Below are 227148 nucleotides of genomic sequence, written 5' to 3'. Positions count from 1 at the left end.
GCCGCCCGCACCGACGAACGGGAACTGGTGGCGGACCTGTCGCACCGGCTGCGTACCCCGCTGACGGTGCTGCGGTTGGACGCCGAGGGGCTGGACTCCGACGACACCAGCGTCGGCTCGTTCACCCCGGCGGAGCTGGACCGGCGGCGGACGATCCGGCGCATCCGGCAGGCGATCGTCACCCTGGAGGGGGAGATCGACGTCCTGATCAAGACGACCCGCAAGGCCGTCGCCCACGAGGCCGGGCCCGCCGAGTGCGACGTCAGCGAGGTGGTACGCGACCGGATGGTGTTCTGGGCGGCGCTGGCCGGCGACCAGAACCGCCCGCAGCGGGTCAGCGGCGCCCAGTTCCGGATTCCGGTGCAGGTGCCCCGGGCCGAGTTGGCCGCCGCCCTGGACGCGGTGATCGGCAACGTCTTCCGCTACACCCCGCAGGGCACCGCGTTCGAGGTGGCCGTCTCCCGTCGGGACGGTTACGTGGCGATCCGGATCGACGACGCCGGTCCGGGCATCGCGAACCCGGACCGGGCGTTGCGGCGCGGGGCCAGCGACCAGGGCTCCACCGGGCTGGGGTTGGACATCGCCCGGCGGGTGGCGTTGCAGGCCAACGGCTCGGTGAGCCTCGACCGGGCCCGGCTGGGCGGGGCCAGCGTGGTGATGCTGCTGGCCGACCCGCAGGCGACGCCCCGGCAGGTCAACCGGTTCGGCCTGGTGGGCCGGATGGCGCGGGAGGCCCGGGAGCAGAAGGGCGGGGGCCGCCGCTGGCCCCGGCCGCGTTCCACCGACGACTGACCGGTCGCCGCCGACCGTGCCGTGGCGGCCCTGACTGTGCTGCGGTGCAAGGTTTCCTTAGATCCGGATTAACGACGGCGACGCGGGGCGCGCCGGCTGACAGGATCGGGTCCGAACCCATCGGTTCCACCGGCCTGTCGCCCCTGACACCCACCGGCCGGTGGATCGGTACGCGCGGCGGGGGCACGGTCCCCCACACCAGCTCCCGCCGCGTGTACACCCACTTTCCCCCGAGCGTCACCGGCCTCCGCGGCGCACTCTGCCCGGCGTGGGTCAGTGGGTCGCCACGAAGGCGTCGATCTCGGCGGTGATCCGGGCCTGGCCGGCCGGGTCGAGGAACGAGGCGGACACCGCCTCCCGGGCCAGTGCCGCGAGCCCCTCGGGACCGGCGTCGAGCAGCCGGGCGGCGACCGCGTACTCGTCGTTGAGGGTGGTGCCGAACATCGGCGGGTCGTCGGAGTTGATGGTGACCCGGACACCCGCGTCGACCAGTTGCCGCAGCGGGTGCTCCTCGATCCGGGCGACGGCCCGGGTGCGCACGTTGGAGGTCGGGCAGACCTCCAGCGGGATGCGCCGCTCGGCCAGGTGGCGGAGCAGTTCCGGATCGGTGGCGGCGGAGATGCCGTGGCCGATCCGTTCGGCGCCCAGCTCGCGCAGGGCGTCCCAGACGGTCTGCGGGCCGGTGGTCTCCCCGGCGTGCGGGACGGACCGCAGCCCGGCCGCCCGCGCCCGGTCGAAGTACGGCTTGAACTGTGGCCGGGGCACCCCGATCTCGGGGCCGCCGAGCCCGAAGCTGACCAGCCCGTCGGGGCGCTCCTCGAGGCTGATCCGCAGGGTCTCCTCGGCGGCCGGCAGACCGGCCTCACCGGGGATGTCGAAGCACCAGCGCAGCGCGATGCCGAAGTCGGCCTCGGCCCGTCGGCGGGCGTCCTCGATGGCCTCGCAGAACGCCGGGGCGGGGATGCCCCGGCGCACGTGCGAGTACGGGGTGACCGTCAGCTCGGCGTAACGGACCTGCTGCCGGGCCAGTTCCCGGGCCACCTCGTGGGTGAGCAGCCAGACGTCTTCGGGGTCCCGGATCAGGTCGACGACGCTGAGGTAGACCTCGATGAAGTGGGCGAAGTCGCGGAACGCGAAGTAGTCGGTGAGCGCCTCCGGGTCCGCCGGGACGGGGCTGCGTCCCTCGTGCCGGGCGGCCAGTTCGGCGACGATCCGGGGGGACGCGGAGCCCACGTGGTGCACGTGCAGCTCCACCTTGGGCAGTTCGGCGATGAAGGCGGACAGGTCGGTCACTGCTTCTCCTCTGCACGGGCACCGGTGCGGGCGACCACGAAGATCCGACGGAACGGGAAGTACACCTGACCCTGCCGCACCGGGTACGCGCGGGCCAGCAGCCTTCCCAGCGCGGCGCGGAAGTCGGCCAGGGCGGTGTCGTCCAGCACCGCCCGGACGGGGCGTAGGGCGGTGCCGTCGAGCCAGCTCAGCACGGGGTGCTCGGCGTCGACGGGGGCGGGCAGCCGGTGCAGGTAGGTGGTTTCCCAGGCGTCGACGGCGCAGCCGGCGGCGGTCAGCGCGGTGGCGTACCCGGTCGGGTCGTCGACCGGTGCCTCGCGCAGCAGCGGCCGGACGGTGTCCGCCCAGCGGCGGTCGGTGGCGACCTCGCGCAGCGCCCGGTGCGAGGGCCCGGCGAAGTTGCCGGGGACCTGGAAGGCGAGCCACCCGCCGGGCGGCAGCTCGCCGGCCCAGCGGCGCAGCAGGGCCGGGTGCTCGGGCACCCACTGGAGCACCGCGTTGGCGACCAGCACGTCCACGTCGGGGGCCGGGTGCCAGTCGGTGACGTCGCCGACAGTGAAGCCGACCGGGGCGTCGAGCGTCCGGGCCCGGTCGATCATCTCCGGGGAGGAGTCGAGGCCGGCGATCCGGGCGGCCGGCCAGCGGCGGGCGAGGGTCGCGGTCAGGGTGCCCGGCCCGCAGCCGAGGTCGACCACCGCGCGCGGCCGGTCGGCCCCGACCCGGGCGAGCAGGTCGTGGAAGGGGCGGGACCGCTCGTCGCCGTAGCGGAGGTAGCTGCTCGGATCCCACATGACAATCCTCCAAACCGTACGTACGTTTTGTTAGACCCTACGGCCCGCGCTGCGCCCCGGCAACCTGGTCACTAGGCTTCACCGCATGGAACAGCGCAGCTTCGACCGGCTCGGCCGGCAGGTGGGTGTGGTCGGTCTCGGGGCCTGGCAGCTCGGCGCGGACTGGGGACAGGTCAGCGAGAGCGACGCCCTGGCCGTCCTCGACGCCGCCGTGGAGTCCGGCGTCACCTTCCTCGACACCGCCGACGTCTACGGCGACGGCCGCAGCGAGCAGTTGATCGGGCGGTTCCTGCGGGACAACGCCGGGCACGGGCTCACCGTCGCCACCAAGATGGGCCGCCGGGTCGCGCAGACGCCGCAGGCGTACACCCTCGACAACTTCCGGGCCTGGACCGACCGGTCCCGGGCCAACCTCGACGTGGACACCCTCGACCTGGTGCAGCTGCACTGCCCGCCGACTGAGGTCTTCGCCGACGGCCGGGTCTTCGACGGCCTCGACACCCTGGTCGCCGAGAAGCGCATCGCCGGGTACGGGGTCAGCGTCGAGACCTGCGACCAGGCGCTCACCGCGATCGCCCGGCCGGGCGTGGCCAGCGTCCAGATCATCCTGAACGCGGTCCGGCTCAAGCCGCTCGACGAGGTGCTGCCCGCCGCCGCCGCGGCCGGTGTCGGGATCATCGCCCGGGTGCCGCTCGCCAGCGGCCTGCTCTCCGGCCGCTACGACGAGCGGACCACCTTCGCCGCCGACGACCACCGCACCTACAACCGCCACGGGGAGAGCTTCGACGTCGGCGAGACCTTCTCCGGCGTCGACTTCGACCTCGGCCTGACCGTGGTCCGTCGGCTCGCCCCGCTGGTCGGCGACGGCCGCACGATGGCCCAGTTCGCCCTGCGGTGGATCATCGACCAGCCCGGGGTGACCGTGGTCATCCCCGGTGCCCGCAACCCGGAACAGGCCCGGGGCAACGCCGCCGCAGCCGGCTCCCCCGCGCTGACGGCGACCGAACTCGACACCGTCCGGTCGGTCTACGACGAGCTGGTCCGGCCCCGGGTGCACGACCGGTGGTGAGCCACGCCGGCCGGGTCGTCGCGTCGGCGCGGCCCGGCCCGCATCCTGGTGACCGGGTCGGATCGGCCGACCCACGGAGGGGGGACCGGTGAGAGGGTGGCTCACGCTCACCCTGGGGCTGCTGGCCGTGGTGGTCGGTGCCGTCTGGACTGTCCAGGGCCTCGGATACGTCGGCGGCAGCGTGATGAGCGACCAGCGGTTCTGGGCCGTCGCCGGACCGCTGCTGGTGCTGGCCGGGCTGGTGCTGCTCCGGCGCGGCCTGCGGGCCCGCCGGCTGCCCTGAACGGGGCGCCCGCGCAGGCGATGCGGAAAGCCCCGCGTCCTGAGGGGACACGGGGCTTCTCGTTGATCCGGCTGGCCGGATCACCCGGGCAGGCGAACGCCCACCGGCTTCGCTCAGAGGGGGCGGACCTGCTCGGCCTGCGGACCCTTCTGACCCTGGGCGATCTCGAACTCCACCCGCTGGTTCTCCTCCAGCGAGCGGTAGCCGCTGGACTGGATCGCCGAGAAGTGGACGAACACGTCAGCACCCCCGCCATCGACGGTGATGAAGCCGAAGCCCTTGTCAGCGTTGAACCACTTCACGGTTCCCTGCGCCATGTGTATCTCCTTCTAAAACTGGCGGCCGAGCACGCCGTGCGGCCGATTGGCCGTTTCGAGCAGCGGTGACCCGGGCAGCCCCCACAGGGGGAAACCACTCCGTGCCAACACCGTCTCGCAACAGCGGGGATCAGCAAACCACGTGCCCAAAAACTCTGCACAGCCTAATCGACGAAATTCTCCGACATGTGACCTGACGGATGCCCGACGCTTGCTGACCGGGTCGGCAAAGCCCCGCAAAAGGCCCCCCGCCCGTCGATGCGTGCGGGGGGCCACAGGTCGTCGTCACCGGGCCTGGAGGCCACCGTCATGACCGGCCAACGCCACGATCGTGCTGATCGCTGCCGACGCAGGCCGGGACGGGGCGGGGCGGGTCAGTCGGGCCAGCGCCCGGTCAACCGCCGCACGCCGACCGCGCCGCCCCGGTCCACCGCCGCGCGGACGATCGAGAAGATCGCCCCCTGCAACGCCGCCGCCGCGAGGATCTCGCCCCAGCGGCGATCCTCGTCGGTCGGGTTGGGCGCCTCGCCGTCACCGGCGGTCGCCTTCCAGACCTGCCGGAAGATCGCCCCCGCCAACGTGCCCGCCGCCAGTCCCAGCAGCACCCCGACCGGCTTGTACGCGGTCCTGCCGATGCTCTTGCTCACCTGCGCCTCCCCCGAACGATCAACAACACCACCACTGCGGCCACCGCACCGGCCGCTATCGTCGCCCACGGCACCGGATCACGCCGCACCGCCACCGACGTGTCGTGCGCCTGCGCCCGCGCGAGGTCGACGCCCTGCGCCGCCTGGCCCCGTACCCGGGCCACGGTCAGCGCGGCCTGCTCGCGCACCCGGTCCTTCGCCTGCTCCGCCGAGTCCTTCAACCGGGCCTTGACGTCGGCCTTAGCGGCCAGCATCTCCATGGTCTCGCCCAACTCCACCCGGGTCCGCCGGATCTCCTCGCGGAGCGCCTCGGTGTCGCCGGACCCGTTGCCGGTTCCGTTGTCGCCTGTCGTGCCGGTCATGCCCGTCCCCTGTCCTTCACCGCGGCGGCGACGGTGTCCACGTCCGCACGGACGCTGCGGACGGTCGCCTCCGGCATCGGGGGGACCGCCTGGCTGACCTGCTTCTTCCCCACCAGGGCGAGCACCCCGGCGATGAGGAAGAGCACCACCGCCACGATCAACGCCGCCGCCCAGGCGGGCAGCACCAGGGCCAGCAGCAGGATCGCGGCGGCGACCAGCGCGCCGAGCCCGTACAGGGCCAGCGCCCCGCCCCCGCCGAAGAGGCCGATCCCGATCCCGGCGTGCTTGCCCTTCTGGGTCAGCTCCGCCCGGGCCAGGGCCAACTCGTCCCGGACCAGTCGGGAGACCTGCTCGGTGGCCCGCTGCACCAGTTCGGCGGTGGACGGCTCGCTCCCGGTCCGGGGCGTACGGTGGTTCGCGACGTCAGCCATGCTGTCCTCCTTTCGTCATCACCGCGCTGTATGCCCGGAGCCGCCGTCCGTCAATCCTGCGCACGGTGACCAACCACATCTGACCCCAGGTGGGGCCGGGACGTCCGGCGAAACGCGGAAGCGGGACCGACGAAGCCCCCGCGACCATGGGTCACGAGGGCTCGGCACGACCCGGCGGACGTCGACGGGCCGGTCGGCGGGCTCCCCGGCGGCTCAGCGGCGCGGGTCGGCGCTCGGGTCGGCGCTCGGGTCGGCGCTCGGGTCGGCGCTCGGGTCGGCACCAACGACGAGGGCGTCGCCCCGGGCATCCGGGGCGGGGCCGACGAAGGCCTCGCTGCGGGCGTCGCCGTCGTGGCTGCCGCCGAAGACCCGGGCGTCGTCGGGCAGCTCGCCGTCGGAGCGACGGCTGGCCGGCTGGCGCGGCTGCACCCACTGCCAGGGCAGGCTGCCGGAGGAGTCACCCAGCTCGGTACGGTTCCGGGGCAGCGCGGTGGGGCGGTGGTCGCGGACCCAACCGACCAGGTGCTCCCGCACCAGGCACCGCAGGTCCCACAGGCTGCCCGCGTCGGCGGCGCTGACCAGGGCCCGGACCTTCACCGCACCACCGGTGGCGTCGGTGACCTGCAACACGCAGACCCGGCCGTTCCACAGCTCGGTGCCCTCGACCAGCCGGCGCAGCTCCTCCCGCATCGACTGCACCGGGATCGACCAGTCGAGGTCGAACTCGGCGGTGCCGAGCACCGCCGCCTCGGTCCTGGTCCAGTTCTGGAACGGCGTGCTGGTGAAGTACGAGGTGGGCAGGATCAGCCGCCGGTCGTCCCAGATCTGGACCACCACGTAGCTGAGCGTCAGCTCCTCGATCCGGCCCCACTCCCCCTCGACCACCACCACGTCGTCGAGGCGTACCGCGTCGCTGAAGGCGAGTTGGAGACCGGCGATGACGTTGCCGAGCAGGCTCTGCGCGGCCAGCGCGGCGACCACACCGACCACACCGGCGCTGGTGAGCACGCCCGCGCCGATGCCCCGTACGGCGGGGAAGGTCATCAGCATCACGCCGACGGCCAGCACCACGATCACCACTATGGTCAACCGGCGCAGCAGCACCACCTGGGTCCGCACCCGGCGGGCGTGCCGGTTGTCGGGCATGTCCACCCGCAGGAACCGGGCGAGCGCGGTGTCCTCCGCCACCACCAGCAGCGCGGCGACCAGCCAGGCCATCGTGGCGACCACGCCCAGCACCAGGATGTGCAGCACGGCCTGCCGCCATCCGGTGCCGACCGCGTATCCGGTGGTCCACCGGACCGCGAACTGGACGGCCACCACGGTGCCGGCGACCTGGAACGGCCGATGCACGTGCGCGGTCAACTCGGTCATCAGGTGGGACCGGCGGCCGAGCCGCCGGATCACCCGGTGTACCACCTCGACGAGCAACAGAGCGATCGCCGCCGCGGTGGCCGCGGCGGCGATCGTCTCAAGGTAGTCCTGCACGTGGTTGTCTCCCTCCGGCCGGGCTGATCCCATTCGGGCAAAGGCCCAATGGTGCCCGGCGTTTCCGGTATCGACCAGGCTCAGATCTTCCGGAACCGGGACTGGAAGAAGCAGTAGACCCCGAACGCGGCGATGCCGAGCGCCATCAGCGCCAGGATGAACGGCCCGTACGGCTGGTCGCGCAGGGTACGCAGCGCGGCGTCCAGACCACGCGCCTTCTCCGGGTCGTAGTTGATCGCGGCGACCACGATCAGCAGACCGGCGACGGCGAACACCGCGCCCCGGGCGATGTAACCGGCCATGCCGAGCCGGCGGGTCAACTGCCGGGTCTTGCCGTTCATCTCGTTGGTCTTCAGGTTCCGCTCGAACTTCTTCTTGTAGCCGTAGATCATCATGCCGATGCCGACGGCGGCGAGCACCAGGCCGGCGAGGCCGACCAGCCAGCGACCGCCGCTGGAGGCCATCAGCTTCTCGCTGAACTGCTCCTGCTGGTCGGCGCTGTTGGAGCTGGCGTCCTGGACCACCTGGATCGAGGTCCAGGCGAGCCAGAGGAAGACGACGGTACGCACGCCCGAGGCGATCCGCTCGAAGAGGCGTTCCTTGCCCCGCTTGGCGTGGTGGCCCACGGCCGCCTCCAGGGCCTGCCAGATGGCCATCGCGATCAGGCCGACGGCGATCGCGATCAGCAGGAACTTGCCCATCGGCTGGGCGCCCAGGGCGCGTAGGGCGCCGTTTTGGTTGCCCTCCTCGCCGGAGTTGGAGAAGGCGATCTGGAGGATGACCCAGGCGAAGAGCAGGTGCACGATCCCGTAGCCGATGAAACCGGCCCGGGCGAGGAGTTCCAGCCAGCGGCTGTCCGCGGTGCGGGCGGCGGTGGCTTCGGCGTTCCGGGTGAGTGGCATGGCGCCACAATCTCCGTTTGCGGAGATCCCCAAACGTGGTGTGACCGGGTCGGGCGGGTCAGCCGCCGGCGTTGCGCGCCACCCGGATCTGGACCTGCTGGTCGGTGACGCTGTCCAGGGTGACCGCGAAGCCGCCCACCTCGGCCGCCTGCTGGCCGATGGTCAGGGAGAGCTGCTCCCCGGCCACCTCGACGGTCACCTGGTCACCCTGCGCACCGATGAGCTTCGCCTCCACCCCGAGGATGGAGGCGCTGGCGTCGACGCCCCGGTCGAAGGTGACCGTGCAGGCGTCCAGCGCGCAGTCCGTGTCGGCGCCGTCCGAACTGCATCCGGCCAGCACGGCCACGCCGAGCGCCAGGCCGGCCAGCAGGCCGGCGGTCCGACGGAGGGGGGTGGGGGCGGTGGCGCTTCGCTTCGTCACCCCACCAAGGGTACGAGACGCGGCCCAGCCCGCCACCCGGCTGGATCTTCGGGCCGGTGGCGGGCGGGCTAGGGTCCCGGGAATGCCGATCGACATCACCCGGACCCGGGCCGCGTACCCCGCGCTCGCCGAGGGCTTCGCCCACTTCGACGGTGCCGGCGGCACCCAGACCCCGCAGTCGGTGATCGACGCGGTGGCCGACGCCATGCGCCTCGCGGTGGGCAACCGCAGCACCGCCTCCGTGCCCGGCCGGCGTTCGCTGGAGCTGGTGACGCAGGCCCGCGCGGCGGTGGCCGACCTGCTCGGCGCCGTGCCGGACGGGGTGGTGCTCGGATCGAGCGCGACCACGCTGACCTACACCCTGGCCCGGACGCTCGGTGCCGGCTGGCGGCCGGGCGACGAGGTGGTGGTCTCCCGGCTCGACCACGACGCCAACGTGCGGCCCTGGATGCAGGCGGCCGAGGCGGCGGGGGCGACCGTCCGCTGGGCCGAGTTCGACCCGGACAGCGGCGAGCTGCCCGCCGCCCAGTTTTCCGACCTGGTCGGCGACCGGACCCGGCTGGTCGCGGTGACCGCCGGCAGCAACGCCACCGGCACCATGCCGGACGTGGCGGCGATCGCCGCGACGGCGCACGCGGCCGGCGCGCTGGTCTGCGTGGACGGGGTGCACTCGGTGCCGCACGGTCCGACCGACCTGGCCGCCTCGGGTGCCGACTTCCTGGTCACCAGCGCCTACAAGTGGTCCGGTCCGCACCTGGCGGCGATGGTGGCCGACCCGGCCCGCTGGGCGGAGCTGCGCCCGGCCAAGCTGATCCCTTCCTCCGACGCGGTGCCCGACCGGTTCGAGGCCGGCACCCCGAGCTTCCCGCTGCTCGCCGGGATGACCGTCGCCGTCGACCACCTGGCCGGGCTGGACCCGACGGCCACCGGTGACCGCCGGTCCCGGATCCGCGCGGGGCTCACCGCCGCCCAGGCGTACGAGGAATCGGTCTTCGCCCGGCTGCGCGAGGGACTGGCCGACCTGCCCACGGTGACCGTCCAGCCGGCCGGCGCACGGCGCTGCCCGACGGTGTCGTTCCGGCTGGCCGGGTGGACGCCGGCCCGGCTGGCGACCGCGCTGGGCGCGGCCGGGCTCTGCCTGTCCAGCGGTGACTACTACGCCTACGAGTACTTCCAGGCGCTCGGCCTACGCGACAGTGGTGGGGCGGTCCGGGCGAGCGTCTACCACTACAACACGGTCGACGAGGTGGACCGACTGCTCGCCGAGCTGGATCGGCTGGCCGCCCGGAGGGAACAGCCGGTCGGCTGAGCCACCCGGTCCGGGCGGTCCGACGGTTGACCGGGAGGGGCCGTCAGCGGATCCCGGCGAGGAGTTCGGCGGCGGCGCGGGAGGCGGCCCGGGTCGCGCCGTGGGTGGCCAGGTGCAGCCGGCCGGTGACCAGCTCGGGCAGGCCCAGCTCGACCACGACGGCGTCCGGGCGGGTGGCCAGCGCCCGGTCGACCGCGGCCCGCATCCAGGGATGCCGGTGCAGGTCCCGTACCACCAGCACCAGCGGCCGGCCGGCCGCCCCGCCGGTCGGGTCGGCGGGCAGGTCGGCCTCGGTGAGCCGGACGGTGGTGGTGCCGGGGAGCAGGTCGGCCAGGGGCGCACCGAGGCCCCACGGGGTCTCCGCGCCGATCGCGATGTTGTGCGGCGGGGCGAACTCGACCACGTGCGCGGCGGCGGTCAACGGCAACCGGCCGGCCGGGTCGCCGCTGACCCGGACCGCCCGCCGGGCGGCGGTCAGGCCGACCGGCGAGCCGTCGGTGGGGCGTGGGGCCCGGACGTGCCGGCCGGCGCGGGCGGCGGTGCTCCACTCGGCGAGCTGACCGACCCGCTTCGCGGCCTCGGCGAGCCGCTCCTCGGGCAGCTCACCGGCGAGCACCGCGGCCACGATGGCGTCGCGCAGGTACCGGGCGGCGGCCTCGTCGGCGCGTTCACCGCCGACGCAGATCGCGTCCGCACCGGCGGCGAGGGCCCGGACGGCGGTGCCGGCGAAGCCGTACCGGTCGGCGACGGCGCGCATCTCCACCGCGTCGGTGACCACCACGCCGGAGAAGCCCAGCTCCTCGCGGAGCAGGTCGCCGAGGATCCGGGGGCTGAGGGTGGCGGGCAGGTCGGGGTCGAGGGCGGGGACCAGCAGGTGCCCGGTCATCACCGCCTGCACCCCGGCGGCGATGGCGGCCCGGAAGGGGACCAGCTCGCCGGTGTCGAGCCGGGCCCGGCTGGCGGTGATGCGGGGCAGGTCGTGGTGGGAGTCGACCCGGGTGTCGCCGTGGCCGGGGAAGTGCTTGGCGCAGGCGGCCACCGCGGCGGACTGGAGGCCACGTACCCAGGCGGCGGTGTGCCGGGCCACCAGCTGCGGGTCGGCGCCGAAGGAGCGCACCCCGATCACCGGGTTGGCCGGGTTAATGTTGACGTCGGCGTCCGGGGCGTAGTTGAGGGTGATACCGAGATCGGCGAGTTCGCCGCCGAGGTCGCGGGCCACCTCCTCGGTGAGCGTCGGGTCGTCGACCGCGCCGAGGGCGAGGTTGCCGGGGCGGGAGCTGCCCCGGCCGGACTCGATCCGGGTGACGTCGCCGGCCTCCTCGTCGATGGCCACCAGCACGTCGGGTCGCTCGGCCCGCAACGTGGCGGTGAGCGCGGCCACCTGCTCGGGATCGACGACGTTGCGGGCGAACAGCACCACCGCGCCGAGCCCGTCGGCCAGCCACCGGCACACCCAGTCGGGCGGAGTGGTGCCGACGAAGCCGGGTTGCAGGACGGTGGCGGCCAGGCCCGCCAGGTTGCGCTCGTTCATCCGGCCCCGGTACCCCCGTCGCGTGTCGACGGCCCGGTGCCGTCGCGGTGCTGCCATGGTCACACCGGGCGAGGTAATAGTCAATAAACCTTACTGTTACCGTCTGGCGTCGGTCGGGGAGGCGTGCGACAGTGCGGGGATGGACCTGCCGCCGCTCGCCGACGCCACCTCCCCGGCCGACATCCCCGGCGTACGCCTGCTCGGCCTGGTGGTCGGGGGGTTGCTGCTGCTGGCCGCGATCCGCGCCATGTTCGGCCGCCGCTGACCGACTGATCCCCCACCACCCGGGGTACCGCTAGCGGAGGTCGCGCCGCACCCGGCGGCGTCCCGGCGAGGGGACACCATGAAGATCGGCTACTTCCTGTCCAGTGAGGAGTTCACCCCGGCGCAACTGCTGGAGCAGGCCCGGGGCGCCGAACGGGCCGGCTTCCAGGCACTGTGGATCTCCGACCACTACCACCCGTGGACGGACGCCCAGGGGCAGAGCCCCTTCGTCTGGTCCACCATCGGGGCCCTGAGCCAGGTCACCGGGTTGCCGGTGACCACGGCGGTGACCTGCCCGACCGTCCGGATCCACCCGGCGGTGCTCGCGCAGGCGGCGGCCACCAGCGCGGTGCTGCACGCCGGCCGGTTCACCTTCGGCGTCGGCACCGGCGAGGCGCTCAACGAACACATCCTCGGCGACGCCTGGCCGCAGACCGACGTCCGGCTGGAGATGCTGGAGGAGGCCGTCGAGGTGATGCGGGAGCTGTGGCGGGGCGACTTCGTCAACCACCACGGCCGGCACTACACCGTCGAGCACGCCCGCATCTACACGCTGCCCGACACGCCCCCACCGGTCTACGTCTCCGGCTTCGGCCCGAAGGCCGTCGACCTGGCCGCCCGGATCGGCGACGGCTACGTGAGCATGATGCCCGACGGCGACCTGGTGAGCCGGTTCCGGGACAACGGCGGCGGCGACAAGCCGTGCCAGGCCGGCTTCAAGGCCGCCTACGCCGACACCGAGGACGAGGGCGCGCGGATCGCGTACGAGACGTGGCCGAACGCCGGGGTGCCGGGCGAGTTGTCCCAGGTGCTGCCCTCCCCACGGCACTTCGAGCAGGCGGCCCAACTGGTGACGCCGGAGCAGGTGCGGCAGGGCTTCGTCTGCGGCAACAGCGCCGACGCCCACCTGGAGATGATCGACCGGTACGCCAAGGCCGGCTTCGACGAGGTCTACGTGGGCAACGCCGGCCCGCACTGGGAGGGCCTGTTCGACCTCTACCAGCGCGAGGTGCTCCCCCACCTCCGCTGATCCCGCCCACCGAAGCTGATCCCGGCCACCGAAGCGGGGACCCGCCCGCCGGGGCCAGACCGCCCCGCCCGGGGGTGACCGACCACGGGTCGCCGGACCGTCCCACCCGGGACGGTGGCCGGTGACCCGTGGTCGATCATGGCAGCACACCGGGTCACCCCCACCTGACCTGCCATGCACCGCCCACAGTGGGCGGCGTGCCCGAACCGGTGGGAGCGGTTTCGGCATCGATGTGCCCGGGTACCTCCGGCCCTCGATGAAGCTGTCCATGCACTCGACGACGTTGCGCCGCGCGGCGCGCAGCCTGTTCGGCTGGAAAGCGCTGCGGCCCAACCAGCTCGCCGCCATGCGCGCGGTGATGAAACGACGCGACGCCCTGGTCGTGCTCCCCACCGGAGCCGGCAAGTCGGCGATCTACCAGATCCCGGCCAGCCTGATCCCCGGGCCGACGGTGGTGATCTCTCCCCTGTTGGCCCTTCAGCAGGACCAGATCGCCGCGCTCAACGAACGGCAGCGCCCCGAGCTGCGCGCGGTCCGGATCAGCTCGGACGAGAGCGCGGCCCAGCAGGCCGAGGCGATCACCGAGATCCGGCAGGGGCGGGCGGAGTTCCTCTTCATCACCCCCGAGGCGCTGAGCAACCCCGACCGGATGGCCGAGGTGCGGTCGCTGGAACCGGCCCTGGTGGCGATCGACGAGGCGCACTGCATCTCCGCCTGGGGACACGACTTCCGCCCCGACTACCTGGCGTTGGGCCACCTGATCGACGGTCTCGGCCGTCCGCCGGTGGTGGCGCTGACCGCCACCGCCTCCCCACCGGTACGCGACGACATCATCGCCCGGCTGCGGCTGCGCGACCCCGAGGTGGTGGTCTCCGGGCTGGACCGGCCGAACCTGTTCATCGAGGTCGCCTACTGCCCGACCGAGGACTACCGCTGGCGGCGGCTGAGCGCGCTGCTGCGCGACGACGTGCGGCCCGGGATCATCTACGTGCCGACCCGACGGGCCGCCGAGGAGTTGGCCGACCGGCTGAGCACCGCCGGGTTCCCGGCGGAGTGCTACCACGGCGGGATGCCCACCGCCGCCCGGCACCGACTGCACGAGGAGTTCCTCGCCGACCAGGTGCCGATCATGGTGGCCACCTCGGCGTTCGGCATGGGCATCGACAAGCCGAACATCGCCTGGGTGGTGCACATGGCGCTGCCCGACTCGCCGGACAGCTACTTCCAGGAGATCGGCCGGGCCGGGCGCGACGGTGCGGCGGCCCGGGTGCTGCTGCTGTGGCGGGCCGAGGACGTCGGACTGCAACGCTACTTCTCGGGTGGGCTGCCGGACGAGACCGAGTTGCGGGACCTCGCCGCGCTGCTGCGTCGTCGACCGGCGACCAAGAAGGCCCTGCGCGAGTCGACCGGTCTCGGGCCGCGCAAGCTCGGCCAGTACCTGGCCCTGCTGGAGCAGATCGGCGCGGCTGAACCCCGGGCCGGGCAGAAGATCGGCGCACCGCGCTACGCCCCCGTCCCGGCCGAGGCAGGCGCGGCGGCCCTGGCCGAGGCGGAACGGCAGCAGACGGTCACCCGGTCGCGTACCGACATGATGCGCGCGTTCGCCGAGACCACCGGCTGCCGGGGACAGGTGCTGCTGGCGTACTTCGGTGAGCAGATGTCACAGATCTGCGGGCACTGCGACAACTGCCACGCCGGCACCAGCGTCGCCAACGACGGCGCGGTCGGCCCGTTCCCGGTGCACAGCCAGGTCCGGCACCCGGAGTGGGGCCCCGGCCTGGTGCTCAACTACGAGGAGGACCGGATGACGGTGCTCTTCGACGAGGTGGGCTACAAGACGCTCTCCGTGCGCGTGGTGTCCGAACAGGGTCTACTGACCCTGGACTAGCCTGACCCGGGCGACCCGGTGCCGTTGCCGCTCCCGGGTGGCGGCGGTGCCCGCAGGAACGCCCTCGCGCGGTGCATCCGTGCGAGGGGCACAGCGACACAATCGAGAGGGGCTCAGTCGTGATCGAACAGCCGGCGTACACCGGGTTCGGGTTCTCCGACGAGGAGTGGGGGCTGCTGGTCGGCCTGCCGCAGTCGGTCCTGACCGCGGCGAGCGCCGCCGAGTCGGACGGCGCCCGGCGGACCCGGGCCGAGAACGCGGCCGGGCTGGAGACCATCTCCGCCGGCCGGGAGTCGGCCAACCCGCTGGTCGCCGCCGTCGCCGAGGAGATCGTGTCCCGGGTGGGCGACCCGGAGGCCGGCGAGGAGCTGCCGGTGATCTCACCGGCCGACCCGCAGGCGCTCATCGACGACGTGCTGGTCCGGGCCGGGCAGGCGTCCGCCCTGCTGGCCGCCAAGGTCGACGAGGGCGAGGCCGGGGCCTACCGGCACTGGTTGGTGGAGATCGCCGAGCAGGTGGTCGGGGCGGCATCCAGCGGGGGGCTGCTCGGCATCGGTGGCGACCAGGTCAGCGACTCGGAGCGCAAGTTCCGCGACCGCCTCTCCCACGTCCTCAACGACTGACCTCGACCGCTGCGCGGGCCGGGCACCCTGTAGGGGCCCGGCCCGCCGCCGTACCGTGGCGCGCGCAGCGGGGGATCGACCCGATGCCGCGGCATCCTCGTCGCCTCGATACCGCCCGATCGACGCGCGCTTGCGGACCCCGCCGAGGTGCCGGGTGGGGTGTTCCCGGGCAGGCGGGCTCTTCGTCCAGAATGGAGGGGAAGTGCCCGCCGACGGGGAGGCCGGACATGGTGCACCGCACAGTGATCGACACCGAACACGTGCCACCGGCGGAACGGTTCGGGATGTGGTTGGACCTGGTCGCCCGGACCTCCGCGCCGCTGCGGATCCGCTCCGACCACCAGCACGACTTCCGGGCCCGGGCCGAGTTCGTCGAGCTGGGCCCGATCCAGTTGGTGCGCTACCGCTACCCGTCGCTTGCGGCGGTCCGCACCGCGCAGTTGGTCCGGCGGACCGAGGTGGACTTCCACCTGCTCGCCCTCACCACCAGCGGCACCGGCGTCGCCGGGCAGGCCGGGCGGGAGAGCCAGCTGGGCACCGGTGAGTTCACCTTCTACGACGGCTCCCGGCCACACGAGGTGAGCCACCTCGGCGACGACGACGGCGCGACGCACGCCGCCTCGATCGTCGCCCTGATCCCGTACGGGTCGATACCGCTCACCCCGGATCGACTCACGCCGCTGTTGGCCGGCCGGATGTCGGCCAGCGAGGGGATCGGCGCGCTGGTCGCCCAGTACCTCACCCGGATCACCTCGTACCCCGAGCAGTACCAGCAGGCGGACGCCGAGCGGCTCGGCGGGGTAGCGCTGGACCTGATCTCCACCATGTTGGGCCGGTACCTGGTCGCCGAGGACGAGATGCCCCGCGAGGTACGCCGCCGGGCGCTGCTCGCCCAGGTGCGGGCGTACGTCCAGCGACGGCTGGGCGACGCCGGGCTGACCCCCGCCACGATCGCCGAGGCGCACCACATCTCGGTGCGGAGCCTGCACCGGCTCTTCGAGGAGGAGCAGACCACTGTCGCGTCGTACATCCGGGAACTACGGTTGGCGCGGTGCCGGCGGGACCTGACCGATCCCGCGTTGGCGCACCGGCCGGTCCAGGCCGTCGCGGCGCGCTGGGGCTTCCGGGACAAGGCCCACTTCAGTCGGGCCTTCCGGGCAGCCCATCAGCTGACACCTCAGGCCTACCGGACGCTCCACCTGCAACAGGCACGGATCGTCAACAGTCCGGCGTCCGTAGTCAACTCCGGGCCGACATACTGACGGTGGGCCGACGGTCACCCGACCGCGCGGCCCGACGGTAACGGGGGACCGCGGCGTGGCGTCCGTGACCCACGGGGTCACGGGCGACCGCCCCGGTGCCGCACCCACCGGGTGTGGTCGCGCGTCACGCGGTGGCCCCGGCCCGCCGCACCTTCCCCAGGACTCGCGGCGGGGCCGGTCAGGCCTCCTCCAGCAACTCCAGCACCAACTGTTCGACCTTGTCGCGGGGGGAGTCGGCAGCCACCGGCAGCACCACGCCGTCGTGGTAGAGGTCGACCACCCGGGGGTCCACGTACGACGTGCGGGCCACCGTGGGGGTGTTGCCGAGCAGTTCGGCGACCTCCCGCATCACCCCGGCCACCGCCCGGCGACGGGCCGTCACGGAACGCTGCGCCCCCACGGTCGCCAGCTCGGTGGCCGCCCGCACGGTGGCGTGCCAGGTGCGGAAGTCCTTGGCGGTCATCTCGCCACCGCTGGCGTCGCGCAGGTAGCCGTTGACCTCGTCGCTGCGCACGTCCCGCCAGGCCCGCCCGTCCCAGTAGCCGAAGAGCCGTTCCTCGGCCCGCCGCCGCCGACGCAGGTGGGTCAGCACCCGACACAGCTCCGGGTCCTCGATCCGGCGGACCTGGTCGATGCCGCCCTTGGCCGGAAACTCGAAGACCACGCAGCCGCCCCGGGACCGGGCGTGCTCCGGGCGCAGGGTGGAGACACCGAAGGTGGCGTCCTCGCCGACGGCGTACTGCTCGTTGCCGACCCGGAAGGTGCCCATGTCGAGCAGCCGGGCGACGGTCGCCAGCACCCGGTCCCGGTTCAGTCCCCGGCCGGCCAGGTCGTCGGCGATGCGCTCCCGCAGGGTCGGCAGCCGGCGGGCCACCTCCAGCACGTGGTCGAACTTCGCCTCGTCCCGCCGACGCCGCCACTCGGGGTGGTAGACGTACTGCCTGCGGCCGGCGGCGTCGGTCCCGGTGGCCAGGATGTGCCCGTTGGGGTACGGCGCGATCCACACGTCCGACCAGGCGGGCGGGATCACCAGTTCGTCGAGCCAGGCCAGCGTGTCGGGGTCCCGGACCCGGGCACCGTGCCGGTCCAGGAAGGTCCAGCCCTTGCCGCGTCGGCGACGTGTGTACCCCGCCCGACCCGGATCACTGCGCCGCAGTCGCACCTCAGACCCGTACCGTTTCCTCGGCCTCGTCCACGGCGGCCAACACCCGGTCGACCGGGAGCGCCGCCCACCTCGACGCCGTTGGTACCCCGGACGAACCGCCGTAATCCTCACCTGATGCCCAGAGCACCCGGTGCCACGGCCGGTCCGTCGGCGGCCCCCACCGGGCTGGCGGCACCGGGCCGAAGAGCAGCACCGACGGCACCCGGTAGGCGGTGGCGAGGTGGCCGACCCCGGTGTCCCCGCTGACCACCAGCCGGGCTGCCGCCACCAGCGCGGCCAACTCGCCCAGGTCGGTCCGCCCGGCCAGCACCGCCGACTCCGGCAGGCCGGCACCGGTCGCCACCCGGGTGGCCAGCTCCCACTCGCCGGCCGAGCCGGTCACCACCACCCGGTGCCCCCGGTCGGCCAGCCGCCGGGCCAGCGCGGCGAACCGGTCCGCCGGCCACCGCTTCGCCTCGACCTTGCTGCCGGGATGCACCACGCTCACCCCGGCCGGCACCCGGCCCGGTGCCGGCCGGCGCAACGCCAGATCGGTGCGGTCGGCCACGATGCCGTACCAGGCGAGCAGCCGGCACCAGCGGTCCACCTCGTGCTCGTCGTCGCGCCAGTCGGGGCCGTCCCGGTGCCCGCCGGGCGGGCACCGGAAGGCCACCAGCCGGCCCGCGCCGGCCAGCATCCGGTGCGAGCGCGGCCCGCGCCCGTGCAGGTTGACCGCCACCTCCGGCGGCGGGCCGGGCCACCGGGAGGAACCATCCGGCGGCGGAACGGGCCACGGCGGCGCACCGTCCGACGACCGGACGGGCCACGGCGGCGGGCCGAGATCGTCGGTGGGCAGCAGCCGGTCGATCCCGCCGACCAGGTCGACCAGCGGGCCCAGCCAGGCCGGCGCGGCCAGCACCAGCTCCTCCCCCGGGTACCCGGCCCGCAGGGCACGCAGGGCGGGCACCGCGGTGGCCAGATCCCCGACGCCGAGCGCCCGCAGCACCAGGATCACGGGTAGGAGGTCTCCTGTTCGGCACAGACCACCATCTCCCGGACGGCACAACCGGGCGGCTGGGACAGCGCGAACATGATCGCGGCGGCGGTGTCGGAAGGGTCGTTGAGCTTGGCGTCCGGCCCCGGTCGGTACTGCGGGTCGCGGTCGTCGAAGAAGGCGGTCCGCATCCCGCCCGGGATCACCAGGGTCACCCCGACGCTGCCGGCCAGCTCGGCGGCGAGCGACCGGGTGAAACCGACCACCCCGAACTTCGCCGCGCAGTACGCGGTGGCGTCGCCGACCGCCTTGACGCCGAGGGTGGAGGCGACCGTGACGACGTTGCCCCGGGACGCCTCCAGGTAGGGCAACGCGGCCCGGACCACCGCCACCGTGGCGAGCAGGTCCACCACGACGATCCGCTCCCAGGTGTCGCGGGGGACGTCGGACAACCGGCCCGGCACGTCCATCCCGGCGGCGGTCACCACCGCGTCCAACCCGCCGGACCGCTCGGCCAACTCGCGGGTGGCCTCCTCGGCGGCCCGGGTGTCGGCCAGGTCGCACTCGACCCACGGCACCCCGTCACCGGGGCGGTGCCGGTCCAGCACGAGCGGTCGTCCGCCGGACCCGGCGACGGCGGCGACCACCGCCGCGCCGAGCCCGCTCGACCCGCCGGTGACCAGGACGGCCGGACCGGCACCGGGTGGACTGCTGCTCATCGTGCTCCCTCCGCTGTCGTACGTGCCGGACCCGCCGTCGAATGCGCCGGGCCCATCGGGGAACGTGCCGGCCCCGGCTGCGGGGCGTCGGCCGGGGCGGTGGTCCGGCGTTCACCGCGGGCCGCCGCGATCATGTCGGTGGTGGAGCGCCCGTCCAGGTACGGCACCACCACGCTGTCCCCACCCCACCGGCGCAGCAGCTCGGCCTCCGGCAGGGTCGGTCCGTCTCCGACGCCGGTGGCGTAGTCCCCGCCCTTGACCCAGATGTCGGGCCGCAGCCAGCCCAGCGCCGCGTGCGGGGTCGTCTCGTCGAAGATCACCACCGCGTCGACGCAGCCCAGCGCGGCGAGCAGCCGGGCCCGGTCACCCTGCGGGATCACCGGCCGGTCGGGACCCTTCAGCGCGGTGACGCTGGTGTCGGAGTTCAGGCAGACCACCAGGCAGTCGCCGAGCTGGCGGGCGGCCTGGAGGGTCGCCACGTGCCCGGCATGCAGCAGGTCGAAGCAGCCGCCGGTGGCCACCACGGTCCCGCCGGCCGCCCGGACCTCGGCCACCACCGCGCCGGCCGCGGCGGCCCCGATCCGCTCCCCGCCACCGATCAGCACCGGTGGGCAGGCACGCACCGGTGCGGGCAGCGCGGCGGCCACTCCCCGCCCGCCACATAGGCCGACGCCGCGCCGACCGCCGCCTGGACCGCCTCGGAGACCAGCGCACCCCCGGCCAGCGCCAGCCCGGCCGCCGAGGCGAACCGGTCCCCCGCCCCGCAGGTGTCCCCCTCGGCGGAGACCGGCGCGGAGACCATCAGCGGGGTCGCCCCGGCGGCGCAGAGCAACGCGCCGTCACCACCGAGGGTGACCACCACCGCCCCGGCCCGCCACCGCTCCCGCAACCCCTGCGCGGCCTGGGCGGCGACCGCCAGCCGCGGCCCGCCCGGCGGCACCTTGGCCAACTCCCGGGCCTCCGACTCGTTCGGGGTGACCAACTGCACCCCCGGGACGGCCACCGGGCCACGCGGATGCGGGTCCCAGACCACCGGGGCCCGGGTCGCGGCCAGCGCCGCCCGCAGCGCCGGCTGCCGGGCCACCCCCGGCCGTAGTCGCTGACCAGCACCGCGGACGCCCCGGCGAGCAGCCGGAGCACCGCCTCGGTCGGTGCCCCCGGTTCCCCCGCCGCACCGCCCCGGTCGTGGCGCAGCAGCACCCGGCCCCGGGCCCGCAGCCGGACCTTCTCCGGCGTGGTCCCGGCCAGCGGCAGGCCGTACACCTGCACCCCGGCGGCGGCGAGCAGACAGCTGAGCCGGGCGGCCCCGGCATCGTCGGCGAGGGCGGTCACCAGCGCCACCTCGGCGCCTCCGGCGGCGGCGAAGACGGCGGCCAGGCCCGCCCCGCCGGGCCGGTCGGCGTACGCCGTCTCGTCCAGCACCGGCACCGGCGAGTCGGGGCAGAGCCGGTTGACCACCCCCTCGACGTCCCGGTCCAGCAGGGTGTCCCCGACCACCACCAGTGGGCCCCTCACGCCGGGTCCCCCCGGTGCCCGTCGGCCGCCGGGTCGACCCCGTCGACGACCACCTCCACCCCGGTCCGCACCGGTCCGCCGTCCGCCACCGGCGGCCCGGGCAGTTCGTCCACCACCGGATCGGGCAGCTCGTCCACCACCGGATCCGGCAGGTCGTCCACCACCGGGCCGGGCCGGTCGACCGCCGCCGGACCATCCAGCAGCGGATCGGGCAGGTCGACCATCGCCGGACCGTCCACCGGCGGATCGGGCAGGCCGTCCACCGCCGGACCGGCCGCCGGACCGTCCGCCGGACCGGCCGACAGGTCGGGGACGTCGACCGGTGGGGCGGCGCTGCGGGTGGCGGTGACGGCGGCCGTCTGCCCGGCCAGCGCGGCCAGCGCGGTGGGCAGCGCCCGATCGACGTACTCGCAGAGCACGTGGGTGGAGACCAGGTGCAGCTCCTGCACCACCTGACTGTCCGGGGAGGCGACGGTGAGCGCCTCGTGGCAGGCCCCGGCGAGCGGATTCGGCGCGGGACCGGTGAACGCCCAGCAGCGCAGCCCGGTCTCCCGGGCGGCGTCGACGGCGGCGAGCAGGTTCCCGCTGGCCCCGCTGGTGGACATCAGCAGCAGGACGTCACCCGGACGGCCGTGGGCCCGCACCTGGCGGGCGAAGACCTCGTCGTAGCCGTAGTCGTTGCCGATCGCGGTCAACGCCGAGGTCTCGGCGTGCAGGGCGATCGCCGACAGCGGCTGACGGTCGTCGCGCAGCCGGCCGACCAGCTCGGCGGTGAGGTGCTGGGCCTCGGCGGCGCTGCCCCCGTTGCCGGCGACCAGCAACCGCCCGCCGCCGACCAGGACACCGGCCAGCTCGGTGCCCCACCGGGCCAGCAACGGCTCCGCCGCGCGGTACGGCAGCAGCGCCTCGGCCAGCAGGTTGAGGTGCGCGTCCAGCAGGCCGGCACGCGCCGCCCGGGTCGACGTCGTCATCAGGCGACCACCCGGCTCGGCCGGTGGACGGCGGCCACCTCGGCGTACACCTCGGCCAGCCGGTCGGCGGCGGTCGCCCAGGAGTAGCTGCGGCGGGCCCGCTGCAACGCGGCGGTGGCATAGCCGAAGCGGCGGATCCGGTCACCGAGCAGGCTGCCCAGCGCGGCGGCCAGGGCCTGCGGGTCACGGGCCGGGACCAGATCGCCGGTCACCCCGTCGACCACGGTGTCCCGGATGCCGCCGACCGCGGTGCCGACGACGGGTACGCCGCAGGCCATCGCCTCCAACGGGGTCAGCCCGAACGGCTCGTACCAGGGGGCGGCGACGAGCACGTCGGCCGACCGGTACCAGCGGCCCATCTCCTCCCGGGGCACCGCCCCGACCAGCCGGACCCGGTCGGCGACCCCGCAGGTGCCGGCGAGCGCCCGCAACCGCCGGGCGTACGGGTCGGTCTCCAGCAACCCGGCGGGCGGGCCGCCGACCACCACGCACTCGGCGTCGGGGACCAGCGCCATCGCCCGGATCACCGTCTGGAAGCCCTTGCGCTCCACCAGCCGGCCGACGGTGAGCACCCGGGGCCGGTCGGGTTCCCGCTCGACGGCCGGGCCGAGCGGGGCGAAGGTGTCCAGGTTCACCCCGGACGGCACGACGGTCATCCGGGACCGGGGAACGCCGAGCCGGACCAGCTCCCCCACCTCGTCGCGGCACTGGGCGACCACCCGGTCGACAGCGCGGCCCAGTTCCCGTTCGTAGCCGATCCGCCGGGCCGGGCTGGTGTCCTGCACCCCCTGGTAACGCTTCTTGACGGTGCCCAACGCGTGGTACGTCTGCACCACCGGCACCCCGGTCTGCCGGCCGGCGGTCAGCGCGGCCAGCCCACTCATCCAGAAGTGCGCGTGCACCACCTCGGGCACCCAGTCCCCGCCCCGCCACCGGGCGGTGAGCCAGTGGCTGAATTCCCTCATGTGCGGCAGCAGGGCGTCCTTGGCCACCGGCTCGGCCGGCCCGGCGGGGACGTGCACCACCTCGTACCCGTCCGGGGCCCGGGCGGTGACGGGCAGGTCGACGGCGTCGCGCCGGGTGTAGACCCGGACGTCGTGGCCGGCCGCCACCAGCGCGGCGGAGAGTTCCGCGACATGGGTGTTCTGCCCACCGGCGTCCTCACCGCCCAGCACGGCGAGCGGGCTGGCGTGCTCGGAGATCATCGCGATGCGCATACTTCCTCCTCCAGCAGGCGGTCCCAGTCGGCGAGGAAACGGTCGAGGCCGTAGCGGCCCAGGGCGGCGGTACGCGCCTCGGCACCCGCCCGGCGGGCCTCGGCGGGGTCGGCGACGAACCGGGCGGCGGCGGCCAGCAGGGTGTCGACCCGGGTGGCGAGCGCCCCCGCCCCGGGTGGCACCGCCTGCACGGCCTCGGTGGTGGCCAGCGCGACCACGGGCATGCCGATGGTCATCGCCTCGATCAGGCTCAGCCCCAGCGAGGTCCACCGGCACAGGTGCAGGTAGGCCCGCCGCCGGGCCAGCTCGGCGTGCATCCGGTGCTGCGGGACGTCGTCGTGGCTGGTCACCCGGTCGGCCGGCAGACCCAGGTGGTCGGCGAGCCCGGCCACCTGCATCCCGAACACGTCCAGCGGGGCGATCTCGGCGAACCGGGCCAGCAGGTCGGTGCCGGTGACCCGGCCCCGGCGTACCGGCTCGTTGATCACCACGGCGAGCCGGTCCAGCTCACCGGTCCAGGTCACGGCGGGCGGCACCACGCCGTGCTCGACGACGGCGGTGCGGGTGGTCCCGTTGTCCCAGAACAGCTCGTTGAAGTGGGTGACGTGGGTGAGCAGCAGGTCGTCCCGGTCGGCCATCGGGTGCCGGGTGTTCGGCACGTCGCCCTTCGGGGTGTTGTGCTCGACGTAGATCACCGGCACCGCCCGGCCGAGCCACTCCCTGGCCAGGTCGAACTCCTCGGGGCGTTGCAGCAGCACCACGTCGACGTCCTCCCGGCGCAACTGCTGCGGGGTCACCTCGACGGCGGTGTCCGGCCACGGGTAGGTGCGGGCCCGACCCAACCCGTACGGGCCCCGGTCGGGAGTGACCGGGACCAGGTAACGGTGCTTGCCGTGCACGAAGGACGTGGTCCACGAGCCGTGCACGTGCCAGAGCAGGATGTTCATCGACCCCTCCCCCACCCGACGGTCACCGGCGTCACGCCGGCCCCCGGCATCCCGCCGGCCCCCGGCGTCCCGCCCGAGGGTGCGCCGGGCGGCGGGCCGTCCGGGCCCGTGGGCGGCGGGCCGGCCGGGGCGTCGGCCGGGACGCCCAGCAGGCGTACCGCGTCGAGGACCCGGCCCGGTTCGACGGCGGCCAGGCAGGGGTGGCCGGGCACCGGGCAGACCGTGGCCCGGGTGTCCCGGCAGGGGGCGGCGGCATCGCCCAGCCGGACCGTCGGCACCCGGTACGGGCCCCACTGTCCGTACCTGACGGTCGGGGCGAACAGGCTGACCACCGGCACCCCCAGCGCGGCGGCCAGGTGGGCGGGGCCGGTGTTGCCGACCACCAGCGCACCGGCCCCGGCGAGCACCCCCGCCAGGTCGGCCAGCCCGGTCCGGCCGCCCAGGTCGATGCCGGTGGCGCCGGCCACCTGGGCGGTCAGTGCGGCCTCGTCGGGTCCACCGGTGACCGCCACCCGATGGCCGGCGGCGGTGAGCACCCGGACGATCCGGGCGGCCAACTCGGGTGGCACGGCCCGGCTCGGCACCGCCGAACCGGGGTGCAGCACCAGATAGCCGGGGCCGCCGAGCCCGGCCGCCGCAGTGGCCGGCAGCCGGTCGGTGCGCACCCGCAGCCGCAGGTCGTCGCCGTCGGGCAGGGCGAAGCCGGCGGCGACGGCCAACGACAACGCCCGTTCCGGCTCGGGCAGCCCGTCGGGGACCCGGTGTCGGACGTCGAGCAGGGAGCCGGGGTAGTCGTCGCTGATCGCGCTGACCCTCGGCACACCGGCCATCCGCAGCAGCAGGGCCAGCGGCAGGGGCGACTGGTGGAAGGAGGTGAAGACGACCGCCTCGTCGGCGCGGACGGCGCGCAGCCGGGTGGTGAGCCGACCGATGTCCTGCGGGTCCACCGGGGCGGGTGCGCCGTCGATCCAGGGCAGCGGCCACTCGATGATCTCGTCGACGCCGGGCAGCAGGGCGGCGGCGTCCCGGCCCCGGGGACCGCAGAGCAGCACGACGCGCCCGGCGTGCCCGGCGACGGCGCGGATGGCGGGGCCGGTGACCAGGACGTCCCCGGCGGAGTCGCTGCGGACCACCAGCACGGTGCCGGTCCGGCGCGGCGGCGGACCGGCGACCAGAGCGGCGCGGCGCAGGATCAGGTCCACGGCGGCGGGCAGGTCGGCGGCGACGTGTCCGGCGGCGGCCACCTCGGCGGCCCGGGTGGTGGGGGTGGGCACCAGGATCGCGGCGGCACCGGCCGCGGCGGCGGCGGCCTGGTCGGCGTCGATGTCCCCGACCAGCACGCAGCGGTCCGCGGTGGTGCCGAGCGCCCGCGCGGCGGCGTGCACCATGCCGGGGGCGGGTTTACGGCAGCCGCAGCCGGCCCGCTCGTCGTGTGGGCAGTACTGCCAGGTGTCGAAGGGGCCGAGCAGTTCCTCGACCCGGGCGTTGACGGCGCGCAGCTGGGCCGTGGAGAACAGCCCCCGGGCCAGCCCCGACTGGTTGGTGACCACCCCGAGGCGCAGACCCGCCGCACGCAGCCGGTCCAGTGCCGCCCGGGCCCCCGGCACCGGCCGGACCTTGTCCGGGTCGCCGTTGTAGGGGACGTCCTCGATCAGGGTGCCGTCGCGGTCGAGCAGCACCGCGTCGTACAGCGCGGGACGACCCCGGCCAGTGACCGGGTCAACCCGGCCTGACCTGCACTGATAAGGCTCCGCGTCCCGTCGCACGGGCGGCGGGTTCCCGAGGCCCCGGGGAGTAAACCTGACCCTACCGGGCGGTACCACGGCTCACCCGTGCCGTTACCCCCCGACCCGGAGAAGCTAACGCGACGGGTTAGGCCCGGACGGCCCGGGTACAGGGCAGCGGTGGCGATTGTGGAGAGAGTGATCGATGCACCCCCACAGCAGGTCTTCGACGTGCTGGCCGACGGTTGGACGTACAGCGACTGGGTGGTCGGCACGGTGCACGTACGGGACGTCGACGCGCAGTGGCCCCGGGTGGGCACCCAGCTGCACCACCGGGCCGGGCCGTGGCCGTTCTCACTGGAGGACGCCTCGACGGTGCTGGTCTGCGAGCCGCCCCACCGGCTGGTGCTGCGGGCCGGGCTGTGGCCGGCCGGAGAGGCGGTCGTGGTCTTCACCCTGACTCCGGAGGGTGACGGCGCGACCCGGGTGCGCATCGGCGAGGACTTCGCCGCCGGCCCACTGCGCTGGTTCCGCAACAAGCTCAACGATCTGGTGCTGCACCAGCGCAACAAGGAGACCCTGCGCCGACTCTCCGACATCGCCGTCCGGCAGAAGGCCGACGAGCGCGCCGATCGGTGACGGGACGGTCGCGGGGAGCCTAGGCGGGGTCCCGGCCGACTCTTGGCTACCCTGTGGGGGAATGCCGTCCGCCGACTGAGGATGTCCGACATGATCGAACCCGTGGAGCTGCCGTCACCGTGGCGGGACGCACGCCTGACCGTCGTGGTCCCCACCTACAACGAGGCGGGCAACCTCCCGGTGTTGGTCGACCGGCTGCTGGCCCTGCCGCTGCCGGGATTGAAGGTGCTCGTCGCCGACGACAACTCGCCGGACGGCACCGGTGAGGTGGCCGACAAGCTGGCCATCGAGCACCCGGACAAGGTGCAGGTGGTGCACCGCGCCGGCAAGGAGGGCCTGGGCCGGGCGTACGTGGACGGCATCGGCCGGGCCCTGGACGGCGGCGCGGAGTACGTGGCGCAGATGGACGCCGACCTGTCGCACCCGCCGGAGGCGCTGCCCGGGATGCTGGGGGCGCTGCTCTCCACCCAGGCCGGCGTGGTGATCGGCTCCCGGTACGTCCCCGGCGGCCAGCTCGACGAGGCGTGGCCGCTCTACCGTCGCGCGCTCAGCGGCTGGGCCAACCTCTACGTGCACACCCTGCTGCGGGTGCGCATCCGCGACCTGACCGCCGGTTTCAAGATCTGGCGGGCCGACGCACTGCACGACATCGGCCTGCACCGGGTGCAGTCGAACGGTTACAGCTTCCAGGTGGAGATGCATTACCTGGCCACCAAGCTGGGGCACACCATCCTGGAGGTGCCGATCCGGTTCGAGGAGCGCCGCGACGGCTTGTCCAAGATGACCACCGCGACCAAGGTGGAGAGCGCGCTGATGCCGTTCAAGCTGCGTACCCGGCACCGCAACCTGGACTCCTGACGCCCGACGCCGGCCCGGCGCGACCTCCCCCCGGGCCGGCGGGGTCGTCACCGGTGAACGCCCCGGCCGGCCGGCTCAGCGGTCGTCCCGGTAGAGCGTCCGGTGCGCGGCGTCGATCACCCCGGCGTAGAGGCCACCGGTGACGGCCCGGTCGCGGGCCAGCGCCGCCCGGGCGGCGTTCGCGCCGGGCGCGCCGTGCACCCCGCCGCCGGGGTGCGCCGACGCGCTGGCCAGGTAGAGCCGGTCGATCGGGGTGTCGGCCCGGCCCAGGCCGGGGATCGGGCGCAGGAACAGCTGCTGGTACGCCGCCGCGGTGCCACCGCCCAACGCCCCGCCGACCAGGCTCGGGTCGCCCTGCTCCAGCTCGGCCGGCCCGGCCACGTGCCGGCCGACGATCCGGCTGCGGAACCCCGGGGCGGCGGCCTCCAGCACGTCCTCCATCCGGTCCACCTGCCGGGCGATGTCCTCGGCCCGCCAGTGCCGCCGGAACGGCAGGTGGGTGTACGCCCAGAGCGACTCGGTGCCGGCCGGCGAGTGCGTCGGGTCGGCGGTGCTCATCTGCCCGACCAGCAGGAACGGCGTCGCCGGGATCTCGCCCCGGGCCAGTTCGGCGGAGTAGGTGGTGAGCCCGTCGAGGTCGGCGCCCAGGTGCACGGTGCCGGCGTCGGCCACCGCCGGGTTGGTCCACGGCACCGGGGCGGACAGCGCCCAGTCGACCTTGAGGGTGGAGCCGTCCCAGCGGAAATGGGCCAGGTCCTCCACCAGCCGGGGTGGCAGCAGTGCGGCGCCCACCAGGTCCAGGTAGAGGGCGGGGGCGGGCACGTCGGCGAGCACCGCCCGACGGGCCCGCCAGGTGGCCCCGCCGACGGTGCGGACCCCCATCGCCCGGCCCCGGGCGGTGAGCACCCGGTCGACCGTCGCCCGGTAGGAGATCCGGCCGCCCCGCTCGGTGAGCCGGGCGACCAGCGCGTCGGTGATCCGCTGGGCGCCACCGACCGGCACCGGCCAGCCGACCTGCTGACCCAGCATGGCCAGCAGCCAGCCGTACACGCCGGAGCCGGCCTCCTCGGGGGACAGGTCGGTGTGCAGGGCGCAGCCGGCCAGCAGCACCGGGCCGCCCTCGCCGGTGAACAGCTCGGCACCGAGCTTGCGCACCGGCAGGACCAGCCGGCGGGCCAGTCGCAGCGCACCGCCGACCCGTAGCTGGCGCAGCAGGCCGAGCCCGCCGCGCACCGGTGGGAACGGGGTGGTGATGGCGTCGAGCATCGGCCCGGAGACCTGCGCCCAGTCGGCGTACGCGTGCCGCCAGCGGTCCCCGTCGCCGGGGGCGAACGTCTCCAGCGAGGCGGCGGTACGGTCCAGGTCCCGGTTGATCACCGCGGCCCGTCCGTCGGGCAGCAGGTGGGCCAGCACGTCGGGGGCGTGCGTCCAGGTCAGCCCGTGGCGGGGCAGGTCGAGGCCGGCCAGCACCGGGGAGGCGTACCCGAGGGGGTAGAAGGAGCTGTAGAGGTCGCTGAGGTAGCCGGGGGCGGTGACCTCGGCGGACTGGACCGCCCCACCGGGCATGGCGGTCGCCTCCAGCACCACGACGTCCCAGCCGGCGTCGGCGAGCAGGTTGGCGGCCACCAGGCCGTTGTGGCCGGCGCCGATGACGACGGCGTCCGCGCTGTCCGTGCCGGTCGAGATCATCAGATCCGGCTACCCGGCCGGCAACCGGGCGAAACGCGTTTGCGTCGCCGGGAGCCGGGCATCCCGCCGCATGTACCGGGTGGAGCAGCTCATCGGTGGAGTATGGGGCGCGGGCGGTGCGGGCGGTGAGTTGACGGTCCACGATCCGGCCGACGGCTCCCCGTTCGGCACGGTGCCGGTGGCGACGGTGGACGAGGTGGCCAAGGCGGTCGAGGCGGCCCGGGAACTGGCCAGCGAGTGGGCGGCCACCCCGACGGCGCAGCGGGCCGAACTGCTGGCCCAGGCGGCGGACGCGGTGGCCGCGGGGGCGGAGGAGTTGGCCGCCGCGACGACGGCGGAGATGGGCAAGCCGCTGGGTGACGCCCGGGGTGGGGTGGCGGCCGGCGTGGGCACCCTGCGCCAGTACGCCGAGCTGGGCCCGCTGCGGGGTGGTCGGACGCTGCACGGCGGCGTCGACGCGATCGACTTCATGACGCCGCAGCCGCGCGGGGTGGTCGCCGCGATCACCCCGTGGAACGACCCGGTCGCGGTCTCCTGCGGCCTGCTCGGCGCCGCCCTGGTCACCGGCAACGTGGTGCTGTTCAAGCCCAGCGAACGCACCCCGGTGACGGGTTGGCTGCTGGCCCGGCTGCTCGACGGGGTGTTCCCGGCCGGGGTGCTGTCCCTGCTGACCGGGGGTGCGGAGGTGGGCGCGGCGCTGGCCGCCCAGCCGGTGGACGTGGTCGCGCACGTCGGTGCCACGGCGACCGGCCGGGCGATCGCGGCGGCCTGCGCCCGGAGCGGGGCCAAGGCCCTGTTGGAGAACGGCGGCAGCGACCCGCTGGTGGTCGACGCCGGGGTGGACCCCGGCTGGGCGGCCGGGCAGGCGGCCCTGGGCGCGTTCGCCAACGCCGGGCAGCTCTGCACGGCGGTGGAACGGATCTATGTGCACCGGGACATCGCCGAGGACTTCGCCGACGCGCTGGTGGAGCGGGCCGGGGCGCTGGTCGTCGGGCCGGGGCGCGACCCGGCCACCGAGCTGGGCCCGCTGGTCGACCGGCGACACCGCGACCAGGTGCACGGGCAGGTCACGGCGGCGGTGGCGCAGGGGGCGACGCTGCGCGCCGGTGGGATGCTGCCGGACGGGCCGGGGGCGTTCTATCCGGCGACGGTGGTCACCGACTGCCGCCAGGAGATGACGCTGGTGCGGGAGGAGACGTTCGGGCCGGTGGCGGCCGTGGTGACGGTGGACTCGTTCAGCGAGGCGCTGCGCTGCGCCGCCGACTCGCCGTACGGGCTGGCCGCGACGGTGCTGACCGGGTCGATGAGCCACGCCCAGCGGGCCTGGCGGGAGCTGCCGGTGGGCACCGTCAAGGTCAACGCGGTGTTCGGGGGCGCGCCGGGTGGCGCCGCGCAGCCACGCCGGGGCAGCGGCCACGGCTTCGGGTACGGCCCGGAGCTGCTGGACGAGTTCAGCACGGTCAAGGCGGTCCACCTGGAACCGCCGGCCGGCGGCCACTGGTGAGCCGGGCCGCCCCGGTCGGGGCGGCCCGGCTCGCGCGTACCCGGTGGTCAGTCGCCGCGGGCCTTCCGGGTGGCCCGGTCGTTGGCCTTCCCGATCGCCGTGACCAGTTCCGGCTTGGTCATCCGGCTGCGGCCCGGCACGTCCAGTTTCCGCGCCACCTCCATCAGGTGGTCCTTGGTGGCGTTGGCGTCCACCCCGCCGGCGGTGGGGGCCCGACGGTCCGGACCGCCGCCTTCGGCCTGCCGGTCGCTGGGTCCCTTGCGGCCCTTGGGTTCCCAGTGGTCGCCGACCTTCTCGAACGTGTGCTTGACGGCGGCGAAGGCGGCGCGGTGCGCCCGCTCCCCCTCGCCGTAGGTCTCCACCGCCGAGTCGTGTGTCTTCTCCCAGGTGCGTTGCGCCTTCTCCGGGGAGCGTCGCAGCGTGCTGGGCAGTACCTCGCGCCCGGGCATCTCGTCCTCCTCCGCGTCGACTGTTCGGCTGTCTGAACGGTTCCCTGCGCCCGTACCGGCAAACGCCGGCGTCGGGTTTGTCGATTTCCGCCGCCGGGTACCGCCCGGCCCAGGCGCGTGCCGGACGTCGGGTCCGCGGGTCGCCGGGCGACGAGGAGCCGAGCATGGCAGCGACGACGGAGCCGACCGCGCTCGCCGATGACGGACCGCAGCTGCGGATTCCCCGGCGGATGCGCCAGTTGAGCTGGTCCACCTGGCGGGGCGTGCTGATCCGCAGCGGGCAGGGTTTCGTCAAGGACAACTGCGCCGACTGGGCGGCGGCGTTGACCTACTACGGGGTGCTCGCCCTGTTTCCGTCCACGGTCGTGGTGGTCGCCCTGGTCGGTCTGGTCTCGGACGGCGAGCGGACCGTGGACACGGTGCTGGACCTGGCCCGCGACATCGGGGCCGGTTCGGTGGTCGGCAACGAGGGTTTCGTCTCGGTGGTCCGCACGGTGGTCGACCAGCAGAGCGGCACGAAGGTGCTGCTCAGCTTCGGGTTGGCGGGCGCGTTGTGGTCGGCGTCCGGGTTCATCGGGGCGTTCACCCGGGCCTCCAACGCGATCTACGGGGTCGAGGAGGGCCGGCCGTTCTACCGGTTGCGCCCGTTGCAGATCGGGATGGCCGCGCTGTCGCTGCTGTTGCTCGCGGTGGTGGCGCTGGGCCTGATCGTCAGTGGCCCGGTCACCGACGCGGTGGGCAACCTGGTGGGTGCGGGCGGACTGGCCCGGACGACGTGGAGCGTCGTGAAGTGGCCGGTGCTCGCCATGGTGGTGATGGCCCTGTTGTCGCTGATGTTCTGGATCGCGCCGAACGTCCGGCAACCCCGGTTCCGGTGGCTCACCCCGGGCGGGGCGGTGGCCCTGCTGTCCTGGATCGTCGTCTCCTTCGGCTTCGGCCTGTACGTGGCCAACTTCGGCTCGTACGACGTCACCTACGGCAGCCTGGGCGCGGTGATCGCCTTCCTGGTGTGGCTGTACCTGTCCAATTCGGCGCTGATGTTCGGGGTGCAGATCAACGCCGAGTTGCAGCGGGGGCGCAGGTTGCAGGCGGGCCGGGACGCCCCGGGTGAGCCGGCGCTGCCGCCGAAGGCCACCGCCGGTTCGTGACCGGTCGGGTTCCGTGTCCGGCCCGGCGTTTCCCCGCACCGACTGCGGGTAGCACACCAGACATGGAACGTGGCAGCAGCAAGCACGCACCAAGGGTCGACGATCAGATGAGCCAGGAGGTCAGCGGCCTCGTCCAGGGGCCGGGCACCGGGGGCTCGCGGGTCGAGGAGTTCCGCGAGGCGGAGCCGGCCGGCGAGGACCAGCCGGGTGCCACCACGGCCCCGGCGGGCGACCTGCGGACCGGCACCCCGCAGGGGATGACCTCGCAGGACGTGGAGGCGCGCAGCCGGTTGGGCCGGTTCATCACGATGACGGCCCTGCCCGGGGACCGACTGGCCCTGATCGCCAACGCCCGGGAGAACGAGGCGCCCGACGACCTCGTGGCCGCCCTGGATCGGCTGCCGGAGGGCACCCGCTACCAGACGATCTCCGAGGTGTGGGCCGCCCTCGGGCACCGTAACGAGACGACGCGCTGGTGACCGGATCGGCCCACGATCCGGACGACCACCAGCGGGCAGAGGAGGACTTCCAATGAGCGGCGTTATCGAGCATGTGGACGTGTCCGTACCGGTACGGACCGCCTACGACCAGTGGACCCAGTTCGAGGAGTTCCCCCACTTCATGGAGGGGGTGCAGGAGGTCCGGCAGTTGTCGGAGACGATGACCCACTGGACGGTGGAGATCGCCGGGGTCAAGCGCGAGTTCGACGCCGAGATCACCGAGCAGCTGCCCGACGAGCGGGTGGCCTGGAAGTCGACCGGCGGCACCCAGCAGGCCGGTGTGGTGACGTTCCACCGCCTCGACGAGAGCAACACCCGGGTGACCCTCCAGATGGACTTCGCGCCGCACGGCGTGGTCGAGCAGGCCGGCGACAAGCTCGGCGTGGTCGACCGGCGCGCCAAGGGTGACCTGGAGCGGTTCAAGCAGTTCATCGAGCGGCGCGGTCAGGAGACCGGCGCGTGGCGCGGGTCGGTCGACCGCCCGCAGCCCTGATCCACACCCCCGCACGCAGATCCTGCGCTCCACCGACGGCCGCCGGCTCCCCCGGCGGCCGTCAGCGGTGCCGGGGCTGTTGCGGTCCGCCCCGGAGTTGGCCGTTTGCGATCATCGGGTCGGGGTACCGCGAAGGGATGACGGACAACGACGGCAGGGTCTGGCGGGACGAGGAGAAGACGCCGCTGGAGGAGTTGGACCGGGCGATCGCCCGGTCCACCATCGACGGGCAGGCCGACGATCCGACCGGCAACGACGCGGGTGAGGAGGCCGCCTTCGGGCACGGCCCCGAACCGGTGGACCGGGGTGCCGGCCCGGAAGCCGAGCGGCGGGAGATGACCGACACCGAGCGCGCCTACCGCCCCTCCACGACGGGACGTACCGGCCCGGACACCATGTGACCCACCGGTCCTCTCAGTCGGCCGGTGCGGCGGTGCGGCGGGCGGCTGCCGCGTGCGCCACCAGCAGCGCCACCGCCAGCACCGTCAGCACCGGGCCGAGCAACCGCACCGACGTGTCGCCGAGCAGCACCCCGAGCCCGGCCGGGATGAGGGCCGCCCCGATCCCGGCGGCACCGATCTGCACGCCGATCACCCGGTCCGCGTGCTGCCGGCCGACCCGCTCCGCCGTGGTCAGGGTGAGCAGCGGGAAGACCGGCGCGGCGGCGAAGCCGAGCACGACCAGGCCGGCCACCGACACCCAGCCCGGGGCCGGCAGCGCGATCAGCACCGCCCCGGCGGTCATTCCCAGCAGGCTGCCCCGCAGCACCCGGTCGGTGCCGAGCCGCTCGGCGACGAGGCCCTGCACCACGCGGCCGACGAAGAGGCTCCCCCAGTAGCCGGAGACGCTCAGCCCGGCGACCGTGGCGGGCAGCCCCCGCCCCTCGGTGAGCAGCAGGAACGCGTAGAGCCCGGCGGACACCTCAATGGCCACGTAGATGGCGAAGGCGAGCGCGCCGAACCAGACGGCGGGCAACCGGAGGGTCTCGGCGATCCGCATCGCGGCCGGCTCCCGCGCCCCGGCCCGCGCCGCCGCGTCGTCGACCGGCCCGCCCGGCACGTGGCCGACGGGCCCGCCTGTGGTGTCGTCGAGCGGGGCGCCTGTGGTGTGGTCGGCGGGCGCGGCGCGCTTCGGCGACGTCGGGCCGCCCGTGCGGTCCCGCCACGCGCTGACGGTGAGCGCGAACGCGGTGGCCAGCACGAGCTGGGCGGCGGCGGTGACCGCGTACCCCCAGCGCCAGCCCGCGCCGGTGCTCAGCATCGCGGTCATCACCAGGGGGCCGATCGCCACGCCGAGGCCGAAGAAAGCGTGCATCCAGTTCATGTGCCGGGCGCCGAACGCGCCGGCGGCGTACGCGTTGAGGCCGGAGTCGATGGCCCCGGAGCCGAGGCCGAGCACCAGCGCACAGCAGATCAGCACGGTCAGCGCCGGCGCGGTGGCGTATCCGGTCAGGGCCAGGCTGGCCAGCAGGGTGCTACCGGCCAGCAGCCGGCCCACGCCGAGCCGGGCGAGGGTGAACCCGGCCAGGACGCTGGAGGTGAGGTACCCGATCGTGCCGGCGGTGAGCACCAGGCCGACCGCTGCGGTGGGTACGCCGAACTCGGCGCTGATCGAGGGCCAGCCGACGCCGAGCAGCCCGTCGGGCAGGCCGAGGCTGACGAAGGCGAGGTAGGCGAGCAGGAGCAGCGCGGGGCGGGGTGGGGCGACGGACACGGAGGCTCATCCTGCCGCATCATCGAGAACGGGTCGACGTGATTGTCGCCTCCCCCGAACCGGCACTCTGGAACGCCCGGACGGGCAGGAAACCGGACAGGTCGTCCAGAATCCTCCGTTCGGCTGACGGCAATCCGGGGCGCTCGCGCAAGACTTTCCGGATGCAACAGGGTTCCGGTTTCCTCACCCCTCGTCAGCGCCGCCTGGCTTGGCTCGGCTTCCTGCTCGCCGCCGTCCAGGCTCCGGTCGCCGCCAGGTTCGCCTCCGACGACTCGTGGCTGTTCAGCCTCTGCGTCGCGCTCATGGTGGCCACCGTGATCATCGCCGACGACGCCGGCCGTCGTCGTCCGGCCGACGCCACCTCCGTGGAATGACACCCGCCCGGCGGCACCGCTGATCAGGGGGTCGGGCCGGGAAACTCCCGCTGCGGGCAGCTGAGCGGACGGGCCGGGTCGACCCGGTGCAGGGCGTACCCGGTCCCCTGGGTCGGGACGTGCGTGCTCGGCGCCCGGTCGCCGAGCTGGACCAGGGCGTGCCAGCCGGTGCGCTGGGCGGTATAGAGCGTGCAGCCGTCGAGGACCTGGGTGTGCTGTCGGGCGGCCACGGTGGCCCGGCCCTGGGCGAAGGTGGCCGGATCGGCCGGGTCGCTCTCCGCCAGCAGCAGCGACGACGCGGCGGTCGTGGTGTTCGCCCAGAACGACTCCCCCGCCGCCAGGTAGAGATCGGCGACGGCGACCACGTCGTGGTCGACCAGGCTGGAGAAGGTCAGGTCGGGGTCGGCTGCGCCGGTGGTGCCGGGGTAGGTCACCGGCGGCAGGGTGATCGTGGTGGTGTCCGTACGCTGCTGCACCCAGTACGGACCGGGCGTGTACGCGGTCACCACGGCCGTGTACCCGCCGAACGGCCGGTGCCCGGGCGTGGAGTCGACCACCACGAAGTCGGTGCGCCCGACGCCGTACCAGCTGGTGGCCAGGGTGGTGCCGGCGCTGTCGCGCAGGGTCAGGTCCCAGTCGGCCATCGCGGTGGGCTGGACGGCGACCACCGACCAGCGACGCTGGTAGGTGCGGTAGGTGTAGTCCTGCGCGGTGCGGGCGATCAGCACGTCGCCGTCGCCGAGCGCGGTGCCGGCGACCGCCGCCCCGGGGTACGGCAGCGGCGCGGCGAGGGCCACCACGAGGAGGCCGGCGAGGTGCGCGCCGCACCACCGGCGGCCGGTTCGGGACAATGCCATCGGTGGGATTCCTTCCGGGCGGGATCTGGACTGTAGCGACGTCGGGCCGCTGCGGGGACGCTCCCGCGTTGTCGGATATCGGCCCCGCCGCGCCGCGGCCCGGCGTGCGGCACGCCCCGCGCCACCACGCCCCCGGCGATCCAGCACGATGCCCCGCCGCAGGACGGCCTGCCCGGGTCCGGCGGTCCCGGCCCACCCGGGGTCGCCGTCCCGTCGACGCCCGCGCGTCGGGGTCGTCCCGTTGCTGCCCGCCCCTGCCGCGAAGGCCGCCGGTGCGCGTGCTTCCCCCTCTGTTCACCGGGGACCGGGTCGGTGCGCGTGGCGGAGTCCGGCCGGACCGGAGGGTGTGCCGGTACCGGCCGAGCGGCCGACTCCGCCCCGGTTACCCGGTGGTTAACCTCGGTCCTCATGCGAGTGCCGTATCCCCAGGTCGCGACCCGGACCGCCGTGAGCGCGGCGTGCTCCCGCCTGGCCCTGCTCACCGCCTCGGTCGGTGCTCCCGGCCTCGCCGCCGCCCGGGTCCGACCGGGCCTGCTGGCCCTGGTCGACCAGCACGCCGCGGCGATCCGGGACAGCCTCGACGGTGACCGCCGGCCGCTGACCCCGGCCGCCCTGGCCGGCTACGCCGAGGGCGTCCGCGACACCGCCGGCGCATACGGCCTGCTCCCCGCCGGCGCGGTCGACTTCGCCGCGCCGGACTGGGTGCTGGTCCGGCTGCTCGCGGTCTGCGCCCTGGCCCGCACCCTCGACCCCCGGTACCTCGACCCGGCCTGACCCGACCCGACCCGGCCTGACCCGACCTGACCCGACCCGATCCGGCCCGTTTCGGCCCCGCCCGACCGGGTCGACCTGATCGTCGGACCGGGGGCAGCCCGGGCCCGGCGCAGCGCCGACGGGAGGGCGCCCGCGTCGCGCGGACACCCTCCCGGTGGTACGTGCCGACTCAGCTGCCCGGACGACCGAACTGCTGGGTCTCGTCGCCGGGCTGACCCGACTGGTAGGTGCCCCGGCCGCCGGCCATCGTCCGGGCCTCGTCGACGCGCGGCATGGCCTGCGTCCGCTCGCCGCCCCGGTCGGCCATCTGCCGGTTCATGTCGCCCTGCCCGGCCGCGCGGGCCCGCCGGTGCTCCTGGACCGCCCGCGACTCCTCGGCCGCCCGGTCGAGCCAGCCGTCCCAGCGGGACTGCATCGGCTTCACCAGACCACCGCCGACGCCCACGATCAGGATGCCGGCCACGGTGGCCAGCACCGCGATCAGGACCGGCGTGGTGACCGTGGTGGCGATGCCCACCTGGTTCAGTGCGGCGATCACCCCGAGCGCCAGGATGAAGACGGCCACCAGGTCGGCGAGCACCTTGCCGTACGACAGGCCGCCGAGCGCTCCGGAGACCAGGTCCCGGACGGCGTTGGCGATCGCGGCGGCGACGACCACGATGATGATCGCGATGAACGCCCGCGGCAGCCAGGCCACCACCCCTCGGATGAGGTCGCTGATCGCGTTGGGTCCCCACACCCCGAACGCGAACTGCAGGGTGAACAGCAGCACCGCGTAGTACGCGAGTCGGGCCAGGATGTCACTGGCGTCGTACTTGGTACGTTCCAACGCGCGTTTGATTCCGCCCCGTTCGACCGCTCGGTCGAAGCCCACCCGTTCCAGCGCCGCGTCCACGATCTTGAGTACCGCGCGGGCGATGAGCCAGCCCACCACGAGGATGACGATGAACGCGATGGCCCTCGGCACAAAGAGCAGCACCGACCGCCACATGTCGGTCAAGGCGCTACCGATGTCGACCTGCCTGACCGCAAGGGTTTCCGGCATGATGTCCCTCCTGTCCAATGGACTGCGCCGCCCGGTTACCCGTCCGCCGCACCCGCACGCCGCAGAATCCGTACGGATTTTCCCGACATGTCTTTAGAAAGGCCCCTGACCTGCACGAACATCTCCGGCAGAGGGGGCCGACAGGCGGCGCGGGGCGCGATCGGTTCACCCCGGGACCGCTCCGGATAGGCTGCGGACATGCCAGGCACGGTCGGGCGGGTCCCGACGTCACCAGCCCCCGTACCGGGACCGGCCGGGGTCCCACCGGCGGTGGCTGCCGTACGGGCCCACCCGTGGGCCGACACCGCGCTGGGCCCGCAACAGGCTTGGGACGTGACGGTCCGCGTACTGGTCGACGTGATCCTGTCCTCTCCCGTGCCGATGGCGTTGCACTACGGCGACGACTTCGTGCTCCTCTACAACCAGGCGTACGCGGAGGTGATCGGCGACCGGCACCCCGGCGCGTTGGGCCGGCCGGCTCCCGAGGTCTACGCCGACCTGTGGCACACCCCCGGCGTCGGTGAGGTGATCGAGCGGGCCTACCGGCACGGGGAGTCGTTCCTCCAGAAGGAGTCGGTGCTCCCGGTCCACCAGCACACCGGCGAGCACCCGGTCTTCACCCGCGGCCACTCTCCCGTGCGCGACAGCACCGGTCGAATCGTCGGCGTGCTCACCGTCGCCGCCCAGACCACTCAACTCACCCAGCAGTTGCAGAGCCTGTCCGACTTCGCCGCGGCCCTGTCGGGCACCCTCACCCTGGACGACGTGGCCCGGGTGACGCTGCGCTACGCGCTGCACTCCTTCGACGCCGACCAGGTGTCCTTCGCGGTCGACGACGGCCCCGCCTGGCGGCTGGTCCGGCGTATCCGGGGCGAGTTGCTCGACGAGGCCGACGAGCGGCTGCCCCCGCTGTGGCGGCCGGTCCCGGCGGACACCACCGCGCCGGTCGTGGTCGGCGCCCGCAGCGGGGTGCCCTTCTTCGCGGGGGACGGCCAGCCGCTGCGGGACATCGCGGTCGACCGGCACGACCAGAAGATCCGCTCGTTGGCCGCGGTGCCGCTGCGCTCGTCGGTGATCCGGGGTGGCCTGGCCGTCGGCTACCAGGCCCCGCACGGCTGGTCGGCGGCGGAACGGGCGTTGCTGGCCGCCTCGGCCGAGCTGGTCGGCCAGGCGGCGGAGCGGGCCCGCCGGTTCGAGACCCAGCACGGCACGGCGCAACTGCTGCAACGCAGCATGCTCCCGGAGCAGTTGCCGGCCCTGCCCCGGCTGCGCATCGCCGCCCGGTACGACCCCGGTGTCGACGGCAACGCCGCCGGCGGTGACTTCTACGACGCCTTCCTGCTGCCCTCCGGCGATCTGGGCGTGGTGCTCGGCGACGTCGCCGGGCACGACGTGCAGGCGGCAGCCCGGATGGGGCAGGTACGCGCGGCCCTGCGGGCGCTGGCCCTGACCGATCCGCGACCGGACGCGGTCCTGGCCGGCCTGGACCGGCTGGTGGCGAGCCTGGGCACCGAGACCGGCACCCACGAACTCTTCGTGACCGTGGTGTTCGGGGTGGTCGACGCCGACCGGGGTGAGATCACCATGGCCAGCGCCGGGCACCCCCCGCCGCTGATCCGGCGGAGCGGGCCGGGCGGCGTCGCCACCGCCACCTTCGTCGACCTGCCGACCGGCGCACCCCTGGGATTGGGCTGCCGGCCCCCGACCGCCACCGTGCCGTTCGCTCCCGGCGACACCCTGCTGCTCTACAGCGACGGGGTGGTCGAACGACGACGGCAGAGCCTCACCGCCGGCCTGGCCGGGCTGGCCGCGGCGGTGACCGGGGCGGCCAGCGGTGACCCCCGGGCGCTCTGCGCGGTCGCCACCGGCGCGGTGCCCGGCGCCACCGAGGACGACGTGGCGGTGCTGGCGGTGGAGCACGCGCTCAAGCCGAGCCGGTCCACCGGGATGGAGATGCCCGCCGAGCCGACCGCGCCCAGCCGGGTACGCCACTGGATGACGGCGCAGCTGGGCGAGTGGCAGGTGCCCGAGGCGGTGATCGGCGCGGCGGTGCTGTGCACCAGCGAGCTGACCACCAACGCGTTGCTGCACGCCGGTACCGCCGCCCGGGTGGAGATAGACCTCAGCCCGGAACGCCTGCTGGTGTCGGTGGCCGACTCCGGCACCCGGGGCACGGTGACCCGGGCCCAGACCGACACGCTGAGCAGCCGGGGCCGTGGCCTCGGGTTGATCGAACAGCTCTCCGACGCCTGGGGCACCGACCCGACGGTACGGGGCTCGACCGTCTGGTTCGAGATCCTCCTGCCCCCCGGCTGACCGGGCGGTCAGCGCGGGCGTCCGCCGTCCTCGCGGGAAGAGGATCAGCGGCCGGCGGGACCGGCCGGCCGGGTGGCGGGCCAGCGGTGGCCACGGATCGGCGACCGCCCGTGGGACAAGCCGGACACCCACGCTTAGCCCGGCCATCCACGGGGCACAGTCCCACCCCCGCCCACTCCCGTGGCCGGGGGTGAGAGGTGGTCGGGGTGGAACTGGTCGATGTCGAGTTCGCGCTGGTGGGCGTGGGGGCCCTGCTGGCCGGGGTGCTCCCCCGACTGCTGGAGCGCCGCCCGCTGTCCATGCCGATAGCGTTCCTCGGCCTCGGGATGCTGGTCTTCGCCCTGCCCATCGGCCTGCCCGCCCCGGATCCGCTGCGGTACCCGCAGGTCGCCACCCACCTGACCGAGATCGGTGTGATCGTGGCGCTGATGGGCGCCGGGTTGAAGATCGACAGACCGTTGAGCTGGAAGCGCTGGTCGTCGACCTGGCGGTTGCTGGCGATCGCGATGCCGCTCTGCATCGCGGCGGTGGCGCTGCTCGGCTGGTGGTGGGCGGGTCTGGTGCCGGCCGCCGCGCTGCTGCTCGGTGCGGCCCTCGCCCCGACCGATCCGGTGCTCGCCTCGGACGTCCAGGTCGGCGAACCCACCGACGCCGAGGACTCCGAGGACGAGGTGCGCTTCGCGCTGACCTCCGAGGCCGGCCTCAACGACGGCCTGGCCTTCCCGTTCGTCTACGCGGCCATCGCGATCGCCAGCGTCGGGCTGGCCCCGTCGGGCTGGATCACCGAGTGGTTCGCCGTCGACGTGCTCTACAAGCTGGCCGTCGGCGTCGGCGGTGGTCTGCTGATCGGCTGGCTGCTCGGCAAGCTCTTCTTCCGTGCCCCGAGCGAGTTGCGGCTGGCCCGGCACGCCGAGGGATTCCTCGCGCTGGCCGCCACCTTCCTCGCCTACGGGCTGGTGGAGGTGATCGGCGGGTACGGGTTCCTGGCCGTCTTCGTCGCGGCGCGGGCGATCCGGGCCGCCGAGCGGACCCACGAGTTCCACGCCGTGCTGCACGACTTCGCCGAGCAGACCGAGCGGCTGTTGACCGTCCTGCTGCTGCTGCTCTTCGGCGGCGCGGTGATCACCGGCCTGCTCGCCCCGCTGACCTGGCAGGCGGCGACCGTCGGGCTGGCCCTGGTCTTCGTCATCCGGCCGCTGGTCGGTTGGCTGTCGCTGCGCGGCGCACCCGGTCGACCGGCCGAGCACTGGGTGATCTCGTCGTTCGGCATCCGGGGCGTCGGCTCGTTCTACTATCTGGCGTACGCCACCACCAAGGCGGATTTCGCCCAGGCGGACCTGATCTGGGCGACTGTCGGCCTGGTGGTGGTCGTCTCGGTCGTGGTGCACGGGATGGCCGCGACCCCGGTGATGCAGTTGCTGGACCGGGCCGGTGAACGCACCTCCGACCCGTCGGAGCAGGGTCGACGCGACGCGCCGGCCCTGGACGGCGTCCGGGGCTGACCGGGGTCCCACGCGAGAGCCCCGGCCGGCAGGGACCGCAGCATCAGCCACCGGCCACGCCAGCCACGTCGGCGACCGACCACGTCGGCCACGCCAGACACCGGCCACGTCAGCGACAGAGCGCGGCCGCGACAGGGTCAGCGACCGGCGGTGAGTCGGCGGGCCAGTTCCCGGCCCAGGTCCCGGCCGGAGCACCAGGCGCTCTGCACCCGGGGTTTGCCGAAGGCGTCCCCGGCCAGCCCCACCAGGTCGTCGTCGAGGTAGAACGTCCCGTCGGGAGCCGGCTCGACCGGGCGGGCGTACGTCCACCGGTGCACGTGGGTCAGCTCGGCCGGGTCCGGCAGGCCGAGCAGGTCGCGGACGGCCTCCTCGATCGCCGGGCCGGCGGCCCCGGGCTGGGCCAGGTGACCGGCGGCGAACTCCGGCGTGGTGTGGGCGACCAGCACCGGGGCGGCGTCGCCACGCCGGTCGCCGTCGTCGCAGACCAGGGCGAGCACCGGGTGCCCGTTGACGAAGGCGCCCCGGAAGTCGGCCCACCGCCGACCGGGGAACCGCAACACCGCCGCGAGCACCGGCGACCACCGCTGCCGTGCGGCGGCCCCGGTGACGCCGGTCAGCGCCGGGTCGAGCAGCAGGGCCGCCTGCGGACCCGGGGTGCACAGCGCCACGGCGGCGGCGGGCCCGCCGTCCACCACCGGCCCCGGCCCGACGCCCGACACGAACCGGTCGACGGTCACCGGCAACTCCCGGGCCAACTCCTCGACCAGGGACCGCAGGCCGCGCGGGGCGGCCCAGCGGACCGGACCGGGCACCTCCCGCCGGCCGTCCGGGCCGTACGCGACGAAGGTGTCGGTCCACTCGCGCACCAGCCCGGTGGCCTGCCAGCGCCGGACGACCTCGACGAAGTCCGGGTCGTCCGCGGTGAGGTACGCCGCGCCCAGGTCGGCGGGGCGGCCGTCGAAGCGTCTGCTGGCCATCCGGCCGCCGGCCACCCGCCCACGCTCCCGGATCTGCACCGGGACACCCGCCCGGACCAGCTCACCGGCGCACGCCACCCCGGCGATGCCGGCACCCACCACGATCACATCCGCGTCCACCGGTTGATCGTAGGCACCTCGACCGGCATGACGGGGCGACCTGCGGGGTATTGGCACGGCTGTTCGAGGAGAGGTGAACGTGATGACCGACCGTAACGACCAGCAGCCCGACCCACGTGGGGCGATCAAGGACCCGGAGCAGTGGGTGACCGGGGACGAGCCGCCGACCGCCGCCCAGGAGTCCTACCTGCACACCCTCGCCCGGGAGGCCGGCGAGGAGGTGCCGGACGACCTGACCAAGGCGGAGGCGTCCCGGCGGATCGACGAGTTGCAGGAGGAGACCGGCCGGGGCCGGTGACCTCAGCGGGGCGGCAGGCGGTGCAGCGCGACCCGGTCGAGCTGTCCCGCCGCCGCCTCGGCGGTCAGGTAGGTGGCGTACGGCTGGGCCCGCCGGTCGGTGGGCGAACCGGGGTTGAGCAGCCGCAGGCCGCCCGGCGCGACGCTGTCCCACGGGATGTGCGAGTGGCCGAAGACGAGCAGGTCCCGGTCGGGGAACCGGGCCGCGCAGCGCTGTTCGCGCCCGGTCTTCGGCCCGGTCTCGTGCACCACGGCCACCCGCAGCCCGGCCAGCTCCACCTCGGCCACCTCGGGCAGTCGGGCCCGCAGTTCGGGGCCGTCGTTGTTGCCGTACACGCCGACCAGCCGACGGGCCCGCCCGGCCAGCCGGTCGAGCAGTCCCACCTCGACCCAGTCTCCGGCATGCAGCACCACGTCGGCGGCGTCCACCGCCGCCCAGACCTCGTCCGGCAGGTCCCGGGCGCGACGGGGCAGGTGGGTGTCGGCGATCATGAGCAGCCGCATCGGACGGGCCTTCCGGTGCCGGAGGTGGGGGCCGGGCGCGGCCGGGTCGGCTCAGGCGCCCTGGCCCTGATTCTGCATCAGGCCACCATCCATGAAGTACGTCGACCCGGTCACGTAGTCGGCGTCGTCGCTGGCCAGGAAGACGGCCAGTCTGGCGATCTCGGCCGGTTCGGCGGCCCGCTTCCACGGGATGCTCTGCACCTGCTCCTCCAGGTACGCCGGGTCGTCGATGGCCTGCTGGTTGAACGGGGTGAGCACCATCCCGGGCCCGATGTTGTTGACGTTCATCCGCATCGGGGCGACCTCCAGCGCGAGGCTCTTGGCCAGTTCGCGCATGCCGCCCTTACTGGCGTCGTAATCCGCCCCGCCGGCCCGGGCCACCTCCTGGTGGATCGAGGTGATGTTGATGATCTTCCCACCCCCGCCCTGGTCACGGCGGTGTCGCACGAACCGGCGGGCGCAGAAGAACATCCCGTACAGGTTGGTGCGGATGCACCGGTCCCAGGTCTCGGTGTCCAGGTCGGCGACGCCGATGCCGGAGGCGTCGACCCCGGCGTCGTTCATCAGCACGTCCAACGCGCCGAACTCCGCCAGGGCCTCGTCGAACATCGCCTCGACCTGGTGTTCGACGCTGATGTCGCCCTGCACCACCACGGCCCGCCGACCGGCCTTCTCGATCTCGGCCCGGGTGTGGTTCGCGCCGGCGTGATCGTCCAGGTAGTGCACCACCACGTCGGCGCCCTCCCGGCCGAACTCGATAGCGGTGGCCTGCCCGATGCCCGAGTCCGAGCCGGTGATCAGGGCGGTCCGGCCGGTCAGTCGTCCGTTCATCTGCGTGCTCCCTCCGTCGGTCCCGTGCCGGTCGGCACGGCTCGCGTCGACGTCGCCACGACGTCCGCGCCGGTCGTCACGAGGTGCGGCCGGTCCGCCGAGACCTCGTGCCGTCGTTCGGCGACGTCGGTGAGCAACCCGGCGGCGTTGATCAGGCCGATGTGCGAGAAGGCCTGCGGAAAGTTGCCCAACTGCTCGCCGGTGGCCTGGTCGATCTGCTCGGCATAGAGGCCGAGGTCGTTGACCCGACCGGCGAGCTGCTCGAACAGCCGGGCCGCCCGCTCCTGCTCGCCGGCCAGGGCCAGGCAGCTGGCCAGCCAGAACGAGCAGATCACGAAGCCGGCCGGGTCGCCGTCCCAGCGGCGCAGCACACCGTCACGCGACAGCCCCCGCTCCACCACGTCGATGGTGGAGCGCATCCTCGGGTCGTCGGCCGGCAGGAAGCCGACCAGCGGCATGAGCAGCACCGAGGCGTCCAACCGGTCGGAGTCGAAGGCCCCGGTGTACGCGCCGAGCCGGTCGTTCCAGCCCCGCTCCAGCACCGCCGCCCGGACCTCGTCACGGGCCCGGGCCCACCGCCGGATGTCGGCCGGGTCGCCGAGCCGGGGGCCGAAGCGCACCGCCCGGTCCAACGCCGTCCAGCACTGCACCTTCGACGACAGGTAGTGCCGTTCGGCGTCGCGGGTCTCCCACATCCCGGAGTCCGGCAGGTGCCAGGCCCGGACCGCCTGGTCGGCCAGGGCACACAGCAGGTGCCGTACGTCGGGCGACATCGGGTCCAGGTAGTGCCGCATCAGCCAGGCGGCGTCGAGGATCTCCCCGAGCACGTCGTTCTGCCGTTGTTTCCACGCGTCGTTGCCGACGAGCACCGGCCGACTGTCGGCGTACCCGCGCAGGTGGTCGAGGGAGTGCTCGGTGAGGTCCCGCTCCCCCTCGACGCCGTACATGATCGGCACCCGGCCGTCGTCGATCCGGCCCATCGCCCGCGCCACCCAGGAGAACTGCCGGTCGGCCTCGTCGGGGCAGGCCGAGCGCCACAGCGCCTGGAGGGTGAGGCTGAAGTCCCGCACCCAGACGTAGCGGTAGTCGTAGTTGCGGTCACCGCCCAGCCGCTCCGGCAGCGAGGTGGTCGCCGCCGCGACGACCGCCCCGCTGGGCTGGTAGGTCATGCCCTGCACCACCATCGCGCTGCGGCGCACCTGGTCGCGGTAGTGCCCCCGGTAGTCGTGCAGGTCGGCCCAGGAGCGCCAGCCGGCCACCGCGTCGGCCACCACCCGGTCGGCGTCGGGCAGCGCCGGGTCGTCGCCGCCGTAGGTCGGGGCGTACCCGAGGGTGAGCCGCAGGGTGTCCCCGGCGCGGACCGTCGCCCGGCCGACGGCGTCGCCGTGCCGGCAGGCCAACGGCACGTCGGAGCGCAGGCTGAGCCGGCAGGCGCCGGCCCGCGCGTCGATCACCCCGTCGGATCGGGTCAGGTACGCGGTGACCCGGCCGTACTCGAACCGGGGTACGAACTCGACGCGCACCGGCACCTCACCGGAGAGCCCCTCGACCAGCCGGGCGAGCACCCGGGGCGAGCGCAGGCCGATGTCGTGCCCCCGCGCGCCGGGTTCCAGCGCCAGCGCGTCGGTGACCGCCACCGACCCGGTGCCGGTGTGGAAGACGGTACGCAGGACCAGCGTGTCGTCCAGATAGGAGCGGGTCACCCGCACGTCGTCGCCCTCGGGCGCGATCGTGAAGTGCCCGGCCCGGTCGTCGAGGATCCGTCCGAACACCGAGGGGCTGTCGAACCGGGCGGGGCACCACCAGTTGACCGAGCCGTTCCGGTCCACCAGCGCGGCGCTGCGCCCGTCGGCCAGGAAGCCGTGCTCGCTGATCCGTCCGCTGTCCACGGGCCGGGTTACCCGGACACCTCGTACCGCATTCCTCGGCCGGGGCCTGGTTCTCCCGGCCCGGCCCGGCGCTCCGCAACCGCATTGCCGCCCCGCCCGGTGTTAGGCCGGCGGGCGTACGGGAACGCCGGTCGTTGACGAAGGAGGATGCCATGACCAGAGCATCGAACCCGACCGCCACCTGGCGACCCGGGATGCCGGGCGGCGACAACCTCCCGTCCGGTCCGGCCGGTCGGCCGGCGACGCCGCCGGGGGACGGACACGGCCCACAGGCCGACCCACCCACGGTGACGATCGGCTCCTACCCGGACTATCCGTCCGCGCAACGGGTGGTGGACTACCTGGCGGACAACCGGTTCCCGGTGGAGCACACGGCGATCGTCGGGACCAACCTCACCCTGGTGGAGACGGTGCTCGGCCGGCTCACCACGGGACGCGCCGCCCTGCTGGGCGCCGGCACCGGCGCCTGGTTCGGCCTCTTCATCGGTCTGCTGTTCGGCATCTTCACCGTCGGCAACTGGCTCGCGGTGATCCTGGTCGGACTGGTGATCGGCGCGATCTGGGGGGCCGTGTTCGGCGCGGTGGCGCACGCCATGTCCGGCGGCCAGCGCGACTTCACCTCGGCCAGTTCCCTACGCGCCGGCCAGTACGCGGTGACCGTGGACGCCGCCCTGGCCGACCAGGCGCGGCAGCTGCTCGGCCGGATGCACCTGACCCCGACCGGGGCCACCGCCCGCTGACCCACCCGCTTCGCCGCCGCCCCGACGCGCCCAGCGCCGGGGCGGCGGTCGCGTCGTCGGCCCGCGATCGGGCGAGCGGCCCGACCACGACACCCCGGGAGCACCCATCACTCGGGCAGCGAAGGGTGCCCCGCTGCCGCGTCGGCCCAGAGCGCCTCGAAGTGCTCCACATACCTGCTGAACGGCCCGTCGCTCTCCCTGCGGCGAAGGTGCAGCGTGACGGAGTCCTGTCCCAGTGCGCCGCCGATGTGGGTCGCCACAAGTGCGTCGTCGTCGAACACCCAGACAGACATGGCGATATGACGGTCAGACAGGCGGACGGGCAGCGGTGTGGGCGACTTTCCGATCTCGGCTTGCGTCATGGCGATCCGAGTTGCGAGGTTGAGCGGCGTCGCCTCGATCAGGTCCCGGCTGGCGGTGACCTGGCTCGCTGCGTCGCCCAGCAGGAAACGCACGTCCGCACCTGCCTGGGCCTTCGCGCCGATGGTCTCCGCCGCGTGTGGCACTTCGAGCCACACGAAGTAGCTCGTGTAGCCACCGAACCACAGGCGGGAGCGTGCCCCCTCGATCAGCTCCCGAAAGAGAGAGCGAGGCAGGTCAGAGCGTCGCGGGTAGACACCGACCAGCTCACGGTCAGCGCCCAGCTTGACCGCACGACGCACAGCTTCAGGCCACAGCACGTCTACATCCTTACCCAGGACCCCCGCCGCCCGCACCCGCGAGCGTGGATGCGGAAGACGGCCCCGGCTGACCCACCGCTCGACGGTTTTCGCATCGACGTCGCACTTGGCCGCGAGTTCGCTGGCCGTCATGCCCGCAGCAGCGAGCACGTCCCGTAGGCGATCGTTCCTTGGCATTACAGGGACCTTTCCTAGACGTCCCTCGATGGTCGCATACGGGCGGTTAAGTAGTCCGTTACTCGCTGGCAGTGTTCCGGGCAGAGCGACGCCACCGGTCGAGGGGACACCCGCCGGCCGCGTCTGCTGCGGGGGCCGTCTCCTGTGGAGGGGCAGGAGGCGGCCCCCCATCCATCCGCCACGACGAAGGGGAGCACCGTGCCGGACACGCCGGAGCCCGACAGCTCACCGCAGCCCGCTCCGCGCCGGAAGCCTGACGACGACCCACCGCCGGCACGCCCGTCGGTGCCCGGCCCGATCGGGCCGTTCATCCCACCGTGGCGGGGCCCCGGCCGGCTGGCGAACGCCGTCCCCCGGCACCGCTGGGCCGCCGGCGGGAACGGGAGCTAGCCCCGGTGACCCCGCACCTGATCCGCCCCGGCGACGTGCTCCACCTGACGCGCGCCGCGAGCGTGCAGTTCATCCGCCCGATCACGGTCCGGGTGATCCGGGTGCTGACCGACTGGCACACGTACGACGGTTGGCTGTGGATCGACGCCTACGAGCTGGACGCCGCCGGCGACGCGGTCCGCCGACGGACCCTGTTCCTGATGCCGTCCGGAGCCGCGCACCTGGAGCCCACGCCCCGTCCACCGGCTCCGCGCAGGCCGGTCTCGCGAAAGGTCGTGGTGGCGTGACCGACCTGGTTCCCGGCCGGCACACGCCACTGCCACCCACCTGGCTCTGCCGAATCGACGCCCACCCGTGGCCCTGCGGGGAAGCGAAGCTCGCGCTCCTCGCGGCGTACGCCGACGACCGGCCGGGCCTGCTGGCCCTGCTGTCGAAGCTCAGGGAGGAGGCGGAAGACGATCTCACGCAGCTGGACAGCGGCAGGCCCGTGCACGTAACCGACCGATTCCTGAGCTGGACCCGCCAGCCCGGCCGCTGACTCAGCCGTCGCGGCGAGGGTAGGACAGCTCGCCGGCCCGGATCGGCATGTCGACCCGGTTCTCCGGAGGTGCCAGCGGGCAGGCCCAGGCGTCGTCGTACGCGCAGGAGGGGTTGTAGAGGTAGTTCGGGTCGAGCCGGACCCGCCGGTCGGAAAGCACGGTCAGACCCCGGCCGAACGTTCCCTTGACCGTGTCGGTGAGGTACCGGCCACCGCCGTACGTCTCCCGACCGCTGGTGCCGTCGCGGACCGGCACGAACAGCCCGCCGCCGTACGCCTCGATCCACCACAGGGTCAACGGCCCCCACGGGGTCTCGGCGACCGCCACCCGCCGGTAACGCACCACGCCGTCCGGCCCGCCGGTGTCGATGGTCTCGGTGCCCGAGGCGGGGCGTAGCGGGGCCTCGACCACCGCCGCCGGGTCCGGCGGAAACCACCCCAGCCCGGGAAAGCCCACCCGGTCGGCCGCCGCCAACGGGCTGGCCGGATGGGTCCGGAACAGCTCGTCGCGGCCCTCCCGGAAGCCGACCAGGTCGACGTCGGACAGGTACAGCGCCGCAGTACGTTCCCGCCAGTCGAGCACATCAAGGTCGTCCACCCACCGACCCTAACCAGCCACCCGGCCTCACCCCCCGCCGTCCCCGGTGATCAAGAGGTTTACGCCAAAACTCCGCCGAAAAGTGACCCAAACCTCTTGATCACCGAGCCGAGCGGCGAGCGGCGAGCCGAGCGGCGAGCGGCGAGCCGAGCGGCGAGCGGCGGAGTGGGAGGGCGGGGTGGGGGTCAGCTGTCGGTGGTGAGGCGGGCGTGCAGGTGTTCGTCGTGGCGGTGGCCGTCGCCGTAGCGGTGGGATTCGCGCAGCGTCCCCTCCAGCCGGTAGCCGGCGCGCGCGGCGACCCGGCAGGAGGCGGGGTTGTCCACGGCGTGCCACAGTTCGATCCGGTGCAGGTCGAGCCGGGCGAAGGCCCAGCCGGTGAGCGCGGCCAGCGCCCGCCCGGCGACCCCGCGTCCCCGGGACGGGGCGGCGGTCCAGTAGCCGACCGCGGCGTTGCCGTCCCGGATCTGGTGTACGGAGACCGCACCGAGCAGCGTTCGGTCGGCGTCTCCGGTCACCGCGAGGGAGACGTGGCTGCCGTCGCTCCAGTCGGCACGTCGGGCGATCCACCCGGCGGCCTGCGCCAGGTCGGTCACCCCCTGCCCGTTCCACCGGACGATGTCGGGGTCGACCAGGGCGGCCAGCACGGCCGGCGCGTCCGCCGCCCGCCAGGGGCGCAGCAGCAGGCCGGGGGCGGTGATCTCCACGGGTGGCACCCCGGCAGTCTGACACCCCGCCGATGCCGGTCGCCCATCCCCTTTCCGGCCCATCCTTCGAATTCTGAAGTTCCACTTCTCAAGCGATGCTGTCTCCCTGCTCACACGGGACAGCGACAGCTTGTTGAAATTTGAAGGAGTGCTACTGTTCCGGGCATGACGGAGAGCCTGGACAGCGAGCGGATGGCCTGCTGGCGGGCCTACATCGAGGCCAGCCAACGGCTGTTCACCCAGCTGGAGGACGATCTGCGCGCCGACGGGGAGCTGAGCTTCGCCGACTACCACGTGCTGGTCCTGCTCTCCGAGGCACCGGGCCAGCGGCTCCGGATGGGTGAGCTGGCCGGCCGGCTGGTCTTCTCCCCCAGCCGGCTCACCTACCAGATCTCCACCATGCAGCGGCGGGGCCTGGTCGCCAGGCAGTCCTGCCCCGGGGACCGTCGGGGCAGCGAGGCGGTGCTCACCGCCGCCGGGCTGCTGACCCTGCGCGAGGCCGCGCCGGGGCACCTCGCCTCGGTCCGCCGGCACCTGATGGACGACCTCGACGACGCCGAGGTCACCACCCTGACCCGGGTCTTCGACCGACTCGGCCGGCGACTGCGCGCCGACCGGGACGCGACGTCCACCCACCGCGACACCTGAGGAGCCTGAGATGCCCGCGATCACCGTCGACGACGTCCTCGTCCTGCCCCGCCTGCCCCGGCTCGACGAGACCACCAGCTACCGGCCGGTCCGCCGGCTGACCACCGCCCCCAGCGGCTACGAGGGTGAGGGCTTCCCGGTCCGCCGGGCCTTCGCCGGGGTGCCGATGTCGGATCTCGACCCGTTCATCCACCTCGACCAGATGGGCGAGGTGGACTACGCGCCGGGCGAGCCGAAGGGCACCCCGTGGCACCCGCACCGCGGCTTCGAGACCGTCACCTACATGATCGACGGCATCATGGACCATCAGGACTCGCAGGGTGGTGGCGGCACCATCACCGACGGCGATACCCAGTGGATGACCGCCGGCAGCGGCCTGCTGCACATCGAGGCCCCGCCGGAGCACCTGGTCAGAAGCGGTGGTCTCTTCCACGGCCTCCAGCTCTGGGTCAACCTGCCCCGGGTGGCCAAGATGATGCCGCCGCGCTACCAGGACATCCGGGGACGGGAGTCGACGCTGCTGACCACGCCGGACGGCGGCGCGCTGATCCGGATCATCGCCGGTGAGGTCGCCGGGCACCAGGGGCCGGGGTCGACCCACACCCCGATCACCATCGCCCACGTCACGCTCCAGCCCGGCGCGGAGCTGGACCTGCCCTGGCGGGCCGACTTCAACGCCCTGGTCTACGCGCTCTCCGGTCGCGGCACGGTCGGCACCGACCGGCGTCCCTTCCAGGGCGGCCAGTTGGCCGTGCACGGTCCGGGCGACGCGCTGCGGCTGACCGCCGGCGGCAAGCAGGACGGCAACACCCCGGCCCTGGACCTCTACCTCATGGGTGGAAAGCCCATCCGGGAGCCGGTGGCGCACTACGGGCCGTTCGTGATGAACACCCGCGCCGAGCTGATGCAGGCCTTCGAGGACTTCCAGGCCGGCAAGCTGGGCGTCGTCCCCGCCCAGCGGCTGCCGCACACCGGCGGCCAGGGCGACCGCCCCTGACCGGGCGTACGCCGGCCGTGGGGTTGGTCGGTCCGACGGGCGTCCCGGTCATCCGGGACGCCCGTCCGTCAGGAGACCGCGAAGATCCCGGCCACCCCGAGGATCACCATGAGCAGCACCGCCAGGAGCGCGCCGCGTTCGCTCTCGACCGCCTGGGTACGGTCCTCGGTCGCGGAATTCGTCGTCTCGGCGGGCATTGCGGTGCCTCCTCGGCGTTCGCGGCTCTGCGGGGTGCGGCAGGCCACCATCCGGGCGTCTTCCGTGGTACCCGGAATGCGCATCCGCGGCGGGGGTCCTACCGTGAGGACGTCGTCGACCTCGGGAGGTGGGAGCGTGGCGATCGAGGACTGGTTCCTGACCGCCGAGGAACGCGCCAACCCGGTCTCGGGGTTACCCGTCTGGACGACCGGAAACCTCGCCGAGCCACTGATTCACGGTGCGGCGTACTTCGACCGCCTGGTCAGCGCGGTGGAGGCCCTCGGCGCGGGCGACCACCTGTTCTTCACCGACTGGCGGGGCGACCCGGACGAGCGGATGCGCCCGGACGGCCCGACCGTGGCCCAGCTCTTCGCGCAGGCCGCCCAGCGTGGCGTGGTGGTCAAGGGGCTGCTCTGGCGGTCCCACCTCGACGCGCTGTCCTACAGCGAGGCGGAGAACCGGGACCTGAGCGAGACGGTCAACGCCGCCGGCGGCGAGGTGCTGCTCGACCAGCGTGTCCGGCGGGGCGGATCGCACCACCAGAAGCTGGTGGTGCTGCGCCACCCCGACGCTCCGGAGCGGGACGTCGCCTTCGCCGGCGGGATCGACCTGTGCCACAGCCGCCGCGACGACGCCGACCACCACGGCGATCCGCAGCCCCTCGCCATGTCGCCCCGGTACGGCCCGCACCCGCCCTGGCACGACGTGCAGCTCGCCGTCCGGGGGCCGGCGGTCGGCGCGTTGGACACCACGTTCCGCGAGCGGTGGACCGACCCGATGCCGTTGGACTCGGAGAACCCGCTGGCCTACCTGCGGGACCGGCTGCGGGGTTCCGACCTCCGCCCCGATCCGCTGCCCACCCAGCCGGCCGACCCGCCGCCCTGCGGCCCGCACCACATCCAGGTGCTCCGCACCTATCCGGCGGTCCGCCCCCGCTACGCGTTCGCCCCGGACGGCGAGCGCACGGTGGCCCGCGGCTACACCAAGGCGGTACGCCGGGCCCGCCGGCTGATCTACCTGGAGGACCAGTACCTCTGGTCGACCGAGGTGGCCGAACTCTTCGCCGAGGCGCTGCGGGCCAATCCGGACCTGCACCTGGTCGCCGTGGTCCCCCGCTACCCGGACGTCGACGGCGCGTTGGCGCTGCCACCGAACATGGTGGGTCGGGAGCAGGCGCTCTCGCTGTGTGAGCGGGCCGCCCCGGACCGGGTGCACGTCTTCGACGTGGAGAACCGGGCCGGCGAACCGGTCTACGTGCACGCCAAGGTCTGCGTGGTCGACGACGTCTGGGCGAGCGTGGGCAGCGACAACTTCAACAGGCGGTCCTGGACGCACGACAGCGAGCTGTCCTGCGCGGTGCTCGACGACACCCGCGACCCGAGGACCCCCGCCGACCCGGCGGGCCAGGGTGACGGTGCCCGGGTGTTCGCCCGGGATCTGCGGCTGCGGTTGTGGCGGGAGCACCTGGACCGCGACCCGGAGGGTGCCGACGACGCCGACCTGCTGGACCCGGCCGGCGCGGTGGCGGCGATCACCTCGACGGCCGACGCCCTCCAGCGGTGGTACGACACCGGCCGGCCGGGTCCCCGGCCACCGGGCCGGCTGCGCCCGCACCGACCCGAGCGGCTGCCCTGGTACACCCGGCTCTGGGCGCTGCCGGCCTACCGGCTGGTCTACGACCCCGACGGCAGGCCGCTGCACGCCCGGCGGAAGGGCACCTGGTGAGCCTCCGGCGCGGTCGGCCCGCAGGACGCGGGCCGGGTGGGTGCGGTGGCTGACGTCGCCGGGGGCGGCGGAGAATACCGGGTCAGTCCGCCCGGATAGGCGAACGAGGTACGCGGCGCGTAGAAGCCCCCGACGATGAGCAGGGGGTTCTCCGGGCGCAGCGCGTAGCTCGGGTGCGCCGGGTCGAAGAACTCCACCGACTCGATCTCGAAGGGGCTGACCGGCTCCGAGACGTACGGGTAGATGCCGCTGACCAGCTCGCCGTCGCGGATGGTGAAGTACCGGTGGTGTCCGGCACGCACCTCGTGCCCGGTCTGACCGACCCGGGCCCGGGTCCGGATCAACGGGAGGCCACCCACCTCGGTGTCGGCGACCAGCAGGTCACCCCGCAGCCGCAGGGTGGTGCGCCCCAGCACGGCCGGGGCGCCCCGGGCGGCGGCGTAGTCGCGGACCCGGGGGCTGGAGGTGACGTAGTGGGTCCACCAGCCGCCGGGGGTCTTTCCGTCGGGCGCGTCGACCCCGGCGAGGGCCACCCCGAGGTAGGTCAGCGTGTACGCGCCGAAACCGGAGGTCTGGGCGGCGTCCTCGACGACGTACTGGTTCATGAAGACCTGCCGGTCGGGCCGGGGGCGCAGACCCGGGGGAACCAGGGCGGCGACCGCGTCCGGGTCGGCCGGCAACCAACTGAAGTGCAGTGTGCGGCTGTCGACGACGAGCTGCGGGTCCGCGGGGTCGAGCACGGTGCTTCCTCCGTACCGGGATGGTCCCCCGCGACGCTACGGGCGGTCCTGTCGGCGGGACAAGGACGGAAACCCGACACCGCCCCCCGCATGTCGGGTTTCGGGTCGACGGACGGGTTCACCGGTTCACCGCCGGCAGCGCCCGGGTGGGCCCGTCCGCAGGGCCACCGGTGGGGGTGGCGCCCACCTCGCCCTCCGGCGGGTCACGCAGCGGTGCCGGTGATCACCATTCGGTCAATCTGTGCCCGATTTGGCCGTTTAGTGAGCGGAAATCACTTAAGTACATCAGCCTTTCGGCTAGATTTCCGCTCACCGATCAGGCTATGGTGGCTTCCGAACGGCCCATCTGAAGCTAAACCAAAGCGTCACGCCTTTTTCCGCGGACGAGGTGCAGGGAGGACCACCAATGACCGCGCCAACCATGAGCGAGCAGGCGACCACCACGCCACCCACCACCGAGAAGCTGGACCCGCGCGCCCTCACCGACAGCGCTGCGGACCTGTTGAACGCGATGGCCGCGCTGCCCGCCAACCACCCGTCCCGGCCCACGCTGCGGGACCGGGCGATCGAGGCCTGGCTGCCGCTGGCCAACCACCTGGCCCACCGCTACAGCGGCCGGGGCGAGCCCACCGACGACCTGGCCCAGACCGCCGCCGTCGGCCTGATCAAGGCGATCGACAAGTTCGACCCGACGCGCGGCGTCGACTTCGCCGGTTACGCCATCCCGACCATCATCGGTGAGCTGAAGCGGCACTTCCGCGACCGCACCTGGGACATCCGGGTGCCCCGTCGGCTCCAGGAGCTGCGACTGGCGATCTCCGACGCCAACAGCTCGCTGTTGCAGACCCTCGGCCGTTCGCCGACGGTCGCCGACATCGCCGCCCACCTCAAGCTCACCGAGGAAGAGGTCCTGGAGGGCCTGGAGGGCGCCCGCGCCTACAACGCGGTGTCGCTGTCCACCCCGACCGGTGACGGTGACCGGGCCACCGAGCTGGGCGACATGCTCGGCGGCGAGGACAACGAGTTCGAGCTGGCCGAGCTGCGGGTCGCCCTCGGCCCCGCGTTGGCCACCCTCGACGAGCGTGAGCAGAAGATCCTCACCCTGCGCTTCTACGGCAACCTGACCCAGTCGCAGATCGCCGACCAGATCGGCGTCTCGCAGATGCACGTGTCGCGGCTGCTCGCCCGGGCCCTGACCAAGCTGCGCGGTCAGCTCGACGGCACCTACTAGGGGTGGAGGCGGTCGCCGGCCCGGTGGGCCGGTGACCGCCGCGACCACAAGGCCCGGTCGGCGGTTCGCCGGCCGGGCCTTCCCCGGTCCGGGGCACCCGACCGGACGGACCGGCCACGGCAGCCGACCGACCCCCGCTCCGACGGCCACCACACCACGAAGGGGCCCCGACGCGCTCGCGTCGGGGCCCCTTCGTCGTCGGTACGGTCAGCTGCTCACCGGGTCCCGCCACATCGGATAGAACGGCGTGCCGTCGGGCAGCCGGAAGACCTCCCGCAGCCGGTAGCCGTGCCGGGCGTAGAGGTCCCGCCCGGCCTCGCTGCTCGCCTCCAGGTAGCCGGGCACCCGGTGGGCGTCCAGCCAGGCGTGGTGGTGCCGCAGCAGTGCGGTGCCCAGTCCCTGGCCCTGCCGTCCCGGCCGGACGGCCAGCAGCGCCAGGTGGTGGTGGTCAGGGTGCGGATGGTTGGCCGCGAACAGTTCGTCGAGGTGCTGGAACCGGGGAGTCCACTCCCCGCAGGCGGCGGCCAGCCGGTCGTCGTAGTCCACCGGAGCGGGCGACTCGTCACCGACCTGCGGCAACCAGACCGCCACCCCGTCCCGGTCGGCGGTGCCGAAGACCAGGCCGTGCCGCATCGCGTGGTCGACCAGGATCTCGAAGTTGTCGGCGAAGACGGCTTCCCGCTTGGCCTCGTCCGGCACCAGCCACCGGGTCGCCGGGAGCACCAGGAACGCCTCGGCGATCCGCTCGGCGACGAGCCGGGTGTCGGCGGTGTCGAGTCGCTCGACGGTGACCGTGCTCATCGCCGGGCCTCCGCCGGCACCGGGCCGTCCACCTGCGGGGCGAACAGTGAGGTGGCCGCGCTCTCCGCACCGCGCCCGATCCGGGCGTAGACGTCGGGACGGTTGGACCGCAGCACCATGCCCCAGAGGAAGCCGATCAACGCGGCCACCGGGTAGACCCCCGGGATGATCCAGCGCAGCGGTGAGTCCGGTGCGACACCGAGCAGGGTGGCGAAGTTCGCCACCGCCACCGCGACGATGGCGGCCAGCGCCACGGTGGCCAGCGCCGGCGCGATCGCCCGCCGCCACAGCGACTCCGAGGTGTCCGACCGGGCGAAGTAGACGATCACGGCGACGCTGGTGGTGGCGATCAGCAGCAGCACGCCGAACCCGCCGCCGGTGCCGGCGTAGTAGAAGAGCTGCACCACCGGGTCCCAGCCGTTGACCGCGTACAACACGATCACCAGCAGACCGAGCAGGCTCTGGGCCAGCGACGCCACCCGGGGTGCACCGGTGCGCGCCGAGGTCTGCCCGAAGGCGGCCGGCAGCACCCGCTCCCGGCCGAGCGCGAAGGCGTACCGGGCGGTGGTGTTGTGGAACGAGATCATGGCGGCCAGCACCGAGGTCATGAAGAGCGCCTGGCCGATGGTGACGGCGGTGTCGCCGAGGTGCGCGGCGGCCAGGTTGAAGATCAGTTCGATGCTCTGCTCACCGGCGGCGGCAGAGATGTTCTCCGGCCCGACGGCCACGGTCATCGACCAGGAGGAGAGGGCGTAGAGCCCAGCGATGATCGCCACCGAGAGGTAGGTCGCCAGCGGGACCGTCCGCTTGGGGTCCTTGCTCTCCTCGCTGAAGACCACCGAGGACTCGAATCCCACGAACCCGGTCATGGCGAGCACCAACAGCGCACCCGCCCCCGGCACCAGCAGGTTCGACGGGGCCAGCGCGGCGAAGCTGGTGGTACCGCCCGCCGGGTTGCTGAGCTGCCCCAGGTCGAACACGAGGATCACCGCGATCTCGGCGATCAGCAGCACCGCCAGGACCTTGCCGTTGACGTCCACCCGCAGCAGGCCGAGGAAGGCGACCAGCGCCCAGGCCACCAGGGCCACCACGGCCCAGTGCGGCTCGACGCCGAAGAGGGTGCCGAGCACGGGGGCGGCGGCGGCACCGATGGCGCCGTACAGACCGACCTGGAGCGCGTTGTACGCGATCAGGGCGACCCAGGCCGCGCCGACGCCGGCCGGCCGGCCGATGCCGCGCGAGACGTAGGCGTAGAACGCGCCGGCGTTCTCCACCCGGCGGGCCATCGCCACGTAGCCGACGGAGAAGAGCGCCAGCACGACGCCGACCGCGAGGAAGGCCAGCGGCATACCGGTGATGCCGGTGACCGCGTAGCCGGTGGTGACCACGCCGGCCACCACGGTCAGCGGGGCGGCGGCGGAGAGGACGAAGAAGATGACCGACGGCACACCGAGGCGGCCGCGGGCCAGGGCGTCACTGACGTTACTGGGTCGTGCGACTGTCGAATGGGGGGGCATGGGGCTGCTCCGGGAGAGGGGAGAGGAGGGGGAAGGCGGTGGCGCGGCGAGATCAGGGGATGCCGCGCAGCACCGCCGCGCCGACCGCGGCCTCGGTGTGCACGACGAGTTCCTTCAGGGGGGCGGGCAGCGACTGGACGAGGGTGGCCAGCCGGTGGTGGGCACGCGGGCCGGCGCTCCACAGCACCTCGCGGGTCAGCCCGGCGGCGGCCACCAGCCCGAGCAGGGTGGTATCCGACACCAAGGGCTGCTCCGGTCGCTCGACCAGGGCGCGCAGCCGGGTCGCCGGCCAGGCGGCGGCGTTGAGGTCGATCGGCAGGTAGCTGACGGTGGTGCGCAACAACCGGCGGTTCTCCTGTCGACGCAGCACCCCGGCGCGGGCCAGCCGCTCCCCCACCGAGGTGGTGGACGACTGGGCCAGGAATGAGAGCCAGGTACGCACCGCCTGGTGCTGCGACTCACCGATCAGTTGGTCGAGCACGGTGTGGGCCAGCGCGTCAGCCGGGGGACGCCGGTCGATCACGGTGACGAGTCCACCGGAGACGGTGATCTGTCCGAACAGGATCAGCTCGGCCAGCAGCCCGGCGGCGAGGCTGAGCCCGGTGGCACTCGGATGCAGCTTGGCCTTGCCACGGCTGTCGTTGTGCGCAATCAAAAAGAACTCGTCGGCGATCAGCAAACGAGCCTCCCACGCATTGTCCACAGGTGATCCACGCCGGGTGACAGGATGCCCGCAGACCTCCAGCTTTGCAACTCCCAGATTCGATGGTTGCACTCCGTACTCAGGCGACCTGCGGATCTTGTCGTGACAGACTCGGAGGGTGACTGCCAGCCCCACCGTTCGCCGCCGCCGCATCGCCCGTGAACTCCGCCAACTGCGAGAACGTGCGGGGATGACCCTCGACGTGGCCGCCCGCCAACTCGACATGTCCAAGAGCAACCTGTCCCGGATCGAGAACGCCCAGATCGGGATCAAACCCCGCGACGTCCGCGCCGCCCTGGCCCTCTACGAGGTGACCGGCGTCGATGCCGAGGCGCTCATCGAGATCGCCCGGGGCGCGCAGCAGCGCGGCTGGTGGCAGAACTACAGCGACGTGCTGCCGGAGTGGTTCGAGTTCTACGTCGGCCTCGAGGCGGAGGCGGAGAGCCTGCGCACGTACGAGGCCGAGTCCGTCCCCGGACTGTTGCAGACCGAGGCGTACGCCCGAGAGATGTTCCGGCGCACGGCCGGCGAGGAGGGGTTGGAGCGCAAGGTGGCCGCCCGGTTGCGCCGGCAGGAGATGCTGCACCGGGAGTCTCCCGCGGTCGAACTGTCGGTGGTGCTCAACGAGGCGGTGCTGCTGCGCCCGGTGGGCGGGCGGGCCGTGATGGCGGAGCAGCTGACCCACATGACCCAGGTGGCCCAATCACCGAACGTGACATGCCACGTACTGCCGTTCGCGTCCGGCGGCCACCCGGCGATGAGCACCCCGTACGTGATCATCACGTTTGCCGACGCGGCCGACAATTCCGTGGTTTACCTGGACAATCTCACGCTGGGTCTGGCGCTGGAGGAAACGGGACACGTGCGCGGGTATACCCTTGTGCACGAGGAGCTGTGCCGGATGGCACTGGATCCGGCGGAGTCCTTGGCCCGCTTGGAGGAGGCTGCTCATCACTTTGCGTGATCGCATTGCGGCACGCCCGGGGGGAACGGAAGGTACGGGAATGCAGGCGCTGCCTCTGTCCATGATGGACTGGCGGACCAGCAGCCGCAGCAGCGGCAACGGTAACTGTGTGGAGATCGCCGCCACCGACGACCGGATCGCGGTGCGCGACAGCAAGGACCGGTGCGGGCCCGCGCTGGTCTTCTCCGCCCACGCCTGGACAGCCTTCGTCACCGGCATGGAGGCGGTACGACCGGGCTGACCCCGGGCGTGCCACAGTGGCAGCCGTGCTCTCCGACGTACCACTCGACCTGCCGGTCCGGCCGGCGCTGCCACCGCTGCTGCGGGCGCTGACCGGCACCGGCAGCGCGGTCCTGGTGGCCCCGCCCGGGACCGGCAAGACCACCCTCGCCCCGCTCGCGGTGGCCGACGGGGTGGCCGGCCGGGTGCTGGTCGCCCAGCCCCGCCGGGTGGCCGCCCGGGCGGCGGCCCGACGGATCGCCGACCTGCTCGGCGAGCGGGTCGGCGACCGGGTCGGGTACGCCGTGCGCGGCGACCGCCGGGTCGGCCCGGACACCCGGATCGAGGTGGTCACCACCGGTCTGCTGGTCCGCCGGCTGCTGCGCGACCCCGAGCTGCCCGGGGTCGACGCGGTGCTGCTCGACGAGTGTCACGAGCGGCAACTCGACGCGGATCTCGCGTTGGCCTTCACCGTGGAGGCCCGCGCCGCGCTGCGCCCCGAACTGTGGCTGGTGGCGATGTCGGCGACCCCGGAGGCGGACCGGTTCGCCGCGCTGCTCGGCGGCGACGCCGCGGCCCCGGTGATCCGCGCCGAGGCGGCCCTGCACCCGGTCGCCCGGGTCTGGACGCCGCCACCGCGACCGGTCACGCCAGCGGGCGCGGGCCGGGTCGATCCGGCCCTGCTCGACCACGTCGCCGCCACCGTCCGGCGGGCGCTGCACGAGCAGGACGGCGACCTGCTGGTCTTTCTGCCCGGGGCGGGTGAGATCGGGGCGGTGGCCCGCCGGTTGGCCGACCTGACCGACCGGGTGGCCGTCCTGCCGCTGCACGGGCGGCTGCCCGCCAGCGCGCAGGACGCCGCGTTGCGCCCCGCCGGGCGTCGTCGGGTGGTGCTCGCCACCTCGGTCGCGGAGAGCAGCCTGACGGTGCCCGGGGTCCGGGTGGTGATCGACGCCGGGTTGGCCCGGGTGGCCCGTACCGACCTGTCCCGGGGGCTGGGCGCGCTGGTCACCGTGCCGGTGTCCCGGGCCGCCGCGACCCAGCGGGCCGGTCGGGCCGGTCGACAGGCTCCGGGGGTGGTCTACCGCTGCTGGTCCGAGGCCACCCACGGCCGGCTCGCCGCCCAGCCCGCGCCGGAGATCACCACCGCCGACCTGACCGGGTTCGCGCTGGACCTGGCCGCCTGGGGCAGCCCGGACGGCGTCGGCCTGGCGCTGCCCGACCCGCCACCGGCCGCCGCGCTGACCGTGGCCCGGGGAACCCTGACCACCCTCGGCGCGATCGACGCCGAGGGTCGGGTGACCGCCCGGGGACGGGCCATCGCCGCCACCGGGACCCATCCCCGGCTGGGCCGGGCCCTGCTCGACGGCGCCGCCCGGGTCGGCCGGGACCGGGCCGCCGAGCTGGTCGCCCTGCTCGCCGAGGACGGCCTGGTCGGGCGGCACGACGACCTCACCGCCGGATGGCGGCGGCTGCGCGATGCCACCGACCCCGGTGCCACCGCCCGCTGGCGCGCGGAGGTACGCCGGCTGCGCGCCGCCCTGCCCACCACCACCGAGCGGGGCGGTGGCGGCGGACGGCTGCCGGATGATCTGGCGGCGGGGTTGCTGGTGGGGCTGGCCTACCCGGAGCGGCTGGCCCGGCTGCGCCGGGCCGGCGGGACGTCGTACCTGATGGCGGGTGGGACCGGGGCGGAGCTGGCAGCCGGGTCGGCGCTGACCGGGACGGCCTGGCTGGCCGTGGCGGTCGCCGACCGGTCGCCGGGCGCACCGACCGCCCGGGTCCGGCTGGCCGCCCCGGTGGACGAGGCGACCGCGCGGGAGGTCGGCGGCCCGCTGCTGACCGAGGTACGCGAGGTCGGCTGGGTCGACGGCGACGTGCTGGCCCGGCAGGTGACCCGGCTCGGGGCCATCGAGCTGATCAGCCGCCCGCTGGCCCGGCCGGCGTCGGAGCTGCTGGCGGCCGCCCTCGCCGACGGGCTGCGCCAGGCGGGCCTGGACCTGCTGACCTGGACCCCGGCGGCCCGGGCGCTGCGGGAGCGGCTGGCGTTCTGCCGGCAGGCGTTGGGGGCGGACTGGCCGGAGGTCTCCGACGCCGCACTGCTCGATGCCGCCGACCGGTGGCTCGGGCCGGAGCTGGCCGCCGCCCGCCGCCGTGCCGACCTGGCCCGGATCGACGTGACCGGGGCGTTACGTCGGCTGCTGCCCTGGTCGCAGGCGGGCCGGCTGGACGAGCTGGCCCCGAAACGGATCGAGGTGCCCAGCGGCTCCCGGGTCCGGGTCGACTACGCCGATCCGGCCGCGCCGGTGCTGGCGGTGAAGCTGCAGGAGACGTTCGGCTGGGCGGACGCGCCCCGGCTGGCCGGCGGACGGGTGCCGGTGCTGCTGCACCTGCTCTCGCCGGCCGGCCGGGCGGTCGCGGTCACCGCCGACCTGGCGTCCTTCTGGCGCACCGGCTACCCGCAGGTGCGCGGGGAGCTGCGGGGGCGCTATCCGCGCCATCCCTGGCCGGAGGACCCGACCACGGCCACGCCGACCCGGCACACCACGCACCGTCGACGTTGAGCCGGCCCACCCGCCGCGCACGGGGCGGCCCGTCCGTTGCCGGCAGGCCGGGTTCGCAGGTTGGCGGCGGACCGGGTCACTCGTCGACGACGTCGGCGATGAGCACGGTGATGTTGTCGGGGCCACCGGCCCGCAGCGCCAGGTCGATCAGGCGGCGGGCGCAGGCATCCCGGTCCGGGGTCTCCCGGAGCACCTCGGTGAGGGTGTCCGGGCGGACCACGTTGGAGAGGCCGTCGCTGCACAGCAGCCAGCGGTCGCCGACCCGCGGCACCATCGTCGCGTACGAGGGGGAGACCTGCTCGCCCTGCAACGCCTGGGTGACCACGGCCCGCCGGGGGTGGCTGGACGCCTCCTCGGGGCTGATCACGCCCTGGTCGACCAGCATCTGGACGAAGGTGTCGTCCCGGGTGACCTGCTTGAGGATGCTGTCGCGGAACAGGTAGGCCCGGGAGTCACCGACGTGCGCGAGCGCCAGGCAGCTGCCCGTCCGGGAGAAGAGCAGGGCGGTCAGTGTGGTGCCCATGCCCTGCCGCTCCCGGTCCTCCTCGACCGCCTGGTGGATCCGCGCGGTGGCCAGCTCGATGCCGGTCTGCAACGCCGCCACCAGAGCGTCCTCGGGGGTCTCCACGTCCAGTGGGGCGACCGCGTCGATGGCGATCCGGCTGGCCAGGTCGCCGGCCGCCATCCCGCCCATGCCGTCGGCGACGGCGACGAGCCAGGCACCGGAGTGCATGGCGTCCTGGTTTCCGCTGCGGATCAGCCCACGGTCGCTCGTCCCGACGGAACGAAGCTTCAGGGTCATGGATGGCAGCCTGCCAGGCGAAGGGTGTTGTTGTCTCTAGGAGATCAGGACGACTGCGCGTGGCGCGGTGAATCTCACTGCCGGACCCGGTCGATCCGGGACGGGCCGGCGCGCCCCGACCAGGCCGAAGGTCATCCAGTCGAATCGATTGACAGGGACGAGACGCGCTGGAAACATCTGGCTGATACCTGGGAGCGCTCCCAGTTGCAGGTAGCTTTCCGCCCGCACTCCACCACTCCCCCTTCCGCCCGGAAAGGAATCCCGTGATCCTGACCCGACGACGTCGGCGGCATCTCGCGGTACTGGCAGCGACGACCTTGATCCTCACCGGAGCCGGCGCCGGCGTGGCCCACGCCGAGGTCCCGCCGGACGCCCCCGAGCAGATCAGCAACGGCGACTTCAGCGAGGGCGTCTCGCCCTGGTTCTCCTACGGCACCGGCCCGCTCGACGTGGTCGACGGCCGGCTCTGCGTCACCATCCCGGCCGGACTGGCCAACCCGTGGGACGCCGGCATCGGCCACGACGGGGTCCGGCTCAACGCCGGCGCGGAATACAAGCTGAGCTTCGACATCTCGGCCACCCCAGGGTTGAGCGTCAACGCCGTGCTCCAGCTCGGCAGCGCCCCCTACACGTCGTACGCGAGCGTGCCGGCGGTGGCCGCCCCGACGAGCAAGCGGGTCGAGCAGACGTTCACCGTCCCGGACGACAACCCGAACGCCCAGCTCGTCTTCCAGGTCGGCGGGGCCGCCGCCGAGCAGCGGCTCTGCCTGGACAACGTCTCGCTGCGCGGCGGCGAGGCCGCCCCGCCGTACGTGCCGGACACCGGCCCCCGGGTCCGGGTCAACCAGATCGGCTACCTGCCCGGCGGCCCCAAGAACGCCACCGTGGTGACCGAGTCGACCGGGGCGCTGCCCTGGCAGCTCAAGTCGGCGGCCGGCACGGTCGTCGCCAGCGGCGCGTCCACCCCGCGCGGGGTCGACGCCGCCTCCGGGCAGAACGTGCAGACCATCGACTTCTCGGCCTACCGGACGGCGGGCACCGGCTACACGCTGGTCGCCGACGGCGAGACCAGCCACCCGTTCGACATCTCCGGTGACCTGTACGACCGGCTGCGCGCCGACTCGATGCAGTTCTTCTACGCCCAGCGCAGCGGCATCGCCATCGACGGTGACCTGATCGGCGAGGAGTACGCCCGCCCGGCCGGTCACCTCGGGGTGGCCCCCAACCAGGGTGACACCGAGGTGCCCTGCCAGCCCGGCGTCTGCGACTACTCGCTGGACGTGCGCGGCGGCTGGTACGACGCGGGCGACCACGGCAAGTACGTGGTCAACGGTGGCATCGCCGCCTACCAGCTGCTGAGCGCCTTCGAGCGGACCAAGACCGCGGAGACCGCCAACGGTGGCGCCGCGCTGGGTGACTCGACGCTGCGGGTGCCCGAGCGGGGCAACGCGGTGCCGGACGTCCTCGACGAGGCCCGCTGGGAGATCGAGTTCCTGCTCCGCATGCAGGTGCCGGCCGGCAAGCCGCTGGCCGGGATGGCCCACCACAAGATCCACGACAAGGCGTGGACCGGCCTGCCGCTCGCCCCGCAGGACGACGCCCAGCCGCGCGAGCTGCACCCGCCGTCGACCGCCGCCACCCTCAACCTGGCCGCCGTCGCCGCGCAGTGCGCCCGCCTGTTCGCCCCGTACGACGCGGCGTTCGCCGCCCGTTGCGGCACCGCCGCGTCGACCGCGTACGCCGCCGCCAAGACCCACCCGGTGATCCTCGCCGACCCGGCCGACGGCATCGGCGGCGGGGCGTACGAGGACAGCAACGTCACCGACGAGTTCTACTGGGCGGCGGCCGAGCTGTACCTGACCACCGGCAAGAAGGCGTACCTGGACGACCTGACCGCCTCGTCGCACCACACCGGCGAGGTGTTCGGCGCGGGTGGCGCATTCAGCTGGCAGAGCGTGGCCGCGCTCGGCCGGCTCGACCTGGCCACCGTGCCGAACGGCCTGCCGGCCGCCGACCGGGCCCGGGTCCGCGCCTCGGTGACCGCCGCCGCCGACAACTACCTGACCACCCTGCACGCCCAGGCGTACGGCCTGCCGGTGCCGGGTGCGGCGGGCAGCTACGTCTGGGGCAGCAACAGCAACATCATCAACAACATGGTCGTGCTGGCCACCGCCTTCGACCTGACCCGGGACGCGAAGTACCGGGACGGCACGGTGCAGGCCACCGACTACCTGCTCGGCCGCAACGCGCTGAACATCTCGTACGTGACCGGCTGGGGCGAGCAGAACGCGCAGAACCAGCACAGCCGGATCTTCGGCAACCAGCTCAACCCGGCCATGCCGCACCCGCCGGCCGGCTCGCTCGCCGGTGGCCCGAACGCCGACCTCCAGGACCCGTTCGTCGCCCAACTGCTCAAGGGCTGCGCGCCGATGTTCTGCTACGTCGACGACATCAACTCGTACTCGACCAACGAGGTGGCGATCAACTGGAACTCGGCGCTGGCCTGGCTCGCGTCGTTCCTCGCCGACCAGGGTGACGCCAAGGCGGTGGCCCCGCGCAGCTGCGCGGTCAGCTACCAGGTGCACGGCACCTGGCCGGACGGCTCCAACACCCAGGTCGTCGTCCGCAACACCGGCGACACCGCGATCGACGGCTGGACCCTGCGGTACGCCTACACCGGCGACCAGAAGGTCACCCAGGCGTGGACGGCCAAGGTGACCCAGTCCGGGGCCACCGTGACGGTGAAGAACGAGTCGTACAACGCGAAGATCGCACCGGGCGGCAGCGTGACCTTCGGCCTGCTGGCCAAGACCGGCACGCTGGCCAACCCGTCGCCGGACCTGATCACCGTCAACGGCGCCGCCTGCACGGTGTCCTGACCGGCACTCCCACCCTCGGGCCCCGGGCTGCCACCCGGGGCCCGAGCGCGCCGGGCGGTCGTCCCCCGACCGTCCGGCGCTCCCCCACCAGGCCCCACCATCCGCGACACCCACGTCGTCGTACCGATCATCGCGAGGTGGGGTCCGGCCACCGAACGGCCCGGCCGCCACCCCGGCCCCGGCGGTGCCGCCGCCCCACCCCGGCACGCCCCACCACCCGGCACGCCCCACCACCCACCACCGCCGCCACCCGGCACGCCCACCACCCCGCCATCCGGCCACCCGGCCACCCGGCATGTCCCGCCACCCCGCCACCCCGCACGGCAACCACCCGGCACCCTCGCCACCCGGCACGCCGACCACCCACGCCCAGCCCGACCCACCGGCACGGCCAGCCCGCCAGTCCGATAGGCCCGCCGAACCCGACCCGACCGACCGGCACGTCCTGCCCGGTCCAGTAGTGGAGGCGAGTTCCATGCCCGAGCTGACCACGATCTCCGACGCCGAACGTCGGCGCATCGTCCACGAATTCGTCGACGAGACCGTCGGCGATGCCCACCCCGAGGTCGTGGCGATGGTCCGTGACCTCACCTTCCGGGTCCGCGACACCGTCGAACTGGCCCGCGCCGCCGGCATCACCCCCGAGTCGCCCCGCGCCGGCCACGTGGTGGCCGCGCTGGTCGCCGCGTACGGCGAGGTCTTCGACCGGGTCGACGACGCCGGTTACCGCAGCGCGCTACTGGCCCGCCTCGAGGTCGCGAACGACCCCCGGACCGAGCGCTACTTTCAACTCCTCGCCACGGTCAACGGCTGGACCCCGCCCCCCACCCTGACCCCCGTCCTGGACTGGTTCATCGCCGCGCTGCGCCAGCACCCCGCACCCTGACCATCCCTCGCGCCCTAACCCGCCCGGCCCGCCCTCCGCGCTCCCGCCCCATCGACGAAACGTGCCAGGCCGGGCGCGCGGTGCGGTGCGGGCGGTGCGCGCGGTGCGGTGCGGTCCTGCAGTGCGATGCGATGCCCGATGCGATGCGCGCGGTGGTGCACTGCGGTCCGCGCGGTGCGGTTCATGCGGTGGGGTCCACGCGATTGGGCGTGCAGAACGGTCCGAGCCGTGCAATGCGGTCCGAGCGGTGGGCTGCGGTCCGAGCGGTCCCGTCTGGTGGGGCACGTCGGGCGGGTCAGCGTGCGGTCAACCGAGACCTAACCGCTACGGGCCGGGCATACACGTCTCCCACCCACACCTTGGCCCGAGACGTGTATGCCTGTCCGTCATATTTATGACCGACAGGCATACGTGTTCCAGGACAGTCATACTCACCTAGAGCTCACGCACGGTGACGGTCAGCGCTACGCCCGAGTGGCTCAGCCTGGCCTCGTCGATGACAGCGACCAGCAGCAACGACCAACGGCGGCAGGCCGTCGCGTAGAGGCCGGACCAGAGCCCCAGGACGCCCCGCTTGGGTAGTGCGGCAACCTCGGCACGATGTCTCGTCTGCGGAATTCGCTCCTGGCTGGCCCACCGCCGCGGCGGTCTTCGGCACACTCCACTGCGGGCGCCCTTCACCCGCCCCGGGCTCCGCACGCCCGGCCCAGATGCCCCCAGCCCGCACGCGCACCCCACCTCCAACCCCACCACACGCACGCACACGCTCCCCCGACCGGCACACTCCGCCCGCGCCTGCCCACACATGCATGCCCGAGCCGGTGGGTCCGGCAGGAGGCAGTCGACCGGGCAGAGCACGGCCGGGCCAAGCCGGGCCGAGCCGAGCCGAGCCGAGCCGAGCCGAGCCGGGCCGGGCCGGGCCGAGCCGGGCCGGGCCGAGCCGAGCCGGGCCGAGCCGGGCCGGGCCGAGCCGAGCCGGGCCGAGCCGAGCCGGGCCGAGCCGAGCCGGGCCGAGCCGAGCCGGGCCGAGCCGAGCCGAGCCGGGCCGAGCCGGGCCGGGCCGGGCCGGGCCGAGCCGGGCCGGGCCGAGCCGGGCCGGGGCAGGGCAGGGCAGGGCCGAGCCGGGCCGGGGCAGGGCAGGGCCGAGCCGGGCCGGGGCAGGGCAGGGCCGAGCCGGGCCGGGGCAGGGCAGGGCAGGGCAGGGCCGAGCCGGGCCGGGGCAGGGCAGGGCAGGGCCGAGCCGGGCCGGGGCAGGGCAGGGCCGAGGGCCCGCTGTCACGGCACGACAGGCGGGCGCTCGGTCCTGGCGGGGCTCAGCCGGGCAGGCCGCTGACGGCGGCGGGTACGGCGACGTCGCCGCCGGTCCAGACGTAGCTGGCGTCCACGGCCGGTGTGACGCGCCCTCCGGCGAACAACGAGTTCACCCGGGACGCCTCGGCGGTGCTGGGCTTGGCGTTGCGGCAGGAGACCGGGGCGCTGCTGCCGGACATCAGGTCGGTGCACAGGCCGGTCCGGTTGTCCGGCAGGCCGAGGATGTGGCCGATCTCGTGGGTGGCGATGCGGGTCCGGTCGTACCCCTGGTCGACGGCCTGGGTGCCCATCCAGACCCGGCCGTTGCCCAGGCTGGTGGTCTGTGCGCGGGGCCAGCCGGTGTCGACGTAGATGGTGATGTTGCCCGGTGTGCGGGCGACCAGCCGGACATTGGTCACCGAGCTGTTCCAGATCGTCGCGGCCTGGTCGAAGTTGGTGCGGAACTCGCCGGCCCGGCTCGCGTCGTAGTAGACGGTCCGGGCGGCGGCGGACGCGGTGGTGCCGACCGAGGCGACCGCGCCGGTCGCCGCGAGCACCAGCGCCAGCAGGGTCCCGGCGGTACGCGAGAACTGTCGTCGGATCATCCGACCTCCCATCGATAGAAGTTCACCGATGTTATGTGGTCGGTCGGATCAGGGTCGAATAGCGGTTACGTCATACCGCCGGCCCACGGCACCGACAACTCAGCCGGCACCGACAACTCAGCTGGCACCGACAACTCAGCCGGCCCACGGCACCGACGGCACGGACAGCTCAGCCGGGCTCAGCCGATCTCCTCGTCGAGGAAGCACCAGCGCCAGGCTTCCCCCGGCTGGATCGAGCGCATCACCGGGTGCCCGCTCGACTCGAAGTGCTTCGTGGCGTGCTGGTACGGCGACGAGTCACAGCATCCCACCTGCCCACACTCCACACAGCACCGCAGGTGCACCCAGTCGTCGTTGCCGACGGCGACGCACTCCGGGCAGGCCTCGGCCACGGTCGGCTCGGTGGTCCCCGCCCCGGTCAGGTGCGCACAGCTCATCAGTCGCTCTCCCGTCGCAACAACGACTCCTCCAGGTCCAGGTCACGGTAGGCCCGCACCAGCACCTCCTCGGGAATCCGTCCCTCGTCGCGGGCGGCCCGGAAGACCTCCCGCTCGGCGTCGATCATCTCCTGCCGCAACCGACCGTACGCCTGGGACGGGGTCTCCCGGTCGCTGCCGCCGAGCCGCTCCCAGGCCAGGTTGGTGCGGCTCTGCACCAGCCCGCGCAGCCGCTCCACCACGGCCGGCGGCGCACCCTCGGCCAACTCGTCCAGCCGCTCCCGGGCCGCCCGGCCGGCCTGCTGCTGCACCGTCGCGGCGGAGAGCGCGTCGGCCACCGGGTCGTCCGGGGTCAGCTTCAAGCGGCGGGCCACCCACGGCAGGGTCGCGCCCTGCCCGAGCAGGGTCGCCATGATCACCGCGAAGGCCAGCCAGATGAACAGCGCCCGCTGGTACGGCTGCTCGCCGGCCAGCGTCAACGGCAGGCCCAGCGCGGCGGCCAGCGTCACCACCCCGCGCATCCCGGCCCACCCGATGACGATGGGGAACTGCACCGGCGGGGCCGGGTCCCGCTGCCGGACCCTCGGCACCAGCCGGGCCAGGTAGGTGGCCGGGAAGACCCAGACGAACCGGGTCAGGAAGACCGCCGCCAGCACCGCCGCGGTGATCCCCACCAGCCGCCCGGTCGGCTCGTCGAGATCTTGCAGCACCTCGGGCAGTTGCAGGCCGACCAGCAGGAAGACCAGCCCCTCCAGCAGGAACTGCACCAGTCGCCAGAACGCACCGGTCTGCAACCGGGAGGCGGCCGACAGCAGCAGCGGCATCTTGTGGCCGATCCCTAAACCGGTGACCACCACCGCCACCACCCCGGAGGCGTGGATCGCCTCGGCCGCGAAGACCACCGCGAACGGCACGATCAGCGACAGTGCGTTGTCCAGCAGCGGGTCGGTGGTCCGCTTGTGCAGGTAGCCGAAGACCACCACACCCAGCAACCCGACCAGCACCCCGCCACCGGTGGCGACCACCACCTCCTGCGCCACGTACCCGAAGCTGACCGAGCCGGCGCTGGCGGTGGCCGCGACGATCGCCACCCGCAGCAGCACCAGCGCGGTGGCGTCGTTGACCAGGCTCTCCCCCTCCAGGATGGTCACCACCCGCCGGGGCAGACCCACCCGGCGGGCCACCGCGGTCGCGGCGATCGCGTCCGGCGGCGCCACCACCGCCCCCAACGCCAGGCAGATCGCGTACGGCAGGTCGGGCAGGAACAGGTGCACCACCGTGCCCACCACGAAGGCGGTGAAGATCACCAGACCCACCGCGAGCAGCAGGATCGGCCGCAGGTTGAGCCGGAACGCCGGGACCGAGGTGCCCAACGCCGCCACGTAGAGCAGCGGCGGCAGGATGCCCACCAGCACCAGGTCGGGATCGAGCCGGACGTGCGGGAAGCCCGGCAGGAAGGACAGCCCGAGGCCGAGCACCACCAGCAGGATCGGCGCGAGCAGGCCCAGCCGGCGGGCCAGCGCGGCACCGAAGGTCGCGATCGCCAGGAAGACCACGACCTCGAACAGAGCTTCCATGGAGTAGCAGCCTAGGGGTACGACCGGGCCGGGGTGATCACCCGGCGGCGCGCAGTTTCGGCAGCACCTCCGCGCCGAACGTGTCGATGAAGGCGCGCTGCTCCTGCCCGACGTGGTGCAGGGCGATCTGGTCGACGCCCAACGACAGGTACTCCTCCAGCCACCCGACGTGTCGGCCCAGATCCGACGACACGTTCACCACCTCGGTGACCTTCTCCATCGGCATCCGCTCGCTGACCACGTCGAAGTGCTCGGCGGTGTCCAGGTCCCAGCAGACCGGCGGCGGAAAGACGTTGCTGCGCCACTGCTCGTACGCGATCGCCTCGGCCTCGGCCTGCTCCGGCGCCCAGCTCACGTGCACCTGGAGGTGCACCGGCCCCCGCCCACCGGCGTCCCGGTAGGCGTCGATCATCTCGCGCAGGTGTGCGGTCGGCGCGTTCACGGTGATCAGGCCGTCCGCCCACTCGGCGCACCACCGGGCGGTGGCCACGCTGACCGCCGCCCCGATCAGCGCCGGTGGTTCCTCCGGCCGGGTCCACAGCTTGGCCCGGTCCACCCGGACCAGGCCGTCATGGCTGACCTCCTCGCCGGCCAGCAGCGCCCGGATCACCTCCACGCACTCCCGCAACCGGGCGGTCCGCACGTCCTTGCGCGGCCAGCCGTCGCCGGTGATGTGCTCGTTGCTCGCCTCGCCGGTGCCCAGCGCCGCCCAGAACCGGCCCGGGTACATCGCGCCCAGGGTGCCGATGGCCTGCGCGATGATCGCCGGGTGGTAGCGCTGGCCGGGGGCGTTGACCACGCCGAACGGCAGCCCGGTGGCCTGGAGCGCGGCCCCCAGCCAGGACCAGGCGAACCCGGACTGGCCCTGCCGGGTGCTCCACGGCGAGAAGTGGTCCGACGACATCGCCGCGTCGAAGCCGGCACGTTCGGCGTGCACCACCGCCTCCAGCAGGCGACTCGGATGGATCTGCTCGTGGGAGGCGTGGAAGCCGAACACCGTCATGGCGTCCTTCCGTACCCATGACGGTGTGCGGTTAAAGCTCGCCCCGCGCCGGCTTACCCGGCGGGATCGTCCGTCGCCCGGGCCGGGTGGCGGCGAGGCGGGGTCACTCGGCGTGCGCGCCGGCGCCGACGGTGGCGGCGCCCTCCCCCACCCAGACGGTCTTGGTGTTGCAGAACTCCCGCATCCCCAGCGCCGACAGCTCCCGGCCGTAGCCGGAGTTCTTCACCCCGCCGAAGGGCAGCTCCGGATAGGAGGTGGTCATGCCGTTGACGAAGACGTTACCGGCGTCCAGGTCGGTGGCGAACCGCTCCTGCTCGGCCGGGTCGGTGGTCCAGGCGTTCGCGCCCAACCCGAAGGGCGTGCCGTTGGCCACCTCGATCGCCTCCTCGTACGACGACACCCGGTAGAGCCCGGCGACCGGGCCGAAGACCTCCTCGGCCCACATCCGCATCTGCGGGTCCAGGTCGGTCACCACCGTCGGCGGATAGAACCAGCCGTCCCCGGTCGGCTTCTCGCCGCCGCAGAGCACCGTCGCACCGTGCGCCACCGCGTCCTGCACCTGGGCGTGGATCTCGTCCCGGCCGCTCTCGCTGGCCAGCGGGCCGACGTCGGTGTCGGCGTCCATCGGGTCACCGACCCGCAGCGCCGCCATGTGCGCGGCGAACTTCCCGGCGAAGACGTCGAAGACGTCGGTGTGCACGATGAACCGCTTGGCCGCGATGCAGGACTGGCCGTTGTTCTGGCAGCGGGCGGTGGTGGCCACCTCGGCGGCCCGGTCCAGGTCGGCCGAGGGCATCACCACGAACGGGTCGCTGCCGCCCAACTCCAGCACCGTCTTCTTCAGCTCCCGGCCGGCGATCTGGGCGATCGAACGGCCCGCACCCTCGCTGCCGGTCAGCGTGGCGGCCCGGACCCGGGGGTCGCTCAGGATCCGGTCGACCGCGTCGGAGCCGACCAGCAGGGTGGTGAACGCGCCCTCCGGGAAGCCGGCCCGGCGGAACACGTCCTCCAGATAGAGCGCGGTCTGCGGCACGTTGGAGGCGTGCTTGAGCAGGCCGGTGTTCCCGGCCATCAGGGCCGGCGCGGCGAACCGCATCACCTGCCAGAGCGGAAAGTTCCACGGCATCACCGCGAGGACCGGCCCGATCGGCTGGTAGCGGACGTACGCCCGCTTGGCCTTGACGGCGGCGGCGTCGGCGGGCTCGTCGGCGAGCATCCGCTCCGCGTGCCCGGCATAGAACCGGCAGGCGGTCGCGCACTTGGTGACCTCGGCCTTCGCCGCGGCGTACGTCTTGCCCATCTCGGTGGTCATCAGCCGGGCGGTCTCGTCGCGCTCGGCGTCGAGCAGGTCCGCGGCGGCGTTCATCCACTGCGCCCGCTGGGCGACCGTGGTCCGGTGCAGATCCCGGTACGCCAGGTCGGCCCGTTCGATGGCGGCGTCGATCTGCTCCGCCGACATCGGCTCGTACGACTTGAGCACCTGACCGGTGGCCGGGTTGGTGGTGGCGATGGGCATCTCGTGCTCCTGTCACTCGAAGAGTGAGTGCCGTGCGCCCGGCTGCTCACGGCGGCGGGCGGCGCGGCGGCGCTGGATGACGACCAGGTCGACCACCGCCACGACGGCGAACAGCGCGCAGAGCACACCCAGCCAGGCCAGGCCGGCCCAGAACGCTCCGACCGCGAAGACGGTCATGGTGACCAGGCCGAACAAGGCCAGGGCCAGGCGGAGGTTCAATGCGCTGTAGGCGTGGCCGACCGTGCCTCGGGCACGCCGGGGCTGCGATCTCGTCATCGTCTCGGCCTACCCCGGCGTGGACGCCACTAACCGACCGCTGCCCACACACTCCTACCAGATTGGTGTTTCTAGATGTCGACTCTGCCCGGAAGTTGACACGAGCGGGCCACCCCACCCCGTCCGGCCCGTAGAGTGACCGGGCTGTCGCTCTGCGCTGTCTGACCGGGGGAAGACGCATGCCTCGACGCTGGGTCGCCGCCGTGGCCTGCCTGTTTGCGCTGGTCGCGCTCGCCTGCGAGGAGGGCGGCGGGGCGTCCCCCCGCCCCACCAAGAGCGGGTCGACACCGACCGGCCTGCCCACCACGATGGCCGCCCTCGGCGACTCGATCACCACCGGTTTCGGTTCCTGCCTGGTGCTCACCTCGTGCCAACGCAACTCCTGGTCCACCGGGGACGGCATCCGGGTGGAGAGCCACTACCGGCGGCTGCTGGACGCCGACGCCCCGATCCGCAACCGGGCCCGCAACCACGCCGTGCCGGGTGCCCGTGCCGAGGCCCTCGCCGGGCAGGCCGGCGCCGCCGTCAAGGACAAGGCCGACTACGTGACGGTGCTGATCGGGGCGAACGACGCCTGCCGCGACGACATCGACCGGATGACCTCGACGGCCACCTTCCGCAGCCAGGTCGACCGGGCGCTGCGGGTGCTGCGGGAGGGCCGCCCCAAGGCCCGGGTCCTGGTGGCCAGCGTCCCCGACCTCAACCGGCTCTGGGAGATCGGGCACACCGAGTCCCGCGCGGTGCGGATCTGGAAGACCGGCATCTGCCCGGCCCTGCTGGCGAACCCCACCTCGGACGCCAAGGCCGACCGGGACCGGCGGGCCCGCTTCGCCGAGCGGATCGACGCGTACAACGGCCAGCTCAAGGCGGCCTGCCGGGCGTACGGGTCGCGGTGCCACTACGACGGCGGGGCGGTGCACCGGGTGCGGTTCAGCCTGGACGAGGTCAACGCGCTGGACTGGTTCCACCCCAACGTGGCCGGGCAGAACCGGCTCGCCGACGCGACCTTCCCGGCCGCCGGTTGGCGACTCTGAGCCGTACCCGCCGCCGGCCGGCCCCCGACAGGACGCCGGTCAGGCCCGCGACGGGTCACGCCGCGCCCGGCGGCGGGCCGGACACGGCGGGCGCGGAGGGCTGATCAGGGGCGGCGCGGTTGGGGCACCCCGCCCCGGTGTTCCCGGTAGAGCGCCTGGGCGCGCTCGGCGAGATCCTTGGTGGCCGACGAGTTGGCCCAGGTGCCGAGGATGATCGCGGCCCCCGGAACGACCTTGGCGAAGACCCGCTTCGCCGCCCGCATCCCGGCCATCCGGGCCAGCCGGACGCCCAGTTGCAGCATCACCCGGCCGAGCGGGTTCTGGGCGGCGTGGCCGAACAGCGCGCCGGCCCGCTCCCGACCGGCCGCGACACCCAGTGCCAGCCGGGCCGCCTCGGCCGCCTTGTGCACCTTTTGCAGGACGAGCAGGTCGGTGGCCCGGTCCGGGTGGGTCGGGTTCGCGCCGTAGGCGGCGGCGACGTGCAGCACCAGCCGGGCCTGGGTCCAGGCCAGCACGCCGACGTCGATGACGGCACCGGGCAGCCCGGCCGCACCGGAGACCGCGCCGGAGAGCCGGGCCCGGTTGACGAAGCGCCGGATCGCCTGCTCGGCCAACTGGTCGGCGGTCGCGTCGGGTCGTTCCGCCCGCGCCTTGGCGATCCACTGCGCCGCCTCCGGGCCGAGCCGGCGGACCGCCTCCAGGGCCAGGTGCTCCGGCGCGTACTGCGGATCGTCCCGCATCCGGTCCCAGAGCCGGGCCGGCGGCGCCTCGGGCACGTCACCCGGATCACCGGCCGGTGCCCCCGGCACCGCCGAGACCACCGCTCCCGGCACCGCCGACACTGCTGTCCCCGGGACCGCCGGCTGCGCAGCCGGCGGGGCGGTGGCTGCCGGTGCCGTGGTCGCCGGTGTCACGGGGACCGCCGGGCCCGGAGTGTCCGCCGGGACCGGCGGCATGGGTACGGTCGGTTCGTCGTCGACGGGCACGGCGTCGGTCACAGAGGCTCCCGGTGGTGGAATAGGTTCAGGGGCGGTCAGCGACGGCGGCCCGACAGCTTGCTGGCCGCCTGCTTGAGCCGCGCCTGGTTCGCCGGCTTGGCCAGCTCGCGCCGACCCCGGTCGACCAACTGCTGCCCCTTGGGCGAGCGCAGGAAGGCGCTGATCCGCTGCATCAGTGCTGACATGTCGTCCTCCGATCGGATGTCCTGCGTCATGTGTACCCGATCCGAGCAATCGCCAACCGTCCACTGTGTCCGATGGAGGATAACCACCGATGCCGGTCCGACACGAACGGAGCCGGCCCGCCCGAGGCAGGCTCGGGCGGGCCGGGTCCCCGGGTAGGACCACTCAGGTCAGGACGGGGGGCTCAGGTCGGTGCGGGAGGGCTCAGATCGGGACGGGAGGGTCAGACCAGGACGGCGGCGACCACCTCGGTCGCCCGCCACTCGTGCTGGGCGTAGAGATCGGGGTAGGCGGAGATCTGCACGGCCTGCGCGGCGACGGTCAGCGGCAGGTCCTCCCAGCCGGGGATCTCCAGCAGCGCGTTGAGGAACGCCCGGGTGGCGAACGCCGGGTCCATCAGCTGCCCGACCTCGCCCCAGCCGCTGCTGGGCCGCTGCTGGAACAGCCCGACCGAGTCGTGGTCCCAACCGATGGCCTGGTGCGGGTAGTTCTGCGACTCGGGCAGCACACCGCTGGCGTAGTTGTAGAGGTTGCTCTCCTGCATCGCGGTGGCCACCGCGATGACCAGGGCCCGGCGCGGGACGCCCATCGCCCGCCCGGCCTTGACGATCTCCTTGGCGTTGTCCATCTGGGCCTGGTCGAGGCCGGCCACCGGGACGATCCGCTTCGGCCTCGGCTTGGGCTTGGGTCGGGGCTTGGGCCTGGTGGTCCTGGTCGCGCTCGGCGTGGGGGCGGCGGTGGTGGGGCTGGCGGTGGTCGGGCTGGCAGGGGTGGCGTCGGGAACGATGGTGACCGGGGTACGGACCTCGGCGCGGGAGGCGGCCTGCTGGCTGCGCTCGGCGAGCGCCGCCTCGGTGCCGGCCCGGTCGTCGGCCCGCTCGGCCGGCAGGGCCTGTGCGCCGGCGACGGCGGTCGCCCCGAGGCAGCAGAGCACACCGGCGGCGAGGGCCACCCGGGTCCGGGCCGGACGGCGTCGGAGGTTAACGAGTCCGCCGAGGCGGGTACGGAGGGAACGGCGGGTACGGGCTTCACCGAGAACGCCGACCTGAACGGACGAGGGGGTGTCGTCCGAACGGCCAGTCATGCCCCCGGGGGCGCCCTGGTCGTCGATGGTGTCGTCGTCACGCATCCGCCGAGGCTAGACATGCCCTCTTCCGGTGACCCACCGTCACAGAGTGGCCCTCATCACAATCGTCGACCCACCGGCGGGACGCCGGCCCTGGACGCACGGCCGGGGTGACAGACCACCCGCAACCGGCATTACGGTCAGGAAACCCGGGGCATGTCGTCCCGCGTGGTCGAGCGCCCAGAGCACCCCGGCCGGCAGCATGATCCATCATGTCCCCCTTTTGGGGGACAGGCCCGAACCGTCCGACCGAGCCACCCCCGGCACCATCGGTGAATTGGTGGCTTCCTCCGGGTTTGGTAGCCGGATCGGTCACGACACGCCCAGTGATGGAATGGATGACGCCGACGGGTACGTTCCCCGAACCGGGTGCCGTCCGCGCACGGCCCGCCCGTACGCGCGTTTCCTCAGGAGGTCCGACCGGTGCTCGACCCACACGAGCTGTACCAGCTCACCGACGATCTGCCCGACCTCGGTCAGCCGGTGCTGATCCAGGCGCTCACCGGCTTCGTCGACGCCGGCAACGCCAGTCGGCTGGCCCGCGAGCAGTTGCTCACCTCGCTGGACGCCCGCACGATCGCCACCTTCGACGTCGACCAGCTCTTCGACTACCGGTCCCGCCGCCCGGTGATGACCTTCGTCGAGGACCACTGGGAGGACTACGACGCCCCCGAGCTGGCCCTGCACCTGCTGCACGACGACGACGAGACGCCGTTCCTCCTGCTCACCGGCCCGGAACCGGACCTGCAGTGGGAGCGGTTCGTGGCGGCGGTCAGCGCGGTGGCCGCCCGGCTCGACGTCCGGCTCACCGTCGGGCTCAACTCGATCCCGATGGCCGTCCCGCACACCCGGCCCACCGGGGTCACCGCGCACGCCACCCGCCGGGAATTGATCTCCGGCTACGAGCCGTGGTTGCAGCGGGTGCAGGTCCCGGGCAGCGTCGGGCACCTGTTGGAATACCGGCTCGGCCAGGCCGGCCGGGACGCCCTCGGCTTCTCCGCCCACGTGCCGCACTACGTCGCGCAGACCGAGTACCCGGCCGCCGCCGAGGTGCTGCTCTCCTCGGTGTCCCGCAGCACCGGCCTGCTGCTGCCCAACGACAGCCTGCGCTCCGCCGCCGAGGTGGTCCGGGTGGAGATCGACCGGCAGGTCGCCCAGACCGACGAGGCCGCCGCACTGGTCACCGCCCTGGAGGAGCAGTACGACGCGTTCGCCCGGGGACGGGGCGAGAAGAACCTGCTCGCCGCCGAGACCGGCCCGCTGCCCACCGCCGACGAGCTGGGCGCCGAGCTGGAGCGCTTCCTCGCCGAGCAGACCCGACCCGGCGACACCCCGGGCGCCTGACCCACCCGTACGCCGACGGCGGCGATCCCCACCCGGGACGCCGCCACGCCAGTGCCGCCGGGCGGGTCGGCCCCGGTCGGCGCACCGCCGCTCACCGGACGGCCGCGCGGAGTCCCGGCCCGGCGGAGTCGCCGGCTTGGCGGGCCGACCCGGCGGGGTGGGCCGGGATGCGGCAGGCTGGGCACATGCGCCTGGCGACCTGGAACGTGAACTCGGTGAAGGCCCGGCTGCCCCGGCTGCTGGACTGGCTCGCCGGCACCGCCCCCGACGTGGTGTGCCTGCAGGAGACCAAGTGCCCGGACGGGGCCTTCCCGGTCGCCGAGGTCGGTGAGCTGGGCTACGAGGTGGCCAGCCACAGCGACGGCCGGTGGAACGGGGTGGCGATCCTGTCCCGCGCCGGCCTGACCGACGTCACCGTCGGATTCCCCGGCGAACCGGGCTTTCCGCAGCCCGAGGCGCGCGCCATCGCCGCCACCTGCGCCGGAGTCCGGGTCTGGTCGGTGTACGTCCCGAACGGCCGGGCGGTCGACGACCCGCACTACGCCTACAAGCTGGCCTGGTACGCCGCGCTGCGGGACGCCCTGTCGCCGGAGGTGGCTGCCGGTGGGCCGGTCGCCGTCTGCGGGGACTTCAACGTCGCCCCGACCGACGCCGACGTCTGGGACCCGGCGCTCTTCGCCACCTCCACCCACGTCACCCCCGCCGAGCGGGCCGCCCTGGCCGCCCTGCGCGACCTCGGGCTCAGCGACGTGGTGCCCACCCCGATGAAGGGGCCGCACCCGTACACCTACTGGGACTACCGGGCCGGCATGTTCCACCAGAACAAGGGCATGCGGATCGACCTGGTGTACGCCTCCGCGCCACTGGCCGCGACGGTCCGCTCCGCGTACGTCGACCGGGAAGCCCGCAAGGGCAAGGGCCCCTCCGACCACGCCCCGATCGTGGTCGACACCGACCTCCCGCCGGCCGTCGACACGCCCTGACCCGCCGCCCCGGGCAGCGCCGCCGTTGCCCGCCCAGCGGGGGCGGGACGCCCCGGCTGGACGGCTGGCGGGTCGGGACGCCTTGGCGGGGCGGGCTGGCGGGACGGGACAGCTTGGCGGGCGGGACGCCTTGGCCAGGTCGGCTAGCGGGGGTGGGACGCCTTGGCCAGGTCGACGAAGCCGCGCCACGCGGCCGGCGCGAAGGTCAGCATCCCGCCGTCGCGGTCCTTCGTGTCGCGGACGAGGATGACGTCGGGCAGGTTGTCCGCCACCTCGACGCAGTTGCCGCCGTTGTTGCCGCTCCTGGTGCTCTTACGCCACCGCGCACCGGTCACGTCCATGCTGCCGCCACCTTCCGAATGAGATCCAGGGACTGCGCCCGAGGCAGGGCCTCCCCCACTATGCGCGCCCACCGCTGCTCCAAGGTAGCGATATCCTGACGCTGATCGATGATCTGCGCGCGCACCTGACCGTCCACATGCGCCACCCGCGTCCCGTCGTCGAGGTCGGCCACGATGAACGGTCCGCCGAGGCCGGCGTACATTCCCGTTTCCGCCGGGACCACGTGCACCTGCACCGTCGGCAGCTCGGCGCACTCGGCCAGGTGGGCGCACTGCTCGCGCATCAGCTCGGGCCGCCCCCGCACCGGCCGGCGGAGCACCGCCTCGTCGATGACGGCGACCAGCAACGGCGGGCGGGCCCGGTGCAGGACCGACTGCCGGCCGATCCGCGCCTTGGTGAGCTGGTCGACCTCCTCCTCGGTGAGCGTCTCACCCGCCAGGGTCGCCCGCGCGTAGGCTTCGGTCTGCAGCAGCCCGGGAATCCAGGCCAGCTCGAACCCGCGCAACGCGATCGCCTCACGCTCGATGTCGGCCCACCGGCGGAACCACACCGGCTCGCGCCGCCGCAGCGCCTCCGGCCACAGCTCCAGGACGTCCCTGCCCAGCGCCATGGCAACCTGGGCGCGGTGACGGGTCTGGGGAATCCGTCCGTGGCTCGCCCACCGCGCGGCGGTCTTGGGGTCGACCCCCACCCGGGAGGCGAGACTCTCGGCGGTCTCGCCGCTCTGGGTCATCGCCTCGATCACTGCCCGATTCATCCCGAGTCCCCTCCGGACGTTCTGAACGTTCGCCGCCATCCTGCTACGCGGTGTGTTCGGACCGCAACTCTCGGCAGGGTGGTTTTCAGAGCGACGCCGCCGGTCGGTGTGAGATCCCCACCGGTCGCGTCTGCCGAGGGGCCGCCCGGTAGGAGGGGACCGGACGGCCCCTCCTCCAACACCCCACGGACAGAAGGGACCCCGCCGTGCCCGAGGAGCAGCCGAAACCACCACCCGCCCCGAACCCACCGCCCCCGCCGTCCCCACCACCCGCGCGCCCGATCGTCCCCGGCCCGATCGGTCCGTTCATCCCGCCCTACCGGGGCATCCGGTGCGAGGAGGACGCGGTGACCGAACTCGCGGCCGGGCCGGATCACCGGCGTCGTGCCGGCGCACCGCTGGGCGGGGCGGCGCAACCGGGGGCCGCAGTGCCCGGGGTAGCCGTCGCCGCCGGTGACCTGCTGCACCTGACCAGGGAGGCGAGCGTGCAGTTCAGCCGGCCGATCACGGTCCGGGTCATCCGGGTGCTGACCGGCTGGCACACGTACGACGGGTGGGTGTGGATCGACGCGTACGAGCTGAATGGTGCCGGTGACGCGGTGCGGCGGCGGACCCTGTTCCTGATGCCGGCGGGTGCCCGCCGGCTCACCCCGCAGCCGGGGCCACCGGCCGGGCCGGCACGGACAGCGGCCCGGCAGCCAGGAGGAGAGGCCGCACCGCCAAGGCCGAAGGCCGCGCCGTCAAGGCCGAAGGCCGCGCCACTGCGGACGGCGGGCCGGCAGCCAGGGAAGGCCGCTGTGAGGCCCGGGCCGGCAGTCCCGCAGCACCGGGCGACGGCGGACCCGCAGCGCCCCGCCCGACCAGGCCCGGCACCGGTACGCGGGTCGGCGGTGACGCGGTGACCGCACCGCTGACTGGTCCCCACACGCCGGTACGCCCGATCTGGCTGTGCCGGGTCGACGCGCGGCCCTGGCCGTGCGGCGAGGCGAAACTCGCGCTCCTCGCGAGGTACGACGGCGACCGGCCGGGCCTGTTGATCCTGCTGTCCCGGTTGTCGGTGGAGGCGACCGACCACCTGACGCAGCTCGACAGCGGTCGCCAGGCCGACCTGACCGACCGCTTCCTGACCTGGGCCCGCACGCCCGCCGATTGACCCTCCCGCGCCGGCCGCGCCTCTCCCCACCACTCTGCCGGCGGCTGCCCGCCCCCGCCCGCCACCCGGCCGGGCGACGCAGGCGGATTGTGGAGAGTTGTTGCGCCCCTGGCGACAACAACTCTCCACAAAGCCGCGTGCACTCCGCGCTCCCCCCGCCGGAAGCGCGTCTCCCGCGCTCGGCATGCGCCCACGCCCCGCAGCCCGCGCACCACGCACCGCCCCGGGTCCGCCCGCCGCATCCTGCACGGCAGCTCCGCGTCGCGCGGGCGCCACCGACGGCGTACGGCCAGGCTGGCCGCCGGACGGTCCGGCGGCAGGGGCGGGGCTAGGGTGGTGGGATGGCAGTCGTGAAGATCAACGCGATCGACGTCCCGCCCGGTGCCGGCGAGGAGTTGGAGAAGCGGTTCGCCGCGCGGGCCGGCGCGGTGGAGAACTCCCCGGGCTTCCTCGGCTTCGAGCTGCTGCGCCCGGTCGCCGGGGAGAGCCGCTACTTCGTCTACACCCGGTGGGAGACGGAGGAGGCGTACCAGGCGTGGGCCGCCGGGCCATCCCGGGCCGCGCACGCCAGCGAGGGCGGCGAGCAGCGGCGACCGGTCGCCTCCGGCGCGACGCTGCTGGAGTTCGAGGTGGTCCAGCAGGTGACCGGCAAGGGCTGAACAGCGATGCCGTCGGGCCGCGCCGGGACTCCACCGGCACCGGCCCGACGGGGGCCGGCACCGTCAGCTCGACGGGGACCGTCCGACGACGTCGACCTGCCACGGCCGTACCGATCGACATGGTCGACGCCACCCGCAGGAGTAGACGGCCGGCGGACGGTCAGAGCCAGGGCAGGACGGGCGCGGTGGCGGGGGCGGCCAGCCGCGCGAGCCAGCCGGCGATGCCGGCGGCACCCTGCATGAAGCCGGGCTCCGGCGGCAGTTCCGGCGGGGTCCTGGCGTGCGCGGTGTTCGACCAGGTGCCGCCCGCCGGGGTGGACACGGTACGGGCGAGCACGTCCTCGGCGAGCGTGTTCGCCCAGGTGAGCAGCGCAGGGTCGGCGGCGTCCTGGAAGCGGTCGACCAACACCTGCCCGACCCCGGCGGTGCCGCAGCAGCGGGCGAGATTGTCCCAGTACCCCGGGTACAGCCGCTGCGGGACACGGCTGTCGCGCAGCGCCCCCAGGCACTCCTCGACGGCCTGCCCCCAGCGGGGCTGCGGGTCGACGGCGTCGAGGAGAGCGAAGAGTCGCACCGTACCGGTCGGGCCGTGGCACCAGCCGAAGGTGACCGCCGGGCGGTCCGGGCGGGGCGGAACCAACAGCGGCAGCGCCCACCCGTCGGGGTGGCGACCCAGGGCCAGCAGGCCGTCGGCGGCGCGGACGGCGATGTGGTGCAGATCGTCGCGGTGCAGGGTGACGCCGGCGGTGGCGAGGACGTAGGCGACGCCGGCCGTACCGTGGGAGAAGCCGGGCATCAGGCGCTCGTCCCCCGCCCGCATCCGCCAGTGCGGCCCGTCGGGCCGCTCCTCGGCCAGCCCCACCAGCCCGTCGGCGAGGACGTGGGCCGCCTGCACCACCACGCTGTCGGAACCCTCGTCGAGGGCGTCGAGGAGGGCCAGCAGGATGCCCGCGTCGCCGGAGATGACGTCGGCACACCGGCCCGGGTCCACTGGTCGGTGCAGCAGCCGTTCGGCGATCCCTGCCGTCACCGACGCGGCGGTGTCGAGGGCGGCCCGGTCGCCGGAGACCCGGGCCCAGGCGCGCAACGCGACCGCCACCCCGGCCCAGCCGTCGAACAACCCGTCGTCGGGCATCGTCGAGGCGTCCGGCTCGTGCCGGGCAAGATGCACCAACCGGCCCCGGGCACCGGCCGCGACCCGGTCGAGCGCCGACCCCGCTGCGGTGGCGACGCCACCGTCCGTCGTGGTGACGACAGGATGGCGGCCGGTGGCCATGGCCTCGGCACAGCCGAGCAGCACCCCGGCGGTCCCGGCATAGAGATCGTCGAAGCGTTCGCCCGCCTCCTGCCACCCCAGACCACCGTCGGCGGGCACCGCCACCGACTCGATCCAACTGAACGCCTGCCGCACCACGTCCGCCATCACCGCGCCGATCCTGCCACCGCCGCCCGACCGCGTCCCCGCAATATCGTGCGCGGCACGGGCCGCGTCGATCAGGGGGAACAGGGCCCGGCGCCTGCGGGCGCGGGGTCGGGGGGAACGGGGCCCGGCCGGTGCCTGCGGGCGGGGTCAGGGTGAGCGGGTTTCGGCCAGCGAGGCGAAGGCGACGACGTTGTCGGCGTAGCCGGTACGCCCGCCGATCCACTGGCCGCCACAGGTGATCAACCGCAGGGCCGGCGCTCCGCTGTCGCCATAGACCCGGTCGGCGGGCAGGGCCGACTTGTCGAAGAACTCCACCGAGTCGACCCGGAACACCACCACCCGGCGGTCGTCCCGGGTCACCTCGATCCGATCGCCGGGCTTGAGCTTGCGCAGGTCGTAGAAGACCGACGGCCCGTCCTTCGAGTCGACGTGGCCGACGATGATCGCCCGGCCCGGCTCACCGGGGGTCGGGCCCCGGTCGTACCAGCCGGTCTCGTGGTGCCGGTCCAGCGGTGGGACGTCGATCGACCCGTCCCGGGCCTGACCGACCGGGGCCACCGGGGCGGCCACCTTGATCGCCGGGACGGTGAGCCGGACCGGTCGGCTGGCCGGCAGGCTGCCTGGTGGGGGGCTCGTTCGGGCATCGGCCGCCGGACGCTGCGGCGGCGTGTCGGTCCAGTCCAGTGGCCCGACCGTGCGCCCCAGCCCGGCACCGGTGGCGAAGACGCCGAGCAACACCAGCAGCACGGCCAGCGGCACCGACCAGGGACCACGCGTCGACCCCGCACCCGGCGGTGCCACGCCCGCTGGCGACGGCGCACCGGCCGGGCCACGGTACGGCGGTACCGGCGTGGCGGGGGGCGTAGTGGCGGGCGGCGGGGTGGGGTGGAAGATCTGCGGGCCGGAGGTGGGCGGCTGCGGGGTCGGGCCGTTACGGGGACCTGAGGGGACCGGCGGTGGGGGCATGGTCAGCTCCCGGCGACGCCACGCGGCCGACGGGCCGCCACGATCCCGACGACGGCCCCGGCGATGGTCAGTGCCAGCCCGCCGGGCACCAGCAGCCCACCGGGCAGCCCGCCGCCGGTCGCACCACCGAAGCCGGTGTGCGGCCCGGGGCTCGGCTTCACCTTCTTGACCACCTGGAGCGCCGTGGAGGCGGTCGCCCCGTCCGGGCATTCCAGCTTGATCCGGTAGTTGCCCGGCCGGACCCGGTCCTTGACCATCGGGGCGGCGGTGAGCAGCCCGTGCTGCGGCTGCACCTGGACCCGGCCGAAGGCGTCGGAGACGACGGTCGCCGGGATCGAGTTGTCGTGGCAGCTCGCCTCGATGCCGACCAGGTAACCCGGCTCGACGGTGCCCGGGGTCACCTCGACGAAGAGCACGCCGGGCGGCGGCTGCGGGTCCCCACCCTGGTCCGGCGCGGGCTGACCGGGCGCGGGAACCGCAGCGGCGACCGGCACCGCAACCACCGGCACGGCGACCAACGGAGCAGCCGCCGAAGGAGCGGCGGACAGCGGGGCGGCGGACAGCGGGGCGGCGTGCCACAGCGCGGGGACGAGGGCACCGACGGCGACCGCCAGCGCGGTGCGGTGCAGCGCGATCGACACCATTCCCCCTTCCGGCGCCCCCGGGCAGCGCCGGACCGACCCGGACGCCGACCTGCCGTACGGGATGAATCGTCTCACCCTCCGCCCGACGGCACATCCGATACGGCGGAACCGTCGCGTACGCTCGGGTCGCTGTGACCCCCATCGACCCGAACCCCGCCGTCCCGGTGGCCCCGCCGGCCACCGGGATCCGCACCTTCCATCCCCGTCGGGGTCGGATGAGCAGTCGGCAGACCGACGCGCTGACCCGACTCTGGCCGGCGTACGGGATCGGGATCGCCGACCTCGACGGGCCGGTCGATCCGGCCGGGTTCTTCGGCCGCAGGGCCCCGGTGGTGCTGGAGATCGGCTCCGGGATGGGTGACGCCACCGCGGCGATGGCCGCCGCCGACCCGGACCGCGACTACCTGGCGGTCGAGGTGCACACCCCGGGCATCGCCCACCTGCTCGACCTGGTGCAGCGCCACGGTCTGCGCAACGTCCGGATCGCCGAGGGCGACGCGCTGGACCTGGTCCGGGCCATGCCGCCGGGCTGCCTGGACGCGGTGCACGTGTTCTTTCCCGACCCGTGGCCCAAGTTGCGGCACCACAAGCGGCGGATCATCCAGCCGGCGCACGTGGCGCTGCTGCGCTCCCGGCTGACCGGCGGCGGGACCCTGCACTGCGCCACCGACTGGGCCGAGTACGCCGGGTCGATGCGCTCGACCCTCACCGCCGACCCCGAGCTGGACGACGTGTACGCAGGCTATGCGCCCCGCCCCGACCACCGCCCGGTGACCAAGTTCGAACGCCGGGCGCTGACCGCCGGCCGCCCCGTCTTCGACCTGATCCACCGCCGCCGCCCCTGACCGACGAGGTCTCCGCGATCGGTGCGATACCGCCCGGCCGGCGGTATCCGTCCGCCGGCGATGCCGCAGCTCAGCGATCCCGCGACTTCGACCCGCCCCCGACCTGGGCAAGGCCGGCCGGACCACGACAGGCGGGGGCGGGTGAGGCCGCAGCGGCCGGGGGCCGGGTGGCCCGGCTGGCGTGCGGGGTGGTGGTGCGGGCACGATGGGGGCGCTATGACGCTGACTGCCGCGCTGCCTCGAAGCGCCGACCCCGACACCCTCTTCGACGCGTTCGCCGGCTGGGCGTCCGAGCGGGGGCTGGACCTCTATCCGCACCAGGAGGAGGCGGTCATCGAGATCGTCTCCGGCGCGAACGTGATCATGAATACGCCGACCGGTTCGGGCAAGAGCCTGGTCGCGATCGCGGCGCACTTCACCGCCCTGGCCGACAACCGGACGAGCTTCTACACCGCCCCGATCAAGGCCCTGGTGTCGGAGAAGTTCTTCGCGCTCTGCGAGGTGTTCGGCGCGGAGAACGTCGGCATGCTCACCGGCGACGCGAGTGTCAACGCCGACGCCCCGATCATCTGCTGCACCGCCGAGATCCTGGCCAACCTGGCGTTGCGCGAGGGGGCGCGGGCCGACGTCGGCCAGGTGGTGATGGACGAGTTCCACTTCTATGCCGAGCCGGACCGGGGCTGGGCCTGGCAGGTGCCGATCATCGAGCTGCCGCAGGCGCAGTTCGTGCTGATGTCGGCCACCCTGGGGGACACCACCCGGTTCGTCGACGACCTGACCCGGCGCACCGGGCGGTCGACCGCCGTCGTCCGGTCGGCCGAGCGGCCGGTCCCGCTGATCTTCTCGTACGCGATGACGCCGCTGCACGAGACGCTCGAAGAGCTGCTGGAGACCAAGCAGGCCCCGGTGTACGTCGTGCACTTCACCCAGGTCGCCGCGCTGGAACGCGCCCAGGCGCTGATGAGCGTCAACGTCTGCACCCGGGCCGAGAAGGACATGATCGCCGCCGCGATCGGCAACTTCCGGTTCACCTCCGGCTTCGGCAAGACGCTGTCCCGGCTGGTGCGCCACGGCATCGGCGTGCACCACGCCGGCATGCTGCCCAAGTACCGCCGGCTCGTGGAGACCCTGGCCAAGGCCGGCCTGCTGAAGGTCATCTGCGGCACCGACACGTTGGGCGTGGGCATCAACGTGCCGATCCGCACCGTGCTGTTCACCGGCCTGAGCAAGTACGACGGGGTGCGCACCCGGCTGCTCAAGGCCCGCGAGTTCCACCAGATCGCCGGCCGGGCCGGGCGGGCCGGCTTCGACACCCTCGGGCGGGTGGTGGTGCAGGCCCCCGAGCACGTCATCGACAACGAGAAGGCCCTGGCCAAGGCCGGTGACGACCCCAAAAAGCGGCGCAAGGTGGTCAAGAAGAAGCCGCCGGAGGGCTCGATCGGCTGGGGCGAGCCGACCTTCCAGCGGCTGGTCGACGCCGAGCCGGAGCCGCTGACCTCCAGCTTCCAGGTCAGCCACTCGATGCTGCTCAACGTGATCGGCCGGCCCGGCGACGCGTTCGCCTCGATGCGGCACCTGCTCACCGACAACCACGAGGACGCCGCCGCCCGGCGTCGGCACATCCGCCGGGCCGTGGCCATCTATCGGGCGTTGCGCGCCGGTGGGGTGGTCGAGCAGCTCGACAAGCCCGACGAGACCGGCCGACGGGTCCGGCTCACCGTCGACCTCCAGCTCGACTTCGCGCTCAACCAGCCGCTGTCGCCGCTGGCCCTGGCCGCCATCGAGCTGCTCGACGCCGAGTCCCCGTCGTACGCCCTGGACGTGTTGAGCGTGATCGAGTCGATCCTCGACGACCCGCGCCAGGTGCTCTCCGCGCAGCAGTTCAAGGCGCGCGGCGAGGCGGTCGCCGCGATGAAGGCCGACGGCATCGAGTACGAGGCCCGCATGGAGCTGCTCGACGAGGTGACCTGGCCCAAGCCGCTGGCCGAGCTGCTGCACGCCGCGTACGAGATGTACCGGCAGGGGCACCCCTGGGTCGCCGACCACCAGCTCTCCCCCAAGTCCGTCGTCCGGGACATGTACGAACGCGCGATGACCTTCGGCGAGTTCGTACAGTTCTACGGGCTGACCCGGTCCGAGGGGCTGGTGCTGCGCTACCTCGCCGACGCCTACAAGACGCTGCGGCAGACCGTCCCGGAGGACGCCAAGACCGAGGAGCTGATCGACCTCATCGAGTGGCTGGGCGAGCTGGTCCGCCAGGTCGACTCCAGCCTGATCGACGAGTGGGAGCGGCTGCGCAACCCCTCCGACGTCGCGGACGCCGCCCTGGCCCACGCGTCGCTGGAGGAGCGGGTGCCGGCGGTCACCCGCAACGCCCGCGCCTTCCGGGTGCTGGTCCGCAACGCGCTGTTCCGTCGGGTCGAGCTGGCCGCCCTGCGCCGCTGGTGGGATCTCGGCGAGCTGGACGGCGCGACCGGGTGGGACGCCGACGCCTGGGCGGAGGCGCTGGAGCCGTACTTCGAGGCGTACGACGGGATCGGGGTGGGGCCGGACGCCCGGGGGCCGGCGCTGCTCATGATCGAGCAGGGGCGGGAGAAGTGGACCGTCCGGCAGATCCTGGACGACCCGGAGGGCGACCACGACTGGGGGATCAGCGCCGAGGTCGACCTGGCCGCCTCGGACGAGGCGGGGGCCGCCGTGGTCCGGGTGACGGACGTCGGGCAGCTCTAGCTTCTTTTCTTCGAAGGGGCCGTCCGGTGCGTCCGGACGGCCCCTTTTGCACCCTGGGCGATGTCACCACCGTCGATTAGAATGTATGTACTAATCGACCTTCTGAGCTGGGAGGACGCCCATGACCGCGCCCACCTCCGCCCCCCTCACGCCGTACGCCACCCTCCTCGGCTTCACCCGGTACGTCGACCGCACCGGGCCCACCAAGGCGAGCTTCGTCGGCGGGCTGCGCAAGCAGCGGGCCAGCCGGCACGGCTTCAACCCGCACGGCCAGTTCGTCAAGGCGCTCAAGGCCGACATCGCCTTCCACACCGGCGGCACCCACCTGGCCGGCGTGGCCGACGTGGTCAAGCCGCGCTGGCGTCCGCTCTACCAGGCGCTGGTGCCCGGCGCGACGGCCTGGCTGGAGTCGTTGGGCGAGCCGGCCGGCATCGACCTGGCGCAGACCCGCGACGCCCTCGCGATGCTCGGCGACCTACCCGTCAAGATCAACCCCCACTTCGGCATCCGGTACGCCGACGGTCACGCCGAGGCGGTCCGGCTGCACTTCGACGAGGCCCCGCCGAGCGAGGAGGCGGCCCTGGCCACCCTGCACCTGATGGCCCGACACATGGATGCGGTGTTGCCGCACGCCGAGCCGGTCCTGGTCGACGTCCGGCGGGGCGTGGCGCACCGGACGCCCGAGCACGTCAGGTCGGCCCAGGTCGAGCAGTGGCTGGCCGGTGAGGCCGCCGCCTTCCGCGCCATCTGGTCCACCGCCGCCTGACCCAGCTCGGGGAGCGCCGCTTTATTAATTGACATGAGTAATTGTATATGACAGATCGGGCGGCAGCGCCGCCGTCCGATCTGTCCGTCGTTGCAGACTTCCCCAAAGACGGCTCCGATCACCTGCCGAGGCGACCCGGCCCGTAGAGTGTTGCGGAAATCAGTTCCATCTATATCGATGCATAATGGCGCAGGGAAAACACCAGATCGAGCGGGGGTGGAATTTTCGATGAGTCACGTCCGGTTCCGCTACTTCGACGGGGCCGCCTCGATCCCACCGGACTTCGTCCACCGAATACGCACCGACCTGGCCCGGTCGATGCCCCGTCACCAGGTGGCCGACTACCTGACCACCAAACAGCACATCCTGCGGGAGAGCGACCACCTCGTCGCAGCCGAGACGACGAACGGGTGCGTCGGTCTCATCGCCGCCACCGCACGCGACTGCGACGGCCGGCCCTTCACCTACATCGAGACCCTGCTGGTCGCCGAGGAACAGCACGGGGGCACCGTCGCCTTCGGTCTCGTCGCCCGAATGTTCCGCGAGATCACCCGGCGGCTCGGTGACTTTCCGGAACTGGTCGCCATGAAGACCTACACGCCGAAGGCGTACGCGCTGATGCACCGGTTCACCGTCCACGACGACATCCGCTGCTATCCGTCCCTGGACGGCTCCGACCCCGACCAACTGCGGCACCTCGCCGGTCGGCTGGCCGCCGAACTGTCGCCGGAATGCCGGTTCGATTCCCGCACCGGGGTCGTCGTACACGGTGGCGGCACGGTCGGAAGCGACTTCTGGCGATACCGGCCGCGCTCCGGAAACCGCCGCGTCGACGACTTCTTCGCCGCCGAGGTCGGGGAGTTCGACCGGCTGCTGTGCCTGGTGCACGCCCCGACGCCGGCCGCCAGGACGGCACTCGCCACCGCACTACGCATCACCCTGACCCCGGCACCCCGACAGGAGATCGCGTGACTGACGTAACCATGTCCGCAGGTACGGCCCGGGACTGGCTGTCGGCCAGGGGATATCCCTTCACCGACAACGTCGAATTCCACCGTTCCGACGGCGAGTTCGACGGTGGCGGCCAGTTCGGCGTCGAGATCCCCGCGGTGAACTCGATGCGCGATCTGGAGATCATCGTCAAACTGCTCAACGACCAGGGGGTCCGGGTCACCCGATTCAACGAGACGTTGGGTTCCTTCCTGCTCTCGGACGCCGAACTGTCCGACATGTTCGCGCTGTGCCGGGAGAACGACCACGGCATCGTGATCAGCCTGGGCCCCCGACCTGAGTACGACACGAAGAGCGCCTTCTACCGCACCGGCTTCGGGTTGGAGATGGGCCGCCAGATCAACAACAGCGACGGCATCCGGGCCTGCGTGGCCGAGGCGCTCCGGCTCGCGGCGCTGGGCTGCCGGGGCATCACCGTCTATGACATCGGCGTGCTGCGGGTGCTCGCGGAGCTGCGCACCGACGGGCTGCTCCCGTCCGACCTGGTATTCAAGACGTCCAGCCACTGCATGCCGACGAATCCCTTCCTGGCCAGGATCTTCGCCGAGAACGGCGCCGACAGCATCACCCTGGCGCACGACCTGGGCCTGCCGATGATGCAGGAGATCCGGCGCCTCAACCCCGGGCTTCCGATGGACGTGCCCACCGACGTCTACCGCACCAAGGGCGGTTTCATCCGGTTCTACGAGTTGGCCGAGATCGTGCAGATCGCCGCGCCGGTCATGCTCAAGATGGGCGCGAGCGTCCAGGAGCACCCCTACGACCCGCCGAGCGAGACGCGGACCGCCGAGCGGGTCCGGCGCGTCGCCCGCGGGCTGGAAATGCTGGATCGTCACCTCCCCGACAAGGCCACCATCACCCGCCGCAGCCGGCAGTACGCGATTCCGGCTGCGCCATCCGACGAACGACAGGGGCCGGCAGCCAGATGACCAGGAACGAGCACGCCGAGTTCAAGCAGGAGGTCGACGAGCTGCTGCGAGAGATGGTGCAGCGGTTCTACCGCGAGGTCGAGGGCGCGGATCACCTGTTCCGGGCCAAGGACATCAACCTGGCCTACTACCAGCGACACGTCATCGAGATCATTCTCCGGCTCCGGATGAAGCGGTGGATCGACGCCCTGACGATCCACTACTTCACCAAGCACAACCCGGTGCTGGCCAAGAAGTGGTGTGCGTACACCGAGGACGAGATGTTGCACGACTCGATGTTCGCCAAGGACCTGGAACGGGTCGGGGTGAGCCGGGAGGAGATCTACTCGACCGAGCCGATGTTCTCCACCAAACTGCTCCAAGGCTACTTCTACTACGGGCTCGAACACGAGGGTCGCCCGCTGGCCTCGTTGTCCAGCTCCTACTTCATCGAGAACGTCTCGTTGATGACCCAGCCGGGCTGGATCGAGAATGTCGAGCAGGTCCTCGGCGCGGGCATGGCCAAGGGGCAGCAGGCGCACGTCAATCACGACCTGGAGGACGACCACACCGACTTCGTCTGGGACGTCCTCATGACGTTCGTGCACACCGACGACGACCGGCGTCGGGTGGTGGAACACATCACCAATGTGTACCGGCTCTTCTGCGCCTTCTACACCGAGCTGTACCACCGGACCGTACTCCAGCAGGACGGCGCATTCGCGGTGGTGAAAGCGCTGACCCGTCCGTGACGGGCGAATCGCCGTCGACGGATCTGTCGCCTCGGGCCGCCGGTGGCGGTGTTAGGGTCGCCCGAAGCTGACCGTCGGAGTGGGGCGGTCACGTCATCCGGTGACGTGACCGCCCCGCCACGTCGTTTCCGAGGAGAATGATCGCGATGGCCGTCACCGGCAACCGTCGTGCCGTCGTGTCCGTGCAGAGCCGGGAATGCAGTCCCGAGTTGTTGGAGCGGTTGAGCGGGTCGACGCTGTTTCCCGAGCGGCCGGTCGGGGCGACGATCGTCGCGGTGGTCTGCCGGGGCGGCGGCACGCTGCTGTATGTCACCGCCCCCCGGATGGTCGACGCCGATCGACAGGTGGAGTACTTCCTCGGCCTGTTGCCCGAGGACCGGGCCGAGGACCGGGCCGAGGACCGGGCCGAGGACCGGGCCGAAGATCGGGCCGAAGATCGGGCCGAAGATCGGGCCGAAGATCGGGCCGAAGATCGGGCCGAAGATCGGGCCGAGGACCGGGCCGAAGATCGGGCCGACGGGTCGCCGCCCCGCCGGGAGCGGGTCGTGATCGGCAGCCTCGACGACTCCTCCCCCCGGTGGCTGAGCGACAAGCTGCTCGACCCGACGAACGCCGAAGCCACGCGGTTACGCGCCGCCGTACGCGACTTCGTCACCACCGAGCGGCAGGCCGGCGCCGAGGTCGAGCTGAGCTACTTCGAACCGTCCCGTCACCTCCAGGACTACGCCACCGCGCTGGGCCTGCCCGGCGACCAGGCGGACGCCGACCACATCCCCCTCGGCACCAAGAGCGCCGGCCGCGCCATGTTCCGGACGATCGGGATCGACGTGCCGGCGGGCACCCCGCTGTGCCACGACGTCGGCGCGCTCGCCGAGGCGGTCGCGGATCTCGTGCTGGCCGGGCACCGCAGGCTGGTGCTCAAGCTGAGCAGCACCGCGTACGGCGCGGGGATGGGCAACGCGACCCTCGATCTGACCGACGTCACCGGCACCGACCGCGCCGGGGTGGTCCGCGCGGTGGCCGAGCGCCTGCCCGGCAGCCACCTCGTCGACGGCAAGCTGAGCTGGGCGGAGTTCGCCGCCCTGATCGCCCGCGCCGGCATCGTCGCCGAGGAGTTCGTCGAGGCCGACGAGTTGCGCAGCCCCAGCTTCCAGGGTCGGGTGACCCGCGGCGGTGACGTCGAGTGCGTCTCGACGCACGACCAGGTGCTCGGCGGGGTGGGGCTGACCTACGTCGGCAGTTCGTTCCCGGCCGACGCCGCCTACCGGGCGACGGTGGTGGAGTACGGCCTGCGGGTCGGCCGGTACCTCGTGGAGCGGGGCGTCACCACCGGCGACTACGGTGTCGACTTCATCGCCGCCCGCCGGGGTGACGCGTTCCAGGTGCTCGGCTGCGAACTGAACCTCCGCGCGACGGGGACCAGGCACGGTTTCGTGATGGCCAGTCAGTTGCTCGACACCCTGCCGGACGTCGACGGCCGCCTGTTCACCGATGCCCCCGAGGGCCGCTCGGAGCGGGTCTACCAGGCGTCCGACGCCATCACCGACCCCACGTTGGTGGGGATGACCCCGGGTCGGCTGATCGACGCCGTCGAGCGGTCGCCGCTGCGCTACGACCACGTCCGGCGCACCGGCACGGTGTTGCACATGCTCAGTGCGCTGCCCCGCTACGGCAAGTTCGGGGCGGTCTGCATCGGGCGGGACGCGGTGGAGGCGGCGGAGCTGATGCGCCGGACCCGCGACCTCGCGCTCGACGCGGCGGCCCGTCCCGCCTGAACGCGCCATGCCCCGCGCTCCTCGGCTGCCGGAGCGCCGGAGGCTCAGTCCTCCGAGGCGGCCCGGCTGGCCGGGACCGTCGGCATCGGCCACTGTCCGGTCCGCACGATCGCCGACGCATCCAGCCGCTGGTCGGCCCAGACGTAGCTGTCCGGCAGCAGGTCGGTCACCGGCAGTTTCCGCAGCGCGTCGATCGGCCCGACGATGACCTGGATGCCCGGGTGGTAGTCGAGCAGCACCTGCCGGCACCGTCCGCACGGCGGGAGCACCCCGCGCCCCCGGTCCCCCACGGCGACGATGGTCTCCAGCTCCGCTTCCCCCTGGGTGGCGGCGGCACCGAGGGCCACCAGTTCGGCGCAGGGGCCGCCGGTGAAGTGGGCGAGGTTCACCCCGGTGAACACCCGGCCGTCGGCGGTCCGGGCCGCCGCGGCGACGCTGTGGTTGTCGCTGCGGCAGCGCAGCTTGGCGACCGCCGTGGCGGCCTGGACCAGTGCGCGGTCGGTGTCCAGCATCGTCGTCGTCGTGGTCATCCGGCAGCCCCCCGTGTCGCGTCGTCCGGCGGTCAGCGTAGCCCGGCGGCGGCCGGTTTCCCGGGCAGCGCTCCGGCGGACGTGACCGCGTCTGATCCGGTCGGCACGACGCGGCCTGCTCCACCCGGTCCCGCCGCCCGCAGCGCCACGACCTGCGCCGCAGCGGCCGGCAGGGACCCCGCGCCCCATCCGGGCGGGCCGGCACGGAGCACCCCGACCAGGGGGCGGACCGGGCCACCGTGGGGCGGTGGGGAGCCGCGCGGCGGGCCGGGAGGGGTAACCCGGGGGCGATCCGGCGGCGGGCTGCCTATCCTTGGCGACGACATGCAGAATCCAGCCGCCTCCGATCCCGCCGCACCCGCCGACGCCGTGACCGTCCGTGAGCTGCACCGCCGCCTCACCCCGCTGATGTTCCGCGACCAGCGCCGCCTCCAGCGTCGGCTGGACGGGGTCCGCAAGCTGCGCGACCCGCAGCGGCACGCCGAGGCGTTGGCCGAGGTCGCCGGGGACGTGTCCCGGGCGGAGGCCCGGCTGGCCACCCGGCGGGCCGCCGTGCCGACCATCACCTACCCGGCGCAGTTGCCGGTCAGCGAGCGCCGCGACGACATCGCCGCCGCGATCCGTGACCACCAGGTGGTGATCGTGGCCGGTGAGACCGGCTCCGGCAAGACCACCCAGCTGCCCAAGATCTGCCTGGAGCTGGGGCGGGGGATCACCGGGCTGATCGGGCACACCCAGCCCCGCCGGTTGGCCGCCCGGACGGTCGCCGACCGGATCGCCGAGGAACTCGGCACCGAGTTGGGCGACGTGGTGGGTTACAAGGTGCGCTTCACCGACCAGGTGAGCGACCGCAGCCTGGTCAAGCTGATGACCGACGGCATCCTGCTGGCCGAGTTGCAGACCGACCGGATGCTGCGCCAGTACGACACCCTGATCATCGACGAGGCGCACGAGCGCAGCCTCAACATCGACTTCATCCTCGGCTACCTGCGCCAACTGCTCCCCCGCCGCCCCGACCTCAAGGTGGTCATCACCTCGGCGACGATCGAGACCGCCCGGTTCGCCGAGCACTTCGCCGACGCCGACGGCCGGCCCGCGCCGGTCGTCGAGGTCTCCGGGCGGACGTACCCGGTCGAGGTGCGCTACCGGCCGCTGGTCGAGGTCGACGGGGGCGACGACGACGGGGGCGACGACGAGGAGAACGTCCGCGACCAGATCCAGGCGATCGGCGACGCGGTGCAGGAGTTGGCCGCCGAGGGGCCGGGCGACATCCTGGTCTTCCTCAGCGGCGAGCGGGAGATCCGGGACACCGCCGAGGCGCTGGGCAAGCTGACCCAGTCGAAACGCTCGCTGCTGGGCACCGAGATCCTGCCGCTCTACGCCCGGCTGTCGGCCGCCGAGCAGCACCGGGTCTTCGCCGCCCACCCCGGACGCCGGGTGGTGCTCGCCACGAACGTCGCGGAGACCTCGCTGACCGTGCCCGGCATCAAGTACGTGGTGGACCCGGGATCGGCCCGGATCTCCCGCTACTCCAGCCGGCTGAAGGTGCAGCGGCTGCCCATCGAGCCGGTCTCCCAGGCGTCGGCCAACCAGCGCAAGGGCCGCTGCGGCCGGACCTCCGACGGCATCTGCATCCGGCTCTACGACGAGCAGGACTTCGCCTCCCGGCCGGAGTTCACCGACCCGGAGATCCTGCGGACCAACCTGGCCTCGGTCATCCTCCAGATGACCGCGATCGGCCTCGGTGACCTCGCCGCATTCCCGTTCATCGACCCACCGGACCGGCGCAACATCACCGACGGGGTCAACCTGCTGCACGAGCTGGGCGCGTTGGACCCGACCGAGGCCGACCCGGACCGGCGGCTCACCCCGCTGGGCCGGCGGCTGGCCCAGCTCCCGGTCGACCCCCGGCTGGCCCGGATGGTCATCGAGGGCGAACGCAACGGCTGCGCCACCGAGGTGCTGGTGATCGCCGCCGCGCTGTCGATCCAGGACCCCCGGGAGCGGCCGGCGGAGAAGCAGGCCCAGGCCGACCAGGCGCACGCCCGGTTCGCCGACTCCGAATCCGACTTCGTGTCGTTCCTCAACCTCTGGCGTTACCTGCGTGAGCAGCAGCGGGAGCTGTCCTCCAGCGCCTTCCGCCGGATGTGCCGGGCGGAATACCTCAACTACCTGCGGGTTCGCGAGTGGCAGGACATCGTCGCCCAGTTGCGCCAGGTGCTGCGTACCCCGGAACAGGGTGACGGGCGGCGGGGTCGGCGGGGCGCGGCGCAGGCCCCGCCCGACGGTGGCCGGCGCGGCCCGGCCGCCGACCTGCCGGAGGAGATCGACACCCCGAAGGTGCACCAGTCGCTGCTGCCCGGCCTGCTGTCGCACATCGGGCTCAAGGACGCCCAGAAGCACGAGTACCTGGGCGCCCGGGGGGCGAAGTTCGCGGTCTTCCCCGGCTCGGCGCTGTTCAAGAAGCCGCCGCGCTGGGTGATGGCCGCCGAGCTGGTGGAGACCTCCCGGCTGTGGGGCCGGGTCGCCGGGCGGGTCGAGCCGGAGTGGGTGGAGCCGCTGGCCCAGCACCTGGTCAAGCGCAGCTACAGCGAGCCGCACTGGGAGAAGAAGCAGGCCGCCGTCATGGCCTACGAGAAGGTCACCCTGTACGGCGTCCCGCTGGTCACCTCCCGCAAGGTCAACTTCGGGCGGATCGACCCGGCGCTGAGCCGGGAGCTGTTCATCCGGCACGCCCTGGTCGAGGGGGACTGGCAGACCCACCACCCGTTCTGGCGGGACAACGAGAAGCTCCGCACCGAGATCGAGGAGCTGGAGAACCGGGCCCGCCGCCGGGACATCCTGGTCGACGACGAGAGCATCTTCGCCTTCTACGACCAGCGCATCCCCGCCGACGTGGTCTCCGGTCGACACTTCGACTCCTGGTGGAAGAAGGCCCGTCACGAGCAGCCCGACCTGCTCACCTTCACCCGGGAGCTGCTGGTCAACGCCGGGCGCGGCGGGGTCGACGAGGGTGACTTCCCGGACGAGTGGCAGGCCGACGGGGTGACCCTGCCGCTGACGTACACCTTCGACCCGACCGCGCCCACCGACGGCGTCACCGTCGACATCCCGCTGCCGCTGCTCAACCAGGTGCCGGCGGAGAGCTTCGACTGGCAGGTGCCGGGGCTGCGCGAGGAGCTGGTGATCGCGCTGATCCGGTCGCTGCCCAAGCCGATCCGGCGCAACTTCGTCCCGGTGCCGGACCACGCCCGCGCGGCGCTCGCCGCGATCACCCCCGGCGAGGAGCCGCTGCTGGACGCGCTCAGCCGGCAGCTGCGCCGGATGACCGGGGTGACCGTCCCCCGGGAGGCGTGGGAGCCGGCGAAGCTGCCGCCGCACCTGCGGGTGACGTTCCGGGTGATCGGTGACGCCGACAAGCCGGTCGCCGAGGGCAAGGACCTGCCGGCCCTGCAACGTCAGCTCCGCCAGGAGGTACGCCAGGTGGTGGCCGCCGCCGCCCCCGAGCTGGCCCGGACCGGGCTGACCGGGTGGAGCATCGGCACCCTGCCCCGCACCATCGAACAGGTCCGGGCCGGCTACGCGGTGACCGCCTACCCGGCGCTGGTCGACGAGGGCACCACGGTCGGGGTGAAGGTCTTCGACTCCGAGGCCGAGCAGGCCGCCGCGCACTGGGCGGGCACCCGGCGGTTGCTGCGGCTGACCGTGCCGTCACCGGCGCAGTTCCTCCAGGGGCGGCTGAGCAACGAGGCGAAGCTGGCGCTGAGCCGCAACCCGCACGGTGGGGTGCAGCAGCTCATCGCCGACGCCGCCGGGGCCGCCATCGACAAGTTGATCGCCGACGCGGGCGGGCCGGCCTGGGACGCCGACGGCTTCGCCGCGCTGCGTGACCGGGTCCGCGCCGACCTGGTCGACACGGTGGTGGAGGTGATGGGCCGGGTCCGCCAGGTGCTCGCCGCGGCGTACGCGGTGGAGCAGCGGCTCGGCGCGACCCGCAACCTGGCGGTGGTGGCCGCCCTCGCCGACCTGCGTCAGCAGCTCACCGGCCTGGTGCACGACGGTTTCGTCACCGAGACCGGCTACGCGCGCCTGCCCGACCTGCTGCGCTACCTGACCGCGATGGAGCGCCGACTGGACCGGTTGGCCGCCAACCCGCAGCGGGACAAGTCCCAGCAGGACCGGATCGCCACGGTGCAGAAGGAGTACCGGGACCTGGTGGCCGGGCTGCCCCCGGCCCGCCGTGCCTCGGCCCCGGTGCGGCAGATCCGCTGGATGATCGAGGAGCTGCGGGTGAACGTCTTCGCCCAGGCCCTGGGCACCCCGTACCCGGTCTCCGAGCAGCGCATCTACCGCGCGATGGACGACGCCGAGGCCCGCTGATCACGGCAGCGGCTCCACGCCCGGGGGCAGGTCGCTGCTGCTGGTGGCCGCGTGCACGTAGTCGAGCAGGATGCGGCGCAGTTCCCGCCCGGCGTGGGTGGGGACGACGTCGCGGCGGCGGGCCACCGCGATGGTCCGGCGCACGCCGGGCGGGGCGAGCCGGGTGACCCGGATGCCGGGGCGGCGGCTGACCACGATGCCCGGCACCAGGGCGATGCCCAGTCCGGCCTCGACGAAGCTGAGCACCGCGTCCATCTCCCCACCGTCGACCGAGAAGGTGGGCTCGAAGCCGGCCTCCCGGCACGCCTGGATGGTGGCGTCGCGCAGGTCGTAGCCCTCGCGGAACATCACCAGCGGTTGGTCACGCAGGTCGGTGATCCGCACCTCGCCGCTGACCAGCGCAGCGGGCAGCGGGTCCACCGAGGCGATCACCAGGCTCTCCCGCAGGATCGGGTCGACCCGCAGCCCGGGGTCGGCCCCCTGGGCCGGCATGATGATCAGGGCGAGGTCGAGGTCGCCGCGCAGCAGGTCCCGGACCAGGTCCTGCGAGCCGCCCTCCTCGACCCGCAGGTCGACGGCGGGGTGGGCGTCGCGGAACCGGCGCAGCACCGGCGGGGCGAGCGAGGTGGCCAGGCTGGGGGTGGCCCCCAGCCGGACCCGGCCCCGGCGCAGGCCGACCAGCTCCTGCACCTCCCGGGTGGCGGTGTCGACGTCGGCGAGGATCCGCTTGGCCAGCGGCAGCAGCACCTCACCGGCGGCGGTCAGGGTGATGTTGCCCCGTACCCGTTCGAACAGCGGGGCGCCGAGGTCGGTCTCCAGGGCGTGAACTTGCTTACTCAACGACGGCTGGGTTATGCCGACGATGTCGGCGGCTTGGGTGAAATGTCGTACTTCCGCCACCGCGACGAAGTACTTCAGCTGATGGAGCTGCATCTTCATAGCTTATGGCTATCGAGACTGCGAGGTCGATGCATTGGACGACTGATCGCAGGGCTCCTAGCGTCGGTCAGGTGGTAATCACGAAAACTCGGTCGCCCATCCGCTCGAACGTCGGCCTCAAGGCCGTCATGGCGGTGACGGGCATCCTGCTGGTGCTGTTCCTCGTCGCCCACATGCTCGGCAACCTCAAGGTGTTCACCGGCGAGACCTCGTTCGACCACTACGCCCACTGGCTACGCGACATCGGCAAGCCGCTGCTGCCGGGGGTGTGGTTCCTGTGGATCCTGCGGACCGCGCTGGTGGTGGCGGTGCTCGGACACATCTGGGCGGCGACCGTGCTGGCCGTACGGGCCCGCGCCGCCCGCCCGGTGCGCTACGCCCACCGCAAGAAGGTCCAGGGCAGCTACGCCGCCCGCACCATGCGCTGGGGCGGAGTGATCATCCTGCTCTTCGTGATCTACCACCTCCTGGACCTGACCACCGGCACCCTGAACCCGGTCGGCGACGCCAGCAACCCGTACGGCAACGTGGTCGCCGACTTCGCCCCGCACCGCTGGTACGTGACGCTCTTCTACACCCTGGCGATCGTCACCGTCGGCTTCCACCTGCGGCACGGGGTGTTCTCCGCGTTGCGCAGCCTCGGCCAGCAGACCCCCCGGGGGGAGCGGCGGGCCCGCACCGCTGCGCTGGTCTTCGCCGTGGTGCTCTGCGTCGGCTACCTGGTGGTTCCGTTCGCCGTACTCACCGGATTGGTGTCCTGACATGGAACTCTTCACCGAGGGCGAGCCGCTCGCCGACCCGAAGGCTCCCGACGGCCCGGTCGAGAAGCGCTGGGAGACCCGCCGCTTCGAGGCCAAGCTGGTCAACCCGGCGAACCGGCGCAAGATGACGGTGATCGTGGTGGGCACCGGCCTGGCCGGTGGCTCCGCCGCCGCCACCCTCGCCGAGCAGGGCTACCGGGTCCGCAGCTACTGCTACCAGGACAGCCCGCGCCGGGCGCATTCGATCGCCGCGCAGGGCGGCATCAACGCCGCCAAGAACTACCGCAACGACGGCGACTCGGTGCACCGGCTCTTCTACGACACCGTCAAGGGCGGCGACTTCCGCTCCCGCGAGTCGAACGTGCACCGGCTCGCCGAGGTGTCGGTCAACATCATCGATCAGTGCGTCGCCCAGGGCGTCCCGTTCGCCCGCGAGTACGGCGGACTGCTGGACACCCGCTCCTTCGGCGGCGCGCAGGTGCAGCGCACCTTCTACGCCCGGGGGCAGACCGGCCAGCAGTTGCTGCTCGGCGCGTACCAGGCCCTGGAGCGGCAGATCGGCCTGGGCAACGTGGAGATGCACACCCGGCACGAGATGCTGGAGCTGGTCGTCGTGGACGGCCACGCCCGGGGCATCGTCGTCCGGGACATGGTCACCGGTGAGATCAGCACCGAGATGGCCGACGCGGTGGTGCTCGCCTCCGGCGGCTACGGCAACGTCTTCTACCTCTCCACCAACGCCAAGGGCTGCAACGTCACCGCCAGCTGGCGGGCGCACCGCAAGGGCGCGTACTTCGCCAACCCCTGCTACACCCAGATCCACCCGACCTGCATCCCGGTCTCCGGCGACCACCAGTCCAAGCTGACCCTGATGAGCGAGTCGTTGCGCAACGACGGCCGGGTCTGGGTGCCGCAGCACAAGGACGACGACCGCGCCCCCCGGGACATTCCCGAGGACGAGCGGGACTACTACCTGGAGCGGATCTACCCCTCCTTCGGCAACCTGGTCCCCCGGGACATCGCCTCCCGGGCCGCCAAGAACGTCTGCGACGAGGGGCGGGGCGTCGGCCCGACCAAGCTCGGGGTCTACCTCGACTTCGCCGACGCGATCGACCGGCTCGGCCGCAAGGCCATCGAGGCCAAGTACGGCAACCTGTTCGAGATGTACGAGCGGATCACCGGCGAGGACCCGTACCAGGTGCCGATGCGGATCTATCCGGCCGTGCACTACACGATGGGCGGGCTCTGGGTCGACTACGACCTCCAGTCGACCATCCCCGGCCTGTTCGTGATCGGCGAGGCGAACTTCTCCGACCACGGCGCGAACCGGCTCGGCGCGTCGGCGCTGATGCAGGGCCTGGCCGACGGGTACTTCGTGCTGCCCACCACCATCGCCCACTACCTGGCGTCCGGGCCCCGGGAGAAGGTCGACGCCAGCCACCCGGCGGCGGTGCAGGCCCGGCGCGAGGTGGAGGACCGGATCGCCCGGCTGCTGGCCGTCGACGGCGACCGGACGGTGGACTCGTTCCACCGGGAGCTGGGCCAGATCATGTGGGAGCACTGCGGGATGGAGCGCTCCGAGGCCGGGCTGCGCAAGGCCATCGACGAGATCCGGGCGCTGCGCGAGCAGTTCTGGCAGCGGGTCCGGGTGCCGGGCGACGGCGAGGGGCTCAACCAGTCGTTGGAGAAGGCCGGCCGGGTCGCCGACTTCTTCGAGCTGGCCGAGCTGATGTGTGTCGACGCCCTGCACCGTGAGGAGTCCTGCGGCGGCCACTTCCGGGCCGAGCACCAGACCCCCGACGGTGAGGCGCAGCGCGACGACGACCGGTTCGCCTACGTGGCGGCCTGGGAGTACACCGGCACCGGTGAGCCGGCCGTGCTGCACAAGGAAGACCTGACCTTCGAGTACGTCCACCCCACGCAGCGGAGCTACAAGTGAACCTGACCCTGCGCATCTGGCGTCAGTCCGGCCCCCAGGACAAGGGGCGGATGGTGACCTACCCGGTCGACGACGTCTCCCCCGACATGTCGTTCCTGGAGATGCTCGACGTGCTCAACGAGCGGCTGATCCTCGCCGGGGAGGAACCGGTCGCGTTCGACCACGACTGCCGCGAGGGCATCTGCGGCATGTGCGGCTTGATGATCAACGGGGACGCGCACGGCCCCCAACGCGGCACCACCGCCTGCCAGCTGCACATGCGGCAGTTCTCCGACGGCGAGACGATCGACATCGAGCCGTGGCGGGCCCGCGCCTTCCCGGTGATCAAGGACCTGGTGGTCAACCGGAACGCCTTCGACAAGATCATCGCGGCCGGTGGCTACATCACCGCGCCGACCGGCAGCGCCCCCGAGGCGCACGCCGCCCCGGTGGCCAAGGCCAACGCCGACGCCGCCTTCGAGTCCGCCGCCTGCATCGGCTGCGGCGCCTGCGTGGCGGCCTGCCCGAACGGCTCCGGCATGCTCTTCACCGCCGCCAAGGTCACCCAGCTCTCGCTACTGCCGCAGGGCCAGCCGGAGCGCTACACCCGGGTGATCGGCATGGTCGACGCGCACGACGAGGCCGGCTTCGGCGGCTGCACCAACGCCGGCGAGTGCACGGCGGTCTGCCCCAAGGGCATCCCGCTGAACACCATCGGCCGGCTCAACCGGGACTACCTCACCGCCACCGCCAAGCGCGGCGACACCCCCGGCTCCTGACCCCCCGCTCCACCACGACCGCCGCACCCCGACCCCGGGGATGCGGCGGTCGCCGTCTTCCCCCGGCGCGGCAGTCGCCGTCTTCCCCCTGGCGCGCGGCCGGTCTCTTCCCCCTGGCGCGCGGTCGCCGTCTTCCCCTGGGTGCGCGGCGGGCGGTGCGGCGCGGGCAACGCGTACGCCGCCGGTTCAAGCGCCCCTGCCGGGGTAGCAGACCCGTCGACGGCACCGAGAGGGGACATCAGCGATGAAGGCACTGACCTGGCACGGCAAGCGCGACGTCCGGGTGGACGAGGTCCCGGACCCCCGGATCGAAGCGCCGACGGACGCGATCGTCCGGATCACCTCAACCGCGATCTGCGGCTCCGACCTGCACCTGTACGAGGTGCTCGGGCCGTACCTGAAGCCCGGTGACATCCTCGGGCACGAGCCGATGGGCATCGTCGAGGAGGTCGGCTCCGGGGTGACCCGGCTCAAGCCCGGCGACCGGGTGGTCGTCCCGTTCAACATCGCCTGCGGACACTGCTGGATGTGCGAGCGGCAGCTCTTCGCCCAGTGCGAGACGACCCAGGTGACCGCCGAGGGCAAGGGCGCGTCGCTGTTCGGCTACACCTCGCTCTACGGTTCGGTCCCCGGCGGCCAGGCCGAGTACCTGCGGGTCCCGCAGGCCCAGTTCGGCCCGATCACCATCCCGCAGACCGGCGCCGACGAGCGCTACCTCTATCTCAGCGACATCCTGCCCACCGCCTGGCAGGCGGTGAAGTACGCCGACACCCCGCCCGGCGGCACCCTGGCCGTGTTCGGGCTCGGCCCGGTCGGGCAGTTCTGCGCCCGGATCGGCCGGCACCTCGGGGCGGGCCGGGTGATCGGCCTGGACCTGGTGCCCGAGCGGCTGGAGATGGCCCGTCGGCACGGCATCGAGACGCTCGACGTCAGCCAGCTCGACGACGTCCCCGGCGCGCTGGTCGACCTGGTCGACGGGCGCGGCCCGGACGCGGTGATCGACGCGGTCGGAATGGAGGCGCACGGCTCCACCAGCGGCAAGCTGGCCCAGCACGCCGCCGGGCTGCTGCCGGACAAGCTGGCCGAGAAAATGATCGACAAGGCCGGTGTGGACCGGTTGACCGTGCTGAAGGCCGCCCTCAAGGCGGTGCGGCGCGGCGGCACCGTCTCGATCTCCGGGGTCTACGGCGGTGAGGTGGACCCGATGCCGCTGATGGAGATGTTCGACCGGGGCATCCAACTGCGGATGGGCCAGTGCCACGTGCGGCGGTGGACCGACGAGATCCTGCCGCTGCTGTCCGGCGACGACGACCCGCTGGGCGTGGAGGACCTGCGGACCCACCGGGTGCCACTGGTCGACGCGCCGAAGGCGTACGAGATGTTCCAGAAGAAGGAGGACGGCTGCGTCAAGGTCGTGCTCGCTCCGTGAGTCGGGTGGTGGTGGTCACCGGGGCCACCGGCGGCATCGGCCGCGCGGCGGCCCGGGAGTTCGCCGGGCGCGGGGACCGACTGGTCCTCGCCGCCCGCTCCCCCACCAACCTGGCCGACGTACGCCGGGAGTGCCGTGCGGCCGGCACGGCGTCGGCGACGGTGATCCGGCACCCACGGAGAGGCCCGCTCACCTAGAGTGGTGACCCGGAGACGGCACCGGGTATCGCTCGACGGGAGAGACGTGACCAGCAGGGTGAACCGCAGGACCGCGCTGGGACTCGGCACGGCGGCCACGGCCGGGGCGGTGCTCGGCGGCGCACCGGCACCGGCCGCCGCCCGCCCCGGCAAGTCCGCTGCCGTCGCCGCGAGCCCCGAACTCGTCGCCCCGAGGATCGCCGCGGCCTTCCAGCGGGAGAAGGCGCTGACCGGGGGCAACTGGCAGGTCCATCTCAGCCTGGAGAACGGTGCCACCCCGTTGGTCGCGGTGTCCGAGTCCGCCGACCGGCGGGTCGAGGCGTACAGCGTCAACAAGATCGCGGTGGCCGTCGCGGTGCTCGACAGGATCGACCGGGGGCTGCTCACCCTCGACCAGCGGGTCGAGGTGGCCGCCTCGACCGTGGTGCCCGGCGGGGACGGCATCTTCGTCCTGGACACCGCCTACCCCAGTGCGGTGACCGTGGGGCACGTGCTGGCCAACCTGCTCACCGTCTCCGACGACACCGCCTCGCGGCTCTGCGGCCTGGTCTGCCCCGCCGCCGAGATCAACCGCACCCTGGTCGCCAAGGGCTTCCCCAACACCCAGGTGCAGCCGCTGTCCGAACCCCACCGCTTCTATCTCGGCACCAGCACCGCCCGGGAGATGCACGCGCTGCTGCGCGCCCTGGTCGCCGGCACGCTGCTCTCGCCGTCGTCGACCGCCCTCGTGCTCAAGCTGCTGCGCGCCCCGGTCGCCTTCACCGACGGCATCCGGCGCACCATGTCCTCGGCGGAACGGGCCCGGGTGGCCACCAAGGCGGGCTGGTTCGTCGACGCCCGGCACGAGGCCGGTGTGGTATTCGACACCACCGGGGCGGCCGTGCTGACCTATGTGCTCTTCGCCGACGGCCAGGCCGACCGGGACAACTTCGGCGCCACCCACCCGGTGGTGCAGGCCCGGGCCCGACTCGGCCGGTTCTTCCTGGACGCCACCGCGCAGCTCAGGGGCACCGCCGACGCGCCCCGGCACCGGGTGGCCCGGCAGCGGCCCCGCAACGGCGGCTGACCACCCCGACGTCCACCCCTCCCACCGCCCGACGGCCGGGCCGGTCACCCCGACCGGCACCGGCCCCGCCGCCTCCCTCCGTCCGCCCCGCCGCCGGACGGACCGTGCGGCGGCGTGGGCGCAACGGGCCGGTGATGGCTACCGTGTACTGCGGGGACACCGGCGAGGGGGACACGGATGCGGCAACCAGCGGAACGCACGGTCGAGCGGACGCGCGGCGGACGACTGTGGCAGGTGGCGGGGTTGGCCGCGATCGCCGGCCTGGCCTGGACGGCGCGGGACGTGCCGGCGGCGCTGGGCGGCCGACTGACCGGCGCACGTGCGCAACGGGCGGCCCGCTCGGCGCAGTTCCGCGACGGGACCTTCCACAACCGGGTCGCCATCCGCACCATGCCCGGCGGCGACTCCGGCCGCAACCTGCTCCGGGAGCTGCTCTTCGGCCAGCAGCGTCGCCGCCCCACCGCCCCGGTCCCGCTGGTGCGGCCCGCCCCGGCCCCGACGACCGACGTCGACCGGGAGCTGAACATCGTCTGGTACGGCCACGCCTCGACGCTGATCGAGATCGAGGGGCACCGGGTCCTGATCGACCCGGTGTGGAGCGACCGCTGTTCGCCGTCCGCGGCGGTGGGCCCGAAGCGGCTGCACGAGCCGCCGGTACGCCTCGACGAGCTGCCCACCGTCGACGCGATCCTGATCTCCCACGACCACTACGACCACCTCGACATGGCCACCGTCCGGGAGCTGGCCCGCCGGCAGTCTGCGCCGTTCCTGGTGCCGCTCGGCGTCGGCGCGCACCTCGACCGGTGGGGGGTGCCGGCCGACCGGATCATCGAGCTGGACTGGTCGCAGGGGCACCGGGTCGGCGGCCTGGAGATCACCGCCACCGCCGCCCAGCACTTCTCCGGCCGGGGGCTACGGCGGGACGGCACGCTGTGGAGTTCGTGGGTGGTCGCCGGGGCGCACCGGAAGGTCTTCTACACCGGCGACTCGGGCTACTTCGACGGGTACGCCGAGATCGGTGCCGCGCACGGGCCGTTCGACGCGACGCTGATGCAGATCGGCGCGTACGACCGGGCCTGGCCGGGCATCCACATGTTCCCGGAGGAGGCGGTCACCGCCCACCTCGACCTGCGCGGTGACCTTCTCGTCCCGGTGCACTGGGCGACGTTCAACCTGGCCCTGCACGACTGGTCCGAGCCGGTGGACCGGCTCTGGGCCGAGGCCAAGGCGCGCGGCGTGCGGCTGGCGGTGCCCCGTCCCGGCGAGCGGGTGGTGGCCGACGACCCGCCGGCGGTCGACGGCTGGTGGCAGACGATCGCCTGAGGATCGCCGTGGCCGGGGCGCCCCGGCCGGCGGGCAGCCCCACCTGCACGCCCCGGCCGGGGCGCGCCGCGGATCAGCATGAACGGCTCTGCGGCGGCGCAGGACACCGGCGCGGGGTCGCGGCACCCTACCGGAACGTCCACTCATTGACTACCGTGGACGTCTGCCGTACTCGAGCGGGGGGCGAGTCATGCGCTGGCGACCTTCGTTGATCTGGAAGGCGGCGCTGCCCCTCACCTGCTCCGTAGTCTCGGGTCTGCTCGTCGAGACCCTGAACCTGCCCCGCTGGTGGGGGTGGGTCCTCGTCCCGGCGACCCTGCTGCTCGCCGTGCCACTGATCAGAGGGGAGCTGCAGCGCCAGGAGACTGTCGGTCTTCCCACCGTCACCGACCTGCCGGCGCTCGCTGACAGCCTGGCCGTCGCGGCGCGAGCCGAGTGTGCACGGGAGCGAGCGCACCATCGCTCCGATGATCCGTTGCCCCTGCCGGTGTCATGGCAGCCGGCCGAGTCACGTCTGGTCGACCAGCCGGCAAACGTACGCGGAACACGGCTGGGGAGGCGCACGACCAGGTTGAACCTCGCCGGCACGTTGCATCAGATCGCCAAGGTCTACGCCCGGATACCCTCCGGACGGCTGGTCATCCTCGGCAGGGCCGGGGCCGGCAAAACCGTTCTCGCCAGTGAGTTGCTCAGCCAACTTCTCGATGACCGCCAAACCGGCGAACGGGTGCCGGTGATGTTCGCCCTCCACTCGTGGAACCCGAATGCGGAACTGAAGGTGTGGCTCGCCGAGCAGCTCGCGCGGCGCGTTCCCGCGCTCTCCGCCCCGTTCGAGGCGGCGATAAGCCGGGATGGGCAGATCAGCCGAGCTGCGGCAATGCTGGACGCCGGCCTGATCCTGCCGATCCTCGACGGCTTCGACGAGATCAATCCCGGGCTGCGCGAGCAGGCGATGCGGCAACTCAACCGGACCGCAGGACTCGCCCTCATCCTGACCAGCCGCGGCGACGAATACTGCAAGGCTGTCAAGCGGAGCGGGGTGCTCTCCCGCGCTGAGGGCATCGTGCTCGACGACCTCGACCTGAGCACGATCGAGGAGTATCTGCCCCGTACCACCAACCGCCTCGTGCCCGGCACCGGGAACGGAATCTGGCAACCGGTCCTCGCCCGGCTGCGCCAACAGCCCGACGACCCCGCTGCGGCGGTGTTGCGGGAGGTTCTCCAGACGCCTCTGATGGTGTTCCTGGCGCGCGCCAACTACTGCGACACGGGGTCGGAAGACCCGGCGGAACTCCTCGACGCGCAGCGGTTTCCGACGCACGAGGCGGTCGAGGAGCACTTGATAGCCGCCTATCTCCCGGCCGTCTATCGTCGGCAGTCACCCCGGGGCCCGCACTGGCGCCCCGACCGGGCACACCGGTGGCTGGTCTATCTCGCCGCCCACCTCGAAGCCCAGCAGACCACCGACCTGGCCTGGTGGCAGTTGCGCGACAGCGTTCCGCAGCGTGAACGGATCAGCTTCCTCAACTGGGGTTGGAACGGTGCGCTGATCGTGGCTACCGCGATGACGGGACTGGTGACGGGGAGCATGGTCTTCGCGGCTTCCAACATGTTCCTCCCGGGCAACCTGATCATCCTCGTCCAGAGGCGATGGGTGCGGGGCACCTCTCCGGTCCCACAGGCCAAGCGGATTCAGCTCAACCTCCGCGAGTTGAACTTCGCCATGGCGCACGGAGCAGCCGCAGGGATCCCGGCGGCACTGTTCCTGACCGGCATCGCGTCAGAGACCACCCTCGGGATAGTGGCCGGGATCGGAGTCGGCACCGCCGTGACACTCGGGATTGCGTTCGGCATCCCACGCCCGGCCGACCAGACCTGGGCGGCCAGCGTCACCGATTCGCTGTCCGCCGATCGTGTCCACACCCTTCGCCCGACACTCATGGGCGGACTCGGCATCATGCTCGCGATGGGGGTCGTCGGCGGCGGCGTCTTCCGCTACGGCGTTACCGCTGGTGTCGTGATAGGCCTCGCGGCAGCGCTCGTGATCGGTCCGGCGCTGATCCTGCCCTACGCGTGGGGTCAATGGTTGCTGCTGGTGAGGGGGTATCTGGCGATCACCCGCCGCCTGCCCTGGCGGTCAGTCGCATTCCTGCAGGACGCCTACCAACGCGGCGTCCTGCGCCAGGCCGGCGCCGTCTACCAGTTCCGGCACAGCCGGCTGCAGACCTACCTGGCCCAGCAGTCCACGCGAGCGGCGTCACCGTCACAACGGCAACCCGCTCGCCGCTAACCGCCCCGCCCGCGAGGCGGTCGGCCAGCAACCGGACCGCCCTCCACCGCACCCGTCGATCAGGGGAGATTCACGTGCTGGTCTCGTGGCTCAGTGGTGATCCGCGCCGAAGACCTCGACGACGATCACCACGGGACCCGCGCTCTCAGAGCACGAAGGCGTCGGTCCACAGCGCCCCGGAGCGACCGGACAGGACGTCCAGCATCGCCACCGCCTGACCGTCGGTGAGCTGGGCGACGAAGTCGACGATGGCCCGGCCCCGGGCCCGCCCGATCCGGTCCGGGGTACGCGGGTGCAGCTCCGCCTCGGCCAGCTCCACCAGGTCGGGCAGCCGGCGGGGCAGCCGCGACTCCTCCTCGGGGTCGAGCAGCCACTGCCAGAGCGCGTCGACCAGGGTGTCCAGCAGTCGGGCCTGACCCCGCTGGTGCAGGGCCAGGTCGGGGCGGGCCAGCACGAAGCGGTGGTGGACGAACTTGAGCACCTGCACCTCGTGCCACTGCGCCTGGGCCAGCAACACGTGGCCGGAGCGTACGTGCGGGGAAGCGGTCACCGTGATCGCGTCGACCAGCCGGGTGGTCCACCGGGCCGAGAACCGGGCCACGTACTGCTCCGCCTCGATCGAACCGTCGAAGGGCAGCGCCAGCAGCCCGTCCACCAACTCCTCACGGACGTGCTCGACGGCGGCGGCGAACGCGTCGTCGTCGGCGATCCAGGCGTCTTTGCGGTGCAGCTGCCGGCGCAGCGCCTCGATCGCCGAGCCGGGACGGCGGGCGGCACCGGCCAACGCCGGGTCGGTGACCGCGCGCAGGTGCCCGCCCTCGCGCTGCCAGGCCATCAGCTCGGCGGCGACGGCGCCCTGCTGGAGCACCCCCACCCGATAGAAGTCCTCCACGTCGTGGATGGCGTACGCGATGTCGTCGGCGGTGTCCATCACCGACGCCTCGACGGTCTGCTGCCACTCGGCGATCCGCCCGGCGAACGGCGCGCGGGCCTGCCGCAGGTCGGCGAGCTCGGTGCCGTACGCGCCGAACTTCACCGAGCCGCTGCCCGGGTCGTCCGGCGGGGCGGCGGCACCACGGGGGGCGGGACGCAGGTGCCGGGGGTGCGGGTCGGGGTGGTCCAGCCGGGTCCACGGGTATTTCAGCATCGCCGCCCGGACGGCGGCGGTCAGGTCGAGACCGGTGGTGGCGGCCCCCCGGATCTCGGTGCTGGTGACGATCCGGTACGACTGGGCGTTGCCCTCGAACCCGTCGGCCAGCCCGAGCCGCTGCCGGGCCAGCCGGTCCAGCACCCGCTCCCCCAGGTGCCCGAACGGCGGGTGACCGAGGTCGTGGGCGAGGGCGGCGGCCTCCACCACGTCCGGGTCGCAGCCGCCCAGCTTGTCCAGCAGGTCCCGCTGGGTCGGGTCGGCGGTCAACCGCTCGGCGATCGCCCTGGCCACCTGGGCCACCTTGAGACTGTGGGTGAGCCGGTTGTGCACCAGCAGCCCGGAGCCGACCGGGCTGATCACCTGGGTCACCCCGCCGAGCCGGGCGAAGAAGGGTGAGGCGACGATCCGGTCCCGGTCGGCCCGGAACGGGCTCGCGGCGAGGTCACCGAGGGCTCGGGCGCTGCCGCCGAAGAGCCGGCGGGCACGCCGATCCGCAGGTTGTTCCATGATCGCCACGCTAGCGCAGCGGACCGACCGGCCGCGGCGGCTCGCACCGGGTCACCGGCGGGGGTGGCGCGCGGCGTCGGGGGTGGGCGGCAGAATGCACCAGGGAACCCGAAACGAAGGCGGATCAACATCGTGACCCAGTCAGTCCATCAGCGGATCGCCGACGAGCTCGGCGTCGCCGAGCGCCAGGTGCGGGCGGCCGTGGAGCTGCTCGACGGCGGCGCGACCGTGCCGTTCATCGCCCGCTACCGCAAGGAGGCCACCGGCCTGCTCGACGACGCCCAGCTGCGCACCCTGGAGGAGCGGCTGCGCTACCTGCGGGAGCTGGACGAGCGGCGGGCCGCGGTACTGGAGTCGATCCGCAGCCAGGGCAAGCTGGACGAGGCGTTGGAAGCGCAGCTCATGGCGGCCGACTCGAAGTCCCGGCTGGAGGACATCTACCTGCCCTACAAGCCGAAGCGGCGGACCCGGGCGCAGATCGCCCGGGAGGCCGGGCTGGAGCCGCTGGCCGAGGCGCTGCTCGCCGATCCCGGCCAGGACCCCCGGGAACGCGCCGCCGGGTTCGTCGACGCCGGGCGCGGGGTGGCCGACGTCGCCGCCGCGTTGGAGGGCGCGCGGGCCATCCTCATCGAGCGGTTCGCCGAGGACGCCGACCTGATCGGCACCCTGCGTGAGCAGATGTGGTCGCGGGGCCGGCTGGTCGCCCGGGTACGCGACGGGCAGCAAGCCGCTGGCGCGAAGTTCGCCGACTACTTCGACTTCGCCGAGCCGTACCCGAAGCTGCCCTCACACCGCATCCTGGCGATGTTCCGGGGGGAGAAGGAGGGCGTGCTCGACCTCACCATGGCCCCCGACGCCGAGGAGGACCCGGACGCCCCGCCCACCGGCCCGACCCGCTACGAGGCGGCCATCGCGGGGCGGTTCGGGGTCACCGACGCGGGCCGGCCCGGCGACCGGTGGCTGGCCGACACGGTGCGCTGGGCCTGGCGTACCCGGATTCTGATCCACCTCGGCGCGGACCTGCGGATGCGGCTGTGGCAGGCCGCCGAGGAGGAGGCCGTCCGGGTCTTCGCCACCAACCTGCGCGACCTGCTGCTCGCCGCCCCCGCCGGCAGCCGCACCACCATGGGTCTCGACCCGGGCCTGCGCACCGGGGTGAAGGTGGCGGTGGTGGACGCCACCGGCAAGGTGGTCGCCACCGACACGATCTATCCGCACGAGCCGCGCCGGCAGTGGGATGCCTCGATCGACACGCTGGCGAAGCTGGCCGGGGCGCACGGGGTGGAGCTGGTGGCGATCGGCAACGGCACCGCCAGCCGGGAGACCGACAAGCTCGCCGGTGAGCTGATCACGCGGCACCCGCAGCTCGGCCTGACCAAGGTGATGGTCTCCGAGGCCGGCGCATCGGTCTACTCCGCCTCCGCGTACGCCTCACAGGAACTGCCCACGTTGGACGTGTCGCTGCGCGGCGCGGTCTCCATCGCCCGACGGCTCCAGGATCCGCTGGCCGAGCTGGTCAAGATCGACCCGCGTTCGATCGGGGTCGGGCAGTACCAGCACGACCTGTCCGAGGTGAAGCTCTCCCGCTCGCTGGACGCGGTGGTGGAGGACTGCGTCAACGGCGTCGGGGTGGACGTCAACACCGCCTCCGCTCCCCTGCTGACCCGGGTCTCCGGCATCGGTGCCGGGCTGGCGGAGAACATCGTGCTGCACCGGGACGCCAACGGGCCGTTCCGCACCCGCGCCGAGTTGAAGAAGGTGGCCCGGCTCGGTCCGAAGGCGTTCGAGCAGTGCGCCGGCTTCCTGCGCATCCCCGGCGGCACCGACCCGCTCGACTCGTCCAGCGTGCACCCGGAGGCGTACCCGGTGGTGCGCCGCATCCTGACCACTACCGGGCAGGACCTGCGCTCGCTGATCGGCAAGTCGGCCATCCTGCGCGGGCTGCGGGCCACCGACTTCGTCGACGACACCTTCGGTCTGCCCACCGTCACCGACATCCTCGCCGAGCTGGAGAAGCCCGGCCGGGACCCGCGACCGGAGTTCCGCACCGCCACCTTCGTCGAGGGGGTGGAGAAGATCAGCGACCTCACCCCCGGGATGCTGCTGGAGGGCGTGGTCACCAACGTGGCCGCCTTCGGCGCGTTCGTCGACGTGGGCGTGCACCAGGACGGCCTGGTGCACGTCTCGGCGATGTCGCACACCTTCGTCAAGGACCCGCGCGACGTGGTGAAGTCCGGTGACGTGGTCCGGGTCAAGGTGCTCGACATCGACGTGCCGCGCAAGCGGATCTCGTTGACCCTGCGGTTGGACGACGAGGCGGCGGGGGCCGGCCGGGCCGACGCCGACCGGCCGCACCGGGGCGAACCGGGCCGGGCCGGCCAGGGCCGCGGCGACCGAGGCCAGGGCGGTCAAGGTCAGGGCGACCGAGGCCAGGGCGGCCAGGGGCGGAGCGGTCAGGGACGCGGCGGGCAAGGTCAGCCCGGACAGGGCCAGGGTGGTCAGGGACGCGGCGGACAGGGCCAGGGTGGCCAGGGGCGCGGCGGGCAGGGGCGGAGCGGTCAGGGACGCGGCGGACAAGGTCAGCCCGGACAGGGCCAGGGTGGTCAGGGACGCGGCGGACAGGGACGCCAGGGGCGCGACAGCGGTGGGCCGCCCGCCGACAGCGCGATGGCCGACGCCCTCCGGCGGGCCGGCCTGCTCTGAGGCCGGCCCGCCGGAGGCTGCTCGGCGGCCTACTGTCCACGGTGGATCTGCCGACCGCCGTGGCCCGGGGCGGCGACGGCGGCGGTGACCGGCGTACCGTCGGGTGATGGTCACGGACGACGGCGCGGACTGGCGCGAGACGCGACGGCACGCGGTGCAGGCGCACGCCGCCGCCGACGAGCGGCGGCGTGCGGCGGAGCAGGCGGAGGCGGCGGAGCTGGTCGACGCCTTCGTCGCCGAGGCACGACAGCGGGGGCTCGCCACCACCCGCCTCGTCGCCGTGTCCTACGACGGGCGGCACCGCTACCGGACCGGGCTGCACGGTTGGTACGTCGACCGGGCCCGGCACCGGGCGGTCGACGCGGCAGGACGGTTCCACCTGCTGACCGTGCCGGCCAGCCTGCGCGCGCTGCTGTTCGGCGCCACGCCGGAGCCGTCCCCGCCGCCGCTGGTGATCGGCCGTGGTGGCCGCGACGGCGAGTCGCTACCGCTGGAGGCGCTGCTGCGCCGCCGGCTCAGCGCGGGCGACGACTGGCCCTGACCCGGCCGTCGGCCACCATCTCGTGCAGGGTCCGCTCGACCCGGTCGGCACCGGCGGCCACGGAGAAGACCCGGTCGTAGTGCCCCCGACCGGCCTGACCGAGCAGTTCCAGCTTCTCCCTGCCCAGGTCGCAGACCTCCCGCAGGGCGTCGGCGATCGAGTCGGGGTCACCGGGTCGGGCGGTGATGCCCGCGCCGCTGTCGCGCGCCACGGCGGCGGCGTCCCCCTCCGCGGCGACCAGCAGCGCCCGTCCGGCGGCGAGGGTCGCCTGCACCTTGCTCGGCATCGTGTACGCGGACATGCCGCCGGGCCGCAGGCTCACGTAGTGCGCGTCTCCGGTGGCCATCAGCGCGGGCATCCGGTCCCGGGGCAACTGCCCGAGGAACCGGACGTTCGTCGCTCCCACCGCCCCGGCCCGACGACGCAGCCGCTCCTCGGTGGTGCCGGAGCCGGCGATCAGGCAGACCAGCCGGGGGTCACCGGTGCGCGCGCAGGCGTCGATCAGCGAATCGAGCCCCTGTGCCTCACCGAGCGCCCCGGCGTAGACCAGCACCACCTGGTCGGTGCGCAGACCGAGTTCGGCGCGCAGGTCGGTGGTGCGGGCCCCCAGCGTCTCGTCCGCCCACACCGGGATGTGCACGAGCTTCTCCCGGGGCACCCCCCGGTCGGCGAGCAGGTCCGCCGCACCGGGTGAGACGTGGGCGACCCGGGCCGCGCTGCGGTACATCGCGCCGCACCAGGCGGCCATCCCCCGCTCGATGGTCCGTGACACCCTGCCGGTGCCGAGGAAGCCGCTGGCCAGCACGCTGTCCGGCCAGAGGTCCAGCACGTGCAGCAGCACCGGCACCCGGTGCACGTACCGGGTGAACCACATCGGCAGGGCGACGCTGATCGGCGAGTTGCCGACCCAGAGGGCGTCCAGGCCCCGCAGCGCCGGGGTGCCGGAGACCAGCGCGGAGACGGCGAAGGAGCCGTAGTTCGCCACCCGACGCGGCGCGGAGCGGTCGTGGCTGGGATAGAGGGCCACCCGGCGGACCCGGAGCGGGCCGTCGGTCTCGTCGAGGCGGCGGGCCAGCCGGTAGCCGGGTGCCAGCCGACCGGTCGGGTAGTTCGGGAAACCGGTGAGCACCCGGACCTCGTGTCCCCGGTCGGCGAGGGCGCGGGCGAGCATCCCGGGCAGGGCCGCCGGGCCCGGCTCCGGGTCGAACCACTGGGTGAGCAGGCCGATCCGCATCGACCTCACCCCGCCGCCACGCCGGCCACCGGGCGGGTGGGTGGCGCGCCGTCGGCCCGCCACAGGGCGCGCAGCGAGTCGGTCAGGTCGTACGCCGGGGCCCAGCCGAGCACCCGGCGGGCACGGTCGAGGTCGGCGCACATCCAGGGCACCGCGGCCGAGCGGGTGGCGTCGGGCGGGAAGGTGCCGGGCCGGATCTCACCGGGGAACCCGGCCACGTCGGCCAGCAACCGGACGACGTCCCGCGTCGCCGCCGCGCGTCCGCTGCCCACGTTGACGACCCGCTCCGCACCCACGGCGCACCGCGTCGCGGCCAGCACCGCCGCCGCCACGTCCCGCACGTCGACGAGGTCCCGGTAGGTGTCGTGCAGACCCAGGGCGATGTCCCCCGCCCCGCCGGCCGCCGCCGCCCGGACCATCGCGGTGACCCGGGCCAGCATGTTGCCCGCCGGCATCCCCGGCCCGACCGGGTTGAAGACCCGCAGCACGATCGTGTCGAGGCGGCCGGCGTCACCCGCGAGCTGCGCCAGGCGGGTCGCGGCCAGGTGGCTGAGCCCGTACTCGCTCACGGGTGCGGCCGGGTGGTCCTCCCCGACGGCGAGGCCGTACGGCACGACGCCGTACTCCGCCGCCGAGCCGATCCGGATCAACCGGGCCCCGGGTGCGGCGACGGCCACCGCCTCGATCAGTTTCGCGGTGGTCACGACGTGCGCCCGCACGAAGTCCAGCCCGGAGCCGACGATCCGGCCCGCCGCGCTGACCACCACGTCCGGTCGTTCCCGGGCGACCAGTGCGGTCAACTCGGGCAGCTCCATCCGGACCAGGTCGCACTGCGCGCGGGTGGGCGACCGCAGGACGGTGTGCCCGGCCAGCACGGCACCGATGTGGCGGCCCAGGAAGCCACCGGCACCCAGCAGCAGCACCCGGTTCATCGGCGGTACGCGGCGTCCCGGTCGTCGACCGGCGACGACGCGTTCGGCCGGTTGCCGGCCGGTGACGAGCCCTTCGGCCGGTCGCCGGTCCGCGACGACGCGTTCGGCCCGTCGCCAGCCGGCGACGACGCGGGCGGCTGGTCGTTGCCGGTGAACTCGTGCCAGGTGGCCGCGCCGGGAGCCGAGATGCCCTCCCGGCTGAGCACCACCCGGACGGTGGTCAGCAGGATCTTCAGGTCCAGCAGGAAGGACCGCCGGTCGACGTAGTCGATGTCGTAGCCGAACTTCGCCTCCCAGCTCAGGGAGTTGCGCCCGCGTACCTGGGCGAGCCCGGTGATGCCCGGCCGCACCTCGTGCCGGCGGGCCTGCTCGGCGTTGTAGAGGGCGAGGTACCGCACCAGGTGCGGACGGGGACCGACCACGCTCATCTCGCCGCGCAGCACGTTCCAGAACTCCGGCAGCTCGTCGAGGCTGCTCGCCCGCAGCCAGCGGCCCACCCGGGTGAGGCGCTGGGCGTCGGTCACCAGCCCCCGCTCCGGGTCGGGATGGCGCATGGTGCGGAACTTCACCACCTCGAACAACTCGCCGTGCAGGCCGGGCCGGGTGTGCCGGAACAGCACCGGCCGCCCGTGCGTCACCAGCACGACCAGGGCGACGAGCGCCAGCAGCGGTGCGCCGACGGTCAGCACGACGAGGGCGCCGAGCACGTCGAGGAGCCGCTTCCAGCGGTCGTACGGTCGCCGGGTCGCCGGGGCGGTTCCCCGTCCGGCCGCCGGGCCGTGGGCACCGGCGCGCGGCTGCGCCGCGGGGACAGCAACTTTGGGCATGGAACACACCTACCACCTTCACGGCGGACGATCCGCGCTTTCACATCTGCCACTCCGGGCGGGTCGACAATGGCGCGCGCAGCGCACCCCGCAAAGGTGAAACATGATTGTTCCTCCCTTTACCGGAAGCACGCCCGGTCTCGTTATGGCAACAGTATGGTCACCATCGAACAGATCGCGATTCCCGAGGATGGTCCGCCGGGAAACAGGCAGGAGGAGATATGCTTCCCTCGCTTTCGGAGAGGCGTTTCCTGATCACCGGGGGCACCGGGTCGTTCGGCCAGACAATGGTCTCCCGACTGCTCGACGCCGGCGCCGCCGAGGTCCGGGTCCTCAGCCGTGACGAGTCGAAACAGGACGCGATGCGGCACCGACTCGGCAATGACCGGGTCCGCTACTACATCGGCGACGTCCGGGATTACGACAGTGTGCTCAAGGCCGCCCGGGGCATGGAGTTCGTCTTCCACGCCGCCGCCCTCAAACAGGTGCCCTCCTGCGAGTTCTTCCCGCTCGAGGCGGTCCGCACCAATGTGCTCGGCAGCGCCAACGTGGTGGACGCCTGCGAGCGGGTCGGCGTGGAGACGCTGGTCCTGCTGAGCACCGACAAGGCCGTCTATCCGGTCAACGCGATGGGCATGACCAAGGCGCTGATGGAAAAGGTGGCGCAGGCGCACTCCCGCAACAACGCGTCGGCCCGGACCCGGGTCTGCTGTGTGCGCTACGGCAATGTGATGTACTCGCGCGGATCGGTGATCCCACTGTTCATCGACCAGATCCTGCGGGGCGGTCTGCCGACGGTCACCGATCCGACGATGACCCGTTTCCTGATGTCGCTGCCCGAGTCGGTCGAGCTGGTGGAACACGCGTTCGTGTTCGGCCAGCCGGGGGACGTCTTCATCCGCAAGGCCGACGCCTGCACCATCGGCGACCTGGCCACGGCGCTGTGCAACCTGTTCGGGGTGCCGGCCAAGTTCAACGTGCTCGGCATCCGGCACGGGGAGAAGCTCTACGAGACCCTGGCCAGCCGGGAGGAGCTCGCGTTCGCCGAGGATCTCGGCGACTTCCTCCGGGTGCCGGTGGACAGCCGTGACCTCAACTACTCCCTCTATTTCGAGGAGGGCGACGTCGAGCACGGTGGCCTCGCCGACTTCCACTCGCACAACGCCCGCCGACTGTCCGTACCGGAGATCGAGTCGTTGTTGATGACGCTGCCCGAGGTGCGCGCGCAGGTCCAGGCCGCCGCGGCGGCCGTGGTGACGACATGAGCACCGCCGCCGACACCGGCCGACCCGACCGGGTGCCCCGGCGGCGCAGCGACCACCAGGCCGACCAGCGGACCGACCACCAGGCCGACCAACGCCCGGCACGACGGGTCCTCGTCGTCGGCGTCACCGGCATGCTCGGCCACGCCGTGCTGCGCGAACTCGACGACGATCCGGAGCTCGACGTCCACGGTCTCGCCCGCAGCATCGACGACCGGGCCGGGTGGTTCCCCCGGCACCTGCTCGACCGCATCGTCCCGGCCGTCGACGTGACCCGGTTCGATCACGTCCGGCGACTCGTGGACGAGTTGCGGCCGGACGTCGTCGTCAACTGCGTCGGCGTCATCAAGCAGCGGCCGGACGTGCAGGACGCGGTGCCCACGGTCACCCTCAACGCCCTCTTCCCCCATCTGCTGGCCGACGCCTGCGCGCAGGTCGGCGGTCGGCTCGTGCACGTCAGTACCGACTGCGTGTTCTCCGGCCGCCGGGGCGGCTACGTCGAGGACGACCTGCCCGACCCGCCCGACCTCTACGGTCGGTCCAAACTGCTGGGCGAGGCGACCGGGGCCGCGGCGCTCACCCTGCGTACCTCGATCGTCGGGCACGAGCTGACGACGAACCGTTCCCTGGTGGACTGGTTCCTCTCCCAACGCGGTCAGGTACGCGGTTTCACCAGGGCCATCTACAGCGGGGTCACGACCGTGGAGTTCGCCCGACTGCTGCGCACGGTGGTCCTGCCCCGGGCGGAGCTGACCGGCCTGTTCCACGTCGCCGCCGCACCGATCACGAAGTACGACCTGCTCCGGCTGGTCGCCGAGGTGTACGGGTGGTCCGGTGAACTGGTGCCGGACGACGAGTTCACCTGCGACCGGTCGATGCGCGCGGACGCCCTCGCGCACGTCACCGGCTACCACCCGCCGAGCTGGCCGGACATGATCGCGGCGATGCACGCCGCCCGGTCCCGCTGGGCGCTCGACCAGGCCCGACCGGGCCTGGCGGGCGTGCCGCGCTGACGGACCAACCGACCACCGCCGGCACCGCCGGCCTGCTGGAGTCAAAGGACATCACGTGGGGAACCGAGTGGGTCAACTGTGCCTGATCGTCGGGGCGTTCGTCGTCGCGGTGGTCACCACCGTCGCCAGCGTCAACGCCCCGCTGGTCGCGGTCGGGGCGGTGGCGTTGCTGCTGCTCGCGCTGTTCGCGCTCGTGCAGCAGATGGACAGCTGGCGATGGCTGCTGGGCCTGACCGTGGCGCTCCTGGTCTGCGCCTCGTCCAAGCTGCCGGCCCTGGTGGAGGCCAGCTTCTATCCCCGGTACGCGGCGGTCGCCGCCCTGATCGTCTGGGCGCTGCGCACCCCGGGACGCACGGTGGCCCGGCTCGATCGGTGGACCCGCCTGCTCATCGGCGCGCTCTGGGCGATGGCGGGTCTCGCCACGCTCAGCTTCACCTGGTCGGTGGTGCCGCTGGAGACTCTCCAACGCGGTGTCGCGCTGCTCCTGCTGGCCGCGCTGGTGCACGTCCTGATCCGCTTCCGGTGGTCGGACCGGGCGGTCATGCTGGCCGACCTGCGCGTGGTCTATCTGGTGCTCAGCGGCTCCGCCCTGATCAGCCTCGGCTTCGGGCTCACCGACGGCACGCTCCTCGCCGCACTGTCGCAGACCGACCGGTTCGAGGGTCTCTACAACAACCCCAACATGCTCAGCATCGTCTGCGCTCTGACCACTCCGCTGGGCTGGGCGGTCTACCGGCAGTCCCGGCGGCGGGTGGAGTTGCTCGGCATGGTGCCGGCCGTCGCCTGCCTGCTGCTCTCCCAGTCCCGCACCGGGCTGATCGCCGTGCTCGTCGGCGCCCTCTGGGTCGTGCTGCGGCACGGGCTGGGCCGGGTGGTCCGCCTCGCCGCCGGGCTGGCCGCGGGGCTCCTGGTGGCCTACCTGTTCAACCTGCTGCCGATCATCTTCGCCGGCCCCTGGATGCGGCAGCTCGTGCTGCGCTTCACCGACCCCACCGACGGCGACCTGTCCAACGGCCGCACCGAGATGTGGCAGGCGACGGTCGACCTGTGGTGGCAGAACCGCCCCGCCCTCGGCTTCGGGTACGCGTCCCGCAACCACCTGTTCGCCCTCGCCAGTCTCGACGAGTCCTTCGGGGCCGGGGTGAGCGTGGTGCACAACAGCTATCTGCAACTGCTGCTGGAGTTGGGGCTCGCCGCCGTGGCACCGCTGGCGCTGCTGCTGCTGGCCGTCGGGCGGGTCGCGCTGCGGGCACCGGTGCGCCGGGCCGACTCGGGTCTGGTCTGGCTCGTCGTCACCGGCCTGCTGATCCAGGTCACCGAGTCGGCCATCTTCGGCACCGGACAGACCTACCCGTACGTCTTCTGGCTCGTGACCGCCGGTGTGCTGTTGCACCTGCCCGGCGTCCCGGCCGACGCCGACGACGGCGTCGAGCCGTCCCCCGCGCCGGCACACCCGCACCAGGTCCACCCCCCGGTGGACGCCGCGCCACGCCGGCCGGTGCCGGTGCTGCGCTGAGGTCACGCACCCGTGCTGGGCTGAGAGACCGCACCACGTGCTGGCCTGGGACCGCACCAGCGCTGCCCTGAGACCGCCCCACGGTGCCGGCTGATCGCCCGCAGTGCCGGGCTGATCGCCCCACGGTGCCGGGCTGAGATCACACTTCGGTGCCGGGCCGGAGACCGCACGACGGTGGGCGTCCCGATCGGGACGCCCACCGCTTGTCATACCGTCCGGGTCAGCCCCGGTCGTCGGCCGCCACGAAGGTGCTGACCCGGTCCCGCCAGGCCCGGTGGTCGAACGACTCGCGGGCCCTCGACCGGGCGGCCCGGCTCATCGCCGTCCACTCCTCGTCGGACAGCCGCAGCGCCCGTTCGATCGCCCACCGCACGTCGTCCGGGCCGTTGCCGTCGAGCACCAACCCCTCGACCCCGTCGTGCACGTAGGCGGCCAGGTCGCTGGTGTGGTTGAGCAGCACGGGGCAGCCGGCGGCGAGGCTCTCCGGCACCTTGGACGGGAAGCCGTTGGCCGCGTAGCCGCCGGTGGGGCGGACCAGCATCGAGAAGTGCGACTCCGCGAGCAGCGTCAGCACGGTGGCGCGGGGAACCCGGCCGAGAAACCGCACGTCGGCGCAGAGGCCGTCGAGCACCGAGACGTCCAGATCCGAGTGGGCGGCGGCGTCCTCGCGGGTGACCCCGGCGATGGTGAGGCTGACCCGCCGCTGCTGCTCCGGGCCGAGCCGGCTGATCCCGCGCACGATCACGTCCAGCATGTCCTTGCGGCCGGGGGTGCCGGCATAGAGCAGGCGCAGGCCGGTGGAGAGGGCGGGCGGCTGCCCGGCCCGGAAGTCGTCGCAGTCCACCTGCGGCGGCACCACCAGCACCTCCAGCCCGTGTGCCGTGAGATAGCCGGCCAGCGTGGTGGAGACCGCCGTGGCGCGACCGACGAGCCGGGTGGCCAGGAACGTCGACCAACGGTGCCGGACGAGGTACGGGGTGAGCCAGCCGTGCCGGAACTGCCGCCGGTCGTGCCGCTCGCTGGCGTCCACCACCACCGGGCAGCGCAGCGCCAGGCGCAGGACCGTCCAGTTGCCGAGGGTCATCAGCGCCATCGGCAGCAGCACCACGCTCACGTCGCCCCGGCGTACCCCCCGTCGGCGGACCGCCCGCAGCACCCGGGCCGGGCGGGCGAGCCGGGCCGACATCCGGGTGAGCCGGTGCAGACCACGTACCCGCAGGGTGACCAGGTCGACGCCGGCCGCGCCGGGCGGCCGGGCCGGGAAGGCGACCTCGCAGGGCCAGTCGTTGACGACCAGGGTGCGGCTGCCCTCGGGGGCGGCGGACCGGGCGAGTTGCAGCAGGCGGTTGGAGGTGGCGTCCCCGTGCGGGAAGGCGTACGCGCCGACGAGCAGCGGACGGGGCCGGTCGGTCCGCCCGGTCGATGCCCCGTCCGGCCATGGCTCCCGGCCGACGACCATGGTCTGATCGGTCATCTCTCTCACCGTCCCGAGCCGACCGGTGGTCGGCTGCTCTCTCGTGGCGCCAGGTCCCGCCCCGGGCGGGCCGATGCCCACCGTCGGTAGATCTCCAGGTGGATGGCGGTGGCCCGGTCGATGGCGAAGACGCTGTGGACGAACCGGTCCGCGGCCACCGCAGGGGCGGTCGACGCGGTGAACGCCGCCGCCCGGTCCACCGCCCGCGCCCACACCTGCGCCGGGGCGTCGATGCCGACGATGGTCACCCCGGGCAGCCGCTCGCCGATGAAGCGCACCCCCGGCAGGTCGGCGGCCACCGTGCCGACGCCCAACGCGACGGGTTCCAGCACTCCCCCGGGCAGCCCTTCCAGGCACGAGGGGTGGACGACGACATCGGCCTGCCGCAACAGCCCGCCCACGTCCTCGCGCGGGCCCAGCAGGTGCACCCGGTCGCCGAGCCCGGCGGCAGCAGCCGCCGCCCGGACGCGGTCGTCGTCGGCCGGGTCGCCCGGCCCGACGAGCACCGCGTGCGCGGACACCCCCCGGTCCCGCAGTGCCGCCAGGATCGGCGGCAGCAGCCAGCGGCGCTTCTCGGGCGAGGCCCGGCCCACGGTCACGCAGACCAGGTCCTCCGGTCCCGCGCCGATCAGGGTCCGGAGGTCGTCGGGGCTGGGCCGGCGCAGCCGGTCAAGGTCGAGTCCGTTGAGCACCACCTGGCAGCGGGGGTCGTCGCGCCAGCACGGGTGGTAGCCGAACGTCAGCGAACTGGGCGAGACGCCGAGGATGTCGGTGGCGGAGATCCGCAGCAGCCGGCCACAGGCCCACCGGTAGATCCGGCGGCGCAGGGTGCGGTGCTGGTTGTCGTCCCCCCGGAAGTGCGCGACCCGGCCGGGTACGCCGCACAGTGCGCCGAGCGCGAGCGGCACGCCGGAGAAGTTGGCACAGTCGGCGTGCACCACGTCCGGGCGCAACTGCCCGAGCAGGCGTAGGAAGCGGACGGGGAAGCGCGGGTCGAGCGGCATCGCCGTGACGGTGCCGCCGTGCCGGGTGACCATGTCGGCCAGCGGCCCCGGCCCGACCGCGTCGCTGAGGGTGACCAGGTGCAGCTCGGTGCCGGCGGCCGCGAGCCGGGGCAGCAGTTCGGCGGTGCGCATCTCGGTGCCGCCGAAGTTCAGCTCGCCGACGACCCGCAGCACCCGGACCCGGCCGGTCACGACGGCCCGCACCGGGCGAGGGCCCGCCGGTATCCCACCAGCGCCGCCGGCACCACGGTGAGCAGGTACGCGACGCAGGCCGCCCCGGGCAGGCCGACCAGGCCGAACTGTCGCAGCCCCCAGACCTTGAGCACGGTCGCCAGCACCAGGAACGACGCCCAGCCGACGAACTGCGGCCGGAGCAGGCCGATGCTGTTCTGCACCATGAGCAACGGGGAGGTGACCGCCACCAGCAGGGACCAGCCCGCCAGCCCGACGAGGACCGGGAGCCGGATGGTCGACCGGTCGACGGTGCCGACCCAGAGTTCGATCAGCCGGTGGCCGTAGCCGACCAGCAGCAGCCCGACCGCTCCCACGATCACGCCGTAGAGCGCCATCATGCGCCGGGTGTTACGGCGTACCCAGGCCACCTCGCCCCGCGCCAGGGCGGCGCCGTTGACCGGCCAGACCGTCATGCCCACCAGTCCGACGAAGATCCACAGGACCCCGAACAGCTTTCCCACGACCGCGTAGTGCGCCGCCACCGTCAGTCCCAGGACGTTCGCGACCAGTGGGTTGTCCACGTTCAGCGCGATCGACGACATCATGGTGAGCGCGAAGAACTGCAGGCCCAGCCGGAGCAGGCCGACGACGGTCTCCCGGTGCACGAGTCGCGGCTTCGGCCGGTCGGCGGGCCCGGCGGACCAGAAGTAGGTCACCGTGTTGAGCAGGTTGGTCACCGGCACGGCCAGCACCGCGCCGCCGACGACCACCAACGGTCCCCAGTCGGCGGCGATGGCGACCAGCACGACGGCCATGGCAGCCAGCGCACCGGCCGACTGCCACACGCTGCTCTGCACCATCTGACCGCGGGCGTACTGGATCCGCTGGATCAGCGAGAGCGGGATGTTGACCGCGAAGGCGCCGAAGCAGATCAGGACCAGGGTGCCGGTCTGCGCGGCGACGGTCGGGTCGCGGACGGCGAACAGGTCCACCCAGGGCACCACCGGGGTGACCACCACGAGTGCCGCCAGCAGCAGCACCGCGACCACGCCGAGGGTGGCGAAGGCCCCGGAGATCTCCCGGGCCTGTTGGCGGGGGTCGTCGGCCAGCTGACCGAGCCGGGTGAGCAGCCCGTTGCCCAGCCCCAGATCGGCGAACCAGGCCATCCCGGTGAGCGCGGTGATCGCCATCCACAGGCCGTACCGCTGGTCGCCGAGATACCGGAAACAGGCGGGCGTGATGACCAGCGGCGCGGCCAGGCCGACCCCCTTGGCCACCATCGCGGTGGCGATGCCGACCGTGACCGTGCGGTCCCGACTGGGCCCCGACGGCGGGCCGGACGTCGATGCCGCATCGGACGTCGGGACCGGGGAGGCGACCGTCGTGCCGACCGGCGGCGCGGCAACGACCGTCGCCCCGGCGGCAACCGTGGCCCGGGCAGCTGTGAGCCCGGCAGGGATCGACCCGGCAACCGGCGGCCCGGCGCCGACCGGCCCGGCAGCAGGCGACCCCGCAGCGACCCCGGCAGCAGGCGGCCCGGCAGCGACCGGCCCGGCAGTAGGGAGCCTGGCGGCGACCGCCTCGGAGGCGGCCCGGCCCACGGCCCGGATCACCGGAGTGGGGCAGGGACGACGCCCAGCCGCTCGGCCATCCACTCGCCCGTCGCCCGCAGCCCCTGCACCCGGTCGACGGGGGTGACGTCCGGGAACAGGTGCCGCAGGGTGGTGTTGTCCGCCAGCGAGTGTGGGACGTCACCGGTACGTGGCGGCGCGTGCTCCCGGTCGATCGGCCGCCCGAACAGCTCCTCCAACTCGTCGAGCACCTGGAGCAGGCTGACCCGCGCCCCGAAGGCGAGGTTGACCGGATGCGGGTGGTGCACCCGGCGGCGGAGCGCGTCGAGGATGACGTCGCAGACCGTGCCGACATAGGTGAAGTCGCGGGACTGGGTGCCGTCGCCGTGCACCACCACCGGCTCGCCGCGCAGGGCGGCGTGGGTGAACCGGGGGATGACGGCCGCGTACGCGTGGTCGTGCCGCTGCCCGGGGCCGAAGACGTTGAAGAACCGGAAGGCCAGCGTGGGCAGCCCGAACGACGCCTGGTGCGCCAGGGCGTACGCCTCGGTGGCGAGCTTGCTGGCCGCGTAGGGGCTCATCGGACGGGTCCAGGTCAGCTCCGCCTTGGGCAGCGCCGGGTTCATGCCGTACACCGACGAGGAGGAGGCGACGAGCACGTGCCCGACGTCGTGCCGTCGGGCCGCCTCCAGCACCATCAACGTGCCGGTGGCGTTCGCGTGGTGGGAGGCCAGCGGGTCGCGCAGCGAGCGGGGCACGCTGGGCAGGGCGGCCAGATGGACCACCGCCTCCCGGCCCGCCATCGCCGTGTCCAGGGCGGCCGGGTCCAGGATCGACCCCTCGACGAGATCGACGTCCAGCCCGTCGAGGTTGCCCCGCAGCCCGACCGAGAGGTCGTCCAGGACGCTGACCTCCTTGACGGCCGGCTCGCACAGGGCGGCGCGGGCCAGGTTGGCACCGATGAAGCCGGCCCCACCAGTGATCAGGATGCGCATGAACAAACCCCCCGAGTACGCACGTCACCTGTTCATTGAGCAGGTGTGCAGCACATTACGGCAGAATCGGTCACATCATCCCATTAAGGACAAAGTTCGCAGTTGCCATCGCCGCAGCCCGGCCGGGGTCCACCGAACGGCCGTTGGTGCTGTCCGGGAGCCGACCGACAACCGCCGCCAGCTGCACAAACGCGCACAGTGACAGCATCGTCGGGTCAACACCGGAGGTGTGGAGGATGGCTGAGCTGATCGTCTACCGGTCCAACGCCCTGATGTCCGTCAGATCGCGGATCGACGCCACCCGGGACGTGGTCATGCCCGTCAACCTGGCGTACGCGGAGAGCATGGTCGGCCTGTGGCACTCCGGTCTGCCCCAGGTGAGCCTCGTGCCCTCGACCGCGACCGACGCCCAGGTGTGGCCGGTCATGTCCACCGTCGGCACCAGGATCCACGACACCTCGGACGACAACTGCCCGATCAACACCGGCTGGTCGTACGTCGGCGGCAACCACGGCTACAACGTCGGCAACCAGATCGCCGTGGCCAACCACGGCAAGACGACCGCCGACGTGGGTTCGCAGTGGAGCGACGGCAGCCGCATCTTCACCCTGCTCGCCATCACCAGCACCAGCAGCCTGCTGTTCGGTAACCCGTACACGATCGTGGACGGCATCGCCCAGGGTGCCCGGGTCAGGCCGACGGCGCCGCTCACCCACGTCTCGGGGGCGACCAACCGGACCACCGTGCCGATCACCGGCCTCACCCCGGACGTGCAGATCCGCCCGGCCACCCACTCCCACACGGTGGCCGTCGAACTCGACGGCCGGCCGGTGCCCGGCAGCCGGTCGACCGGGCAGGAACTGGTGATCCGGGAGTCCTACGTCATCCCCACCTACCAGGGGATGATCGACACGGCCAGGGCGAACATCGGCACCCCGATCGCCACGATCATGCCGAGGATCCCGTCCCTGTGCCGGATCTCGAACGTCTACCGCTGGTCGCCCGGTGGCAGCCTGATCGTCGCGCAGACGGTCACCGCCCTGAGCCGGTTCACCCTCAACGCGGGGGTCACCCAGTGCGGGCCGTTGACCCCGGTGGCCGGCGGCACCCGTCGGCAGTTCATGCCGAACGTGGGGGTGGCCGGCGGCCTGAACTGGTCCGTCTGGGCGAACATCGACACCCTGACGGCGCTCACCGACTTCACCCCGGCGACACTGCGGAACCGGCTGATGCCGGCGAGCAGCATGACCCAGTGGGTGGTCAGCGGCGGGGGTGTCCAACAGTGGGGCATCGCCGTCGGACTGCTGCCGGTCGCGGACGGGACGCCCGAGATCCGGGTCCGTTACACCACGGCCAAGGGCTGGTTCATCAGCTCCAGCCTGAAGAAGAACTACCCGCAACTGGTCTGGGGCCGTACCCTGGCCGCCGGTGAGTCGGTGACCGGCACCGCCTACCGCCGCTACCTGACGCCGCCGTCGACCGCCACCGAGATCGTGGTGTCCGCCGATGGCCAGGACTTCGTGGTGATCGAACGGGTCGGCACCGTGGCGCAGGCCGAGATGGCGGCGCCGCAGCTGTTCCACCGGCTGCTGGTCCCGGTCGGCCCGACGAACCTCGACGTGCCGGACCGGGTCACCGTCGACGGCATCCCGTACCACGTGCCGGTCTCCCCCGGGTACGGGACGTGGCGCGCGGAACCCGACCAGGCCGCATCGGGACCGCTACCGGGGGCGACCGGACCCCGCGGCAGTTACTTCCTCGTCCGGTCCGGCCCGACCCTGAGCCGCACCTGCACCGGCACCTACCAGCGGCTCCTGCTGCACCCGGTCTTCCTGGCCGAACCGACCCCGGTCGACCGGGTCTGCCTGGAGTTCACCGCAGCGGGCACCGGCGTCCTGCGGCACGGCGTGTACGCCCACGATCCGGCCACCGGACGTCCCGCCGTCCTCGGCCCGATCGCCGATTTCGGCACCGTCGCCGTCACCTCGGTCGGGGTGTGGGAGTCCGTGCTGGGCGCTGCCGTGGTGCTGCCCGCCGGTTGGCACTGGTACGCGCACGTCTGGCAGGCCAGCGGCACCACGCCGCCCGCCGTACGGGCCAGCGGCGTCGGTGCCGCCACCACGCTGAACCTCGGTGCCGGCGCGGCGGCGATGACCGGGGACCGGTTCGGCTACGAGGTGACCGGGGTGACCGGGGCGCTGGGCGCGATCACGATCACCGGAGTCCACCAGTTCCCGCCGCCGCAGGTGGCGTACCGGCGGGCCTGACCCGGTGGCCCCGGCGGGCCTGACCCGGTGGCCCGTGCCCCGGCGGGACCGCACCGGCGGGCGTCGTGTCCCGGCGGGCGTCAGCCGGTCGTGACGCCGTAGATCCGCTTCATCGCCGCGTGTTTGGCCGGGACGGGCAGGTGCCCGATGCCCAGCGACTTGGCCAGCAGCCGTTCGAGGTACTCGTCGGTGGTGCGCACCGGCCGCGCCGGCACCCCGGCCGCCACGGTGTTGTCCGGGATGTCCCGGGTCACGATCGAACCGGCCCCGATGACGCACCGGTTGCCGATGGTGACGCCGGCCAGGATCATCGCCCGCATGCCGATGTAGACGTCGTCGCCGATGGTGATCGGCGCGGTCCAGTCGAGGTCGGGATGGTCCTTGCGCAGGATCAACGTGCCACCGTCGTGGGTGACGAACTGCACCTCGGAGGTGATGTAGACGTTGTCGCCGATGGTGATCAGCCACGGCTCCGAGCCGAACATCGCCCGGTTGACCCCGTAGAACCTGACCCGACCGGTCAGGTTGACCCCCAGGGACCGGACGAACGCCTCGGGGTCACGGGACGCGGCCAGATGGTCCCGCACCCGCCGGGCCATCGTACGAACACGACTGGGCACTGACTGTCCTCGATCGCAGGGGACGGCTACGGACCACCGGACCGGGCAGGCGGGCCCGGTCAATGGGGAAACGAGTCGGGTCCGGCCAGGGTGACGCCGGTTCCGCCCCGGCCTGGATCAGCGACAGAACTGGCGGGCATGCGCCAGCACGTTCGGTTCCCGGTGGCGTTGCCGCCAGTGCCGGTACCGCCGTCCGGCGGTGCCCTTCGCCTCGGCCCGCTCCTCGGGCGACCGGGCGGCGAGCAGGTCGAGAGCCCGGCTGAGGCCGGCCGCCGTCGCCGGCCGCACCACCAGCCCGCCGGTGTCGGCGATCAGCTCACTGAACGGCGTGTTGTCCGAACAGACGACCGGGCAGCCGGAGGCCAGGCTCTCCAGGATCACGTGACCGAAGTTCTCGCCGAGGGTGGGGAAGAGGAAGGCGTCGTACCGGCTGAACGTCGGCATGACGTCCGCCGCCGCGAGTTCGCCGAGGTAGCGGACCCGGACGTGGCCCGGCATGGCCGTGATGATCCGCTGGCATCGCGACCAGTAGTGCGGGTCCTCCGGCGGTCCGAAGATGTCGAACTCCATCGGTCGGGTGGTGCCGGCCACCGCCTCCAGGGCCGTGGACAGGTTCTTCATCGGCGAGATCCGGCCGACGAAGACCAACCGCAGCGGCCCGTCGTGCGCGCGGGCCGGCGGCGCCGGGTGCTCCGGGATCGGGCTCTCGTTGCCGTTCACCATCACCTGCGCCCACGGCATGTTCGCCCGGATCTGCTTCTCCTCCAGACCGCTGCACGCCTGCCAGCGCACCCGCAACCGGCGCAGCAGCGGTGCCCACACCGCCAGGAAGAGCCGCTTCTTGGCGGTCCTGATCGCGAGGGCGCCGGGCGACAGCTCACCGCGCGGGGCGACCAGGATGGCCCCGACACGCACCAGGCGCAGCGCCACCACCAGGATCGACAGCACCGAGAACAGCGACCAGATGCTGTTGACGTAGAGCAGGTCGATCGGGCGGGAGCGGACGTGCCGGATCAGTCGGACCCAGTGCCGCGGTGCCCGGGGGTCCAGGTAGAACACGGCGGAGCGGTCGTCGCGCCGCAGCAACCGTCCGGACAGCCCGGGGTAGGGTGCTGGCGAGTGGAGATCCCGGTCCCGGGTGATCAGGGTGACGTCGAGGTCCCCCGGCAGGGTGTCCAGGATGAACCGCAGGGAACGGATCGGGCCACCACCACGGAAGCCCGGCTCGAACACACCTGCGGTCGCCACCACCCGGTAGTTGCGCGCGGTGTCGGCGGACCGGACCGCCCGCTTCGACGACACCGCAGCATCGTCGGGGGGACGGGTTCCTGTCGGCTTTACCATCGGGCCCACCTTCACCGTGCCGTCCGCAGATCGGCACTCCACCTGAGTATCGGAACGCAATGACAGTGAGGAGGGCGTCGGAGTCCGCCGGGCGCGGCCCGTACCGTGCGCTCGCGGCCCACGGACACCGGCCCCCGCCGCTGCCTGACCGGCGCCGTCGGTGCCGCGAGGGGGTCCAGATGACGGAGAGCGACCGGCGTTCTCCGTGGCCGAGGGAGCAACGGTTGACTACCGACGTGGTAATCGTAGGTGTGGGCGGGATGGGCCGTGAGATATACGGCGTTATTCGATTGCTGAACGCCCGGCCGGTCGACGGGACCAGGTGGCGGGTGCTCGGCTTCGTCGACGACCACCCCACCGAGCCCAATGTGGAACTCGTGCGTCGGCTCGGTGTTCCGTTCCTCGGGCCGACCCGCTGGCTGGCCGGGCAGCCGTCCACCACCCGGGTGGCGCTGGGCGTGGGACACCCGCAGCTGCGCCGCGAGACCGACCAGGTGCTCGCCCGGTACGGCCTGCCCGCCGCCACCGTGGTGCATCCGGCCGCCGAGATCGGCCCGGACTGCGTCTTCCAGGAGGGCCTGTTCGCCGCCGGCGGTGCCAGGGTGACGACGAACGTGGCGCTGGGCCGCCATGTACACCTCAACCAGAACTGCACCGTGGGCCATGACGCCGTCCTGGGTGACCATGTCTCGGTCAACCCGCTCGCGGCGGTCTCCGGCTACTGCCGCCTGGGCGACGGCGTCATGGTGGGCACCACCGCCGCCGTCCTGCCGAGGCTGACGGTCGGCCGGGACGCCATCGTGGGGGCGGGCGCCTGTGTGACCCGGGACGTCCCGGCGGGCAGGGTGGTCACGGGCGTGCCGGCCCGGCCGGTCAGCCGGTCAGCGGCGGATGCCCGCCCAGTCGTGATGCCGGCGCACGGTCGAGAGGATGAAGTCGACCACCCGGCGTGACGTGTCCGGGACCTGGTAGTCGAGCGGGCAGGCGACCGGGCCGGCCGCCACCTGGGCCACCACCACCCGCACGCCCTCCACCACCCCGGCCGGGTCCAGACCCGTCATCACGATCGCCCCGCAGTCCAGCGCCTCGGGGCGCTCGATGGACTCGCGCAGGGTCACCGCCGCAAACCCGAGAATCGCCGCCTCCTCGCTGACGGTGCCGCTGTCGGACAGCGTGCACCGGGCGTGCTGTTGCAGGGTGACGTAGTCGAAGAAGCCGAACGGCTCGTGGAAGGTGATGCCGTCCAGGAGCGTGCCGTCGACGGCGAGCGACTCCAGGCGCTTGCGGGTGCGCGGGTGGGTGGAGACCAGCAGCGGCAGTCGCCACTCGTCGCGGACGGCGCAGAGGCAGTCCAGCAGCCGGCGGAGTCGGTCCGGGTGGTCGACGTTCTCCTCGCGGTGGGCGCTGACGACGAAGTAGCCGCCCGGTTCGAGTTCGAGCTGCGCCAGGATGGCGGACCGTTCGATCTGCGGCCGGTAGTGGTCGAGCACCTCCCGCATGGGGGACCCGGTGTGCAGGATCCGGCGGGGGTGCAGGCCCTCGGCGAGCAGGTTGCGCCGGGCGTGCTCGGAGTAGACCAGGTTGAAGTCGGCGACGTGGTCGACCAGCTGGCGGTTGGTCTCCTCCGGGACGTTGAGGTCGAAGCAGCGGTTGCCCGCCTCCATGTGGTAGACGGGAACCTTCATCCGTCGCGCCATCAACGCCGAGATGGCGCTGTTGGTGTCGCCGAGCACCAGCAGCGCGTCCGGACGCAGCTCACCGATCGCCTGCTCGGTGCCGACCAGCACGGCACCGAGCAGGCTGCCGAGCGACCGGGTGTCGGCCCGCAGGAAGCGGTCCGGGGACCGGACACCCAACTCGGTGAAGAAGATGTCGGACAGTGCGGGATCCCAGTTCTGTCCCGTGTGCACCAGGGTGTGCTCCACGGTCCGGTCCAACATGTCGATCACCCGGGCCAGACGGATGATCTCCGGCCTGGTCCCGACGACGGTCATCACCCGGGTCACTGGACGCCTCCTCGTAGCCGATGGTGGGATTGGGGGCACCGCCCGGCGGGCGGTCGGGTCGGTCTCACGACGACCGGCCCTGTGGGGGCACCCGGCGCACCGGGTCGGTGATCGTCTGCCGTGCCTGGTCGAGAACACTGATCCGCGGCCGGCGCGCCCGCCACCGGCGGTAGGCGGCCCCCGCCGCCGCCCGGGCCGCCTGCCGCTGCGCGGGCGAGGCGGTGGCGAGCTGGGTGACCAGTGCACCCAATGCCGCCGGGGTCAACTCGGTGAGGACCTGCCCGCCACCGTCGCGCAACACGGTCGTCCACGGTGTCCGGTCCGAGCAGATCACCGGGCAGCACGCCGCCAGGCTCTCCGCGATGGCGTTGCCGAAGTTCTCACCCCGGGTCGGCAGGACGAACGCGTCGTACCGGGAGAAGGTCTCGCCGACCTGCTCGGGGCGCAGCTCTCCCCGGTAGCTGACCACGGACGGGTCCGGCAGGGCCGCTCGCAGCTCCACACAGCGCTGCCAGTACTTCGAGTCCTCCAGCGGGCCGTAGATGTCCAGCCGCACCTGCGCCCGCACCTGGGCGAGCGCGGCGATCAGCAGGTCCAGGTTCTTTATCGGGGAGATCCGTCCGATGAAGACCAGTCGTGCGTGGTCGGTCGCCGGCAACTCGGCCGGCGCGCGACGCGGCTCCGGGCCACTGGCGATCGCGACGACACCGATCCGGGCCCGGGGCAGCGCCCGTCGGATGTCGACGGCCTCCAGCGGCGTACTGGCGTGCCACAGCACCCTGGGCCCCCGCAGCATCCATCGCCAGCCGGCCAGGAACATCCGCTTACGGGCCCGGTGCAGGCCGAGAGCGGCGGCACCGAACTCGCCCCGTGGAGCCACCAGGATGCGATCCACCCGCAGCAGGCCGAGCCGGGCCGCGACGATGGGCAGGATCGAGAAGGTCGACCAGACGCTGTTCACGTAGAGCAGGTCGAATCGCACCGCCCGCAGGGAACGCCAGAGCGTCCGCCAGTGCGCCGGGTGTCGGACACCGAGGTAGAAGATGCGCGTCCGGCCACGTCGTACCCAGGTGCCGGAGAGCCCGGCGTAGGGATCGCTGGCGCCGAGGTCACGGTCCCGGGTCAGCAGGGTCGTCGAGACGTCGGCGCTGGCCGTGTCGAGCACGTCGGAGATGGAGCGGACCGGGCCTCCGGCCCGCCAGCCGGGGCTGAAGTAGCTCGCCGTGACCAGGACCCGGAACTTCCCCCGGTCGACACTCGCCAACCGTGTTCTGACGTCCGCCGCGGGGGTGGTGTCGCTGGCCATCCTCGCTCCTCGCTCAAGAGGTGGAACTGAGTGGGCCAACGAGCGAACGGCCATTCAGTGACCGCGCCTCGCAATTTTATGCAATTCGCCGCCACGGGCCGAGGAATGGTGGCCGGCCGCCCGGATGAGGGTATAAGGATGTCGCGGAAAAAGTCTCTGGCACAGCACGAGAGGACCTCCATGTCGCGAGTGGCACTCATATCCGGCACCACCGGCCAGGACGGCAGCTACCTGGCGGAGTTCCTGCTCGACAAGGGATACACGGTGCACGGGATAAAAAGAAGATCGTCTTCGTTCAACACCGAGCGGATCGACGGCGTCGATGTGCATCCCCGCAGTGGCGACGCACGCCTTTTCCTCCATTACAGCGACCTGTCCGACCCGGCCTCGTTGACCTCGCTGATCCGGGACATCCGGCCTGACGAGATCTACAACCTCGGCGCGCAGAGCCATGTCCGCGTCTCCTTCGACATCCCGGGCTACACCGCGGACGTCACCGGGCTGGGCGCCCTGCGGATGCTGGAGGCGGCGCGGGCGGCCGACATCGGCTGCCGCTTCTACCAGGCGTCCTCCTCGGAGATGTTCGGCTCCACCCCGCCCCCGCAGCGCGAGGAGACCCCGTTCCACCCCCGCAGCCCGTACGCGTGCGCCAAGGTCTACGCCTTCTGGTCGGCGGTCAACTACCGCGAGTCGTGGGACATGTTCTGCGTCAACGGCATCCTGTTCAACCACGAGAGCCCCCGGCGGGGCGAGAACTTCGTGACCCGCAAGATCACTCGCGCGGTGGCCAGGATCGAGGCCGGCATCCAGGACAAGCTCTACCTGGGCAACCTCGACGCGGTCCGGGACTGGGGTTACGCCCCGGAGTACGTCGAGGCGATGTGGCTTGCCCTGCAGCAGGACACCCCGCAGGACTACGTGGTGGCCACCGGCGAGGGACACTCCGTCCGCGAATTCGTCCAGGCCGCCTTCGACCGGGTCGGGCTCGACTGGCAGCGGTATGTGGAGATCGACCCCGCCTACTTCCGGCCCGCCGAGGTCGACGCGCTCATCGGCGACTTCAGCAAGGCCCGGCGGCAGCTGGGCTGGGCGCCGAAGACCCTGTTCGGCGACCTGGTACGGGTGATGGTGGACGCCGACCGACAACTCCTGGAGGACGAGCGGATGGGACGCCTCGTGCGGGTGGACCGATGAGGATCACCGTCGAGGCCACCCCGATCCGTCCCGGCCACGCCGCCGGGGTCGAAGCCTTCACCTACGGCCTGCTGACCGGCATGGCCGCCGACCCCTCCCACGACCTGCGGGTGAACGTCCTGCGGGGCACCCTCGACCAATGGCGTGACCAGGTGCCCGCCGATCAGGTCGGGTGGGCCGAGGTAGCCCAGCCACTGCGTTCGGACACCACCCCCGGGCAACTGTTGCGCCGCTGGACACCGACGCGGGTCCGCGACTCGCTCGCCGTCCGCAGGGCGGTCAACGTGGTCCGGCAGCGCTCGGTCCCCCGGCAGCGTGGATCGGACGTCACGCTGCACCCGTTCCACAGCGCCCCGATCGGGCCCGGCCCGTCGGTCGTCGTCGTGCATGACCTGCGACACCTGCACGCCGCCTTCCACGCCCCCGGCTTCGCCGCCGTGGTCCGGGAGAACGTGGCCCGCGCGTCCGCCCTCGTGGTCACCTGGCCGCACCCGTACCGGGAGACCCTGCGGTTGTTTCCCGAGGCGGCGGAGCGGACCGCGCTCATCCCGACCCCGACGTTCCAGCCCGCGCCCGCCCGCGCCGCCGCGCGACCGGAACCGGGCCTGCTGGTCTACCCGTCCTCCACCGCGGCCCACAAGAACCACGCGACGCTGCTGGAGGCGATGGCGTCGCTCCCGCAGTGCCGGCTGGTCTGTCCCGGCCCGCTGGTCGAGCCCGAGGCCAGTCGCCTGCTCGCCCGCGCCGCGCTCCCCGACCTGCGGGGCCGGGTGTCCTTCCCCGGGTTCGTCACCCTCGACGAGTTGAACGCCCTCTACGCCCGCGCCGACGCCGTGGTGATCCCGTCGCTCTGGGAGGCGGCGAGCGGGGCGATGCTGGAGGCGTTCAGCTGGGGGTTGCCCGTCGCCTGCGCCGACGCCGAGCCACTGCTGGCGCAACTGGAGTTCACCGGCGCCGAGGCGGCGGTCTTCCGGGCCACGGACCCGGCGTCCCTCGCCGAGGCGGTCCAGCGGCTGCTGGCCGACCGGGCGCACTACGCCACCGCCGCCCGGCACGCCAACGGCCGGTTGGCCGCCCGCACCTGGACGGCGACCGGTGGCGACTACCTCGACGTGCTGCGATGGGTGGCGCAGGGACGACCGGGACCGATGCCCAGATCCACGTTCGCCGCCGAACTCACCAGGGAGGAAGCACCGTGAGCATGGGGGACGACCGCTATCCGGTAGCCCGACCGAGCCTCTCCGACCTGGAGGAACGGTACGTTCTCGATGCCCTCAGGAGCGGATGGGTATCCTCCCAGGGCCCCTACCTCAACGACTTCGAGGACCGTTTCGCCCGGCGGTGCGCCACCGGGACGGCGGTGGCGACGACGAACGGCACGGTCGCCCTGCACCTGGTCCTGGCCGCCGCCGGGATCGGTCCGGGCGACGAGGTCATCGTCCCCGCGCTGACCTACGTGGCCACCGCCAACGCCGTCGCGTACTGCGGGGCACGCGCCGTCTGTGTGGACGTACTGCCGCAGAGCTGGTGCGTCGACCCCGCCGCGGTCCAGGCCGCGATCGGGCCACGCACCCGGGCGGTCATCGCCGTCGACCTGTACGGCCACCCCGCCGACTATCCCGCCCTGCGCGCGCTGTGCCACCGGCACGGCCTGCTCCTGGTGGCCGACGCGGCGGAGTCCTTCGGGGCCACTGTCGACGGGCACCCGACCGGTTCGCTGGCCGACGCCACCACCTTCTCGTTCTTTGGCAACAAGGTGATCACCGCAGGTGAGGGCGGCTGTGTGACCACGTCCGACGAGGCGCTGGCCGACCGGATGCGCCTGTTGCGCAACCAGGGCATGGACCCGCGGCGGCGGTACTACTTCCCGGTGCTGGGCTACAACTACCGGATGACCAACCTGTCCGCCGCGCTGCTCTGCGCCCAGCTCGACCGGGCCGACGAGATCATCGCCCGGCGGGACGCGGTGATCGCCGGCTACGAGGCGCAGCTGGCCGACGAGCCGGCGCTGTCGGCACAGCCGGTGGTCGCCGGCGTCCGCCGCGCACCGTGGATGGCCGCCTTCCTGGTCGGGCCCGAAGGGGATGCCATCTCCCGGGACGCGGTGGGCCGGGCGCTCGACCGGCTCGGCGTGGAGACCCGGCCCTTCTTCGTGCCGATCCCCGACCTGCCGGCGCACCGTGATCCGGGCGCGCACTGCCCGGTGACCGTCGACCTGAGCAGGCGCGGCATCAACCTGCCCACCTATCCGGAGCTGACCGAAGCGGGGGTCAAGGCGGTGGTGGAGCGCGTCCGCACCGCCCTGTCGACCGTCGCCTGACCGGTCGGCCGGCCCCCTGCGGCCCGCCCGTCGGCCCGCGCCCGGCTCACCCGCCGGACGGTCCCGCCCCGGCTCACCCGCCGGGCGGGACCGGGTCGAGCCGGCGGTGTGCCGGCGCGCGGTGCGCCGCACGGTGCCGCAGCAGCAGCAGGTAGCTGCCAGCCCAGGCGACCGCGCTGACCAGAGCGAGCGCCGCGAGCGCACCGGCCGCGCCGGTGGCCCCGAACAGCACCGCCGCGCCGACGACCACGGGCACCCGCAATCCGCCCAGCAGGATGCCGAGCAGAATCGCCCGCCGGTTCGCCTGCTCCACCCGCAGCCCGGCGAAGCCGACGGCAGCCGGCACCGCGAATAGGCTCTCCAGCGCCAGCAGCACCAGCAGGCTGCGGGCCAGGTCCCAGTTGCCGCCGAGCAGCGTTCTGCCGACCGCGTCGGGCAGGAGGGCGACCGCAGCCGTCATCGGCAGGATGCCGGCAGCCACGAGCAGCGAGACCCGAACGGCCGCCCGGGACCGCACCGCCCGGGACTCGGTACGGCTGCGGGCCAGGTACGGCAGGGTCAACGTGGCGGCGGTGGACAGCACCAGGTTCACCGGCCCCAGCAGCGTCCTTCCGGCGCTCAACGCCCCGACCACCGAGGTGCCCGCGAAGGCGGCCACCGCGCTCAGCGACAACTGCGCCGATCCGGTGGTCAGCAGGAACTGCGTGCCGAACCCCACCGCGACGCGGCTCTCCACCCGGCCGACGCGCCAGCCGGGTCGCAGGGCATAGCCGCGCCGGACCCCGACGACCACGCCGATCAGCCCCCCACCGAGCGCCCAGACGCCGACCACGGACGGCGCGTCGACCCACCGGAGCAGGCCGGCCAGCGCGGCACCACCGGTGACCGCCGCCCAGGTGGCCTCCTGCACCAGCGCCCCCGACGGGGTGCCGACACCGACGGCGATCGCCTTGGTGTAGTCGTAGAGCACCAGACCCGGCAGGGCGAGGCCCACACACACCAGATAGGGCGAGCCGTACCCCGCACCGGCGGCACCGAGCACGGCGCCGCAGACCGTGCCGAGCAGGGTGACCCGCCGGGCGGCGGAGGTGACGCCCGTCCCCGCCGCCAGGACGGCATCGGTCACCATGCTGCGGACCAGCCCGGAGCCGAGAACGTAGAACGAGAAGGCCAGGGCGAACTCGCCCACCCCGCCGATCGACTCCAGCCGGGTGACAGTGATCGCCACCAGTAGGTTGCCGCCGCTGGACAACCCCCCGACGAGCAGGGCGAGCACGGCCCGACCACCGCTGCGGGGGACAGCCGGGGCGTCGCTACGACCGACGCGGGAGCGGGCCCGAACGGTCACCGGGCGGCACCCACCGGCAGCGGCACCGGGCCGTCCCGCCGGGGGTACCGGGCGGTCGCGTGTCGCATGCCCTGCCGCCACTGCGGATCGGGGCGCCCGGAGGACACGAGGAACACCGCGGACGGGGCGAGCACGAGGAAGCTGACGGGATAGCACCGCAGCAGCCTGCCGACGAACTCCCGCTGACGTTCCACCCGGGCACCACACCCCGGACGGGTCATGCGCGCGCCCGGGCGGGGAAGCTGCGGGCCAACCACAGCAGAGAGAAGACCGCCATCGCCGACACCACGTGTTGCACGAACCCGATCATCGAGTCGGGATAGGTGCCGGACCACAGCAACGCGTCGGAGAACACCAGACAGACCAGACTCAACCGGGCCGGGCCGGGCCGGCCCCGCCAGCGCATCAACAGCGCCACGAACCCGGCCCAGAAGGCGTGCACGGCCACCACCCCGTCGGGACCGTCGAAGAACCACATGTTGCCCAGCAACAGGAAGTTGGAGGCCGACGTCCGGCTACCGCCGAGGTACTGGTTGATCTGTTGTCCGGTCGTCAGAGCCGGCCGGTCGGGGTCCAGGATCCGTGGCACCAGACCGTACCTGAGGTAGTCGACGCCCTCGGGCTGACCGAGGTCGACGGGAACCTCCGTCTCCGAGACGACAGTCAGTTGCCGGTCCAGGCGCATCCGGTCCGTCGCGGTGACCGCGTCGTCCACCGCGACGCCCTGGTCCTCCCGTAACCCGTTGCGGTAGTCGAACATGGCCGGCCACAGCAGCACCAGCATCAGCGTGCCGACCATCAGGTACCGCAACCGGAACACGCCGCAGACCACCCCGGCGGTGACCGCGAAGAAGACGAAGGCGATCAGTGGCGCCGTGAGGGCGGTCAGCACGGTGACGACAGCCTTGCTGACGACGAGCGCGCCCAGCCAGGCGCACAGCTTCGCCTTGGACAGGTAACCGCCGAGGTGGCTGGCGACCAGCAGCGCGAACCCGAGCGCCGCCCAACCGGAGAACAACTTGGTCACCGCCACCATCGGCGTGTCGGCCGTCTCCCCGGAGATCTGCGCGACGAGGTTCCCCTCTCCGAGGTGCGCCCCCAGCAGTTCGGCCCCGATGCTGATCAGCACGACCAGGCGGGCCACCGGATAGATCCCGGGGTGCCGGGCGGTCGCCTGGCGCATGCCGCGCCGCCACTGCGGATCGGGCCGCCCGAGGAGCAGGCAGAACGTCTCCACGGTGACGGTGCCCAGCAACGCCAGGCCCACCAGGAACATGATGAAGCCGGTGCGCGGATTGTCATTGACCACCGCCATCGGCAGGATCAGCAGCGCGTACGGGGCGAGCACCAGGAAGCTGACGGGATAGCAGCGCAGCAGCTGGCCGACCAGTTCCCGCTGACGTCCCGACGACGCTGCACGGGCCGGACGGGCTGCCCGGGGCTCGACGACACCGATCTCGGAACCAGGGTTGGAGACCGCCCTGGACCAGGTCATCGTCCGCCCCCCTCATCCCGTTTTCGGTCGCCTCATGGGCAACGATCGAGTCGAGATCACGAAACGCCCCGGAGCGGAAACTCCGGGGGGCCGGGGGCAGCACGGCGTGCGCCCCGCCCGGTGGCCGGACGGGGCGCAGGGCAACCTCCGGGACTACTCCAGCACGGCGTCGACCAGGGCCTTCGCCTCCTGCTGAAGCTGGGCCAGGTGCTCCGGCCCCTGGAACGACTCGGCATAGATCTTGTAGACGTCCTCGGTGCCGGACGGCCGGGCCGCGAACCAGCCCGACTCGGTGGTCACCTTCAGCCCGCCGATGGACGCCCCGTTGCCCGGGGCGCTGGTCAGGGTGGCGGTGATCGGCTCACCGGCCAGCTCGGTGGCGGTGACCTGCTCCTGGGAGAGCCGGCCGAGCACCGCCTTCTGCTCCCGGCTGGCCGGGGCGTCGATCCGGGCGTACGCGGGTGCGCCGAAGCGTTCGGTCAGCGCGGCGTAGTGCTCGCTCGGGGTCCGGCCGGTGCTGGCGATGATCTCGGCGGCGAGCAGGCAGAGCAGGATGCCGTCCTTGTCGGTGGTCCAGGTGCTGCCGTCGCGGCGCAGGAACGACGCCCCGGCGCTCTCCTCGCCGCCGAAGCCGACAGTGCCGTCGAGCAGCCCGGGGACGAACCACTTGAAGCCGACCGGCACCTCCAGCAGCGGTCGGCCCAGGTCGGCGGCGATCCGGTCGATCATCGAGGAGGAGACCAGGGTCTTGCCGACGGCCGCCGACGGGCTCCACCGCGTCCGGGTGCGGAACAGGTGGCCGATCGCCACCGCCAGGTAGTGGTTGGGGTTGAGCAGGCCCCCGTCGGGGGTGACGATCCCGTGCCGGTCGGCGTCGGCGTCGTTGCCGGTGGAGACCTGGAACCGGTCCCGGGCGGCGATCAGCGACGCCATCGCGTTCGGCGACGAGCAGTCCATCCGGATCTTGCCGTCCCCGTCCAGGGTCATGAACCGCCAGGTCGGGTCCACCAACGGGTTGATCACGGTGAGGTCGAGCCGGTGCCGCTCGGCGATCTCACCCCAGTAGGCGACGCTGGCCCCGCCGAGCGGGTCGGCGCCGATCCGCACCCCGGCGTCGCGGATCGCGTCGATGTCGAGCACCGACGGCAGGTCGTCGACGTAGCCGGCGAGGAAGTCGTACGTGCCGGTGGTGTCGGCGGCGCGCGCCCGCGCGTACGGGATGCGTCTGACCTCCTTGAGCCCGGCGGCCAGGATCGCGTTCGCCCGGTCCTGGATCCACGTCGTGACGTCGGTGTCGGCGGGCCCGCCGTTGGTCGGGTTGTACTTGAAGCCGCCGTCGTCGGGCGGGTTGTGCGACGGGGTGATCACGATGCCGTCGGCGAGCCCGTCGGTGCGGCCCCGGTTGTGGGTGAGCACGGCGTGCGACAGCGCCGGGGTGGGGGTGTAGCCGTCGCGGCTGTCCCGCAGCACGGTCACCCCGTTGGCGGCGAGCACCTCCAACGCGCTGACCTCGGCGGGGGCGGAGAGCGCGTGGCTGTCCCGGGCGAGGAAGAGCGGACCGGTGAGACCCTGTTCCCGGCGGTAGTCGCAGAGCGCCTGGGTGACCGCGAGGATGTGATCCTCGTTGAAGGCGTTGCGCAGGCTGGACCCCCGGTGGCCGGAGGTGCCGAAGGAGACCTGCTGCGCCGGGTCGTCCGGGTCCGGGTGCTCGGCGTAGTAGGCGGTCACCAGCCGGGGCACGTCGACCAGGTCGGCGGGCTCGGCGGGCTGTCCGGCACGGGGGTGGGCCACTGCGGAAACCTCCTTGGGGTACGGGTCGGTGCGCTGTCTTCCCCGGCGTCGGCCGGGTCACACCCGGCTCAGGGCTCGACGCGCTGACCCTTGCCGATGACGACGATGCCGTTGTCGGAGACGGTGTAGCGCTGCCGGTCCTTCTCCAGGTCCACGCCGATCTCGGTGCCCTCGGGCACGAAGACGTTCTTGTCGAGGATGGCGTTGCGCACCACCGCGTGCCGGCCGATCTCGACGCCCTCCATCAGCACCGCGCCGTCGACGTGCGCCCAGGAGTGCACCTTGACCTTCGGCGAGACGACCGAGTTCTCCACCAGCGAACCGGAGACCACCGCGCCGGGCGAGATCATCGACCCGACCGCCCGGCCGATCCGCTCGCCCCACTGGTGGACGAACTTCGCCGGCGGGTAGGGCGGCTGGTCGGTGTAGATGGGCCAGTCGAAGTTGTAGAGGTTGAACACCGGGTGCACGTTGATCAGATCCATGTGCGCGTCGTAGAACGAGTCGAGCGTCCCCACGTCCCGCCAGTAGCCCCGGTCCCGGTCGGTGCTGCCGGGCACCTCGTTGTCCTGGAAGTCGTAGACGTTGGCCTCGCCCCGCTCGACCAGCATCGGGATGATGCTGCCGCCCATGTCGTGCTTGCTGGTCTTGTCGGCCGCATCGCGCTCCACGGCCTCGCAGAGCGCCTTGGAGGAGAAGACGTAGTTGCCCATCGAGGCGTAGATCTGGTCGGGGGCGTCGGGCAGGCCGACCGCGTCGGTGGGCTTCTCCCGGAAGGCCCGGATCCGCTTGCCGTCCTCGCCGACCTCGATCACGCCGAACTGGTCGGCCATCGACAGCGGTTGGCGGATGCCGGCGACGGTGACCGCCGCGCCGGAGGCGATGTGGTCGTCGACCATCTGCCGGGGGTCCATCCGGTAGATGTGGTCGGCACCGAAGACGATCACGTGGTCCGGCTGCTCGTCGTTGATCAGGTTGAAGCTCTGGTAGATCGCGTCGGCGGAGCCGGCGAACCACCACGGGCCCCGGCGCTGCTGGGCCGGCACCGGCGTGACGTAGTTGCCGAGCAGCGTCGACATCCGCCAGGTCTTGGTGATGTGCCGGTCCAGCGAGTGGGATTTGTACTGGGTCAGCACGACGATCTTGAGAAAGCCGGCGTTCGCCAGATTGGACAGGACGAAATCGACCATGCGGTACATCCCGCCGAACGGGACGGCCGGCTTGGCCCGGTCCGCGGTGAGCGGCATGAGGCGCTTGCCCTCTCCGCCGGCCAGGACGATCGCGAGCACCTTGGCAGCCATGACCAGACGCTATCCATACCGCTGCGACTTCACCACTCGTACGGGCGCAGTTCCGTGACCGGTGCGCGGCCGGATTCTGCACTAGGGTGCCGGGCATGACCGACTCCGCCCCGCTGCGCGTGGACCTGCTGACCCGCGAGTACCCGCCGGAGGTCTACGGCGGCGCCGGGGTGCACGTCGAGTACCTGGCCCGGGAGCTGCGCCGGCTCGCCGACGTCCGGGTGCACTGCTTCGGCGCGGAGCGTGCCGAGCCGGGCGTCACCGCGTACCCCGAGCCGGCCGGCCTGGACGGCGCGAACGCCGCGCTGCGCACCATGGGCGTCGACCTGGCGATGGCCGCCGGGTGCGCCGGCACCGACGTGGTGCACAGCCACACCTGGTACGCCAACCTGGCCGGGCACACCGCGAAGCTGCTGTACGGGGTGCCGCACGTGGTGACCGCGCACAGCCTGGAGCCGCTGCGCCCGTGGAAGGCCGAACAACTCGGCGGCGGCTACGCGCTCTCCTCCTGGTGCGAGCGGACGGCCATGGAGTCCGCCGACGCGATCGTCGCGGTCAGCGCGGGGATGCGGCGGGACGTGCTGACCGCCTACCCGGCGGTGAACCCGGACCGGGTCCGGGTGGTCTACAACGGCATCGACACCGCCCAGTACGCCCCGGACCACGGCACCGACGTGCTGGACCGGCTCGGCATCGACCCGTCCCGCCCCAGCGTGGTGTACGTGGGGCGGATCACCCGGCAGAAGGGCTTGCCCTACCTGCTGCGCGCCGCCCGCGAGCTGCCCGCCGACACCCAGTTGGTGCTGCTCGCCGGCGCCCCGGACACCCCGGAGATCGCCGCCGAAGTGGAGAGGCTGGTCACCGAGCTGCGGGCCAACCGGTCCGGGGTGGTCTGGGTGGCCGAGATGCTGCCCAAGCCCGAGGTGATCCAGGTGCTCACCCACGCCACCGTCTTCGTCTGCCCCTCGGTCTACGAGCCGATGGGCATCGTCAACCTGGAGGCGATGGCCTGCGAGACGGCGGTGGTGGCGACCGCCACCGGCGGCATCCCGGAGGTGGTCGCCGACGGTGAGACCGGGCTCCTGGTCCCGATCGAGCAGGCCGGCGACGGCAGCGGCAACCCGCTGGACCCGGACCGCTTCGTCGCCGACCTCGGCGCGACGATCAACGAGTTGCTGGCCGACCCGAAGCGCACCGAGGCGTTCGGTCTCGCCGGCCGGCAGCGGGCCGTCGACCACTTCTCCTGGGACGCCATCGCCGTCCAGACCCTGGAGCTGTACCGCTCGCTGCGCGCATAGGGAGAGGTCCGGTACAGTTTTCTGTACTTACCTCGGAGGTGGTCATGCGGACCGTGAACTTCACCCAGCTACGGCAGAACCTGGCCGCCGAGCTCGACAGCGTCATCAACGACGCGGAGGAAGTGGTGGTCACCCGGTCGGGTCACGAGCCGGTGGTGATCGTGCCGCTCGCGGAGTACGAGTCGATGAAGGAGACCGAGTACCTGCTGCGCAGTCCGAGCAACGCCGCGGCCCTGCGCCGATCGATCGCGGAGCTCGACGAGGGTGACGCGGCCGAGCGGAACCTGGTCGACCCGGCGACCGTACGGGACGTCGCGTGAGGCTGGTCTTCACCGCGACGGCGTGGAGCCAGTACCTCAGCCACACGGATCGCAAACTGGTCAAGCGCATCAACGACCTCATCGCGGACGTCATGCGCAACGAATACGAGGGCATCGGCAAGCCGGAGCCCCTGCGGGGTGAGCTGTCCGGCTTCTGGTCCCGCCGGATCGATCGCGAACACCGGTTGGTGTACCGCATCACCAAGGACGACGTCGAGATCATCGCCTGCCGGTACCACTACGGTGACCGCTAGCCGGGTCAGGTGACGCGGAGGGTGGCGGCGAGGCGGGCCAGGTCGGGCGGGGCGGCGGCGGAACGGGCCACCACGGCGACCAGGGGCCGTACCGCCGGGCGGTCGTGCACCTCGCTGCGCGCGGTGCGCTCCGCCTCCAGCACCGGACGGCCGGCGCGGAGCAGGTTGCCGCCGAGCACGTAGGCACGGGCGGCGTCGAGCAGGTACGCGGCCCGGTGCTCGGGGGCAGCCACCGCCACTCGTCGCCGGCCACCAGCCGCTCGTGGCGTACCGTCGCCGCCGTGACCTCGCCGAGGGCGGCCTCGGCGACCACCCGCGCGGCCTCGACCGCCGCGCCGCCGCCCTCGACCCCGGCTTCGCGGGCGGCCCGGCCGGCCCGGTCGAGCAGATCCCGGGCGGCCCGGCCGTCACCCCGCCCGGCGGCGGCCAGGCCGGCCTGGAGCAGCAGCGTCCCGAGCAGGGCCGGGTCGGCCGACGGGTCGTCACCGGTCGTCGACGAGGTCGCCCAGGGCGTGCCCGGCCGGGCCGGCGGCTCGACGTGGTAGCGGGCCAGCGCCGCCAGCACCGCGTCGACACCGGTGGTGGCGGATTCCGGTCGCGCCGACTCCCCCGCCGACCCGGCGAGCAGCACCTCCAGGTCGATGCGGAGCGTCTCGGCGACCATCCGGAGGTTGGACACCTGTTCCAGCCGGCGCACCCCGCGCTCGACCTTGTCGACCCAGCTCTTCGACTTGCCGAGATGGTCGGCGAACTGCTGTTGCGTCATGTTGCGCCGCACCCGCCACTGGGCGACCCGGCGACCCACCGGCAGCTCGTTCACCGCCGGCCCGTCCCGCTCACACCGTGTCGCGCCTGGTGAGATTCTGGACCGGCTGACGAGAGGTGGTCCCATGCCCCGCAAGCCCGTCTATGAACAGGTCGTTGACGACGTCATCGCGTCGGTCCGCAGCGGCACGCTCAAACCCGGCGACAGACTGCCGACGATCGCTCAACTCGCCCAGCCGTACAGCTCGTCCGACAACCCGATCAAACGAGCGCTCTGGATCCTGGATGAGCGGGGCTGGATCGAGGTGCACCAGGGCAAGGGGTCGTTCGCCGCGCCGAAGCCTCCCGCCTAGCGCGGAAACCGCTGCTGGACACCCAACAGCCCGGAATAGATAGCCCGCCCGCACAATGCGTAACCCCGACGGGGGTACCACTCTCCAGAAGGTCGTATGACTGTCAGGCACAAAAATGCCTGACAGTCATACGGGTCTCCGACGAAAGTACTGCCGGACGGAGGCAGGCTCCATGACCATCCCGATGGGCTACCGGAAGATCGCCGCCGACCTGCACGCCCGTATCCAGCAGGGCGAGTACCCGCCGGAGAGCCGGCTGCCCACCTACGCCGAGTTGGCCCGGCTCTACTCGGCAAGCGTCTCGACCGTGCAGCGAGCGGTGATGCTCCTACAGGCCCACGGGATCATCGTCGGCGTTCAGGGGGCCGGCCTGTACGTCGCCGCGACTCCCGCCACCTGAACATCCCCGCCCAGCACAGCGGATGCGGCCGGCTACCCGGCGGTGGGAGCCGGCACCCTGCGCCACTCACTCGCAGGTACGACGTGTGCCCGGCTGGCAGGGGGATGCCAGCCGGGCACACGTGTCTCCGGACAGGTGACGCGGGGAGGGGATCCGACGCGGGGCAGGGGCCTGAGAGGGGGCAGGGACCTACCGCACGGCTGGGCCGCGTGCAGCACCGCCGGAGAGCTACAGGCGGGACGGATGCCCGCCGCAGCGGGGAGGGCTACGAGCAGGGTCGGACCCAGGCGGTGCTGACCCAGCCGTTGGTGTCGCCGCTGTCGTTCCACAGCGAGACGTGGTAGCGCCCGTTGGCCTCCTGCGCGGCGAACATCCGGGTGTTGTAGCCGACCGAGTGCGGCCACTTCGTGGTCGACGAGGTGCTGTCCACGAACACGGACAGGCTGACGGCGGTGGAGCACTTGCTGTACTGGTAGTAGGCCGCCTGGGCGGCACCACCGGTGGCCACGGTCACGCCGAGGCTGGTCAGGGCGGCCACCGTCAGGAGGGCGAGCGCGCGCTTGCTGGTCGTTCTCACGGGGTACCTCCGGGTCGTCGGGTGTGGTGGGTGCGGGGCCGCGGCGGCGTCACCGCCGGTGCGGTGCGGCGGCCGGGCTCAGCAGGCGCGGACCCAGGCGGTGCTGACCCAGCCGTTGGTGTCGCCCGACGTGTCCCAGAGCGAGACGTGGTAGCGGCCGTTGGCTTCCTGCGCCGCGTACATGACGTTGTTCCAGCCGATCGAGTGCGGCCACCGCGTGGTCGACGAGGTGCTGTCGACGAAGAAGGAGAGCGAGACCGCGTCGGAGCACTTCCGGTACTGGTAGTAACCGGCCTGGGCGGCGGTGCCGGGCACCGCCGCCACGACGAGGCCGGCGATCGTGGCGCCCGCTACGAGGGCCGCCGCGCGGGATTTGAGCCGATTCATCATACCTCCAGATCATGATCCGTCGATTGACCCGGCCGACCATACACACATGGTGATCAACCCGCAACGCCACGTGTCCGGAGCTGGGGAAACGGCCGCAGGCGACGGCCGGACAGAGAAGGAGACGCTTGATTGAGCGCGAGAGGATCTCGCACAGTAGGTTGAGCGGGTGAGCGGACGGTTCCCGATCGAAGACGTCTCCCCCGTCGTCGCCTGCGGTCGCTACCCGGCCAAGGCCGTGGTCGACGAGGTGGTACCGGTGTCGGCACGCGCCTACCGGGAAGGGCACGACGCGCTCGGCTGCAACGTGGTCTGGCACGGCCCGGACGGCGCGGCCCGCCCGTTCACCCGGATGCGGCCGGGCGAACCGGGGCAGGACCGCTGGCACGCCACCATCCGACCGGACGCCGTCGGCGAGTGGACCTTCACCGTCGAGGCGTTCCAGGACCCGTACCTGACCTGGCAGAACGCGGTGACCAAGAAGGTCGCCGCCGGGCAGGGGGCGGCCGAACTGGCCAACGACCTGGCCGAGGGCGTCCGGGTGCTGACCGCCGCCCTGCCACTCGTGCCGGCCGCCGAGGCCGGACGGCTCACGGCGGCGGTGGCGGCGCTGGGCGACCAGCAGGCCGACCTGGCCCACCGGGTCACCCCGGCCCTCGACCTGGCCGACCTGCTCTGGGCCCACCCGGTGCGGGAGTTGGTCACCACCGGCACGCCGCACCGGCTCTGGGTGGACCGCCCCCGGGCGCTCTTCTCCGCCTGGTACGAGTTCTTCCCCCGCTCCGAGGGCGCGGTCCCGGCCACCGTCGACGCGCCGGCCCGCTCGGGCACCTTCGTCACGGCGCTGGACCGGCTGCCCGGGGTCGCGGCGATGGGCTTCGACGTGCTCTACCTGCCGCCGATCCACCCGATCGGCCGGGTCAACCGCAAGGGCCGCAACAACGCGCTGACCGCCGGCCCGGACGACGTCGGCTCGCCGTGGGCGATCGGCGCGGCCGAGGGCGGCCACGACGCCATCCACCCCGACCTGGGTACGCCGGCCGACTTCCGCGCCTTCGTCGCCGCCGCCGCCGAACAGGGCCTGGAAGTGGCGCTGGACCTGGCGTTGCAGTGCGCCCCCGACCACCCGTGGGTCACCGAGCACCCGGAGTGGTTCACCACCCGCGCCGACGGCAGCATCGCGTACGCGGAGAACCCGCCCAAGAAATACCAGGACATCTACCCGGTCAACTTCGACAACGACCCCGACGGCATCCGGGCCGAGGTGCTGCGGGTGGTGCGGCACTGGATCGGCGAGGGCATCCGGATCTTCCGGGTGGACAACCCGCACACCAAGCCGTTCGACTTCTGGCACCGGCTGATCGCCGAGGTGAAACGTACCGACCCGGACGTGCTCTTCCTGGCCGAGGCGTTCACCCGGCCGGCGATCATGCACGGGCTCGGCAAGATCGGCTTCACCCAGTCGTACACCTACTTCACCTGGCGCACGACGGCCGCCGAGATGCGGGAGTACTGCGAGGAACTGGTCGCCTCGGTCGACTGGATGCGGCCCAACTTCTGGCCCAACACCCCGGACATCCTGCACGAGTCCCTGCAACACGGGGGACCGCCGATGTTCAAGATCCGGGCGGTGCTGGCCGCGCTGCTCAGCCCCTCCTGGGGCATGTACGCCGGCTTCGAACTGTTCGAGCACGTCGCCCGCCCCGGCGCGGAGGAATACCTCGACAACGAGAAGTACGAGTTGCGCCCCCGGGACTGGGCCGGCGCGCAGGCACACGGCCGCTCGCTGGCCCCGTTCGTCGCCACCCTCAACCGGGTACGGCGCGAGCACCCGGCCCTGCACCGGCTGCGCAACCTGGTCTTCCACGACATCGACAACCCGGCGCTGCTCTGCTGGTCCAAGCGCGACCCGGACACCGGCGACACGGTCATCGTGATCTGCTCGTTCGACTCGCACACCGTGCAGTGGGGCAACACCACCCTGGACATGCCGGCGCTCGGCTTCGACTGGCACGAACGGTTCACCGTGCACGACGAGCTGACCGGGGCCAGCTACGAGTGGGGCCAGCGCAACGCGGTCCGGCTCGACCCGTACCTGCAACCCGCGCACGTGCTGACGGTCCGCCGCCCGCCGACACCACCCACCACGATGCCGGCCGGGGCGGAGCCGGCGGAGCTGACCGTGGCGGACGTGCCCGGCGACCTCTCCGGCGGCACCGCGCCGACCGCGCCCGCCCCGCAGGTCGCCCGGTCGCCCGGCCCCACCGCGACCCGCACCGCCGGCACCGGCCGCAAAATCAAGAACGGCCGGGCCAGGACCGGCCGGACCCCGCACGGCAGCACCCCGACCGACCCCGCCTCGAAGGACGCCAGATGGACCAGCTGATCGCCGGCGCGACGCACGACCCGCACGCTCTGCTCGGCGCACACCCCGCCGACGGGTGGACCACGATCCGCACCATGCGGCGGGGTGCCGGTGACGTGGCGCTGCTGGTCGGCGACGACCGGCACCCGATGAAGCGGGTGCACGACGTCGGCGTCTTCGAGGCCCGCGTCCAGGGCAGCGTGCTCGACTACCGGGTCGAGGTCGACGGCGGGGTCACCGACGACCCGTACCGTCACCCGCCGACCCTGGGCGAGCTGGACCTGCACCTGATCGGCGAGGGCCGGCACGAACGGCTCTGGGAGGCGCTCGGCGCGCGGGTGCGCGACGGCGGCGTCGCCTTCTCGGTGTGGGCCCCGAACGCCCGTGGGGTGCGGGTGATCGGCGACTTCACCGGCTGGGGCGCCGACGACGGCTGGCCGATGCGCTGCCTCGGCTCCAGCGGCGTCTGGGAGATCTTCGTGCCCGGCGCGCAGGAAGGTGCCCGGTACAAGTACCGCGTCCTCGGCGCCGACGGGCAGTGGCGGGACAAGGCCGACCCGATGGCCGCCTACGCCGAGGTGCCGCCGGCCACCGCCTCGGTGGTGCACCGGTCCCGCTACGAGTGGTCCGACGCACTCTGGCTGGAGCGCCGGGCCCGCCGGCAGCCGCACCGGGAACCGATGAGCGTGTACGAGGTACACCTCGGCTCGTGGCGGCCCGGCCTCAGCTACCGGGAGCTGGCCGAACAACTCACCGCGTACGTCACCGAGATGGGCTTCACGCACGTGGAGTTCCTGCCGGTGATGGAGCACCCGTTCGGCGGTTCCTGGGGCTACCAGGTCACCGGTTACTTCGCGCCGACCTCCCGGTTCGGCGACCCGGACGACTTCCGGCACCTGGTGGACCGGCTGCACGCCGCCGGCATCGGGGTCCTGCTGGACTGGGTGCCCGCGCACTTCCCCAAGGACGAGTGGGCGCTGGCCCGCTTCGACGGCACCCCGCTCTACGAGCACCCCGACCCGCGCCGCGGCGAGCACCCCGACTGGGGCACGTACGTCTTCGACTTCGGTCGCCGCGAGGTGCGCAACTTCCTGGTCGCCAACGCGCTCTACTGGTGCGACGAGTTCCACGTCGACGGCCTGCGGGTGGACGCGGTCGCCTCGATGCTCTACCTGGACTACTCCCGCCCCGAGGGGCAGTGGCTGCCCAACCAGCACGGCGGCCGGGAGAACCTGGAGGCGATCGCCTTCATGCAGGAGGTCAACGCCACCGTCTACAAGCACCACGCCGGGGTGGTGCTGATCGCCGAGGAGTCCACCGCCTGGCCCGGGGTGACCCGACCCACCAGCGACGGCGGGCTCGGCTTCGGCTTCAAGTGGAACATGGGCTGGATGCACGACACCCTGCTCTACACCGCGAAGGACCCGATCTACCGGCAGCACCACCACCATCAGCTCACCTTCTCCCTGGCGTACGCCTGGAGCGAGAACTACGTGCTGCCGATCAGCCACGACGAGGTGGTGCACGGCAAGGGATCGCTGGTCGCCAAGATGCCCGGCGACACCTGGCAGCGGCTGGCCAACGTACGGGCGCTGCTGGCGTACATGTGGGCGCACCCGGGCAAGCAACTGCTCTTCATGGGCTGCGAGCTGGGCGACGACCGGGAGTGGAGCGAGGAACGCGGCCTGGACTGGTACGTGCTGCACGATCCGGCCCGGGCCGGGGTGCAGCGGCTGGTCGCCGACCTCAACGCCGCCTACCGGGACACCCCGGCGCTGTGGGCGCAGGACACCGACCCGGCCGGGTTCCGCTGGATCGCCGGGGACGACGTCGCCAACAACGCGGTCTCCTTCGTCCGGATCGCCCCGGACGGCGCGACCCTGGTCTGCGTGGCGAACTTCTCCGCGAGCCCGCTGGAGGACTACCGGGTCGGCCTGCCGGCCGGCGGCACCTGGACCGAGGTGATCAACACCGACGCCCAGCACTACGGCGGCTCCGGCGTGGGCAACCTCGGCGCGGTGCACGCCCAGGACGTCCCCTGGCACGGCCTGCCCGCCTCGGTGGCGCTGCGGGTCCCCCCGCTCGGCGTGCTCTGGCTGCGCCGCGACTGACCCACCCGCCCGGGACGCCGGTCGGGCCGGGGATCAGACCAGGCCGGCGTCGCGGAGCAGCTTCCACAGGCCGGCGCCGTCGGGGGCGGAGAGCCACTTCTGCCCCACCGGCCCCGCCGACGACGGCCGGTCGTTCGGCACGGGCAGGCTGCCGGCGAGCACCGACTGGGTCGGGGAGAGCCGGCGGATCGCCACCCCGGCGACGTTCTCCGGGTGGGCGACGGCGAACTCCCGGTAGATCTCCTGGTCGTGCTGCCCGTCGTCGCCGATCAGCAGCCAGCGCACGTCGGGGAACTCGGTGGCCAGCCGGGCCAGGGTGGCCCGTTTGTGTTCCCGGCCGCTGCGGAACCAGCGGTCGGCCGTCGGCCCCCAGTCGGTGAGCAGCAGCGGGCCGGCCGGATAGAGGTGCCGGGACAGGAACCGGGTCAGCGTCGGCGCGACGTTCCACGCGCCGGTGGACAGGTAGAACACCGGGCTGCCCGGGTGGGCGGTGACCAGGCGTTCATAGAGCACCGCCATGCCCGGCACCGCCGTGCGGGCGTGCTCGTCGAGGACGAAGGTGTTCCACGCGGCCAGCATGGGTCGGGGCAGCGCGGTGACCATGACCGTGTCGTCGATGTCGGAGAGGATGCCGAGGCGCACCTCCGGGTCGATCACCCGCACCAGCGCCTCGACCGGTTCGGCGTCGGCGACCCGCAGCCGCACCGACGCCCAGCCGGGGGTGAAGTCGGCCTTGACCACCGTGTCGACGAAGCCGCTGCGGTCGGCACGGGCGGTGTGCACGCCGTCGCCGGCCTCGATGGTGACCTCGACGTGCTTGGCGGGCAGGGTGGTGAAGCTGCGCCAGCCGCGTACCTTCTCCAGCCGGCCCTGCCGCCGGTCGGGGCGGCTGAGCAGCACCCGGCACAGCACCCGGGCCCAACCAGGGGCGCCGTAGCCGGCGTACGCGACGATGTTGGGCTGCCAGCCGGTGCGGCGCAGCCGGCGCTCCACCAGCTGGTGCAGGGCGTCCTCGATCCGCGCGGCCCGGTGCAGGGTGGGTACGGCCAGCTGGCTCGCGGTGGTGGAGGGCACGCTGCAACCCTGCCACAGGAGTCCGGCAGCGGCCAGGCGAGCGACCAGGAGCACAGCGGGTCGAGCGCCCCCGGTGAGCAGCGGCGCACGCGGCAGACGGCCGACGCCCCGGACCGGGCGGAAAACGAGCCGAGCCGGGCCGGGCGGGAGACGAGCCGGGCAGGCGCGCTGGGCGGGGCGGGCGCGGGCCGGCGTCGGGTCAGCCGCTCCGATCCGGCCCGGGAGTCCCGGACGGCGTGACACACTCCGGTCGGGACGACGACGGGGGCGTTGGTCGTGTCGACACGTGTACCGCCCGACCGCGCGCGGCTGGACCGTCCCGCGCTGGTCGCGCTGCTGCTCGGGCTGGCCGGGGTGGGCTACCGGCTGGTCCTGACCCTGCTGACGGTGCCCGCCGCGAACAGCGACGAGGCGACCTTCGGGCTGGCCGCGATGCACATCGCCGCCGGCCGGGAGCACCCCGTCTTCCTGTACGGGCAGCACTACATGGGCATGGTCGAGTCCTACCTGGCGGCCCCGCTGGTGGCGCTGGCCGGACCGGGTTGGCCGGTGCTGCGGTTGCCGCTGGTCGCGTTGTACGCGCTCTTCCTCTGGTTGTCGTACCGGCTGAGCCGGCGGCTCTACCGGCCGTGGTTCGCCACCTTCACCGTCGGGCTGCTGGCGCTCGGCACCGAACGGGTGGTCCGCGACCAGCTCACCGTGGTCGGCGGGCGACCCGAGGGAAAACCGATGGTGCTGGCGATCCTGTTGATCGCGGTGGGGCTGGCGGAGCGGCGGGGCCGGTGGCGGCGGCCCGGGTGGCGGCGGGCGGCGGCGGGGCTCGCCGGGTGGTGCGCCGGGGCGGCGCTCTGGTCCGACTGGCTGCTCGCCCCCTACCTGGCGGTCGCCTGCCTGCTGCTGCTCTATGCCGCCCGCCGGGAGCTGCGGGGCTGGCCGGGGCTGCTGCTGGTGGCGGGATTCGCGGTCGGGGTGGCCCCGCTGGTCTGGGACAACCTGGTCGCACCGCCGGGCGCGGACTCGTGGTCGGTGCTGCGCCAGCTCAGCGCCGGCACCGGGCCGACGCCGCCGCTGGTCGACCGGGTGCGCGGGGGCCTGCTGACGGGGGTACCGCTGGCCACCGGCCTCTGCCCGGTCACCGGTTGCGCCCGTCGGCAGGAGTGGTTCGGGGTGCTCTACCCGGTGCTGCTGGTCGCCGCCGCCGGGCTCGCCCTGGTCGGCTACCGCCGGACCGCGGGCCGGCCGGCCGCCGCGCGGATCCGGCCCGTCGCCCAGCTCACCCTGCTCGCCGGTGCCGCCCTGACCCTGCTGTCGTACGTCCGCAGCCCACCCGCCGCGACCGACCCGCTGGCCAACGCCCGCTACCTGGCGGTGCTGCAGATCTCCCTGCCGGCGGTGCTCTGGCCGCTCTGGCTGGCGGCGGTGGCCTGCTGGCGGGGCACCGTCGGGATGGTCGGCCGGCTGGTCGGGGCGGGCGCCACGGCGGTGCTGGCCGGGTTGACCGCCACCGCCCTGGTGGCGACCGGGCTGTTCCTGACGGCGCTGGACGCGCCCCGGGCCGACCAGCGGCGGGCCCGGGAGCTGGCCGACGCGGTACGTCGTACCGGGCTGCGGGAGGTCTACGGCGACTACTGGACCTGCAACCGGTTGACCTTCGACACCGGTGAGCGGGTGGTCTGCGCGGTGCTCGACGGGCAACTCACCCCGGGGCAGAACCGGTACCGGCCGTACTGGCGGCAGGTGGAGCGGGCGGAGCGGCCCGGGTACGTGCTGCCGGTCGACTCCCCGGCGGAACGCCGGCTGCGGGGGCTGCTCGGTGACCGGGCCGACCCCGCCCGGCTGGTCGAGGTCGCCGGCTACCGGGTGTACCACCCGGCGAGCGCCGTCCGGCCGTGGCGCTGACCTCGGCCCGTACGCTTTCCGGGTGCTCATCCTGCTGCCGCCCTCCGAGGGCAAGGCCGACGCCGGCACCGGTCGTCGGCTCGACCTGTCCCGGCTCTCCCTGCCCGAGCTGACCCCGGCCCGCGAGGAGGTGCTGACCGCCCTGATGGCGCTCGGTGCCGCCGGCCGGTCGGACGGGCCCGGTGCCGCAGACGCCGCCCTGGCCGCCCTCGGGTTGACCGCCGGTCAGCGGGGCGAGCTGGCCCGTAACGCCCGGCTGGACCGGGCCGCCACCGCACCGGCCGGGCAGGTCTACACCGGGGTGCTCTACGAGGCGCTCGGTCTGGCCACCCTGCCGCCCGGGGCGCTGCGGGCGGCCCGCCGCTCGGTGCTGGTCAGCTCGGGGCTGTGGGGCGCGGTACGCCTCACCGACCGGATCCCGCCGTACCGGTGCCCGATCGGGGCGCGGTTGCCGGGGGTGGGGGCGCTGTCGGCGTACTGGCGGCGGGTGTTGTCACCGGTGCTGACGGCGGCGGCCGGCAGCGGCCCGGTGCTGGACCTGCGGTCCGCCGCGTACGCGGCGACCTGGCTGCCGCCGACGGAACTGGCCGGACGGACGGTCACCGTGCGGGTGCTGCACGAACGTCGGCCGGGGGAACGCACGGTGGTGAGCCACTTCAACAAGGCGACCAAGGGTCGGCTGGTCCGCGACCTGCTGGTCGCGGGGGCCCGGCCGCGCACCGCCACCGCCCTGATCGGCGCGTTGCGTGACCTGAAGTATCCGATCGAGGAGCAGCCGGTGACGGCGGGCCGCCCCCGTCAGGTCGACGTCGTGGTGACCGAACTCTAGGAACGCAAGATTTCCTCAAATCCGCTGCCGATGGCTGGAGGCGGGCGGACCGGCAGGCGACCGTAGGGGAATCCGACGTCGAGAAGGAGCGTTCCGATGACCTCCGAAGCCCGCCTGCTCGACCGGCCACATCTCCCGTCGTCCCCGCCGCCGCTGGACTGGCTGACGCTGGCCGACGCGTTCGAGGTGGCCTGCCTGGTGCGGTGCACGCCGGCGCCGACCGTCGCCACGCACCGCCCGGCACCGGCACCGCACCGGGCAGTGGTGGAGTTCAACCGGGAGGATGCCGCGCTGCGGATGCGGCAACTGCTCATCCGGCTCGACGTACCGGTCGAGCACGAGGTCGCCACCGGTGGCCTGCGCCGCCGCTACCAGCTGCACCGGTTGCACGTGCCGACGGCGCAGGCCCTCAGGTATGCGGCGTTGCGCGAGGCGGGTTGGCGGCAGGGGCGACGGGAACTGCTCGGGCCGGCCGTCGGTTCCTCCACCCCCCGGGCCGCCTGGCGGACCCGGCTCGCCTCGGCGGCCTGGCGCTCGGCGTTACTGGCCGGCGGCCGGCACGTCCGCCGGCACATCCTCGGCATCCGGCTGGCCGATCGGGAACTGGCCGCCGTGCTGGTCCGGTCGGCCGCCCAACTGGAGGTGCCGGCGCTGCTGCGCCCGGGTACCGGTTGCCTGGTGGTGAGCGTCGCCGACGGCCCGGACCGACTGCGGATCATGGAACGGGCCGCGTTGGCCCCCGCCCGGTTGCCCACCCTCGCCTGAGCGCGGCGGACGTCGACCGGCGTCCGCACTGACCCGGCGGTCAGGCCCCGCACCGGTCCCCTGAGCTTGCGCCGAGGGCGGTGACGGCGCAGAGTGCACCGCGTGAGCCGTAGCCGGACCGGGCGCGGCCGGCGGTCCGCCTCCGCCGGCGGGACGCTGCTGATGCTGCTGATCGTCGTGCTCGGCGGGCTCGGCGGCTGCCAGGACGCCCCCGACGAGCCGGTCCGGATCCGGATCGCCACCGGCAGCCCGACCGCCGTCTACCACGCCTTCGGCCAGTCGCTGGCCGCCGTCCTCAACCGCGAGCTGCCCGGCGTACGGGCCAGCGTAGTGGTGACCGCCGCCTCCGCCGAGAACGTCCGGCTGGTCGGCTCCGGCGCCGCCGAACTGGGCTTCACCCAGGCCGACGTGCTCGACACCAACCCCACCACCCCACCGAAGGTGCTCGCGGTGGCGCGCGTCTATGACGACCTGCTGCACCTGGTCACCCCCGCCGGTGGCCCGATCCGCGATCTCACCGACCTGCGCGGGCGGCGGGTCTCGGTGGGTGCCCCCGGCTCCGGCACCGAGATCACCACGACCCGGCTGCTGGAGGTGGCCCGGCTCGGCGGTGACCGGGTCCGGCAGGAACATCTCGGTCTGGACGACTCGGTGGCGGCGCTGCGGGCCGGCCGCATCGATGCCTTCTTCTTCTCCGGCGGCCTGCCGGTCCGCGGGGTGAAGGGGCTGGCCGACGCCACCTCGATCCGGCTGGTGAACCTGGGCGAGTGGACCGAGCCACTGCGCCGCACCTACCGCGAGGTGTACGTCTCCCGGGACATCCCCCGCTCGGTGTACGGGGTGGACCCGGTCACCACGGTCGCCAACCCCAACTATCTGATCGTCCGGACGGACCTGCCGGAGCCCCTGGTCCGCGAGGTGACCCGGTTGTTGATGGAGCGTCGGGCGGAACTCGCCGCCGCACATCCGGCGGCCGGTCGGCTGAGCCCCCGCTCGGCGATCGCCACCACCCCGCTGCCGCTGCACCCGGGCGCGGCCGACTGGTACCGGTCCGCCAAGCCCTGACCCGTCAGCCCGCCCCGGTGCCTCCGGACCCCACCGACCCCTCCGACGCGGACCCCACCGCCCCGTCCGACGCCGCCGGGCCGTCGACGGACTTCCCCGGCCCGGCGGCCACAGGCCCGGCGACCACAGGAGCAGCCGGGCCGGCGGGCGGGGCGTCGACGGTCGGCGGAGGATCGGCGTAGGGCGGGGCGTCGGCGGTCGGCGCGCCGGTGGCGGTCGGCGGGGGGTCGGCGGTCGGCGACGGGGCGGCAGCGGGTGGGGCGGGGAACCACAACTCGGCGACCAGGCCGCGCGGTTCCCCCGGATGCATGGTGAGCCGGCCGTCGGAGGCGTCCACCAACACCGCCACGATGGTCAGGCCGAGGCCGGCACCCTCGATGTTCTGCGCGTCCGGGGCCCGCCAGAACCGCTCGGTGGCCTGGTCGAGCTGGTCCGAGGTCATCCCCGGGCCGGTGTCGCGCACCTCCAGCGCGGTGCCCCCGTCGACGTGCCGGACCGCCACCGTCACCTCCCCGCCGTCCCCGCTGAACTTGATCGCGTTGTCGATCAGCGCGTCCAACGCCTGGTCGACGGCGGTCGGCACGGTCCGCGCGTAGGCCGGGCCGGATGCCGCCAGGCGCAGGACGACCGACCGGTGCCGGGCCAGCGGCTCCCACGCGGCGACCCGGGAGGCGGCCACCGCCGCCGCGTCCACGGTGACCCGTTCGTTCTGCTCGCGCTCGGCGCGGGCCAGGGTGAGCAGCCCGTCGAGGACCAGCGCCAACCGGTCGGTCTCCTCCAGGGCCAGCCGGTGCTCGGCCCGGCCGTCCTGGTCGGTCACGCTCGGCCCCAGCTCCTCCACCCGCAGCCGCAACGCGGTCAGCGGGTTGCGCAGCTGGTGACTGGCGTGCGCGACGAAGGCCCGCTGCCGGTCCATCACGTCGGAGACCACCGCCGCCATGTGGTTGAAGCTCGCCGCCAGGCGGCGCAGCTCGGGCGGGCCCCACCGGTCCTGCACCCGGGCCCCCCGGTCCCCCTCGGCGATCTCGTGGGTCACCGCGTCCAGCTCGGTCACCGGGCGCAACACCCAACCGGCCAGCCCGAACGCGGTGGAGACGCAGGCCAGCACGGCGAGCAACCCGATCCCGGCGAGCAGCAGCCACCAGGCGGTGACCGTGCGGCGGACCTTGGCCACCGGCGTGGTGGTGACCACCGCGCCGAGCACCTCACCGCCGTCGTTGATCGGCACCGCCACCACCAGCGGGCCGTCCACCCACGGCCACACCGAGTCCGGCCCGTTGAACTGCTGCCCGGCCAGCGCGCTGTCCAGCGCCATCCGGGTGTCCCGGCCCGCGCGCCAACTGGTCGACATCACCAGCGCCCGACCGTCCCGGTCGACGACTGCGGCGCCGATGCCGTACAGCTGGTCGTAGCTGACCAGTTCGCCGGTCAGCGGCCCGGCGACCCCGCCGCGCAACGCCGGCCCGGCCAGCGAGGCGAACCGGGTCGCGTCGGCGAGCCGGTCGGCGCGGACCCGGTCGGTCTCCCGGGACGCCAGGGTCGCCGCGAGCGGCGTCTCCAACGCCAGGAGCACCAGCACCATCAGCAGCAGGTAGCTGATCACCAGTCGACGCCGCACCGGCTGCCCCTCACTCGCCCCGGAGCCGGTAGCCGACCCCGCGTACGGTCTCCACCAGGCGGGGGTCGCCGAGCTTGCCGCGCAGCGAACCGACGTGCACCTCGACGGTGTGCCGGTCCGCCCAGGTGGTGCCCCAGACGTCGAGCAGGATCCGGTCCCGGGGCACCGCCGTCCCGGGCTGGCGGGCCAGCGAGAGCAGGATGTCGAACTCCTTGCGGGTCAGCGCCACCGACCGGCCGTCGACGGCCACGGTACGGGCCGACACGTCGATGCGGACCGGACCGACCTCGATCAGGTCCCGCGCCGGCACCGCGTGGGCCGCCCGGCGCAGCACCGCCTCGATCCGGGCCTGCAACTCCACCATGGAGAACGGCTTCACCACATAGTCGTCGGCGCCGAGCCGCAACCCGAGCACCCGGTCGCGCTCCTCCCCCCGGGCGGTCACCGCGATGATGCCGAGCTGGCTGCTGCGCCGCCGCAGCTCCCGGCACACCTCGGTGCCGTCCCCGTCGGGCAGGGTGAGGTCGAGCAGCACCAGGTCACAGGGGGCGGCGGAGAGCGCGGCGGCAACGGTGGCCGCGTGCTCGACCTCGTAGCCGCGTCGGGTCAGCGCCGACGCGAGGGCGGCGGCCACCCGTCGGTCGTCCTCGACCAGCAGGATGCGCACCGGCGACCCCCATTCGTCGTACGGATGACGAGCAAATGGTGGCAGAAGCACCGGCTCGCCGGAAACGCCGGGGAACCCGGGTCGGACGGTGGACGCCGGGCCCGCCGATCCGGCCGGGCGAACGACGCGGAGCCCGAGACGAGTGCTCGTCCCCGGGCCCCGCACCCCGGCCGGTCAGCGGCAGAGCCGGCCGATCTCCTCCTGGAACCGGTCCATCGGGTTGGCCTCGGCCGGGCCGAGCAGATAGGTCTTCAGCTCCCGGCGGGCGTCGGTCATCGGGTCGTCGCCGGCCCGGGTCAGCGCGAGGATCTTCGGCAGCTCGCCGCAGTCCCGCGAGAGCAGGTACGCCCCCCGGGAGGTGGGGAACTCGCGCCGGAACTCGTCCTCCGGCAGCCCGCTCGGGTTGGCCACCACGTACGGCCGTTGGCTCTGCACGAAGTCGGAGACCACGCTGGAGATGTCACTGACCAGCAGGTCGGTCTGGTTGAAGCAGTCGAACAGCGCGGGAACCCGGCCGGTGACCACCCGGTGACCGGGGCCGTCCAGCGAGCCGGCGTCCGGGTCGCCCCCGGCGGCGCGGATCAGCGACACCAGGCGGTCGTGCACCGCCTTGGCCTCCTTGGACCGGGAGCCGGTCAGCGGGTGCGGCTTGTAGACCAGCCGGACCTGCGGCGAGGCCAGCACACCCCGGACGATCCGCTCCCCCATCAGCACCAGCGAGGTGTGGTAGGGGTCGTCGTCGAGCCAGCCCTCCCAGGTGGGGGCGTAGAGGACGGTGAACGGGCGGTCGGGTGCCGTCGCGCCGAACGTGTGCACCCCGGCGAGCTGGGGCCGCCCGATCTCCACGATGTCGTCGTCCCGGACGCCCACCGCGGCCCGCGCGTACCGCTCCCGGCCGGCCAGGCCGGCCACCCACACCTCGTCGTACACCTTGCTGTACGGGTTGACGCTGGCCTGCTTGTCGCTGTCGCCGTGGCCGACGAAGACGTGCTTCATGCCGGGCTCGCGCAGCATGTGGATGTTGGCGCCGACGTTCGCCACGTAGAGGGCGGCCCGGACCGTGCCCAGTTCGAGATTCATGAAGTCCGGCCCGGTCGGCACGCAGATCACCGGCAGCCGGGTGTCGGCCAGCTCGAAGAACGCCTCCTTGCTGCGCATCAGCACGACCGCCCGCTGGTCCAGCGCCTCGGTCGGGGCCAGCCACATGTTGGCCTGGTAGACGTCCTTGGCCGGGCCGGCGAAGTAGAGCACGACCTCGGGCCGGTAGCCGTCGAGCCAGCGTTGCAGCACCGGCAGCACCGGGCTCTTGCCGGTGCCCCGGCCGCGCAGCCAGGTCACCGCGACCACCGCGCCGATCAGCGCGGCGAGACCGGCGGCCACCGCGGCGACCGCCAGGACGGGGGCGGCGTCGGCGCGCACCGCCGCGACCACGGCGGCCGGGATCAGCAGCACGTTGAGCACCGCGAGCGGGACGCCGGCGAGGTTGGCGATCCAGTCCGGCGGGCGGGGCGCCGAGCGGACCGGGCCCAGCTCGATGTTGCGGACCAGCGCGGAGATGGGGTTCCGCCGGTCGATCATGGTGTTCAGGGCGCCCGCGAAGACGGCGATCACCCAGACCGCCGCCGGGAGCACCAGCAGCCAGGTCAGCTCGACCCCGGTGAGCGGGACCGTGGCGGCGACCAGGAGCACGGTCGCCAGGTCCCGGCTCAGCTGCCGGTAGCCCCCGTGGAGGCCGACCTTGTCCAGCAGCGTCTCCGAGGACGGCGACCAGCGGGTGAGGGCGAACTCACCGACCACCGCGACCAGCCCGGCCACGGCGAACAGGACCACCCATCCGAAGACGCCCGCGACGAGCATGACCAGGTAGGACAGCACCAGCAGCGCGCCTCGGGCGGCGGTGCCGGTGCGTTCCATCAACGTGCCGAACAAAGGAGGACGCTCCCTACGAGATCGATGACGGGCGGGGCCCGGCGGTCGACGGCCTCGTCGTCCGACGGGCGTGACCGCAGCGCCGCGACCGACCGTGCCGGCCTGCGGGTGACTGCGACTTTAACGCGAGAGGACGTCCCGGTGTCGCTCGGGTATCCAGGTCCATATCGGTCAGACGCGACGATACCTCTCGGGCGACACCGGACGTCCGCCGCTCAGCCCGCCCGGCCGTAGCAGGTCGTCGCCCCTGGTCCCGATCGGGTGGCGAACTCCTCGAAGCCCAGCTCAACGGCCATGCCGCGGGCGTACCGGTTGCCGTTGTAGACACAGATGGTGCCCACGCCGAGCCGCTCGACGGCGGCGTCGACCTGTTCCTGGCCGGGCTTTTCGCGCCCGTCGGCGAGGTGGGCCAGCAACAGCCGGTCCTTGGCGAAGTCGGAGTTCAGGTCGTACTCCACCAGGTAGAAGTCGCGGGGCAGGACGACCCGGACCCGGCTGGTGACGATCAGTGAGGTGCGCATGATCGTCGAGGGGGCGAGGACCAGGCCGTCCGGCCGGTCCTGGCCGGCGATCCAGAAGGCGATCTCCTGCCGCTGCTGGGGCAGTTTCCAGGTGGGGCGGTTGTGCGTCTCCACCCAACTGTCCGGCGACCACATCGGGGTGGCCCAGATGGCGAACGAGGCGACCATCGCGGCGGCGACCAGACCGCCGACCGCGCCCCGCAGCAGCCGCGACGGCGACGGGACGGACACCGTGCAGAGCAGGCCGATCAGGGTCGGCAGGGCGAGCAGCCACGGCACCCGCCAGAGCACCACGGAGATGCCGGTCAGCGCGCCGAGCGTCTCCAGCACGCCGGGCACCAGCAGCACGCTCATCACCAGGGCGGCTCCGGCGGCCAGCAGCGCCGGGGTGCGCCGGCGGGCCAGCAGCGGGCCGCACCACAGCGCCAGGCCGCTGATCACCCCGACGATCCCGACCAGCAGCGTCCGCCGGTAGGTGTACTCGGCGTCGAAGAAGGCGTCGTCCGCACCGGCCGCGTTCATGCCGCCCAGCACGAGCCGGGACACCACGATCGCCCCCACCGGGTACGCCACGGCGGCGAGTCCGCCGATCACCGCGTCCTTCCACCGGCCGACCAGCAGCATCGCCAACCCGGCCGCGCCGACCAGCATCGGCAGGATGATCGCCGAGGTGGTGGTGAGGCCGGCCGCGGTGACCGAGAGCGCGAAGACGAGCAGCAGCGAACGGCGCGACCGGGTGTCGAACCACTCGGTGAGGTAGAGCCACATCAGTGGGATGACCGCCGAGACGAACATCCCCTTGCCTTCGTAGAGGCGGGGCAGGTGGAAGGTGCCGAGCGCGGCGTCCGAGCCGGCCACCAGGTAGAGGTAGGCGACCGCGACGCTGAACGCGAGCACCGGCCGGCGCGGGGCCCACCGGTGGGTGAGCCGCCACAGCGCCAGGACGGCCAGCACCGCCATCACCGGCAGCGCGAGGTACCAGGTGGCGGACGCGCCGTGGATGCCGAGCACGTGCGCGAGCGCCCCGTCGAACACCTCGATCGACGGGGTCGGGGGCAGCGAGCCCATCGCCGGAGCGACGTTCTCGGTGAACAGGAAGTCGTTGGTGGGCACCAGGTCACGCTCGGCCACCCAGACCGTCTTACCGACGTAGTAGACGTCGTCCGGGGTGTTGCGGGCCAGATAGAGCGAGGAGATGGCCACACCGGTCGAGATCAGCAGCGCGTACCCGGCCTGGAGGGCGGTGGGGACGGGCGGTGCGGGTGGGGCCGCGTCGTCGGCCCGCCACGCCCGGCGGGTGAGCAGCATGACGCCGACGCCCGCCACGGCACCGGCGGCGGCCGGGACCCACCAGGAGAGCACGTCGCCGGCCGGGGTGCCGGCGAGGCCGGCGGTGACGGCGGCGACCACTGCGGCGACGGTCACGGGCAGCAGCCAGCGACGCGGCTGGCCGGTCGCGCCCGCCGGGACCGCGGCGGCGGTGCCGGCGGCGGTGGGCGCGGCGTCCGGGGCCGGCCCGGCGAGCCGGGCCCGACGCACGGCGCGCGCCGCGACCGCGCCGGCGACCAGGACGCAGCCGACGAGCCAGATCAGGAACGTCACGGAGGGACGCAGCCCGAACAGGAACGACGCGTGGTAGAGCACCGTCCACAGCGCGAAGCCCAGCACCCCCGCGTCGGTGATCACGGCGGGGGCGGCGGCGAGGCCGACCGCAGCCGGTGCGCGGGCTGCGGTCGGCCCGCCGCCGGGCCGGCGGGGGGTGGTGCGACAGGCGGGGGCGCGACGGCAACGGGGTCGGCGTTCGGCACAGGTCGTCCTTGTCGTCGTACGGGCCAGGTGCGCGAGAGTCGTGCGGCGGGCGGGCGGCGGTACGCGACGGCCGCCCGGCTCCGGTCCGGAGAGCAGGGTAACCGCAACCACCGTCCGCCGATGGCCGGTGGGCGGCGTGGCGCTGCACCGCAGCTGTCCTGGTGGGGTGCGGGGCCGGTCACCGGGGCATCGGGGCCTCCCGCTGCCGGGGCACGGTGCCGTTCGCGGTCAGTCCGATGGCCACCGATTCCACCAACTGCTCCAGGTAGGTCGGGGTGAGCGGGGTCCGGGCGATGGCCAGCCGCCAGTACAGCGGGCCGACGATCAGGTCGACCGCCGCGTCGGAGTCGGTGTCGGCGGGCAGTTCGCCCCGCTCCACCGCCAGACCGATCAACCGTCCGCCGATCTCCTGCTGCTTGGCCCGCAGCAACTGCTGGAGGGTCTCGTCGATGGTCGGGTTACGGGCCGCCTCGGCCAGCAGGTCGGGGATGATCTGCGAGGCCAGCGGGTGGCGCAGCGCGTGGGCGACCACCTGGAACAGCAGCGTCAGGTCACCGCGCAGGCTACCGGTGTCCAGCGCCGGCAGCTTGCTGCCGGCGGCGGCGACCACGGTCTCGATCACCAGGTCGAGCTTCGAGCTCCACCGCCGGTAGATCGCGGTCTTGCTGACGCCGGCCCGCCTGGCCACCGCCTCGATGGAGAGCCGCCCGTACCCGACCGCGGCGAGTTCCTGCATCAACGCGCGGCGGATGGCCCTGGTGATGTCGCCCCTCAGCACCGCGGCACCGGCCGGCGCGCGCCTCTTGTCGCTGGTCATCGGGGACTCTTCGCACCTGTCACGTGGGCCAATGTAGCGCAACGACGGTACGGTTGCGTCCCGACGTGTTATGGACTACCGTCCACGCAGCGACGAGGCTGCCCCGGCACCGCGCCGACCCACAGATCCCATCGTCGCGCGCATCCCGCTGGTACGAAAGATCGGAGCGCCCTTCCCATGGCCACCACCGCGCTGGTCGACCCCGAAACGGGCCTGACCCAGGCGCAGCTGGCCGCTCGGCACGGACTACGGGTCGCCGGCGAGCGCCCCTCCCTGACCGAGTACAGCCGCAGACTGTGGGCCTACCGGCATTTCACCGCCGCGTACGCCAACGCCAAACTGGTCGCTTCGTACAGCAACGCCAAGCTGGGCCAGATCTGGCAGGTGCTCACCCCGCTGACCAACGCCGCGGTCTACTACCTGATCTTCGGCGTGGTGCTCGGGCAGAACACCATTCCGAACTTCATCGCGTACCTGACCACCGGGTTGTTCATCTTCAACTTCACCCAGAGCGCGGTGCTGGCCGGCACCCAGTCGATCAGCGGCAACCTGGGGCTGATCCGGGCGCTGCACTTCCCCCGGGCCTGCCTGCCGCTGGCCGCCACGCTGACCCAGTTCCAGCAGTTGCTGGCCTCGATGATCGTGCTGGTCGGCATCGTGCTGGTGACCGGCGAGCCACTCACCCTGGCCTGGCTGATGCTGCCCCCGGCGCTGCTGCTCCAGGCGTTCTTCAACGCCGGGGTCGTCATGGTGGTCGCCCGGATGGGCTCCAAGGCCAGCGATCTCAAGCAGGTCATGCCGTTCATCCTGCGCACCTGGATGTACGGCTCCGGGGTGCTCTACAGCGTCAAGCTGTTCGACCGGCTGCCGGACTGGGCCTCGACGCTCATCCAGTTCAACCCGATCCTGGTCTACATCGAGCTGGCCCGGTACGCCCTGTTGGAGCAGGCGCCACTGCTCAACGAGTCGCTGACCCAGCTCTGGCTGGTGGCGGCCGGCTGGGCGGTGCTGGGGGGGATCGCCGGGTACGTCTACTTCTGGCGCGGCGAACAGGAGTACGGCCGTGGATGACCGGTACGAGACGTCCAACGACGTCACAGTGACCCTGCCCCGGATCGTCGAGCGGATCCCCACCGTGGTGGTCGACGACGCGCACGTGATCTACCGGGTACACAAGGGCGCCGGGGGCGGAAACACCCCGGTGGCCGCGCTGCGCCGGCTGGTCAAGCGCTCCTCGGCACCGAACATCCAGGAGGTGCACGCGGTCAAGGGGGTCTCCTTCACCGCGTACCGGGGTGAGGCGATCGGCCTGATCGGCAGCAACGGCTCCGGCAAGTCCACCCTGCTGCGCACCATCGCCGGGTTGCTCCCGGTCAACCGGGGCGCGGTCTACACCCAGGGCCAGCCGTCCCTGCTCGGGGTGAACGCCGCCCTGCTCAACGACCTGTCGGGTGAGCGTAACGTCACCCTCGGCTGCCTGGCGATGGGCATGCAGCCCGACGACGTGGCCCGGATGACGCCGGAGATCATCGAGTTCTCCGGGATCAACCAGCGGGGCGATTTCGCCAGCCTGCCGATGCGGACGTACTCCTCGGGCATGGCGGCCCGGCTGCGGTTCTCCATCGCCGCCGCCAAGAAGCACGACGTGCTGCTGATCGACGAGGCGCTCGCCACCGGCGACAAGGGCTTCCGCAAGCGCAGCGAGCAGCGGGTCCGGGAACTGCGCGAGGGGGCCGGCACGGTCTTCCTGGTCAGCCACCAGCTCTCCTCGGTGCGGGACACCTGCGAACGGACGATCTGGTTGGAGTCGGGTGTGATCCGGATGGACGGGCCCACCGACGAGGTGATCCGGGCGTACGAGGCATTCGCCAACGGCAAGTAGTATTCCGGGCGCACGTACGGCATCGACCCGATGCCCCACGGACCGCGTCGTCCCGGGTGGGCGGCGCGGTCCGCGCGTTAAGGTTCATCCCGTCGCCAGGCTGGCGCAATCTTTCGTTCAGGGCGACCCCCGGGACGCGTGCACCCACCCCGAGAGTGAGGATCGGCAATGACGCAGGACCACACCACTGCCCCGGACGCCACACCGGAGACCCCGGCACCGTGGCGGCCCTCGCGGACGGTGGCGGTGGTGCTGGCCGGAGGCACCGGGACCCGGCTGGGCCTGGGCATTCCGAAGCAGTTGCTGAAGATCGCCGGCAAGCCGATCATCGAACACACCCTGGCCGTCTTCGAGGCCGCCCCGGAGATCGACGAGATCATCGTGCTGATGGCCACCGGCCACGTCGCCGACGCCCAGCAGATCGTCGACAAGGCCGGCTTCCGCAAGGTCAGCAAGGTCATCGAGGGCGGCGAGACCCGGAACGCCACCACCCGGGCCGCCCTGGACGCGGTGGGCGAGGGCGACGTCAACATCCTCTTCCACGACGCGGTCCGCCCGCTGGTCAGCGCCCGGATCGTGCGCGAGTGCGTGAACGCGCTGTGGAGCTACACCGCCGTCGACGTGGCGATCCCCTCGGCCGACACGATCATCCAGGTCGACGAGGACGAGTGCATCACCGACATCCCGGTCCGGTCCCGGCTGCGCCGGGGGCAGACCCCGCAGGCGTTCCGGTCGGGCACCATCCGGGAGGCGTACCGGCGGGCCGAGGGCGACCCGGACTTCGCCGCCACCGACGACTGCGGCGTGGTGCTGCGCTACCTGCCCGGCACGCCGATCAAGGTGATCGACGGGTCGGACGAGAACATCAAGGTCACCCACCCGGTCGACGTGCACCTCGCCGACAAGCTCTTCCAGCTCGCCGCCGCCCAGGCGCCCCGGCTGTCGCACCGCAGCTACACCGAGGAGCTGGCCGGCCGGACGATCGTCATCTTCGGCGGCAGCTACGGCATCGGTCACGATCTGGCCGAGCTGGCCCGGGGCTACGGCGCGCAGGTCTTCCCGTTCAGCCGCTCCAGCACCGGCACCCACGTCGAGCAGACCGGCGACGTCGAGGCCGCGCTCAAGACCGCCTTCGAGGCCACCGGCCGGATCGACCACGTGGTGGTCACCGCCGGCATCCTGGAGAAGGGCGCGCTGGCCGAGATGGACGAGGAGACCATGGACCGGGTGCTCCAGGTCAACTTCGTCGGCCCGGTGATCGCCGCCCGGCAGTCCCTGCCGTACCTCCAGCAGACCAAGGGTCAGCTGCTGCTCTACACGTCCAGCTCCTACACCCGGGGCCGGGCCCAGTACGCGCTCTACTCGTCGACGAAGGCGGCGCTGGTCAACCTGACCCAGGCGCTCTCCGACGAGTGGGCCGAGTACGGGGTCCGGGTCAACTGCATCAACCCGGAGCGCACCGCCACCCCGATGCGCACCAAGGCGTTCGGCGAGGAGCCGGAGCACACCCTGCTGGCCGCCGAGGCGGTCGCCCAGTCCTCGCTCGACGTGCTGATCTCCGACCTCACCGGTCAGGTGATCGACGTCCGGCGGGCCCCCGGCGAGCCGGCCCCGGTGCCGGCGCAGCCGACGGCGGCCGAGCAGGACCGGCTGCCCAGCGGCGTCGACGCCGGCTGACCCGACCCCCGGAGACGGTACGACATGCGTGGTGACCTGGTCAGGAAACTGATCGCACGGTGCCTGACCACCGGCCTGGCCGTGGTCGCCTTCCTGGTGGTGGCGTTCACCGGGGCCACCGGTTGGGGCCTGGCCCTGGCGGCGGCCGCGCTGGCCGCGGCTGCCGTCGAGCGTCGGGTCCGCCCCGACGCCGACATCGTCGCCGAGACGGTCCTGCTGGCCGCCGGCATCCTGGTCGGCTACGCCCGCCGGCTCGACGACGGGTTCGACCCGGTGCTGGCGCTGACCGCGCTGGTGCTGCTGGGCCTGGTGCTGCTGGTGGGGCCGCTGCGCGACGCCGGCAACCTGGAGATCCGGGCGGCGAACCTGCCGGTGCGGGCGTGGACCCCGCTGGTCGCCGCCCGGCTCGGCGGCGTACTGCTGGGGCTGCTGGCCGTGGTGGCGGTGGCCGCCGCGTTCGCCCTGCCCGCCGTGCTGGCGCTGGCCGTCGCCCTACTGGTGGCCGCCGGCTGCGGCGCGGTCGGCCTGGACCTGGCCCGGCGACGGTTCCGGCCCTCGGGCGGGGGCGGCCCGGTGGCCCGGGCGCTGCGGGCGCACCAGCCGGAGTTCCTGCTCTATTTCTCCGCCCCGCCCGGCTCGGAATACCAGGTCACCATGTGGCTGCCCTATCTTGAGCGGCTCGGCCGGCCGTTCCTGGTCCTGCTGCGCGAGCCGGAGTTCCTGCCCACGATCGCCGCCGCCACCCGCGCACCGGTGGTCTACTGCCCCACCCTCAAGGCGATGGACGAGGCATTGGTGCCCAGCCTGCGGGTGGCGTTCTATGTCAACCACGGGGCGAAGAACAGCCACTGCATCCGGTTCACCCAGCTCACCCACGTGCAACTGCACCACGGCGACAGCGACAAGGCCCCCAGCGCCAACCCGGTCTCGGCCATCTTCGACAAGATCTTCGTGGCCGGTCCGGCGGCGATCGAGCGGTACGCGCGGGCCGGGGTGGAGATCCCCGCCGAGAAGTTCGTCGTGGTCGGCCGCCCCCAGGTCGAGGCCATCGAGGTACGCCGGGAGGTCCGCCCGCTGACCGCCCCGACCGTGCTCTACACCCCCACCTGGACCGGCCACCACGCCGACGCCAACTACTGCTCGCTGCCGGTGGCCGAGCCGATGCTGCGCCGGCTGCTCGACCGGGGGGCCACGGTGATCCTGCGGGCCCACCCGTACACCGGGCAGAACCCGGCCTCGGCCCGGCAACTGGCCCGGCTCACCGAGCTGCTCGCCGCCGACCGGACCCGCACCGGCCGGCAGCACCTGTGGGGCGCGGCGGCCAGCCGCGAGCTGAGCCTGACCGACTGCGTCAACCGCTCCGACGCGCTGGTCTCCGACGTCTCCGGGGTCATCTCCGACTACCTCTACTCGGGCAAGCCGTACGCGGTGACCGATCTGGGTGTCGACGGCGACGAGTTCCTGACCCGGTTCCCGCTGGCCCGCTCGGGTTACGTGCTGCGCCGGGACATGGCCAACCTGGACGAGGTGCTGACCGGGCTGCTGGACACCGACCCGCTGGCGGCGGCCCGCTGGCAGACCCGCCGGCGTTACCTGGGCGACTTCCCCGCCGACGCGTACGCCGAGGGTTTCCTCGACGCCGCCCGGCGGGAGCTTACGCCGGGCGGGAACCCGCCGACCCCGCGGGGCACCCGGGACACCGCCACCCTCTCCCCCCACGCCTGACCCCGGCCGGGGCACCGGCCCGTTCGCTGGGCCCGGGTCCGGCGTTGATCGACTCAGTGGGGCCGATGTAGCGGCATCCGAGTCCGCTGACACCGCTACATCGGCCCACGGCGAGCGCCGCCCGGCGCACTGGCGGGGCGGGGTCGGTGGCCTCTACGGGAACGGACCGCCCCGGCACCGATGGTCGGGTGCCGGGGCGGTCCGGGGCGCGGGTGGGATGGTCGGTCAGGCGGAGTAGCCCCGGGTGGCGATCCAGTTCGCCAGGGTGGTCACGCTGACCCAGTACGCCGGCAGCGACGGGTCCGCCGAGTCGGCGATCCGCACGGTACGGCCGTTGTCCCCGTAGCCCACCGCGGCGACATAGTGGCCGCCGGGGAAGGAGTGCCAGCCGCCGTCGAGATCGGTGACGTCCCCGGCCACGTTCGCGACCACGGCCCGCTTGTCGGCGACCGCCGCGACCACGTCGGCCCGGAGCCGCTCGATCTGCGCGTCGCTCGGGGTGCCGGCGAACATCCGGGTCCGGTACGGGTCACCCTTCACCACGGCGTTGAGCACCCGGGTGGTGTCCTCGGCCGAGTTGGTGCCCATCTCGGTGGTGCCGAGCTGGGCGGCGAGGTCGTCCTGGCCGCGCTCGATGCCGGCCGCGCTGAGCGCGTTACGCACCGCCGCCGGGCCGCAGTAGTAGTAGGTGATCTGGGCCTGGTAGTCGTAGCGCAGGACCTTGGACGACGGCGGCTTCGGGGCCGCCCTGCGGGTCAGGTCCGGGTCGGCGGTGGCCCTGACCTTCGCCCTGGTGATGCGGGGCGACTGCGTCGGGCTCGCCGCCGGGGTGGCCGTGGGGGTGGCCGACGGACTGGCCGACGGGCTGGCCGGAGCGGGGGCGGCGACCCGGGCCTGGGCGCGGCTCGCGACGTCGTCGAGGCGGGGGGCGGACTCGGCGGTACGCCGCTGATCGGTCGGGGCGTCGTCGACGCCGGCGGCCAGCGCGGCGGCGCCGGTGGCCAGGACGAGAACCGCCGCCGAGCCGACGATCATCTGGTACGGGCGCTGGGTGCTCAAACGGCGTAGCTGTCGCTTCATGTGGTGCGTCACGGGGTGTTCCTCCACGGGGCGAGGCGGCCGGGCACACCGGACCGGCACGCGGCACAGACGCCACGCGCGGATCGGGTGTTCAGCCGCTCGTTCGGCAGGGACCGTCCGACGGGGGGCCGGGCGGATCGGTGGGGGCCGCCCGACGGCGATCGGGCAGCGGGGCGGACAGCCGGGTCAGCGCGTCAGGCGCGACGGTCCGGCGGCACCCCGGCACCGAGGTGGAGGGACTACCGAAGGGGTGGGGTCATGCTGCACGAGGAGGGAACTCCTTCCGCTGCCGCCGACCGGGTTAGCTGACGGATTCGGGCGGGAAGATCGCCCTACCCCGGGCCGTGGCCCGGAGATTCACCCCAGTGGTGCATGTGGGTCCCCGGTTCGTGACTCGCACGATTGAGCGGGTCGGCGCGGCGTCGCCTTCTTGCGATCGGAAACCGCACCGGACCGCAGCGACACTACTGGCCGGTTTCCCCCTCGCCAAGCCCGTTGAGCTGCGCAAACATGGGCCGGACGAGTCAATTTCGGGGCACTCGGGCACTGACCCGCCACGGGTGGGACGGCCGGAGCGCCCGGGCCCGTCCAGGCGACAACCGGACGGCCGGGCACCGACCACCGATGATCGGCGCAGTCGATGTGACCGACTGTGACCAGGTGTCCGGTTCCCACCCGCAGTGACGGCACCCACAACCCTCAGATAACAATTCAGTCCCGCTGACCCGCTGACCGGGTCCGACGTCGCCAACCGGCGGCCGGCCGGCCGGAAGTGCCGGGTCAGCCGACCCGGGCCGGACGCCAGCGGGTGGCGGGGGCCGGGCGGGTGGCGGACGTCGCCGGGCGGGGCAGCGGGACCCGGGTCGGCCGCCACCGTTGCGCCGCCGCGTGCGCCTCGGCAGCCAGCGACCGGGCCGCCTCGGCGGCCAGTTCGGCGTCCCGCCACGCCGCCCGTTCCCGCCCGGCCGCGGCCCGGTACGCCGTACGCCGGTCCTCGCGGACCGCGCGGGCCAGCATCACCTCGTGCTCGACCGGGTGCCGACGCGGGTCCCAACCGTCGCGGTGCGCGAAGACGTCCCGCAGCCGCTCCACCGACAACTCGCCCCGCCAGTGCGCCGCCACGGCCTCCTGGTGCAGCCACCGCTCCCGACCGGCGTACTCGGTGGGGGTGCGGGGGGTACGCGGGCTGGGCAGCGCACCGGCACCGGCGAACCGGCGGGCCAGCGTCTCCGCCTCGTCGTACGCCTGCCAGGCCCGTTCCACGGCGTCGTGGGCCGCCAGCCAGGCGGTGCGGTGGCGGCGGGCCGTCTGGGCGGCCCCGGAGGCGGCGACGGCCACCTCCTCGGCGTAGCGGCGCAGGTCGGCGACCGGGGGTGGGGCGTCGGATGCCGGCGCGGCGGCGATGGCATCGGCCGGTTGGTCCCGCTCGGGCCGGGCCACCAGGATGGTGATCCCGGTCAGCGCCAGGACGAGCAGCGCGGACCAGATCACGGTGGCGGTCGGGACCTCGATCAGGAACTGGGAGAGCACGGTGTTCACGGTCGACACCTCGCAGGCGGGATGCGGAAGGGGAGGCCGTACCGGCGGCGGGGACATCGGCCGGGCGGTGCGGGGGTGTGGTGCGTGGCGGAGGCGGTCGCGGGTGGGTCGGCCCCCGCGGGGGCGGTCAGTCCGCCGGGGGTGCCCGGGGGGCGGTGGCGACGGGTGTTCGACCGACCGGCACCGCCGGGGGCGGGGCGCTCCGCGCGACGCTGGCCGGCACGACGGCGTCGCGCCGGTCTGCCGTCGGCATGGCGAGCACGACGGCTGCCCGGTCTGCGGCCGGCACGGCGAGGGCGAGGGCCCGGTCCGCTGCCGGCACGGCGAGCACGACGGCGACGGCCCGATCTGCGGTGACCGCGCCGGCCGGGTCGGTCCTCTGCGCACCGCTGCCGATGCCGGCGGGGCGGCCGGTCGGGGCGGCCGGGGCCCCGGCCGCGGGGAAGGACAGCGACGCGTCGACCGGCAGGGCGGCTGCCGCCGGCCCCGGGTCGAACAGCGCCGACCCGGGTAGCGCCGGGCTGGCGACAGCGAACGCGATCGCGACGGCGAGGCCGGTCAGCAGCCGGGACCACCAGCGGGCGACCCACCACAGCGGACTGGTGGGTGCGGCCGGAAGCATATGTCCACGTTACCGCCGTGGTGACCGACCGGCAGCACCGCCGGGCGTGTCGCCGCGCCGACCACCGTGGACCCCACCCGGCCGGCCGACACCAGGACCCCGCCCAGGTCGCGCGGAGAGAGTCAGTGCGGGTCGCGCGGTCCCGCGTACTCGACGGGACGCCCGTCGCGTCCCCCCGCTGCCGACCCCCTCGGCCCCGGCAGCGCGGCACCGCCGCTACCGGCCCCGCCGCCGGGAGCAGCGTCGCCGGGAGCGGCCGGCACGGGTGGGGTACGGCGGCGGGGGGCGAGGCGGCGCATCATCGGGCTCTCCACCCAGCGGTGCAGGGTGGCGGCCAACGCCAGGTTCACCACCAGGAAACCGAGCACGGCCAGCGGCCCGGACCAGCCGGGCAGCCCCACGCCCCAGTGTCCGGTGAGCCGCAGCACCGTCATCATCACCAGCACGTGCACCAGATAGAAGGCGAACGACACCTCACCGAGCCAGATCAGGGTGCGGTGCCGCCACGGCGACCAGCGGCCCTGCACGTCCGCGCGGGCCGCCGCCGGGATGACCAGGATGTACGCCGCCGACAGCAGCGCCGCCCACATCTCCGCCGGGATCCAGTGCGCCACCACCCAGACGGCCACGAAGAGCAGGCTGGCCAGCGGCAGGCCGGGGCCCCGCCAGTGGCCACGGCGCAGCAGTTCGGCGGCGGCGACGCCCAGCCAGAACTCGGTGGAGCGGACCAGCGGGAAGACCTGGGTGAACCACCAGTTGGTGCCCTCGGGCAGCAACTGCTGGCCGGGCCAGAGCGCCAGGATCACCAGCGGCACCGCCACCACCACGGCCCAGAGCAGGCCGGAGTGGGCCCGCCGGATCGCCGGCAGCACCAGCGGCAGGCAGAGATAGAAGAACAGCTCGCAGGAGAGCGACCAGCTCACGTTGTTGATGCTGTAGAAGTAGCCGGGGGTGGGGTCCCATGCCTGGACGAGGAAGAGGTTCTCCAGCGCGGCACGGGGCACCACCGGGTCGGCGAACCACCACATCACCAGCAGCGCCGCCGCCCAGGTGACCACGTGGTTGGGATAGATCTTGGCGAGTCGACGACGCCAGAAGTCCCGCCGCCGGTCGCCGTCGCGCGCCGACCAGACCAGCACGAAGCCACTGAGGATGAAGAAGAACTGCACCCCGGACAGGCCGAGGGTGAACAACCAGTCGACCACCGCCTTGGCGTCCGGCTGGGCGACGATCCGCATGGTGCCGGCGTGGTAGCCGAACACCAGCATGGCGGCGATCCAGCGCAGCCCGGTCAGCGACGGCAGCCGGCTCAACGCCGGGGACGTGGTGGTGGGCACGCTGGTCACGCCGGGCACCCTACCGGCACAACCCACCCACGGTGACGCGCCGGGGTGGTGCGGATGTGCGGAAGGTGTACGAAACCACCCCACTGGCCTAACATCGCGGGACCCGTCGGTGTCGGCACGCCCATGGGGCAGATCGGTGCGGCCCGTCGGAGGCGCCCGGGGAACGAGGAACGGAGCAGCGCGGTGCACCAGCGGATCCTGATGCGGGCGAAGAAGGACCCCTTCGACGTACGCGGTCCCGAGGAGGCGTACGAGGGGAACTGGATCGGGGAGAACAACGGCAACCTGGTCTTCAGCCACGCCGCGCACAAGCTGCTGCGTACCTCCACCGCGCGGATCACCTCCACCGAGTTCAAGGTCGACCTGCGCGACGCCGACCGGATCAACGAGCAGTACGACGTGTACGTCATCCCGCTGGCCAACGCCTTCCGGCGCAGCTACGCCCACCGCATCGAGCTGATGACGAAGCTGGTCGAGCGGCTGCGGATCCCGGTGGTGGTGTTCGGGGTCGGCGTACAGACCGATGTCACCGGCGACCGGGAGTACCTGCGTCCGATCGACGACGTGGTCACCCGGTTCGTGCGGGCGGCGCTGGAGCGGGGGCCGAGCATCGGTGTGCGGGGGGAGATCACCGCGCAGTACCTGAGGACGCTGGGCTTCTCCGCCGTCGACGTGATCGGCTGCCCGTCGATGTTCCTGCACGGCGACCAGTTCCGGGTGGAGAAGTCCGCGCCGGTCCTGACGCCCGACGCCCGGGTGGCGCTGACCGTCTCCCCGTACGTCAGGTCGATGGCGAAGATCATCGCCTCGCACCAGGCCCGTTACCCGCACCTGCGGTACCTCCCGCAGGACCTCAAGACGCTGGGCACCCTGCTCTACGGTGACGCCCCGGAGGACCGGGGCAAGACCAGCGCCATCCCGATCCACACCTCGCACCCGCTGTTCACGCAGGACAAGGTGCGGATGTTCCTCGACCCGTGGACCTGGATGGACTACCTCGCCGGTTTCGACTTCGCCTTCGGCACCCGGATCCACGGCACCATCACCGCGCTGGTCTCCGGCACCCCCGGCTACCTGTTCGCGCACGACTCGCGCACCCTGGAGCTGGCCCGCTACTTCGACATCCCGCACCGGCTGATGAAGGACGTGCCGGCCGACGTGGACGCGGCACAGCTCTACGCCGAGGCCGACTACACCGCCCTCAACGCCGGGCACCGGGCCCGCTACGAGGTGCTGCGGGCCTTCCTCGCCCGGCACGACCTGGCCAACGCGTTCGACGACGGGGACAGCGCGGCCCGGTTCGACGCGCAGGTCCGCGAGACGGTGTTCCCCCCGGCGGTCCGACCGGCCGGGGCCTGTTCACCCGAGGAACTGCTGACCCGCGTCCAGTGGCTGCGCGACCGCAACGCGGCGCTCGGCGACGACGTACGGGAGCTGCGGGAACAGCGGCTGCGGGCCCGGGTCAGGCGGGCGGTCGGCGCACCGGTACGGCGGATCCTGAACCGTTAACCTGCCGCTCGACCGCTGTTCAGCAGCTCCATCTCCGCCGGATACGTCACGTTCCGTGGCCGTCCATACCCGTGCATCAGGGTGGCGGGGTGGTCAACCAGCCCGCGCCCACCCCGCTGCTCAGCGTCGTCGTCCCCGTCCACGGGGTGGAGGCGTACCTGCACCAGTGCCTCGACTCGGTGCGCACGGACGTACCGGCCGACGCGGCGGGCGCGGTCGAGATCGTCGCCGTCGACGACGCCTCGCCGGACCGGTGCGGCGAGCTGCTGCGCGCGTACGCGGCCACCCACCCGGGCGTACGCACGGTGCACCTGGACCGCAACGTCGGGCTGGGTCCCGCCCGCAACGCCGGCCTGGACGTGGCCGTCGGCGACTACGTCTGGTTCGTCGACAGCGACGACTGGTTGCCGCCGGGCACCATCCCGGCGGTGCTGGACCGGCTCCGGGCGCACCGCCCCGACGTGCTGATGCTCGACCACCTGCGGGTGCGCGACGACGGCCGGCGGGAGGTGGACGCGAGCAGTCACCTGCTGCGCGGGGCACCGGACGTGGTCCGCCTCGCCGACCGACCCGGGCTGCTGCGGGTGCAGCACACCGCGTGGAACAAGGTGGTCCGCCGGGAGTTCATGGCCCAACTGGAGCTGCGGTTCCACCCCGGCTGGTACGAGGACATCCCGTTCAGCAACCCGCTGCTCATCGGCGCGGAGCGGATCTCCGTGCTGGACCGGGTCTGCTACCTCTACCGGCAGGGCCGGCAGGGCGCGATCACCTCCACCCGCAGCGGTCGCCACTTCGACGCCTTCGCCCAGTACGACCGGCTGTTCGACTGGGTCGCCCGCCGGTATCCCGACGAGCGGCTGCGCGGTGAGCTGTTCACCCTGATGATCAACCACATGCTGGTGGTGGTCGGCAACGACGGCCGGCTGCACCCGCACCTGCGCCGGGACTTCTTTCACCGGGTGGCCGCGCACTACCGCCGGCACCTGCCGCCGGGCGGCTACCCCCGGCCGGGCGGGGTAGCCGGGCTCAAGCACCGGCTGGTCGGCCGGGACAACTATCTCGCGTACGCGGTGCTGCGTCAGGCGCACCGGCTGGCCGGTTGGCTACGCCGCCCGGCCGCCGCGCCGGACCCGGTCCCGTCGGTCGCCGGGCCGGCCCCGCTGGCGGACTCCCCCGCCGACCGGGACGCGCTGGCCGGTCGCGGCACCCGGTGACCCACCACCACCGACGCGGTACGCCGGCATCCGAGCCGACCCCGTCGCGATGCCGGGGTCCACACGGCTTCCGCGCCGCTCCCGCACTCCACGAGCGGTCGGAGCCGGCGCGTATCGATGGCCACATGGAGTCGGAGTCGCAGTCGGGTCGACGCGGTGCCGGAGTCGGCACCGGCGCGGTGCCGGTCGCCGCACGGTGCCGGTGGCGATAGCGGCGTGTCGACGACCGGCCATGAGTGACGAGTACAGGAAAAAGGGGTCGGAGATGACGATGACAGTGAAGATCGGGCCGCACCTGGTGGGGGCCGGGGAGCAGCCGTTCGTGGTGGCGGAGATGTCCGGCAACCACAACGGCGACCTGGGCCGGGCGCTGGCGATCGTGGACGCGGTGGCGGCCAGCGGGGCACACGCGCTGAAGTTGCAGACGTACCGGCCGGACACCATCACCATCGACGTGGACACCCCGGCGTTCCGCATCTCCGGCGGGCACGAGCTGTGGGGCGGGCAGAACCTCTACCGGCTCTACGAGCGGGCCCACACCCCGTACGAGTGGCACGAGCCGATCTTCGAACGTGCCCGGGAGCGGGGGTTGACCGTCTTCTCGTCCCCGTTCGACCCGTCGGCCGTGGAGCTGTTGGAGGGGTTGGACGTCCCGGCGTACAAGATCGCCTCGTCGGAGCTGGTCGACCTGCCGCTGATCCGGCTGGTCGCGGGCACCGGCAAGCCGCTCGTCATCTCCACCGGCATGGCGACGGTCGCCGAGATCGACGCCGCGGTGCGCACCGCCCGCGACGGCGGGGCCGGGGGCATCGTGCTGCTGGCCTGCACCGCTTCATACCCGGCCCCACCGGCGGACAGCAACCTGCGCCGGATTCCGGTGCTGGCCGACGCCTTCGGGGTGCCGGTCGGCCTGTCCGACCACACCCCCGGGATCGGGGTGCCGCTCGCCTCGGTGGCCCTGGGCGCCTGCTTCATCGAGAAGCACGTCACCCTCGACCGCACCGACGGCGGGGTCGACTCCGACTTCTCGCTGAACCCCGACGAGCTGGCCGCCCTGGTCGTCGAGTCGGCACGGGCGCACGCGGCGCTCGGCGGCACCGCCATCGGGCCGACCCCGGCAGAGCGGGAGGGGCTGCGCTTCCGCCGGTCCCTGTTCGTGGTCGCCGACGTGCGGGCCGGCGACGAGGTGACCGCCGCCAACGTCCGCTCGATCCGGCCGGCCGGTGGCCTGCCCCCGGTGGAGATCGACCGGGTCCTCGGCCGCACCTTCACCACCGACGTCCCCCGAGGCACCCCCCTCACCTGGACCCTCATCTGAGCACCACCCCTCTACACCCCCGCACCCCGCACCCCGCACCCCGCACCCCGCACCCCGCACCCCGCACCCCGCACCCCGCACCCATGATCAAATGACGAAAATGCACACGACACGCCGAGAAAACTCGCCAAAATTGCGATTTGATCATGGTGTCCGCGCGCTGAACATCGGGGCAGCACGAGCAGAGCAACGCACGGCATGCCGGGGCAGCGCAGCGCGGGGTGGAGCAACGCGGGACAGCGCCGGGCAGGGCAGCGGGACAGCGCGGGCAGCGCAGCGCGGGCAGTACCGGGCAGCGCCGGGCAGGGCAGCGCGGGCAGTGCCGGCACTGCTAGGCAGGGCGAGGCAGCGCTTGGCAGCGCCGGGCAGATCACGGCAGCGCGGGACAGCGCCGGGGTGAAGCAACGCAGGCGAAGCAACGCGGGGTGAGGCGTCCGAGCGGGGGAACGCTCAGGGGGCGAAGGCGACCGTGATCACCAGATCGGCCAGGCGCAGGGTGCGCCATACCGCGCGGGTGTGCGGGGGTACCGCCAGGCCGTGCCGCCGCCACCAGGCCGCCACCGGCACCTCGGCCAGTTTGCACAGGCTCTCCGCCCGGGTCCATCGCGCCCAGAAGTCGGCCGGCCCGAAGCGCGCGGCCAACGCGGGTGGGACCGCTGCGGCGGCTCGTTCGGCATCGATCGCCACCCGCCAGCCGGGAGTGGTCGGCCCGTACCAGCCGACGCAGCGCCCGTCGTCGAGATGGCTGCGGGTCACCGCGTACCGCAGCTCGGCGGGGGTACCGACCCGCAGGTAGCGTTCGGCGGCCCTCAGCAGCGCCGGCACCGGCCGCAACCCCGCGCCCCCGACCGGCCGAGCCGGGTCGGCCGCGCGTCCGGCCTCCCCGCCCACCCCGCCGCCGCCCAACCCCGACCCGAACCCGGACCCGATCAGCCCACCGCCAGCCGGCCCCAACCCCACCGGAACGCTGCCACCCATCCCCGACCCGAACCCGGCCGGCCCACCGCCAGCCGGCCCCAACCCCACCGGAACGCTGCCACCCACCCGCGCCCCGGACCCGGCCGTGCCTCCGGCGCCGCCCTCGTCGCCGGCACCAAGGTCGACGGCGCACAGGGCCGGCCCCATCGGAGCGCGGCCACCCGGCGTAGCTCCCGGTTGAATGCTGGCGACCACCACGAATCCGACCGGAACACCGCCGGCCGAACCGCATCCGGCCGAGGCACTGTCGGCCGGCGCGGACCCGGGCCCACTGCCGTCGGGCGGAGCGCCGTCGGGGTGGGCGCGGTCAGATCGAGGCGGCACCGTCGACCACGATGACCTGGCCGTTGATGTTGGTGTGCTCGCGCAGCAACATCCGCACCACCGGTACCACCTCGGCGGGCTCGGTCAGGTGCCCGGTCGGGGTACGGCGCACGATCTGGTCGAGCTGGGTGCTGCCCAGCACGGCGGACATCTCCGAGGCGAAGAAGCCCGGCGCGACGGCGTTGACCAGCATCCGCCCGCCCAACTCGCGGGCCAGCGACCGGGTCGCCGCATCCATGCCGCCCTTGGTGGCCGAGTACGCCACCAGGCCGGGGAAGCCGCGCTGCGCGCAGATCGAGGTGACGTTCACGACCCGGCCGCGCCGCCCCTGGCCGAGCATCCGTCGGATCACCAGGCGGGTGAGCTGCAACGGCGCGGTCAGGTTGGTCTCGACGATCCGGGCGATGTCGGCGGTGGCGGTGTGCGTGTGCATCGAGTCCTGCCCGACGGCGGCGTTGTTGACCAGGCCGTCGATCGGACCGAACCGCGCCTCGACCGCCCGGACGAAGCCCTGCGCCGCCGACAGGTCGGTGACGTCCACCGCGCCGACGTGCACCCGGTCGGGGTGCTCGGCGGCCAGCTTCTCCAACTCGGGGGTGACGGTACGGGCGAACGCGGCCACGGTGAGCCCGGCGTCGAGCAGGTCGGTGACGATGGCCAGGCCCAGCCCCCGGGACCCGCCGGAGACGAGGACCACGGTGCTGGGTGGGACGAGCGCGGAGTCAGACATCGCTCTTCAGGGTCTCCTTGACGGGGATCTCGGTCAGTAGGCGGATGCGGCGTGGCACCGCGTAGTCGGGAAGCCGCTCGGCGCACCAACGCACCAGCACGCCCTCGTCGAGCGGCGCAGCCGCCGTCGCGGAACCCAGCGGCACAGCCGCCGTCACAGAGCCACGCGGCGCAGCCGCCGTCACAGAGCCGCCCGGCGCAGCCGCCGTCACAGAGCCGCCCGGCGCAGCCGCCGTCGCCGAACCCAGCGGCTCTGTGGTGGGGACGACCTCGGCGACCACCATCCGGCCGAGCACCGGCGCGCGTCGGCCGGTCACCCGGGCCCAGGCCACCCGGGGGTGGGCGGTGAGCACGTCGCGTACGAGCCCGGCGGAGACCTTGCTGCCACCGACGTTGATCTCGTCGGAGTCCAGCCGACCGGTGATCAGGACCCGGTCGTCGACGATCTGCGCCCGGTCACCGGTGCGGACCGGGCCGTCGAGCCCGACGCCGTGGTGCGGGGAGGTGATCACCAACTCGTCGTCGCGCAGGGAGAGGGTGGGTCGGCCGGGGGTCACCCGGTCGAGCCAGTCGACCGGGAAGCCGGCCCGTCCGTCGTGCACCACGATCGACGCGCCCACCTCGGAGGAGGCATAGATCCAGGAGATCCGGGCGGCCGGGAAGAGCGCCCGGAGCCGGTCCAGGACGGCCTGGTCGACGGGTTCCCCGCCGAGGGTGAGTTGCCGCAGCGGCACCCGGGCCAGCGCTTCGGGGTCGCGGTGCAGGGTGCGTCGCCAGAACGTCGGGGTGCCGGAGACGGCGTCCACCCCGTGCGCGGCGGCCAGCGCCGGCCAGTCGTCCAGCTCGTCGGGGTCGACCACCACCAGGTGCTGACCGGGTTGGGTCAGCGACAGGGTGACCACCTGCCACCAGGCGTAGCTGCCCGGGGCGTACGGGCAGAGCCAGGTCCGTTCCGGCTGGGCCGCCCGCACGGTGGTCAACGAGTCGAGAGTGTGCCCGACCCGCTTGGGCCGGCCGGTCGAGCCGGAGGTGAGCAGCCAGAGCCGGCCCGCCTCCGGCGACCGTGGGGTGGCCGGCGGCGTGGTCTGCGGCACCCCGTCGACGAGCAGGGTGACGGCGAACCCGGCTGCGCGCAGTTCGTCCCGCATCGTCGCGTCGACCCGGGTGGGACCGGCGAGCAGCAGTTCGGTGCCGTAGCCGGCGTGGTGTCGGGCGACGGCGAGGGCGTCGGCGGCTCCGGCGGTGAGGACCGCGCCGGGTGACGGCAGCGCCGGGGCGGGCAGGTCGCGCCAGCTCCGGGCCACCCCGGCGACGACGACCCGGTTGTCCAGCCCGGCCGGCGAGGTCGCGACGGTCACTGCCGCTGGAGTTCGGCGAGGAAGTCGAGGACGTCCCCGACGGTGGCGATCCGGCGCAGGCCGGGGGCGTCGAAGTTCAGCTCCTCGCCGGTGGCGTCCTCCACCCGCAGCGCCAGCTCCGAGAAGTCCAGCGACCGGAACCCGATCTCCCGCAGGTCGGCGGAGTCGTCGTCGGGCAGCGCCCGGCCCTGGTTCTGCACCACCTGCGCCATGAGGTCGCGAATCTGCGCGCGACTCAATTCGTTCATGCGCCGGAGTGTACAGCCCGACAATTACCCCGCCCATTTACCCGGGTAGGGTCGGCCAGGGTCCACCAGGTGAATAAAAGGGGTGCCAGTTGCTGCGCGAGGCTACTACGGACGACGTTAACCTGATGTTGTCCTGGCGTAATCAGGAAACCAACCGGCAGGTCAGCAAGACCAGTCACGAGATCACCGCCGCCGAGCACGCGGCGTGGTGGTCGCGGGTCCGCACCGACCCGACCCGCCGCGTCCTGGTGTACGTCCACGACGACCGGCCGGCCGGCGTGGTGACGTTCTTCGACCTGCGCCTGGACGGGCCGACCCGGTCCGGGGCCTGGGGTTTCTATCTCGATGCCGACGGGCTGGCCGAGCGGGGGGCCACCCTGCCCGCCTGGCTGGGGGTGATGCGGGCGGCGGTGGACCACGCCTTCGACGTGCTCGCGCTGGACCGGCTCGACGGCGAGGTGTTGGCGCACAACACCGTCGTCCGACAGATGAACCGTCGTTTCCGGTTCGTCGAGGGCACCGGGCGACACGAAACGGTCGACGGCCGGGAAATCACCGTCGTCCCCATTTCCCTGACCCGGGACAATCGTCGCCGCCGGTGAGGTCGACAGATGTCCGGCGACAATTAACCGGTCGGCCATGCCCCGTTTACCGAATGCTGCACCCGGCGGGTGACGGACGCGGTGACTCGTACACGGTGATGGGTGTGTCTGCTTCCTGCTCGGCGGCGTTAATCCGCCTGCCCAAACCACGCATCGTGGACAGCGCGCAAGCCGTCATCCGAGGAGTCGGTCAACCGGAAGAACTTCCACGCATACCCGTACGGGTCCTCAAACTCGACGTACCTTTCCCCCCACGGTGCGTCCATCGGACCGGCACTGATGACGCAGCCAGCAGCCCGGCACCGTAGGGCCGCCTCGTCGATGTCCTCCACTTCGAGCCCGATGACAACGCCAAGCCCACGCGGACCGGCCTTCGTCCGACGCTCCCGCACGCTGTCCGGGAACGGGATGCCTACCAACGCGTCGACCAGCAACTGCACCGGACCCCTGCGGAGGATTGCCATCACGACACCACCATCCGCGCCAGGCACCGTGCCCACCGGGACGAAACCGAAGCTCCGATACAACGTCGTGGCCGCAGTCACGTCGCCGACACGCAGCCCCACCCGAACCGACGGCTCACCGCTCATACCGCGACGGTAGCTGGTCACCACACCGCATGAGCGCCTCACTCAACCTGTCCTCAACCTCTGTAGCGACGTGCCGGCAGCGCCCGGGTCAGCGGCGACGCCAGGCGGCCCAGTGCTGCTCCGGGTTGCCCCCCAACCGGACGAACCCGTGCCGGTCGCCGTCCCAGTCGTCCGGCGCACCGGGTGCCCACCGGACGAGGACCACGTCGGCGTCGGCCGGCGGGTTGTCCACGAACCACCGCACGTCGGCCCAGGTGACCTGGTGGCTGAGGTTGAACCGGAGCACCCACTGCACGCCGAGCGACGCCCAGACCCGGTCGCCGGGGCGTACCCCGAGGTCGGCGACCCGGGGGGTCGGCGCGGTCGCCGCGACCATCGGCCGGACCAACCGGTCGGTGATCACCTGCATGGTGCCGAGGTTCACCACCACCAGCGCGGCGAGCACCGGCACCCGCAGCCGGGGCGACCGCACGGCGGCGACCAGCAACAGGCAGCCCGCCACCGCGACGGCCGCCCCGGTGAACGGTCGGAACTCCCGCCAGCCCCCGGTCAACGCCATCAGGTCCGGTGCGCCGAAGCCGCCGTAGCGCAGTTCGTGTCCCCGGCCGGCCACCCAGGCGAGCCGGGCGGCGATCAGGGTGGCGCCGGCCAGCAGCACCCCTGCCGCGACCGCCGCCCGCCGCCACCGCACCCGTGGTGTCGCGGTCACCAGCATCGCCACCCCGACCAGCAGCCAGAACGGGGCGAGCATCTGCACGTACCGGCCGTAGATGGCGTCCAGCGGTTTGCTGGTGATGCCGGCCAGGATCACCGACGCGCCGGCAGCCACCCCGACGCTGGTCACCACCGCCACGCCGACCGTCCACCGGGTCGCCGCCTCATCGGCCGCCGACCCTCCTCCTGCGGCGGAGGTGCCGACCGGGGCCGCGGGGGTCGCGGGGGTCGCGGAGGACAGGACAGAGGCGGAAGCCGGGGCAGAGGCGGAAGCCGGGGCAGAGGCGGAAGCCGGGGCAGAGGCGGAAGCCGGGGCAGAGGCGGAAGCCGGGGCAGAGGCGGAAGCCGGGGCGGAGGACAGGGCAGAGGGGGAGGCCGGGGCGGGGATGGGACGGAGCAGGAGGCGGACGGCCCCGGCCCAGGCGATACCGGCCAGGCCGAAGGTGATGACCACCAGGTACCAGAGCTGGGTGGCGACCGCCGCGCCGACGCGCAGCAACCCCGCGCCGGAGGCGACGGCCCGGACGGTGCCGCCGCCGGGCGGGTCACCCAGCAGGTAGATCCGGTCGCCGAGCAGCCGGATGACCGCCTCGTTGACCAGCGCCAGCACCAGCACCGGCAGCACCGCCGCGAGCACCTGCCCCGGGGTGGTCCGCCGCCGCAGGAACAGCAGCAGCACCAGCCCGACGTGCACCCCCACGATCACCAGGCCCCGGGAGTGCAGCAGGTGGAACACCCCCACCAAGGCACCGACCCCGGCGGCGGCCAGCGGGCCGGGTCGGCGTACCCAGTGGTGCACGGCGAGCAGCCAGGCCAGCACCAGCGGCGTCAGCACGGCGTCGATCATCGCCACGCTGGCGTAGAAGACGGTCGCCGGGAGGGTGGCCGCGACGGCGGCGGCGGCCAGGGCGACCGCGCGGCGTACCGGCACCAACCGACGCACCAGCAGGTACGCCAGCGGCAGCACCGTCGCGTTCAGCACCGCGTTGATCAACTGCACCAGCCGGTAGCTGTCGGTGAAGTCCCGCTCGCCGAGGAACGCCGGGGAGATCAGCAGCGGGTAGCCGACCCGGCGCAACGGGCCGTTCTCGCTGCTGAACCCGCCCGGCCCACCGGCCAGCGCGCGGGCGGTGTGCAGGTAGCTGTCCTCGTCGGTGTGGGCGATGGGCAGCGGCACGTGCCGGGACAACCACATCCGCCAGCCGACACCCACCAGCCAGCCGACCACCAGCAGCACCGGCACCAGTCGTCGGCGTCGCCCGGTCGGCTGCCCGGACGGGTCGGCGATCGGGTGTCTCACCTCGGTGCCGGCCACCATGTGTCGCCTCCTGCTTCGTGGGGTGCGCCGGTCGCCGTCGGCCCGACCGGGCCTCGCGGGGGTGCGCCCGTCGCCGTCGGCGCGACCGGGCCGTCGCCGGACACGAACCGGTCCAACGGGTGCTCACCGGCCGCGCCGGGCCACTGTAGTCAGCGACGTAGCCGCTGGTCAGCCGGCAGCAGCCGGGTCGGCAAGTGTTCGCCTGCCGGGGGTCCGGCATTCACGGGAGCAGCGCGGTCGGTTCACCCGGGGGCGTCGGGGTGTTAACCCGGCCTGGTTAGCGTCCGTCCGGTCGCCTGGCCCGAGCCGGTGGCGCACCAACCACGAGCTGGGGAGCACCAAATTGAGTGAGTTGAATGGGTCCTCCATTCTGGTCACCGGCGGGACGGGGTCCTTCGGGAAGACGTTCCTCCGGCACGTCCTCGACGTGGCCGACCCGGCCCGGGTGGTGGTGTTCTCCCGCGACGAACTCAAGCAGTACGAGCTGCGCCAGCAACTCGGTGACGATCCCCGACTGCGCTGGTTCATCGGTGACATCCGGGACCGGCACCGGCTCACCCGGGCCATGCACGGGGTGGACCACGTGGTGCACGCCGCCGCCCTCAAGCAGGTGGACACCGCCGAGTACAACCCGTCGGAGTTCATCGCCACCAACATCACCGGCTCGCAGCACGTGGTCGACGCGGCCATCGAGGCCGGCGTCAAGAAGGTCATCGCGCTCTCCACCGACAAGGCGTCCAGCCCGATCAACCTGTACGGCGCGACCAAGCTCGTCGGCGACAAGCTCTTCGTCTCGGCGAACCACTACGCCGCCCAGCACCCCACCCGGTTCGCCGTGGTCCGCTACGGCAACGTGGTGGGCAGCCGGGGCTCGGTGGTGCCGCTGTTCCGGCGGCTCGCCGACGAGGGCAAGAGCCTGCCGATCACCGACAAGCGGATGACCCGGTTCTGGATCACCCTGGACCAGGCCGTGCAGTTCGTCCTGGACAGCTTCGACCAGATGCAGGGCGGCGAGCTGTTCGTGCCGCGCATCCCCAGCATGCGCATCCTCGACCTGGTCGAGGCGGTCGCCCCGGCGGCCACCACGCACGAGATCGGTATCCGGCCGGGCGAGAAGCTGCACGAGGAGATGATCGCCCCGGACGACAGCCGCCGGACGCTGCGCGCCAAGGACCGCTTCATCGTCCAGCCGACGATCGCCACCTGGGGTTACCGGCCGCCGGTCGACTGCGAGCCGGTGCCGGACGGCTTCGCCTACCAGTCCGACGGCAACGACGAGTGGTTGAGCGTCCGACAGCTGCGCGACATGCTGGGCATCACGGCGTGACGGCGATGCTCCCGTACGGCCGGCAGTCGGTGACCGACGACGACGTCGCCGCCGTGGTCGCCACCCTGCGCAGCGACTGGCTCACCACCGGCCCGCAGGTCGACGCGTTCGAGGCGGACCTGGCGGGCTGGACCGGCGGGGCCGGCTGCGCGGCGGTCGCCAACGGCACGGCGGCGCTGCACGTGGCGTACGCGGCGGCCAGGGTGGGGCCCGGCGACGAGGTGGTGGTGCCGCCGATGACGTTCGTGGCGACCGCCAGCAGCGCGGTCGCCCTCGGCGCGCGGATCGTCTTCGCCGACGTCGAGGAGGAGACGTTCACCCTGGACCCGGCGGCGGCAGCCGCCGCGACCACCGCCCGGACGAAGGTCGTCGCGGCCGTCGACTACGCCGGCCACCCGGCCGACTACGACGCCCTGCGCACCGCCCTGGCCGGCACCGACGCGCTGCTGCTGGCCGACGCGGCGCACTCCATCGGGGCCACCTACCGGGGTCGGCCGGTCGGGTCGCTGGCCGACCTGACCACCTTCTCGTTCTTTCCCACCAAGAACCTCACCACCGCCGAGGGCGGCGCGGTCGCCAGCCTCGACCCGGAGCTGCTGACGCGGGCCCGCCGGTTCCGCAACATCGGGCTGGTCCGGGAGCGCGCCGAACTGCGCGCGCCGGACGAGGGCGGCTGGCACCAGGAGGTGCACGAATTCGGGTTGAACTACCGGCTGCCGGACGTGCTCTGCGCGCTGGGCCGCAGCCAACTGCGCCGGCTCGGTGACTTCCTCGCCGCCCGCGCGCGGCTGGTGGCCCGCTACGACGAGGCGCTGGCCGACCTGCCCGGGGTGCTGACCCCGGCCCGCCGGTCGTGGGCCGCCCCTGCCTGGCACCTCTACCCGGTCCGGGTCCTCGACGGCCGCCGCCGCGAGGTGTACGACCGGATGCGGGCCGCCGGCATCGGCGTACAGGTCAACTACCTGCCGGTGCACTGGCACCCGGCCTTCGTCGACCTGGGCTACCGGCGCGGGTCCTGCCCGGTGGCCGAGTCGTTCTACGGTCAGCAGCTCTCGCTGCCGTTGTATCCGGGCCTCACCGACACCGACCAGGACCGGGTGATCGACGCGCTCGGCGCGGCGCTGCGCGGCGTCACCGCGCCCACCGCCGCCTGACCGGGGGAACCGATGCACCACGCGAACCACTTCTACGGGCACGCCCACGTGCTGGCCCGCTACTGCGGGCTGGGCGACGGCCACCCGCCCCGGATCAACGGGTACGTCCAGCACGGCTGGAACATCGGCGACGGGCTCGCCCCCGGTCACCCGTACGCCGAGCGCACCCCCAGCCTGCTGTGGTCGGAGCAGACCCGGCGGCGGGCCTGGTCGGTGGGGCGGCGCAACGTGGTGGTCACCGGCGCGCCCTTCGCGTACCTGCTCGACCTGCGCCGCGACGACCCGCCGCCGGCAGCCCGGGAGGGCACCATCTGGTACCCCTTCCACGGCTGGGAGGGCCAGCACGTCAAGGGCGACCACAAGGAGCTGATCGCCCGGATCCGGGACACCGAACCCGGCCCGGTCACCGTCTGCCTCTACTGGCACGAGTACGGCATGCGCCGGGTCCGGCGGCTCTACGAGAACGCCGGCTTCCGGGTGATCTGCCACGGTTACCGGGGGCACTGGTGGCGCGACACCGACCCGCTCTTCCTGGACAAGCAGCTCACCGAGCTGCGCCGACACGCCCGGGTGGCGTCCAACCGGCTGACCAGCGCCATCTTCTACGGCATCGCCGCCGGTTGCGAGCCCGCCGTCTACGGCGACCCGATGATCCTGGCCAAGGAGGACCCCACCTTCGGCGGCACCGCCCGGATCCGCCGGCAGTGGCCGCAGTTGCACGGCGAGTCGGTGGACCTGCCGACCGCCGTCGGGATCGCCCGCGCCGAACTGGGCACCGACCACCGCTGCACCCCGGCCGAGCTGCGTGAACTGCTCGGCTGGGCGCATCCCGCAGGAGGCACGAGTTGACCACTGGAACCACCGCCCCCGTCGCCCTGCCCGGTGGGGAGATGCTGGCCTGGTCCGACCTGCCGGAGCAGCGGCTGGCCGACGGCGGGCCGCTCGGTGCGCTGGCCGCCCGGGTCGTACCGGCCGGGGCGCGGGTGCTGCTGGCCGGGCCGCACGATCCGGCGTTGCTGGACCGGCTCGCCCACGCCGAGGTGACCTGCCTGCTGCGCAGCCACCCCGACGCGGTGGCGTTGACCGACCGGGCCGCCCGGGTGATCGTCGGCGGGCCGGCCGGCCTCGACCCGGCCGACACCTTCGACGTGGTGCTGGCCGGGGCGGGACTGGACGCCGTCGAGTCGGTGGAGGGCGACCGGCTGGGCTGGACGGGGGTGCTGGCCCGGCTGGCCGCCGCGCTGCGCCCCGGCGGCACGCTGCTGCTGCGGCTGGACAATCCGCTGGGGGTGTCCCGACTGGTCGCCACCTCCCCCTGGTACGCCGACCGGGCCGACGCGGCGTGGAGCATCGGCGGGGTGCTGGACGCCGGCCGCCCGGTCAACCGGGAGCAACTGCGTGCCCGGCTCGCCGAGGTGGGGCTGACCGCCGAGGCCGGCTACGCCGCGTACCCCGATCCGGGTGCCGCGACGGCGCTGGTCGGCACCGACGCGCTGGACCGGTCGCCCACCTCGGGGTTGCTCGACGCGGTGCTGCACGGGGCCTGCGCCGGCGGTTTCGTCGGTGGCGCGGTGCTCCAGGACCCGGCCCGGCTGGCGGTCGACGCGCTGCACGCCGGGCTCGGCGCGACGCTCGCCCCCGGCTGGCTGACGCTGGCCCGACGCCCCGGACCCGACGCGCCCGTCGACCCGCCACTGCCGGTGGTGCTGGTGCAGACCGGACCGCCCGGGGTCGGGGTGGTCGAGGTGACCGACGGGCCGGCCGGCTGGCACTGGGCGGTCACCGGCGGCGGGGCCACCCGGGTCCGGCCGGCGCCCTTCGCCAGCCGGGAGGCGGCCCACCGGGACCCGGCCGCGCTCACCGGGCCGGTGCCGCCGGGGCGGCTGCTGCGTACCCTGCTGCTCGACGCCTGCCTGCGCCGGGACCTGGACGCCCTGCGCCGGCTGCTGGGCGGCTACGCGGGTTGGCTCGCCGGGCAGGCCGGCCCGGACGGGCGGCTGACCGACGCCAGCGCGCTGGCCGACGCGGACAACGTGGTCGTCGACGGGGACTCCTTCGCGGTGCTCGACCCGAGCTGGCGGGCCACCGGGCCGCTGCCCCTCGAGGTGGTGCTGGCCCGGGGGCTGTGGCGGTTCGCGGTCACCCTGCTCACCGGCGGATACGCCCATCCGTGGCCGGCCACCCTGGGCGTCGCCGGGTTGACCGTGGTCCTCGGCGGGGTAGCCGGGCACGACCTGGACCGGGCCACCGTCGACACGGCCGTGGAGACCGAGGCGGCGGTCGCCGCCGCCCTGCGCGGCCTGGACGCCGACGGACGGGGGGCGCTCGCCACCGAACTCCGCGCGGTCACCCCCACCGACCCGCCCGCCGGGCCGCGCAGCTACCAGCAGATGCGCGAGGCCTGGGTACGCCAGCGGGAGGAACTGACCCGGCTCGCCGCCCTGCTGAAGTGGACCGAGGAGCTGCTCACCTCCCGGGAACGGGCGCTGCGCCGGGCCGACGCCACGATCAACCTGCTCAGCGGCTCGCTCAGCTACCGGGTGGGCCGGCTCGCCATCACGCCCGCCCGGCTGGCCAAGCGGGGCGCCCGGGCGGCCAAGCGACGGGCCCGCGAGGCGCTCGGCCCGAAGCCGCCGGAGGAACAGCAGTGACCAGCCCGGACACCCCGCCGACGGGCCGACCCGGCAGCGTGGCCGCTCCGGCGACAGGCCGACCCGGGAGCGCCGACACGCCGGCGACGGGCCGCCCCGGCAGTGCCGGCACCCCCACGACGGGCCGGCCCGGGCAGGCCGACGCCCCCGGGCGGGGTGCGGTCGTACCACCCGGCTCCGATCTCAGGATCGTCGGGATCGTGCAGGCCCGGATGGGCTCGTCCCGGCTGCCCGGCAAGGTGCTGCGTCCGCTGGCCGGGCGCAGCGTCCTCGGCCGGGTGGTCCGGGCCGCCCGGGACAGCGGGGTCCTCGCCGACCTGGTGGTCGCCACCAGCATCGACCCGGTCGACGACGCGGTGGTCACCGAGTGCGCGCGGCTCGACGTGCCCGTGCACCGGGGGCCGGTGGACGACGTGCTGAGCCGGTTCGTCGGCGCGCTCGACGCCCATCCCGGCGACGCCGTCATGCGGTTCACCGCGGACTGCCCGCTGCTCGATCCGGAGATCGTCAGCCTGGTGGCGGCGGTATACCGGGCGGTCCCCGGGCTCGACTACGCCAGCACCTCGATCGCCCGTACCCTGCCCCGGGGGCTGGACGTGGAGATCATCCGGGCGGACGCGCTGCGTACCCTGGACCGGCTCGCCACCGGCCACCACCGGGTGCACGTCACCTCGTACGCGTACACCCGGCCGGAGCTGTTCCGGGTGCTCGGGGTGACCCTCGCCCCGGACCGGTCCGGGCTGCGGCTCACCCTCGACACCGACCAGGACTGGGCGCTGGTCAGCGCGGTCGTCGACCACTTCGGCGACGTCAGCGTGCCGCTGGCGAAACTCGCCGACTGGCTGGACGGGCGGCCCGACCTGCGTACCCTCAACTCCTCGGTACGCCAGAAGCGGCTGGAGGAATCCTGAACCCACCACGGATCGGGCTGCGCTGCGACGCCGGCCCGCGTACCGGCGTCGGGCACCTGGTCCGCTGCCTGGCCCTCGGCGAGGAGTTCCTGGCCCGGGGTGCCCGGGTCGAGTTGTTCGGCACGGTGCACCGGGTCGGCTGGGCCGCCGCCCAGCTGGCCGCGCGCGGCATCCCGGTCCACCCCGGTCCGGACACCCCCGCCGGGCTGGTCGAGGCGGCCCACCGGCACGCCCTGGACGCGCTGGTGCTCGACTCGTACGAGTTGGACCCGGCGGGTGCCGGGGCGCTGCGCGCGGCCGGCGTGGTCACCCTGGCCATCGTCGACGGCGACACCCGGGGCCAGGACGCCGACCTCTACCTGGACCAGAACTTCGGCGCGGACACCGCCGACGCGCATCCCGCCGAGCGCGCACCCGGCGACGGCGCACCCGGCGACGGGCGGATGCTGGCCGGGGTCCGGTACGCGCTGCTGCGTGACGCGGTGACCGCCGCCCGGCCGGCCGCCCCACCGCCGGCCGGGCCGACGGACCGGCCCCGGGTGCTGGCCTTCTTCGGCGGCACCGACGCGGTCGGCGCGGCCCCGGTGCTGACCCGGGTGCTGCTCGGCACCGGCCACCCGATGGAGGTGACCGTGGTCGTCGGCCGGCCGGAGATCGAGGCCGAGCTGACGCAGGTCGCCACCGGGCGGGGACAGTCGCTGCACCTCGTCGCGCCGACCGACGCCCTGCCCACGCTGATCGGCGCGGCCGACCTGGTGGTGAGCGCCGCCGGCACCTCCACCTGGGAGCTGTGCTGTCTGGGTGCGCCGGCCGCGCTGGTCTGCGTGGTGGACAACCAGCGCGACTCGTACCGTCGGGTGGTGGCGCACCGGCTCGCCGCCGGCCTCGGTGAGCTGCCGGACCTGGTCGCGTCGGGGCTGGCCGGCCGGGCCGCGCGGGCCGAGGCGGGGCGGACGCTGCGCGCGCTGCTCGCGTCCCCGCAGCGACGGGCGGCGCTCGCGGCCCGCGCCTGGGCCACCGTCGACGGGCACGGCCGGGCCCGGGTCGCCGACGCGCTCCTCACCCGGATCGCCGATCGTACGGGTGTACTAAAACCCTGATAGGGTGCCGGGCATGTCGCAGGCCGCCTACCAGCCGTCGATGCTCGACCTCGCCGATGCCGGCCCGACGCTGACCCCGCTGGCCGGGCTGCGCCGCCGGGTGCTCACCCGGGGCGCGTGGGTCGACCACCTGCCCGGCTGGGTGCACGGCTCCGACGCCGTCCTCGACGCCCTGCGCACCGGGGTGCCCTGGCGGGCCGAGCGCCGCACCATGTACAACACGCAGGTCGACGTCCCCCGCCTGCTCTGCTGGTACGGCGACGGTCGCCCCCTGCCACATCCGCTGCTCACCGCCGCCCGCACGGCGCTGACCCGGCACTACGCGGCCGAGCTGGGTGAGCCCTTCGTCACCGCCGGCATGTGCCTCTACCGCGACGGGCGCGACAGCGTCGCCTGGCACGGCGACACCATCGGCCGCTCCGCGCACGCCGACACGATGGTGGCGATCGTGTCCTTCGGGGCACCCCGCCCGCTGCTGCTGCGCCCCCGGGGCGGTGGCGGGACGCTGCGCTTCCCGCTGGGCCACGGTGACCTGGTGGTGATGGGCGGCTCCTGCCAGCGCACCTGGGAGCACGCCGTCCCCAAGACCACCCGCCCGGTCGGCCCCCGGGTCAGCGTCCAGTTCCGCCCGGTCGACGTCGCCTGACGCCGACCGGGCGGCCGACCGCCAGCCGCCGGGGCGGCCGTCAGTCGCGTTCGATGAGGTGACCGACGACGGTCGGGCCGAGCATGACGGCGAAGCCGGAACCATCGCGGCGCGGATCGGCCGGTGGCAACTCCACCGGATCACCGGTCACCGTCGCCCCGACCGGCCGCGCGCCGATCCAGGCCACCACCAGGTCCGTCTCGCCCTTGAGGAAGCGTTGCGCCCGCACCCCGCCGGTCGCCCTCCCCTTCGGCGGGTACGACGCGAACGGCGTCACCTTGACCGTGGCCCCGGTGGAGGTGACCACCATCGGCTCCCCGTGCGCGTCGTCGTCGGTGCGGATCGCGCCGAAGAACACCACCCGGGCACCCGCCGGCAGGTTGATCCCGGCCATTCCACCACCCTTGGGCCCCTGCGGGCGGATCAGCGTGGCGGCGAACCGCAGCAGGGCCGCCTCGCTGCTGACGAACACCAGCGTCTCGGTGTCGTCGGTCAGCCAGGTCGCCCCCACCACCTCGTCGCCCGTCCGCAACGAGATCACCTCGAACTCGTCCGAGCGGACCGGCCACTCCGGGGCGCAGACCTTGACCACCCCCTGCCGGGTGCCCAGCGCCAACCCCGGGGAGCCCTGCGCGGTCGGGCCGAGCGGCGCCAGCCCGATCACCGTCTCCCCCGCCTCCAACGGGACCAGCTCGGCGGCGGCCATGCCACCCCGCAGCGACACCGTGCCGGCCTGTTCGGGCAGCACCGGCAGCGGCAACACGTCGACCTTGAAGGCCCGGCCGGCGCTGGTGACCAGGAGCACCCGTCCCCGGGCGGTGGTGTGCGCGACCGCGCGTACCGTGTCGTGCTTGACCCGGCCGTTGCGCCGCCGCCCCTCGGACGCCTCCTCCGACTCGGCTGCGGTGCGGGCGACCAGCCCGGTAGCGGAGAGGATCACCTGGCACGGGTCGTCGGCCACCTCCAGCGGGCCGGCCGGCGCGGACGCGGCGAGCACCTCCTTGAGGTCCCCGTCGACCAGGGTGGTACGCCGTGGCGCGGCGAACTGCTTGACCACCGCGGCCAGCTCGTCGGAGACGACCTTCCGGAGCACCTTCGGATCGTCGAGGATCTTGGACAGCGCGGCGATCTCCCCGCGCAGCTTCTCCTGCTCGGCCTCCAGCTCGATCCGGTCGTACTTCGTCAGCCGGCGCAGTGGGGTGTCCAGGATGTAGGTCGCCTGGATCTCGGAGAGCCTGAACTTCTGCATCAGGCCGTCCTTGGCGGCCTGGGCGTCGTCGCTGGCCCGGATCAGCTTGACCACCCGGTCGATGTCGAGCAGGGCGATCAGCAGGCCGTCGACCAGGTGCAGCCGCTCCTCCCGCTTGCGCCGGCGGTATGCGCTGCGCCGGGTCACCACCTCGTAGCGGTGGGCCAGGAAGACCTCCAGCAACGCCTTCAGCCCGAGGGTGCGCGGCTGGCCGTCGACCAGCACCAGGTTGTTGATGCCGAAGGACTGCTCCAGCGGGGTGAGCCGGTAGAGGTCGGCCAGCAACGCCTGCGGGTTGACCCCGACCTTGCACTCGACGACCAGCCGGGTCCCGCTCTCCCGGTCGGTGAGGTCCTTGACGTCGGCGATCCCGGTGAGCCGCTTGGTCTTGTTGACCTCGTTGGTGATCGCCGCGATGACCTTCTCCGCGCCGACGCCGTACGGCAGCTCGACCACGGTGATCGCCTGCCGGCCCCGGCTGCCCTCCAACGGGCCGATCTCCACCCGGCCGCGCATCCGCACCACGCCGCGCCCGGTCTCGTACGCCCGGCGCACCTCGTCCAGGCCGAGCAGCAGACCGCCGGTGGGCAGGTCGGGGCCGGGGACGAACTCCATCAGCTTGTCGAGGTCGGCGTCCGGGTGGTTGATCAGCCAACGGGCGGCGGTGACCACCTCGCCGAGGTGGTGCGGGATCATGTTGGTGGCCATCCCGACCGCGATCCCGGACGCGCCGTTGACCAGCAGGTTGGGGAAGGCGGCGGGCAGCACGGTGGGCTGGGTCAGCGAGCCGTCGTAGTTGGGCTCGACGTCGACGGTGTCCTCGCCCAGCTCGCCGACGAGCAGCATCGCCTCCCGGGACAGCCGGGCCTCGGTGTAACGCGCCGCTGCCGGGCCGTCGTCGGGGCTACCAAAATTCCCATGCCCGTCGATGAGTGGCGCGTTGAGCGAGAAGTCCTGGGCGAGCCGGACCATCGCGTCATAGATCGCGGTGTCGCCGTGCGGGTGGTACTTGCCCATAACGTCGCCGACGATCCGGGCCGACTTCACGTGCCCCCGGTCGGGGCGGTGGCCCTGCTCGTGCATCGACCACAGGATGCGGCGGTGCACCGGCTTCAAACCGTCGCGGGCGTCGGGCAGGGCGCGGGAGTGGATGACCGAGAAGGCGTACTCCAGGTAGGAGTCGGAGACCTCGGTGACCAGCGGGTTGTCGAAGACCCGAGCGCCGGCCTGGTCGAAGGCGGACAGGTCCGCCTTGGCGCGGTCGTCCTTACGGCGTGCCATCGTTCAGCTCTCTTCCGGGGGTGCGGCGGCCACGGTGCTGGTCATGCGTCGATCGCGTCCCGGTCGACCCGGTCGGAGGAGTCGATCAGCCAGTTGCGGCGCGGTTCGACCTTTTCGCCCATCAGCAGTTCGAGGATGCGCTCGGCGGCGTCGACGTCGTCGAGGGTGATCCGGCGGACCGCCCGGGTGGCCGGGTTCATCGTGGTGTCCCACAATTCGTCGGCGTCCATCTCACCGAGGCCCTTGAAGCGCGGGATCGGGGTGACGATCTGTTTGCCGGCCTTCTCCAGCTTGCGGACCGTCGCCTCCATCTCGGCCTGGGTGTAGGTGTAGGTGGTCTGCGGGCTGCGCCCCTTCGTGGTGATCTTGTGCAGCGGCGGCATCGCGGCGTAGAGCCGGCCGGCCTCGATCAGCGGTCGCATGTAGCGGGCGAAGAGGGTGATCAGCAGGGTCCGGATGTGCGCGCCGTCCACGTCGGCGTCCGCCATGATCAGCACCCGGCCGTAGCGCAGCGAGGACAGGTCGAAGGTACGCCCCGAGCCGGCCCCGAGCACCTGCACGATCGCCGCGCACTCGGCGTTGTCGAGCACCTGCTGGAGGTTGGCCTTCTGCACGTTGAGGATCTTGCCGCGAATCGGCAACAGCGCCTGATATTCCGAGGTACGAGCGACCCGCGCACTGTTGTGGACGAAGACGCCGGCTTCGAGGGCGAAGTTGTGGTAGCCCTCGACCGTCAGGTCGTAGACGTCTGCTGTCTCGTCAAGCGGCTCGACGGACACGACACGGTGATTCACCAGATTGACCGCCTCCCGGAGGCGGGCGTAATCGCCGTCGTAGAGCGCCAGGAGCCGGTCGAACCGGAGCCCCGTGCGTGGGAACCTCAGCCGCTCAGCCTCGTACGCCGCCGCCAGTTCCGCATCCGGCAGCACCAGCAGCGGAGTGAGCCGCTTGAGCGCGGCCCGCCGCCTGCCCTCCTGTTGGCGTCCAACCCGCTCTGCCCTGGGCACGTTGGCGGCGTAGGCCGCCCGACCGGCCTGCGCCTTGGCAAGGTGACCGGTACCCGGGTCTGCCAGTCGCTGCTTCATCAACCGTGAGTGTCGGGCCCCGAATTCAGGGTTTTCCTCGTGCCAGGTCCGGACCGCGTTGCGCTGGCGTTCCCGCTCGGCGGGATCGCTGAATTGTTCGACGGTCTTCCGTGAACGCCGGGCACGCAACTCCGAGTTGTCCCACTGCCGCACCGAACGCGCCCGCCATTCGGAACGACGAGCAGGGTCCGAGAAATAGTTCCGGACGCGCTCCGCAGCGGCCTCGCGGTGCTCGGGCTGTGACCAGTACTGTGCCTGCCGGTCCCGCATCCGGTCGGCATAAGCGGCCTTTTCCTCGTCACCGAGCGCGTCGTACCAGTCCTGAAAGCCCTTGTTCAGCTTGGCCCGAAATTCGGGTGACTCGTTGAGCGCGAACAGCCGGGCGAGGCACGCCTCACGGAATGCGGGATCGCGCCACTGCGCGCTGAGCATGGCCGACTTAAACTCCCGGCCGCCGTTGGCAAACCACTCCCGCCAGCCCGCGTGGACGTGTTCACCCATCATCGCGGCGTGCAGTGCCGAGTGGTCGGCCCAGGTCATCCTTTGGATGTTTCGTGGATCGTTGTTGCGCTTGTTGATGTCGATGTGGTGACGGACGTTGCCGTTGGTCGCGCTGTCACGACCGTGACGAAGATTCCAGGCGTCCGCGAGGTAGTGGGTGTAGACCCACTCCTCCCGGTCGTTCATCCAGATCCGCTCGTACCCGTGCAGCTTGTGCCCCTCGGCCTTACTGGAAATGCTCCGGTACAGGGGCATCAGTGAGTCACCGGGGGTCAGGGCATCGGCCCGTCGGTAGGAACCGTCGCGTAGCCGGAAAAGGTGATCCGGTGTGCAGCGGACCGACGCGCCGTTGTCGAGGTCCACCCGGACGAGCCTGGCAGCGCTCTTGGTGAGGCGTGGCTCCACCAGCGGAGCGACCACCACGCGCCCCGCCTTGTTGGTGGTGTAACCGAAATGGGTCACCCCGCGCTGCCAGTCCGCTGCCAGGTCGGCGAAGGATCGGGCCTCGCCGGAGGCGAGCGCGACCATGGTGTCGCCGGTAAAACACCCCAGGGCGCTGTCCCCCTCCACGATGAACAGCTCACTGCGGTCCACCCCGGTGGCGCGGCAGTCGACCAACTTGGCGGGCATCGACGCGCCCTCCAGGGCGGTCTTGCGCCGGGCGGCGTCCTTCTGTTGCTTCTGGGTCAGCCGCACCCGGGCCGCGTCGACGATCTTCTGGAGCACCGTACGCGCCTCGGCCTTGCTGCGCTTGTCCTCCAGCCACGCCTTGACGTGCTGCTCGACCAGGGTCTGGAGCACCTTGGTGATGCCGGCGGTGGAGAGTTCGTCCTTGGTCTGCGAGGTGAACTGCGGCTCCGGGATGCGCACGTGCAGCACCGCCGTCATCCCCTCCAGGACGTCGTCCAGGGTGGGCGGGTCCTCCTTGGGCTTGAGCAGCCCCCGGGTGGTGCGGACGGCATCGGCCAGGGTCCGGGTCAGCGCCCGTTCGAAGCCCTTGCGGTGGGTGCCGCCGTGCGCGTTGCGGATGGTGTTGGTGAAGCACTCGACGGTGCGTTCGTAGCCCGTGCCCCACCGGAACGCGATCTCGACCTCGGCCCGGCGCTGCACGTTGGACTGCATCACGCCGTTGGCGTCGGCGGCGTTCTCCCGGTAGGTCCCCTCGCCGGTGACCAGCAGGGTGCCGGAGACCGGCCGGTCACCGGCCGGGGCCAGGAACTCCACCATGTCGGTGAGCCCGTTGGGGAAGTGGAAGCGCTCCTCGACCGACTCCTCGGCGGTCTCGTCGCGCAGCCGGTAGTCGACCCCGGGGACCAGGAAGGCGGTGTTGCGCAGCTTCATCCGGACGGCGTCGACGTCCAGCCGGGCGCCGGTCTCGAAGTAACGGGCGTCGTGCCAGTAACGGATCGAGGTGCCGGTGCGCTGGCCGCGCTTCATCGTCCCGACGACCTGGAGGCCGGGGCCGGGGGTGAACGGGGCGTCCGGACCCTCGCCGGTGAAGACGCCGGGCACGCCGTGCCGGAAGGACATCGCGTGCACCTTGCCGGCGCGCCGGACGGTCACGTCGAACCGGCGCGACAGCGCGTTGACCGCGGAGGCGCCCACGCCGTGCAGGCCGCCCGAGGTCTTGTAGCCGGAGCCGCCGAACTTGCCACCGGCGTGCAGCCGGGTGAGCACCAGCTCGACCCCGGAGATGCCGGACTTGGCGTGCACGTCGGTCGGGATGCCCCGGCCGTCGTCGTCGACCTGCACCGAGCCGTCGGCGTGCAGGATCACCTCGACCGCGCCGGCGTGGCCGGCGACACCCTCGTCGGTGGAGTTGTCGAGAATCTCGTTGACGAGGTGACCCACGCCACGACTGTCGGTGGAGCCGATGTACATGCCGGGACGCTTGCGGACGGCGTCCAGGCCCTCCAGGTGGGTGAGGTCGTCTGCCCCGTAGAGGGTCTCAGGCTGTGCGGTCAACTGGTCGTACTCCCCGGTCTCGGCGGTGTGGTGCCGCTCACCGTCTCGATCTCCACGCGCGGCGTGCCGCAGCGAGCGTAGCCGTACGTCCCGACAGTGGCGTGCAGCCCCACGTCGGACTGCGGTTGCGCGTCTGCCGGGGACAACACCGCCGGCCTCCGGGGCCTTCCCCGGACCGGTTGCACGCGGGGTCGGAAACGACCGTTTCCGCCATTCGACGATCGTGTTACGGGGCATTGACGTCCATCTCGCCAAGTGATCTGATCCGGCCCGGAAGGATCTTTCACATATCCATGGACAGATGGGGGACGTCATGTCCAGGTTCCGTCGGACCGCCCTCGCGGCGATCCTCACCGTCGCCACGGCCGCCCTACCGGTCGCCGTCGGCCCACCCGCACCGGCCGCCGCCGCCCTGCCCACCGCCGCGGTCGCCCTCGGCGACAGCTTCATCAGCGGCGAGGGCGCCGGGGCGTACGCGCCGGTGACCGACCTCAACGGGGTGGCCCAGCCGTTCCCGGGCTGGTCGGCGGCGAACAACAACGCGTACTTCTGCCACCGCTCACCGAACGCCTCACTGTTCAAGGCGGAGCTGCCGGGGATCACCGACCGGTTCAACCTCGCCTGCTCCGGTGGCCAGCCCTACGACATCGCCAACGCCTCGGCGAGCCGGGCCAAGGGTCGGCAGGTCGCCGCCCAGCTCGACCAGTTGCGCGCGGTCGGGCAGACCCACGACATCGACCTGGTGCTGGTCGGCCTCGGCTCGAACAACAGCTCGTTCACCTTCGGCACCGTCGCCGAGAAGTGCGCGAACCGGTTCATCGCCGACGCCTGGACCGGGTGGTGGGAGTTCTGGGCGTACCTGGGCGGGCCGGTGGAGCAGAAGCCCTGTTCCGATGCCGACCTGGCCACCGCCGCCCAGGTCAGCGCGGCCACCGCGGAGACCACCGCGGCGGTCCGGCAGATCCTCACCACGCTGGACCAGATCGACGCCGACGGCCAGCACCGGATCGTCTTCCAGGACTACACCAACCCGTTGCCGCCGGAGCTGGCCTCGACCTACTGGGAGGAGGACAGCCGGGACGACACCCGGGACAAGTTCCGTGACCTGGGTGCCGAGCGGTACGCCGCCGGCTGCCCGATCCACCGGGCCAGCCTCGCCCCCGGCCAGCGCTTCTCGCAGGGCCTGGGCACCCTGGTGAGCTCGGTACGCAGCACGCTGTCCGCCGAGTTCCCCACCGCCGACCTGGTCTACCTCAACGTCCAGCGGGCCTTCGACGGCGCCCGGCTCTGCGAGTCGGCGGGCAGCCCCGGCAACGCGCTGGCCACCCCGATCCGGCTCCAGGACGGCACCTCGGGCGTCTTCGTGACCAGCCTCTCCGGCTACGACAAGCTGGACATCCAGCGGATCGCGAACACCTGCGGGACGTACTTCCAGACCTGCCAGGAGTCCTGGCACCCGAGCGCGGCCGGGCACCAGGTGCTCGGCCAATGCCTGACCGGCGCGGCGGCGACCGCCGCCCGCACGGTCGCCTGCGTCCGGTCGACGGACGGCACGGTCCGGGTCAGCTGAACCGACGGCCGGTGGGAGCGACCAGCAGGCTCGCTCCCACCGGCCGCACCGCCCGCGCCACGCCCAGCCGCCCCCGCCCGGGACTTCTCCCGCCCACCGCCGCCGACCGGGCCGCTCAGGCCGCTCTGCCGACCGGGCCGCTCAGCTCGCCATGCCGACCTGGCCGCTCAGGAGCCGCTCAGCTCGCTCCGCTGCCGGCCGGGCGGGGGGAAGCACGGGGAGCGCCGACGCGGGTTCAGGTCGCCGCGGGAGCGGGCGGGACGAGAGTGAGCAGCAGGGTGGCCGCAGGGTCGTCGACCAGGTCACCCAGGGGCACCTCGTCGAGGACGGCGAGGAAGGCCGTCTGGGCGCGGCGGAGCTGGACCCGCAGCCGGCAACCGGCGCGCAGGGCACAGCCGGACTCCTCGCAGGAGACCACCTCACCCTCCCCCTCGAAGGCACGCACGACCCGGCCGACGGTGATCCGCTCGGCCCCCTCGGCGAAGGCCACCCCGCCGGAGCGGCCCCGGACGGTGACCAGCACCCCCGTCCGCTGCAACCGCTGCACCACCTTGGCCACGTGGCTGCGCGGCAGGTCCAGCCGGTCGGCCAGTTCGTCGACGGTGGTCCGGGCCGACGCGGGTGCGGTGAGCATGGCGATCCGCAGGGCCATGTCCGTCGAGCGGTTGAGCTTCACCACCCGACCCTAGCCAGGGCCATCGGCGGCGGACAGGGTCGGACGGCCGGAACCGCCTCGTCCACGACCCGGGACTTTCGGCCCTTAAGAGGACTTTGAGATTCCTGTTTGAGTGTCCTCTGTAGCCGAACTGAGGAGGAGCCGTGCTCTCGGAGTCGTCCGCCGCCGTCGTCACCGCCACCCTGCCCGTGGTCCGGGCCCACGCCGACCAGATCACCGGCCGGTTCTACGCCCGGATGTTCACCGCCCACCCGGAACTGCTGAACCTGTTCAACCGGGGCAACCAGGCGACCGGCCGACAGCAGGCGGCCCTGGCCGCCTCCGTCGTCGCGTACGCCGGGCACCTCACCGGCGTCGATGCGACGGGGTGGACGGCGATCCTGGACCGGATCGCGCACAAACACGCCTCGCTCGGCATCACCGCCGGCCAGTACCCACTGGTGGGTCGGCACCTGATGGCCGCCGTCGGCGAGGTGCTCGGCGCGGCGGTCACCCCGCAGGTCGCCGCCGCCTGGGACGAGGTGTACTGGCTGATGGCCTGCGAACTCGTCGCCCGGGAGGCCCGCCTGTACACGGTCTCGGGGCTGGCCGGGGACGGCGCGGTGTGGTCTGACTGGCGGGTCGCCGGGGTGACCCCGGAAGCCACCGACGTCGTCTCGTTCGTCCTCGTCCCGGTCGACGGCGGCCCGGTGCCGAACTTCGTCCCCGGGCAGTACGTCTCGGTCGCGGTGGACCTCGACGGCGGGCGCGGCCGGCAGATCCGTCAGTACAGTCTCTCCGGCCGCCCCGCCGCCGACCACTGGCGGATCACCGTCAAACGGGTCCACGGCACCGGCGGCGCCCCGGACGGGCTGGTCTCCCGCTTCCTGCACGAGCGCGTCGCCACCGGCGACATCCTGCGGCTGAGCCCACCGTTCGGCGAGGTCAGCGCGGTAGCCGGGGACGGGCCGCTGCTGCTGGTCAGCGCCGGGATCGGCCTCACCCCGGCGATGTCCGCCCTGGAGCACCTGGCGGCCACCGCGCCGGACCGGCCGGTGGTGCTGGCCCATGCCGACCGGGACGCCGCCGCCCATGCCCACCGGGCCGAGCTGGTCGCGCTGCACGCCCGGCTGCCCCGGCTGCAACTACGGCTCTGGTACGAGCAGAGCACCGCCGGGGACGACACCCCACCGACGGTCGCCCAGGTGTCCCGGGGATGGATCGAGCCGGAACTGATCCCGCTCCCTCCGGACGCGCACGTGCACCTCTGCGGGCCGCTGCCGTTCATGAACCGGGTCCGGGGCGACCTGCTGCGCCGGGGCGTACCGGTGGAGCGGATCGGCTACGAGGTGTTCGGGCCGGGGATGCTGCCCGACGGGCGGTGAGCAGCCACCCCGTCGCGGCAACGGCCGGCCGTGCCGCGCCTGGCCCGACCTCCGGCCCGGCCCCGGGGTACGCAGGGCGGTCGGACGGGCACGGAAAGTTGATGTTTACCGCCCCCGTGCTGGGCAACTGGTTCGACATGCAGGGCGGTGCGCGACGTCCGGGCATCGGCTCCTGACCGGCGGTCGAGCACCCGGTGCGCGGGGGCCGGGGCGCGGCCGGGGGTCGGCGCGACCGGCACCGCCTCGCCGGCGACCGGCCCACGGAGGAGGAAGCATGCGCATCGCGATGGTCTCGGGGCACGCCAGCCCGCTCGCCACTGCCGGCGGACAGGACGCCGGTGGGCAGCACCTGCACGTCGCGGAGCAGGCGGCGGCACTGGTCGCCGAGGGCCACGAGGTGCGGGTCTACACCCGGCGGGACTCCCCCACGCCACCCGACACCGTGTCGACCGAGGCCGGATACCAGGTGTGGCACGTGCCGGCCGGCCCGGCCCGGCCGGTGCCGACCGACCAACTTCTGCCGCACCTGGGCGAGTTCGGCCGCTGGCTGGCCGAGCAGTGGCAGCACGGCGGTTGGCGGCCGGACGTGGCGCACGCCCACTTCTGGCTGAGCGGAATGGCCACCCTGCACGCCGGTCGCCGGACCAACACTCCGGTGGTGCTGACCTATCACGACCTGGGCAGCGCGCACCGACGCCGCTCGGGTGGCCGGGACCCCGGCCCCCGGGGTCGGATCGGCTACGAACGCGCCATCGGGCGGGCCGCCGACCGGGTCGTCGTCCAGTCGCACGACGAGTTGGGGGAGCTGGTCCGCCTCGGGGTGCCCCGGTCGAAGCTGACCCTGGTGCCGGCCGGGGTGGACGAGACCCTGTTCGGGCCGACGGGACCGGTCGCGCCGCGCGACCCGGCCCGGCCCCGGCTGCTCACCGTCGGGCCGATGCGCGACCGCAAGGGCTTCCAGGACGTGATCCGGGCGCTGCCGGCGGTGCCCGAGGCCGAGTGCGTGGTGGTCGGTGGACCGCCCGCCGAGCTGCTGCCGGCCGACGCCGTCGCCCGCCGGTTGACCGCGCTCGCCGAGTCCTGCGGGGTCGCCGACCGGGTACGGCTGGTCGGGGCGGTGCCCCGGGACGAGTTGGCGGCCTGGTACCGCTCCGCCGACGTCCTGGTCGCCGCCCCCTGGTACGAGCCGTTCGGCCGTACCCCGTTGGAGGCGATGGCGTGCGGCGTGCCGGTGGTCGGCACGGCCGTCGGGGGGATCACCGACAGCGTCGTCGACGGGTTGACCGGGGACCTGGTGCCGCCGCGTGACCCCCGGGCGCTGGGCGGTGCGGTCCGCCGGCTGCTCGCCGACCGGGTACGCCGCTTCGCGTACGCCACGGCGGCGCTGGACCGGATCCGCGTCCGCTACTCCTTCCGGCACTGGGCGGAACAGCTCACCGCCGTCTACGCCTCGGTGAGCGGGATCGGCCAGGTCGCCACCGCGGCCGCCTGACCGCCCCCGCGCCGACCGGCCCGAAGTGCCCGAACGGGCAGGGTGGGGACGGGGTGGGACAGCGCACGGCGCCGTTATTACCGGCCGGTAGGCTGAGTCGGTGAGCGGTGAGCTGGAATACGCGCAGGAGTTCGTCGACGTCGACGGCGCACGGATCGGCATCCAGGTGTATCCGGAGCCCGGCGGGACGCCCGCGGGCCCGGCGGTGGTGATCTGGCCGGCGATGGGGGTCCGGGCCCGGTACTACCGCCCGTTCGCCACCGCGCTGCGCGATGCCGGCCTGGCCGTGATCGTCGCCGACCTGCGCGGCACCGGCGTCAGCACTCCCCCACCCTCGCGGGCCTGCCGGTACGGCTACCGCGAGTTGGCCGCCGACGTCGGCGCGGTCCTCGACGCGCTGAAGCCCCGGCTGGACGGCCGCCCGACGCTGCTGCTCGGGCACTCCCTCGGCGGGCAGGCCGCCCTGTTGCACCTGGCGCTGCACGGCACGGACCGGGTCGACGGGCTCGCCCTGCTCGCCGTGGGTGTCCCCTACTGGCGCAGCTATCCGGGACCGCGGGGCTACGGCGTGCTGCCGTACTCCCAGGGGATCGCGGCGGTCGCCGGGGTGCTCGGGGTCTGGCCGGGCTGGGGGTTCGGCGGCCGGCAGGCGCGCGGGGTGATCCGGGACTGGGCGGGCACCGCCCGGACCGGCCGCCTCCCCACCCTCGACGGGGTGGACGGCGAAGCAGCCGTGGGCCGGTTGACCCTGCCGGTGCTGGCGGTCAGCGTGGACGACGACCAGTACACCCCGCACCCGGTCGTCGACCACCTCTGCGCCAAGCTCACCGCCGCGCCGGTCACCCGGCACCGGTACACGGTGGCCGAGGCGGGGGCCCCGCTGGACCACTTCCGCTGGGTCCGGGCCGGGCTGCCGCTGACCCGGCGGGTGGCCGACTTCGCCGCCGGTCTGCCGCGCCGCTGATCCCGACCCCGGTCCCGCACCGGGCCGAGTCGGGTGCGTAGCCGCCGCCGTGCCGGGTATGCCGTTGCGCCCGCACACGGTGGAGGGGGATCAGATGTCTGAACGACACACCGCACTGCGCTCGATGCACGACCTGGGCCTGGCGGCCTGGTTCGGTGGCTCCCTGATGGGAGCGCTGGGCGTCAACGGCGCGGCGGCACGGATCAGCGACTCGACCCAACGGCTCCCGGTGGCCTCGGCCGGCTGGGCCCGGTGGACCCCGGTCAACGCGGCCGCGATCGGCGCGCACCTGGCCGGCGCGGTGGGCGAACTGGCCACCGAGAGCCCCCGGATGATGGCCCAGTCCGGGGTGGGTCGGATGAGCGCGGTGAAGACGGCGCTGACCGTCAGCGCGCTCGCGGCGACCGGCTACAGCCGGTTGATCGGCATGAAGTTGCAGAACGCCGGCAACACGCCGGTCTCGGGGACCACCGAGCCCAACTACCAGACGCCCACCGAGGTGGCGCACCGGCAGCGGCAGATGAAGGTCCTCCAGTGGACCATTCCGGCACTGACCGGGGCGTTGGTGGTGGTCACGGCGTACATGGGCGAGCAGCAGAAGCCCGGCCAGGTGTTCCGGGGGATGCTCGGTCGCGCCGGTGGGTTGATGGGCGCCCCGATGACGATGGGTCGGCTGGCCGCGACGGGGGCCCGTCGGCGGATGGCGATGGCCGGCTGACCGTCGGACCGGGACCGGCCGGTGCGGGACCTGCCGACGGGCTGTCGACGGCGGGTCCCGCACCGGCGGGTCGGTCAGTGGGGCCGGTGGCCGGTCGTGGGTCGGTACCCGGGTCGGCGGCACGCCGCCGTGGGTCGGTGACCTGGCCGTGGTCGGTGAACCGGGTCAGTGGCCGGCCGCCGCCGTCGTGGGGGTCACCCCGAGCAGCTCCGCCAGCCGGGCGGCGTCCCGCTGGGCCTGACCGGCGCAGCAGTTGTTGAACAGCACGTGCAGTTCCCCGGACCGGGCGGCCAGGTCGGCCAGGAGGTCGGCCCAGCGGCGCAGTTCGTCGTCGGCGTAGGCGTACCGGAACCGGTCCTCCTTGCTGCCGTCCGCCCAGTGCGCGCTGTGGCCGTGCATCCGGACGAGCACCGGCTCCGCGGTACCCACCATGATCGGCGGTACCGAGGAGGGGTGCCCCTGCGGCATGTCGACGCAGACCAGGCTGAGGTCGTGCTCGCGCAGGAACGTCACCGTCTCGGCCGCCGCGACGCCGTCGAACCAGGACCCGTGGCGCAGTTCCACCGCGACCCGCCACGGCCGGCACCGGTCGGCCAGCTCCGCGATCCGCCGCCGGGCACCTTCCCCCCGCACCAGCCACGGCGGGAACTGCAACAGCACCGCGCCGAGCCGGTCGGCCGCCGCGAGTGGCTCCAGCGCCGCCCGGAACCGGTCCCACAGCTCCTCGTACGTCGCCTCGGGCAGGTCCCGGCGGCGGACCCGGGACCCTCCGGTGGCCGGCCGCAGGTCCCTCGGCAGCACCTGCACCGGCGTCGGGTGCCCGGTGAAGAGGCTGAACGCCTTGACGTCGAAGGTGAACCCCGGCGGGGTGGCCGCCGCCCAGCCGCTGGTGGTCGCCGGCACCGGGATGGCGTAGTACGAGGTATCCACCTCGACCAGCCCGAACTGCCCGGCATACCAGCCCAACCGCTGGGCCGGGGTACGCGCCGACCGGGGATACCAGCCGGAGCGCAGCAGCGTCTGATCCGCCCAGGACGAGGTGCCCACCCTGATCATTCCCATGTGGTCCAGTGCACCGCCCGGCGACCGGATCGGCAACCGCTGGCGTCGGGGTGGTGCGCCGGGAGTGTCGGGGGGTGGTCCTAGCGTGGTCGGCGACGACATCGACCACGGAGGGTGGACGGGGATGACCATTTCGGAGCGGGTGCTCACCGGTGAACGGGCCGACCTGCTGCAGGCCCTCGGCATGCACCGCGGCTTCCTGCGGCACACCGTGCGCGGGTTGACCGACGCCCAGGCGGCGGCCCGCAGCACCGCCAGCGAGCTGTGCCTGGGCGGCCTGATCAAGCACGTGACCGTGGTGGAGCACCGGTGGGCACGGTTCATGGTCGGCGGGGCCGAGGCGATGGAGAGCGAGCCGGTCGACTGGACCGGCATGTTCCGGATGGCGGACGACGACACCCTGACCGACCTGCTCGCCCGGTATGCCGAGACGGCTGCCCGCACCGACGAGCTGATCACCACCCTCGACCTCGACGCGAGTCACCCGTTGCCGGTGGCACCCTGGTTCGAGCCGGGCGCGAGCTGGTCGGTGCGGCGCACGCTGCTGCACGTGATCGGGGAGACCGCCCAGCACGCCGGGCACGCCGACATCATCCGCGAGTCGATCGACGGCGCCAAGACGATGGGCTGACCCCGGGCTGGTCACCGGGGACGGTCGACAACGTACCTGGTCAGTCCGAGCAGGAAGCGGCCGTCCTCGGTGCCGGCCCGGTCACCGAGCGCGGCCTGCCCCTCGGCCAACGCCGCGTCGGCCAGTTCGTGGGCGCTACGGCGGGCCACCTCGACGCTGTCGTACGCCATCAGCCGGCGGTGCAGCCAGCGCACGTCGGTGGCGGCGCGGTCGGCACGTGGGGTGCCGAGGAACGCCACCGTCCGCGCCCGTTCCCCGGTGGTGCAACGCCCCAGGAAGTCGATGAGGATCAGGGTGCGCTTGCCTTCCCACAGGTCGCCGGCGATCTCCTTGCCGTAGGCCGCGTACTCCCCCACCAGGTTCAACACGTCGTCGGTGATCTGGAAGGCCGCGCCGAGATACCAGCCGTAACGGTCCAGCCGGTCCCGACGTAGCCGACCGTCGCCGGCCGCCAGGATGCCGGTGCGGCAGGGATAGATGCAGGTGTACCAGGAGGTCTTCTTCAGACACATCCGGTAGTAGTCGTCAGGGGTGAGGTCGCAGGCGTTGTCCCGGATCCAGCCGATCTCGATCGCCTGGCCCTCCAGCGAGTGGCGCAGCATCAGCCGGCTCTCCTCGACCAGTTGCCAGGCGGTGCCGGAGCCGAGGCCGTCCCGGTTGGCCATCAGCCGGTCCAGGGCGAGCAGGTTGGTCATGTTACCCACGTTGAGGGCCACCCCGACGCCGTGCTCGGCCGACAGGGTCGGTGTTCCACGCCGCTGTTCACTGCCGTCCTGGATGTCGTCGTGGATGAGGAAGGCGTTGTGGAACAACTCCACGGTGGTGGCCACGTTGACCGCCGCCTCGTCCACCTCGGCACCGTCCCCGGCAAGCCGGCAGGCGGCCAGGCAGAGCGCAGCCCGGAGCCCCTTGCCGGAGCGGCGCGGATAGTCGGCGACCAGGTCGTAGAGGTAGCGGGGGCCACCGGTGGGCAGGTGGGCCAGCAGGGTCGCCATGGTTCGGGTCCGATAGCGGTCCAGCACCTCCTCGACCGGGTCGTCGAGGCCGGGAGCAGCCATCGGCTCAGGACACCGGGTCGGGTTCGCCGCCGGCCGGCGCCGCCCCGGCGGGCCGCCGGACGCGTGCCGGGCCGTCGTCGAAGGCCGGGGGGCGGCCCTGCGAGGACACCCGCTCGATCAGCCCGTTGGCCAGTTCCGGGGCGAGCCGGGCCAGGTCGATCAAGCTGTCCAGCACGTCGTGCGCGTCGGCGGCGTAGCGCCGGGTCAGCTCGCCGCGCTCGCCGGCGGCCGGCAACTGGGCGGCCACCATGTCGATCAGCGAGTGGGTGTCCTTGCGGACCCGGCCGGCCACCTCGTCGAAGGCGGCCGGGTCGACCCGTCGGTCGGCGGTGAGCTTCTCCTGAAGGCGGCGGGCGCTGGCGATGCCGGCGGACAGCTCCTCTTCCAGCACCGACGCCGCCCGGGTGACGGCCGCCGACACCTCGTCGCCGACCTGATCGAAGCGCTCGTCACTGTGCGTGTCACGTTCCGGCATGGTGTCAGCCTTCCTCGATGTGGCTTGTCCAGCGGAGTCTGACACCCAAAGGAACGATCCGGTCACTTATTGTAGGGATGTCGACGCAGATTCGGCGTCACCGTCGCCGGCGGCTGTGATAGGAGCCACCTGCACCCCGGCGGGCGTGACGTCCCAGCCCGCAGGGGCGCTGAGGGACACGAAATGACCGGACACCGCCTGGATCAGGAAACCGCCGAGCGACTGCTCAGCGGGCCACTCGCCGGTCCGGCGGGCGGCACCGGGCCACTGGTGGCGCTCCTGGCGGCGGTCCGCGCCGCTGCCGACCCGGCCGAGCTGCGCGGGGAGTCGGCGGCGATGGCGGCGTTCCGGGCCGCCCGGGCCGACACCCTCCGGACCACCTCACCCGCCCCGCCCCACAGGGCTCAGCCCGACGGTCGGGCAGGCGGTCAGCCGTCCGGCTGACCGGATGGCGACCACTGCGCGGCTGACCTCGGCGGCGTCAGTTCTGCACAGTGTCCCGGCGGCCGTCCTGCGCCGAGGGACGAGCTGCGCCGCGCGGAACGACCGGGAACCCGGCTGTCTGCCGCTGATCAGCGCAGGCGGGCGCGACGGCCCCGGCGGGCGGCCGACCGGTCCCGGCCGTACGCGTCGGCCCGCCCCCACCGGCCGGGGACGTCCAGCAGCTCGATCCGGCCGAAACCCTCGGGCAGGACCGGGTTCACCAGCAGATTGTCACCGCAGGGCCGCAACCCGAGGATGGTGCCGAGCAGCATCACCAGGGCACCGGCGGACCACGACTGCGGCCGGCCCGCCATCGGCAGCTGCACCGGATACCCGGTGGCCGCCCGTGGATAACCGGCGATCACCTCCGGCACCGATCCACCGGCCAGGTCCGCCATCGCGAGGATGCCGGCCGCGACCCGGGCCGCCTCCTCGTCGTGGTGGTAGCGGCGCAACCCGGCCGCGATCAACGAGTTGTCCGACGGCCACACGGCACCCAGGTGCGCGCCCACCGGGTTGTACGCCAACTGCCCGTCGGCGAACGTGCGCACCCCCCAACCGGAGAAGAGCTGCGGCCCCAGCAGGTGGGCGGCGACGGCGCGGGACCGTTCCTCGGGGACGATCCCGCTCCACAACAGGTGACCCAGGTTGGACGTCAACGCCTCCACCGGGGTGCCGTCCGGCTCCAGGGCCAGCGCGTAGTGCTCCTGCCGGGGCAGCCAGAAGTCCCGGTTGAACCGCTCCTTCAGGGCGGCGGCCTCGCGTTGCAGCTGATCGGCGTACTCCGGGTCGGCCCAGAACTCCCGGGCCAGGCGGGCCCCGCGGATCTTCGCGTCGTAGGCGTAGCCCTGGAGTTCACAGGTGGCCCTCGGCCCGACCGGTTGCCGGCCGGCGGCGTCCGCGATCGCGTCCGGCGAGTTCTTCCAGCACTGGTTGACCAGCCCGGTGCGGGTGTCGCGCCGCTGGTAGCGCAGGTAGCCGTCGCCGGTGAGGTCGCCGTACGCGTCGATCCAGTCCAGCGCCATCCGGGCCGGGTGGCGCAACTCCCGGACCAGCGCCGCGTCGCCGGACCAGCGCTCGTACTCGTCGAGCAGGATCACGAAGAGCGGGGTGGTGTCGGCAGCCCCGTAGTAGGGCCCGGTCGGCTGGTCGCCGAAGGCGGCCGCCTCGCCGTACCGCAGCTCGGCGAGGATCTTGCCGGGCTCCTCGTCGTGCTGGTCGTCGAGCCGACCGCCCTGGAGCAGGGCGAGCATGCGCAGGGTGTTCGGGGCGAGTTCGGGGGTGAACGGCAGGGTCTGCAGGCAGGTGATCAACGCGTCCCGGCCGTACAGGGCCATCGCCCAGGGCAGGCCCCCCACCGGCACCCGCCCGGGGTACGCCAGCGGGACGTAGCGCAGCGCGGCCAGGTCGGTCAGCGCCCGTTCGTACACCGCCGGCAGCCGTTCCTGCTCGCTCACCAACTGCGGCGCGCGGTCCAGCCAGTCGCGCAGGTCGTGGCGCATGTCGTGGCGGACCCGCAGTCGGTGTGACTCCAGGCTCTCCCGCAGGTCGTGGCCGCCCTCCCCGCGGATGGTCATGCCGACGTGCAGGTCCGTGATCCACTTCCCGTGCGCCGGTACGGTGATCCGATAGGTGAAGCCGCCCTCGTCGACGTCGGCCGGTGCGGTGCTGGAGACGGTCGCCTCCCGGGCGAAGCGCTCCCGTTCGTAGCGCAACCGCAGCACCCCGTCGGGTGGGGAGGCGGCGGTCGTGACCCGCCGGGGCGTCGGGCTGCGGATCTCCGAGGTGTCGGCGAAGTCGGCGCCGACCTCCATCCGGAGGACGAAGTCGGCGGGCGCGGCGGAGTGGTTCAGGACGGTGAGCTGTTCGGTGAAGCTGTCGTCGATGGAACGGTGCCGGATCACCGACACGTCCGCGTCGACGTAGTGGCTCGCGGTGCCGGGGACCAGGAAGAACCGGGTCTCGAAGTAGGTCATGTCGTCCCGGGACAGGGCGTGCAACCGCTGCCCGTCGATGGTGAGCACCCAGCGGGAGATGAACCGGGTGTCGAAGGAGAACAGCCCCACCGGCGTCCTCGGGTCCACCTCCATGTCACCGTGCGCGTCGCTGACCGCGAAGGCGTTGCCGGCGACGACGTGGACCCGCTCCTGCTTCACCGGTGACCGTCCCGCTCCCGGGCGACCTGCCGGGGATGCCGGGCATCGGGCGCACCGGGGAAGATCCGCCGGAGCAGCATCAGCAACCGCATGTTGCCCCGCACCGACAGGTCGTTGCGCAGCAGCGCGGCGGCGAGGTGGGTCCGACCCGACGCCAACTGGTCGAACACCTCCCGGTCGGCGCGGACGATCAACTCGGCGTCCTCGGCGGACCTGCTGACCTCGACCCGCTGATCGCGGACGGTGAGCCGCCAGTGGGTGGTGTGCCCGCCCTCGGCGGCATCCAGTCGCAGGGTGCCGGAGGTGGTCTCCGGCAGGTCCGGCCGCCGGCCCGAATCCCACCGGTCCAGGAACTCCGCCACCGACGTACCCACAACCTGCCTCCCCGGGTGCCGTTGCGCTCGTGGTCAGCGTGCCGGCCGGTGGGGTGAGGTCGGCTCACCCGGACCGGGTGGGATCGGTTCGGGGCCGGAGCAGGCCCCGCAGGTAGGCGGCCTGACCGACGTGCTGGAGCCCGTCGGCGACGATGCTGACCAGCCGGACCCCGAGGGTCACCGGCGGGTCCCAGCTCTCGTCGACCACCCGGTCCAGGTCCGTCGGGCGCAGCCCGGCCAGGAACGTGCGGGTGCGCTCCGCCACCGCCCGGTGGTAGTCGACCAGCACCTGCGCGTTCTCCGGGCGGACCGCCGCGACCTGCTCCGGGGTGTGGCCGTAGCCGGTGTCGGCGGGGTCGGCGGAAAGCCCGAACCGGGCCGCCCGGTCACCGGTGACCCAGATCTGGTCGACCCCGCACAGCTCGGCGAGTTGCTGGTCCTGGATCCGGCTCAGATGCCAGATCAGCCAACCGACCGGGTTGGCGCCCGGGCCGGGCGCCCGGCACAGCTCGTCGGGGCCGAGCCCGGCCACGGCGGCGCTCACCAGGTCGGGCAGCTGGTCGTAGGTCTCGGTCAGCAGGTCGTCGACGTTCACCGGTGCCTCCTCCGCGCAGGGCGTACCCGACCCGGATACCGCTGTCGGAGCCCGACAAACCACCCCAGGGTTGATGACGTGGTCGCGTCGCGGGAGTGTCGACCGGACGCCGACGCGTCCGGGCCCGGCGGTACGCGCCGGAGGACGGCACGTGGGCCGCGTACCCGTGCGGACGCGGAGCCGGCTCAGGCGGGGCGTTCGGGTCGGGTGATGGCCCAACTGCGGCCGTTCGGGTCGCGCAGCAGCACCTCGCGTGGGGTGCCGTTGGCGGCGCTGACCCGGGCACCGACCGCGACGGCGCGGCGCAGCACGGCGTCGGGGTCGACGGAATCCACGGTCAGCACCGGCAGCCGGGGGGTCGTCGCGGGTGGGTCGGCCCACTCGCTGACCGTGAACCGGTGGCCGTCGACGACGAGGTCGGCGGTGAGCACCCGCCCGTCGGCAAGACACTCCTGCGGGTGCGGGACCGCACCGAAGACGTGGGCGTAGAACGCGATGGCGTCGGACGCGTCGGTGACCATGAGGCACGGCGCGGCTGGTGGGTGCTCGGAAGTCATGACGTCGATGCCGCCTTCCCCGTCGACCGGCGACGGATCAGTCTGGATCGACGGTAGGTGGTGCGGCTGTCGCACCGGCACCCTTACCCGGCCCCTGAATCATCCTGGCTGTTGGTGGTGCCCGCCGGCGGGGTCGCGGCACCGACAGCCCGGGGCGGTGGGGGTGGTGACGGGCCGGCCGCCGCACTAGCGTCGGCGACACGGGGCCGCGCCGCGCCCCTGCCGACTGCCCGGAAAGGCGGGGACCGTGTCGCTGCTGGCCGCGATGTCATCGTCGATGGACGACCGCCCGGACCTGGTCCGGGTGGGTGACCGGTCGCTGTCCCGGTCCCGGTTGCAGGGGCTGGCCGCCGCAGTCGCCGACGACCTGCACGGCCTGGACCGGGTGGCGGTCGAGGCCACACCGACGCTGGAGACCGTGGTGGGGGTGGTGGGTGCGCTGCGGGCGGGTACGGCGGTGGTGCCCGTGCCGCCCGATGCGGGGCCCCGGGAACGGGAGCACATCCTGCGCGACTCGGCCGCCCAGGCCCTGCTCGCCGCGGCGGGCGGGACGTCGGACGGGTCCACCGGAACGGACGCGTCCGCCGCGGCGGGCGGGTTGCCGGTGGTCCCGGTCGACCTGCGGCGCGTCTCGGCGAGCACGCATCCGGAGCCCGCCCCGGACCGGACCGCCCTGATCCTCTATACCAGCGGGACGACCGGTGCGCCGAAGGGGGCGCTGCTCTCCCGGGCCGCCATCGCCACCTGTCTGGACGGGCTCGCCGACGCCTGGGCGTGGACGCCGGACGACCTGCTGGTGCACGGGCTGCCGCTGTTCCACGTACACGGGCTGGTGCTCGGGGTGCTCGGGCCGTTGCGGGTCGGCAGCCGGCTGCACCACGTCGGTCGGCCGCAGCCGGACCGGTACGCGGCAGCCGGCGGGACGCTCTGTTTCGGCGTGCCGACCATCTGGTCGCGGATCGGTGCGGTGCCGGCCGCCGCGCGGGCGTTGCGGTCGGCGCGGCTGCTGGTGTCGGGCAGTGCGGCGCTGCCCACGGCGGTCTTCGACGGTCTCGCCGCGTTGACCGGGCACCGGGTGGTCGAGCGGTACGGCATGACGGAGACCCTGATCACGGTGAGCGCCCGGGCGGACGGACCGCGCCGGCCGGGCGCTGTCGGGGTGCCGCTGCCCGGGGTGCGCACCCGGATCGTCGACGAGCAGGGCCACGACCTGCCGAGCGACGGCTCGGCAATGGGCGAGCTGCTGGTCGACGGCCCGACCCTGTTCGACGGCTACCTGAACCGGCCGGACGCGGACGCGGCGAGTCGCACCGCCGACGGCTGGTTCCGGACCGGGGACGTCGCCACCGTCGGCCCGGACGGCTGGCACCGCATCGTGGGCCGGGCGAGCACCGACCTGATCAAGAGCGGCGGCTACCGGATCGGTGCCGGTGAGGTCGAGGAGGCGCTGCTGGCCCACCCGGGGGTACGCGAGGCGGCGGTGGTGGGCCTGCCGCACCCGGATCTGGGGCAGCAGGTCACCGCGTACGTGGTCGGCGACGGGGTGACCGGGCCGGAACTGGTCGACTTCGTCGCCCGGCAACTGTCGGTGCACAAGCGGCCCCGGGAGGTCCGGTTGGTCGACGCCCTGCCCCGCAACGCGCTGGGCAAGGTGCAGAAGAAGCGCCTCGTCGACGGGTGAGGCGTCAGACCTGGACGGACGCCGGCAGCACCCGCCGCAGCCACGAGTCGGGGCGGGGCCGGGGCCGCCACTCCCGGGGGTAGCCGACGGAGACCTCCTCGAACCGCACCCCGTCGTGCCAGGTCACCCGGGGGATGTGCAGGTGTCCGTAGATCACGGTGCTGGCGTGGAACCGGCGGTGCCAGTCGGCGGTGAGCTCGGTGCCGCACCACTGGGCGAACTCGGGGTAGCGCAGGATGTCGGTGGGCATCCGGACCAGCGGGTAGTGGTTGACCAGGATCTTCGGCACGGTCGGGTCGCAGCCGGCGAGCCGGGCCTCGGTCAGCGCCACCCGGGTCCGGCACCAGGCGTCCCGGCTCGGGTACGGGTCGGGGTGCAGGAAGACCTCGTCGGCGCAGACCACCCCGGCGGCGTGGGCGCGGGCCAGCGCCTGTTCCTTGCTGGTGACGCCCGGCTCGCGGAACGAGTAGTCGTAGCCGACGAACAGCGGCGCCACCAGCAGCGGGCCACCGGCGCCGGTCCACACCGGGTACTCGTCCTCGGGGGTGCTCACCCCCAGGCTCCGGCACTGCCGCACGATGGCCTGGTAGCGCTCCTCGCCCCGCAGCCGGACGGGGTCCTGGGAGTGGGTCCACAGCTCGTGGTTGCCGGGAGCCCAGATGACCTTGCCGAACCGTTCGCTGAGCAGCGTCAGCGCCCAGGTGACGTCGGCGAAGAGTTCGGCGACGTCACCGGCGACGATCAGCCAGTCGCCGGCGGCGCGGGGCCAGAGGCTCTCCACGATCTTCCGGTTCTCCGGGTACGCCACGTGCAGGTCGCTGACGGCGTAGATGCCGGCGTTCATCGGTGTGGTCCCCTCGTTGGTCCAGTGCTGCGTGGTGCGCGGTGCGCGGCTCAGTTCGGGACGGCGACGACGGTCAGCGTCAGGCCGGCGTCGTGCAGATAGCGGCCGTCGAAGTCCCGACCGCGACCGGGGACCAGGACGCGGGCGGTGAAGGTGCCGTCGGTCGGGTGCAGGGTGATCCGGGCCTCGTCGAAACCGAGGAAGACGCCGGTGATCGGGAACCACGCCTTGTAGAGGGCTTCCTTGGCGCTGAACAGCAACCGGTCCCAGGGCGGGCCGGGGGCCTGCGTACTCAGCTGGTGCACCATGGCCCGTTCCTCGGGCAGGGCGATGGCATCCAGGACGCCGTCGGGCAGTGGGGCGGCGGGTTCGGCGTCGATGCCGATGCTGCGGATGTCTTCCCGACGGGCGACCACGGCGGCCCGGTAGCCGGCGCAGTGGGTGAGGCTGCCGACGACACCGGCCGGCCAGAGGGGCGCGCCGCGTTCCCCGGTGAGCACCGGGACGGCCGGCTGGCCGAGGGCGCGCAGGGCCCGGCGGGCACAGGTGCGGGCGGTGGTGAACTCGCGTCGCCGCTTCTCGACGGCATCGGCCACCAGCGCGGCCTCCGCGGGGTGCAACGGCTCGGTGTCGGTGTCGTCGAACGCCTCGACGGCGACGACTCCGGGTGGCGTGAGCTGCTCGATCATGCGTCGGCCAGCGGCCTGATGGTCCAGGTGTCGCCGGTGGCGAGGAGGGCGGTGAGTTGTTGTTCGGGGGTGTGGGTGGTGGTGGCTTTGGCGGTGGTGAGTTGTTGTTGGACGAGGTTGTCGTAGGAGGGGCGGTGGGTTTGCCGGAATACGCCGATGGGGGTGTTGCGGAGGTTTGGTCCGGGGAGTCGGGATAGTGCGAAGGCGTAGGCGGGGTCGGTGATGGTGGTGTCGTGGACGATGATGTCGTCGGCGGGGGTGGTGGCGGTGTCGCGGACTTCGAGGCCGAAGCCGCGTGGGGGGTGGACGATGCAGTGTTGTCCGTTGTGGCCGAAGGTGATGGGTTGGTTGTGTTCGAGTCGGATGAGGTAGTTGTCGCGGGTGTCGGGTTGTTTGAGTTGTTCGAAGGCGCCGTCGTTGAAGATGTTGCAGTTTTGGTAGATCTCGACGAAGGCGGAGCCTTGGTGTTGGGCGGCGGCGCGGAGGACTGATTGGAGGTGTTTGCGGTCGGAGTCGATGGTGCGGGCGACGAAGGTGGCTTCTGCGCCGAGGGCGAGGGAGAGGGGGTTGAAGGGGGCGTCGGCGGAGCCGGCGGGGGTGGATTTGGTGATTTTGCCGGTTTCGCTGGTGGGGGAGTATTGGCCTTTGGTGAGGCCGTAGATGCGGTTGTTGAAGAGGAGGATTTTGAGGTTGACGTTGCGGCGGAGGGCGTGGATGAGGTGGTTGCCGCCGATGGAGAGGGCGTCGCCGTCGCCGGTGACGACCCAGACGGACAGGTCGGGTCGGGTGACGGACAGGCCGGTGGCGATGGCGGGGGCGCGGCCGTGGATGGAGTGCATGCCGTAGGTGTTCATGTAGTAGGGGAAGCGGGATGAGCAGCCGATTCCGGAGATGAACACGGTGTTTTCGCGGGGGATGTGCAGTTCGGGCATGAATTGTTGGATGGCGGCGAGGATGGCGTAGTCGCCGCAGCCGGGGCACCAGCGGACTTCTTGGTCGGATTTGAAGTCTTTGGTGGTGAGTTTCAGGGTGGTGGGTTCAGGCATTTTTGCAGACCTCTTCCAGCGTCGTCTCTAGTTCGGCGGCGGTGAAGGGTAGGCCGCGGACCTGGTTGTAGGCGATCGCGTCGATCAGGTGTCGGGCGCGGATGACCTGGGCGAGTTGGCCGAGGTTCATCTCGGGGATGACGACCCGGTCGTAGGCGTGCAGGACGTCGCCGAGGTTGGCGGGGAGGGGGTTGAGGTGGCGGAGGTGGGCTTGGGCGATGGGGTAGCCGCGGTGGCGGAGGGCGCGGCAGGCGGCGCCGATGGGTCCGTAGGTGGAGCCCCAGCCGAGGACGAGGACGCGGGCGTTGCCGTCGGGGTCGTCGACGTCGAGGTCGGGTACGGGGATCGCTTCGATGCGGGCGGCGCGGGTGCGGACCATGTAGTCGTGGTTGGTGGGGTCGTAGGAGATGTCGCCGGTCTTGTCGGCTTTCTCGAGGCCGCCGATGCGGTGTTCGAGTCCGGGGGTGCCGGGGATCGCCCAGGGGCGGGCGAGGGTGTCGGGGTCGCGTAGGTAGGGCAGGAAGGTGGTGCCGTCGTCGTGGTTGGGGGTGGTGGCGAAGTCGACGCGGAGGTCGGGTAGGGAGTCGACGTCGGGTAGGAGCCAGGGTTCGGAGCCGTTGGCGACGTAGTTGTCCGACAGCAGGATCACCGGGGTGCGGTAGGTGATCGCGATGCGGGCGGCTTCGAGGGCGGCGTGGAAGCAGTCCGACGGGGAGCGGGCGGCGATGACCGCGAGGGGTGCTTCGCCGTGGCGGCCGTGTAGGGCGATGTTCAGGTCGGCCTGTTCGGTTTTGGTGGGGAGGCCGGTCGAGGGGCCGGCGCGTTGCACGTCGACGATGACCAGGGGGAGTTCCAGGGCGACGGCGAGGGAGATCGTCTCGGATTTCAGGGCGACGCCGGGGCCGCTGGTGGTGGTCACGCCGAGGGCCCCGCCGTAGGAGGCGCCCAACGCGGCGCCGGCGGCGGCGATCTCGTCTTCGGCCTGCATGGTGACCACACCGAGCTTTTTGTGTTTGCTCAGTTCGTGGAGGATGTCGGAGGCGGGGGTGATCGGGTACGCGCCGAGGAACACGGGTAGTCCGGAGCGGACCCCGGCGGCGACCAACCCCAACGACAGGGCGGCGTTACCGGTGATGTTGCGGTAGGTGCCCGGGAGCATCTTGGCGGGTTTCACTTCGTAGCGGACCGAGAAACTGTCGGTGGTCTCGCCGTAGTTCCAACCCGCCTTGAACGCGGCGATGTTCGCCGCGACGAGGTCCGGACGCTTGACGAACTTCCGTTCCAGGAACCGTAGCGTCGAGTCGTAGGGGCGGGAGTACATCCACGACAACAACCCCAACGCGAACATGTTCTTCGCTCGTTCGGCGTCTTTCTTCGACACCGCCAACTCGGCCAGGGCGCCTACCGTCATCGACGTCAACGCCACCGGATGCACCACGAACCCGGCCAGGGAGTCATCCTCCAGAGGGCTGACCGCGTAACCGACCTTGACCAGGTTCCGCTTCGTGAACTCGTCGGTGTTCACGATGATGTCCGCACCCCGACGCAGATCGCCCACATTCGCTTTCAACGCCGCCGGGTTCATCGCGACCAGGACGTTCGGCGCGTCACCCGGCGTCAGAATGTCGTAATCGGCGAAATGCACCTGGAAACTCGACACCCCCGGCAGGGTCCCCGCCGGCGCCCGAATCTCCGCCGGGAAATTCGGCAACGTCGAAATGTCATTACCCAACTGCGCCGTCTCCGAGGTGAACCTGTCCCCCGTCAACTGCATCCCATCACCCGAGTCACCCGCAAACCGGATCACCACCCGGTCCAACTGACGAATCTGCTTCGCACCGGGGGTCCCGCCGTCCGCGGCCTGCGCCTCGTCGTACCGTGTCGTTGGGGTCATGGGTGGTCACGTCCCTCTCTAGTCCGCGCGGCGCGCACCACGACGACGCGACGGGCCGACGCCCGGCCCCGGCGGCGTCAGCGCGGCCAGCGGTTGTCGGTGCGCATCGGCGGGGAGCCCGCGCCACCGGGGTCGGCGACCCCGTCGTCAGCCGACGGGGTCGCCGACCGCATCAAGCGCCGGCGAGCGCGTGCGACCACACGCTAGGTTCCGCCCCCGGCCGTGCCAACCCTTAGCGATCCCCTACCACGCGTCCCACCGCAGGTCCCCGCACGGCGGCCCGGCGGGGCGCCCGGCGGGCACGACTGAGGGGGCGCGGGCCTCGACCCGCCATGGGACACTTGTATACATGGGCGAGCTGACCAGCGGCGCAGTGGCCGAGCCGGGGTCACCGCTGCGGCCGGGTGATCCGGAGAGTGTCGGACCCTACCGGCTGCACCGCCTGCTCGGATCGGGCGGCATGGGGGTGGTCTTCCTGGCCGAGGCGCCGGGTGGGGGCCGGGTGGCGGTCAAGGTCGTCCACGACGAGTTGCGGTCCCGGCCGGAGTTCCGGCGACGGTTCGCCCGGGAGGTCGCCGCCGCCGGCCGGGTGGCCGACTTCTGCACCGCCCGGGTGCTCGACGCCGACCCGCAGGGCCCGGTGCCCTACCTCGTCACCGAGTACGTGACGGGATCGTCCCTGCACGAGCACGTGACCCGGCACGGCTCGCTCTCCGGGCCACAGGCCGAGGCGCTGGCCGTCGGCGTGGCCGCCGGGCTCACCGCGATCCACGCCGCCGGGCTGGCCCACGGCGACCTGACCCCCCGCAACGTCCTGCTGTCCCCGTTCGGGCCGAAGGTCATCGACTTCGGGTTGGCGAGCCTGATCGAGGTGCTCGACCCGACCACCGGTCCCTCGTACGGCACCCCGGGCTGGTTGGCCCCGGAACGACTCGCCGGCTTCCCCCCGGCCCAACCCGCCGACGTCTACGCCTGGGGCATCCTCGTCGGCTGGGCCGCCACCGGTCGGCTGCCGGTCGACCACCGGGTCCACCCGGCCGGCGGCCCCGACCTGAGCGGGCTGCCCGCCGGCCTGGCCGCGGTGGTCGCGCGGGCGCTGCGTACCGACCCCCGACAGCGCCCCACCGCCCGGGAGGCGATGCTGATCCTGGTCGGCAGCGCCGACACGGCGAGCATCCGGTCGGCGGTGGAGCCGGTGGCGGCGACCACCGAGCAACTCGACGGCACCCGGTGGTATCCGGTCATCGGCCAGCCGGCCACCCTGCTCGCCCCGACCCCGCCGCCGCATCGGCCGCCGCCGTCCTGGCCGGCGGTGGTGACCGGGGTGGTGGCGGTGGTGGCCGCCGTCGTGCTGGGCGTCGTCGCGCTGCGCCAGGCCGACCAGCGGGGCACACCGCGCGCCGACCCGAGCCCGTCCGCGCCGGCCCCCACCACGCCGAGCCCCACCCCGAGCCCGTCGCCCTCCCCGCGCCCGTCGCCGGCCACCGCCACCGGGCAGGACGGGGCGCTGGAATTCACCGTACGGGGGGTGCACTGCGGGCAACGCGAGATCGGGTTCTGGCCGTTGACCCAGCAGGCGGACGGGGTGTTCTGCATGGTCGACGTCGACGTGGTCAACAAGGGCGACAAGGGCACCATCGTCTGGCCGCTCAGCCAGCGACTGGTCGACACCGACGGCCGTGGCTACACACCGGACACCCGGTCCCTGCTCTACTATCCGGACACCCAGCGGTTGACGAAGAACATCAGGCCCGGCGCGACGGTCAGCGGATCTCTGGTCTATGACACGCCGGTCGGCACCGAGTTCCGTCAACTCGTCGTCCACGACACACCCTTGAGTGCGGGCACCACCATCGATCTATCGTGACCGGGAGAGCCGGAGAATATGGACGTCGCCGTCGCTATCGGGCTCAGCGGGCGGGCGCTGACCCGGGCCCTGTACGCCACTGGACGGGGCGTGGTGCTCGTCGCCACCGCCGCGCTCAGCCTGACCCTCTTCATCACCACCACCCTCGCCACGGCGTTCATCCTGCTCGGTGTCGGGGTGCTGTTGCTGCCACTGGTCACGCCGCTGGTCCGCCGGCTGACCGGGCTGTGCCGGAACCTCGCCGCCCGCTCCGGGGTGCCGATCGCCACGCCCTACCTCCCCCTGCCACCGCTGGAACCGGGGGTGTTCGGCTGGGTGCAGCGCTGCCGGTCCATCCTCACCGACCCGGCGACCTGGCGTGACCTGCTGTTCCTGCTACTCAACACACTGGTCGGGTTCGCGCTCGGGCTGCTGCCGCTCACCCTGCTGGTCTACTCGGTGGAGGGGTTGGTGCTCTCCACCGGGTTCTGGATGCTGATGCGCGAGTCCGGGGTGAACTTCTGGTACGGCTTCACCGCGCTGGACTCCTGGCCGCACGTGGCGCTCGGGGCACTGGTCAGCCTCGTGGTGTTCGGGATCTGGGCGGCCGCCACCCCGCACGTGCTGGCCGGGTACGCGCACTTCGCCAGGTCGCTCCTGGGGCCGAGTGAACGGTCGATGATCACCTCCCGGATGCGGCACCTCTCCGAGACCCGTTCCGACGTGATCAACATTCAGGCCACCGAGCTGCGCCGGATCGAACGGGACCTGCACGACGGCGCGCAGGCGCGGCTGGTCGCGATCGGCATGAAGCTCGGCGCGGCCAACCGGCAGTTGCGGACCAACCCGGACGCTGCGGAGACCCTGCTGGTCGACGCGCGCAACGCCACCGCCACCGCGCTGGAGGAGCTGCGCTGCCTGATCCGGGGCATCCACCCCCCGGTCCTCGCCGAGCGGGGCCTGGAGGACGCCATCCGGGCCATCGCACTGGAGAGCCCGATCGACGTCGAGGTCACCACCGACGTGCCCGGCCGGATGGCCGCCCCGGCGGAGTCCGCCGTCTACTTCGCCCTGTCCGAACTGCTGAACAACGTCCTCAAGCACGCCAACGCCGACCGGGCCAGCATCGATCTGCGCCACGAGGACGGTCTACTGCGGGCGGTGGTGATCGACAACGGTCAGGGCGGCGCGGACGCTTCGCTCGGCACCGGTCTCCGGGGCATCGAACGACGCTGTGCTACGTTCGACGGGACGCTCGTCCTCAGCAGTCCCGAAGGTGGGCCGACCGTCGCGATCCTGGAGCTGCCGTGCGCGTTGTACTCGCCGAGGACCTCTTCCTCCTGAGGCAGGGGATGGTCCAGCTCCTCGAATCGTACGACTTCGAGATCGTCGCGGCGGTCGACAACGGACCGGCGTTACTCGACGCCCTGGTGACCCTCCGCCCCGAGGTCGCGGTGGTCGACGTGCGACTGCCCCCGACGTTCACCGACGAGGGGCTCCAGGCTGCTCTGGAGGCCCGACGCCGCTGCCCCGGCCTGCCCATCCTGGTGCTCTCCCAGCACGTCGAGCAGCTCTACGCCAAGGAGCTGCTCGCCGACGCCAGCGGCGGCATCGGATACCTGTTGAAGGACCGGGTGCTCAACAGCGACCAGTTCGTCGACGCCATCCGCCGGGTCGCCGACGGGGGCACCGCGATGGACCCGCAGGTGATCTCCCAGCTGCTGGCCGGCCGGTCCCGCCGGGAGCCACTGTCCACGCTCACCCCGCGCGAGCGGGAGGTGCTGAAGCTGATGGCCGAGGGATGTTCAAATGTGGCCATCGCGCAGCGTCTCATCGTCAGCCAGGGCGCGGTCGCCAAGTACACCACCAGCATCTTCACCAAGCTCGACCTGACCCCGGCGGACGACAGCAACCGTCGGGTGCTGGCCGTGCTGGCGTACCTCAACGGCACCCGCGCCGACGTCTCCTGACCTCGCCGGTGGGGTCGTTGCTCCGCAATTGCCTACCGACCACGACATGCAGCCGCGCCCCCGGTCGTCGACCGGGGGCGCGGCTGGGCGTTCACTGCGCGTCAATCGACGGCGACGGCAGCTTCCGCCGGCCGGGTGAGCATCACCCGGTGGCCGGGCAGCAGCGTGGCAGCGAACGCGAGCACCGCGGCGCCCGCCACCACTGCCAGATAGATGAAGACCGACCCGGAGGGGAAGGGTCGACCCAGCACCACGGCGCTGAACGGCAACAGCGTGGCAATGGACGCGATGGTGCCGAGCACCACCCCGATGATGGTGATCATGCCGGCCTCGATGCTGAGCATCTCCAGGGCCTGGCGTCGGGTGGCACCGATGAGCCGTTGCATGCCCAGCTCACGGCGGCGACCGGCGGTGGCCACGATCAGGGTGTTCGCCACCGAGATCATGGTGTAACCGGCGACCAGGGCGACGAGCAGGTAGTTCACCCAGGCCTGGGTCTTGGTCCGCTCGGCGAACGTGGCGATCGTGTCGCGCTCGCCGATCAGGGTGCCCGGGTTGCCACCGACCTTCTCCCGCAGGCTGGCTGCCAGTTTGTCGCGGTCGGTGCCGGGTGCGGCGGTGACCAGGATCTGTCGGGTCAGCCCGGTGGTGCTGTGCGCGGCGAGCAGCTCGGCGGGGAGCATGATCGTCTCGTACCCCTCCTTTGCCGGGTAGAGCGCGACCACCCGCAGGTCGACCGCCGACCGGTCACCGAGGCGCAGCGTGATCTGGTCGCCGATGCCGACGTTCAGGTTCTTGCCGGCCACCTCGGGCAGGGCCACGGTGTCACCCCGCAGGTCGGCCAGGTTACCTTCGATGGTCCGGACGCCGGTGATGCTGGCCGCGCTGGCCGCCGTCACCCCCTGCAACGGCCACGGCGACTCGACGTGCGAACCGTCGTAGGGCTTGTTGATCCAGCCGGCGCTGGTGACGTACGCCGACGCGTCCTCGACGCCCGGCGCGGACCGGAGCTTCTCGACGGTGTCGGCGGGGAAGCCACCGGTGGCGGAACTGAGCACGACGTCGGCGCGGAGATTGTCGGAGTAGTAACGCTCGGCGGCCTCGTTCTGCGTGGTCTGCAGGTAGAAGTTGGCCAACGCCACCGACACCGCCAGCATGATCGGGGTGACCGCGGCGGCTACCCGGACCGACCTCGTCCGAATGTTGATCGTGCCGAGGTAGCCGGAGAGCCCGAAGAACGCCCGCACCGGCACGCTGAGCATGGCGGCGAGGAGCCGGGTCAGTCCTGGGCTGATCAACGCGATCGCGATCGCCCAGCACATCACCGCCGGCCCGGCGGTCGCGGACGCCACCGGGCCCCGCAGGGCGACCCCCGTCACGATGATCAGCACGATCCCGCCGGCGAAGAAGAGGAAGGAGAACACCACCCGGGGCCAGGTGACCCATTTGCGCTGGACGGCAGCCTCGGCGATGCCTTCGGTGGGCCGGGTCTTGGAGGGGCGTCGGCTGGCGACGTAGGAGGCGACCAGCGCGGCGAAGATCCCGACGGCCGGGCCGATCAGGTAGGGAACCACGCCCTGGTGGAACTCCACGACCGGCGAGATGACCCCGGCCTCTGCGACGAGCCAGTGGATCAGCGGCCCCAGCAGGGCACCGGGAATGCAGCCGAGGATCGCGGCGCCGACCGCGACCACGAGCGCCTCGCGGCGGATCATCTTGCGGATCTGCCGGGGCGTCGCGCCGATGGAACGCAACAGCGCGACCTCCTTCTGCCGCTGCTGCACCGACAGGCCCAGGGTGCTGGCGACCACGAAGATCGAGACGAAGACGGTCATACCGGCGAAGACACCGGCGAGCGGGACCAGCTGGGCCCGCCCGCCGACCGCCTCGGGGAACTCGGCCACCCCACGGTCGTCGCCGGTCAGCACGACCAGCTTGCGGTCGTTGAGGGTCTTCTCGATGCGGCCACGCAGGGCGTCCAGGTCGGTGCCGGGCTTGGCCATCACACCGATCGCATCGGCGCTGCCGGCGTGCGGGTCGAGCCGCTGCACGTCACCGCCGGAGAAGAAGAGTGCCGAGTGGCTCATCTCGTCCCGGGCCCCGGCGAGGCCGGTCACCTGGAAGGTGGAGACGCCGCCACCGACCGCCACCTCCACCCGGTCGCCGACCTTGATCTGGGCCTGCCGGGCCACCGCCCGGTCCAGGACGACCTGGCCGGGCTGGGCGGGCGGCTGTCCGTCGAGCCGGTAGGACCCGAGCGCAGCCGACTCCCAGTCATGACCCAGCGACTGCGTGCCGACGATCACCGGCACCCCGTTGCGGACGACGGTGGCGGCGAAGGACGCCTCGGCGATGGCCCGTTCGACCCCGGGCACTGCCTGGATCTTGCCGACCAGCCCGGAGTCGATCCAGTACCGTTCGGCCAGCGGCACGGACTTGATGTCCTTGGTGTCCTGCGGGTCCTTCTTGGGCACGCCGTAGGTCTGCTTGCCGCTGACCACTACGTCGGCCGCCGCCAGACGCTGTGGCGGGACCGCCAGCCGGATGCCGGTCTCCATCAGACCGCCACAGGCGACGATCAGCGCCACCCCGAGGAAGACCGCGGCGAACGTCGCGATGAACGCGAGCCTGCGGTAGCGCAGGGTGCGCCAGGCGAGGTACGTCATCAGAAGCCACCCCTGCCGGTCGACTGCGGCGCCCGGTTCTGCTGCCACGCGGTCAGGTGGGTCATCCGCTCGGCCACCACGTCAGCGGTCGGCGACTCCAGTTCACCGATGAACTGACCGTCGGCGAGGAACAGCACCCGGTGCGCG

Annotated in this window: 197 protein-coding genes, 11 pseudogenes and 1 riboswitch (2 of these 209 only partly in view); of the genes and pseudogenes, 102 read left to right on the top strand and 106 right to left on the bottom strand. The window is 73.0% G+C overall.

Annotated features, from left to right (window positions below):
- Positions 1-792, top strand: partial view of a HAMP domain-containing sensor histidine kinase gene (locus ACQP1S_RS10690; protein ID WP_432905759.1) — the 3' portion only. 612 nt of this gene lie to the left of the window's left edge; 792 of the gene's 1404 nt are visible here — the last part of the coding sequence; the start codon falls outside the window, past its left edge; it ends in the stop codon at positions 790-792.
- A 273-nt stretch (positions 793-1065) separates the two neighbouring features.
- Here the strand turns inward: ACQP1S_RS10690 and ACQP1S_RS10685 are convergent, their stop codons facing one another.
- Both ACQP1S_RS10685 and ACQP1S_RS10680 read right to left on the bottom strand, forming a co-directional pair.
- The gene (locus ACQP1S_RS10685; protein ID WP_432905757.1) at positions 1066-2085 is read right to left on the bottom strand and encodes an adenosine deaminase; all 1020 of its coding nucleotides are present in this window, start codon (positions 2083-2085) and stop codon (positions 1066-1068) included.
- The gene (locus ACQP1S_RS10680) at positions 2082-2876 is read right to left on the bottom strand and encodes a trans-aconitate 2-methyltransferase (protein ID WP_432905754.1); all 795 of its coding nucleotides are present in this window, start codon (positions 2874-2876) and stop codon (positions 2082-2084) included. Before ACQP1S_RS10680 ends, ACQP1S_RS10685 begins: the two co-directional genes overlap by 4 nt.
- An 85-nt stretch (positions 2877-2961) precedes the next feature.
- Between ACQP1S_RS10680 and ACQP1S_RS10675 the strand changes: the two genes are divergently transcribed.
- Positions 2962-3945 (top strand): aldo/keto reductase, encoded by a 984-nt coding sequence (locus ACQP1S_RS10675; protein WP_432905751.1) that lies wholly within the window; start codon positions 2962-2964, stop codon positions 3943-3945.
- An 88-nt stretch (positions 3946-4033) separates the two neighbouring features.
- Positions 4034-4228 (top strand): hypothetical protein, encoded by a 195-nt coding sequence (locus ACQP1S_RS10670; RefSeq protein WP_091246452.1) that lies wholly within the window; start codon positions 4034-4036, stop codon positions 4226-4228.
- Positions 4229-4341: 113 nt separating this feature from the next.
- Here ACQP1S_RS10670 and ACQP1S_RS10665 read toward each other — a convergent pair whose 3' ends face one another.
- The 7 genes and pseudogenes from ACQP1S_RS10665 to ACQP1S_RS10635 form a co-directional block, all read right to left on the bottom strand.
- Positions 4342-4545, bottom strand: coding sequence for a cold-shock protein (locus ACQP1S_RS10665; protein ID WP_067306996.1), 204 nt, complete (start codon positions 4543-4545; stop codon positions 4342-4344).
- 374 nt (positions 4546-4919) lie between these two features.
- Positions 4920-5192: a DUF4235 domain-containing protein gene (locus tag ACQP1S_RS10660; RefSeq protein ID WP_091246454.1), complete on the bottom strand. Its 273-nt coding sequence runs from the start codon at positions 5190-5192 to the stop codon at positions 4920-4922.
- On the bottom strand, positions 5189-5554 hold the full coding sequence (locus ACQP1S_RS10655) for a DUF3618 domain-containing protein (RefSeq protein WP_432905744.1): 366 nt from the start codon (positions 5552-5554) through the stop codon (positions 5189-5191). The genes ACQP1S_RS10660 and ACQP1S_RS10655 overlap by 4 nt, the downstream gene beginning before the upstream one ends.
- Positions 5551-5985 (bottom strand): phage holin family protein, encoded by a 435-nt coding sequence (locus tag ACQP1S_RS10650; protein ID WP_091246458.1) that lies wholly within the window; start codon positions 5983-5985, stop codon positions 5551-5553. The genes ACQP1S_RS10655 and ACQP1S_RS10650 overlap by 4 nt, the downstream gene beginning before the upstream one ends.
- Before the next feature lie 315 nt (positions 5986-6300).
- A pseudogene (locus ACQP1S_RS10645) lies at positions 6301-7473 on the bottom strand (mechanosensitive ion channel family protein); the annotation flags it as partial.
- Positions 7474-7553: 80 nt separating this feature from the next.
- On the bottom strand, positions 7554-8375 hold the full coding sequence (locus ACQP1S_RS10640) for a DUF1206 domain-containing protein (protein WP_432905741.1): 822 nt from the start codon (positions 8373-8375) through the stop codon (positions 7554-7556).
- A 58-nt stretch (positions 8376-8433) separates the two neighbouring features.
- Positions 8434-8796, bottom strand: a complete 363-nt coding sequence (locus tag ACQP1S_RS10635) for a hypothetical protein (protein WP_091246463.1) — start codon at positions 8794-8796, stop codon at positions 8434-8436.
- An 82-nt stretch (positions 8797-8878) separates the two neighbouring features.
- Here ACQP1S_RS10635 and ACQP1S_RS10630 point away from each other — a divergent pair, with 82 nt between their 5' ends.
- Positions 8879-10105 carry a cysteine desulfurase-like protein gene (locus ACQP1S_RS10630; protein WP_432905738.1) on the top strand — a complete coding sequence of 409 codons (1227 nt, stop codon included), beginning with the start codon at positions 8879-8881 and terminating at the stop codon, positions 10103-10105.
- 43 nt (positions 10106-10148) lie between these two features.
- Here ACQP1S_RS10630 and ACQP1S_RS10625 read toward each other — a convergent pair whose 3' ends face one another.
- Positions 10149-11636 (bottom strand): glycoside hydrolase family 3 protein, encoded by a 1488-nt coding sequence (locus ACQP1S_RS10625; RefSeq protein WP_432905735.1) that lies wholly within the window; start codon positions 11634-11636, stop codon positions 10149-10151.
- 139 nt (positions 11637-11775) lie between these two features.
- On the opposite strand from ACQP1S_RS10625, the gene ACQP1S_RS10620 reads away from it, so the two are divergent.
- The 5 genes from ACQP1S_RS10620 to ACQP1S_RS10600 all read left to right on the top strand — a co-directional run bounded on the left by ACQP1S_RS10620 (position 11776) and on the right by ACQP1S_RS10600 (position 16703).
- Positions 11776-11901: a hypothetical protein gene (locus tag ACQP1S_RS10620; protein ID WP_255470159.1), complete on the top strand. Its 126-nt coding sequence runs from the start codon at positions 11776-11778 to the stop codon at positions 11899-11901.
- A 78-nt stretch (positions 11902-11979) separates the two neighbouring features.
- Positions 11980-12930: a TIGR03557 family F420-dependent LLM class oxidoreductase gene (locus ACQP1S_RS10615; protein ID WP_432905732.1), complete on the top strand. Its 951-nt coding sequence runs from the start codon at positions 11980-11982 to the stop codon at positions 12928-12930.
- 256 nt (positions 12931-13186) lie between these two features.
- Positions 13187-14818 carry a RecQ family ATP-dependent DNA helicase gene (locus tag ACQP1S_RS10610; protein ID WP_432905730.1) on the top strand — a complete coding sequence of 544 codons (1632 nt, stop codon included), beginning with the start codon at positions 13187-13189 and terminating at the stop codon, positions 14816-14818.
- Positions 14819-14937: 119 nt separating this feature from the next.
- Positions 14938-15441: a hypothetical protein gene (locus ACQP1S_RS10605; RefSeq protein WP_432905727.1), complete on the top strand. Its 504-nt coding sequence runs from the start codon at positions 14938-14940 to the stop codon at positions 15439-15441.
- Between the two features lie 227 nt (positions 15442-15668).
- Positions 15669-16703: a helix-turn-helix domain-containing protein gene (locus ACQP1S_RS10600; RefSeq protein WP_432905725.1), complete on the top strand. Its 1035-nt coding sequence runs from the start codon at positions 15669-15671 to the stop codon at positions 16701-16703.
- A 178-nt stretch (positions 16704-16881) separates the two neighbouring features.
- On the opposite strand, the gene ACQP1S_RS10595 is transcribed toward ACQP1S_RS10600, so the two are convergent.
- The 8 genes and pseudogenes from ACQP1S_RS10595 to ACQP1S_RS10560 all read right to left on the bottom strand — a co-directional run.
- A complete protein-coding gene (locus ACQP1S_RS10595; protein ID WP_432905723.1) occupies positions 16882-17865 on the bottom strand; it encodes a DNA topoisomerase IB in 984 nt (327 codons plus the stop codon).
- Position 17866: 1 nt separating this feature from the next.
- Positions 17867-18862, bottom strand: coding sequence for a glycosyltransferase family 9 protein (locus tag ACQP1S_RS10590; RefSeq protein ID WP_432905721.1), 996 nt, complete (start codon positions 18860-18862; stop codon positions 17867-17869).
- Entirely contained in the window at positions 18859-19560 is a 702-nt protein-coding gene (locus tag ACQP1S_RS10585) for an SDR family oxidoreductase (RefSeq protein ID WP_091246486.1), read from the bottom strand. The genes ACQP1S_RS10590 and ACQP1S_RS10585 overlap by 4 nt, the downstream gene beginning before the upstream one ends.
- Positions 19557-21075: pseudogene (locus ACQP1S_RS10580) on the bottom strand (PfkB family carbohydrate kinase). Before ACQP1S_RS10580 ends, ACQP1S_RS10585 begins: the two are co-directional and overlap by 4 nt.
- A 230-nt stretch (positions 21076-21305) precedes the next feature.
- Positions 21306-22046: pseudogene (locus ACQP1S_RS10575) on the bottom strand (D-sedoheptulose-7-phosphate isomerase); the annotation flags it as partial.
- Positions 22046-23263 (bottom strand): glycosyltransferase, encoded by a 1218-nt coding sequence (locus ACQP1S_RS10570; protein WP_091246491.1) that lies wholly within the window; start codon positions 23261-23263, stop codon positions 22046-22048. The gene ACQP1S_RS10570 and the pseudogene ACQP1S_RS10575, both read right to left, overlap by 1 nt.
- Complete coding sequence (locus ACQP1S_RS10565; protein WP_432905717.1) at positions 23248-24210, bottom strand: glycosyltransferase; 963 nt, start codon at positions 24208-24210, stop codon at positions 23248-23250. The genes ACQP1S_RS10570 and ACQP1S_RS10565 overlap by 16 nt, the downstream gene beginning before the upstream one ends.
- Positions 24211-24335: 125 nt before the next feature.
- Positions 24336-25976, bottom strand: a pseudogene (locus ACQP1S_RS10560) (HAD-IIIA family hydrolase); the annotation flags it as partial.
- 156 nt (positions 25977-26132) lie between these two features.
- Here ACQP1S_RS10560 and ACQP1S_RS10555 point away from each other — a divergent pair.
- Together ACQP1S_RS10555 and ACQP1S_RS10550 are read left to right on the top strand one after the other, a co-directional pair.
- Complete coding sequence (locus ACQP1S_RS10555; protein WP_432905714.1) at positions 26133-26573, top strand: SRPBCC family protein; 441 nt, start codon at positions 26133-26135, stop codon at positions 26571-26573.
- Positions 26574-26663: 90 nt separating this feature from the next.
- On the top strand, positions 26664-27431 hold the full coding sequence (locus ACQP1S_RS10550) for a polyprenol monophosphomannose synthase (RefSeq protein ID WP_091246498.1): 768 nt from the start codon (positions 26664-26666) through the stop codon (positions 27429-27431).
- A 75-nt stretch (positions 27432-27506) separates the two neighbouring features.
- On the opposite strand, the gene ACQP1S_RS10545 is transcribed toward ACQP1S_RS10550, so the two are convergent.
- Positions 27507-29120 (bottom strand): phytoene desaturase family protein, encoded by a 1614-nt coding sequence (locus ACQP1S_RS10545; RefSeq protein WP_432905710.1) that lies wholly within the window; start codon positions 29118-29120, stop codon positions 27507-27509.
- 70 nt (positions 29121-29190) lie between these two features.
- On the opposite strand from ACQP1S_RS10545, the gene ACQP1S_RS10540 reads away from it, so the two are divergent.
- Positions 29191-30624: an aldehyde dehydrogenase family protein gene (locus ACQP1S_RS10540; RefSeq protein WP_432905707.1), complete on the top strand. Its 1434-nt coding sequence runs from the start codon at positions 29191-29193 to the stop codon at positions 30622-30624.
- Between the two features lie 47 nt (positions 30625-30671).
- Here ACQP1S_RS10540 and ACQP1S_RS10535 read toward each other — a convergent pair whose 3' ends face one another.
- Positions 30672-31073: a ChaB family protein gene (locus tag ACQP1S_RS10535; RefSeq protein ID WP_432905704.1), complete on the bottom strand. Its 402-nt coding sequence runs from the start codon at positions 31071-31073 to the stop codon at positions 30672-30674.
- A gap of 164 nt (positions 31074-31237) precedes the next feature.
- Here ACQP1S_RS10535 and ACQP1S_RS10530 point away from each other — a divergent pair, with 164 nt between their 5' ends.
- From ACQP1S_RS10530 to ACQP1S_RS10515, 4 genes are all read left to right on the top strand, one after another.
- The gene (locus ACQP1S_RS10530; protein WP_432905701.1) at positions 31238-32221 is read left to right on the top strand and encodes a YihY/virulence factor BrkB family protein; all 984 of its coding nucleotides are present in this window, start codon (positions 31238-31240) and stop codon (positions 32219-32221) included.
- 62 nt (positions 32222-32283) lie between these two features.
- Positions 32284-32700 carry a DUF2795 domain-containing protein gene (locus ACQP1S_RS10525; RefSeq protein ID WP_432905698.1) on the top strand — a complete coding sequence of 139 codons (417 nt, stop codon included), beginning with the start codon at positions 32284-32286 and terminating at the stop codon, positions 32698-32700.
- Positions 32701-32752: 52 nt separating this feature from the next.
- On the top strand, positions 32753-33214 hold the full coding sequence (locus tag ACQP1S_RS10520; RefSeq protein WP_432905695.1) for an SRPBCC family protein: 462 nt from the start codon (positions 32753-32755) through the stop codon (positions 33212-33214).
- A gap of 137 nt (positions 33215-33351) precedes the next feature.
- Complete coding sequence (locus ACQP1S_RS10515; protein WP_091246513.1) at positions 33352-33615, top strand: hypothetical protein; 264 nt, start codon at positions 33352-33354, stop codon at positions 33613-33615.
- Between the two features lie 13 nt (positions 33616-33628).
- On the opposite strand, the gene ACQP1S_RS10510 is transcribed toward ACQP1S_RS10515, so the two are convergent.
- Positions 33629-34927 carry an MFS transporter gene (locus ACQP1S_RS10510; protein WP_432905692.1) on the bottom strand — a complete coding sequence of 433 codons (1299 nt, stop codon included), beginning with the start codon at positions 34925-34927 and terminating at the stop codon, positions 33629-33631.
- A gap of 161 nt (positions 34928-35088) precedes the next feature.
- Between ACQP1S_RS10510 and ACQP1S_RS10505 the strand changes: the two genes are divergently transcribed.
- Positions 35089-35301 (top strand): hypothetical protein, encoded by a 213-nt coding sequence (locus ACQP1S_RS10505; RefSeq protein ID WP_432905689.1) that lies wholly within the window; start codon positions 35089-35091, stop codon positions 35299-35301.
- Positions 35302-35324: 23 nt separating this feature from the next.
- Here ACQP1S_RS10505 and ACQP1S_RS10500 read toward each other — a convergent pair whose 3' ends face one another.
- Entirely contained in the window at positions 35325-36158 is an 834-nt protein-coding gene (locus ACQP1S_RS10500) for a hypothetical protein (RefSeq protein ID WP_432905687.1), read from the bottom strand.
- Positions 36159-36566: 408 nt separating this feature from the next.
- On the opposite strand from ACQP1S_RS10500, the gene ACQP1S_RS10495 reads away from it, so the two are divergent.
- On the top strand, positions 36567-36932 hold the full coding sequence (locus ACQP1S_RS10495; protein ID WP_432905684.1) for a DUF6401 family natural product biosynthesis protein: 366 nt from the start codon (positions 36567-36569) through the stop codon (positions 36930-36932).
- A gap of 169 nt (positions 36933-37101) precedes the next feature.
- On the opposite strand, the gene ACQP1S_RS10490 is transcribed toward ACQP1S_RS10495, so the two are convergent.
- Entirely contained in the window at positions 37102-37977 is an 876-nt protein-coding gene (locus tag ACQP1S_RS10490; protein WP_432905682.1) for a mechanosensitive ion channel family protein, read from the bottom strand.
- A gap of 198 nt (positions 37978-38175) precedes the next feature.
- Between ACQP1S_RS10490 and ACQP1S_RS10485 the strand changes: the two genes are divergently transcribed.
- Entirely contained in the window at positions 38176-40293 is a 2118-nt protein-coding gene (locus tag ACQP1S_RS10485; protein WP_432905679.1) for an ATP-binding SpoIIE family protein phosphatase, read from the top strand.
- Positions 40294-40499: 206 nt separating this feature from the next.
- Complete coding sequence (locus ACQP1S_RS10480) at positions 40500-41795, top strand: cation:proton antiporter (protein WP_432905677.1); 1296 nt, start codon at positions 40500-40502, stop codon at positions 41793-41795.
- Between the two features lie 137 nt (positions 41796-41932).
- Here ACQP1S_RS10480 and ACQP1S_RS10475 read toward each other — a convergent pair whose 3' ends face one another.
- Positions 41933-42880, bottom strand: coding sequence for an NAD(P)/FAD-dependent oxidoreductase (locus tag ACQP1S_RS10475; protein WP_091246530.1), 948 nt, complete (start codon positions 42878-42880; stop codon positions 41933-41935).
- A 94-nt stretch (positions 42881-42974) separates the two neighbouring features.
- Here ACQP1S_RS10475 and ACQP1S_RS10470 point away from each other — a divergent pair, with 94 nt between their 5' ends.
- Positions 42975-43190: a DUF3072 domain-containing protein gene (locus ACQP1S_RS10470; RefSeq protein ID WP_357778103.1), complete on the top strand. Its 216-nt coding sequence runs from the start codon at positions 42975-42977 to the stop codon at positions 43188-43190.
- 2 nt (positions 43191-43192) lie between these two features.
- Here the strand turns inward: ACQP1S_RS10470 and ACQP1S_RS10465 are convergent, their stop codons facing one another.
- From ACQP1S_RS10465 to ACQP1S_RS10455, 3 genes and pseudogenes are all read right to left on the bottom strand, one after another.
- Entirely contained in the window at positions 43193-43693 is a 501-nt protein-coding gene (locus tag ACQP1S_RS10465) for a metallophosphoesterase family protein (protein ID WP_091246531.1), read from the bottom strand.
- Positions 43694-43744: 51 nt separating this feature from the next.
- Entirely contained in the window at positions 43745-44524 is a 780-nt protein-coding gene (locus ACQP1S_RS10460; RefSeq protein WP_091246533.1) for a glucose 1-dehydrogenase, read from the bottom strand.
- 125 nt (positions 44525-44649) lie between these two features.
- A pseudogene (locus tag ACQP1S_RS10455) lies at positions 44650-46413 on the bottom strand (glycoside hydrolase family 15 protein); the annotation flags it as partial.
- A 152-nt stretch (positions 46414-46565) separates the two neighbouring features.
- On the opposite strand from ACQP1S_RS10455, the gene ACQP1S_RS10450 reads away from it, so the two are divergent.
- Complete coding sequence (locus ACQP1S_RS10450) at positions 46566-47153, top strand: general stress protein (protein ID WP_432905673.1); 588 nt, start codon at positions 46566-46568, stop codon at positions 47151-47153.
- A gap of 107 nt (positions 47154-47260) precedes the next feature.
- Here the strand turns inward: ACQP1S_RS10450 and ACQP1S_RS10445 are convergent, their stop codons facing one another.
- Positions 47261-47983: a helix-turn-helix domain-containing protein gene (locus tag ACQP1S_RS10445; protein ID WP_432905670.1), complete on the bottom strand. Its 723-nt coding sequence runs from the start codon at positions 47981-47983 to the stop codon at positions 47261-47263.
- Positions 47984-48405: 422 nt separating this feature from the next.
- On the opposite strand from ACQP1S_RS10445, the gene ACQP1S_RS10440 reads away from it, so the two are divergent.
- Both ACQP1S_RS10440 and ACQP1S_RS10435 read left to right on the top strand, forming a co-directional pair.
- Positions 48406-48687: a hypothetical protein gene (locus ACQP1S_RS10440; RefSeq protein ID WP_432905667.1), complete on the top strand. Its 282-nt coding sequence runs from the start codon at positions 48406-48408 to the stop codon at positions 48685-48687.
- Positions 48684-48938, top strand: coding sequence for a flavin reductase (locus tag ACQP1S_RS10435; RefSeq protein ID WP_432905664.1), 255 nt, complete (start codon positions 48684-48686; stop codon positions 48936-48938). The genes ACQP1S_RS10440 and ACQP1S_RS10435 overlap by 4 nt, the downstream gene beginning before the upstream one ends.
- A 1-nt stretch (position 48939) precedes the next feature.
- On the opposite strand, the gene ACQP1S_RS10430 is transcribed toward ACQP1S_RS10435, so the two are convergent.
- Together ACQP1S_RS10430 and ACQP1S_RS10425 are read right to left on the bottom strand one after the other, a co-directional pair.
- On the bottom strand, positions 48940-49536 hold the full coding sequence (locus tag ACQP1S_RS10430; protein WP_091246545.1) for a DUF1684 domain-containing protein: 597 nt from the start codon (positions 49534-49536) through the stop codon (positions 48940-48942).
- Positions 49537-49721: 185 nt separating this feature from the next.
- Positions 49722-50249, bottom strand: a complete 528-nt coding sequence (locus tag ACQP1S_RS10425; RefSeq protein ID WP_432905661.1) for a GNAT family N-acetyltransferase — start codon at positions 50247-50249, stop codon at positions 49722-49724.
- Between the two features lie 156 nt (positions 50250-50405).
- On the opposite strand from ACQP1S_RS10425, the gene ACQP1S_RS10420 reads away from it, so the two are divergent.
- Together ACQP1S_RS10420 and ACQP1S_RS10415 are read left to right on the top strand one after the other, a co-directional pair.
- Complete coding sequence (locus ACQP1S_RS10420; protein WP_363668848.1) at positions 50406-50888, top strand: MarR family winged helix-turn-helix transcriptional regulator; 483 nt, start codon at positions 50406-50408, stop codon at positions 50886-50888.
- Positions 50889-50898: 10 nt separating this feature from the next.
- Complete coding sequence (locus ACQP1S_RS10415; protein ID WP_091246552.1) at positions 50899-51885, top strand: pirin family protein; 987 nt, start codon at positions 50899-50901, stop codon at positions 51883-51885.
- A gap of 68 nt (positions 51886-51953) precedes the next feature.
- Here the strand turns inward: ACQP1S_RS10415 and ACQP1S_RS10410 are convergent, their stop codons facing one another.
- The gene (locus ACQP1S_RS10410; RefSeq protein ID WP_432905657.1) at positions 51954-52082 is read right to left on the bottom strand and encodes a hypothetical protein; all 129 of its coding nucleotides are present in this window, start codon (positions 52080-52082) and stop codon (positions 51954-51956) included.
- A 136-nt stretch (positions 52083-52218) separates the two neighbouring features.
- On the opposite strand from ACQP1S_RS10410, the gene ACQP1S_RS10405 reads away from it, so the two are divergent.
- The gene (locus tag ACQP1S_RS10405; RefSeq protein ID WP_091246554.1) at positions 52219-53808 is read left to right on the top strand and encodes a phospholipase D family protein; all 1590 of its coding nucleotides are present in this window, start codon (positions 52219-52221) and stop codon (positions 53806-53808) included.
- Here the strand turns inward: ACQP1S_RS10405 and ACQP1S_RS10400 are convergent.
- On the bottom strand, positions 53757-54548 hold the full coding sequence (locus tag ACQP1S_RS10400; RefSeq protein ID WP_091246556.1) for a hypothetical protein: 792 nt from the start codon (positions 54546-54548) through the stop codon (positions 53757-53759). The genes ACQP1S_RS10405 and ACQP1S_RS10400 overlap by 52 nt on opposite strands.
- A 406-nt stretch (positions 54549-54954) precedes the next feature.
- Here ACQP1S_RS10400 and ACQP1S_RS10395 point away from each other — a divergent pair, with 406 nt between their 5' ends.
- On the top strand, positions 54955-55779 hold the full coding sequence (locus tag ACQP1S_RS10395) for a SigB/SigF/SigG family RNA polymerase sigma factor (RefSeq protein ID WP_091246558.1): 825 nt from the start codon (positions 54955-54957) through the stop codon (positions 55777-55779).
- Between the two features lie 207 nt (positions 55780-55986).
- Here the strand turns inward: ACQP1S_RS10395 and ACQP1S_RS10390 are convergent, their stop codons facing one another.
- Genes ACQP1S_RS10390 through ACQP1S_RS10380 form a run of 3 tightly spaced genes read right to left on the bottom strand, consistent with a single transcriptional unit; the run spans position 55987 to position 58776 of the window.
- On the bottom strand, positions 55987-56580 hold the full coding sequence (locus tag ACQP1S_RS10390) for a GNAT family N-acetyltransferase (protein WP_091246559.1): 594 nt from the start codon (positions 56578-56580) through the stop codon (positions 55987-55989).
- Positions 56577-58097 carry an APC family permease gene (locus tag ACQP1S_RS10385; RefSeq protein WP_432905652.1) on the bottom strand — a complete coding sequence of 507 codons (1521 nt, stop codon included), beginning with the start codon at positions 58095-58097 and terminating at the stop codon, positions 56577-56579. The genes ACQP1S_RS10390 and ACQP1S_RS10385 overlap by 4 nt, the downstream gene beginning before the upstream one ends.
- A gap of 52 nt (positions 58098-58149) precedes the next feature.
- Positions 58150-58776: a GOLPH3/VPS74 family protein gene (locus ACQP1S_RS10380; protein ID WP_176739003.1), complete on the bottom strand. Its 627-nt coding sequence runs from the start codon at positions 58774-58776 to the stop codon at positions 58150-58152.
- A gap of 142 nt (positions 58777-58918) precedes the next feature.
- Here ACQP1S_RS10380 and ACQP1S_RS10375 point away from each other — a divergent pair, with 142 nt between their 5' ends.
- Genes ACQP1S_RS10375 through hrpB form a run of 3 tightly spaced genes read left to right on the top strand, consistent with a single transcriptional unit; the run spans position 58919 to position 62547 of the window.
- The gene (locus ACQP1S_RS10375; protein ID WP_432905650.1) at positions 58919-59764 is read left to right on the top strand and encodes a helix-turn-helix domain-containing protein; all 846 of its coding nucleotides are present in this window, start codon (positions 58919-58921) and stop codon (positions 59762-59764) included.
- 40 nt (positions 59765-59804) lie between these two features.
- Positions 59805-60005, top strand: a complete 201-nt coding sequence (locus ACQP1S_RS10370) for a DUF397 domain-containing protein (RefSeq protein ID WP_091246569.1) — start codon at positions 59805-59807, stop codon at positions 60003-60005.
- 25 nt (positions 60006-60030) lie between these two features.
- Positions 60031-62547 carry an ATP-dependent helicase HrpB gene (gene hrpB, locus ACQP1S_RS10365; RefSeq protein WP_432905647.1) on the top strand — a complete coding sequence of 839 codons (2517 nt, stop codon included), beginning with the start codon at positions 60031-60033 and terminating at the stop codon, positions 62545-62547.
- 76 nt (positions 62548-62623) lie between these two features.
- Here the strand turns inward: hrpB and ACQP1S_RS10360 are convergent, their stop codons facing one another.
- Positions 62624-63349 carry a PP2C family protein-serine/threonine phosphatase gene (locus tag ACQP1S_RS10360; protein WP_091246571.1) on the bottom strand — a complete coding sequence of 242 codons (726 nt, stop codon included), beginning with the start codon at positions 63347-63349 and terminating at the stop codon, positions 62624-62626.
- 269 nt (positions 63350-63618) lie between these two features.
- Between ACQP1S_RS10360 and ACQP1S_RS10355 the strand changes: the two genes are divergently transcribed.
- Both ACQP1S_RS10355 and ACQP1S_RS10350 read left to right on the top strand, forming a co-directional pair.
- Positions 63619-66228 (top strand): glycoside hydrolase family 9 protein, encoded by a 2610-nt coding sequence (locus ACQP1S_RS10355; RefSeq protein WP_432907956.1) that lies wholly within the window; start codon positions 63619-63621, stop codon positions 66226-66228.
- A gap of 475 nt (positions 66229-66703) precedes the next feature.
- The gene (locus ACQP1S_RS10350; protein WP_091246575.1) at positions 66704-67114 is read left to right on the top strand and encodes a hypothetical protein; all 411 of its coding nucleotides are present in this window, start codon (positions 66704-66706) and stop codon (positions 67112-67114) included.
- A 1319-nt stretch (positions 67115-68433) separates the two neighbouring features.
- Here the strand turns inward: ACQP1S_RS10350 and ACQP1S_RS10345 are convergent.
- From ACQP1S_RS10345 to ACQP1S_RS10320, 6 genes and pseudogenes are all read right to left on the bottom strand, one after another.
- A pseudogene (locus tag ACQP1S_RS10345) lies at positions 68434-69009 on the bottom strand (snapalysin family zinc-dependent metalloprotease); the annotation flags it as partial.
- Positions 69010-69188: 179 nt separating this feature from the next.
- On the bottom strand, positions 69189-69446 hold the full coding sequence (locus ACQP1S_RS10340) for a UBP-type zinc finger domain-containing protein (RefSeq protein WP_091246582.1): 258 nt from the start codon (positions 69444-69446) through the stop codon (positions 69189-69191).
- Positions 69446-71023 (bottom strand): Na+/H+ antiporter, encoded by a 1578-nt coding sequence (locus tag ACQP1S_RS10335; protein WP_432905643.1) that lies wholly within the window; start codon positions 71021-71023, stop codon positions 69446-69448. The genes ACQP1S_RS10340 and ACQP1S_RS10335 overlap by 1 nt, the downstream gene beginning before the upstream one ends.
- Positions 71024-71060: 37 nt before the next feature.
- Positions 71061-72026: a TIGR03885 family FMN-dependent LLM class oxidoreductase gene (locus ACQP1S_RS10330; protein ID WP_432905641.1), complete on the bottom strand. Its 966-nt coding sequence runs from the start codon at positions 72024-72026 to the stop codon at positions 71061-71063.
- Positions 72027-72129: 103 nt separating this feature from the next.
- Positions 72130-73542: an NADP-dependent succinic semialdehyde dehydrogenase gene (locus ACQP1S_RS10325; protein WP_432905638.1), complete on the bottom strand. Its 1413-nt coding sequence runs from the start codon at positions 73540-73542 to the stop codon at positions 72130-72132.
- A gap of 12 nt (positions 73543-73554) precedes the next feature.
- Positions 73555-73818: a DUF6343 family protein gene (locus ACQP1S_RS10320; RefSeq protein ID WP_432905635.1), complete on the bottom strand. Its 264-nt coding sequence runs from the start codon at positions 73816-73818 to the stop codon at positions 73555-73557.
- Between the two features lie 179 nt (positions 73819-73997).
- On the opposite strand from ACQP1S_RS10320, the gene ACQP1S_RS10315 reads away from it, so the two are divergent.
- Positions 73998-74852: a GDSL-type esterase/lipase family protein gene (locus tag ACQP1S_RS10315; RefSeq protein WP_432905632.1), complete on the top strand. Its 855-nt coding sequence runs from the start codon at positions 73998-74000 to the stop codon at positions 74850-74852.
- Between the two features lie 104 nt (positions 74853-74956).
- Here the strand turns inward: ACQP1S_RS10315 and ACQP1S_RS10310 are convergent, their stop codons facing one another.
- The 3 genes from ACQP1S_RS10310 to ACQP1S_RS10300 all read right to left on the bottom strand — a co-directional run bounded on the left by ACQP1S_RS10310 (position 74957) and on the right by ACQP1S_RS10300 (position 77162).
- Positions 74957-75673 carry an EcsC family protein gene (locus ACQP1S_RS10310; RefSeq protein WP_432907953.1) on the bottom strand — a complete coding sequence of 239 codons (717 nt, stop codon included), beginning with the start codon at positions 75671-75673 and terminating at the stop codon, positions 74957-74959.
- Positions 75674-75885: 212 nt separating this feature from the next.
- Positions 75886-76035, bottom strand: coding sequence for a hypothetical protein (locus ACQP1S_RS10305; RefSeq protein ID WP_176738988.1), 150 nt, complete (start codon positions 76033-76035; stop codon positions 75886-75888).
- 221 nt (positions 76036-76256) lie between these two features.
- Positions 76257-77162: a peptidase M23 gene (locus ACQP1S_RS10300; protein ID WP_432905629.1), complete on the bottom strand. Its 906-nt coding sequence runs from the start codon at positions 77160-77162 to the stop codon at positions 76257-76259.
- A 420-nt stretch (positions 77163-77582) separates the two neighbouring features.
- Between ACQP1S_RS10300 and ACQP1S_RS10295 the strand changes: the two genes are divergently transcribed.
- Both ACQP1S_RS10295 and ACQP1S_RS10290 read left to right on the top strand, forming a co-directional pair.
- Entirely contained in the window at positions 77583-78503 is a 921-nt protein-coding gene (locus ACQP1S_RS10295; protein WP_091246600.1) for a proteasome assembly chaperone family protein, read from the top strand.
- A gap of 185 nt (positions 78504-78688) precedes the next feature.
- Positions 78689-79486: an exodeoxyribonuclease III gene (locus tag ACQP1S_RS10290; protein ID WP_432905625.1), complete on the top strand. Its 798-nt coding sequence runs from the start codon at positions 78689-78691 to the stop codon at positions 79484-79486.
- A 143-nt stretch (positions 79487-79629) separates the two neighbouring features.
- On the opposite strand, the gene ACQP1S_RS10285 is transcribed toward ACQP1S_RS10290, so the two are convergent.
- Positions 79630-79821: a DUF397 domain-containing protein gene (locus tag ACQP1S_RS10285; RefSeq protein WP_432907950.1), complete on the bottom strand. Its 192-nt coding sequence runs from the start codon at positions 79819-79821 to the stop codon at positions 79630-79632.
- Positions 79818-80585, bottom strand: a complete 768-nt coding sequence (locus ACQP1S_RS10280) for a DUF5753 domain-containing protein (protein WP_432905622.1) — start codon at positions 80583-80585, stop codon at positions 79818-79820. The genes ACQP1S_RS10285 and ACQP1S_RS10280 overlap by 4 nt, the downstream gene beginning before the upstream one ends.
- Before the next feature lie 347 nt (positions 80586-80932).
- Here ACQP1S_RS10280 and ACQP1S_RS10275 point away from each other — a divergent pair, with 347 nt between their 5' ends.
- The 3 genes from ACQP1S_RS10275 to ACQP1S_RS10265 all read left to right on the top strand — a co-directional run bounded on the left by ACQP1S_RS10275 (position 80933) and on the right by ACQP1S_RS10265 (position 82397).
- A complete protein-coding gene (locus ACQP1S_RS10275; protein ID WP_432905619.1) occupies positions 80933-81487 on the top strand; it encodes a hypothetical protein in 555 nt (184 codons plus the stop codon).
- Positions 81484-81738, top strand: coding sequence for a flavin reductase (locus tag ACQP1S_RS10270; RefSeq protein WP_432905617.1), 255 nt, complete (start codon positions 81484-81486; stop codon positions 81736-81738). Before ACQP1S_RS10275 ends, ACQP1S_RS10270 begins: the two co-directional genes overlap by 4 nt.
- Before the next feature lie 341 nt (positions 81739-82079).
- Positions 82080-82397, top strand: coding sequence for an antibiotic biosynthesis monooxygenase family protein (locus ACQP1S_RS10265; RefSeq protein WP_432905614.1), 318 nt, complete (start codon positions 82080-82082; stop codon positions 82395-82397).
- 160 nt (positions 82398-82557) lie between these two features.
- On the opposite strand, the gene ACQP1S_RS10260 is transcribed toward ACQP1S_RS10265, so the two are convergent.
- The 3 genes from ACQP1S_RS10260 to ACQP1S_RS10250 all read right to left on the bottom strand — a co-directional run bounded on the left by ACQP1S_RS10260 (position 82558) and on the right by ACQP1S_RS10250 (position 85430).
- Positions 82558-83820 (bottom strand): lanthionine synthetase LanC family protein, encoded by a 1263-nt coding sequence (locus tag ACQP1S_RS10260; RefSeq protein WP_432905611.1) that lies wholly within the window; start codon positions 83818-83820, stop codon positions 82558-82560.
- Between the two features lie 147 nt (positions 83821-83967).
- Positions 83968-84792: a class F sortase gene (locus ACQP1S_RS10255; RefSeq protein ID WP_432907948.1), complete on the bottom strand. Its 825-nt coding sequence runs from the start codon at positions 84790-84792 to the stop codon at positions 83968-83970.
- Positions 84789-85430 (bottom strand): hypothetical protein, encoded by a 642-nt coding sequence (locus ACQP1S_RS10250; protein ID WP_432905608.1) that lies wholly within the window; start codon positions 85428-85430, stop codon positions 84789-84791. Before ACQP1S_RS10250 ends, ACQP1S_RS10255 begins: the two co-directional genes overlap by 4 nt.
- A 215-nt stretch (positions 85431-85645) precedes the next feature.
- Between ACQP1S_RS10250 and trmB the strand changes: the two genes are divergently transcribed.
- The 7 genes from trmB to ACQP1S_RS10215 all read left to right on the top strand — a co-directional run bounded on the left by trmB (position 85646) and on the right by ACQP1S_RS10215 (position 94217).
- Complete coding sequence (gene trmB, locus ACQP1S_RS10245) at positions 85646-86275, top strand: tRNA (guanosine(46)-N7)-methyltransferase TrmB (protein WP_218108218.1); 630 nt, start codon at positions 85646-85648, stop codon at positions 86273-86275.
- Between the two features lie 216 nt (positions 86276-86491).
- Positions 86492-89005 carry a DEAD/DEAH box helicase gene (locus ACQP1S_RS10240; RefSeq protein WP_432905605.1) on the top strand — a complete coding sequence of 838 codons (2514 nt, stop codon included), beginning with the start codon at positions 86492-86494 and terminating at the stop codon, positions 89003-89005.
- Positions 89006-89126: 121 nt separating this feature from the next.
- Positions 89127-89771, top strand: a complete 645-nt coding sequence (locus ACQP1S_RS10235; RefSeq protein WP_432905602.1) for a hypothetical protein — start codon at positions 89127-89129, stop codon at positions 89769-89771.
- A 228-nt stretch (positions 89772-89999) separates the two neighbouring features.
- On the top strand, positions 90000-90743 hold the full coding sequence (locus ACQP1S_RS10230) for a hypothetical protein (protein ID WP_432905599.1): 744 nt from the start codon (positions 90000-90002) through the stop codon (positions 90741-90743).
- Positions 90740-91711: a hypothetical protein gene (locus ACQP1S_RS10225; protein WP_432905596.1), complete on the top strand. Its 972-nt coding sequence runs from the start codon at positions 90740-90742 to the stop codon at positions 91709-91711. The genes ACQP1S_RS10230 and ACQP1S_RS10225 overlap by 4 nt, the downstream gene beginning before the upstream one ends.
- Positions 91708-92442 (top strand): iron-containing redox enzyme family protein, encoded by a 735-nt coding sequence (locus ACQP1S_RS10220; protein ID WP_432905593.1) that lies wholly within the window; start codon positions 91708-91710, stop codon positions 92440-92442. The genes ACQP1S_RS10225 and ACQP1S_RS10220 overlap by 4 nt, the downstream gene beginning before the upstream one ends.
- A 146-nt stretch (positions 92443-92588) precedes the next feature.
- Positions 92589-94217: a peptide ligase PGM1-related protein gene (locus tag ACQP1S_RS10215; protein WP_432905590.1), complete on the top strand. Its 1629-nt coding sequence runs from the start codon at positions 92589-92591 to the stop codon at positions 94215-94217.
- Positions 94218-94261: 44 nt separating this feature from the next.
- On the opposite strand, the gene ACQP1S_RS10210 is transcribed toward ACQP1S_RS10215, so the two are convergent.
- The gene (locus ACQP1S_RS10210) at positions 94262-94747 is read right to left on the bottom strand and encodes a cytidine deaminase family protein (RefSeq protein WP_432905587.1); all 486 of its coding nucleotides are present in this window, start codon (positions 94745-94747) and stop codon (positions 94262-94264) included.
- A 324-nt stretch (positions 94748-95071) separates the two neighbouring features.
- On the opposite strand from ACQP1S_RS10210, the gene hrpA reads away from it, so the two are divergent.
- Entirely contained in the window at positions 95072-99127 is a 4056-nt protein-coding gene (gene hrpA, locus ACQP1S_RS10205; protein ID WP_432905585.1) for an ATP-dependent RNA helicase HrpA, read from the top strand.
- Here the strand turns inward: hrpA and ACQP1S_RS10200 are convergent, their stop codons facing one another.
- Positions 99128-100066, bottom strand: coding sequence for a LysR family transcriptional regulator (locus tag ACQP1S_RS10200; RefSeq protein ID WP_091246649.1), 939 nt, complete (start codon positions 100064-100066; stop codon positions 99128-99130).
- Between the two features lie 128 nt (positions 100067-100194).
- Here ACQP1S_RS10200 and ACQP1S_RS10195 point away from each other — a divergent pair, with 128 nt between their 5' ends.
- The 8 genes from ACQP1S_RS10195 (at position 100195) to ACQP1S_RS10160 (ending at position 109829) form a co-directional block, all read left to right on the top strand.
- The gene (locus ACQP1S_RS10195) at positions 100195-100827 is read left to right on the top strand and encodes a succinate dehydrogenase cytochrome b subunit (protein WP_432907945.1); all 633 of its coding nucleotides are present in this window, start codon (positions 100195-100197) and stop codon (positions 100825-100827) included.
- A 1-nt stretch (position 100828) separates the two neighbouring features.
- Positions 100829-102766: a fumarate reductase/succinate dehydrogenase flavoprotein subunit gene (locus ACQP1S_RS10190; protein WP_432905581.1), complete on the top strand. Its 1938-nt coding sequence runs from the start codon at positions 100829-100831 to the stop codon at positions 102764-102766.
- A complete protein-coding gene (locus ACQP1S_RS10185) occupies positions 102763-103524 on the top strand; it encodes a succinate dehydrogenase/fumarate reductase iron-sulfur subunit (protein WP_420118520.1) in 762 nt (253 codons plus the stop codon). The genes ACQP1S_RS10190 and ACQP1S_RS10185 overlap by 4 nt, the downstream gene beginning before the upstream one ends.
- A gap of 244 nt (positions 103525-103768) precedes the next feature.
- Positions 103769-104953 (top strand): zinc-dependent alcohol dehydrogenase, encoded by a 1185-nt coding sequence (locus tag ACQP1S_RS10180; protein WP_432905578.1) that lies wholly within the window; start codon positions 103769-103771, stop codon positions 104951-104953.
- Positions 104950-105150: an SDR family NAD(P)-dependent oxidoreductase gene (locus ACQP1S_RS10175; RefSeq protein ID WP_432905576.1), complete on the top strand. Its 201-nt coding sequence runs from the start codon at positions 104950-104952 to the stop codon at positions 105148-105150. Before ACQP1S_RS10180 ends, ACQP1S_RS10175 begins: the two co-directional genes overlap by 4 nt.
- A 46-nt stretch (positions 105151-105196) precedes the next feature.
- Positions 105197-106216, top strand: a complete 1020-nt coding sequence (locus ACQP1S_RS10170; protein WP_432905573.1) for a serine hydrolase — start codon at positions 105197-105199, stop codon at positions 106214-106216.
- 177 nt (positions 106217-106393) lie between these two features.
- Positions 106394-107539 (top strand): MBL fold metallo-hydrolase, encoded by a 1146-nt coding sequence (locus tag ACQP1S_RS10165; protein WP_432905571.1) that lies wholly within the window; start codon positions 106394-106396, stop codon positions 107537-107539.
- A 190-nt stretch (positions 107540-107729) separates the two neighbouring features.
- On the top strand, positions 107730-109829 hold the full coding sequence (locus tag ACQP1S_RS10160; protein WP_432905568.1) for an NACHT domain-containing protein: 2100 nt from the start codon (positions 107730-107732) through the stop codon (positions 109827-109829).
- A gap of 145 nt (positions 109830-109974) precedes the next feature.
- Here ACQP1S_RS10160 and ACQP1S_RS10155 read toward each other — a convergent pair whose 3' ends face one another.
- Positions 109975-111486: a deoxyguanosinetriphosphate triphosphohydrolase family protein gene (locus tag ACQP1S_RS10155; protein ID WP_432905566.1), complete on the bottom strand. Its 1512-nt coding sequence runs from the start codon at positions 111484-111486 to the stop codon at positions 109975-109977.
- A 132-nt stretch (positions 111487-111618) separates the two neighbouring features.
- Between ACQP1S_RS10155 and ACQP1S_RS10150 the strand changes: the two genes are divergently transcribed.
- Together ACQP1S_RS10150 and ACQP1S_RS10145 are read left to right on the top strand one after the other, a co-directional pair.
- Positions 111619-114189 carry a Tex family protein gene (locus ACQP1S_RS10150; protein ID WP_432905563.1) on the top strand — a complete coding sequence of 857 codons (2571 nt, stop codon included), beginning with the start codon at positions 111619-111621 and terminating at the stop codon, positions 114187-114189.
- Positions 114190-114295: 106 nt separating this feature from the next.
- Positions 114296-114730, top strand: coding sequence for a hypothetical protein (locus ACQP1S_RS10145; RefSeq protein WP_091246670.1), 435 nt, complete (start codon positions 114296-114298; stop codon positions 114728-114730).
- Here ACQP1S_RS10145 and ACQP1S_RS10140 read toward each other — a convergent pair.
- Genes ACQP1S_RS10140 through ACQP1S_RS10130 form a run of 3 tightly spaced genes read right to left on the bottom strand, consistent with a single transcriptional unit; the run spans position 114705 to position 117723 of the window.
- Positions 114705-115964, bottom strand: coding sequence for a glycosyltransferase family 4 protein (locus ACQP1S_RS10140; RefSeq protein WP_432905561.1), 1260 nt, complete (start codon positions 115962-115964; stop codon positions 114705-114707). The genes ACQP1S_RS10145 and ACQP1S_RS10140 overlap by 26 nt on opposite strands.
- Before the next feature lie 5 nt (positions 115965-115969).
- The gene (locus tag ACQP1S_RS10135) at positions 115970-116896 is read right to left on the bottom strand and encodes an NAD-dependent epimerase/dehydratase family protein (RefSeq protein WP_091246672.1); all 927 of its coding nucleotides are present in this window, start codon (positions 116894-116896) and stop codon (positions 115970-115972) included.
- The gene (locus ACQP1S_RS10130) at positions 116893-117723 is read right to left on the bottom strand and encodes a sugar transferase (RefSeq protein WP_432905559.1); all 831 of its coding nucleotides are present in this window, start codon (positions 117721-117723) and stop codon (positions 116893-116895) included. The genes ACQP1S_RS10135 and ACQP1S_RS10130 overlap by 4 nt, the downstream gene beginning before the upstream one ends.
- Before the next feature lie 221 nt (positions 117724-117944).
- Here ACQP1S_RS10130 and ACQP1S_RS10125 point away from each other — a divergent pair, with 221 nt between their 5' ends.
- Genes ACQP1S_RS10125 through ACQP1S_RS10115 form a run of 3 tightly spaced genes read left to right on the top strand, consistent with a single transcriptional unit; the run spans position 117945 to position 121514 of the window.
- Positions 117945-118988 (top strand): polysaccharide biosynthesis protein, encoded by a 1044-nt coding sequence (locus ACQP1S_RS10125; RefSeq protein ID WP_091246677.1) that lies wholly within the window; start codon positions 117945-117947, stop codon positions 118986-118988.
- Complete coding sequence (locus ACQP1S_RS10120) at positions 118985-119998, top strand: dTDP-4-dehydrorhamnose reductase family protein (protein WP_432905557.1); 1014 nt, start codon at positions 118985-118987, stop codon at positions 119996-119998. Before ACQP1S_RS10125 ends, ACQP1S_RS10120 begins: the two co-directional genes overlap by 4 nt.
- Before the next feature lie 55 nt (positions 119999-120053).
- Positions 120054-121514, top strand: a complete 1461-nt coding sequence (locus ACQP1S_RS10115) for an O-antigen ligase family protein (RefSeq protein ID WP_432905554.1) — start codon at positions 120054-120056, stop codon at positions 121512-121514.
- A 220-nt stretch (positions 121515-121734) separates the two neighbouring features.
- On the opposite strand, the gene ACQP1S_RS10110 is transcribed toward ACQP1S_RS10115, so the two are convergent.
- The 4 genes from ACQP1S_RS10110 to ACQP1S_RS10095 are packed head-to-tail and all read right to left on the bottom strand — an operon-like array spanning position 121735 to position 126732.
- A complete protein-coding gene (locus tag ACQP1S_RS10110) occupies positions 121735-122988 on the bottom strand; it encodes a glycosyltransferase (protein WP_432905552.1) in 1254 nt (417 codons plus the stop codon).
- Positions 122989-122993: 5 nt separating this feature from the next.
- Positions 122994-124196 (bottom strand): glycosyltransferase, encoded by a 1203-nt coding sequence (locus ACQP1S_RS10105; protein ID WP_432905549.1) that lies wholly within the window; start codon positions 124194-124196, stop codon positions 122994-122996.
- The gene (locus ACQP1S_RS10100; RefSeq protein ID WP_432907942.1) at positions 124181-125767 is read right to left on the bottom strand and encodes a lipopolysaccharide biosynthesis protein; all 1587 of its coding nucleotides are present in this window, start codon (positions 125765-125767) and stop codon (positions 124181-124183) included. Before ACQP1S_RS10100 ends, ACQP1S_RS10105 begins: the two co-directional genes overlap by 16 nt.
- 8 nt (positions 125768-125775) lie before the next feature.
- The gene (locus tag ACQP1S_RS10095; RefSeq protein WP_432905547.1) at positions 125776-126732 is read right to left on the bottom strand and encodes an NAD-dependent epimerase/dehydratase family protein; all 957 of its coding nucleotides are present in this window, start codon (positions 126730-126732) and stop codon (positions 125776-125778) included.
- A 236-nt stretch (positions 126733-126968) separates the two neighbouring features.
- Between ACQP1S_RS10095 and ACQP1S_RS10090 the strand changes: the two genes are divergently transcribed.
- A complete protein-coding gene (locus ACQP1S_RS10090; protein WP_432905544.1) occupies positions 126969-128999 on the top strand; it encodes a hypothetical protein in 2031 nt (676 codons plus the stop codon).
- Between the two features lie 80 nt (positions 129000-129079).
- Here the strand turns inward: ACQP1S_RS10090 and ACQP1S_RS10085 are convergent, their stop codons facing one another.
- Both ACQP1S_RS10085 and ACQP1S_RS10080 read right to left on the bottom strand, forming a co-directional pair.
- Entirely contained in the window at positions 129080-129586 is a 507-nt protein-coding gene (locus ACQP1S_RS10085; protein WP_281190433.1) for an acyltransferase, read from the bottom strand.
- Between the two features lie 150 nt (positions 129587-129736).
- Positions 129737-130921 carry a glycosyltransferase family 4 protein gene (locus ACQP1S_RS10080; protein WP_432905542.1) on the bottom strand — a complete coding sequence of 395 codons (1185 nt, stop codon included), beginning with the start codon at positions 130919-130921 and terminating at the stop codon, positions 129737-129739.
- A 302-nt stretch (positions 130922-131223) separates the two neighbouring features.
- On the opposite strand from ACQP1S_RS10080, the gene ACQP1S_RS10075 reads away from it, so the two are divergent.
- Positions 131224-131916, top strand: a complete 693-nt coding sequence (locus ACQP1S_RS10075; protein ID WP_432905540.1) for an acetyltransferase — start codon at positions 131224-131226, stop codon at positions 131914-131916.
- On the opposite strand, the gene wecB is transcribed toward ACQP1S_RS10075, so the two are convergent.
- Both wecB and ACQP1S_RS10065 read right to left on the bottom strand, forming a co-directional pair.
- Entirely contained in the window at positions 131845-132969 is a 1125-nt protein-coding gene (gene wecB, locus ACQP1S_RS10070; protein ID WP_432905539.1) for a non-hydrolyzing UDP-N-acetylglucosamine 2-epimerase, read from the bottom strand. The two genes, ACQP1S_RS10075 and wecB, sit on opposite strands and share 72 nt — an antisense overlap.
- 64 nt (positions 132970-133033) lie before the next feature.
- Positions 133034-134275 (bottom strand): glycosyltransferase, encoded by a 1242-nt coding sequence (locus ACQP1S_RS10065; protein WP_432905537.1) that lies wholly within the window; start codon positions 134273-134275, stop codon positions 133034-133036.
- Between the two features lie 180 nt (positions 134276-134455).
- Here ACQP1S_RS10065 and gmd point away from each other — a divergent pair, with 180 nt between their 5' ends.
- From gmd to ACQP1S_RS10050, 3 genes are read left to right on the top strand one after another with little or no spacing between them, the layout of a single operon-like run.
- Positions 134456-135469 carry a GDP-mannose 4,6-dehydratase gene (gene gmd / locus ACQP1S_RS10060; protein ID WP_432905535.1) on the top strand — a complete coding sequence of 338 codons (1014 nt, stop codon included), beginning with the start codon at positions 134456-134458 and terminating at the stop codon, positions 135467-135469.
- Positions 135466-136668: a glycosyltransferase gene (locus tag ACQP1S_RS10055; protein WP_432905532.1), complete on the top strand. Its 1203-nt coding sequence runs from the start codon at positions 135466-135468 to the stop codon at positions 136666-136668. Before gmd ends, ACQP1S_RS10055 begins: the two co-directional genes overlap by 4 nt.
- Before the next feature lie 2 nt (positions 136669-136670).
- Entirely contained in the window at positions 136671-137789 is a 1119-nt protein-coding gene (locus tag ACQP1S_RS10050; RefSeq protein WP_432907940.1) for a DegT/DnrJ/EryC1/StrS family aminotransferase, read from the top strand.
- 73 nt (positions 137790-137862) lie between these two features.
- Here ACQP1S_RS10050 and ACQP1S_RS10045 read toward each other — a convergent pair whose 3' ends face one another.
- The 5 genes from ACQP1S_RS10045 to glgC all read right to left on the bottom strand — a co-directional run bounded on the left by ACQP1S_RS10045 (position 137863) and on the right by glgC (position 143724).
- Positions 137863-139137, bottom strand: coding sequence for a hypothetical protein (locus ACQP1S_RS10045; RefSeq protein WP_432905529.1), 1275 nt, complete (start codon positions 139135-139137; stop codon positions 137863-137865).
- Positions 139134-139331 carry a hypothetical protein gene (locus ACQP1S_RS10040; RefSeq protein WP_432905526.1) on the bottom strand — a complete coding sequence of 66 codons (198 nt, stop codon included), beginning with the start codon at positions 139329-139331 and terminating at the stop codon, positions 139134-139136. The genes ACQP1S_RS10045 and ACQP1S_RS10040 overlap by 4 nt, the downstream gene beginning before the upstream one ends.
- 23 nt (positions 139332-139354) lie before the next feature.
- The gene (locus tag ACQP1S_RS10035) at positions 139355-140632 is read right to left on the bottom strand and encodes a hypothetical protein (protein WP_432905524.1); all 1278 of its coding nucleotides are present in this window, start codon (positions 140630-140632) and stop codon (positions 139355-139357) included.
- A gap of 153 nt (positions 140633-140785) precedes the next feature.
- Entirely contained in the window at positions 140786-142423 is a 1638-nt protein-coding gene (gene pgm, locus ACQP1S_RS10030; protein WP_432905521.1) for a phosphoglucomutase (alpha-D-glucose-1,6-bisphosphate-dependent), read from the bottom strand.
- A gap of 68 nt (positions 142424-142491) precedes the next feature.
- Positions 142492-143724 carry a glucose-1-phosphate adenylyltransferase gene (gene glgC / locus ACQP1S_RS10025; RefSeq protein ID WP_432905518.1) on the bottom strand — a complete coding sequence of 411 codons (1233 nt, stop codon included), beginning with the start codon at positions 143722-143724 and terminating at the stop codon, positions 142492-142494.
- Positions 143725-143819: 95 nt separating this feature from the next.
- Between glgC and glgA the strand changes: the two genes are divergently transcribed.
- Genes glgA through ACQP1S_RS10010 form a run of 3 tightly spaced genes read left to right on the top strand, consistent with a single transcriptional unit; the run spans position 143820 to position 145596 of the window.
- A complete protein-coding gene (glgA, locus tag ACQP1S_RS10020; protein ID WP_432905515.1) occupies positions 143820-145022 on the top strand; it encodes a glycogen synthase in 1203 nt (400 codons plus the stop codon).
- Between the two features lie 44 nt (positions 145023-145066).
- Positions 145067-145342: a type II toxin-antitoxin system Phd/YefM family antitoxin gene (locus tag ACQP1S_RS10015; protein ID WP_176738995.1), complete on the top strand. Its 276-nt coding sequence runs from the start codon at positions 145067-145069 to the stop codon at positions 145340-145342.
- Positions 145339-145596 carry a Txe/YoeB family addiction module toxin gene (locus tag ACQP1S_RS10010; protein WP_091246726.1) on the top strand — a complete coding sequence of 86 codons (258 nt, stop codon included), beginning with the start codon at positions 145339-145341 and terminating at the stop codon, positions 145594-145596. Before ACQP1S_RS10015 ends, ACQP1S_RS10010 begins: the two co-directional genes overlap by 4 nt.
- Before the next feature lie 621 nt (positions 145597-146217).
- On the opposite strand, the pseudogene ACQP1S_RS10005 reads toward ACQP1S_RS10010, so the two are convergent.
- Positions 146218-146416, bottom strand: a pseudogene (locus ACQP1S_RS10005) (helix-turn-helix domain-containing protein); the annotation flags it as partial.
- A gap of 70 nt (positions 146417-146486) precedes the next feature.
- On the opposite strand from ACQP1S_RS10005, the gene ACQP1S_RS10000 reads away from it, so the two are divergent.
- The gene (locus tag ACQP1S_RS10000) at positions 146487-146714 is read left to right on the top strand and encodes a winged helix-turn-helix domain-containing protein (RefSeq protein WP_432905511.1); all 228 of its coding nucleotides are present in this window, start codon (positions 146487-146489) and stop codon (positions 146712-146714) included.
- A gap of 172 nt (positions 146715-146886) precedes the next feature.
- Positions 146887-147114: a GntR family transcriptional regulator gene (locus ACQP1S_RS09995; protein ID WP_091246731.1), complete on the top strand. Its 228-nt coding sequence runs from the start codon at positions 146887-146889 to the stop codon at positions 147112-147114.
- 265 nt (positions 147115-147379) lie between these two features.
- Here ACQP1S_RS09995 and ACQP1S_RS09990 read toward each other — a convergent pair whose 3' ends face one another.
- Positions 147380-147691 (bottom strand): hypothetical protein, encoded by a 312-nt coding sequence (locus tag ACQP1S_RS09990; protein WP_432905508.1) that lies wholly within the window; start codon positions 147689-147691, stop codon positions 147380-147382.
- Between the two features lie 78 nt (positions 147692-147769).
- Positions 147770-148081 carry a hypothetical protein gene (locus ACQP1S_RS09985; protein WP_432905505.1) on the bottom strand — a complete coding sequence of 104 codons (312 nt, stop codon included), beginning with the start codon at positions 148079-148081 and terminating at the stop codon, positions 147770-147772.
- A gap of 166 nt (positions 148082-148247) precedes the next feature.
- Between ACQP1S_RS09985 and ACQP1S_RS09980 the strand changes: the two genes are divergently transcribed.
- Entirely contained in the window at positions 148248-150464 is a 2217-nt protein-coding gene (locus ACQP1S_RS09980) for a maltotransferase domain-containing protein (protein ID WP_432905502.1), read from the top strand.
- Positions 150452-152554, top strand: coding sequence for a 1,4-alpha-glucan branching protein GlgB (glgB, locus tag ACQP1S_RS09975; protein ID WP_432905499.1), 2103 nt, complete (start codon positions 150452-150454; stop codon positions 152552-152554). Before ACQP1S_RS09980 ends, glgB begins: the two co-directional genes overlap by 13 nt.
- 33 nt (positions 152555-152587) lie before the next feature.
- On the opposite strand, the gene ACQP1S_RS09970 is transcribed toward glgB, so the two are convergent.
- Positions 152588-153664 carry an App1 family protein gene (locus tag ACQP1S_RS09970; RefSeq protein WP_432907937.1) on the bottom strand — a complete coding sequence of 359 codons (1077 nt, stop codon included), beginning with the start codon at positions 153662-153664 and terminating at the stop codon, positions 152588-152590.
- A gap of 234 nt (positions 153665-153898) precedes the next feature.
- On the opposite strand from ACQP1S_RS09970, the gene ACQP1S_RS09965 reads away from it, so the two are divergent.
- The 4 genes from ACQP1S_RS09965 to ACQP1S_RS09950 all read left to right on the top strand — a co-directional run bounded on the left by ACQP1S_RS09965 (position 153899) and on the right by ACQP1S_RS09950 (position 158186).
- The gene (locus tag ACQP1S_RS09965) at positions 153899-155527 is read left to right on the top strand and encodes a hypothetical protein (protein WP_432905496.1); all 1629 of its coding nucleotides are present in this window, start codon (positions 153899-153901) and stop codon (positions 155525-155527) included.
- A gap of 22 nt (positions 155528-155549) precedes the next feature.
- Positions 155550-156356: a peroxide stress protein YaaA gene (gene yaaA / locus ACQP1S_RS09960; RefSeq protein ID WP_432905494.1), complete on the top strand. Its 807-nt coding sequence runs from the start codon at positions 155550-155552 to the stop codon at positions 156354-156356.
- A gap of 96 nt (positions 156357-156452) precedes the next feature.
- Positions 156453-157121, top strand: a complete 669-nt coding sequence (locus ACQP1S_RS09955; protein WP_432905492.1) for a hypothetical protein — start codon at positions 156453-156455, stop codon at positions 157119-157121.
- Between the two features lie 102 nt (positions 157122-157223).
- A complete protein-coding gene (locus tag ACQP1S_RS09950) occupies positions 157224-158186 on the top strand; it encodes a TAXI family TRAP transporter solute-binding subunit (protein WP_432905490.1) in 963 nt (320 codons plus the stop codon).
- 226 nt (positions 158187-158412) lie between these two features.
- Here ACQP1S_RS09950 and ACQP1S_RS09945 read toward each other — a convergent pair.
- From ACQP1S_RS09945 to ACQP1S_RS09925, 5 genes and pseudogenes are all read right to left on the bottom strand, one after another.
- A pseudogene (locus tag ACQP1S_RS09945) lies at positions 158413-159804 on the bottom strand (ATP-binding protein); the annotation flags it as partial.
- A 10-nt stretch (positions 159805-159814) separates the two neighbouring features.
- On the bottom strand, positions 159815-160471 hold the full coding sequence (locus tag ACQP1S_RS09940) for a response regulator transcription factor (protein WP_357777930.1): 657 nt from the start codon (positions 160469-160471) through the stop codon (positions 159815-159817).
- 174 nt (positions 160472-160645) lie between these two features.
- A complete protein-coding gene (locus tag ACQP1S_RS09935) occupies positions 160646-162400 on the bottom strand; it encodes a CDP-glycerol glycerophosphotransferase family protein (RefSeq protein ID WP_432905487.1) in 1755 nt (584 codons plus the stop codon).
- Positions 162401-162615: 215 nt separating this feature from the next.
- Complete coding sequence (locus tag ACQP1S_RS09930) at positions 162616-164607, bottom strand: DUF6077 domain-containing protein (RefSeq protein WP_432905484.1); 1992 nt, start codon at positions 164605-164607, stop codon at positions 162616-162618.
- A 301-nt stretch (positions 164608-164908) separates the two neighbouring features.
- A complete protein-coding gene (locus ACQP1S_RS09925) occupies positions 164909-165547 on the bottom strand; it encodes a TetR/AcrR family transcriptional regulator (RefSeq protein ID WP_432905482.1) in 639 nt (212 codons plus the stop codon).
- A gap of 177 nt (positions 165548-165724) precedes the next feature.
- Between ACQP1S_RS09925 and ACQP1S_RS09920 the strand changes: the two genes are divergently transcribed.
- The 4 genes from ACQP1S_RS09920 to ACQP1S_RS09905 all read left to right on the top strand — a co-directional run bounded on the left by ACQP1S_RS09920 (position 165725) and on the right by ACQP1S_RS09905 (position 170831).
- On the top strand, positions 165725-166618 hold the full coding sequence (locus tag ACQP1S_RS09920) for an ABC transporter permease (protein ID WP_432905479.1): 894 nt from the start codon (positions 165725-165727) through the stop codon (positions 166616-166618).
- Positions 166611-167429 carry an ABC transporter ATP-binding protein gene (locus tag ACQP1S_RS09915; protein ID WP_091246753.1) on the top strand — a complete coding sequence of 273 codons (819 nt, stop codon included), beginning with the start codon at positions 166611-166613 and terminating at the stop codon, positions 167427-167429. Before ACQP1S_RS09920 ends, ACQP1S_RS09915 begins: the two co-directional genes overlap by 8 nt.
- Before the next feature lie 168 nt (positions 167430-167597).
- A complete protein-coding gene (locus ACQP1S_RS09910) occupies positions 167598-169106 on the top strand; it encodes a bifunctional cytidylyltransferase/SDR family oxidoreductase (protein ID WP_091246756.1) in 1509 nt (502 codons plus the stop codon).
- Positions 169107-169130: 24 nt separating this feature from the next.
- Positions 169131-170831, top strand: a complete 1701-nt coding sequence (locus ACQP1S_RS09905) for a CDP-glycerol glycerophosphotransferase family protein (RefSeq protein WP_432905475.1) — start codon at positions 169131-169133, stop codon at positions 170829-170831.
- Positions 170832-171056: 225 nt separating this feature from the next.
- Here ACQP1S_RS09905 and ACQP1S_RS09900 read toward each other — a convergent pair whose 3' ends face one another.
- The 4 genes from ACQP1S_RS09900 to ACQP1S_RS09885 all read right to left on the bottom strand — a co-directional run bounded on the left by ACQP1S_RS09900 (position 171057) and on the right by ACQP1S_RS09885 (position 175418).
- Complete coding sequence (locus ACQP1S_RS09900; RefSeq protein ID WP_432905472.1) at positions 171057-171923, bottom strand: C39 family peptidase; 867 nt, start codon at positions 171921-171923, stop codon at positions 171057-171059.
- A gap of 263 nt (positions 171924-172186) precedes the next feature.
- Positions 172187-172330, bottom strand: a riboswitch (cyclic di-AMP (ydaO/yuaA leader).
- Between the two features lie 361 nt (positions 172331-172691).
- On the bottom strand, positions 172692-173450 hold the full coding sequence (locus ACQP1S_RS09895) for a hypothetical protein (protein WP_245722541.1): 759 nt from the start codon (positions 173448-173450) through the stop codon (positions 172692-172694).
- Positions 173451-173577: 127 nt separating this feature from the next.
- The gene (locus tag ACQP1S_RS09890; RefSeq protein ID WP_432905469.1) at positions 173578-174072 is read right to left on the bottom strand and encodes a hypothetical protein; all 495 of its coding nucleotides are present in this window, start codon (positions 174070-174072) and stop codon (positions 173578-173580) included.
- 122 nt (positions 174073-174194) lie between these two features.
- Positions 174195-175418 carry an acyltransferase family protein gene (locus ACQP1S_RS09885; protein ID WP_432905467.1) on the bottom strand — a complete coding sequence of 408 codons (1224 nt, stop codon included), beginning with the start codon at positions 175416-175418 and terminating at the stop codon, positions 174195-174197.
- Positions 175419-175601: 183 nt separating this feature from the next.
- Here ACQP1S_RS09885 and ACQP1S_RS09880 point away from each other — a divergent pair, with 183 nt between their 5' ends.
- The 3 genes from ACQP1S_RS09880 (at position 175602) to pseI (ending at position 179459) form a co-directional block, all read left to right on the top strand.
- Positions 175602-176927: a polysaccharide pyruvyl transferase family protein gene (locus tag ACQP1S_RS09880; protein ID WP_432905464.1), complete on the top strand. Its 1326-nt coding sequence runs from the start codon at positions 175602-175604 to the stop codon at positions 176925-176927.
- Positions 176928-177016: 89 nt separating this feature from the next.
- Complete coding sequence (locus ACQP1S_RS09875) at positions 177017-178141, top strand: glycosyltransferase family 2 protein (RefSeq protein ID WP_432905461.1); 1125 nt, start codon at positions 177017-177019, stop codon at positions 178139-178141.
- 265 nt (positions 178142-178406) lie between these two features.
- On the top strand, positions 178407-179459 hold the full coding sequence (gene pseI / locus ACQP1S_RS09870; RefSeq protein WP_432905458.1) for a pseudaminic acid synthase: 1053 nt from the start codon (positions 178407-178409) through the stop codon (positions 179457-179459).
- A 450-nt stretch (positions 179460-179909) separates the two neighbouring features.
- Here the strand turns inward: pseI and ACQP1S_RS09865 are convergent, their stop codons facing one another.
- The 4 genes from ACQP1S_RS09865 to ACQP1S_RS09850 form a co-directional block, all read right to left on the bottom strand.
- Positions 179910-180584 carry a hypothetical protein gene (locus ACQP1S_RS09865; protein WP_432905455.1) on the bottom strand — a complete coding sequence of 225 codons (675 nt, stop codon included), beginning with the start codon at positions 180582-180584 and terminating at the stop codon, positions 179910-179912.
- 160 nt (positions 180585-180744) lie between these two features.
- Positions 180745-181491 (bottom strand): SDR family NAD(P)-dependent oxidoreductase, encoded by a 747-nt coding sequence (locus ACQP1S_RS09860; protein WP_363669023.1) that lies wholly within the window; start codon positions 181489-181491, stop codon positions 180745-180747.
- On the bottom strand, positions 181484-182848 hold the full coding sequence (locus ACQP1S_RS09855; RefSeq protein WP_432905452.1) for an AMP-binding protein: 1365 nt from the start codon (positions 182846-182848) through the stop codon (positions 181484-181486). Before ACQP1S_RS09855 ends, ACQP1S_RS09860 begins: the two co-directional genes overlap by 8 nt.
- A complete protein-coding gene (locus ACQP1S_RS09850) occupies positions 182845-183096 on the bottom strand; it encodes a phosphopantetheine-binding protein (RefSeq protein WP_432905449.1) in 252 nt (83 codons plus the stop codon). Before ACQP1S_RS09850 ends, ACQP1S_RS09855 begins: the two co-directional genes overlap by 4 nt.
- 125 nt (positions 183097-183221) lie before the next feature.
- Between ACQP1S_RS09850 and ACQP1S_RS09845 the strand changes: the two genes are divergently transcribed.
- Complete coding sequence (locus ACQP1S_RS09845) at positions 183222-183698, top strand: GNAT family N-acetyltransferase (protein WP_432905446.1); 477 nt, start codon at positions 183222-183224, stop codon at positions 183696-183698.
- A 128-nt stretch (positions 183699-183826) separates the two neighbouring features.
- Here ACQP1S_RS09845 and ACQP1S_RS09840 read toward each other — a convergent pair whose 3' ends face one another.
- Both ACQP1S_RS09840 and ACQP1S_RS09835 read right to left on the bottom strand, forming a co-directional pair.
- Complete coding sequence (locus ACQP1S_RS09840; RefSeq protein WP_328345460.1) at positions 183827-184288, bottom strand: VOC family protein; 462 nt, start codon at positions 184286-184288, stop codon at positions 183827-183829.
- 88 nt (positions 184289-184376) lie between these two features.
- A complete protein-coding gene (locus ACQP1S_RS09835) occupies positions 184377-186320 on the bottom strand; it encodes a hypothetical protein (RefSeq protein ID WP_432905444.1) in 1944 nt (647 codons plus the stop codon).
- Between the two features lie 343 nt (positions 186321-186663).
- On the opposite strand from ACQP1S_RS09835, the gene pseB reads away from it, so the two are divergent.
- The 7 genes from pseB (at position 186664) to ACQP1S_RS09800 (ending at position 194109) form a co-directional block, all read left to right on the top strand.
- Positions 186664-187647: a UDP-N-acetylglucosamine 4,6-dehydratase (inverting) gene (pseB, locus tag ACQP1S_RS09830; protein ID WP_357784115.1), complete on the top strand. Its 984-nt coding sequence runs from the start codon at positions 186664-186666 to the stop codon at positions 187645-187647.
- Positions 187644-188801: a DegT/DnrJ/EryC1/StrS family aminotransferase gene (locus ACQP1S_RS09825; protein WP_432905441.1), complete on the top strand. Its 1158-nt coding sequence runs from the start codon at positions 187644-187646 to the stop codon at positions 188799-188801. Before pseB ends, ACQP1S_RS09825 begins: the two co-directional genes overlap by 4 nt.
- A gap of 12 nt (positions 188802-188813) precedes the next feature.
- Positions 188814-189650 carry a hypothetical protein gene (locus tag ACQP1S_RS09820; protein WP_432905438.1) on the top strand — a complete coding sequence of 279 codons (837 nt, stop codon included), beginning with the start codon at positions 188814-188816 and terminating at the stop codon, positions 189648-189650.
- Positions 189647-191452 carry a class I SAM-dependent methyltransferase gene (locus ACQP1S_RS09815; RefSeq protein ID WP_432905435.1) on the top strand — a complete coding sequence of 602 codons (1806 nt, stop codon included), beginning with the start codon at positions 189647-189649 and terminating at the stop codon, positions 191450-191452. Before ACQP1S_RS09820 ends, ACQP1S_RS09815 begins: the two co-directional genes overlap by 4 nt.
- A gap of 212 nt (positions 191453-191664) precedes the next feature.
- The gene (locus tag ACQP1S_RS09810; protein WP_432907934.1) at positions 191665-192363 is read left to right on the top strand and encodes a cytidylyltransferase domain-containing protein; all 699 of its coding nucleotides are present in this window, start codon (positions 191665-191667) and stop codon (positions 192361-192363) included.
- Positions 192360-193463 (top strand): PseG/SpsG family protein, encoded by a 1104-nt coding sequence (locus ACQP1S_RS09805; protein WP_432907931.1) that lies wholly within the window; start codon positions 192360-192362, stop codon positions 193461-193463. Before ACQP1S_RS09810 ends, ACQP1S_RS09805 begins: the two co-directional genes overlap by 4 nt.
- Positions 193464-193476: 13 nt before the next feature.
- The gene (locus tag ACQP1S_RS09800; RefSeq protein ID WP_432905432.1) at positions 193477-194109 is read left to right on the top strand and encodes an alpha-ketoglutarate-dependent dioxygenase AlkB; all 633 of its coding nucleotides are present in this window, start codon (positions 193477-193479) and stop codon (positions 194107-194109) included.
- A gap of 40 nt (positions 194110-194149) precedes the next feature.
- Here ACQP1S_RS09800 and ACQP1S_RS09795 read toward each other — a convergent pair whose 3' ends face one another.
- The 4 genes and pseudogenes from ACQP1S_RS09795 to ACQP1S_RS09780 all read right to left on the bottom strand — a co-directional run.
- Positions 194150-196639 (bottom strand): DNA gyrase/topoisomerase IV subunit A, encoded by a 2490-nt coding sequence (locus ACQP1S_RS09795; RefSeq protein ID WP_091246799.1) that lies wholly within the window; start codon positions 196637-196639, stop codon positions 194150-194152.
- 41 nt (positions 196640-196680) lie between these two features.
- A pseudogene (locus ACQP1S_RS09790) lies at positions 196681-197319 on the bottom strand (toprim domain-containing protein); the annotation flags it as partial.
- 30 nt (positions 197320-197349) lie between these two features.
- Positions 197350-198711 (bottom strand): annotated as a pseudogene (locus ACQP1S_RS09785) (ATP-binding protein); the annotation flags it as partial.
- A 60-nt stretch (positions 198712-198771) separates the two neighbouring features.
- Positions 198772-200287 (bottom strand): annotated as a pseudogene (locus ACQP1S_RS09780) (ATP-binding protein); the annotation flags it as partial.
- A gap of 216 nt (positions 200288-200503) precedes the next feature.
- On the opposite strand from ACQP1S_RS09780, the gene ACQP1S_RS09775 reads away from it, so the two are divergent.
- Positions 200504-201760, top strand: coding sequence for a hypothetical protein (locus tag ACQP1S_RS09775; protein WP_432905430.1), 1257 nt, complete (start codon positions 200504-200506; stop codon positions 201758-201760).
- Between the two features lie 235 nt (positions 201761-201995).
- Here ACQP1S_RS09775 and ACQP1S_RS09770 read toward each other — a convergent pair whose 3' ends face one another.
- On the bottom strand, positions 201996-202436 hold the full coding sequence (locus tag ACQP1S_RS09770; protein WP_432905428.1) for an RrF2 family transcriptional regulator: 441 nt from the start codon (positions 202434-202436) through the stop codon (positions 201996-201998).
- A 143-nt stretch (positions 202437-202579) separates the two neighbouring features.
- On the opposite strand from ACQP1S_RS09770, the gene ACQP1S_RS09765 reads away from it, so the two are divergent.
- The 4 genes from ACQP1S_RS09765 to ACQP1S_RS09750 all read left to right on the top strand — a co-directional run bounded on the left by ACQP1S_RS09765 (position 202580) and on the right by ACQP1S_RS09750 (position 206974).
- On the top strand, positions 202580-203800 hold the full coding sequence (locus ACQP1S_RS09765) for a globin domain-containing protein (RefSeq protein WP_432905426.1): 1221 nt from the start codon (positions 202580-202582) through the stop codon (positions 203798-203800).
- A 274-nt stretch (positions 203801-204074) separates the two neighbouring features.
- On the top strand, positions 204075-205292 hold the full coding sequence (locus ACQP1S_RS09760) for a glycosyltransferase (protein ID WP_432905423.1): 1218 nt from the start codon (positions 204075-204077) through the stop codon (positions 205290-205292).
- A 100-nt stretch (positions 205293-205392) separates the two neighbouring features.
- On the top strand, positions 205393-206256 hold the full coding sequence (locus tag ACQP1S_RS09755; protein ID WP_432905420.1) for an alpha/beta hydrolase family protein: 864 nt from the start codon (positions 205393-205395) through the stop codon (positions 206254-206256).
- A 94-nt stretch (positions 206257-206350) separates the two neighbouring features.
- Entirely contained in the window at positions 206351-206974 is a 624-nt protein-coding gene (locus ACQP1S_RS09750; RefSeq protein WP_091246812.1) for a hypothetical protein, read from the top strand.
- 165 nt (positions 206975-207139) lie between these two features.
- Here the strand turns inward: ACQP1S_RS09750 and ACQP1S_RS09745 are convergent, their stop codons facing one another.
- Positions 207140-208036 (bottom strand): DUF72 domain-containing protein, encoded by an 897-nt coding sequence (locus tag ACQP1S_RS09745; RefSeq protein WP_432905416.1) that lies wholly within the window; start codon positions 208034-208036, stop codon positions 207140-207142.
- A 124-nt stretch (positions 208037-208160) separates the two neighbouring features.
- Between ACQP1S_RS09745 and ACQP1S_RS09740 the strand changes: the two genes are divergently transcribed.
- The gene (locus ACQP1S_RS09740) at positions 208161-208667 is read left to right on the top strand and encodes a DinB family protein (RefSeq protein ID WP_432905414.1); all 507 of its coding nucleotides are present in this window, start codon (positions 208161-208163) and stop codon (positions 208665-208667) included.
- Positions 208668-208678: 11 nt separating this feature from the next.
- On the opposite strand, the gene ACQP1S_RS09735 is transcribed toward ACQP1S_RS09740, so the two are convergent.
- Complete coding sequence (locus ACQP1S_RS09735) at positions 208679-209725, bottom strand: polyprenyl synthetase family protein (RefSeq protein WP_432905411.1); 1047 nt, start codon at positions 209723-209725, stop codon at positions 208679-208681.
- A 4-nt stretch (positions 209726-209729) separates the two neighbouring features.
- Positions 209730-210200 (bottom strand): hypothetical protein, encoded by a 471-nt coding sequence (locus ACQP1S_RS09730; protein ID WP_432905408.1) that lies wholly within the window; start codon positions 210198-210200, stop codon positions 209730-209732.
- A gap of 183 nt (positions 210201-210383) precedes the next feature.
- Between ACQP1S_RS09730 and ACQP1S_RS09725 the strand changes: the two genes are divergently transcribed.
- A complete protein-coding gene (locus ACQP1S_RS09725) occupies positions 210384-210644 on the top strand; it encodes a hypothetical protein (RefSeq protein WP_432905406.1) in 261 nt (86 codons plus the stop codon).
- A 128-nt stretch (positions 210645-210772) separates the two neighbouring features.
- Here the strand turns inward: ACQP1S_RS09725 and ACQP1S_RS09720 are convergent, their stop codons facing one another.
- The 4 genes from ACQP1S_RS09720 to ACQP1S_RS09705 form a co-directional block, all read right to left on the bottom strand.
- Positions 210773-212839, bottom strand: a complete 2067-nt coding sequence (locus tag ACQP1S_RS09720; protein WP_432905403.1) for an amylo-alpha-1,6-glucosidase — start codon at positions 212837-212839, stop codon at positions 210773-210775.
- The gene (locus ACQP1S_RS09715) at positions 212836-213213 is read right to left on the bottom strand and encodes an SCP2 sterol-binding domain-containing protein (protein ID WP_432905400.1); all 378 of its coding nucleotides are present in this window, start codon (positions 213211-213213) and stop codon (positions 212836-212838) included. The genes ACQP1S_RS09720 and ACQP1S_RS09715 overlap by 4 nt, the downstream gene beginning before the upstream one ends.
- A gap of 64 nt (positions 213214-213277) precedes the next feature.
- Entirely contained in the window at positions 213278-213808 is a 531-nt protein-coding gene (locus tag ACQP1S_RS09710) for a mycothiol transferase (RefSeq protein WP_432905397.1), read from the bottom strand.
- Between the two features lie 185 nt (positions 213809-213993).
- The gene (locus tag ACQP1S_RS09705; RefSeq protein ID WP_091246915.1) at positions 213994-214365 is read right to left on the bottom strand and encodes a VOC family protein; all 372 of its coding nucleotides are present in this window, start codon (positions 214363-214365) and stop codon (positions 213994-213996) included.
- Between the two features lie 265 nt (positions 214366-214630).
- On the opposite strand from ACQP1S_RS09705, the gene ACQP1S_RS09700 reads away from it, so the two are divergent.
- A complete protein-coding gene (locus ACQP1S_RS09700; RefSeq protein WP_432907928.1) occupies positions 214631-216046 on the top strand; it encodes an acyl-CoA synthetase in 1416 nt (471 codons plus the stop codon).
- 4 nt (positions 216047-216050) lie between these two features.
- Here ACQP1S_RS09700 and ACQP1S_RS09695 read toward each other — a convergent pair whose 3' ends face one another.
- From ACQP1S_RS09695 to ACQP1S_RS09680, 4 genes are read right to left on the bottom strand one after another with little or no spacing between them, the layout of a single operon-like run.
- Positions 216051-216890: a metallophosphoesterase family protein gene (locus tag ACQP1S_RS09695; protein WP_432905394.1), complete on the bottom strand. Its 840-nt coding sequence runs from the start codon at positions 216888-216890 to the stop codon at positions 216051-216053.
- Positions 216891-216940: 50 nt separating this feature from the next.
- On the bottom strand, positions 216941-217579 hold the full coding sequence (locus ACQP1S_RS09690) for a 4'-phosphopantetheinyl transferase family protein (protein WP_432905391.1): 639 nt from the start codon (positions 217577-217579) through the stop codon (positions 216941-216943).
- On the bottom strand, positions 217576-218625 hold the full coding sequence (locus ACQP1S_RS09685; protein ID WP_432905388.1) for a 2-oxoacid:ferredoxin oxidoreductase subunit beta: 1050 nt from the start codon (positions 218623-218625) through the stop codon (positions 217576-217578). The genes ACQP1S_RS09690 and ACQP1S_RS09685 overlap by 4 nt, the downstream gene beginning before the upstream one ends.
- Complete coding sequence (locus ACQP1S_RS09680) at positions 218618-220519, bottom strand: 2-oxoacid:acceptor oxidoreductase subunit alpha (protein WP_432905386.1); 1902 nt, start codon at positions 220517-220519, stop codon at positions 218618-218620. The genes ACQP1S_RS09685 and ACQP1S_RS09680 overlap by 8 nt, the downstream gene beginning before the upstream one ends.
- A gap of 349 nt (positions 220520-220868) precedes the next feature.
- Between ACQP1S_RS09680 and ACQP1S_RS09675 the strand changes: the two genes are divergently transcribed.
- The 3 genes from ACQP1S_RS09675 to ACQP1S_RS09665 are packed head-to-tail and all read left to right on the top strand — an operon-like array spanning position 220869 to position 224335.
- Positions 220869-222386 (top strand): protein kinase domain-containing protein, encoded by a 1518-nt coding sequence (locus ACQP1S_RS09675; RefSeq protein WP_432905383.1) that lies wholly within the window; start codon positions 220869-220871, stop codon positions 222384-222386.
- 18 nt (positions 222387-222404) lie between these two features.
- Positions 222405-223709 carry a sensor domain-containing protein gene (locus tag ACQP1S_RS09670; protein ID WP_432905380.1) on the top strand — a complete coding sequence of 435 codons (1305 nt, stop codon included), beginning with the start codon at positions 222405-222407 and terminating at the stop codon, positions 223707-223709.
- Positions 223673-224335 carry a response regulator gene (locus ACQP1S_RS09665; RefSeq protein WP_091253901.1) on the top strand — a complete coding sequence of 221 codons (663 nt, stop codon included), beginning with the start codon at positions 223673-223675 and terminating at the stop codon, positions 224333-224335. The genes ACQP1S_RS09670 and ACQP1S_RS09665 overlap by 37 nt, the downstream gene beginning before the upstream one ends.
- Before the next feature lie 101 nt (positions 224336-224436).
- Here the strand turns inward: ACQP1S_RS09665 and ACQP1S_RS09660 are convergent, their stop codons facing one another.
- Both ACQP1S_RS09660 and ACQP1S_RS09655 read right to left on the bottom strand, forming a co-directional pair.
- Entirely contained in the window at positions 224437-227001 is a 2565-nt protein-coding gene (locus tag ACQP1S_RS09660) for an FtsX-like permease family protein (protein WP_432905378.1), read from the bottom strand.
- A protein-coding gene (locus ACQP1S_RS09655) for an ABC transporter ATP-binding protein (RefSeq protein ID WP_432905376.1) crosses the window boundary here: on the bottom strand, positions 227001-227148 show its 3' portion. The gene runs 668 nt beyond the window's last position; the window shows 148 of its 816 coding nt (coding positions 669-816); its start codon lies beyond the right edge, outside the window — the gene reads right to left on this strand; its stop codon occupies positions 227001-227003. The genes ACQP1S_RS09660 and ACQP1S_RS09655 overlap by 1 nt, the downstream gene beginning before the upstream one ends.

Origin of the sequence: Micromonospora matsumotoense, from assembly GCF_050951065.1 — a bacterium.
In the GTDB taxonomy this organism is placed as follows: Bacteria; Actinomycetota; Actinomycetes; order Mycobacteriales; family Micromonosporaceae; genus Micromonospora; species Micromonospora matsumotoensis.
The sequence above is the reverse complement of the archived record's forward strand: the minus strand, read 5'-3'. Positions and strand labels throughout refer to the sequence as shown.

Coding starts and splice junctions, on each gene's coding strand:
- ACQP1S_RS10140 (WP_432905561.1), bottom strand. CDS start 115,964: ATGCGGATCGGCCTGCTCACCCAGTGGTTCGACCCGGAGCCGGGCCCG.
- ACQP1S_RS10570 (WP_091246491.1), bottom strand. CDS start 23,263: ATGCGCATCGCGATGATCTCCGAGCACGCCAGCCCGCTCGCCGTGCTG.
- ACQP1S_RS10050 (WP_432907940.1), top strand. CDS start 136,671: ATGGGGGACGACCGCTATCCGGTAGCCCGACCGAGCCTCTCCGACCTG.
- ACQP1S_RS09925 (WP_432905482.1), bottom strand. CDS start 165,547: ATGACCAGCGACAAGAGGCGCGCGCCGGCCGGTGCCGCGGTGCTGAGG.
- ACQP1S_RS10095 (WP_432905547.1), bottom strand. CDS start 126,732: ATGCGCATCCTGATCACTGGTGGGGCCGGCTTCATCGGTGCCAACCTG.
- ACQP1S_RS09840 (WP_328345460.1), bottom strand. CDS start 184,288: ATGAGCGGTGAGCCGTCGGTTCGGGTGGGGCTGCGTGTCGGCGACGTG.
- ACQP1S_RS09745 (WP_432905416.1), bottom strand. CDS start 208,036: ATGGGAATGATCAGGGTGGGCACCTCGTCCTGGGCGGATCAGACGCTG.
- ACQP1S_RS10300 (WP_432905629.1), bottom strand. CDS start 77,162: ATGCGTGACGACGACACCATCGACGACCAGGGCGCCCCCGGGGGCATG.
- ACQP1S_RS10620 (WP_255470159.1), top strand. CDS start 11,776: ATGGACCTGCCGCCGCTCGCCGACGCCACCTCCCCGGCCGACATCCCC.
- ACQP1S_RS10490 (WP_432905682.1), bottom strand. CDS start 37,977: ATGCCGGAAACCCTTGCGGTCAGGCAGGTCGACATCGGTAGCGCCTTG.
- ACQP1S_RS10415 (WP_091246552.1), top strand. CDS start 50,899: ATGCCCGCGATCACCGTCGACGACGTCCTCGTCCTGCCCCGCCTGCCC.
- ACQP1S_RS10615 (WP_432905732.1), top strand. CDS start 11,980: ATGAAGATCGGCTACTTCCTGTCCAGTGAGGAGTTCACCCCGGCGCAA.
- ACQP1S_RS09695 (WP_432905394.1), bottom strand. CDS start 216,890: ATGAACGCCGGCATCTACGCCGTCAGCGACCTGCACGTGGCGTACCCG.
- ACQP1S_RS09735 (WP_432905411.1), bottom strand. CDS start 209,725: ATGGCTGCTCCCGGCCTCGACGACCCGGTCGAGGAGGTGCTGGACCGC.
- ACQP1S_RS09690 (WP_432905391.1), bottom strand. CDS start 217,579: ATGATCGAGCAGCTCACGCCACCCGGAGTCGTCGCCGTCGAGGCGTTC.
- ACQP1S_RS10350 (WP_091246575.1), top strand. CDS start 66,704: ATGCCCGAGCTGACCACGATCTCCGACGCCGAACGTCGGCGCATCGTC.
- ACQP1S_RS10500 (WP_432905687.1), bottom strand. CDS start 36,158: ATGGCATTGTCCCGAACCGGCCGCCGGTGGTGCGGCGCGCACCTCGCC.
- ACQP1S_RS09865 (WP_432905455.1), bottom strand. CDS start 180,584: ATGGGGCCGGCCCTGTGCGCCGTCGACCTTGGTGCCGGCGACGAGGGC.
- ACQP1S_RS10545 (WP_432905710.1), bottom strand. CDS start 29,120: ATGATCTCGACCGGCACGGACAGCGCGGACGCCGTCGTCATCGGCGCC.
- ACQP1S_RS09995 (WP_091246731.1), top strand. CDS start 146,887: ATGACCATCCCGATGGGCTACCGGAAGATCGCCGCCGACCTGCACGCC.
- ACQP1S_RS10235 (WP_432905602.1), top strand. CDS start 89,127: ATGACCGCGCCCACCTCCGCCCCCCTCACGCCGTACGCCACCCTCCTC.
- ACQP1S_RS10090 (WP_432905544.1), top strand. CDS start 126,969: ATGGCTGAGCTGATCGTCTACCGGTCCAACGCCCTGATGTCCGTCAGA.
- ACQP1S_RS10485 (WP_432905679.1), top strand. CDS start 38,176: ATGCCAGGCACGGTCGGGCGGGTCCCGACGTCACCAGCCCCCGTACCG.
- ACQP1S_RS10530 (WP_432905701.1), top strand. CDS start 31,238: ATGGCAGCGACGACGGAGCCGACCGCGCTCGCCGATGACGGACCGCAG.
- ACQP1S_RS10540 (WP_432905707.1), top strand. CDS start 29,191: ATGTACCGGGTGGAGCAGCTCATCGGTGGAGTATGGGGCGCGGGCGGT.
- ACQP1S_RS10260 (WP_432905611.1), bottom strand. CDS start 83,820: ATGGCGGACGTGGTGCGGCAGGCGTTCAGTTGGATCGAGTCGGTGGCG.
- ACQP1S_RS09700 (WP_432907928.1), top strand. CDS start 214,631: ATGTCATCGTCGATGGACGACCGCCCGGACCTGGTCCGGGTGGGTGAC.
- ACQP1S_RS10655 (WP_432905744.1), bottom strand. CDS start 5,554: ATGACCGGCACGACAGGCGACAACGGAACCGGCAACGGGTCCGGCGAC.
- hrpA (WP_432905585.1), top strand. CDS start 95,072: ATGCAGAATCCAGCCGCCTCCGATCCCGCCGCACCCGCCGACGCCGTG.
- ACQP1S_RS10065 (WP_432905537.1), bottom strand. CDS start 134,275: ATGGCCAGCGACACCACCCCCGCGGCGGACGTCAGAACACGGTTGGCG.
- ACQP1S_RS10385 (WP_432905652.1), bottom strand. CDS start 58,097: ATGCCCCCCCATTCGACAGTCGCACGACCCAGTAACGTCAGTGACGCC.
- ACQP1S_RS09985 (WP_432905505.1), bottom strand. CDS start 148,081: ATGATGAATCGGCTCAAATCCCGCGCGGCGGCCCTCGTAGCGGGCGCC.
- ACQP1S_RS10055 (WP_432905532.1), top strand. CDS start 135,466: ATGAGGATCACCGTCGAGGCCACCCCGATCCGTCCCGGCCACGCCGCC.
- ACQP1S_RS09660 (WP_432905378.1), bottom strand. CDS start 227,001: ATGACGTACCTCGCCTGGCGCACCCTGCGCTACCGCAGGCTCGCGTTC.
- ACQP1S_RS10610 (WP_432905730.1), top strand. CDS start 13,187: ATGAAGCTGTCCATGCACTCGACGACGTTGCGCCGCGCGGCGCGCAGC.
- ACQP1S_RS10240 (WP_432905605.1), top strand. CDS start 86,492: ATGACGCTGACTGCCGCGCTGCCTCGAAGCGCCGACCCCGACACCCTC.
- ACQP1S_RS09890 (WP_432905469.1), bottom strand. CDS start 174,072: ATGCTTCCGGCCGCACCCACCAGTCCGCTGTGGTGGGTCGCCCGCTGG.
- ACQP1S_RS09670 (WP_432905380.1), top strand. CDS start 222,405: ATGGACGTCGCCGTCGCTATCGGGCTCAGCGGGCGGGCGCTGACCCGG.
- ACQP1S_RS10265 (WP_432905614.1), top strand. CDS start 82,080: ATGGCAGTCGTGAAGATCAACGCGATCGACGTCCCGCCCGGTGCCGGC.
- ACQP1S_RS09905 (WP_432905475.1), top strand. CDS start 169,131: ATGCGTGGTGACCTGGTCAGGAAACTGATCGCACGGTGCCTGACCACC.
- ACQP1S_RS10330 (WP_432905641.1), bottom strand. CDS start 72,026: ATGACGGTGTTCGGCTTCCACGCCTCCCACGAGCAGATCCATCCGAGT.
- ACQP1S_RS10000 (WP_432905511.1), top strand. CDS start 146,487: ATGCCCCGCAAGCCCGTCTATGAACAGGTCGTTGACGACGTCATCGCG.
- ACQP1S_RS10190 (WP_432905581.1), top strand. CDS start 100,829: ATGGAACTCTTCACCGAGGGCGAGCCGCTCGCCGACCCGAAGGCTCCC.
- ACQP1S_RS10640 (WP_432905741.1), bottom strand. CDS start 8,375: ATGCCACTCACCCGGAACGCCGAAGCCACCGCCGCCCGCACCGCGGAC.
- ACQP1S_RS09705 (WP_091246915.1), bottom strand. CDS start 214,365: ATGACTTCCGAGCACCCACCAGCCGCGCCGTGCCTCATGGTCACCGAC.
- ACQP1S_RS10220 (WP_432905593.1), top strand. CDS start 91,708: ATGACCAGGAACGAGCACGCCGAGTTCAAGCAGGAGGTCGACGAGCTG.
- ACQP1S_RS10465 (WP_091246531.1), bottom strand. CDS start 43,693: ATGCGGCTGCTCATGATCGCCGACACCCACCTGCCCCGTCGCGCCCGG.
- ACQP1S_RS10410 (WP_432905657.1), bottom strand. CDS start 52,082: ATGCCCGCCGAGACGACGAATTCCGCGACCGAGGACCGTACCCAGGCG.
- ACQP1S_RS10145 (WP_091246670.1), top strand. CDS start 114,296: ATGGTCACGGACGACGGCGCGGACTGGCGCGAGACGCGACGGCACGCG.
- ACQP1S_RS10520 (WP_432905695.1), top strand. CDS start 32,753: ATGAGCGGCGTTATCGAGCATGTGGACGTGTCCGTACCGGTACGGACC.
- ACQP1S_RS09860 (WP_363669023.1), bottom strand. CDS start 181,491: ATGTCTGACTCCGCGCTCGTCCCACCCAGCACCGTGGTCCTCGTCTCC.
- ACQP1S_RS10565 (WP_432905717.1), bottom strand. CDS start 24,210: ATGAACATCCTGCTCTGGCACGTGCACGGCTCGTGGACCACGTCCTTC.
- ACQP1S_RS10515 (WP_091246513.1), top strand. CDS start 33,352: ATGACGGACAACGACGGCAGGGTCTGGCGGGACGAGGAGAAGACGCCG.
- ACQP1S_RS10600 (WP_432905725.1), top strand. CDS start 15,669: ATGGTGCACCGCACAGTGATCGACACCGAACACGTGCCACCGGCGGAA.
- glgB (WP_432905499.1), top strand. CDS start 150,452: ATGGACCAGCTGATCGCCGGCGCGACGCACGACCCGCACGCTCTGCTC.
- ACQP1S_RS10390 (WP_091246559.1), bottom strand. CDS start 56,580: ATGAGCACGGTCACCGTCGAGCGACTCGACACCGCCGACACCCGGCTC.
- ACQP1S_RS09675 (WP_432905383.1), top strand. CDS start 220,869: ATGGGCGAGCTGACCAGCGGCGCAGTGGCCGAGCCGGGGTCACCGCTG.
- ACQP1S_RS10450 (WP_432905673.1), top strand. CDS start 46,566: ATGACCAGAGCATCGAACCCGACCGCCACCTGGCGACCCGGGATGCCG.
- ACQP1S_RS10230 (WP_432905599.1), top strand. CDS start 90,000: ATGAGTCACGTCCGGTTCCGCTACTTCGACGGGGCCGCCTCGATCCCA.
- ACQP1S_RS10135 (WP_091246672.1), bottom strand. CDS start 116,896: ATGAACCGGGTGCTGCTGCTGGGTGCCGGTGGCTTCCTGGGCCGCCAC.
- ACQP1S_RS09685 (WP_432905388.1), bottom strand. CDS start 218,625: ATGCCTGAACCCACCACCCTGAAACTCACCACCAAAGACTTCAAATCC.
- ACQP1S_RS10360 (WP_091246571.1), bottom strand. CDS start 63,349: ATGACCCTGAAGCTTCGTTCCGTCGGGACGAGCGACCGTGGGCTGATC.
- ACQP1S_RS10370 (WP_091246569.1), top strand. CDS start 59,805: ATGCAGGCGCTGCCTCTGTCCATGATGGACTGGCGGACCAGCAGCCGC.
- ACQP1S_RS10625 (WP_432905735.1), bottom strand. CDS start 11,636: ATGAACGAGCGCAACCTGGCGGGCCTGGCCGCCACCGTCCTGCAACCC.
- ACQP1S_RS09955 (WP_432905492.1), top strand. CDS start 156,453: ATGACCTCCGAAGCCCGCCTGCTCGACCGGCCACATCTCCCGTCGTCC.
- ACQP1S_RS10340 (WP_091246582.1), bottom strand. CDS start 69,446: ATGAGCTGTGCGCACCTGACCGGGGCGGGGACCACCGAGCCGACCGTG.
- ACQP1S_RS09910 (WP_091246756.1), top strand. CDS start 167,598: ATGACGCAGGACCACACCACTGCCCCGGACGCCACACCGGAGACCCCG.
- ACQP1S_RS09750 (WP_091246812.1), top strand. CDS start 206,351: ATGTCTGAACGACACACCGCACTGCGCTCGATGCACGACCTGGGCCTG.
- ACQP1S_RS10290 (WP_432905625.1), top strand. CDS start 78,689: ATGCGCCTGGCGACCTGGAACGTGAACTCGGTGAAGGCCCGGCTGCCC.
- ACQP1S_RS10470 (WP_357778103.1), top strand. CDS start 42,975: ATGACCGACCGTAACGACCAGCAGCCCGACCCACGTGGGGCGATCAAG.
- ACQP1S_RS10535 (WP_432905704.1), bottom strand. CDS start 31,073: ATGCCCGGGCGCGAGGTACTGCCCAGCACGCTGCGACGCTCCCCGGAG.
- ACQP1S_RS10305 (WP_176738988.1), bottom strand. CDS start 76,035: ATGTCAGCACTGATGCAGCGGATCAGCGCCTTCCTGCGCTCGCCCAAG.
- glgA (WP_432905515.1), top strand. CDS start 143,820: ATGACCGACTCCGCCCCGCTGCGCGTGGACCTGCTGACCCGCGAGTAC.
- ACQP1S_RS10630 (WP_432905738.1), top strand. CDS start 8,879: ATGCCGATCGACATCACCCGGACCCGGGCCGCGTACCCCGCGCTCGCC.
- ACQP1S_RS10585 (WP_091246486.1), bottom strand. CDS start 19,560: ATGAGCAGCAGTCCACCCGGTGCCGGTCCGGCCGTCCTGGTCACCGGC.
- ACQP1S_RS10675 (WP_432905751.1), top strand. CDS start 2,962: ATGGAACAGCGCAGCTTCGACCGGCTCGGCCGGCAGGTGGGTGTGGTC.
- ACQP1S_RS10165 (WP_432905571.1), top strand. CDS start 106,394: ATGCGGCAACCAGCGGAACGCACGGTCGAGCGGACGCGCGGCGGACGA.
- ACQP1S_RS10210 (WP_432905587.1), bottom strand. CDS start 94,747: ATGACCACGACGACGACGATGCTGGACACCGACCGCGCACTGGTCCAG.
- ACQP1S_RS10110 (WP_432905552.1), bottom strand. CDS start 122,988: ATGACCGATCAGACCATGGTCGTCGGCCGGGAGCCATGGCCGGACGGG.
- ACQP1S_RS10495 (WP_432905684.1), top strand. CDS start 36,567: ATGCGAGTGCCGTATCCCCAGGTCGCGACCCGGACCGCCGTGAGCGCG.
- ACQP1S_RS10650 (WP_091246458.1), bottom strand. CDS start 5,985: ATGGCTGACGTCGCGAACCACCGTACGCCCCGGACCGGGAGCGAGCCG.
- ACQP1S_RS10335 (WP_432905643.1), bottom strand. CDS start 71,023: ATGGAAGCTCTGTTCGAGGTCGTGGTCTTCCTGGCGATCGCGACCTTC.
- ACQP1S_RS09800 (WP_432905432.1), top strand. CDS start 193,477: ATGTCGCAGGCCGCCTACCAGCCGTCGATGCTCGACCTCGCCGATGCC.
- ACQP1S_RS10505 (WP_432905689.1), top strand. CDS start 35,089: ATGCAACAGGGTTCCGGTTTCCTCACCCCTCGTCAGCGCCGCCTGGCT.
- ACQP1S_RS09680 (WP_432905386.1), bottom strand. CDS start 220,519: ATGACCCCAACGACACGGTACGACGAGGCGCAGGCCGCGGACGGCGGG.
- ACQP1S_RS10200 (WP_091246649.1), bottom strand. CDS start 100,066: ATGAAGATGCAGCTCCATCAGCTGAAGTACTTCGTCGCGGTGGCGGAA.
- ACQP1S_RS10320 (WP_432905635.1), bottom strand. CDS start 73,818: ATGACGAGATCGCAGCCCCGGCGTGCCCGAGGCACGGTCGGCCACGCC.
- ACQP1S_RS10215 (WP_432905590.1), top strand. CDS start 92,589: ATGGCCGTCACCGGCAACCGTCGTGCCGTCGTGTCCGTGCAGAGCCGG.
- ACQP1S_RS10665 (WP_067306996.1), bottom strand. CDS start 4,545: ATGGCGCAGGGAACCGTGAAGTGGTTCAACGCTGACAAGGGCTTCGGC.
- ACQP1S_RS10325 (WP_432905638.1), bottom strand. CDS start 73,542: ATGCCCATCGCCACCACCAACCCGGCCACCGGTCAGGTGCTCAAGTCG.
- ACQP1S_RS10550 (WP_091246498.1), top strand. CDS start 26,664: ATGATCGAACCCGTGGAGCTGCCGTCACCGTGGCGGGACGCACGCCTG.
- ACQP1S_RS10420 (WP_363668848.1), top strand. CDS start 50,406: ATGACGGAGAGCCTGGACAGCGAGCGGATGGCCTGCTGGCGGGCCTAC.
- ACQP1S_RS10250 (WP_432905608.1), bottom strand. CDS start 85,430: ATGGTGTCGATCGCGCTGCACCGCACCGCGCTGGCGGTCGCCGTCGGT.
- ACQP1S_RS10120 (WP_432905557.1), top strand. CDS start 118,985: ATGAGCACCGCCGCCGACACCGGCCGACCCGACCGGGTGCCCCGGCGG.
- glgC (WP_432905518.1), bottom strand. CDS start 143,724: ATGGCTGCCAAGGTGCTCGCGATCGTCCTGGCCGGCGGAGAGGGCAAG.
- ACQP1S_RS10180 (WP_432905578.1), top strand. CDS start 103,769: ATGAAGGCACTGACCTGGCACGGCAAGCGCGACGTCCGGGTGGACGAG.
- ACQP1S_RS09775 (WP_432905430.1), top strand. CDS start 200,504: ATGTCCAGGTTCCGTCGGACCGCCCTCGCGGCGATCCTCACCGTCGCC.
- ACQP1S_RS10315 (WP_432905632.1), top strand. CDS start 73,998: ATGCCTCGACGCTGGGTCGCCGCCGTGGCCTGCCTGTTTGCGCTGGTC.
- ACQP1S_RS09820 (WP_432905438.1), top strand. CDS start 188,814: ATGCACCACGCGAACCACTTCTACGGGCACGCCCACGTGCTGGCCCGC.
- ACQP1S_RS10460 (WP_091246533.1), bottom strand. CDS start 44,524: ATGAACGGACGACTGACCGGCCGGACCGCCCTGATCACCGGCTCGGAC.
- ACQP1S_RS10015 (WP_176738995.1), top strand. CDS start 145,067: ATGCGGACCGTGAACTTCACCCAGCTACGGCAGAACCTGGCCGCCGAG.
- ACQP1S_RS10680 (WP_432905754.1), bottom strand. CDS start 2,876: ATGTGGGATCCGAGCAGCTACCTCCGCTACGGCGACGAGCGGTCCCGC.
- ACQP1S_RS10160 (WP_432905568.1), top strand. CDS start 107,730: ATGCGCTGGCGACCTTCGTTGATCTGGAAGGCGGCGCTGCCCCTCACC.
- ACQP1S_RS09835 (WP_432905444.1), bottom strand. CDS start 186,320: ATGGTGGCCGGCACCGAGGTGAGACACCCGATCGCCGACCCGTCCGGG.
- pseI (WP_432905458.1), top strand. CDS start 178,407: ATGACGATGACAGTGAAGATCGGGCCGCACCTGGTGGGGGCCGGGGAG.
- ACQP1S_RS09795 (WP_091246799.1), bottom strand. CDS start 196,639: ATGGCACGCCGTAAGGACGACCGCGCCAAGGCGGACCTGTCCGCCTTC.
- ACQP1S_RS09850 (WP_432905449.1), bottom strand. CDS start 183,096: ATGAACGAATTGAGTCGCGCGCAGATTCGCGACCTCATGGCGCAGGTG.
- ACQP1S_RS09725 (WP_432905406.1), top strand. CDS start 210,384: ATGACCGGACACCGCCTGGATCAGGAAACCGCCGAGCGACTGCTCAGC.
- ACQP1S_RS09740 (WP_432905414.1), top strand. CDS start 208,161: ATGACCATTTCGGAGCGGGTGCTCACCGGTGAACGGGCCGACCTGCTG.
- ACQP1S_RS10130 (WP_432905559.1), bottom strand. CDS start 117,723: ATGCCCAAAGTTGCTGTCCCCGCGGCGCAGCCGCGCGCCGGTGCCCAC.
- ACQP1S_RS10075 (WP_432905540.1), top strand. CDS start 131,224: ATGGGCCGTGAGATATACGGCGTTATTCGATTGCTGAACGCCCGGCCG.
- trmB (WP_218108218.1), top strand. CDS start 85,646: ATGAGCAGTCGGCAGACCGACGCGCTGACCCGACTCTGGCCGGCGTAC.
- gmd (WP_432905535.1), top strand. CDS start 134,456: ATGTCGCGAGTGGCACTCATATCCGGCACCACCGGCCAGGACGGCAGC.
- ACQP1S_RS10195 (WP_432907945.1), top strand. CDS start 100,195: ATGGCGGTGACGGGCATCCTGCTGGTGCTGTTCCTCGTCGCCCACATG.
- ACQP1S_RS10280 (WP_432905622.1), bottom strand. CDS start 80,585: ATGAATCGGGCAGTGATCGAGGCGATGACCCAGAGCGGCGAGACCGCC.
- ACQP1S_RS09810 (WP_432907934.1), top strand. CDS start 191,665: ATGGGCTCGTCCCGGCTGCCCGGCAAGGTGCTGCGTCCGCTGGCCGGG.
- ACQP1S_RS10395 (WP_091246558.1), top strand. CDS start 54,955: ATGACCGCGCCAACCATGAGCGAGCAGGCGACCACCACGCCACCCACC.
- ACQP1S_RS09760 (WP_432905423.1), top strand. CDS start 204,075: ATGCGCATCGCGATGGTCTCGGGGCACGCCAGCCCGCTCGCCACTGCC.
- ACQP1S_RS10155 (WP_432905566.1), bottom strand. CDS start 111,486: ATGGAACAACCTGCGGATCGGCGTGCCCGCCGGCTCTTCGGCGGCAGC.
- ACQP1S_RS10525 (WP_432905698.1), top strand. CDS start 32,284: ATGGAACGTGGCAGCAGCAAGCACGCACCAAGGGTCGACGATCAGATG.
- ACQP1S_RS10035 (WP_432905524.1), bottom strand. CDS start 140,632: ATGACCTGGTCCAGGGCGGTCTCCAACCCTGGTTCCGAGATCGGTGTC.
- ACQP1S_RS09920 (WP_432905479.1), top strand. CDS start 165,725: ATGGCCACCACCGCGCTGGTCGACCCCGAAACGGGCCTGACCCAGGCG.
- ACQP1S_RS09845 (WP_432905446.1), top strand. CDS start 183,222: ATGTTGTCCTGGCGTAATCAGGAAACCAACCGGCAGGTCAGCAAGACC.
- ACQP1S_RS09730 (WP_432905408.1), bottom strand. CDS start 210,200: ATGCCGGAACGTGACACGCACAGTGACGAGCGCTTCGATCAGGTCGGC.
- ACQP1S_RS10125 (WP_091246677.1), top strand. CDS start 117,945: ATGCTTCCCTCGCTTTCGGAGAGGCGTTTCCTGATCACCGGGGGCACC.